Origin of the sequence: Psychrobacter sp. HII-4 (assembly GCF_904846595.1) — a bacterium.
Lineage (GTDB): Bacteria > Pseudomonadota > Gammaproteobacteria > Pseudomonadales > Moraxellaceae > Psychrobacter > Psychrobacter celer.
In genome coordinates this window covers 230,685-410,056 of sequence record NZ_CAJHBJ010000001.1, presented here as the reverse complement: position 1 = coordinate 410,056, position 179,372 = coordinate 230,685, and the positions used below count along the sequence as shown (strand labels likewise).

General features: G+C 47.7%; 144 protein-coding genes, 2 tRNA genes and 1 pseudogene (1 of these 147 only partly in view). 88 read left to right on the top strand and 59 right to left on the bottom strand.

Annotated features, from left to right (window positions below):
- From JMX98_RS01720 to JMX98_RS01670, 11 genes are all read left to right on the top strand, one after another.
- On the top strand, window positions 1-464 hold a 464-nt coding region (locus JMX98_RS01720), incomplete at its 5' end, for an EF-Tu/IF-2/RF-3 family GTPase (protein WP_265089345.1).
- Window positions 465-878: 414 nt separating this feature from the next.
- Window positions 879-954, top strand: a tRNA-Trp gene (locus JMX98_RS01715).
- 51 nt (window positions 955-1,005) lie between these two features.
- Entirely contained in the window at window positions 1,006-1,494 is a 489-nt protein-coding gene (gene secE / locus JMX98_RS01710) for a preprotein translocase subunit SecE (RefSeq protein WP_100750084.1), read from the top strand.
- Window positions 1,495-1,563: 69 nt separating this feature from the next.
- Window positions 1,564-2,094, top strand: a complete 531-nt coding sequence (gene nusG, locus JMX98_RS01705; protein ID WP_201584062.1) for a transcription termination/antitermination protein NusG — start codon at window positions 1,564-1,566, stop codon at window positions 2,092-2,094.
- Window positions 2,095-2,182: 88 nt separating this feature from the next.
- Window positions 2,183-2,614 (top strand): 50S ribosomal protein L11, encoded by a 432-nt coding sequence (gene rplK, locus JMX98_RS01700; protein ID WP_105244192.1) that lies wholly within the window; start codon window positions 2,183-2,185, stop codon window positions 2,612-2,614.
- Window positions 2,615-3,316: a 50S ribosomal protein L1 gene (rplA, locus tag JMX98_RS01695; protein WP_105244191.1), complete on the top strand. Its 702-nt coding sequence runs from the start codon at window positions 2,615-2,617 to the stop codon at window positions 3,314-3,316.
- A 428-nt stretch (window positions 3,317-3,744) separates the two neighbouring features.
- Window positions 3,745-4,272 carry a 50S ribosomal protein L10 gene (rplJ, locus tag JMX98_RS01690; RefSeq protein ID WP_198335254.1) on the top strand — a complete coding sequence of 176 codons (528 nt, stop codon included), beginning with the start codon at window positions 3,745-3,747 and terminating at the stop codon, window positions 4,270-4,272.
- A 126-nt stretch (window positions 4,273-4,398) separates the two neighbouring features.
- A complete protein-coding gene (gene rplL / locus JMX98_RS01685; protein ID WP_105244189.1) occupies window positions 4,399-4,773 on the top strand; it encodes a 50S ribosomal protein L7/L12 in 375 nt (124 codons plus the stop codon).
- A gap of 628 nt (window positions 4,774-5,401) precedes the next feature.
- Window positions 5,402-9,520 carry a DNA-directed RNA polymerase subunit beta gene (gene rpoB / locus JMX98_RS01680; protein ID WP_201584058.1) on the top strand — a complete coding sequence of 1,373 codons (4,119 nt, stop codon included), beginning with the start codon at window positions 5,402-5,404 and terminating at the stop codon, window positions 9,518-9,520.
- 166 nt (window positions 9,521-9,686) lie between these two features.
- Window positions 9,687-13,904, top strand: coding sequence for a DNA-directed RNA polymerase subunit beta' (gene rpoC / locus JMX98_RS01675; RefSeq protein ID WP_201584054.1), 4,218 nt, complete (start codon window positions 9,687-9,689; stop codon window positions 13,902-13,904).
- Between the two features lie 157 nt (window positions 13,905-14,061).
- Window positions 14,062-14,595: a DUF6586 family protein gene (locus JMX98_RS01670; RefSeq protein WP_201584051.1), complete on the top strand. Its 534-nt coding sequence runs from the start codon at window positions 14,062-14,064 to the stop codon at window positions 14,593-14,595.
- Between the two features lie 259 nt (window positions 14,596-14,854).
- On the opposite strand, the gene JMX98_RS01665 is transcribed toward JMX98_RS01670, so the two are convergent.
- On the bottom strand, window positions 14,855-17,473 hold the full coding sequence (locus JMX98_RS01665) for a penicillin-binding protein 1A (protein WP_201584048.1): 2,619 nt from the start codon (window positions 17,471-17,473) through the stop codon (window positions 14,855-14,857).
- 194 nt (window positions 17,474-17,667) lie between these two features.
- Here JMX98_RS01665 and JMX98_RS01660 point away from each other — a divergent pair, with 194 nt between their 5' ends.
- The 11 genes from JMX98_RS01660 to JMX98_RS01610 all read left to right on the top strand — a co-directional run bounded on the left by JMX98_RS01660 (window position 17,668) and on the right by JMX98_RS01610 (window position 34,541).
- A complete protein-coding gene (locus tag JMX98_RS01660) occupies window positions 17,668-18,723 on the top strand; it encodes a pilus assembly protein PilM (RefSeq protein WP_201584045.1) in 1,056 nt (351 codons plus the stop codon).
- Entirely contained in the window at window positions 18,723-19,373 is a 651-nt protein-coding gene (locus JMX98_RS01655) for a PilN domain-containing protein (protein ID WP_201584043.1), read from the top strand. The genes JMX98_RS01660 and JMX98_RS01655 overlap by 1 nt, the downstream gene beginning before the upstream one ends.
- Window positions 19,370-20,077, top strand: coding sequence for a type 4a pilus biogenesis protein PilO (locus JMX98_RS01650; protein WP_075100333.1), 708 nt, complete (start codon window positions 19,370-19,372; stop codon window positions 20,075-20,077). Before JMX98_RS01655 ends, JMX98_RS01650 begins: the two co-directional genes overlap by 4 nt.
- Window positions 20,074-20,607 carry a pilus assembly protein PilP gene (locus tag JMX98_RS01645; RefSeq protein WP_075100334.1) on the top strand — a complete coding sequence of 178 codons (534 nt, stop codon included), beginning with the start codon at window positions 20,074-20,076 and terminating at the stop codon, window positions 20,605-20,607. Before JMX98_RS01650 ends, JMX98_RS01645 begins: the two co-directional genes overlap by 4 nt.
- 27 nt (window positions 20,608-20,634) lie before the next feature.
- The gene (pilQ, locus tag JMX98_RS01640; RefSeq protein ID WP_201584040.1) at window positions 20,635-23,007 is read left to right on the top strand and encodes a type IV pilus secretin PilQ family protein; all 2,373 of its coding nucleotides are present in this window, start codon (window positions 20,635-20,637) and stop codon (window positions 23,005-23,007) included.
- Between the two features lie 158 nt (window positions 23,008-23,165).
- Entirely contained in the window at window positions 23,166-23,723 is a 558-nt protein-coding gene (gene aroK / locus JMX98_RS01635) for a shikimate kinase AroK (RefSeq protein WP_192995283.1), read from the top strand.
- 72 nt (window positions 23,724-23,795) lie between these two features.
- Window positions 23,796-24,902, top strand: coding sequence for a 3-dehydroquinate synthase (gene aroB / locus JMX98_RS01630; protein WP_201584038.1), 1,107 nt, complete (start codon window positions 23,796-23,798; stop codon window positions 24,900-24,902).
- Window positions 24,903-25,032: 130 nt separating this feature from the next.
- On the top strand, window positions 25,033-26,178 hold the full coding sequence (locus tag JMX98_RS01625) for a hypothetical protein (protein ID WP_227679939.1): 1,146 nt from the start codon (window positions 25,033-25,035) through the stop codon (window positions 26,176-26,178).
- Window positions 26,179-27,093: 915 nt separating this feature from the next.
- Window positions 27,094-31,557: a glutamate synthase large subunit gene (gltB, locus tag JMX98_RS01620; RefSeq protein ID WP_201584036.1), complete on the top strand. Its 4,464-nt coding sequence runs from the start codon at window positions 27,094-27,096 to the stop codon at window positions 31,555-31,557.
- A 144-nt stretch (window positions 31,558-31,701) separates the two neighbouring features.
- Window positions 31,702-33,123, top strand: coding sequence for an FAD-dependent oxidoreductase (locus tag JMX98_RS01615; protein WP_201584034.1), 1,422 nt, complete (start codon window positions 31,702-31,704; stop codon window positions 33,121-33,123).
- Between the two features lie 206 nt (window positions 33,124-33,329).
- Complete coding sequence (locus JMX98_RS01610; RefSeq protein WP_201584032.1) at window positions 33,330-34,541, top strand: FUSC family protein; 1,212 nt, start codon at window positions 33,330-33,332, stop codon at window positions 34,539-34,541.
- Between the two features lie 73 nt (window positions 34,542-34,614).
- Here the strand turns inward: JMX98_RS01610 and JMX98_RS01605 are convergent, their stop codons facing one another.
- Window positions 34,615-35,775 carry an ABC transporter substrate-binding protein gene (locus JMX98_RS01605; protein WP_227679937.1) on the bottom strand — a complete coding sequence of 387 codons (1,161 nt, stop codon included), beginning with the start codon at window positions 35,773-35,775 and terminating at the stop codon, window positions 34,615-34,617.
- 265 nt (window positions 35,776-36,040) lie between these two features.
- Between JMX98_RS01605 and JMX98_RS01600 the strand changes: the two genes are divergently transcribed.
- The gene (locus tag JMX98_RS01600) at window positions 36,041-36,304 is read left to right on the top strand and encodes a hypothetical protein (protein ID WP_201584030.1); all 264 of its coding nucleotides are present in this window, start codon (window positions 36,041-36,043) and stop codon (window positions 36,302-36,304) included.
- A gap of 405 nt (window positions 36,305-36,709) precedes the next feature.
- A complete protein-coding gene (locus JMX98_RS01595) occupies window positions 36,710-38,329 on the top strand; it encodes an AbgT family transporter (RefSeq protein ID WP_320157757.1) in 1,620 nt (539 codons plus the stop codon).
- Window positions 38,330-38,429: 100 nt separating this feature from the next.
- On the opposite strand, the gene JMX98_RS01590 is transcribed toward JMX98_RS01595, so the two are convergent.
- A complete protein-coding gene (locus tag JMX98_RS01590) occupies window positions 38,430-39,260 on the bottom strand; it encodes a Cof-type HAD-IIB family hydrolase (protein WP_227679936.1) in 831 nt (276 codons plus the stop codon).
- A 209-nt stretch (window positions 39,261-39,469) separates the two neighbouring features.
- Here JMX98_RS01590 and JMX98_RS01585 point away from each other — a divergent pair, with 209 nt between their 5' ends.
- Complete coding sequence (locus JMX98_RS01585; RefSeq protein ID WP_201584028.1) at window positions 39,470-40,075, top strand: hemerythrin domain-containing protein; 606 nt, start codon at window positions 39,470-39,472, stop codon at window positions 40,073-40,075.
- Window positions 40,076-40,368: 293 nt separating this feature from the next.
- On the opposite strand, the gene parC is transcribed toward JMX98_RS01585, so the two are convergent.
- Complete coding sequence (gene parC / locus JMX98_RS01580) at window positions 40,369-42,675, bottom strand: DNA topoisomerase IV subunit A (RefSeq protein ID WP_201584026.1); 2,307 nt, start codon at window positions 42,673-42,675, stop codon at window positions 40,369-40,371.
- Window positions 42,676-43,284: 609 nt separating this feature from the next.
- Here parC and JMX98_RS01575 point away from each other — a divergent pair.
- The 5 genes from JMX98_RS01575 (at window position 43,285) to JMX98_RS01555 (ending at window position 49,888) form a co-directional block, all read left to right on the top strand.
- The gene (locus tag JMX98_RS01575) at window positions 43,285-45,012 is read left to right on the top strand and encodes an AMP-binding protein (protein WP_201584022.1); all 1,728 of its coding nucleotides are present in this window, start codon (window positions 43,285-43,287) and stop codon (window positions 45,010-45,012) included.
- 587 nt (window positions 45,013-45,599) lie between these two features.
- Window positions 45,600-47,390, top strand: a complete 1,791-nt coding sequence (locus tag JMX98_RS01570; protein ID WP_201584019.1) for an AMP-binding protein — start codon at window positions 45,600-45,602, stop codon at window positions 47,388-47,390.
- Between the two features lie 203 nt (window positions 47,391-47,593).
- Entirely contained in the window at window positions 47,594-48,310 is a 717-nt protein-coding gene (gene rph / locus JMX98_RS01565) for a ribonuclease PH (RefSeq protein ID WP_100750069.1), read from the top strand.
- Between the two features lie 77 nt (window positions 48,311-48,387).
- On the top strand, window positions 48,388-48,891 hold the full coding sequence (locus JMX98_RS01560) for a hypothetical protein (RefSeq protein ID WP_201584016.1): 504 nt from the start codon (window positions 48,388-48,390) through the stop codon (window positions 48,889-48,891).
- A gap of 220 nt (window positions 48,892-49,111) precedes the next feature.
- The gene (locus JMX98_RS01555) at window positions 49,112-49,888 is read left to right on the top strand and encodes a hypothetical protein (protein ID WP_201584013.1); all 777 of its coding nucleotides are present in this window, start codon (window positions 49,112-49,114) and stop codon (window positions 49,886-49,888) included.
- 168 nt (window positions 49,889-50,056) lie between these two features.
- Here JMX98_RS01555 and hemJ read toward each other — a convergent pair whose 3' ends face one another.
- The 6 genes from hemJ to serB all read right to left on the bottom strand — a co-directional run bounded on the left by hemJ (window position 50,057) and on the right by serB (window position 55,708).
- Complete coding sequence (gene hemJ, locus JMX98_RS01550) at window positions 50,057-50,491, bottom strand: protoporphyrinogen oxidase HemJ (RefSeq protein WP_075100347.1); 435 nt, start codon at window positions 50,489-50,491, stop codon at window positions 50,057-50,059.
- A gap of 128 nt (window positions 50,492-50,619) precedes the next feature.
- The gene (gene bioB / locus JMX98_RS01545) at window positions 50,620-51,768 is read right to left on the bottom strand and encodes a biotin synthase BioB (RefSeq protein ID WP_105244165.1); all 1,149 of its coding nucleotides are present in this window, start codon (window positions 51,766-51,768) and stop codon (window positions 50,620-50,622) included.
- 234 nt (window positions 51,769-52,002) lie between these two features.
- Window positions 52,003-52,512 carry an SCP2 sterol-binding domain-containing protein gene (locus tag JMX98_RS01540; protein ID WP_227679934.1) on the bottom strand — a complete coding sequence of 170 codons (510 nt, stop codon included), beginning with the start codon at window positions 52,510-52,512 and terminating at the stop codon, window positions 52,003-52,005.
- A 148-nt stretch (window positions 52,513-52,660) separates the two neighbouring features.
- Complete coding sequence (gene aciT / locus JMX98_RS01535; RefSeq protein WP_226941226.1) at window positions 52,661-53,053, bottom strand: AciT family ciprofloxacin tolerance protein; 393 nt, start codon at window positions 53,051-53,053, stop codon at window positions 52,661-52,663.
- A 165-nt stretch (window positions 53,054-53,218) separates the two neighbouring features.
- On the bottom strand, window positions 53,219-54,175 hold the full coding sequence (locus JMX98_RS01530; RefSeq protein WP_201584010.1) for a DUF368 domain-containing protein: 957 nt from the start codon (window positions 54,173-54,175) through the stop codon (window positions 53,219-53,221).
- A gap of 342 nt (window positions 54,176-54,517) precedes the next feature.
- Window positions 54,518-55,708, bottom strand: a complete 1,191-nt coding sequence (serB, locus tag JMX98_RS01525; RefSeq protein WP_201584007.1) for a phosphoserine phosphatase SerB — start codon at window positions 55,706-55,708, stop codon at window positions 54,518-54,520.
- 349 nt (window positions 55,709-56,057) lie between these two features.
- Between serB and JMX98_RS01520 the strand changes: the two genes are divergently transcribed.
- The 5 genes from JMX98_RS01520 to JMX98_RS01500 all read left to right on the top strand — a co-directional run bounded on the left by JMX98_RS01520 (window position 56,058) and on the right by JMX98_RS01500 (window position 59,904).
- Complete coding sequence (locus tag JMX98_RS01520) at window positions 56,058-57,584, top strand: hypothetical protein (protein ID WP_201584004.1); 1,527 nt, start codon at window positions 56,058-56,060, stop codon at window positions 57,582-57,584.
- A gap of 198 nt (window positions 57,585-57,782) precedes the next feature.
- Window positions 57,783-58,019 (top strand): hypothetical protein, encoded by a 237-nt coding sequence (locus tag JMX98_RS01515; protein ID WP_105244160.1) that lies wholly within the window; start codon window positions 57,783-57,785, stop codon window positions 58,017-58,019.
- Between the two features lie 266 nt (window positions 58,020-58,285).
- A complete protein-coding gene (locus JMX98_RS01510) occupies window positions 58,286-58,843 on the top strand; it encodes a YecA family protein (protein ID WP_075100354.1) in 558 nt (185 codons plus the stop codon).
- Window positions 58,844-58,939: 96 nt separating this feature from the next.
- A complete protein-coding gene (locus JMX98_RS01505; protein WP_201584001.1) occupies window positions 58,940-59,386 on the top strand; it encodes a YbjQ family protein in 447 nt (148 codons plus the stop codon).
- A gap of 44 nt (window positions 59,387-59,430) precedes the next feature.
- Window positions 59,431-59,904 carry a YbjQ family protein gene (locus JMX98_RS01500; protein WP_201583999.1) on the top strand — a complete coding sequence of 158 codons (474 nt, stop codon included), beginning with the start codon at window positions 59,431-59,433 and terminating at the stop codon, window positions 59,902-59,904.
- A gap of 581 nt (window positions 59,905-60,485) precedes the next feature.
- Here the strand turns inward: JMX98_RS01500 and JMX98_RS01495 are convergent.
- Entirely contained in the window at window positions 60,486-61,532 is a 1,047-nt protein-coding gene (locus JMX98_RS01495; protein WP_201583997.1) for a formate/nitrite transporter family protein, read from the bottom strand.
- Between the two features lie 302 nt (window positions 61,533-61,834).
- Between JMX98_RS01495 and JMX98_RS01490 the strand changes: the two genes are divergently transcribed.
- From JMX98_RS01490 to JMX98_RS01475, 4 genes are all read left to right on the top strand, one after another.
- Window positions 61,835-64,792, top strand: coding sequence for a valine--tRNA ligase (locus tag JMX98_RS01490; RefSeq protein ID WP_201583995.1), 2,958 nt, complete (start codon window positions 61,835-61,837; stop codon window positions 64,790-64,792).
- 204 nt (window positions 64,793-64,996) lie between these two features.
- Window positions 64,997-65,479 carry a hypothetical protein gene (locus JMX98_RS01485; protein ID WP_201583982.1) on the top strand — a complete coding sequence of 161 codons (483 nt, stop codon included), beginning with the start codon at window positions 64,997-64,999 and terminating at the stop codon, window positions 65,477-65,479.
- 334 nt (window positions 65,480-65,813) lie between these two features.
- Window positions 65,814-66,236 (top strand): YbaN family protein, encoded by a 423-nt coding sequence (locus tag JMX98_RS01480; protein WP_201583979.1) that lies wholly within the window; start codon window positions 65,814-65,816, stop codon window positions 66,234-66,236.
- A 233-nt stretch (window positions 66,237-66,469) separates the two neighbouring features.
- The gene (locus tag JMX98_RS01475) at window positions 66,470-66,679 is read left to right on the top strand and encodes a cold-shock protein (protein ID WP_025644841.1); all 210 of its coding nucleotides are present in this window, start codon (window positions 66,470-66,472) and stop codon (window positions 66,677-66,679) included.
- A 187-nt stretch (window positions 66,680-66,866) separates the two neighbouring features.
- Here the strand turns inward: JMX98_RS01475 and JMX98_RS01470 are convergent, their stop codons facing one another.
- Window positions 66,867-67,952: a YeiH family protein gene (locus JMX98_RS01470; RefSeq protein ID WP_201583976.1), complete on the bottom strand. Its 1,086-nt coding sequence runs from the start codon at window positions 67,950-67,952 to the stop codon at window positions 66,867-66,869.
- Between the two features lie 428 nt (window positions 67,953-68,380).
- Between JMX98_RS01470 and JMX98_RS01465 the strand changes: the two genes are divergently transcribed.
- On the top strand, window positions 68,381-69,316 hold the full coding sequence (locus tag JMX98_RS01465; RefSeq protein WP_201583973.1) for a LysR substrate-binding domain-containing protein: 936 nt from the start codon (window positions 68,381-68,383) through the stop codon (window positions 69,314-69,316).
- A gap of 130 nt (window positions 69,317-69,446) precedes the next feature.
- Here the strand turns inward: JMX98_RS01465 and JMX98_RS01460 are convergent, their stop codons facing one another.
- Complete coding sequence (locus tag JMX98_RS01460) at window positions 69,447-69,908, bottom strand: universal stress protein (RefSeq protein WP_201583971.1); 462 nt, start codon at window positions 69,906-69,908, stop codon at window positions 69,447-69,449.
- 99 nt (window positions 69,909-70,007) lie between these two features.
- On the bottom strand, window positions 70,008-70,469 hold the full coding sequence (locus JMX98_RS01455) for a universal stress protein (RefSeq protein WP_075100365.1): 462 nt from the start codon (window positions 70,467-70,469) through the stop codon (window positions 70,008-70,010).
- 304 nt (window positions 70,470-70,773) lie between these two features.
- On the opposite strand from JMX98_RS01455, the gene JMX98_RS01450 reads away from it, so the two are divergent.
- Window positions 70,774-73,851: an insulinase family protein gene (locus JMX98_RS01450; RefSeq protein ID WP_201583969.1), complete on the top strand. Its 3,078-nt coding sequence runs from the start codon at window positions 70,774-70,776 to the stop codon at window positions 73,849-73,851.
- Between the two features lie 126 nt (window positions 73,852-73,977).
- Here JMX98_RS01450 and JMX98_RS01445 read toward each other — a convergent pair whose 3' ends face one another.
- Entirely contained in the window at window positions 73,978-74,541 is a 564-nt protein-coding gene (locus JMX98_RS01445) for an NUDIX hydrolase (protein WP_201583967.1), read from the bottom strand.
- A gap of 529 nt (window positions 74,542-75,070) precedes the next feature.
- Here JMX98_RS01445 and JMX98_RS01440 point away from each other — a divergent pair.
- Entirely contained in the window at window positions 75,071-75,808 is a 738-nt protein-coding gene (locus tag JMX98_RS01440; RefSeq protein WP_100750056.1) for an NUDIX hydrolase, read from the top strand.
- A gap of 32 nt (window positions 75,809-75,840) precedes the next feature.
- On the opposite strand, the gene JMX98_RS01435 is transcribed toward JMX98_RS01440, so the two are convergent.
- The 3 genes from JMX98_RS01435 to nhaA all read right to left on the bottom strand — a co-directional run bounded on the left by JMX98_RS01435 (window position 75,841) and on the right by nhaA (window position 79,240).
- Window positions 75,841-77,196 (bottom strand): oxygenase MpaB family protein, encoded by a 1,356-nt coding sequence (locus JMX98_RS01435; protein ID WP_201583965.1) that lies wholly within the window; start codon window positions 77,194-77,196, stop codon window positions 75,841-75,843.
- A gap of 40 nt (window positions 77,197-77,236) precedes the next feature.
- Window positions 77,237-77,818: a DUF2799 domain-containing protein gene (locus tag JMX98_RS01430; RefSeq protein WP_201583964.1), complete on the bottom strand. Its 582-nt coding sequence runs from the start codon at window positions 77,816-77,818 to the stop codon at window positions 77,237-77,239.
- Window positions 77,819-78,034: 216 nt separating this feature from the next.
- A complete protein-coding gene (gene nhaA / locus JMX98_RS01425) occupies window positions 78,035-79,240 on the bottom strand; it encodes a Na+/H+ antiporter NhaA (protein ID WP_192994893.1) in 1,206 nt (401 codons plus the stop codon).
- A gap of 499 nt (window positions 79,241-79,739) precedes the next feature.
- Between nhaA and JMX98_RS01420 the strand changes: the two genes are divergently transcribed.
- The gene (locus JMX98_RS01420; protein WP_201583963.1) at window positions 79,740-80,495 is read left to right on the top strand and encodes a TSUP family transporter; all 756 of its coding nucleotides are present in this window, start codon (window positions 79,740-79,742) and stop codon (window positions 80,493-80,495) included.
- A gap of 119 nt (window positions 80,496-80,614) precedes the next feature.
- On the opposite strand, the gene JMX98_RS01415 is transcribed toward JMX98_RS01420, so the two are convergent.
- From JMX98_RS01415 to radC, 3 genes are all read right to left on the bottom strand, one after another.
- Window positions 80,615-81,808, bottom strand: coding sequence for a dicarboxylate/amino acid:cation symporter (locus JMX98_RS01415; protein ID WP_265089344.1), 1,194 nt, complete (start codon window positions 81,806-81,808; stop codon window positions 80,615-80,617).
- A 596-nt stretch (window positions 81,809-82,404) separates the two neighbouring features.
- Window positions 82,405-85,449, bottom strand: coding sequence for an acyl-CoA dehydrogenase (locus JMX98_RS01410; RefSeq protein ID WP_227679931.1), 3,045 nt, complete (start codon window positions 85,447-85,449; stop codon window positions 82,405-82,407).
- A 324-nt stretch (window positions 85,450-85,773) separates the two neighbouring features.
- Window positions 85,774-86,457, bottom strand: coding sequence for a RadC family protein (gene radC / locus JMX98_RS01405; protein ID WP_105244142.1), 684 nt, complete (start codon window positions 86,455-86,457; stop codon window positions 85,774-85,776).
- Between the two features lie 141 nt (window positions 86,458-86,598).
- On the opposite strand from radC, the gene coaBC reads away from it, so the two are divergent.
- Window positions 86,599-87,990 carry a bifunctional phosphopantothenoylcysteine decarboxylase/phosphopantothenate--cysteine ligase CoaBC gene (gene coaBC / locus JMX98_RS01400; protein WP_201583962.1) on the top strand — a complete coding sequence of 464 codons (1,392 nt, stop codon included), beginning with the start codon at window positions 86,599-86,601 and terminating at the stop codon, window positions 87,988-87,990.
- A 42-nt stretch (window positions 87,991-88,032) separates the two neighbouring features.
- Entirely contained in the window at window positions 88,033-88,815 is a 783-nt protein-coding gene (locus JMX98_RS01395) for a sulfite exporter TauE/SafE family protein (RefSeq protein WP_201583960.1), read from the top strand.
- 155 nt (window positions 88,816-88,970) lie between these two features.
- Here the strand turns inward: JMX98_RS01395 and JMX98_RS01390 are convergent, their stop codons facing one another.
- From JMX98_RS01390 to JMX98_RS01375, 4 genes are all read right to left on the bottom strand, one after another.
- A complete protein-coding gene (locus JMX98_RS01390) occupies window positions 88,971-89,177 on the bottom strand; it encodes a DUF2905 domain-containing protein (protein ID WP_075100375.1) in 207 nt (68 codons plus the stop codon).
- Between the two features lie 56 nt (window positions 89,178-89,233).
- Complete coding sequence (locus tag JMX98_RS01385; protein ID WP_201583958.1) at window positions 89,234-90,151, bottom strand: histone deacetylase; 918 nt, start codon at window positions 90,149-90,151, stop codon at window positions 89,234-89,236.
- A 118-nt stretch (window positions 90,152-90,269) separates the two neighbouring features.
- Window positions 90,270-91,082 (bottom strand): YbjN domain-containing protein, encoded by an 813-nt coding sequence (locus JMX98_RS01380; protein ID WP_201583956.1) that lies wholly within the window; start codon window positions 91,080-91,082, stop codon window positions 90,270-90,272.
- A 142-nt stretch (window positions 91,083-91,224) separates the two neighbouring features.
- Window positions 91,225-92,340 (bottom strand): hypothetical protein, encoded by a 1,116-nt coding sequence (locus JMX98_RS01375; RefSeq protein ID WP_227679929.1) that lies wholly within the window; start codon window positions 92,338-92,340, stop codon window positions 91,225-91,227.
- A 211-nt stretch (window positions 92,341-92,551) separates the two neighbouring features.
- On the opposite strand from JMX98_RS01375, the gene ccmA reads away from it, so the two are divergent.
- From ccmA to ccmE, 5 genes are all read left to right on the top strand, one after another.
- A complete protein-coding gene (gene ccmA / locus JMX98_RS01370) occupies window positions 92,552-93,181 on the top strand; it encodes a heme ABC exporter ATP-binding protein CcmA (protein WP_201583950.1) in 630 nt (209 codons plus the stop codon).
- Window positions 93,182-93,241: 60 nt separating this feature from the next.
- The gene (locus JMX98_RS01365) at window positions 93,242-93,955 is read left to right on the top strand and encodes a heme exporter protein CcmB (protein ID WP_413786499.1); all 714 of its coding nucleotides are present in this window, start codon (window positions 93,242-93,244) and stop codon (window positions 93,953-93,955) included.
- A gap of 197 nt (window positions 93,956-94,152) precedes the next feature.
- Window positions 94,153-94,941, top strand: a complete 789-nt coding sequence (gene ccmC / locus JMX98_RS01360) for a heme ABC transporter permease CcmC (RefSeq protein ID WP_201583948.1) — start codon at window positions 94,153-94,155, stop codon at window positions 94,939-94,941.
- A gap of 16 nt (window positions 94,942-94,957) precedes the next feature.
- A complete protein-coding gene (ccmD, locus tag JMX98_RS01355) occupies window positions 94,958-95,170 on the top strand; it encodes a heme exporter protein CcmD (RefSeq protein WP_201583937.1) in 213 nt (70 codons plus the stop codon).
- A gap of 392 nt (window positions 95,171-95,562) precedes the next feature.
- Window positions 95,563-96,063, top strand: coding sequence for a cytochrome c maturation protein CcmE (gene ccmE / locus JMX98_RS01350; RefSeq protein ID WP_075100381.1), 501 nt, complete (start codon window positions 95,563-95,565; stop codon window positions 96,061-96,063).
- 256 nt (window positions 96,064-96,319) lie between these two features.
- On the opposite strand, the gene JMX98_RS01345 is transcribed toward ccmE, so the two are convergent.
- From JMX98_RS01345 to JMX98_RS01315, 7 genes are all read right to left on the bottom strand, one after another.
- Window positions 96,320-97,168: an aldo/keto reductase gene (locus JMX98_RS01345; protein ID WP_201583934.1), complete on the bottom strand. Its 849-nt coding sequence runs from the start codon at window positions 97,166-97,168 to the stop codon at window positions 96,320-96,322.
- A 467-nt stretch (window positions 97,169-97,635) separates the two neighbouring features.
- Window positions 97,636-98,595, bottom strand: a complete 960-nt coding sequence (locus JMX98_RS01340; RefSeq protein ID WP_201583932.1) for a MetQ/NlpA family ABC transporter substrate-binding protein — start codon at window positions 98,593-98,595, stop codon at window positions 97,636-97,638.
- A 168-nt stretch (window positions 98,596-98,763) separates the two neighbouring features.
- Window positions 98,764-99,450 carry a methionine ABC transporter permease gene (locus JMX98_RS01335; RefSeq protein ID WP_201583930.1) on the bottom strand — a complete coding sequence of 229 codons (687 nt, stop codon included), beginning with the start codon at window positions 99,448-99,450 and terminating at the stop codon, window positions 98,764-98,766.
- A gap of 18 nt (window positions 99,451-99,468) precedes the next feature.
- Window positions 99,469-100,239 (bottom strand): methionine ABC transporter ATP-binding protein, encoded by a 771-nt coding sequence (locus JMX98_RS01330; RefSeq protein ID WP_201583928.1) that lies wholly within the window; start codon window positions 100,237-100,239, stop codon window positions 99,469-99,471.
- A gap of 281 nt (window positions 100,240-100,520) precedes the next feature.
- Entirely contained in the window at window positions 100,521-102,806 is a 2,286-nt protein-coding gene (locus JMX98_RS01325) for a sensor histidine kinase (protein WP_201583926.1), read from the bottom strand.
- Between the two features lie 98 nt (window positions 102,807-102,904).
- Window positions 102,905-103,627 (bottom strand): response regulator transcription factor, encoded by a 723-nt coding sequence (locus tag JMX98_RS01320; RefSeq protein WP_201583924.1) that lies wholly within the window; start codon window positions 103,625-103,627, stop codon window positions 102,905-102,907.
- 304 nt (window positions 103,628-103,931) lie between these two features.
- A complete protein-coding gene (locus JMX98_RS01315) occupies window positions 103,932-105,209 on the bottom strand; it encodes an efflux RND transporter periplasmic adaptor subunit (protein ID WP_201583922.1) in 1,278 nt (425 codons plus the stop codon).
- 786 nt (window positions 105,210-105,995) lie between these two features.
- Here JMX98_RS01315 and pilG point away from each other — a divergent pair.
- From pilG to JMX98_RS01270, 9 genes and pseudogenes are all read left to right on the top strand, one after another.
- The gene (gene pilG, locus JMX98_RS01310; RefSeq protein WP_075100386.1) at window positions 105,996-106,373 is read left to right on the top strand and encodes a twitching motility response regulator PilG; all 378 of its coding nucleotides are present in this window, start codon (window positions 105,996-105,998) and stop codon (window positions 106,371-106,373) included.
- Between the two features lie 219 nt (window positions 106,374-106,592).
- Window positions 106,593-106,955, top strand: coding sequence for a response regulator (locus JMX98_RS01305; RefSeq protein WP_075100388.1), 363 nt, complete (start codon window positions 106,593-106,595; stop codon window positions 106,953-106,955).
- Window positions 106,956-106,958: 3 nt separating this feature from the next.
- A complete protein-coding gene (locus JMX98_RS01300) occupies window positions 106,959-107,489 on the top strand; it encodes a chemotaxis protein CheW (protein ID WP_105244129.1) in 531 nt (176 codons plus the stop codon).
- A gap of 516 nt (window positions 107,490-108,005) precedes the next feature.
- Window positions 108,006-109,079 (top strand): annotated as a pseudogene (locus JMX98_RS01295) (methyl-accepting chemotaxis protein); the annotation flags it as partial.
- Window positions 109,080-109,151: 72 nt separating this feature from the next.
- Entirely contained in the window at window positions 109,152-110,132 is a 981-nt protein-coding gene (locus JMX98_RS01290; protein WP_227679927.1) for a CheR family methyltransferase, read from the top strand.
- 55 nt (window positions 110,133-110,187) lie between these two features.
- Window positions 110,188-117,204: an Hpt domain-containing protein gene (locus tag JMX98_RS01285; RefSeq protein ID WP_201583914.1), complete on the top strand. Its 7,017-nt coding sequence runs from the start codon at window positions 110,188-110,190 to the stop codon at window positions 117,202-117,204.
- Entirely contained in the window at window positions 117,194-118,195 is a 1,002-nt protein-coding gene (locus JMX98_RS01280; RefSeq protein WP_192994928.1) for a chemotaxis protein CheB, read from the top strand. The genes JMX98_RS01285 and JMX98_RS01280 overlap by 11 nt, the downstream gene beginning before the upstream one ends.
- Before the next feature lie 17 nt (window positions 118,196-118,212).
- On the top strand, window positions 118,213-118,719 hold the full coding sequence (locus tag JMX98_RS01275) for a hypothetical protein (RefSeq protein WP_192994930.1): 507 nt from the start codon (window positions 118,213-118,215) through the stop codon (window positions 118,717-118,719).
- A 122-nt stretch (window positions 118,720-118,841) separates the two neighbouring features.
- Entirely contained in the window at window positions 118,842-119,369 is a 528-nt protein-coding gene (locus JMX98_RS01270) for a cytochrome b (protein ID WP_105244124.1), read from the top strand.
- Between the two features lie 211 nt (window positions 119,370-119,580).
- Here JMX98_RS01270 and minE read toward each other — a convergent pair whose 3' ends face one another.
- From minE to JMX98_RS01245, 5 genes are all read right to left on the bottom strand, one after another.
- Complete coding sequence (gene minE / locus JMX98_RS01265) at window positions 119,581-119,871, bottom strand: cell division topological specificity factor MinE (protein ID WP_075100395.1); 291 nt, start codon at window positions 119,869-119,871, stop codon at window positions 119,581-119,583.
- 2 nt (window positions 119,872-119,873) lie between these two features.
- The gene (minD, locus tag JMX98_RS01260; RefSeq protein ID WP_075100396.1) at window positions 119,874-120,686 is read right to left on the bottom strand and encodes a septum site-determining protein MinD; all 813 of its coding nucleotides are present in this window, start codon (window positions 120,684-120,686) and stop codon (window positions 119,874-119,876) included.
- A gap of 523 nt (window positions 120,687-121,209) precedes the next feature.
- A complete protein-coding gene (gene minC, locus JMX98_RS01255) occupies window positions 121,210-122,046 on the bottom strand; it encodes a septum site-determining protein MinC (protein ID WP_201583912.1) in 837 nt (278 codons plus the stop codon).
- A gap of 135 nt (window positions 122,047-122,181) precedes the next feature.
- A complete protein-coding gene (locus JMX98_RS01250) occupies window positions 122,182-123,279 on the bottom strand; it encodes a hypothetical protein (RefSeq protein ID WP_201583910.1) in 1,098 nt (365 codons plus the stop codon).
- Window positions 123,280-123,553: 274 nt separating this feature from the next.
- Window positions 123,554-124,519: an acyltransferase gene (locus tag JMX98_RS01245; RefSeq protein ID WP_201583908.1), complete on the bottom strand. Its 966-nt coding sequence runs from the start codon at window positions 124,517-124,519 to the stop codon at window positions 123,554-123,556.
- Between the two features lie 455 nt (window positions 124,520-124,974).
- Between JMX98_RS01245 and JMX98_RS01240 the strand changes: the two genes are divergently transcribed.
- The 7 genes from JMX98_RS01240 to JMX98_RS01210 all read left to right on the top strand — a co-directional run bounded on the left by JMX98_RS01240 (window position 124,975) and on the right by JMX98_RS01210 (window position 133,578).
- Complete coding sequence (locus JMX98_RS01240) at window positions 124,975-125,631, top strand: OmpA family protein (RefSeq protein WP_201583906.1); 657 nt, start codon at window positions 124,975-124,977, stop codon at window positions 125,629-125,631.
- Between the two features lie 305 nt (window positions 125,632-125,936).
- The gene (locus JMX98_RS01235; protein ID WP_201583904.1) at window positions 125,937-127,397 is read left to right on the top strand and encodes an imelysin family protein; all 1,461 of its coding nucleotides are present in this window, start codon (window positions 125,937-125,939) and stop codon (window positions 127,395-127,397) included.
- A gap of 272 nt (window positions 127,398-127,669) precedes the next feature.
- A complete protein-coding gene (locus JMX98_RS01230) occupies window positions 127,670-129,331 on the top strand; it encodes a di-heme oxidoredictase family protein (protein WP_201583902.1) in 1,662 nt (553 codons plus the stop codon).
- A 95-nt stretch (window positions 129,332-129,426) separates the two neighbouring features.
- Entirely contained in the window at window positions 129,427-130,575 is a 1,149-nt protein-coding gene (locus JMX98_RS01225; RefSeq protein WP_201583900.1) for an imelysin family protein, read from the top strand.
- A gap of 3 nt (window positions 130,576-130,578) precedes the next feature.
- Window positions 130,579-132,162 (top strand): DUF1513 domain-containing protein, encoded by a 1,584-nt coding sequence (locus tag JMX98_RS01220; protein WP_201583898.1) that lies wholly within the window; start codon window positions 130,579-130,581, stop codon window positions 132,160-132,162.
- Window positions 132,163-132,231: 69 nt separating this feature from the next.
- Window positions 132,232-132,858, top strand: coding sequence for a M48 family metallopeptidase (locus tag JMX98_RS01215; protein ID WP_227679925.1), 627 nt, complete (start codon window positions 132,232-132,234; stop codon window positions 132,856-132,858).
- 117 nt (window positions 132,859-132,975) lie between these two features.
- Window positions 132,976-133,578, top strand: a complete 603-nt coding sequence (locus tag JMX98_RS01210) for a methyltransferase domain-containing protein (protein ID WP_201583895.1) — start codon at window positions 132,976-132,978, stop codon at window positions 133,576-133,578.
- Here the strand turns inward: JMX98_RS01210 and JMX98_RS01205 are convergent.
- On the bottom strand, window positions 133,559-134,227 hold the full coding sequence (locus JMX98_RS01205; RefSeq protein WP_201583892.1) for a hypothetical protein: 669 nt from the start codon (window positions 134,225-134,227) through the stop codon (window positions 133,559-133,561). The two genes, JMX98_RS01210 and JMX98_RS01205, sit on opposite strands and share 20 nt — an antisense overlap.
- Window positions 134,228-134,281: 54 nt before the next feature.
- The gene (locus tag JMX98_RS01200) at window positions 134,282-135,190 is read right to left on the bottom strand and encodes a hydrogen peroxide-inducible genes activator (protein ID WP_201583888.1); all 909 of its coding nucleotides are present in this window, start codon (window positions 135,188-135,190) and stop codon (window positions 134,282-134,284) included.
- 293 nt (window positions 135,191-135,483) lie between these two features.
- On the opposite strand from JMX98_RS01200, the gene ahpC reads away from it, so the two are divergent.
- The gene (gene ahpC / locus JMX98_RS01195) at window positions 135,484-136,050 is read left to right on the top strand and encodes an alkyl hydroperoxide reductase subunit C (protein ID WP_201583885.1); all 567 of its coding nucleotides are present in this window, start codon (window positions 135,484-135,486) and stop codon (window positions 136,048-136,050) included.
- Window positions 136,051-136,448: 398 nt separating this feature from the next.
- On the opposite strand, the gene JMX98_RS01190 is transcribed toward ahpC, so the two are convergent.
- Entirely contained in the window at window positions 136,449-136,697 is a 249-nt protein-coding gene (locus tag JMX98_RS01190; RefSeq protein ID WP_075100410.1) for a YdcH family protein, read from the bottom strand.
- Between the two features lie 410 nt (window positions 136,698-137,107).
- Between JMX98_RS01190 and ahpF the strand changes: the two genes are divergently transcribed.
- From ahpF to hsdR, 4 genes are all read left to right on the top strand, one after another.
- On the top strand, window positions 137,108-138,685 hold the full coding sequence (ahpF, locus tag JMX98_RS01185) for an alkyl hydroperoxide reductase subunit F (protein ID WP_201583882.1): 1,578 nt from the start codon (window positions 137,108-137,110) through the stop codon (window positions 138,683-138,685).
- A gap of 286 nt (window positions 138,686-138,971) precedes the next feature.
- A complete protein-coding gene (locus tag JMX98_RS01180) occupies window positions 138,972-140,429 on the top strand; it encodes an N-6 DNA methylase (RefSeq protein ID WP_201583879.1) in 1,458 nt (485 codons plus the stop codon).
- On the top strand, window positions 140,426-141,541 hold the full coding sequence (locus JMX98_RS01175) for a restriction endonuclease subunit S (RefSeq protein WP_201583876.1): 1,116 nt from the start codon (window positions 140,426-140,428) through the stop codon (window positions 141,539-141,541). Before JMX98_RS01180 ends, JMX98_RS01175 begins: the two co-directional genes overlap by 4 nt.
- A complete protein-coding gene (gene hsdR / locus JMX98_RS01170) occupies window positions 141,538-143,913 on the top strand; it encodes an EcoAI/FtnUII family type I restriction enzme subunit R (protein ID WP_201583873.1) in 2,376 nt (791 codons plus the stop codon). Before JMX98_RS01175 ends, hsdR begins: the two co-directional genes overlap by 4 nt.
- 131 nt (window positions 143,914-144,044) lie before the next feature.
- Here hsdR and JMX98_RS01165 read toward each other — a convergent pair whose 3' ends face one another.
- The 4 genes from JMX98_RS01165 to JMX98_RS01150 form a co-directional block, all read right to left on the bottom strand.
- On the bottom strand, window positions 144,045-144,377 hold the full coding sequence (locus JMX98_RS01165) for a TIGR01244 family sulfur transferase (RefSeq protein ID WP_105244107.1): 333 nt from the start codon (window positions 144,375-144,377) through the stop codon (window positions 144,045-144,047).
- Window positions 144,378-144,708: 331 nt separating this feature from the next.
- A complete protein-coding gene (locus JMX98_RS01160) occupies window positions 144,709-145,035 on the bottom strand; it encodes a beta-lactamase hydrolase domain-containing protein (RefSeq protein ID WP_105244106.1) in 327 nt (108 codons plus the stop codon).
- 407 nt (window positions 145,036-145,442) lie between these two features.
- Window positions 145,443-147,152: a SulP family inorganic anion transporter gene (locus JMX98_RS01155; protein WP_201583870.1), complete on the bottom strand. Its 1,710-nt coding sequence runs from the start codon at window positions 147,150-147,152 to the stop codon at window positions 145,443-145,445.
- Between the two features lie 102 nt (window positions 147,153-147,254).
- Window positions 147,255-147,668, bottom strand: a complete 414-nt coding sequence (locus JMX98_RS01150) for a metalloregulator ArsR/SmtB family transcription factor (RefSeq protein ID WP_320157756.1) — start codon at window positions 147,666-147,668, stop codon at window positions 147,255-147,257.
- A 235-nt stretch (window positions 147,669-147,903) separates the two neighbouring features.
- Here JMX98_RS01150 and JMX98_RS01145 point away from each other — a divergent pair, with 235 nt between their 5' ends.
- Window positions 147,904-148,773 (top strand): MBL fold metallo-hydrolase, encoded by an 870-nt coding sequence (locus tag JMX98_RS01145; RefSeq protein ID WP_201583868.1) that lies wholly within the window; start codon window positions 147,904-147,906, stop codon window positions 148,771-148,773.
- Between the two features lie 85 nt (window positions 148,774-148,858).
- Window positions 148,859-149,302: a thioredoxin TrxC gene (trxC, locus tag JMX98_RS01140; RefSeq protein ID WP_201584106.1), complete on the top strand. Its 444-nt coding sequence runs from the start codon at window positions 148,859-148,861 to the stop codon at window positions 149,300-149,302.
- A gap of 121 nt (window positions 149,303-149,423) precedes the next feature.
- On the opposite strand, the gene JMX98_RS01135 is transcribed toward trxC, so the two are convergent.
- From JMX98_RS01135 to JMX98_RS01120, 4 genes are all read right to left on the bottom strand, one after another.
- A complete protein-coding gene (locus JMX98_RS01135) occupies window positions 149,424-149,825 on the bottom strand; it encodes a hypothetical protein (RefSeq protein ID WP_192996172.1) in 402 nt (133 codons plus the stop codon).
- Between the two features lie 216 nt (window positions 149,826-150,041).
- Window positions 150,042-150,401, bottom strand: coding sequence for a SirB2 family protein (locus tag JMX98_RS01130; protein WP_201583866.1), 360 nt, complete (start codon window positions 150,399-150,401; stop codon window positions 150,042-150,044).
- Between the two features lie 103 nt (window positions 150,402-150,504).
- Window positions 150,505-150,825, bottom strand: a complete 321-nt coding sequence (locus JMX98_RS01125; protein WP_201583864.1) for a BolA family protein — start codon at window positions 150,823-150,825, stop codon at window positions 150,505-150,507.
- 265 nt (window positions 150,826-151,090) lie between these two features.
- Window positions 151,091-151,903: a M48 family metallopeptidase gene (locus JMX98_RS01120; protein ID WP_192996166.1), complete on the bottom strand. Its 813-nt coding sequence runs from the start codon at window positions 151,901-151,903 to the stop codon at window positions 151,091-151,093.
- A 378-nt stretch (window positions 151,904-152,281) separates the two neighbouring features.
- On the opposite strand from JMX98_RS01120, the gene JMX98_RS01115 reads away from it, so the two are divergent.
- Window positions 152,282-152,356, top strand: a tRNA-Gly gene (locus JMX98_RS01115).
- Between the two features lie 341 nt (window positions 152,357-152,697).
- Here JMX98_RS01115 and JMX98_RS01110 read toward each other — a convergent pair.
- Window positions 152,698-153,306 (bottom strand): YceI family protein, encoded by a 609-nt coding sequence (locus JMX98_RS01110; RefSeq protein WP_227679922.1) that lies wholly within the window; start codon window positions 153,304-153,306, stop codon window positions 152,698-152,700.
- A 212-nt stretch (window positions 153,307-153,518) separates the two neighbouring features.
- Between JMX98_RS01110 and JMX98_RS01105 the strand changes: the two genes are divergently transcribed.
- Window positions 153,519-154,457, top strand: coding sequence for a pirin family protein (locus JMX98_RS01105; protein WP_201583863.1), 939 nt, complete (start codon window positions 153,519-153,521; stop codon window positions 154,455-154,457).
- 200 nt (window positions 154,458-154,657) lie between these two features.
- The gene (locus tag JMX98_RS01100; protein WP_105244097.1) at window positions 154,658-155,269 is read left to right on the top strand and encodes a nitroreductase family protein; all 612 of its coding nucleotides are present in this window, start codon (window positions 154,658-154,660) and stop codon (window positions 155,267-155,269) included.
- Window positions 155,270-155,474: 205 nt separating this feature from the next.
- On the opposite strand, the gene JMX98_RS01095 is transcribed toward JMX98_RS01100, so the two are convergent.
- From JMX98_RS01095 to nadR, 3 genes are all read right to left on the bottom strand, one after another.
- Window positions 155,475-155,921 (bottom strand): DUF962 domain-containing protein, encoded by a 447-nt coding sequence (locus JMX98_RS01095; protein WP_201583861.1) that lies wholly within the window; start codon window positions 155,919-155,921, stop codon window positions 155,475-155,477.
- Window positions 155,922-156,137: 216 nt separating this feature from the next.
- A complete protein-coding gene (gene pnuC, locus JMX98_RS01090; RefSeq protein ID WP_201583859.1) occupies window positions 156,138-156,869 on the bottom strand; it encodes a nicotinamide riboside transporter PnuC in 732 nt (243 codons plus the stop codon).
- A gap of 166 nt (window positions 156,870-157,035) precedes the next feature.
- A complete protein-coding gene (gene nadR / locus JMX98_RS01085; protein WP_201583856.1) occupies window positions 157,036-158,082 on the bottom strand; it encodes a multifunctional transcriptional regulator/nicotinamide-nucleotide adenylyltransferase/ribosylnicotinamide kinase NadR in 1,047 nt (348 codons plus the stop codon).
- 839 nt (window positions 158,083-158,921) lie between these two features.
- On the opposite strand from nadR, the gene JMX98_RS01080 reads away from it, so the two are divergent.
- Both JMX98_RS01080 and glyQ read left to right on the top strand, forming a co-directional pair.
- A complete protein-coding gene (locus JMX98_RS01080) occupies window positions 158,922-159,134 on the top strand; it encodes a PspC domain-containing protein (protein ID WP_075100736.1) in 213 nt (70 codons plus the stop codon).
- Window positions 159,135-159,802: 668 nt separating this feature from the next.
- The gene (gene glyQ, locus JMX98_RS01075; RefSeq protein WP_265089343.1) at window positions 159,803-160,786 is read left to right on the top strand and encodes a glycine--tRNA ligase subunit alpha; all 984 of its coding nucleotides are present in this window, start codon (window positions 159,803-159,805) and stop codon (window positions 160,784-160,786) included.
- An 8-nt stretch (window positions 160,787-160,794) separates the two neighbouring features.
- Here the strand turns inward: glyQ and JMX98_RS01070 are convergent, their stop codons facing one another.
- A complete protein-coding gene (locus tag JMX98_RS01070) occupies window positions 160,795-161,253 on the bottom strand; it encodes a DUF6998 domain-containing protein (protein WP_201583853.1) in 459 nt (152 codons plus the stop codon).
- A 123-nt stretch (window positions 161,254-161,376) separates the two neighbouring features.
- Here JMX98_RS01070 and glyS point away from each other — a divergent pair, with 123 nt between their 5' ends.
- Window positions 161,377-163,470, top strand: a complete 2,094-nt coding sequence (gene glyS, locus JMX98_RS01065) for a glycine--tRNA ligase subunit beta (protein WP_201583850.1) — start codon at window positions 161,377-161,379, stop codon at window positions 163,468-163,470.
- Window positions 163,471-163,793: 323 nt separating this feature from the next.
- On the top strand, window positions 163,794-164,108 hold the full coding sequence (locus JMX98_RS01060; RefSeq protein ID WP_227679921.1) for a hypothetical protein: 315 nt from the start codon (window positions 163,794-163,796) through the stop codon (window positions 164,106-164,108).
- Window positions 164,109-164,237: 129 nt separating this feature from the next.
- Here JMX98_RS01060 and JMX98_RS01055 read toward each other — a convergent pair whose 3' ends face one another.
- Both JMX98_RS01055 and JMX98_RS01050 read right to left on the bottom strand, forming a co-directional pair.
- On the bottom strand, window positions 164,238-164,651 hold the full coding sequence (locus tag JMX98_RS01055) for a cell division protein ZapA (protein ID WP_201583847.1): 414 nt from the start codon (window positions 164,649-164,651) through the stop codon (window positions 164,238-164,240).
- 65 nt (window positions 164,652-164,716) lie between these two features.
- Window positions 164,717-165,157, bottom strand: a complete 441-nt coding sequence (locus JMX98_RS01050) for a hypothetical protein (protein ID WP_192996149.1) — start codon at window positions 165,155-165,157, stop codon at window positions 164,717-164,719.
- A 227-nt stretch (window positions 165,158-165,384) separates the two neighbouring features.
- Between JMX98_RS01050 and JMX98_RS01045 the strand changes: the two genes are divergently transcribed.
- The 3 genes from JMX98_RS01045 to JMX98_RS01035 all read left to right on the top strand — a co-directional run bounded on the left by JMX98_RS01045 (window position 165,385) and on the right by JMX98_RS01035 (window position 168,296).
- Complete coding sequence (locus JMX98_RS01045) at window positions 165,385-166,038, top strand: UPF0149 family protein (protein ID WP_201583844.1); 654 nt, start codon at window positions 165,385-165,387, stop codon at window positions 166,036-166,038.
- A gap of 56 nt (window positions 166,039-166,094) precedes the next feature.
- The gene (gene argE / locus JMX98_RS01040) at window positions 166,095-167,330 is read left to right on the top strand and encodes an acetylornithine deacetylase (RefSeq protein ID WP_201583842.1); all 1,236 of its coding nucleotides are present in this window, start codon (window positions 166,095-166,097) and stop codon (window positions 167,328-167,330) included.
- A 228-nt stretch (window positions 167,331-167,558) separates the two neighbouring features.
- Window positions 167,559-168,296: a LysE family translocator gene (locus JMX98_RS01035; RefSeq protein ID WP_201583840.1), complete on the top strand. Its 738-nt coding sequence runs from the start codon at window positions 167,559-167,561 to the stop codon at window positions 168,294-168,296.
- Between the two features lie 126 nt (window positions 168,297-168,422).
- Here JMX98_RS01035 and miaB read toward each other — a convergent pair whose 3' ends face one another.
- Window positions 168,423-169,916: a tRNA (N6-isopentenyl adenosine(37)-C2)-methylthiotransferase MiaB gene (gene miaB, locus JMX98_RS01030; RefSeq protein ID WP_201583838.1), complete on the bottom strand. Its 1,494-nt coding sequence runs from the start codon at window positions 169,914-169,916 to the stop codon at window positions 168,423-168,425.
- Window positions 169,917-170,367: 451 nt separating this feature from the next.
- Between miaB and JMX98_RS01025 the strand changes: the two genes are divergently transcribed.
- The 4 genes from JMX98_RS01025 (at window position 170,368) to JMX98_RS01010 (ending at window position 175,410) form a co-directional block, all read left to right on the top strand.
- Window positions 170,368-172,380, top strand: a complete 2,013-nt coding sequence (locus tag JMX98_RS01025) for a transglycosylase SLT domain-containing protein (RefSeq protein ID WP_413786498.1) — start codon at window positions 170,368-170,370, stop codon at window positions 172,378-172,380.
- A gap of 534 nt (window positions 172,381-172,914) precedes the next feature.
- Entirely contained in the window at window positions 172,915-173,544 is a 630-nt protein-coding gene (locus tag JMX98_RS01020) for a hypothetical protein (protein WP_227679919.1), read from the top strand.
- 414 nt (window positions 173,545-173,958) lie between these two features.
- A complete protein-coding gene (locus JMX98_RS01015; protein ID WP_172953122.1) occupies window positions 173,959-174,948 on the top strand; it encodes a malate dehydrogenase in 990 nt (329 codons plus the stop codon).
- Window positions 174,949-175,170: 222 nt separating this feature from the next.
- Window positions 175,171-175,410: a DUF2789 domain-containing protein gene (locus JMX98_RS01010; protein ID WP_105244085.1), complete on the top strand. Its 240-nt coding sequence runs from the start codon at window positions 175,171-175,173 to the stop codon at window positions 175,408-175,410.
- Window positions 175,411-175,564: 154 nt separating this feature from the next.
- On the opposite strand, the gene ribF is transcribed toward JMX98_RS01010, so the two are convergent.
- Window positions 175,565-176,605: a riboflavin biosynthesis protein RibF gene (ribF, locus tag JMX98_RS01005; RefSeq protein ID WP_201583830.1), complete on the bottom strand. Its 1,041-nt coding sequence runs from the start codon at window positions 176,603-176,605 to the stop codon at window positions 175,565-175,567.
- Window positions 176,606-176,907: 302 nt separating this feature from the next.
- On the opposite strand from ribF, the gene JMX98_RS01000 reads away from it, so the two are divergent.
- Window positions 176,908-177,549 (top strand): GNAT family N-acetyltransferase, encoded by a 642-nt coding sequence (locus JMX98_RS01000; protein ID WP_201583827.1) that lies wholly within the window; start codon window positions 176,908-176,910, stop codon window positions 177,547-177,549.
- Between the two features lie 9 nt (window positions 177,550-177,558).
- Here JMX98_RS01000 and JMX98_RS00995 read toward each other — a convergent pair whose 3' ends face one another.
- Window positions 177,559-178,152 (bottom strand): hypothetical protein, encoded by a 594-nt coding sequence (locus JMX98_RS00995; RefSeq protein WP_201583825.1) that lies wholly within the window; start codon window positions 178,150-178,152, stop codon window positions 177,559-177,561.
- A 109-nt stretch (window positions 178,153-178,261) separates the two neighbouring features.
- A protein-coding gene (gene murJ, locus JMX98_RS00990; RefSeq protein WP_201583823.1) for a murein biosynthesis integral membrane protein MurJ crosses the window boundary here: on the bottom strand, window positions 178,262-179,372 show its 3' portion. It continues 440 nt past the right edge of the window; the window shows 1,111 of its 1,551 coding nt (coding positions 441-1,551); its start codon lies beyond the right edge, outside the window; its stop codon occupies window positions 178,262-178,264.

The window sequence follows — 179,372 nt, the reverse complement described above, 5'->3', positions numbered from 1 at the left end:
ACGAAATCGAAATCGTCGGTATCAAAGACACCCAAAAAACCACCTGTACTGGTGTTGAGATGTTCCGCAAACTGCTAGACGAAGGTCGTGCAGGCGAAAACTGTGGCGTACTACTCCGTGGTACCAAGCGTGAAGAAGTCCAACGTGGCCAAGTACTAGCCAAGCCAGGTTCAATCACCCCGCACACCAACTTCGACGCCGAAGTATACGTACTATCAAAAGAAGAAGGTGGTCGTCATACTCCGTTCCTAAACGGCTATCGTCCACAGTTCTACTTCCGTACTACTGACGTAACTGGCGCAATCCAATTACAAGACGGTACAGAAATGGTCATGCCTGGTGACAACGTTGAGATGAGCGTAGAGCTTATCCACCCAATCGCTATGGACAAAGGCTTACGTTTCGCTATCCGTGAAGGTGGCCGTACTGTAGGTGCTGGTGTAGTAGCTAACGTAAAAGACTAAGCGATACTGATCTCAGCACAAGCTGACATCGAGTATTGAGTAGTGAAAAGCCATCCTTTATAGGGTGGCTTTTTTTTGGGCGCTTATAGAGGATTATGGGGTTTATTGGAAAGGGGCAGGGAAGGTGGTACTTCATAAAGTATGTTTTTTAAAGCTATAACTATCAATAACTGCAGTAAGTGAAAATACCGTTCTTTTTGTTTTTAGTCTATTGTGTTTTTTATGAGAGCTTGCTATATTAACGCTGCTTCTAATAAGTCAGTTGGGACATCGATTTTTACTTATTTATTTACTTAAGTAAGACTGATGTAGCCGCAAAATGACTAAGAGCAAAGCTCGGTAAAAATGATAATTTTACCGCTAAGGGCTTGCATTCTATGCTAAATATTGTATAATGCTGTCCTTTACACCCATAGGCGATTGGCTCAATTGGTAGAGCATCGGTCTCCAAAACCGAGGGTTGTAGGTTCGAGTCCTACATCGCCTGCCATCTTCTTATCACATCTTTGTTGTACCTCACCATCTCCGAAGCGAGTTCTTTATGAGCAATAATCAAGATAACCTCGAGAATAAGTTATCTGATGCCAAGGCGACGGCGAGCTCGATGCTGACTAAAGGTAAGCACGTCTCAGCAGGCAATAAGACCACTGCGGTTGAGGTTGCTAAGACAGGCTCAATCAAAGATTTGATTTTGTGGCTTGTAGCCGCAGTAGTATTAATTGCAGCAACATTGGTCAATCAGTATTTACCTGGTTATTGGCAGCCAGCCAACGATGTCTGGGTGCGTATTGGCATCATTGTTGCTTTGGTTGTGGTTGCTTTGGTATGTTTGGCCTTAACCCATCAGGGTCGCGCTTTTAAAATTTTACTAAAAGACGCTGCGGTTGAGCTACGCCGAGTGACCTGGCCGAGTAAAGACGAAACCTTTCAATACACATGGCAAGTGCTTGTTGTGATTGCGATTGTTGGGTTCTTTATTTGGTTGTTGGATAACTTCTTTAATTGGTTCGTTGGTATCTTTATTGGCTAGTCACACGTATTAGTGGGCAAGACCAAAATGGACGGATAACGATTTATTTATAATGATCAGGAGCGTGATATGCGTTGGTATATTGTCCAAGCATTTTCAGGATATGAAAAGCAAGTACAGCGTTCATTAACTGATCGTATCAACCGCAGTGAGTTTGCTGATTCGTTCGGTGATGTGTTGGTGCCGACAGAAGAAGTCGTCGAAATGAAAGACGGCAAAAAGCGTAAGAGTGAGCGTAAATTCTTTCCAGGATATGTATTGATCCAGATGGAAATGAATGACAACACGTGGCACATCGTCAAAGACTGTCCACGTATTATGGGCTTTGTTGGCGGTACACCAGAGATGCCAGCACCTATCACGCAGGCAGAAGCGGATCGTATTTTGAACCGTCTGAATCAGACTGAAGCTGACCCACGTCCTAAGACGCTCTTTGAGCCAGGCGAAGAATTGTTGGTCATCGATGGTCCATTTACTGACTTTAAAGGGTTGGTAGAAAAAGTGGATTATGAAAAGTCTAAACTACATCTGACTGTAAACGTATTTAATAGGCCGACTCAGGTCGAGCTTGAGTTTAGTAAAGTTGAAAAACTAGACTAAACCTATAAAGTTCATTAACCGGGGAGCTGTTTTTCGACAAGGTTTCTACCATGTTGATTTGGCGCTATCACCCATTTAGGAGAATATCATGGCTAAGAAGATTGATGGTTACATCAAACTGCAAGTGCCTGCAGGTAAAGCAAACCCTTCACCACCGATTGGTCCAGCTTTGGGTCAAAAAGGCGTGAACATCATGGCGTTCTGTAAAGAATTTAACGCAGCGACCTCTAACCAAGAGCCAGGTCTGCCGATTCCTACAGAAATCACGGTATATAACGATAAGTCTTTTACCTTTATCATGAAGTCGCCACCAGCTGCGTTTTTACTACGTAAAGCTGCTGGTATCACGAAAGGTTCTGGTACGCCAAACACCGCAAAAGTCGGCAAAGTTGATCGTGCACAACTAGAAGAAATCGTGAAAACTAAAGACGCAGATTTGACTGCTGCTGATCTTGACGCTGCTGTTCGTACCATCGCTGGTACCGCTCGTTCAATGGGTATTACCGTGGAGGGTGTGTAAATGAGTAAACTTACTAAGCGTCAAAAGCTAATCGCTGATCGCATTGAAAACGAAAAGCTATACACTCTTGAAGAAGCGGTTCAAATCCTAAACGATTTGCCACCTTTGAAGTTCAAAGAGTCTATCGACATCGCAGTAAACTTGGGCGTTGACCCACGTAAATCTGACCAAGTCGTTCGCGGTGCTACCAACCTGCCTGCGGGTACTGGTAAAACCAAACGCGTTGCCGTATTCGCTCAAGGCGCTGCTGCTGAAGCCGCCAAAGAAGCTGGTGCAGACGTTGTAGGGTTTGAAGACCTAGCAGAAGACATTAAAGCCGGTAACATGGACTTTGACGTTGTTATCGCAGCTCCAGATGCGATGCGTGTGGTGGGTCAACTAGGTACTATCCTAGGTCCACGTGGCCTAATGCCTAACCCAAAAGTTGGTACAGTAACGCCAAACGTTGCGGAAGCTGTGGCCAATACCAAAGCGGGTCAAGCACAGTATCGTGTTGACAAAGCGGGTATCATTCACACAACTATCGGTCAAGTTGGTTTCACGACTGAACAAGTTGCCCAAAACGTTCAAGCATTGATCTCAGATCTAAAGCGCGCTAAGCCTGCGACGTCTAAAGGTACATTCATCAAGAAAATCACCTTGTCTAGCACCATGGGCCCAGGCATCACTATCGATCCTGTTCCTTATCGCGTGGCTAAATAGTTTTTTGTATAAAAATTACTCGATATTCAACGATTTTGAATAAAGAGTCCATATTGTTTTAAAGAATTAGGTCAGCGTAGCAAACGCTATGCTGTCTAAGACCGTAGGTAGAGAGCTGTTTTACGTCATTATTAAGTGGTCTTTTGATAGTTAGTGATGACGGTAAGCTGCTTTTGTTAATCGACGACAGATGAAAATCTTAGTTGTCCTACGCAGACGGTGACCCACCCAGTTGTTGATAAGAGCCGATAAACCGGTATTTATACCAATCTATCACTCGATGTCAGTCTGATAACGGTGCCGTAATCAGTCGTTATGAATAAACTCTATTTTTAGAAGTTATGAATAACGTGTCGTATCAAGTCAGTCTTAGCTGATCGTTTTTAACTAAAAGATGAGCGGATTGATAAGATTAAAGGAGTCAACTTATGGCATTAACGCTAGAACAAAAACAACAAGTTGTGGCTGAAGTGTCTGAAGTTGCTGCTAATGCTTACTCAGCAATAGCTGCCGAATATCACGGTCTTGGTGTTGCACAGCTTACTAAGCTGCGCGAACAAGCTCGTGAAAAAGGCGTCGTTTTGAAAGTGGTGAAAAACACCCTAGCAAAACGCGCATTTGAAGGCACTAATTTTGAGAGCATGTCAGACCGTATGACTGGTCCACTACTTTTGGCTTTCTCTATGGAAGATTTGGGTTCTGCTGCCAGAGTCGTTTTCGACTTTAGCAAAGAAAACAAAGCATTAGAGACCAAAATAGTATCAGTCGGTGGTGAAGTTTATGGTCCAGAAGAGCTAGAGCGCGTATCGAAGCTACCAACTCGCGACGAAGCAATCTCTATCTTGATGGCAACTATGAACGCACCAGTGACCAAGCTTGTCCAGACTATGAACGCTGTTCCTGGCAAGTTCGTTCGCACTGTAGCGGCAATCAAAGACGCAAAAGAAGCTGCTTAATTGCTTGTTTTAACGTAACTTTGACATCGCTGGTTGTACTGTATTGCCAACTCTATTTGCATATTTGGCAAACGACCAAAGCGATATTAAAATCAATTAATTTTTATCAGATAACGGAGAGTTCTCATGGCACTATCTAAAGAAGATGTGTTAAACGCAATCGCTGAAATGTCAGTAATGGACATCGTTGAGCTAATCAGCGATATGGAAGAAAAATTCGGCGTAACTGCTGCTGTTGCTGCTGCTGCACCTGCTGCTGCCGCTGGTGGCGCTGCTGCTGCTGAAGAAAAAGACGAGTTTGACGTTGTTCTTGCTAGCTTCGGCGACAAGAAAGTTGGCGTTATCAAAGCCGTACGTGAAGCAACTGGTCTTGGCCTAAAAGAAGCAAAAGATTTGGTTGAAAGTGCTCCAGCACCAATCAAAGAAGGCGCGTCTAAAGACGAAGCTGAAGAGTTGAAAAAGAAACTTGAAGAAGCTGGTGCAACTGTTGAACTAAAATAAGTTTAACGCTGTACGAAAAAAAAGCTGGTAATGCCTTGCATTGCCAGCTTTTTTTTACTATAATTCGTAGCTTGACCTTTTGTGTCTGCCAACATACGTATGCAACATCACGGTGGATACCCATCAAAAGGACAGACGATATACATGCAAGCACACATGCCAGTTTTTAAAATCAGTGATATGAGCTAAACGTCTTGAGATGTTTGGCGTTTTTTTGTGTCTGCATGCTTTTCCATTAACGCTATAGTTTACACTGATTCTAAAAGTTATAGTTATCCCCAATATTATTAGTTCTAATAAGCTGTTTATCTTAGGTTATTTATTTTGCATGGTTGTACTGTCAGTATGTAGGCTCGTAGACGGTAGATATCAGCGACGATATTGGTTTTGATGAGTGACAGCTGATGGGGTTTTGGCTGGATGGTCTAGATAAAAGACCTAGATGCTGATGACAAAACTTGATAGAGGTGCTAAGCCGGCACTGGTAGTAAAGTAGTCATTAACAAAAGATATAAACTGAACACGAACACCTGTTTTATATTAACGTTTACGTTGCTATGTTTGCATAGTATTTATGCACGCATGCCACGCTTTTAATTTGTTTCCACGTTTACTGTAAGGACTCTCGATGGCATATTCTTATACTGAAAAAAAGCGTATTCGCAAAAGTTTTGCTGAATTGCCCACTGTAATGGACATTCCCTATTTACTGTCTATTCAAGTAGATTCTTATGAGCAATTTTTGCAAGAGCACAAAAAGCCGAAAGCTCGTGAGAATACTGGTCTGCAAGCTGCCTTTTCATCTATTTTTCCGATTGAGAGTCATTCTGGTAATGCAGAGCTACAATTCGTTGAATATTACTTAGGCGAGCCTGAGTTTGATGAGCGTGAGTGTATCTTACGTGGCTCAACGTATGCAGCACCGATACGTGTCAAGATCCGTTTGATTATCAAGGATAAAGACAGCAAAGACAAAGACAGTAAAGCGGCGATCAAAGACATCCGTGAGCAAAGCGTCTATATGGGCGAGATTCCACTGATGACTGATAACGGTACCTTTATTATCAACGGTACTGAGCGTGTCATCGTATCACAGTTGCACCGCTCGCCTGGTGTGTTCTTTGATCATGATAAAGGTAAGTCGCACTCAAGTGGTAAGGTGCTTTACAACGCTCGTATCATTCCTTATCGCGGTTCGTGGTTAGACTTTGAGTTTGATGCCAAAGACCTAGTATTCGCGCGTATTGACCGTCGTCGTAAGTTACTTGCGTCTATTATCTTACGTGCGCTTGGTTTGACGACCTCTGAAATCTTAGATTTGTTCTTTGATAAAGTAAAAGTCTATAAGGGTGAAGAGCAGTTTGAGATTGATCTGGTTGCTGATCGTCTGCGCGGCGAGATGGCGCAGTTCGATATCGTGTCACCTGATGGTGATGTGATCGTCGAGCAGGGCAAACGTATCAATGCTCGCCGTATCCGTCAGTTAGAGCAAGCGGGTATGACGAAAATTGCTGTGCCTGATGAATATCTATACGAGCGCATCTTGGCTGAAGATATCGTGGTCAATGGTGACGTGATTGCTCATGCCAATACGCTCATCGATCATGAATTGTTGGTCAAGCTCAGTGCGTTCGAAGCCAGTGATGCACTCAAAGAGTTTAGCATTTTGTTCACCAACGATATCGATCAAGGCAGTTATATCGCCGATACGCTACGTGCTGATACCACTTCTAGCCGTGAAGAAGCATTGATTGAGATCTACAAAGTCATGCGCCCAGGTGAGCCACCAACGCTTGAGACCGCTGAAAAGCTGTTTGAGAGCATGTTCTTTAACGCCGATCGTTATGACTTGTCAAACGTCGGTCGTATGAAGTTTAACCGTCGCCTAGGTCTTGAGTTTGAGGACACTGACGACGCTGATATCCAGCGTGCGCGTAGTGTGTTGACCAACGATGACATCATCAATGTGTTAAAAGAGCTGATTGAGATTCGTAATGGTCGCGGTGAAGTCGACGATATCGATCACTTAGGTAACCGCCGTATTCGTTCAGTGGGCGAGATGGCAGAGAACCAGTTCCGCGTGGGCCTTGTGCGCGTAGAGCGTGCGGTCAAAGAGCGTTTAAGCTCAGCAGAATCAGACAACTTGTCACCACAAGATTTGATCAACTCAAAACCAGTAGCAGCTGCTGTCAAAGAGTTCTTTGGCTCAAGTCAGTTGTCACAGTTTATGGACCAAAACAACCCATTGTCTGAAGTCACGCATAAGCGCCGTGTATCCGCGCTTGGCCCAGGTGGTCTGACCCGTGAGCGTGCAGGCTTTGAGGTACGTGACGTTCATGACACCCATTATGGCCGTGTCTGTCCGATTGAGACGCCTGAAGGTCCAAACATTGGTCTGATCAACTCACTAGCGACCTTTGCCAAAACGAACAGCTTTGGTTTCTTAGAAACGCCTTATCGCCGTGTGGTTGATGGCAAAGTAACTGACCAGATCGAATACCTGTCAGCCATCGAAGAAGTTGGTACGGTCATTGCTCAAGCAGATTCGCCAGTGAGTGAAAATGGTGAGCTAAGCGATGAGATGGTCAGCGTGCGTAGCTATGGTGAATTTGTCCGTATGCCACCAGAAAAAGTGACGCATATGGATGTGTCACCAAGTCAGGTAGTATCGGTCGCCGCAGGTTTGATTCCATTCCTAGAGCATGATGATGCCAACCGTGCATTGATGGGTTCAAACATGCAGCGTCAGGCGGTTCCGACGCTACGTGCGGATAAGCCGTTAGTGGGTACGGGTATGGAGCGTCACGTCGCGCGTGACTCTGGCGTATGTGTGATCGCCAAGCGTGGTGGTGTGATCGAAGACGTCGATGCCTCGCGTATCGTCGTGCGTGTCAACGAGGAGGAGATGGTCGCAGGCGAAGCGGGTATCGATATCTATAACTTGATCAAATACACGCGCTCAAACCAAAATACTTGTATCAACCAGCGCATCATTGTCAACCAAGGCGACGAAATCGCGTCAGGGGATATTTTAGCTGATGGCCCATCAACCGATTTGGGTGAATTGGCGCTTGGTCAAAACATTCGTATCGCCTTTATGCCGTGGAATGGTTATAACTTCGAAGACTCGATTTTGCTTTCTGAAAAAGTCGTCAAAGAAGATCGCTTTACCACCATTCATATTCAAGAGTTGACTTGTGTGGCGCGTGATACCAAGCTTGGAACAGAGGAAATCACTGCTGATATTCCAAACGTTGGTGAAGCGGCGCTCTCAAACCTTGATGAAGCAGGTATCGTTTATATCGGTGCTGAAGTAGACGCAGGCGACATCTTGGTTGGTAAAGTCACACCAAAAGGCGAGACGCAGCTCACGCCAGAAGAGAAATTGCTACGGGCTATCTTTGGTGAAAAAGCTGCTGATGTAAAAGACACCTCATTGCGAGTGCCAACATCAAGCAAAGGTACGGTCATCGACGTACAAGTCTTTACCCGTGATGGCGTCGAAAAAGACGCGCGTGCCAAAGCAATCGAGAAGTCGCAGCTCGATAGCTATCGTAAAGATTTAAAAGAAGAGCTACGTATCTTTGAAGAAGCGGCTCGCGGCCGTATTGGTACCTTGCTTGATGGTCAAAAAGTCAGTGGCGGTGCTGGTCTAAAAGCCGGCACAGTCATGGCGTTGGCTGACATGAAAGAGATGAGTCTTGAGACGCTGCTTGATATCCAGCCAGTCGAAGAAGAGGTCTCTGAGCGTCTCACGCAGATCGCTGATTACTTGGTCGATAAGCAAAAAGACATCGATGTGAAATTTGCAGAGAAAAAACGCAAATTAACGGCTGGTGATGACTTGCAGCATGGTGTCCAAAAAATCGTTAAGGTCTATCTGGCAGTGAAACGTCGTATCCAGCCAGGGGATAAAATGGCCGGTCGTCATGGTAACAAAGGTGTGGTATCACGCATCATGCCAGTCGAAGACATGCCGTATGATGAGCATGGCAATACCGTTGACATCGTATTGAACCCGCTAGGTGTACCATCGCGTATGAACATCGGTCAGGTGCTTGAGACGCATTTGGGTATGGCGGCTAAGGGCTTGGGTGAAAAGATTGACGGTATGCTAAAAGCGCAAGCGGCAATCAAAGAGTTACGTGAGTTTTTAGATAAGATTTACAACCAAGTCGGCGGTGAATCAGTCGATCTAGACAGCTTGTCTGATGATGATATCTTGGCATTAGCAGACAACCTACGTGATGGCGTGCCGATGGGTACAGCAGTGTTTGATGGTGCTCACGAGTATCAAGTCAAAGACTTGCTAGAGCTTGCTGGTATGGATCGTGATGGTCAGCAAACCTTGTATGATGGCCGTACCGGTCAGAAGTTTGACCGTAAAGTGACCGTGGGTTACATGTACATGCTCAAGCTTAACCACTTGGTCGATGACAAGATGCACGCGCGTTCAACGGGTTCTTACTCACTGGTCACCCAGCAGCCACTAGGCGGTAAAGCACAGTTCGGTGGTCAGAGATTCGGTGAGATGGAAGTATGGGCACTAGAAGCGTACGGCGCAACCTACACATTGCAAGAAATGCTGACAGTGAAATCAGATGACGTCGAAGGCCGTACCCGTATGTACAAAAACATCGTCGATGGTGAGCAGTACATGGATCCAGGTATGCCTGAGTCATTCAACGTACTGACCAAAGAAATCAAATCACTGGGTATTAATATTGAGTTAAAACAAAGCAACTAAACCCAAAGCAGAAAGATTGCTGTTTAATTTAGTTGTCAACCAAAAGTAGTACGCTTATGGCGACTGCTTTTGGTGATTTGTCTCAACCCGATTCATTGCCTTCATTCATCTAACTTGGCGTCGACAATATGCTGCTAGATGATTATAAAGATAACGGAGAAGCAACTTGAAAGATTTACTCGATATCATGCAAAGCCCTACCGCTAGCGGTAATCAAGAGTTTGATAGTATTCAAATTACCTTAGCCGCCCCTGATGTGGTTAAGTCGTGGTCACATGGTGAAGTTAAAAAACCAGAAACAATCAACTACCGTACATTTAAGCCTGAGCGTGACGGTCTGTTTTGTGCCAAAATTTTTGGCCCAGTCAAAGACTTTGAATGCTTGTGCGGCAAGTACAAACGTCGTAAGTTCCAAGGCGTTATCTGTGAGAAGTGTGGCGTAGAAGTCACCACTGCCAAAGTTCGCCGTGATCGTATGGGTCACATTGACCTTGCAAGCCCTGTTGCGCATATTTGGTTCTTAAAGTCTTTGCCAAGCCGCATCGGTCTACTTCTCGACATGACCCTACGCGATATCGAACGCGTTCTATACTTTGAGAGCTATATCGTCACTGAGCCTGGCCTGACTTCTTTAGAGAAGTACCAACTGCTCGATGATGAAGACTACTACAAAGCCCTAGAAGAGTTCGGTGACGAATTCACTGCCAAAATGGGTGCAGAAGCGGTACAAGACCTGCTCAAAGAGATCGATATCGATATCGAGATTGATGAGCTGCGCGAAGCGATCCCGCAAACAGGCTCTGAAACCAAGCTCAAAAAGATGTCTAAGCGCCTAAAACTATTAGAAGCGTTCCGTGACTCGAATAACAAGCCTGAGTGGATGGTAATGAATATCTTACCAGTATTGCCACCAGACTTGCGCCCGTTGGTACCACTAGAAGGCGGCCGTTTTGCGACATCAGATCTAAACGATCTGTATCGCCGCGTTATCAACCGTAACAACCGTCTGAAGCGTCTGCTCGAACTAAGTGCGCCTGATATCATCGTACGTAACGAAAAACGTATGCTACAAGAATCAGTCGATGCCTTGCTTGATAACGGTCGCCGTGGTCGTGCAATTACTGGTAGTAACAAGCGTCCATTGAAATCCTTGGCAGATATGATCAAAGGTAAGCAAGGCCGTTTCCGTCAAAACTTACTTGGTAAACGTGTTGACTATTCTGGTCGTTCGGTCATCGTTGTTGGTCCGACCCTGCGTCTGCATCAGTGTGGCCTGCCAAAGAAAATGGCACTTGAGTTGTTCAAGCCATTTACTTACAACAAGCTGCTATCGCATGGCCTTGCCACAACGATTAAAGCCGCCAAAAAGATGGTAGAGCGTGAAGAGCCGCAAGTATGGGATATGCTGGCCATGGTTATCCGTGAGCATCCAGTCCTACTAAACCGTGCGCCAACGCTTCACCGTTTGGGCTTACAGGCATTTGAGCCGGTACTTATTGAAGGTAAAGCAATCCAATTGCATCCGCTGGTTTGTACCGCGTTTAACGCTGACTTTGATGGTGACCAAATGGCGGTACACGTGCCATTGACGCTAGAAGCCCAGCTCGAATCGCGCGCATTGATGATGTCAACCAACAACATCCTATCGCCTGCCAACGGTGATCCAATCATCGTACCCTCACAGGACGTTGTACTTGGTCTGTATTACATTAGCCGCTCGTCGATCAATGCCAAAGGCGAAGGCATGATATTTTCGACCGTCAACGAAGCTTTGCGTGCCATTGGTTCAAACGACTTGCATGTCAACGCAAAAATCAAAGTGCGTGTAACAGAAACGCACGTCGATGCAGAGGGTAACGAAAGCAAAGAAGTCAATCTAAAAGAAACGGTGGCTGGTCGTTTGCTTATCTGGAACATCATGCCACAAGGCATGTCGTTTGATGAGTGCAACCAAGAGATGACCAAAAAGAACATCTCGCGTTTGATCAACTCTTGCTACCGTAAAGTCGGCGTCAAAGAAAGTGTCATGTTTGCTGACCAATTGATGTATCTTGGTTTTGCTCAAGCGACATTATCAGGCGTGTCAATCGGTATTGATGATATGGTGATTCCGCCGCTGAAAAAACAAATCATCGAAACCGCCGAAGCTGAAGTTCGCGAAATTGAAGATCAGTTTGAGCAAGGTTTTGTGACTGCAGGTGAGCGTTATAACAAAGTCGTCGATATCTGGTCGCGTACCAACGATAAAGTCGCTAAAGCGATGATGGATAACTTGGCGACCGATAAAGTCATCAACGCCCAAGGCGAAGAAGACGAGCAAAAATCTTTTAACTCTATCTTTATCATGTCAGACTCTGGTGCTCGTGGTAGTGCCGCGCAGATTCGTCAGCTTGCTGGTATGCGTGGTTTGATGGCAAAACCAGATGGCTCAATCATTGAGACACCGATTAAAGCCAACTTCCGTGAAGGTTTGACCGTACTACAGTACTTTATCTCGACGCACGGTGCGCGTAAAGGTCTTGCTGATACCGCCCTAAAAACGGCTAACTCAGGTTACCTAACCCGTCGCTTGGTCGATGTGGCGCAAGATTTGGTTGTGACCAGCGAAGACTGTGGTACCGAAGAAGGCTTGCTCATGAAGCCGCACATCCAAGGTGGTGAGATCATCGAAAAACTCGGCGAGCTTGTTCTTGGCCGTGTGACCGCACGTGATGTGACGTACAATGACGATCCGTCAAAAGTCTTGATTCCAGCGGGTACGTTGATCGATGAGCATTGGGTAAATGTACTAGACAACAACGCCATTGATGACATCTGGGTACGCTCAGTGATCACCTGTGAAGTTGAGCATGGCGTGTGTTCACAGTGTTATGGTCGTGATCTGGCTCGTGGTCATAAAGTCAATATCGGTGAGTCAGTCGGTGTCATGGCAGCCCAGTCAATTGGTGAGCCTGGTACCCAGTTGACCATGCGTACCTTCCACGTGGGCGGGGCGGCAAGCTCAGCATCTGTGGACAACAGCATCTCAGCACGTAATGCAGGTCAAGTGCATTTTGAAAACATGAAAACGGTTGAACACACTGATGGCCACTTGGTTATCGTCTCGCGTTCAGCAGAGCTTGCGTTGACCGATGAGCTTGGTCGTGAGCGTGAGCGCTATAAAGTGCCTTATGGTTCAAGCGTTCTGGTGAAAAACGAAGAGCAAGTCGAAGGTGGCCAGACCATCGCTAAATGGGATCCACACACGCACCCAATTATCACAGAGTTTGCCGGTACGGCACGCTTTAGCGATATCATTGATGGTTCGACAGCGACGGTCAAAGTCGATGATGCAACGGGTATGAGCTCGTTTGAGATTTTAGCGACTCGTGACCGTTCAAGCTCGGCTAAAGATTTGCGTCCTGCTATCATCTTGAATACGGATGAAGGCAAAGAAGTGGTTTATTTCTTGCCAGCGGAAACCATCATCCGCGTCAGCGACGGTGAAAAAGTAGCCGCAGGTTCGGTATTAGGCCGTGTACCACAAGCGTCATCAGGTACCAAGGATATTACCGGTGGTCTACCACGTGTGGCTGATTTGTTTGAAGCACGTCGTCCAAAAGATCATGCCATCATGGCAGAGATGACAGGTGTGGTCAGCTTTGGTAAAGAAACCAAAGGGAAAAACCGCTTTATCATCACCAATGAAGATGGTGAGACGCATGAAGAGCTGATCCCGAAATGGCGTCAGATCAACGTTTTCGAAAACGAGACCGTTGCTCGCGGTGAGATCATCGCTGATGGTCCGCAAAACCCGCACGACATCTTACGTCTAAAAGGTCAAACCGCCCTTGCTGATTATATCGTCAACGAAGTACAGGACGTCTATCGTCTGCAAGGTGTAAAAATCAACGATAAGCACATCGAAGTTATTATTCGTCAGATGCTGCGCAAAGTTGAAGTGACTGATGGCGGTGATTCAAACTACTTTAAAGGCGATCAGGTCGAGTACGCTGATGTCATAGCCTTGAATGCTAAACTGGAAGCTGAGAATAAATTCCCAGTTCAGTATGAGCGTCAATTGCTTGGTATCACCAAAGCAAGTCTGGCAACAGAAAGCTTTATCTCAGCGGCGTCGTTCCAGGAGACTACTCGTGTCCTAACTGCTGCTGCGGTAACAGGTAAAGTTGATGAGCTACGTGGTCTAAAAGAAAACGTGGTCGTTGGTCGCCTGATTCCTGCTGGTACAGGGCTTGCTTATCACAAAGCCCGTAAAGAAAAAGCAGAGCAAAAACTGCAAGAGTCAGATCTAAACGCAGCTTTTGATATGACGGCCAGCACAGATAGTAAAGACTTTGCAAGCTTTGATGAAGCCTTTGCGCAAGAGCTAAATCAAGACAATTAATTGTCTTTGATGTCTTATCACTGTCAAAAAAGCCAGCCTATGTTGCTGGCTTTTTTGTGCACGTACAAAAGTCAGAAAGACGTGGTACTGTTATCCAAAAAAATAGTACACTGAGAAATAAGCCCTCACTTATATTTTATAGAAGGATGAATCGCCAATGGCTGGTAAAACCCGTGTTGCCAAGTATCAAGCAGACCGCACCAATCAAAAACTGTATTTTTGTCGTCTTGCCTGCCAAGCGGCGGGCAGTAGTAGTGATAAGCAGCTATATCAGGCTCATTGTGAAACCGCTATTTTTCATTTATATGGTGCGTTGTTGGCTTTTACTCAGGAGCTTGGACATTTTTATGGTTTAAACATGACAGCGCCGACATTGTGCGACATCGAGCAAGCACTAAGTGCGCGCACGCAGGTATCGCCTGAAGTCCAGCGTTTACAACAGTTGCAGCAGCAGGGCTTTGTGGCCAACATAGAGCGCGCGTATCAGCGTAGCTTGTATGCGGTACCGCCAGATACAGTGATTGATGAGACGCTAGGTGCAAGTAGAGATACGGCAAAAGCGACTGATCTTATTGTCAACGTTGTGACGTTATCGAATCAGTGGCTGCCAGATGAAGCCACCATCCGCGAGTGGCGTCAGCAGCTCTTAGAGCTGATAGATCAGCTGCGTGCGGGTATGGTTGAGTTTTAACCACCTTATAATCCATACTGTTGTTTAACGGCTTTTTGGCCCTACCTTACATGACAGCATCAAGAAAAAAGCGTGTTTGATCATGGTCAAACACGCTTTTATATAACGTATAGTCAGTTCAAAATAAAGTCGATAGGCTCAAATTAACGTGTAACGGGTATACATTTTTCTTGCTTGCTGTGTCTACGCTGACAGATGCTGAGCAAAACTCATACCAGCTGCACTGTATCGGTTTTAAAGTGAATTAACCATACTAGGGCTACTCAGGCATGGCTGGCATACGCTCCACCGGGGTTACCGATAGCGGATTTTGCGGTACGCTATCATGACGCGTCGTTGATGCTGAACGCTCGTCTTCGACCGGCTCAGGTGCTGGCGGCTTGCGCTGCTGGGTGCTGGTTTTGACAGGTTTTTCTGATACAGTGTCGGTAGGCGTATTGTCGTCTTCATCGCTAGTAAAGATACCATCATCCGTCATTTCTATGATTTTTTGTTTTTGTTTTTTGGATTTTGAGCGATTATTGATAGAGACCCATTGATGAGGGGTGTCTTTGAGCTGGGCTTTCATAAAGTCAATCCATACTGGTAGCGCTGCCACGCCGCCGTATTCGCGCCGACCCATGGTCGATGGTTGGTCAAAGCCCATCCAGACGACGGTTGCGTTACTGGGATGAAACCCTGCAAACCATGCGTCTTTTGCTTCGTTGGTGGTACCAGTTTTACCGCCGATATCATCACGTCCCAGTGCTTTTGCTCTTCTTGCCGTGCCATGCTGTACAACATCACGTAATATGTCTGCCATCTCAAAGGCCACTCTAGGCTTTAAGATACGCGGTGCTTGTTTGGCCATTACGTATTGTACTGCAGGCGCTTTTAGGCGATCTGATTGCGGACTGGCATCATAGATACGGCTTTGATCGCTCTGTGTACCTGCTTCGGTATCACGGTCTTTTGAGTCTGCTGCTGCATCTACAGTTGCCGCTTGTTCGAGCGCGCTATCATAGTCTTCTAGCAGTTTTTTGTTGACGCGCTCTAGTTGCTCATTAAAACATGAGGCGCAGGCTTGCTGCGGGTTGGCCTGAAAAAGTAGCTCGTTATTGTAGTTATAAATTTGCTCAATAAAATAAGGCTGTATGCGGTGACCGCCATTGGCAAAGGTTGCATAAGCGGTGGCCATCTGTAGCGGTGTCGCTTGCCCTGTACCCAATGCCAACGACAAGGTAGTTGGCAGCTTTTCTTTATCGAGACCGAACTCGTCTAATAATGTACGAGTATCAGAGATACCGACGGCCTGTAACAGACGAATAGAGACAAGGTTGCGCGATAGATACAAACCGCGACGTAAGGTGATGTCTCCTAAAAAACGCCCGTCAGAGTTTTTGGGTTTCCAGTCTCCAACTTGGATAGGGCGGTCTGAGACGATACTGTCAGGGCGGTAGCCCTTTTCTAGGGCTGCGGTATAGACTAGAGGCTTGATGGTAGAGCCAGGTTGCCGCCAGCCTTGCAGCGCTCGGTTAAACTTGCTGTGATTAAAATCAAAACCACCGACCAAAGCATTGAGCGCGCCTGTTTCTGGGTTTAATGAAACCAGGCTGCCTTGTATGTCAGGAATTTGAGCCAGCTGCCAGCGGTTGCTCGCTGTCGGAATCAGGCGCACAATATCGTTTTTACTGATGACTTGACTGGCATTACTTGGATAATAACCGATACGATCGGCAGAGATGTATTTGCGCGCCCAGCTCATCCCAGACCAGTTAACCGTCACCGTCTCACCCGAGGGGATAGTGGCCTCAAAACTACGAGCATTTACTTTTGTTACTTTGGCAGGTGATAGGTTACTATACCGACGGAAGTTCTCTAATGGCTCATCATTCGCTTCAGCGCCGCGCCAGCCATGGCGATGCTCATAAGCGATGAGACCTTTGAGTACGGCGGCCTCTGCATCGGTTTGCGCTTTGCTATCGACGGTCAGACGTACGCGCCAGCCGCCATGCATGACCTGCTCGCCGTAGCGATTTACTAAGGTAGAGCGTGCCATCTCTGCCAAATAAGGCATATTAACATCGAGTTTTTCTTGATAGAGCTTGATGCCGATGGGGGAGTTGACTGCTTCATCATGCTGCGCTTGACTGATATAACCCAGCTCATGCATACGGCCAATGATCCAGTTGCGGCGGGTCAGGGCGCGTTCAGGATTGGCGACAGGGTTGTACTTAGAAGGGGCTTTTGGCAGACCTGCCAGCATTGCCATCTCTGCAATGGTGAGGTTGTCTAGTGACTTACTATAGTATTTTTTGGCGGCCGCACGGATGCCGTAAGCGCCTTCACCCAAATAAATCTTATTGACATAAAGGGTCAAAATGTCGTTTTTACTGAGCTCGTCTTCTATTTTACGAGCTAAAAATAGCTCAGTTAGTTTACGATTTAAGGTACGCTCTGGGCTCAAAAAGTAGTTTTTGGCCACCTGCATGGTGATGGTTGAGCCACCTGTTTGACTATCATCATCGGTCACCACTTCGGTGACTGCGCGACCCAAACCTTTAATGCTGATACCACTGTGCTGGAAAAAAGACGCATCTTCTGCGGCCAAAAAAGCATGAGTCAGATCCTCAGGGATTTCCTCAAAAGTGATCGGCAATGATAAACGATTGCCGTATTGACCGATGAGTTTGTCATCACTACTATATATCTGCAATGGCATTTCTAGCGTTGCGGTCTTTATCTCTTGCGTACTTGGCAGGGTAGGCGATAAATACATGGCCATGCCATAAAAGCCAATAGGAACTGCCATTGCTAGGACAACCGCCAAGGCTAAACAAGCGATAAATAGCCCTACCAAAAAGTGAATAATGTGAGCAGTAGCATTTTTTTTGGCCATAATAAGACTTATTAATTAATGATTTGCAACAGGTAGTGCATTATACCTTGAACGAAATAGGTAGGTCATAATAAATGTGTAAGTTAGCCTTAATATATAATTTAAATGCTTGAATCTATCTATTAAGTAAAGTATTGTATTCAATTATTACAAATAACTATCAGATTGTACACTTAATATAAGGTATAGAGTTTGTGAGGCTATTTACTCCCAAAAGTCGACATTTGATTGGAGTGGATATCTGTGCCACCTCAGTAAAGTTGGTTGACATACAGCGCCAACAAGGCATGTTCCACTTAAAATCTTATGGCATTGAAAGACTACCGGAAGGCGTAGTCGTCGATAAACTCATCGTGGATACTGAAGCCGTTGGCGATACGATTACCAGTTTGGCCAGACGCTGTCAAGTGGCTAATGCCCATGCAGCGACAGCCGTATCAGGGTCAGCAGTGATTACCAAGATCATCGATATGGACATGGCACTCAGCGATGTCGAGCGCGAAGCGCAGATACGTCTCGATGCCGATCAATACGTGCCTTATCCTCTTGAAGACGTCAATCTGGACTTTGAAGTCTTAGGCCCTTCTTTGGTCAGTGACGATATGGTACAGGTGCTACTGGCGGCCTCACGCTCGGAGAATGTCGACCAACGCGTCGATGCCTTAACCTTCGGCGGCATGCAAACCAAGGTCATGGATATTGAGTCGCACGCCATTGAGCGTGCTTTTGGCTTGATGGTAGATAATTTACCAGGGCTACCAGAATTAGTCGCCTTGGTCGATATTGGTCACAATCAAACCACCTTATATGTCGCCAAAAATGGCGAATTTATCTATAGCCGCGAACAGCTATTTGGCGGTGCTCAGCTGACAGAGGCAATACAAAATCGCTATGGCTTATCGTCTGAGGAAGCGGCGCTAAGTAAGCGTGAGCGCACCTTGCCTGACGATTACTATCCTGAGGTATTGACGCCGTTTATCGAAAACACCATTCAGCAAATCACTCGCTCTTTGCAGTTCTATTTTTCTTCGAGCCAATACAGCAATATCGATCACGTGGTCCTCGCGGGGGGCAGTAGCTCGATTCCCGGTCTGGCTGGAATGGCGCAACAAAAACTGGGTGTGACTGTCAGTATCGCCAATCCATTTACCAATATGACCATCGCGCCACATATCGATAATGAGCAACTGGCGGTCGATGCCCCAAGCCTCATGGCCGCATGTGGTCTTGCGTTAAGGAGCTTTGACTAATGGCTCGTATTAACCTCTTACCCTGGCGCGCCGAAGAGCGCGAACGCCGCAACAAAGAGTTTATCACGCTTGTGGTAGCTGTGACACTACTAACGTTGTTGGCTGCATTTGCTACGTGGAGCTATTTTAACAATGAGCTTGAAGAGCAGCTCGATGCCAATGCTTTGATTGAACAAGAAAACGCGCGCTTAGACACCGTGTTGAGCGAAATCGATAGCTTAGAGCAGCGCCGTGAAGAGATTATCTCACGCATGCAAGTGATTCAAGACTTACAAGGTCGCCGCCCTGTTCCTGTACGTCTATGGGACGATTTGGCTAAAGCAATGCCGTCGGCACTTTATCTCAATAATCTCAAGCGCGAAGGGGATGTCATCACCTTGACCGGCCTGGCAGATAACCCAAATGTGGTGTCCAATCTGATTCGTAATCTCGATAGTAGTAAATGGATGGGTAACTCTGCTGTCAGCAATATTCAACAAAACATCAGTGCTTATCAGGCAGCGCCTGCGCTCAATAACACCATCAATACAGGTGAGCAGACGCGCCCTGTTTATCCAGAAGACAGCTATGTACAGTTTGTGGTAACCACAAAGGTGCAGTCAGAGACGGCCACACCTGACGAGGGTGATGGGCTTGGAGGTGCGTTATGAAACTGAGCCGCAAAAAAAGCCTAATCAAAATCAAAAAAGCAGACCTAAAGCCAAAAAAGCAGTTTGACTTACAAGAGTTTCGTCGCAGTTTTGAGTCGTTAGACTCTGAAAACTATGGTAGCTGGCCATTGCCCGTCAAGGTAACGGTGATAGGGCTTATCATTGTTTTTATCGCCGCCTTGTCATGGGCGCTGCCGATCAGTGGCAAAATCGATGAAATCAATGCCGCCGAAAGCCAGCAGCAAACCTTGCTCGATAGTTATCGTGAAAAAGAATCACGCGCCCGTCACTTAGAAGCGTATAAAGCGCAAGTGGTGCAGATGGAAGCTGAGTTTAACTCGTTACTTGATCAACTACCAAAAGACACACGGGTGTCAGAGCTGGTAGAGGGCATCAACATGACTGGTGTGGGCAGTAATATTCGTTTTCAGGATATCTCGGTTGAGCCTGAAATTGAAAACGAGTTTTTTATTGAGCAGCCGATACGTATTGCCGCATTGGGTGAGTATCATCAGTTCGGCAGCTTTATCAGTGGCCTTGCCGCCTTACCTCGTATCATCACGATGCATGATTTTGAGGTGAGTAACCCGCAGCCGAGCTTGGATGTATTGCCAGAGCTAAATCTGGTACTACAGACCAAAACCTATCGTTCAAAAGAAGCAAATCCTGAAGGTGATGCCGCTGCTGCAGGAGACAGTCAATGATGATAAATAAACTGCCCACGTTACTGGCGTTAAGTATGGTTGTGTTGTCGATGACGGGCTGTAGCGATCGCATAGGGATGGCACAGCAGTCGATGAATGACATACGCAACCAGCCAGCGCAGCCGATTGAGCCTCCACCTAAGGCGGAGCTGGTAGAAGATTTTGTATACAGCGCAAGCACGCAGCGCAGTCCGTTTTTGCCCCCAAGTTTGGTCAATGTACAAGGGCCGACGACGCCTATCGATGGTGTACGTCCTGATATTACCAGAGTCAAAGGGCCGCTTGAGCAGTACGAGCTATCACAGCTGGTCTTTCGCGGTGTCGTTATTTCGCCTGAAGGTCAGCGATATGCGTTGGTACAACGTCCTGATGGCTCAGTTGCGAGTGTGAAAGTAGGTGATTATCTTGGATTGAATGACGGCCGTATTGTTGAAATCACGCCGACCCAGATTAACTTGATTGAAATTGTGCCAGACAGCCGCGCAGGGTTTATCGAAAAACCCCAGTCGCTGGTCTCTCCTATAAGCTAAGTCGGCAGATTTTTTGAGGAATAAATAATGACAGTACGCAACAACAAGGTAATGACGATGAGTAACCGCGTATCTTCTGCTTTTGCCGTTTCAGCATTGGCAGTCAGTATGGTAGCAGTGAGTAACCATGCCCAAGCTGCCCAGCGTATCAATAACGTCTCTGTGGTACAAACTGCGCCAGCTGTGACGCAAATGCGCTTGAGCTTTGCCGGTGCGCCAGCATTGCCTGCAGCCTATCAGCTAGATGATCCAAGCCGTTTGGTACTAGATTTTGAACAAGTGCAAAATGGGCTGGCTAGCCGATTTAACGAATACAACATCGGTATGGTCAATGATGTCACGACACTAAGCAGCGACAGCACCACGCGTCTCATTGTGGGTCTCAAGCAAGCAGGCAACTATACCACAGCGGTCGATGGTAATGATTTGCTGCTGACCATCACTGACCCTAGCCGCCCCGTGGTTAATCAGCCCGTCGTTAATCAAGTAATCACCAATGATCCTGTGCAAGATGTGCTGAATAACAGTAGTGGCATGACAACCACAGCAGTTGTCACCCCCATTGTAGAAACCAGTAGCGCTCCTGTTGCGGCCGTCAATAGCACTAATACTACGGTGGTCAAAAATCAAGTGCCCGCAGATACGATGGTGGTTCGGGTCAATCCGCTATTGGATCCACAGCTTGCCGCCTCACAAGTGAGTAAGCAATATAGCTATGAAGGCCTAACCGCCGTCAATTTTGCTGCAGGTAACGATGGTGGTGGTAATATCAGTATCGCTTTGGCCAATGAAGCCATTCCAGTGGATGTACAACGTCAAGGCAATAAGCTGGTCGTCCGTTTGACAGGCAGTACGGTGCCTAGAAATTTACTGCGCCGTCTAAATATCAATAGCGGTCTGGTTAGTAGTATTGATACCAAAAACCAAGGTCAAAATGGTGTTATCACCATCAATATGAACGACGACTATGAGTATCAAGCGTACCAGTCAGGCAATCAGCTAAATATCAGCATCAGTAAGCCTGAGCTACTGCGTGAGCCGACGCTCGAAGAAAGGGTCTATAGCGGTGAGCCACTGTCTATGGAATTCCAAGATGTCGAGATCCGCAGCGTCTTAGATATTTTGGCGCAGTTTACCGAGATGAATATTGTGGCAAGTGATTCGGTTGCAGGTAACATCACGTTGCGCCTGATCAACGTGCCTTGGGATCAAGCGCTTGATATTATTTTAAAGAGTAAAAATCTGGGCAAACGTGAAAACGGCAATGTGATTTTGGTCGCGCCGGCGACAGAGCTTGCAGAGCAAGAAGCACGTGAGCTTGAAGCGCAGCAAGCGGTTGAATCTTTTGCACCGTTACGTACAGAGTACATCCGCTTAAGCTATGCTAAAGCGCAAGATGTTCTGACATTGATTTCTCAAGGCAGCGGCTCTTCTGGTGGTAGCTCAAACCGTGTCGACGACAATAACTCTTTGTTGTCAAATCGCGGCACCGTCACTGTGGATGAGCGTACCAATACCTTGATTGTCAAAGATGTGGCAGACAGCATTGAAAACATTCATAAACTGATCAGCAAAATCGATATTCCGGTGCGTCAGGTGATGATCGAGGCGCGTATTGTCAGTGCGACCGACAGCTTTAGTAAAGAGATCGGTGTTCGTTGGGGTATTTTGTCAAATGGTGCGGCCAATAACCGTAACTTATTGGTGGGTGGCAGTAACCAGACATTGTGGGATTTAAAAGAATTTGATGTAGAAACCACCACCGTTAACGGCCAGACGGTCTCGTATCCCTCTTATGACATCACGCGGCCTGATAACCTAAACGTCGATTTGGGTGTGGCCAACCCAGCGGGTAGTATTGCCTTTGGTTTGCTCAGTATGTCAGATGTGATGCTCGACCTTGAGCTATCAGCGCTGCAAGCGGACAATCGCGGTGAAGTCATCTCGACGCCGAAGATTTTGACCGCGGATAAACAAACCGCAAAGGTGTCATCTGGGACTCAGATTCCGTATCAAGAGGCCTCAGCCAGTGGCGCGACCACCACCAGCTTTAAAGAAGCGGCGCTGAGCTTGGAGGCCACGCCAAACATCACCCCTGATGGTAAAATTGGCCTACAACTCCTCATCACCAATGGCACACCGACCATCATCAACAATCAGGTCGCCATCGCTGAAGACTCAATCTCAACCAACGTTATCATCGAAGATGGCCAGACCGTGGTCTTAGGTGGCGTGTTCAAAAACCGTACCAGTAACGGCGTGGATAAAGTGCCTTTCTTAGGGGATTTGCCGTATATTGGCCGCGCCTTCCGCAAAGATGTACGTAGTAATGCCAAAGAAGAGCTATTAATCTTTGTCACACCAAAACTCATCAATGATGGTACCAGCCGCTTGAATTAATCACAGGTTGACCTACTTTAAAAAAGCGAGCCTGAGTGCTTGCTTTTTTTATGAGTCAGCCGAAAGATGGATGAGGTTTTGCGGACAATTATCGCGGCTCGTTACTAGCCAGAATATCAATGACGTTGTATCATAGCTAATTTAGCTGAGTAAGTACTATGGTGGAGGAATTGCCGTCGGTGTTTTTAGTGGGGCCGATGGGAGCAGGGAAAACGACAATCGGTAAACTGCTGGCTAAGCAGCTAGGACGTGAGTTTTTGGATAGTGACTGGTATATCGAGTCGCAAACAGGTGCCGATATTGCGTGGATCTTTGCCAAAGAAGGTGAAGCAGGCTTTCGCGAGCGTGAGACACGCGCCATCGATGAGTTGACCCAAAAACCGCAAATTGTATTGGCAACTGGTGGCGGTGCGGTCATGTCTGCCGAAAATCGCGCATTTTTGCACCAGCGTGGCATCGTCGTCTATCTCAATGCCCCCGTTGATGTGCAAATGGCGCGTACGGCAAAAGACAAGTCGCGACCATTGCTACAGCAGCCCAACCCCAAGCAGATATTGCAGGATCTCTACAGCATCCGTGATCCGCTATATCGTCAAGTGGCGCATATCATCATGCCAACTGGCCATACTTATCCGCGTTATATGGTCAATCAACTTTTGCAGCAGCTGGCATCGTTTGATATGTCTGCCATTACCGCCCCCAATAACCGAAGCTAACTGTATAGATACTGTATGGATGACGGACAGTCAGCTGCTCATCGCTTATGACCACTATTTAAGGAGTACTTCATGGCCACGCCACAGTTTTTTGAGGGTTTAACCGTTCAGACACAAAGCCATGATTATCCCATTATTATCACTGAAGACGCGGGCAAAAATGGCAGTATGGCGCAGCAAGTGGCGCCTTATATCACGGGCCGTCAGGTTTTAATCGTCACCAATGAGACGGTTGCGCCTTTATACCTATCTGCATTTGAACAAGCGCTGGCCGCGCACTTTGCTGTGAGAGTCTGCGTGCTGCCAGATGGTGAGCAGTATAAAAACCAAGACAGTATCAATCAGATTTATGATGCACTGATGGATGCCCATTTCAACCGTGACGTGACGCTCATCGCCCTAGGTGGCGGCGTCATTGGCGATATGACAGGCTTTGCGGCGGCAAGTTTTATGCGCGGCGTGAATTTTATCCAGATACCAACGACATTGCTGTCACAAGTAGACTCTAGTGTCGGCGGCAAAACAGGCATCAATCATGCACAAGGCAAAAACATGATTGGTGCTTTTTGGCAACCGCAAATGGTATTGGCTGATATGAGTACACTCAAAACCTTGCCCGCTCGTGAGCTCTCAGCAGGGCTGGCAGAGGTCATCAAGTATGCTCTTATCATGGATGTCGGTTTTTTGCAGTGGCTGGAGAGCAATCTGCCTGCCATGATGGCGCTGGATTTGGCCGTGCTTGGTGAAGCGGTAAAACGCTGCTGTCAATATAAAGCCGATATCGTGGCCCAAGACGAGCGCGAGTCAGGTGTGCGTGCCTTGCTTAACTTTGGCCATACTTTTGGTCATGTGATCGAGACGCATCAAGGCTACGGCAACTGGCTACACGGCGAGGCTGTGGCGGCAGGTATGGTACAGGCCGCCGAGCTTTCACAAAAAATGGGCTGGCTAAGTAATGAAGAGGTGGCGCGTATTAAGCATGTGTTGACCTTGGCAAACCTGCCCATCTATCCGCCTGCGATCGCGGTGGACACTGCGCTTGATCTGATGGGCCATGATAAAAAAGTGAAACACGGACAAATCCGCCTGATTTTGTTAAAATCACTGGGTGAGGCGGTATTGACCAATGACTTTGATGCCACGCTATTAACCGACGTGCTGGCCGCACACAGTACGTAAGATACTGATTTTACAATCATAAGCGTTTGGTGAAGACAATGTGCGTTTAGCGCCTAACGTGACCGCTGGCATTTATTTCAACGAGTCTTTATGTTGCGTTCTTAACCCTATTTTCATCAAGGATACTCTCATGGCAGCACCAAGATCGACGACGCGTAGCGCAAGCCAAGCATATCGCCGCCAAGCATTGATTTGGCTGGTAGCGACGTTGCTACTTGGCGTGGTTACCGCTTTGGTTTGGATGTTTAGTCAGACCCCAGCGATGGGTGCCAAAATCGAAAACGCACCGATAACCACGCCGCAGCCGCTTAGTGCTGAGCTTGAGCAGCCGCTCACCATAGAATCCTTGCATGAGCTGGATACGGATGTGCAGCCGCTCAGCTTTGATGCGACCATTCGCGATTTGCGCAGCTATCCTGATGAGTTCAAAGACAAGCGCTATTTGCTAGCAAACAAGGGCAAATGGACAGTACAGGTGATGAATGTCGCCGAAAACGACGTCATCGTCAGCTATCTAGAAAGCCGTGATGATCGCAAAAAGTTTGCGTATTTTCGCTATTTAGATGACGAAAACCAAGCGCGTTATATGCTAACTTATGGGCTGATGAGCAGTCCGCAAGAAGCGGTTGGCGCCTCAAAACTGGTGGACTTTAAACTACCGGCTGATGTCCGCGTGTTGCCAGAAGAAATCAATCGCTATATCGGTATCATCGATAATTATGAGCGCCCCGATCCCATAAAAGATTTGAGCAATAGGCGAGTGCGCGCGGTTGATTTGCGCCCGACCAAGCGCGAAGTACCAGTGCGCCAACCTGCCGATGAAAGCAACGACGTCGATGAAACACGGCGCGCACCGAGTAGCAGTGAGACCAGTATTCGCCAGTCTATCGACACCTCTGAGACCTTATCTGTCACTGAGGAGCGTATCATAGGCGGTGAAGAGCAGTCGTCTGTGACCGCAGGCAACGAAGAGTCGAGCAACAAACCTGCGGACAATCAAAAACCGGTAGCGGCAGGCGGTGATAGTAGCAATAAGAAGCCACCAGTCGTGCCAACGCCGAAGCCGCCAAGGAGTAGCAGTGGGGCAAATGCGGGCGCAAACAATGCGGCAAATAGCGGTGCCAATAACGCCAGCAATAAAAATAGTAACCCCAATAAAAATAGTAATACCGGCACGGACAATAAAAGCACCAACCAAGGTGTCGCTAAAAACGATAACGCTGCCAAAAATAACGGCGACAGTATTAAAGAGCTGATTGAAGAAAAAAGCAATTAAGTTGCGTCTGTTGATTTGATCAGAGTCATAGCCGTAGCGATAGTGATAAAGCCCATTAGCAAAGATGCTGGTGGGTTTTTTTTGGCAGGTATTTTATGTGTCAAGTGCCAGTTGTTATTTTCTCCAGTTACCGCTTTTGCTTTGATGTTCTGCTATCTTAGTTGCATGAACCATGGCTTAAATGATGGCTGAAACCTGCCTTTATATGCGTTTTTATCTGCTGTTTTTCGTCGTTGTATAACCATTAGTAATACGTTCTCTTACAAAATATGGGTGATGAATCGATAGAAAAGACTAGATTTTTTGCCAATCATTAACTAAGATAACGGTGGGCGACGTTCTGTATAGTTATCGTAAATAACTATTTATTGAGCATTCGGTGAGTGCTTGCATCAAATTTATAAGACGCTTTGCTACTGTTTGTTGTCCCAAGCGCCGCCATTTTTATTTGCATTTATACGCTAATAAATGGCGCAGCCTCCCTTACGGTCGCTCTTTTTAGAGTGAATAAAGCGCTTAAATACAGAGCGTCAAATATTCAATATAAATCATCGCACCGTTACACTACCTAGCCAGTATAATCATAGCGTTCGGTAATACACGGTGACAAGCGATACTCCAGTTAACAATAGCATGTGATTGAGAACTGAGTAATTGGCAGATAAAACGATTTTTATCTGATTGCCAAGATCTATTACTTACTGTCTATTCATACATTAATTATCTGTTCAGACATCATTAATGACTAGGAGGGTCAAGGTGCTAACCTGATTCTCAGAGTATGATGAATAAGAACGTCACATCAATTATTAATTCGGATATACGAATATTAATTATTAGCCCGTTCTGCCTACGGATAGCCGTTTATGCTCCGCATTGGATGATAAGCGACCCGTTCACTTAAAAGGACTAGCCATGTCAATGATTTCCTCCCATACGCATTTGGCCACGCCAGATGACTTCTCTGATAACTGTGGTTTTGGTTTGATCGCTCACATTGAGGGTGAGGCCAGCCATGATTTGGTAAAAACAGCCATTCATAGCTTAAGCTGTATGACGCACCGTGGCGGTGTTGCTGCTGATGGTAAGACGGGTGACGGCTGTGGTCTATTGTTGGCAACGCCGACCAAGTTTTTTCAAAAAATTGCCGCCGAGCTGCAGTTTGATATTACTGATAACTTTGCGGTGGGCATGGTCTTTGTCAATCTCGACGCTGCTAAAGCAAAACACAGCCAGCAAATACTCTCTGAAGAGATTACTGCACAAGGTTTGGATGTGGCGGGCTGGCGTAATGTGCCACTTGATTTGACGATTGTCGGTGACATAGGCCGTGAGACATTGCCTGATTTTAAGCAAGTGTTTGTCAATGCGCCTGATGATTTATCAGCAGATGATTTTAATCGTAAGCTGTTTGTCGCTCGCAAAAAAGCCGAGCAACGTTTGGCAGACGATGAGTTGTTTTATGTGTGCTCGTTGAGCGCTCAGACGATTATCTATAAAGGGTTGGTGATGCCGTCTGATTTGCCAGCGTTCTTTTTGGATTTGCAAGATGAGCGCCTGGCCTCACATATTGTGGTATTCCACCAGCGTTTTTCTACCAATACCTTACCGCGCTGGCCGCTTGCGCAGCCGTTTCGCTATCTGGCGCACAATGGTGAGCTAAATACCATCACGGGCAACCGTAACTGGTCGGAGGCACGCACCCCAAAACTCAAATCGGACAAACTGCCCAACCTAAATGAGCTGACGCCACTGGTCAATCGTACAGGCTCGGATTCTTCGAGTTTGGATAATATGCTTGAGGTGCTGATGTCTGGCGGCATGAGTCTGTTTCATGCCATGTCGATACTCGTGCCACCTGCTTGGCAAAATGTCGATAGCATGGACATGGATTTGCGCGCGTTTTATGAGTTTTATTCGCAGCATATGGAGGCATGGGATGGGCCAGCGGGTCTGGTGATTCAAGACGGGCGCTATGCGGTGTGCATGCTTGATCGCAATGGCTTGCGCCCATCGCGCTGGGTGACGACGAAGAATGGCTACATTACGGTCGCCTCTGAGGTGGGTGTTTGGGATTATGCACCAAAAGATGTACTGGCAAAAGGCCGCGTCGGTCCCGGTCAAATGCTGGTCATCGATACCATGACTGGCCAGATTTTAGATACCAAAGCCATAGCGACCTTACTAAAAAAAGCGCACCCGTATCGCAAATGGCTGCGCGAAGAAGCGACCCGTATCCGTGATGATGAGCGCCTAGAAGAGCAGCTGGCGGCGCAGGCCTGCCGCGGCGAGCCACTCAAGGCCCTACAAAAGATGTATCACATCACCAATGAAGAGCGCACCGAAATCATCCGTCCTAATGCCGAAAATGGTCAAGAGCCAGTGGGCTCGATGGGCGATGATACACCAATGGCAGTGCTGTCGCAGCAAATTCGTCATGTCGGCGATTTTTTTCGTCAGCAGTTCGCGCAGGTGACCAACCCACCGATTGACCCATTACGTGAGTCAATCGTGATGTCACTACAGACGTGTCTCGGCGCTGAAACCAATGTGTTTGCGCCATCAGCAAAAGATGCACACCGTATTATTTTATCCTCACCGGTATTGTCAGCCAGCAAAATGCAGCAGCTTGAGCGTTTAGACGACCCAGCGTTTCAGATGGCGCGTATTGATTTAAATTATGATCGTACCCTTGAGCTGTCAGAAGCCATCACTGCTATCTGTGAGCAAGTGGCAAGCAGTATTCGCGCCGGCCATACGCTGATTGTATTGTCTGACAAAAACATCGTCGCCGACAAAGTCCCAGCCAATGCCATCATGGTGACAGGGGCAGTGCATCATTATCTGATCGCCCAAGGTATCCGCACCGATGCCAATCTCATCATCGAGACGGGGCTGGCGCGTGACTCGCATCAGGTGGCGGTATTAATTGGCTTTGGCGCCACCTGCGTCTATCCATATTTGGCTTATGATGTCATCGATGACTTGGTGGCAAGTGGTGAGCTGCTTGGCGATCCGATTCAGGCGCGGGTCAATTTCCGTAAAGGCTTGGATAAAGGTTTGCTAAAAATCTTATCAAAAATGGGTATCTCAACCATCGTCTCTTATCGCGGTGCACAATTATTTGAAGCGGTTGGTCTCTCAGAAGAAGTGGTAAACCTATGCTTTAAAGGTGTGCAAAGCCGTATCAAAGGCGCCACCTTTGCCGATTTGGCAGCAGATCAGGCCATACTCGCGGCCAACGCCTTTAAGCGCCGTGCGCCCCTTGATCAAGGTGGTTTGCTCAAGTTTGTCTTTAACAAAGAGTATCACGCCTTTAATCCTGATGTGATTAACAGCCTGCACACCGCTGTACGGACAGGCGATTATGACAATTATCGTCATTATGCCGACTTGGTTAATAGTCGCCCTGTAGCAACCTTGCGGGATTTGTTGCAACTAAAGACAGATAACTCAATTGACGTGAATGAGGTCGAAGACATCTCGGCTATCTTGACACGCTTTGATTCGGCGGGCATGTCGCTTGGCGCTCTATCACCAGAAGCACATGAAGCGATCGCCATGGCGATGAATACCATCGGTGGCCGCTCAAACTCAGGAGAGGGCGGCGAAGATCCGGTACGCTATGGCACGCTGCGCAATTCAAAAATCAAACAAGTGGCTTCTGGTCGTTTTGGTGTCACGCCTGCGTACTTGCGCTCAGCAGAAGTCATGCAGATCAAGGTCGCTCAGGGTGCAAAACCAGGGGAGGGTGGACAGCTGCCAGGTGGTAAGGTCAATGCGCTGATCGCGCGCCTGCGTTACTCTGTACCAGGGGTGACACTCATCTCACCGCCGCCGCATCATGATATTTATTCTATCGAAGACTTGGCGCAGCTGATTTTTGACTTAAAACAAGTCAATCCCGATGCCTTGGTCTCGGTGAAGCTGGTCTCACGTCCAGGCGTTGGCACCATCGCGACAGGCGTGGCCAAGGCCTATGCTGACTTAATCACCATCTCAGGCTATGATGGCGGTACGGCAGCGTCACCACTGTCTTCTATCCATCATGCAGGCTCGCCGTGGGAGCTGGGCTTGGCAGAGACGCATCAGTCGCTACGGGTCAATGGCCTGCGCGATAAAGTGCGGGTACAAACGGACGGCGGACTCAAGACAGGCCTTGATGTGGTAAAAGCCGCTATCCTTGGTGCAGAAAGCTTTGGTTTTGGTACCACGCCGATGATTGCGGTGGGCTGTAAATACTTGCGTATCTGCCATCTAAACAACTGCCCGACAGGCGTTGCTACCCAAAAAGCCAAGTTGCGTGACGAGCACTTCATCGGTGAAGCGGAGATGCTCATTAACTTCTTTAAGTTTGTGGCGACGGAAACACGTGAATGGCTTGCCGCCCTTGGCGTACGTAGTATGGAAGAGCTGGTCGGACGTACTGACTTGCTCGAGGTGTTAGAAGGCAATACGGCAAAGCAGCGTCACCTCGATTTAATGCCACTCTTGTTTAGTCATCCAGCCAGCGTTGGCAACGCGCAAACGTGTCAGGTAGCGCGTAATGAGCCATTTGATAAGGGCTTGCTCGCTGAGCAGATGGTCAGTGATATGCTGCTTAATATTCGTCAAGGTACAGGCGGCGATTATAGCTATGCAATTGGCAACTGCGATCGCTCAATCGGCGCGCGTATCTCCGGTGAGATCGCTCAAGTCTGGGGCAATCTTGGTATGAGTGATATGCCAATCAAGCTGCATCTAACGGGCACAGCAGGGCAGAGCTTGGGTGTGTGGAATGCAGGCGGCCTAAATATCGAGCTAGAAGGCGATGCCAATGACTATGTCGGTAAAGGTATGGCTGGTGGCGAGATCGTTATCTATCCGCCAAAGGGTGCCAGTTTTAGTACCCAAGAGACCGCCATTATCGGTAATACTTGCCTTTATGGTGCGACAGGCGGTAAGTTATATGCGGCAGGAACCGCAGGCGAGCGCTTTGGCGTACGTAACTCAGGGGCGCACGCGGTGATAGAGGGCACAGGCGATCACTGCTGTGAATATATGACCGGCGGCGTGGTGACCATCCTTGGACGGACAGGGCTGAATTTTGGCGCAGGGATGACCGGTGGCTTTGCTTACGTGCTCGACATGGATGGCGACTTTTTTGATCGCTGCAATCACGAGCTGATTGATTTAAACCGTATCTCCAGCGAGCAAACCGAAGAGCACCGCATTTATTTGCAGCAAGTGATAGAAAACCACGTAGATAAAACAGGCAGCGCTTGGGGCCAGACGATATTGGCTGACTTTGAGCACTATGTGCGCAAATTTTACTTGGTCAAGCCCAAAGCGGCGAATATTGCCAGTCTCCTAAAGACCACCATGGCTGATCCACAGTAGTCGGGTATAGGGTATAAGAGACGTTTTAATACATTGGTTTTTTCGCAGGTCGGTGCCCGCAGTGACATATATCAGATGGACTGACAGTGTGTCGCAGCGGCTCCCCACCCACGATAAAAGCCACCTAGAGAAGAGACAGTTATCATGGCAAAACGCTTAGAAAATAGTTTTCAGTTTTTAGATGTACCACGGTTTGATCCTGCTAAAAAAGACATTGCCACCCGCTCGACAGAGTTTGTTGAGATTTATAAGCCGTTTGAGAGCGAGGCGGTGGCGCAGCAAGCCCATCGTTGTCTTGAGTGCGGCAACCCTTATTGTGAGTGGAAATGCCCAGTTCACAATTACATCCCTAATTGGCTAAAGCTGGCCACCGAAGGCCAAATCTTTCAGGCAGCAGAGCTGTGTCATCGTACCAATACTTTACCTGAGGTTTGCGGCCGCGTTTGCCCTCAAGACCGCTTGTGCGAAGGCGCTTGTACGCTAAACGATGGTTTTGGCGCGGTGACCATCGGTAATGTCGAAAAATATATCAACGATACCGCTTTTGCCTTAGGCTGGCGACCTGATATGTCGGATGTGGTTTGGACAGACAAAAAAGTTGCCATCATTGGGGCTGGGCCGGCAGGTCTTGGCTGCGCTGATATCTTGGTAAGAAATGGCGTCAAGCCTGTGGTTTTTGACAAGCGTCCTGAGATTGGCGGCCTACTGACCTTTGGTATCCCAGAGTTTAAGATGGAAAAAGACGTCATGCGCAATCGCCGCGTGATTTTTGAAGGCATGGGTATTGAGTTTCGCCTCGAGACCGAAATCGGTACAGACGTCACTATCGATGAGCTGTTGAGCGAGTACGACGCGGTGTTTATGGGAATGGGCACTTATACCTATATGCGCGGCGGCTTTGTAGGCGAAGAGCTCGACGGCGTTTATGACGCTTTAGATTACCTGATTGCCAACGTCAATCGCTGCAATGATTGGGAAAAAGATGCTGAAGAGTACATCGACTTTAAAGGCAAAAGAGTCGTAGTACTGGGCGGTGGCGATACGGCGATGGACTGCAACCGTACCAGTATTCGCCAAGGCGCTGAGCAAGTCGTCTGTGCCTATCGTCGTGATGAAGAAAACATGCCAGGCTCACGCCGCGAGGTGGTCAATGCGCGCGAGGAAGGAGTGCAGTTTTTGTTCAACCGTCAGCCGACCGAAATCATCGGCCTAAATGGTAAGGTCAATGGCGTCAAGGTCGTTACCACACAACTGGGCGCGCCAGACAATCGTGGCCGCCGTCGTCCTGAGCCGATTCCAAATTCAGAAGAGATCATTGAGTGTGATGCGGTGATTATGGCCTTTGGTTTTCGTCCTAGCCCTGCCGACTGGTTTGAGAGTCAGCAAGTGAGTATGGATAGCTCGGGCCGCGTGCTAGCGCTCGAGCAGCAGACATTTAAATTTCAAACCAGCAATCCCAAAATCTTTGCTGGCGGCGATATGGTGCGCGGCTCGGACTTAGTTGTCACGGCTATTTGGGAGGGTCGCGAAGCGGCGGAAGGCATCTTAGACTTTTTAGAAGTATAATTACCTCGATTTAGATTCCACGATTTATTAGTGGTTTGTGATGTAAACGCCTTTTGTCTTTTATCAGACAAAAGGCGTTTTTTTTTGAGTGATGCTTGGTAAATAAAAGCTCGACTGCTAGCATGTTTGTGCGTACCCTATATGCTTTATCGTTTACCTCATTTATCCACTAAAACTCGTTTATTCACTAAAAAGAGTAGCCTGGCGTGAAATCAACCTTTTACCAGCGTGTTACTGCTCCATTCATCGAGCCTTACATTCGTTATCAACGTGCAGATGTGTTACATGCTTGTCGTCTGGGAGTGGCTGTCATACTGGCGCTATTAGTCAATAAAGTCACAAACCTGCCGCATGGTGAGTGGACCACCATTACGGTTTTTATTATTTTAGGATTGTTACAGTATCAAGGCGCTATCTATACCAAAGCCAAAGAGCGTGTGCTGGGCACGCTACTAGGTATTGGCACAGCATTAGGGGTGTTGTGGTTCAATCAAAATGTAGGGGCATGGCTATGGATCGATTATGCACTTATCGGTATATTAAGCGGCATTATTGGCTATCTGGCCGTTCGTAAGCTTGGCTACACAGGGCTGCTGACGGGTATTACGATGTTAATGATTGTCTCCGATCTAGGCAATAGTAGTATTGGTCAAGACGGCATTTACCGTGCGCTCAATATCTTGCTAGGGACAGGCGTGGCGGTCGCAGTCACACTCATTTTGCCGCTAAAATCAACGCTGATGTGGCGATTTCTATTGAGTAGCAATCTTGATGCTTGTAGCAGCTTATATGCAAGCGTTGGCCATCATATTGATGTAGCGGACGGAGCGGCGGGCAACACGACCCATAAATCAAATCCAGTGGCTTTTTCAGTTGAAGAAATACCTGTTGATAGAGCGTTGGTCACCACATTACAACAGATCAATAAGCGCCTACTGGCCGTGCGTCCACATATCGCTGCGACCGCAAGTGAGTCAGGGATCGAAAAAGAGACACTGGAGACCATTCAACGTACCCATCGCAATATCATTGGCACAATTGATTTGTTATTAAGTGCTGCGCCGCGCTTGGCAAATATTGAAATCGATGAGGAGAACCATGTTTTGTTGGTTCATTATCAGCATGAGTTGACGCAAGCGATGCAGCATATGGCTGCGGTGCTACGTAGTCCCAGTGATGAAGTGTTTCGTCCCATTACGCGTATTGCCGTCTCAGAGTATCCAAGCGTACAGCGTTTAGCATTTGAGTGGCAGGGATACTTTTGGTTGACCCAAACCTTGCAAACCCAGTTGCAACAGTTGAGCGACTTGTTACAAACGACTAAACCGCAGTGGTTTGCAGCCTCAGGTCTACGCTATCAGCGCCGCGAGCAACGCCGCATCGAGGACAAAGGCGGCGAGACGGATTTGCATTTATAATATAAAAAACGCTGATCTTAGATCAGCGTTTTTATTTTTGGACTACTAGGATTAAGCGATTACGTCATGGCTATTAACGGCCTGTTTTTAGCTTATCCCAATACTGCTGATACATTTGCAACGCTTCGTCACCCACATCTTCTTGGAACTCTGCTTTTGCCAGTACTTCTTTAGAAGGGTAAATCGCCGGATTGTTGCGCACTGATTCGTCCATCATCTCACGTGCGGCTAAGTTTGGCGACGCATAGCCAATCTCTTCACTGACGATTTTGGCGTTTTCGGGGCGAAGCAGGTAGTCGATAAACTTATGCGCGGCATCCATTTGCTTGGCATTTTTGGGAATGACAAAGTTATCCATCCACAGTATCGCACCCTCCGATGGATATTTATAAACCAAGCTGGTCAAGCCTTCATCATTGGCCATGACCGCTTCGCCATTCCACGTCATACCAAGCGTCGTCTCCCCTTCGATATAGGGCATACGCGTGGCATCTGAGTTAAAGGTTTTGACATTTGGCATCAACGTGGTGAGCTTGTCATAAGCGGCTTTTATTTCCTCAGGATTGCTGCTGTTGCCTGAGTAGCCGAGGGTTAGTAGTGCCATACCAAAGACTTCGCGCACGTCATTGGTCAGCATCACTTGACCTTTGTATTTCGGGTCCCACAGATCATTCCAACTATTGACGGTCGCAGGGTCGACGCTATCACCATTGATGGCAAGACCTGTACTGCCCCACATATAAGGAATCGAGTACTTATTGTCTGGATCGACCTTGGTATTGGTAAATGATGTATCAAGGTTGTTAAAGTTGCTTAATTTTGATTTATCGAGCTCTTGCAACAATCCTTCTTTGGCCATTTTTTCGACATAGTACGTCGATGGAATCGCCAAGTCGTATTGGCTAGAGTCATCGAGTAGCTTGAGCTTGGCGTACATGGCTTCGTTGGAGTCAAAAGTGGTGTAATTGACGGCGATACCGGTCTCTTCTTCAAAGCCATCGAGAATCTCTTGAGGCATATACTCTGACCAGTTATACAGATTAAGCGTCTCATTGCTTGCGCCAGCACTGCCATCCGCTGCTGCATTGTCAGAGCTACTACAGCTGGCAAGTACCAAGCCGACTGCCATAGCAAGCAAGGCTTTTGGCGCAGTCTTTGTCACGGCCGTAGGCAATAAGCGACCGATTCCGGCCACAGAGCGGGCAGGCGCTTGGGATGATGATACGTGTGTCAAAATATCTCTCCTAAATAATAAAGTCAAATCAATAAAACGGCATAAAAACGGGCGTATACAAAGCACTAAACGCTGCATACGGTGATTGATACTATTATGACCATTAGTGTTACTGATTTAAAGGGTCGGCGCAAAGAGATTTTTACCGCGCCTACCGTCACCATAAAAAGTACAACAAAACAGCTAAGGTGATGCTGTCGTTTCAGGGTATGTTACTGAGCAAGTCATTAAAAAACCAAATATATGTGTAAGATTAGGAGAAAGCATGAATAACCGTAACTGTGCCGGTGTGATTGCTACCATCATTGGTATCATCGTTTTTATGGCGATGTTTAACTCAGGCTCACCGACGCCTATCGTCAATTGGCCGGTAGAAACCTACATGGGGATGGCCTTTACCATTGGTTGGCTGAGCAGCGTGCCGAATTGGTTGGCTTATGTGCTGGCGGCGCTGGTGCTGATTTTACTGGTGATTGGGCTTTATAAAATAGGTGGCTGGATTTATGGTCTGCTAGCGCGCACGCGTTAATAGCAGTACTGTTGCACCGCTGCAAAAGCGAGAGATTAGAGATATTCTAATCTCTCGCTTTTTTGTTTTTGGTTTACTTGTATTGATGACTGTACTGGTGAATATAGTAGATTTAATTTAAAAATGTTATAGCGCTACTGGTATAAATTATCCTTGCGTGCTGTGCCTGCGCCGACAAAGACTGCGTAAAATTTATCCCAGCCCCACTGTAGCGTTTTTATATTGAACGCACTGTATATAGGCTCCTTGTCATTTATAGATTGTCCAAAATTGCAAACATTTGGTTTTATGAGCAAAAAGTATTTGTTTCCGTTTCCCAACTATGTTTCAATCGCTATCTTTTATCAATCTTTTCATATGTTTGAAACCTATCAATTTATTTAAGTTCTAAATGGAGCAGCGGCTATGCAAGGAAGTAATTCACCAAATGGCAGTCCACCAAACAACAACTTTGATACCGCAGCGAAAAGTTCTCGTATGCAGCGATTTTTGCAAGGGGTTGAGTGGCTCGGTAATCTACTGCCGCATCCGGTCATTTTGTTTGTTTGGATGTCTGTGCTGCTGTTGGTACTCTCAGCTGTGATGTCTTATTTTGGGGTGTCGGTGATAGATCCGCGCCCTGAGGGCACCAGCGGACGTAGTGCCGATGGCATGATCGAGGTCGTTAATCTATTGAACGGCGAGGGTTTAGCACGCATTGTTGAAAATTTAGTCACCAACTTTACCGGCTTTGTGCCGCTTGGTACGGTGCTGGTGGCCTTACTCGGTGTCGGTATTGCTGAGCACTCTGGTATGATATCAGCTGCCCTGCGTGGTCTGGTCATGAATGCGCCCAAAAAAATGGTGACCTTTACCATTGTGTTCGCTGGCATCATGTCAAACACCGCCGCCGAGCTTGGTTATGTGGTATTGATACCACTGGCGGCAGTTATCTTTCACTCACTTGGTAGGCATCCGCTAGCCGGTCTGGCCGCGGCGTTTGCTGGGGTGTCAGGCGGCTATAGTGCTAACTTATTGCTTGGTACGGTAGATCCTTTATTATCAGGGATTACCCAAGAAGCGGCGCGTATCATCGATCCTACCTACACCGTCGGTGCAGAGGCCAACTGGTACTTTATGATCGCCAGTACCTTTTTGATCAGTGGCCTGGGTTATTTTGTCACCGAAAAAATCGTTGAGCCAAGCTTAGGAGAATACAACCCTAAAGATGCTGACGATGCCTCTGTACTAGAGACGCAAATCGAAAAAGTATCGTCAATTGAGAAAAAGGGGCTACTATGGGCAGGTATCAGTATGCTCATATTTTGCTTATTGCTGGCGTGGACAGTAGTGCCTGCAGATGGCATCTTGCGTAATGCGGAGACGGGTCTGGTGTCAGGCTCACCATTTTTGAAAGGCATCGTGGTCTTTATCTTTGTATTCTTTGCCCTACCAGGCTATATCTACGGTAAGATTACCGGTAGCATCAAGAGCAATCAAGACGTGGTCGATGCCATGAGCAACGCCATGAGCTCCTTGAGTATTTATATTGTGCTGGTGTTTTTTGCCGCGCAGTTTACCGCGTTTTTTAAGTGGTCAAATCTTGGTTCGGTGATGGCGGTGTCTGGCGCTACCTTCTTAAGTGATGTTGGTTTGACAGGGCCTTTATTGTTGGTAGGCTTTATCATCATTTGTGGTCTGGTCAATCTGATGCTCGGTTCGGCGTCTGCCCAGTGGGCGGTGACTGCGCCGATCTTTGTGCCGATGCTCATGCTCACAGGTTATGCGCCAGAGATGATTCAGGCGGCTTACCGTATTGGCGACTCGACCACCAATATCATCACGCCGATGATGAGCTATTTTGGTCTTATCTTGGCAGTAGCAATGCGCTACAAAAAAGACACTGGAGTGGGAACCTTGATGGCGATGATGCTGCCGTACTCCATGGCTTTTTTGATTGGTTGGACGATATTGTTTTCTGTCTGGGTGTTTGTGCTGGGTCTGCCAGTCGGCCCTGGCGCAGAGACCTATTATCCTGCTCAGTAGTTGTTATTCGCAAAATAAAAACCCTTGTCAGCGATTGGCAAGGGTTTTTTTGGGCGATAAAGAAAAGAGTTTTGAAAGGCTTTGCTTAAGGTTATTCTATTTATGACGCCACCTTAAATTGCTCAAGCACCTTTTGAATACCATATTCTTCAATGGTACCTGTGACAAAATCTGCGCGCTCGATCAGCGCAGGCTGGGCATCGCCCATCGCGACCGCATAGCCGACCAAATCGAACATCTCTAAATCATTCATACCATCGCCGAACGCCATACATTCATTGGCATTTACGCCGTAATAGTCACAAACGTCTAGGATGCCACGGGCTTTTGAGGCGTTTGCTGGCAAAATATCCGCACCAATTTGATGCCAATGCACCAGCTTTAAATCGTCCCGCGCAAAATCGATATCCTGCATTTTATCGAATTGATTATTAAAAAACACCGAGCACTGATAAACAGGGTTTGATAGATAGTAGAGGGGATCAACGATGGAGTTGGGGGTTTTGGCATTGAATTCGCGCAGACGCTCATTTTCCGCCGACCAAGCGATATGAGTCGCTGAGTCAAACTTATGAATGAGCTCGCTTGTTTTGCATAACTGCACGATTTTGTCCGCCTGCTCAGCAGACAACGGATAGTGACTGATTAAGCCTTGATTATCAAAGCTGTACTGTCCGTTCATACAGATAATGGCGTCTAAAACCTCTGCCTCGAGCAACGCCAAAATATCAGCCGGCAATATCGCTTTAGAGCGCCCTGTAGAAATCACCAGTTTAATGTCGGTTTGGGCAAGCGCCTCAAGGGTAGCCTTGTTGTGTGCTGCAATAATACCGTTGCGGCTTAGCGTATCGTCGATGTCAAAAAATATCACTTTTGGCATGGGCAGCTTGTGAGGCATACTGGCTGTCGCAGCCTTATCTACTATAAACATGAGCATCCTTTATGTTTAAAAAACAACCGTGTAAGTCTTTTGAGTTAATGGGTCAGAGTGGGGCACGGCCTATATAAAGTCTAAATATTATCTATTGTAAGTGCAGTTATTTTTAATAAAATAGCAAATATATAAGTGCTTGGTGATACGTTTGAGAGAGCATGATCAGCGCCAGTCACCAGCCAAATCTGCTACCTAAGGATACCTTGATGACTCTTTCTATCACAAGCGACAATAAGACAAGTCAGCAGGCTTTAGACGATGATCTATTTAGTCTGGCTCCAAGGCATCCTGATAGCCGCTTAGAGGCGGATTGGTTATTTCTGTATAACAAGCTGCCGCCTGATCAATGGTTTGGCGCGGACTACGCTTATAAGACATCGGGCTGGCTAAAGGTACATACTAACATACGAAAACGCCAGCGTATCTTGACACAGATAAGTACGGCCTATCAATCAGGGGAGTTTGACTGGAGCGAGTATCGCTCGCAGATGCTCAAGCGTGTCAGTATGCATATCCTCAAGCTGCATCAGCATCACGGCGTTGAGGACGAGGGGTTTTTCCCTGAATTTATTCGGATGTATCCGCAGCTACAGGCAGGGTTTGAGATATTGGGGCGCGACCATGTGCGCTTGGATGCGCTACTCGATCAGCTGCAGCTGCAAAACGATACGCTGGCGAGAACTGAGGTTGAGGATAAAGCGCTGGCTGACGTGTCGCACAAAACGCTAGAGGCAGTGACGGACTTACTCCAGCAACATCTGACGGATGAAGAAGATTTGGTCATTCCTATTTTGGGGTTACGGCAGGGGTAGGGTTTGGAATATATAAAACATTATTAATAGCTTTTCCCGCCTTACGCTTGTATCTGCTTACCCGCGCGAGGCGAGGGCTATGGTTTGGGGTGTCTCCTGCTCTGCGAGCCACCCCAAAACCTAGCCCTCACAACTCGCCCAGCTCAGCAGGATACCGCTACAGTCGGGGCTAGCGGTGAGCTTATGATTTTTTTGATAGTGGTCGTAGTTGGGTTTTGATACATTGGTTTAGAATGAAATTCTTTGTAGGCTGGGCTTTTAGCCCAGCTTTTTTAAACGCGGAAGATGTCAAATCACCCAACCTCAACCGAACTCACATTCTGAAAGCCCCTTGGTAACTGACCACCGCGATTACCACGAGTGCCTGTATAGTTGGCCAAATCATTGGGCTTTAGCGTCACATGACGTTTGCCTGCGGTGATGACTAGGCTGTCTTGCAAGCTTAGCGGCGTGATAGCAAGCACTTCTTCACCGTCTTTTAGTTTAATCAGCCTATTACCTTTACCACGTGCTTGCTCGGGCAAATCATCAAGGGCAAATACCAATAAATACCCTGCATTGGTCACCACAGCGACATGGTCAGGTGCCACGTTTTCGTTGCTGTTTTCACCATCAGCATGGGTCGCCACTTCTGCTGGCGCGTCGATACGAGCGACAGGAAGCAGACGACTATCGGCCGCTAGATTGATGATTTTTTTACCGGCTTTTTGATTGCTATCGAGGTTACCAAGCGTGTTGATAAAGCCATAGCCGTTAGAGCTGCCGAGGATGATGCGCCGATCGTCGCGACCAGTTATTAGCTGCTCAAAGCTGGCACCTGCTGGCGGCTTGAGTATGCTGGTCAGCGGATCGCCTTGACCACGCGCTGAGGCTAAGCTATGCGCGTCGACACTATAGCTACGCCCTGTGCTATCGAGTACGTAGATTCTCTCGTTGGACTTACCGCGTGCGTGCGCTTGATAGCTGTCTCCTGAGCGATAGCTCATGCCAGCGGCATCGACGTCATGACCTTTCGCAGCGCGAATCCAGCCTGCTTTTGAGAGTATCGCGGTGATAGGCTCGCTTGGTACCAGATCCGACTCTTTTAGCGCCTGCGCTTCTTCGCGCTCTGCTAGTGGTGACATGCGCTCGTTGCCGTGTTCTTTCATATCGGCGTTCAGCTCTTCAATCATCAGATTGGTCAGGCTGTCTGGATTGTCCAAGTACTCTTGAATGGTGGCGCGCTCAGCGTCTAGTGCATCTTGCTCGCGGCGCAGCTCAATCTCTTCGAGCCTTGCCAGCTGACGCAAGCGTATGTCCAAGATGGCATTGGCTTGGATGTCGGTCAGATCATAACCCTCCATCAATGCTGACTTTGGCTCGTCTTCCTCGCGGATGATACGAATGACCTCATCGATATGTAGATAAGCGATCAGCAACCCTGCCAAGATATGTAAGCGTTTATCGATTTTATCGAGGCGATACTGCAAGCGCCGCGTGACCACCGAGCGACGACAGATCAACCACTCTTCAAGAATTTCTTTGAGGTTTTTGACCTGCGGTTTACCGTTTAGGCCAATCATATTCATATTGACGCGATAATTACTCTCAAGGTCAGTACTGGCAAACAGGTGACTCATCACGCGCTCGACATCGACGCGGGTAGAGCGCAGCTCAAGCACGATACGGCAGGCGTTTTCGTGGTCAGACTCGTCATGGATGTCGGTCACCCATGGCAGTTTTTTGTCCAGCATGAGTTTGGCGATTTGCTCTTGCACTTTGTTGCCTGAGACTTGATAGGGCAGCGCATCGATGATGACGAGGTTTTTTTCTTTGGGGTCGATATGGTAGGTCGCGCGCATTTTGTAGCTGCCGCGGCCGCTTTCGTACATCGCCTGCAAGTCTTTTTTGCTGGTGATGATTTCAGCTGGCGTGGGCAAATCAGGCGCAGGTATCGACTGGGTGAGCTGCTTTACTGATAGCTCAGGATTTTTTAGTAAGCGAATGGCGGCGCGTACCACTTCATTTAGGTTGTGCGGCGGGATGTCGGTGGCCATACCGACGGCGATCCCTGTCGTGCCGTTTAACAAGATATTGGGCAAGCGCGCAGGCAGGGTGACAGGCTCTTGTAAGGTACCATCAAAGTTATCTTGCCAATCGACCGTGCCTTGGCCGAGCTCGGCCAGCAAGGTGTTGGCATAGGCAGACATTTTGGCCTCGGTATAGCGCATGGCGGCAAAGGATTTGGGATCATCAGGGCTGCCCCAGTTGCCTTGACCGGTGATGAGCGGATAGCGATAGCTAAACGGCTGCGCCATCAGTACCATGGCCTCATAACAAGCACTGTCGCCATGTGGGTGGTACTTACCGAGTACATCACCAACGGTACGGGCAGACTTTTTGGCTTTAGCAGAGGATTTTAGGCCAAGCTCACTCATAGCATAGACGATACGGCGCTGGACGGGCTTTAGGCCATCGGCGATATTTGGTAGCGCCCGATCCATGATGACGTACATGGCGTAGTTGAGATAAGCCTGCTCGGTGAACTCCGCTACCGAGCGGGTGTCCATCGGCTCATGAGAAGGGGCGGCAGGGGCGGTATGGTCAATAACATCGGACATAAAGTAAGGTTCACTTATCAGTTTTAATAGGTATCGGTAATAGGTATGCATAATGCGCATCAGCGCCAAAATAAGATAGTGCTATCGTAAAGGATATCAGCAAAATTAAAAAGAGATAACTCAGAATAGACGACAAGGTGTGACGTGCCTATTCAGGCAAGCAGTCAAGCAGGCAAGCAAGGTAAAATAATACAACTCGCTTCACATGCCATAAAAGCCAGCGTTTTCGCCACGCTTTAGCAAAACCGCATCAGTGAGGGTTGTTTGGTATAAAATCAGAAAATTGTCTAGTAATAAATAGGAAAATGAAAATATATGAAATGGTGAGTCATTTATTGCTTAACTATTTGATAATAATAACATTAATGAGCGTCAAGTAGCTTTGCGAACGCAAGTAGCAATCTTTTGTATTGAGTAGTCTTTATAAAGTGTGTATGTTAATGAACAAAGGGCTATTTACCGCTATAGGGTTTGCTTGTCACCATACAGCAAGGTCGATGCCTGACAGCCATCACCATGGTCTGCCAGTGCTTTGAGACTTTGTGTGTTTGTCACGCTGTGATTTGTATGAGTGGACGGTAGCGTACTATTATTAGGAGAGAAAAGATTATGGAAAATCACGGTAACTTGATTCGTCGTAACGACAAAGTATGGGTCAAAACTTACGAAAAACTTGGCATGCAGTACGATATCGATATGCCGCCCGCTGACACCTCGTTGATCGAGATACTTGAGCAAAACTTCATCAATCACGCTGGCAAAACCGCGTTTGTCTGTATGGATGTCAAACTCTCGTACGAAGAATTAGACCGTTATAGTAAGCAGGTCGCCGCCTATCTACAGTCCCTCGGCCTAAAAAAAGGCGATAAAGTCGCGGTAATGATGCCAAACATCCTGCAGTTGCCCGTTGCTGTCTTGGGCGTGCTGCGGGCAGGTCTGACGCTGGTCAACGTCAACCCACTTTATACCACCAAAGAGCTTGCTCATCAACTAGAAGATTCTGATGCCAAGGTATTGATTTTATTGGAAAACTTTGCTAAAACCTATGAAGATATCGGCAAGGAGATGGTCGATCATGTGGTGGTGACATCGATGGGCGACTTGATGAGCCCGCTGAAAGGCTTCATCGTCAATACGGTGGTGCGCCATGTCAAAAAAATGGTGCCAGCCTATCATATCAATGGTAGCGTCAAATTCAAAAAAGCGCTTAATCGCTTTTCAGCTGCCAGCTATCAACGCCCCAATGACATCGGTTTGGATGATGTCGCGGTACTACAGTATACCGGTGGCACCACAGGCGTGGCCAAAGGCGCGATGCTCACGCATGGCAATTTGGTTGCCAACTTGATTCAGTGTGACACGTACTTAGGCGATGCTTTTGATAAGTTTGAAAAAATGAATGAGCAGCCAGTGATTATGACGGCACTACCGCTATATCATATTTTCTCATTTACCGTTTGTGGTATGTACGGCCTCTATCGCGGCTGTATTGGACTATTGGTACCCAACCCACGCGATGGCGCAAGCTTAATCAAAGCCTACAAAGATTATCCACCTGCGTTTTTCCCAGCGGTAAATACCTTATTTAATGCGCTTGCCAATAGTGAGGTGTTCAAAGCGCTCGATCATAGCAAGCTTGAGATGTCGATGGGCGGCGGTATGGCTGTGCTAAAGGATACAGCGGCAAAATGGCAGCAAATCACGGGCAATATCATTGTACAGGGCTATGGTCTATCAGAGACCTCGCCCGTTGCCTCAGCAAACCCACAAGGGACAGGCGAGTTCTCAGGCAACATCGGTCTGCCGATGCCAGCCACGGATATGGCCATCTTGGATGAGGCGGGTAATGAGGTTGAGATTGGTGAGCGCGGTGAGATTAGTGTGCGCGGGCCGCAGGTGATGAAAGGATACTGGAAACGCGATGATGCCACGAGCAAGGTGATGACGGCGGATGGTTATTTCCGTACCGGTGACATCGGTGTGATGGATGAAGAAGGCTACTTTAAGATTGTCGATCGCAAAAAAGACATGATCTTGGTGTCAGGCTTCAACGTTTATCCAAACGAAGTAGAAGACGTCATGTCAGGCCATCCAAAAATCTTAGAGTGCGGTGTCATCGGTATCGATGATGAAAAAAGCGGCGAGGTGCCAAAGATTTATGTGGTACGTAGTGATGACAGCTTGACAGAAGAAGAAGTCATCGCGTATGGCAAAGAGAATCTAACGGGTTATAAGCGTCCGCGTTATGTGGAGTTTATCGACGAGCTACCAAAGTCAAACGTGGGTAAAATCTTACGCAAAGACTTGCGAGAGCTTGAAGAAAAAAACCACGGTTAGGCTCTTGCTTCAGCCGAGCTGATCAGCTATTCATGACTCACAAGGGCTATGATTTTATAGTCTGAGTGGGTTTTGCTCGAGATGTCATCGTACACAAAAATGATAAGGCCGCTGATTGCTGCTTTATCATTTTTTGTCTTTTCTGCTATTTTTGTCTGTACAACATCATCGCCATAGATAGAGAATTTTGCATAAAACTGCTATAGTGCCCACCGACCTATTTTTGTATATATCTGTTGGGTTTGGCTTGAGCGGTTTGGCAAAACCATCATAATGACAGTAAGGTATACCTTAGCGTGTGGCTAAGGCATGGTGCCACTTATCGATGACGTGGTATGGCTTTGTGACTTGCAAAGCTTATGAATGATAAACCCAATGGTGTTGCCTTGTTTTTTTATTCATAAGCTTTTGTAGCCACAAATTTGCTGCGATAGATAAGGGTGCTTTATTGGGGCATGTCTTTCATTGAATCGATGCACTGCTTTTAATCGATGTATTGCTTTTAATCAATGCATCGCTAAAGGGCGAGAAATGATGACGCGCTTTTGATTATTTTATGTTTTTAACGGCAACATTTAGGGAAAATTATGACCGACAGTATCAATAAAGAGACGACAGAGGATCAAGCTGCCACGGGCCATACCGCTAGGCAGGCATATCAAGACAATGCCTTTCCCGATATGCCGACGATAGACAGCGACAGTCCGTGGTTGAGTGCTTATGAGCGTTATGGCATCGCAGCAACTATCGATATGCCAGAGGATAATACCTCTTTACTTGATGTGTTTGAGCGTAATTTTAGGCGTTATGGGCAAAAGCCTGCCTATATCTGCATGGGTGCTTCTGTTAGCTTTAAGCAATTGGATTTGTACAGTCGCCAAATCGCCAGCTACTTGCAGTCACTAGGACTGGTCAAGGGTGATAAGGTTGGGGTGATGATGCCCAATATCTTGCAGTATCCTGTCGTGGCCTTGGGTATCATTCGCGCAGGGATGGTGCTGGTCAATGTCAATCCCCTCTATACCAGCCGCGAGCTATCGCATCAGCTGCATGATAGCGGTGCCAAAGCGCTGTTTATCGTCGAAAACTTTGCTAAGACTTATCAAGATGCCGAAGACAAAGGTCAGGTCGAGCATGTGATCTTGTGCAAAATCGGCGATATGCTGGGCACGCTCAAAGGCGCGGTGGTCAATCTTGTGGCTCGCCATGTCAAAAAAATGATTCCAGCCTATAGCTTGCCAGACAGTGTGAGCTTTAAACAGGCGCTAAACGCTGTATCAGCCAGCAAGTACCAGCGTCCAGATATGAACCTCAGCGATGTGGCGCTGCTCCAGTATACCGGCGGCACCACAGGCGTGGCCAAGGGTGCCATGCTCTCTCACGGCAACCTAGTCGCCAATATGCTACAGATCAGCGCCTTGATGAATAGTGCCTTTGATGATGATGTCGATGCCAATGATGTTATCTTGACAGCACTACCGCTGTATCATGTCTTCTCCTTTATGGTCTGTGGTATGTACGGCATGTATCAAGGCTATGCAGGGCTGCTGATTCCAAACCCACGCGATTTGGATGGTTTGATTAAAGAGATGGGCAAATACAAGCCCTCGTTTATCCCAGCGGTCAATACCTTGTTTAATGGTTTGGTGCACAAAGAAAGCTTTGCCGACTTGGACTTTTCTAATCTAAAAGCCTCTATCGGCGGCGGGATGTCGGTGTTGCCAAGCGTGGCAAAAGAGTGGCATAAAATCACAGGATTGCCTATCGTTGAAGGCTATGGTCTGTCTGAGACCTCGCCCGTGGTGGCCTTTAACCCAATGACCATCTCTGAGTTTACTGGCAAGATTGGTATTCCAGCTTCGAGCACTGATGTGATACTCATCGATGAGGACGAAAACGAAGTGGCATTAGGCGATCGCGGCGAGATTTGCGTCAAAGGCCCACAGGTGATGATCGGCTATCAAAACCGTCCAAAAGAAACCGCCGAGACCTTTACCAGCAATGGATACCTAAAAACAGGCGACATCGGTATCATGGACGAAAAAGGCTTTATCAAAATCGTTGATCGCAAAAAAGACATGATTTTGGTGTCAGGGTTTAATGTCTATCCAAATGAAATCGAAGAAGCCATGAGCGAGCATCCAGCCGTGGTGGAGTGCGGCGCTATTGGTGTGCCAAATGAGCAGCGCGGCGAAGAGCCTAAGCTGTTTGTGGTCAAAAAAGGCGAGGTCACCGAGCAAGAGCTGCTTGATTTTGGTAAAAAACAACTGACAGGCTATAAGCGTCCGCGTCATATACAGTTTGTCGATGAATTACCAAAGTCAAACGTCGGTAAGATTTTGCGTAAAGAATTGCGTAAGATGGAAGGTCTAGAATAACACCAGCGTCTTTTTTGCAGCGGCGTAATGGCTGGAGTGAATCTTGCTATTGCGCCGCTGCCACGTTAGGATATCGTCATACGGGTATCGGCTCAGACATTGACTGGCTGAGAGTTTGTGGTTCATGCCGCTTTGCGCGTGCAACCTTTTATTGACAACACTTATTTTACAACACTGCTTTAAAACAAGTACTAGGAATTTTTATGCGTATTGACAATCGTGAGCTTGACCAACTTCGCTCGATCAGCTTTGAGCGCCATTATACCAAGCATGCTGAAGGCTCAGTGTTAGTCAGCTTTGGCGATACCAAAGTCCTGTGTACCGCTAGTGTTGAGTCTGGTGTACCGCGCTGGCTAAAGGGTAAGGGTAAAGGGTGGATCACGGCCGAATACGGTATGTTGCCACGCGCGACCAACACCCGTAACCAACGCGAAGCGGCGCGCGGTAAGCAGTCAGGTCGTACGCAAGAGATTCAGCGTCTCATCGGTCGTAGCTTGCGTGCTATGATTGATCTTAGCAAGCTTGGTGAAAACACCATTTATCTTGATTGTGATGTACTCCAAGCTGATGGTGGTACGCGTACCGCCAGTATCACAGGAGCGGCCATCGCGCTTATCGATGCGTTAGAGAGCCTACAAAAAACCAAAAAGCTCAAAGCCGATCCATTGATTGGCCTAGTGGCGGCGGTCTCTGTGGGTATGAAAGATGGCAAAGCGTACTTGGACCTCAACTACGAAGAAGACGCTAGCTGTGATACCGATCTAAACGTTGTCATGACCCAAAAAGGCGAGTTCATTGAGCTACAAGGCACTGCCGAAGAAAAGCCGTTTACTCGTGCCCAAGCAGACGATATGCTAGCGCTGGCCGAAAAAGGCATTGCAGAGCTCATTACCATGCAGCAGACGGCGCTGGGCTGGTAATCGACGTTTTTTTGGTCTTATCGTCCTTTAACAACGCATTAATTTTGCAGTAAATACTCGGCAATAGGTAACGATACATGCTCAAGCTGACCGATGACGGCGCCAAAATCACCTTACAAAATCAAGCGCCAGCGGCTGACAATGGTATGTTTTGGTTTGGCACCGCCTTGCTCGTGGGTGCCGTGGCAGTCGCGATGGCCATGAGTTTGTTGCCTGAGCGCCTTGCTATTGGTGCGCTGGCTTTGCTCATCGTTGGTAGTTTTATTTTTAATAAAAAACGCCAGCAGCAAAAACAAGCTTTGAGCAAAAATATCAGTAGCGGTGTGCTGTGGGTGCGTAGTGGTGAGCTGGTGCATGACCATCAAGGCAAGCGTCAGCACATTACCCTTATCGCTAGTGATAATGTCACACTGATGGGTGAGCAGCTACAGATTACGGATGTCGATGGTAGCTATAAGTGCCTGATCAGCGGCTTTGAGAGTGTACAAGAGGCCAAAGCCGCCCAAGCGATATTACAAGGCCAGACATTTGGCAAACGCCATGTCAATATTAAGATGAATGACAACCCGCCTCCCTTTTAGTTTTTCTATCTACCTTTTTTAGGCCTTATTTCCTTTCTCTAAGCGGTGCTATAGTCAGCTCGAAATAAAATCGATACGCTCATACCAGTTACACGGTATTGTGTTTATAGTGACTGAACTATAGTGCTTGCAGATTTATGCCCAAATGGTTTATAAGTAAGACTGAAAACTGGTATTTTGCTTTTTTGTTGTCAATGGTACCTTTGACAAGGAGTCAGTCATGTCGCGTTTGTCATTGTCTATGTCACTGTCTGTATCGTCCCCGATTACAGCGTCGTGTGGCGTGTTATTGCTACTTGTAGGTGGTATGACACCCTCTCATGCCGATAGTATGAGTGCGCTTATCGCGCAAAAATCAGCTCAGTTAGATCTGAGCGCCCGTTATACCCCATCATATTCAGCCGTCCCTTCTGCTAAGATCAGTACGCGCTCTCGTATTCAGCGCGCCGATAGCTATCGCGCTGACGCGGCAGTTACTGCACCAGTGAGGCGCACAGCATATCGCTATCCTGAGCGCGCCTATCAAGCGCCATCTGTGCTGCCAGCGTTTTTGTCTGGTAGCTATGACAATGTCGATAGTGAATATTTACCGATACTGAGTAGCGCAGAACGCCAAAGCAGTATGGCGGCGCGTGAAGTCATTAGTACAGCGCGTAAAATGGCGCTCAATGAGCGTACAATCATTCAAGGCGGCTGCTGGGATTATTTAGATGCGGTGTTTAAGCGAGCAGGGGTGACGCGCGATACGGTGCACAAAGGCACATACCGCCAAGGGCCTTATGCGCATAGCAGTCAAATAGAAGCAGGTGACTGGCTGTATTATATCAATCACGGCTACAATGGCGTCGAGCATAGCGGCTTGTTTGTCGGCTGGGTCGATGAGCGTGCCAAGCAAGCACTGATTCTCAGCTATGCAGGTGAAAACCGCCGAGAGCCTGCGCGTTACCGCGTGTATGATTTGAGCAATGTCTATCAAATCATGCGCCCAAGTGTTTAAGCGTGACAAATAGGCTCAGGATAAAAACACTACAGCGAGACGAAGATGAGTTTTGCACAGCAGCAAGCGGCGTAGGCACAGCAACCTTACATGCTTTACAAAAAACGCCCGTTATCTAAAGAGATGACGGGCGTTTTGGTTTGATCAATCTAGCTCGTGTCGCTGTCTTTAAAACGGTTTGACTACCACCAAAATCACGATAAATATCAAGGCAAAAACAGGTATCTCATTAAACCAGCGCCAAAACTTATGGGTTTTGTAATGTGGGTTGTCGATCAGCTTTTTGCGATAAAAACCGCAAGCACCGTGGTAGGCTGAGAGCAGTACTACCAGCAGTAGCTTGGCATGTAGCCAGCCTTGGGTTTTGTATACCTCCCAGCCCAGTCCTAACATCCATAAGCCAAAAACCCATGTCGCTATCATTGATGGCGTCATGATGCCGCGATACAGCTTGCGCTCCATGATAGCAAAACGCTCGTGGCTGATGCTGTCCTCACTCATCGCATGATAGACGAACAAGCGCGGTAAATAAAATATCGCAGCAAACCAGCAAACCATAGAAATAATATGCGCCGCTTTGATCCAATTAAAATAATCTGCCATTATCCTCTCTCTTACTGTTTGGTCACGTAGGCTCCATCATGTCGGCAAGCTTAGCACATATTGCTCATTAGTAGCGCAACTACCAACATGACTACCAACGCAGCTATCAATCAATGGCATACAAAGGGCTACTGCGCCAACACGACCTGTGATTGATGACCACTCATCGCATCCAGCACAGGTACCTGCTTTGGCGCACGAGGAGCGGCAAACTGAGCAGTGAGGCCGAGCTCACGCATCAGCCTATTGTCACTCGATTGACTGGCGTTACCTGTGGTCAATAGCTTGTCACCATAAAAAAACGAGTTGGCACCTGCCATAAAGGCCAAAGCTTGCTCGGCATCAGAGAGGCTCTCGCGGCCAGCAGATAAGCGCACGTAGCTGGTCGGACAACAGATACGCGTCACCGCAATGGTACGTATCCACTCCAGCACAGAGAGCTGGCCTTCTGCTAAGACTTTATCACCGATCGGTGTGCCTTGAATGGGCACCAATAGATTGACCGGAATAGATTCAGGCGCTTTGGGCATTTTTAGCAGCTCATGTACCCAGTCGATACGGTCATCACGGCTCTCGCCCATCCCCAAGATATTGCCGCTACAGACATTGATACCAGAGTTACGAACATGAGCGAGAGTGTCTAGGCGCTCATCATAACTGCGGGTGCTGACCACTTGCTCGTAGTAGCGCCGCGAGGTATCTAGGTTGTGATTGTAATAATCAAGCCCTGCATCAGCCAGCTGCGCGGCCTGCTGGTCATCTAGCATACCTAGGGTCATGCAGGTCTCAAGCCCCAATGCTTTGACTTCTTTGATCAGCTCGACCACATACGGCATGTCTTTGGCGCTTGGGTGTTTCCAAGCTGCACCCATACAAAAGCGCGACGAACCCGTGGCTTTGGCGCGCCTAGCGGCGGCGATGACCTTGTCGACTTCGATACGTTTTTCTGCCTGCAGTTTGGTGGTGTCGCGGTGGTGGCCTGATTGTGAGCAGTAGCCACAGTCTTCAGGGCAGTTGCCAGTTTTGATAGACAATAAGGTGCTAATCTGTACTTCGTTGGCTGTAAAATGCCGACGATGCACAGTCTGTGCTTGCATCAGCAAGTCCATCAATGGCAAATCAAACAACCGCGCGATATCATCACGGCTATAGCTGCTATGAGAGGTAGGCTGCGCCGTCGCTTCGGTCTTTATATCGGTCAAAAAGTCAGGCTCCAAACCGTTGTTTTTTGTGTTTTGCTGGCTGCTGGGCTCTGAGATATTAAGCAATCCTGCCATAAGGTAAATCCTTTTATAATATGATGAAGAGGGTAGGTTATGATTTTATATGATAAAAAAGGCTACGATATAGTATACCGCAACCTTTTTAGAAAGTCAGAATGCTACCAAAGCGTACCGGCAATCGATACCATCAAAACACCAATGACAACGACTTTATAAGTCTAGCCTTTATAGAATTATAAAGGAATATAGAGCTATAGAGTTATAAAGGACACTTTAGCAAATAGGTGATTACTTGCCCAGTTTGTGCTTGGCAACACCGATCCAATGATTGGCAAACTGCTGCGCTTTATAAGCGTAAGGCTTGGCCTTTTGGATATAAGGTTTGTATTCTTCTGGGATGGTGGGCACGATGTGCTTGGCAAGTTTATTGAACCACATCATCAAGCTGTAGTCACCCTCGATACTTAAGTTGCCTTCTTGTACCGCCGTCATAAAGCTTGGTAAATCGCCTTTGGTTAGCAGCTTTACGCCCGTCATCGAGTCTTTAAAAGTAATGGTCAAATCGGCTTCTGTTGCATGGCCACTTTGCTGACTAAACTGACCATTGTCAAAGCGATAATAACGTGCAATACCAGACTCAGTGCTGGCAAGCTCGATGGTCACATCACGATCCGCAAGCAGCTTTTGTACGTCTTCATTATCACTATCGGCCAGCATAGAGAGGCGATAGCCAATCACTGCCAGCAATACATCTAACGGGTCAGACTTGATATCTAATACAGGTAGCGTAAACATCATAAAACTCCTAAAGAATAAGACAAAAAATATAGCGTACTTTATATGAATTTTTTCGGCAAATATATAGTTAGAGTATAAACCATCAAATACCATCCATTCTTTAGTAGTTAAGTAGAGAGCGTTTAGTATCTTGTAACATTAGCCATCATCAATGAAAACGCGGCTGATAATCGTCGTCATACACTGGCGTATGCTCGATATAGCGCGCGGCTTGCAACTCGCGCTGCTGCTGTACTGACTGACTGACATCATCGTAGCGTATGGCTCGATACAGCACCCAGCCTGCCAGCGGCAACCAGCTGATACCCATGGCGATGACATAGCTGTGCCACTCTGATAGCGCTAGCAGAGCTGGGCGACTGATCAATAAGCTTTGGACGGCCTCGACTGCTAGCCAATAGGCCATACCGCCAAACAGATACCATAGCAGCCAGCGCTGTGATGAAAACGCCAACGCCAGCACCAAACCTGCCAGTAGCCCATACGCAAACAGTGCCGTACCACTCAAGCTATCTATACCGATAAAGGAAAAAACAGTCATTAACATCATTCATCTCGCTATTGATAAGGTGAATTTCTTATAACAATGTGACTATTATGAAAGCTTGCTGAGTAAAGCTAAAGAGGGTAGAGGCGACTTTGCGACAACCGTTGACGTTTGGTTTTTTAAAATGCTAGGCACCAATTACAAAGCCGATAAGCGGCCTTAAGCGTGACGATTACCCCACCACGAGAGCAAAGATACCAATACAGCGCCAAGCAGCATTAGCCCTATCGTAGTCGCCCACTGCGCGCCTGCCGGATACTGCCATGGCATGACGTTATAAATGGCGTCGCTGTCGAGCGTCCCCAACGCATCGACCTTCCACGGCCATACTTTGACCAAGGAGCCGGCGATAAAGCCGGTCAGTAGAGCGAGCGTGGCTTGGTAATAGTGCGCTAGTAACCATTTGAGCGCCCGCGTGAATAACAACAGCCCTGTTGCCATACCAGCGATTACGGTCAAAAGAATGCTAAGGTTCATGGTATCGACCGCTTCTAACACAGCGTCATAAGCACCCAATAACAGCAAAATAAAAGACCCTGATACCCCAGGCAATATCATCGCACAAATAGCCACTGCCCCTGCAAAAAACAAATAAGGCAAGCTTGGCGTGGTGGTCATGATGGGTAGGCTGCTAATCACCACAGCACTGATAAGCCCTACCAAAAACACTAGCATGCGGCCGATATTCCAGCGTTTAATCTCTGTCAGTAATAAAAATACCGTGGCGACGACCAGACCAAAAAAGAACGACCAAATCAGTAGCGGTTGATGGTCTAAGAGGTGCTTGATCATACCTGCTAACGTGGCAAAACTACTGGCAATACCCAGCAACAAAAACAACAAAAACGTGGCATCGACTTGTCGCCAGACCGCAAGCAAACCTCGTAAACCGCCCTCTGTGCGAAACACCTGCCACAAGCTGGGGCCGATACTGCCAAGCGCATTGATCAGGCGCTCATAGATGCCGGCAATCAAAGCAATAGTGCCGCCAGAGACGCCAGGGACAATATCAGCGGCACCCATCGCCATGCCCTTGATATAAGTGGCTGCTAGCGATTTTGGTTGGTTATCCGCTGCTGACGACTCGCTTGGCCGCGGTGATTGAGGTGCCGTCATGGGTACATCCTTTATACAAAAATACGTGATGGGGTAAAATATCGAGTGAAACAAAGCTAATAGTGCAACAAAGCTAATAGTGCAACAAAGCTAATAAAGAAAAAATGCAACGAGATAAACATAAAAGCTAGGTCGATGACAAGGTATCAACCTAGCTTTTTTGAGCGTATAGCTACTCTGCTTTAGAACAGGCACAGCACGACTGGTATTTATGTTCCTTACGTGCTGTGCCTACGCCGATAGATGCTGCACAAAATAAATACCAGTAGCACGTGGCACCCAGTAGTACATAGTATCTTGCCGGCCAGTATTATAGGGGACTGGCTATAGTGTGTTTTGCCGTTACTTGGTTGGGGCGAGCGCTGGATAACCCAAGGCATAAAGCGCGCCCTCAAGTCCTGTGACATTGATGGCAGCGTCGGCACGCGCTTGAACGATGGGTTTGGCGCGGTAAGCGACGCCCAAATCAGCAATGGTCATCATCGGTAAGTCATTAGCACCGTCACCGACACAGACTACTTGTGACATATCAATACCTAAGCGCTCGGCAGTCTGCTCGGCGATGGTGGCTTTTTTGGCACCATTGACGATAGGCAGCTGCACATGACCGGTCACTTCACCTTCATCGATATCTAAGGCGTTAGCGTGTACTTCATCGATACCTAACTGCTCGGCAATATAGTTGGCAAAATAGGTAAAGCCCCCTGATACCAGTACCGTATGATAGCCCAGTGCTTTGAGCGCACTGATCGTGGTGCGCGCGCCTGTCGATAAGGTCAAACGGCGGCAGATATCATCGAGGACATCGGTTGAGATGCCTTTGAGTAGCGCCACGCGCTGGGCAAAAGACTCATCAAAATCGATCTCTCCGCGCATCGCCGCCTCGGTGATGGCTTCGACTTTTTCGCCGATACCAGCAGTTTTGGCCAGCTCGACGATGACTTCTTGTTCGATCAACGTCGAGTCCATATCAAAGCAGGCAAGCTTGTGCGTACGCAGCATATGACCGATGGACAGGATATGACAATCGACCACATCTAGCTGCTCGCCGCTGTCTGTACGGCTTGTATTGTTATAGGCTTTGGTCAAGTCGTGACGTAAGCGGGTGGTAAGCTGATCGTCGATGATGTGGGCGGCTGCCGTCTTTTTGGCAGGGTGCATCAAGGTGTCGGTCACAGGCACCAACAAATAGCGATAGACCTGCACGGGGGTAAATGGCAAGCGCTGCGCATCACCTGCTGTAGGCTCGGTATCAGATACCGTGATATTGACAAAGCTGGCATCGGCGTCTTCTGCTACGGTGACCAAATGCCAGTTGGGCTGCTCATCGACCCAAGACTGTACATACTGATGAATGTCTAGCGCTAATACGTGAGTTGGCAGGACGACGATAAGGGCAAAAACAGGAAGGGACTGCAATGCGTCAAAATCTTGCAAATTCGTATTGTTGGGTAGTAGCGATGCAACAGAGTCCACGGCTTGTTGCCATGCTTTGCTGTCTTTTGGTAACGAATAAGAGGTATTTTTTGGCATGACTCAATTGTCCCTTGTATGCTCATATAAGATTAGGAATAATAACAGTTTTACAGGTCAGCGCCTATAGATGGCGCGCAAAGTATTATGGTCTGCAAAAAACGGCTGCGTTGCCCACATAAATTTCTAAAACTGCTAACGCTATAAGGCTTATTATGGTGCTATAGTAGCTATGATAAGCGCGCCCGCTTGGTCTGTATGATAAGAGCGATAGCGGTATGTAAACACAGCTGTGTGTAAGTATGATAGCAAGCACAATAGACAAGACCGACGATTTTTTAAAATTAGCCAAAAAATGAGCGACAGTCTCGTTTTTTAATTTCATTTATCCAAAAAAGTTTACCATATCATGACGTATTTAGCGCCGCGGCAAGGGTTGTTTGCCATTATTCTTCTGGTTAGTTTTTGTTTGCAGACACTGCTATTGGTCATCAGTACTGATCAGCAGTTGAGCAAAAGTCGTGCGTTAAAAGGCGAACAGATGGTCGCACAACTGATAGATGAAGCGAGGCTGTCGCTAGAAAACAAAGACCGTGTCAGCCTCAGTGTCATCGCCAATCGCTACACCAGTGAGCAGGACGTGACGCGTATTTTGATCAAAGACAACAACGATGATATCTTGGTACCAGTGGGCAACGCACCGATGCAGCAGGGCGATACCATCCGTCAAATCGCTACCAAAGGCGATGCGGTCATCGGTAGTGTGGCGCTGACGCTAAAAGATATCAGCAAGGGCGAGATTATCGCCATGCAGTGGCCGTTTGTCATTGGCATGCTGCTCCTGCATCTATTGCTATGGCTGATTTATGGTTATCTTGCGCGCCCGACCAAAGAGCAAATCAACGCTATCAGCCGTGATATCTCAGAGCTACATCGCGAGCAGTTTAGACAGCTCGATCAGCGAGGCTCTGAGCGCGATTATGCTCGTAGCAGCTATGAGGACGACCGCCGCGCCGCAGACGTTGAGGTGACACAGAGCACAGTTGACAATACAACCACCGCCGATGCCAGTGCTGCGGTACGTAAGCTAAATATTCATGGCGCAGTCAATAGCTATATCAGAGAGCACCAAGGCGCAACGTCTGCAGATGCTGATACTCGGACTGATACCGAGCATGATTCGGATATAAGTGCGGGTATAAAGGACGATGTTGATGCGACGTCCAAAGCAGAGTTAGCCCATCATACAGAGAATAAGCCATCAGAAACAAGCAATAACCAGAGCATAGGCAAAGCGGCTCATGGCAGCGCGGGCCTATCAGCCACGCGTACGTTTGATAGTGTCAGGGTACAAATCGTCTTTCATGATGAGTTTAATATGCTTGAGCGTCTAGCGCCCGCCCAGCGTCTACCATATCTGGCACTATGCACACAGCTGCTCAACCAAGCGACGACCGAGCTACTAAAACAGCCGCTACTGCTCGGTGTCAGCGTGATAAATGAGCCAAGTTTTGATGATAAAGGAGCCAGTGTGCTGCTCAAAGCCGACAACAGCCATGCCAAAGTGGCGCTGGCAGGCGTGATGCTGGGCAAGCTGTACTTGATGCTAAACAAAATCATCCATGATAAGCATATCGAGCTGTCGCGTTTTGCACTGCCTGCCAAAGCAGGCGTCAGTGATGATGCACAAAGTGAAGCCATGATGCATCTGCTGCATGGTATCGGCAAAAAAGAGCAAATGCTGATCTTATTGCCCAATGCAGGTCTCAAACAAATCAGCCACCATGTACAGGTACAGAGCATCATGCGCCCAACGACCGTCTATGAGCGTGAGTGTGCGATATTTGAGGGGGGCAATGATGCGATGATTCAGCGGTTGGCGGATGTGCGTAATGCGGTATTAATGGTCGACAATCAAGAGGCTTCTTATTCATAAGTGCTCATCAAGAGCGCTGTCTTGTACCGATGTAGTCTGTACAATTGCCTACAATACCGCTTGGCAAAGAGGTTTGGCTGGGACTGGGAAATATGCCATATTGACAAAAAGGATTGACAACTCTCAACAGAGACTTTATAAGGCATATATATATTGATGTATTTTTTATACCTTTGCTAAAACTGATAGGAGTTTGTCATGAGTGATGCTGATATTGACGACGATTTTGATGATGACTTTGTCGATGATGATGACGCAAAGATAGTAGAAGAGGCTGAGACAAGTGTGCGCACACGCTTAAGTAGCCTCGAAAAGCGTCGATTGATCGATAACTTGCTCGAAGAAAAGCGTTTGGCAAGAGAGCTAAAAGACGATCTCGATGATCTCGACGATTTCGATGAAGACGACGATGATTGGGACGACGACGATATCTGAGCGGCTACGTCATAGTGCCGGCATTTTTTCTGTCAGCAGCATTCGTCTGTCGCTCTAGTGCCGTATGTTTGTCAACTAAAGCCTTTTAATGACCGCTCTACAGCAGCGCTTCATCTTTCTATCGAGATTTGGCGTTGCCTGCTTTCATTTTTTATCATGACGGTTTGGATACGTAACTTTTAACAGTCGCTTTCTTCTCCCCTCCATCATCATGCCTATCTGCGATCGTTTTACGATTGACACCCCTCATTTAAGGACTTTTACTCATGAGTGATCCATTAAGCTTTGACGAACTACTAGACTACTTAGACACCCAAGAAAACCCCTACGTCCTCGATAGTGTCGCCGCCCATGGTTTTTTGACCGCCACCGTTATTGGTCGCCCGCTGCCTAATTGGTTGGATGCGTTTTTTGAAGGTCATGTGAGCGAGATTCCAGAAAACGTCGTCGATGGTATCAAACGCTGGCGTGCCGCTATCATGGCTGAGCTAAAAAACGAGACACCCATCGAGTTGCCTTTCAACGAAGACGCTGGTGATGAGGAAGTGGCGGTAGATTTCTCCGATGAGTCAGACATCGTCGCTTGGTCGATTGGTTTTGTCGATGCGATGTATGGCGAGGAAGCCAGTGATTGGTTTGAAGATGAAGAAACCAGCGAGGATGTGGCGGTATTGACGCTACCGATGATTGTGCTCAGTGGTATCGATGATGAAGATCCTGAGCTGGCTGCCATGCGCCGTGATGAAGACAAGCTGGCACAGATGGCCAATAGTATCGAAGGCAATCTGACCGAGCTGTTTTTGTTGTTTCATACCAACGACTGATACCGTACTTAGATCGTCCCACGTGTCAGTTCTTTTAAGTAGCAACCGTTTTAACAGACAGCTGCCGCTGTTATTTTGTATGCATAAGGTAATATCATGGCTTTGCAACTCTCCAATCTTGAGCATCTACCAGGGTATCAGATCACTGAGCGTTTGGATGTGGTCTATGGCAGTACGGTACGCTCAAAACACGTCGGCAAAGATTTGTTTGCTGGGCTAAAAAACATCGTCGGTGGCGAGCTAACTGCCTATACCGAGCTGTTAGAAGAATCGCGCCAAGAGGCAATCGATCGTATGGTGGTCAAGGCCGAAGCACTGGGCGCAGATGCGGTGGTGGGCTTGCGCTTTTCGACCTCCAGTATCGCTCAAGGGGCTTCCGAGCTGTTTGTCTATGGTACGGCGGTCAAGGCCGTACCGATGCCGGATCCAGCGCCTCAGCCTTCCCATTGTCACGATGATTCATCACGCCCACCGCAAGCCGCGACCACCCAGCCAAGCGCAGTGCCAGCTGATGACTTACCACGTTTCAACCCTTTTGGTTAACCACCTAAAAAGCCTATCCGCTTTTTTATAAGAAGAGACGTGTCATGAACCAGTCATTCACCCAAATGCTTATCAACTATGCGCCGCTCCTTGTATTGTTTGTGGTGGGGTGGTTTTTTGGCACCCGTCATGAGCGTCAGCATCTAGCGCAGCTACGCCAAGCTGAGCAAACGCTGGGTCATATCGTGGTCTCAAGCGAGCGGTTTTATCGCCCCAAACTGGCGGCGGACATGCAAGGTGAGCTGGTGCTCGGCAGCGTCGTGATCGCGCAGGATTATTTTAAAATGATCGTCGCGCGGGTGCTGAGCATCTTTGGCAAAAACCTAACCACTTATGAGACACTGCTGGATCGCGCGCGCCGCGAGGCCATCGTACGTATGCGCACTCAAGCACATGCCAAAGGCTACAATCACATCTATGGTTTACGCCTTGAGGTGACCAATGTCAACCAGCTCGGTAGCATGGTGGAGGCCATTGCTTATGGCACAGCGGTGCATAGTATCGATGACACGCCCTAATTGTCTTGCTTTTACGCTTTATTTGCCTTCCTGATTTTCCTTCCTAGTTTGCTCTCCTTTCTTAGACCGTCACATCTGACTGATGAGTCGTTGAATAAAACAGATAAAGCCGCTTTTACAACGATATACTTTTTTATACCGCTCCATGAGGGGGCGTATAGACACGATGGCATGGAATGCTGTCATACACCGGCCCACACAGGGTCTTATATCCGGTCAAAAAACAATACACAGGTGCTGACGCTTTGATGTGAAGGTGGCTGCTGTTGCGGGTTTTGGGCGGGTAGTATCTACAAGGATGTGGTTATGGAAGGTCTGGAAATTGTCACCTTTTATAACTGGCTACTCAAAGCGATCCGAGTCACCCTGTGTCGCCTTGTATTGGTTTTATAGGGTGTTGACCAGCGCTAAGGCCACGCGCATCGATACTTATAAGTAATCTATTTTAAAATTGGGACAGCGCTACGGGTGTTTAGCTTTCTTTGCGCGCTGTGCCGATGTTGCTCGATGCTGCTTGATGCTGCGCAAAATACATACCAGTGGCATATGACATAAAGTGTGCCAATGTTATATCGGACTGACTATATTTTGTCGTCGGTCTGCTCTTTGACACGCTCCACTTCAAATAAAAAAGCGCGGTTTTTTAGTATCGCGACAAAGACCACGCCGCCCACCGTATTGCCAGCCAGCACCACTATCAAAAATAGCAAATAGCGCCACAGACTGACGGTATTGCCATATAGCAGGGCGGAGAAAATCTCGATGTTGCCGACGATGCTATGATGCAGTCCCAAAAAACCAATACTACTGGTGATTAGCGTTACCAAGACGATACGGCTAATGGTATCGCGCGCTGAGGTCACAAGCCATGCCGCGATGCCCATCATCCAGCCTGCCAGTACGGCACTGCCAAAGATGACCCACCATCTAAACCCCAAAATATGCTCAGCATAAGCATCGATATCACTGGCGCCAAACAGCTGCATATTTAGGCCAAGGCCAATCATCAAGGTGGCAAACAGGCAGCCGCCGACGATATTGCCTGCGATAACAATACCCCATAGCCTTAGCAACTTGTGCAAGGGTTCGATTTTGTTTAAGACAGGCAGGCTTAAGAGGGAGGTCTGCTCGGTAAATAATAGTGACTGGCCGATGACAACGATAATAAAGCCCACCGGATACAGCAAGGAGGCGAGGACGAGGGCATACTCGCTAGGTATGACGGCGCTCAGTAGCGTAAAGGCTGATAAAATCATAAAAAAGCTGATGCCAATCTCAAACCCTGCGGTAAAGGCGCTGGTAAATAATGAACCCAAAGAGCGCTCAAAGGTTTCTTTGGCATGTATCACTTGCTCGACTAAGATACTGGCATAGCTTTTTGCTTGGCTTAGATTGTCATCGCCTGCGACTTTTTTGATGGTTTCTTTGTCTTCATCGCTGATTTCTTTGGGTAGGTCTTCATTCTTTAGGGTCTTAGTTGTTTGTACCTCGCTGTCGTCTGGCGGGTAGTGGTCTGCGGCGGCGTCATTGTCTGGCGTATCGTCAGGGCGCGCGATATCCTCTGCGGTAGGCTTATTGCGTGATGGCTCGGCTTGGTAGGCGTTGTTATGCTCGGTATCTTTGGGCACAGTAAACTCGCTGGTTATGGGACAATGATGGGGCGCTACCGACTGGCAGAAGGTCTCGGCCAATATATGGACAGACGTTATATGCTATAGCATGACTATAACGTATTATATTTGCCAGAGGGGGGATTGCTGTTCGTTAATTGTTTAATGGATGCGCTTCAAAGCCGAAAAGCCGATAAATTGCCTTAGCATCTAACAAAATCTGGCCATCTGCGTTAAAATCACCTATCAATCCCATCGCTTACGTTTCATGTTATTTGTTTGACCGAATTCATTCATTATTAATAAAAGATTATTCTATTATGAGCAATCCTGAGAATCATACCAACAGCACGACCAACTTGACCGAGTCTATTCAAGCCGCCTTGAGCCAATTAGAAAACGCTTACAGCCCAAAGGATGTCGAAGCGGGCATGTATCAAGGCTGGGAAGAGAGCGGTTATTTTGCCCCAACTTTTGATAAGGATGAGTCGTTTTCTATTGCCTTGCCGCCGCCGAACGTCACAGGCTCGCTGCACATGGGGCACGGTTTTAATAATGCCATCATGGATGCGCTGACCCGCTATCACCGTATGGACGGCGACAATACGCTTTGGCAACCGGGCACCGATCACGCTGGTATCGCAACCCAGATGGTCGTTGAGCGCCGCCTAGAGGCGCAAGGCATCCGCCGCCGTGATATGACGCGCGAAGACTTTATCGATAAAGTGTGGGAATGGAAAGAAGAGTCGGGCGGCAACATCACCCGTCAGATTCGCCGTCTTGGTAGCTCGGTGGATTGGTCGCGTGAGCGCTTTACCATGGATGATGGCTTATCAAATGCGGTCAAAGAAGTGTTTGTGCGTCTGTTTGATGAAGGTCTTATTTACCGCGGTAAGCGCTTGGTCAACTGGGACCCTAAGTTCCAAACCGCGCTGTCTGATTTAGAGGTAGAAAACGTCGATGAAAAAGGCAGCTTGTGGCATTTCCGCTACTATTTTACCGATACAGACATCACCACCCAAGACGGCAAAAACTATCTGGTGGTCGCCACCACCCGTCCTGAGACATTATTGGGTGATACCGCCGTGGCCGTCAACCCAAGCGATGAGCGCTATGCACATTTGATCGGCAAGACCATTACTTTGCCAATCACAGGCCGCGTGGTGCCGATCGTGGCCGATGATTATGTCGAAAGCGACTTTGGTACAGGCTGTGTCAAGATTACCCCTGCCCATGACTTTAATGATTATGAGCTGGGCCGTCGTCACAGCTTGCCACTGATTAACATCTTAGATGAGCGTGCCAACATTTTGCCTGAGATGGAGGTCTATGCTGATCTGCAAACGCGTGAGCCTGCACTTGAGACCACGCCGAGCGAATACGCTGGGCTTGAGCGTTTTGCGGCGCGCAAGCAACTGGTCGAGCAAGCAAGTAGCGAAGGCTGGCTAGAAGACATCGAAGACTACGCGCTAAAAGCGCCGCGTGCCGAGCGCGGTGGTACCATCGTCGAGCCATGGCTGACTGATCAGTGGTATGTCGCCGTCAATAAGCTGGCGGGACCAGCGATTGATGCGATCGAAGATGGTCGTATTGAGTTTGTCCCTGCGCAGTACAAAAACATGTATATGGCATGGATGACTGACCTGCAGGACTGGTGTATCAGCCGTCAGCTGTGGTGGGGTCACCGCATCCCAGCGTGGTACGACGATGCGGCAGGTGAGGTGTATGTCGCACGTAGTGAGGCGGAGGTTCGCACTAAGTACAATCTCAGCGATGATGTGGTATTGCGCCAAGACGATGACGTCCTCGATACGTGGTTTAGCTCAGGGCTATGGACTTTTAGTACGCTAGATTGGGCAGACCCTAAGGCAGATCCGCGCGTGCTGCAGACTTTTCATCCGACCAGCGTGTTAGTCACTGGTTTTGACATTATTTTCTTCTGGGTGGCGCGCATGATCATGATGACCATGCATTTTGTCAAAAACGAAGATGGTACGCCGCAAGTGCCGTTTAAGACTGTCTATGTCCACGGCCTAGTACGGGATGGCAATGGTCAAAAAATGTCCAAATCGAAAGGTAACGTCTTAGATCCGATTGATTTGATTGACGGTATCGACCTAGAAGCGCTGGTCGAAAAACGCACCAGCAATATGATGAACCCCAAAGACGCGGCGAAGATTGAGAAGCAAACGCGTAAAGAGTTCCCAGAGGGTATCCCAGCCTACGGTACCGATGCGCTGCGCTTTACCTTCACCTCTCTTGCCAGTACTGGCCGCGACATCAACTTTGATCTTAAGCGCGTTGAGGGCTATCGTAACTTCTGTAATAAAATCTGGAACGCCAGCCGCTTTGTACTGATGAACTGTATCGATAATGACGGTAACGCCAAACCTATCGACCAAGCGGCCAACGTAGATGTTTGGGAATTACCAGAAAAATGGATCATGAGCCGTCTCAACTCGACGATTAGCAATATCCATCAGCACTTTGCCCAGTATCGCCTCGATATGGTCAGCCATGACATTTATGAGTTTATCTGGAACGAATACTGCGACTGGTATGTCGAGCTTGCCAAAGCCAGCCTCAATGACGACTCGGTGACAGACGAGCGTAAAGCGCAAATCCGCTATGTGCTGCTGCATGTGCTCGAGACGGCGCTGCGCTTTAGCCATCCGATCATGCCGTATCTGACCGAAGAGATTTGGCAGACTGTCGCGCCACTGCTGAGCCGTAAAGATACCGACAGCATCGTCGTCGCAGCCTATCCTCAAGCTGATAATACGCAGATCAGTGAGCAGGTGGAGGCGGACATGGCATGGCTACAAGAGCTGATCGCCAGTATCCGCAATATCCGAGGCGAGATGAAACTCGGTAACGCCGTACGCCTACCAGTATTGCTACAAAATATCTCAGATGAGGAAGAAGCGCGGCTATCACGTATCAAAAACCAGTTCAAAGCGCTTGCCAAAGTCGAGAGCCTAGAGATCGTCAAAGAAGAAGATGAGGTGCCATTGTCATCATCAAGTATGGTCGGCCAGTTACGTGTACTGGTACCGATGAAAGGGCTCATCGATCCAACGGCTGAGCTGGCACGTCTAGGCAAAGCGCATGAAAAGCTACAAAAGCAAGCCGATGGTATTGCGCGTAAGCTGAGTAATGAAGGCTTTGTGAGTAAAGCGCCAGCGGAAGTAGTCGATGCTGAGAAAGCTAAACTGGCTGAGCTAGAGGGGCAGTTGACCGCGATGACGGCGCAGATGGAGCAGTTAAAGGCGTTGTGATTGGCATAGTAATATTTGCATAACTAGAAAACGCTGTCACGATTGTGATGGCGTTTTTTTGTGAATATTGTTAATGCTCATTCTCATGTTTCGACCAATGTGCCATGATTAAAGAGTGATATGCTATCTGTGTTAAAGTGCTAAGGTAAACCATTTATATAACTTTTATAACCCATCGACTTACTCATAACTAAAGGACAAGCCATGAGCCATTATCTTAAGATTACCGCTGCCATGCTAGGCGGGGCGTTGTTTTTATCCGGCTGTGCCAGTACTGGCATGTCGCCATCACACCCAAACGATCAGGTCAATAACACCTATCAGTTGCCACAACAGATCTACGACGGCTATTGGGCAATGGCAGCAGGAATGGGCGGTCAAGCTGCTGTAGTGAACTTTCGCAGAGATGGCACAAGTTACAACTATCGCTTTAAATGCTATACCGATGGTAGCTATCAGCAAGCGGCCGTAGAAAAATATAATTTAAAGCCCAACCGTACCGCAGTAGGGCTACAATACGAAAACGAGCCAGTTTTCTCCCAAGTTAAGGTCATAAAACTGGCACCCAAACAAACGCTGGTACTCAACCAAAGCTTTAGCGACCCTGAGTTGCAGCAGGCCTATCCAAATGGTCAAGAGTTTACTTACACTTACAAGCCAACTTTAGAGCCAGTGTGCTTATTGTAATGACGCTATAGATATTGCTGAGTAGATAGATAGTTAATCCATTTATATGACACATGTGTTAAAGACCGCTATCATCATAAAGCAGCGGTCTTTTTGCTTTATTTGCGATAGGGAGATAGACCCAATTTACCCAATCACTAACCAAACATACCGATTGATAGCAAAACCCTCATAAAAGTAGTCTTGTAGCATATTTCCTGATACGGCATCCTTAGTGAGTTCTATCAGCCGCCGTCTTTGTCATAAATTTGCCGGCCAAAACCTGACTATCTGACACTATCCAACGATATCCACTATCCAACGACATCCTTTCCACTATCCAACGACATCCTTTATGAGCCAAAAAAAGCACTTCTACTACCGCCCAAAGACCAATCAGCACCACAGCCCGACAGTGCGTTGGACATTTGTCATATTAGGCTGGTTGTTTTTTGTGCTGGGTATCATCGGCATCTTGCTACCCGTGATGCCGACTGCGCCTTTTATATTACTGGCGGCAGGGTGCTGGGCACGTAGCTCGCGGCGCTTTCATTTTTGGCTAATCAATCACAGATACTTTGGCAAATATGTCCGTGATTGGGAAGAAAATCATGCAGTACCGCTTTATGCTAAGTGGCTTGCGACCATCATGATGGCGATATCGACTGCCATGTTGTTTTATCGTCTGCCTGCTGATATGACATGGGTGGCATGGCTGGTAGCACTGGTCTGTAGCGGGGTTGCCGTCTATTTGTTTCGTCTGCCAAATGCCAAATAAAGTCGCCAATATAGGGCAATAGTTAAGTCCGGTTACATAAAACCTGAGATAAGGCTTGCGATACTAGGATGTTCCCCCTATAATACATCCAAGCTTAAGAGCAGTTCTGCACCAAATCATTACCTCGTAGTATTAGTTATAATCCTTCGTTTTAATATTTATCGTTCAGTAGCTATTTGCAAGCGTTATCGGTCTATTAGACCACAAATAAATTAAATATCAGGATTATGACTATGTCAGACGTTCAAAAAGGTACAGTTAAGTGGTTCAACGAAGCTAAAGGTTTTGGTTTCATCGCTCCAGAAAACGGCGCAGACGTTTTCGCTCATTACAGCGAAATCTCAGGCTCAGGCTTTAAAACTTTGGCTGAAGGCCAAGAAGTTGAGTTCACTGTAACTCAAGGCCAAAAAGGCCCACAAGCACACAACATCGTTGCTATCTAATTTGTCTTTTATAGATAAATAGAGCAAGATAGAAAAACGAGCCTCTGGGTTCGTTTTTTTTTCGCCTGCAATTATAGGTTGTAGGTTATAAGATTATAAATAGTTGTCGTCTATGATGGCTATCATCGCTTATACAGACTAGCAATAAAAAAGGCCAACGACTTCACTATCGTTGGCCTTTCTAGTTTTAGGCAAATGAGCTGATAGCGATATTGATAACCCCGCCGCCGAGCAGCAACCAAGCAAACATCACTGCTCCTAAAATCAGCGGCTTGACGCCAGCTTGTTTGATAGCGCTCATATGTGTGGTTAAGCCTAACGCAAACATCGCCATCGTCAGCATCACATCATCTAACATCACCATACTTTGCTCAAAGCCATCGGACATCGGTATCCAAGTGTGCAACAGCACCACCAAGATAAAGATAAAAGCAAACCAAGGGACATTCACTTGTCGCACACGGCTCATTAGGGAAGGTTTGTCAGCTTGATCGTTACCAGATGAGGTCAAGGCAAATGATAAAATAAGCAAAAATGGCGCGAGCATCATGACCCGTATCATTTTGGTGACGACCGCGGTATTGCCGACCTCGGTGCTCACCGCGTTACCCGCGACCACCACTTGCGCCACTTCATGAATGGTGGAGCCGGTATAAATACCGTATTGCTGAGCGTCGAGCCACGGCTGCAGCCAGCCAAGATGGTATAAAAATGGATAAAGCAGCATGGCAATGGTGCCAAATACCACTACCGTCGCTACAGCGATCGTCACCTTGTGCGCTTCGGCCTTGACCACAGGCTCTGCGGCGATGACTGCCGCCGCCCCGCAAATGCTAGCCCCTGAGCCAATCAGTAGTGTCGTTTGCTTATCGACCTTTAGCCATCTGGTACCGAGCCAGTAAGTCAATAGAAATGTCGAGGTCAAGACCAGAGCATCGGTCATGATCGCTGGCATTCCGACACTGGAGACTTGCGTTAAGGTCAGCTTAAAGCCATAAAAGATAATGGCCAGACGCAATATTTGCCCCTTAGCAAAGGCCACGCCCACCTGTAAGCGCTCCGCGAACTGCGGGTAGACGGTATTGCCCAGCACCATGCCAAGCAATATCGCCAGCGTCAACGGAGAGAGGCCAACGATACGGCCATTTGACCAACTATCGATGCTGGCATCCAACCACAAGCACAGCAAACTGCCAAAGAACACCACAACCAGCCCTGCTAAGTGGCGGTTGCGCGGGCAATAGTGATTCATTGACTGTGTAAAAGCATACATGGCTCGTCGTCCTCATGGCTATAATCAAAATAAGCATAAGCTTATGAGTAGACAGTATAAGACAAGCCAACTTATAATAAAAACAGATTAATAAGATAGAAACTATCGAAAATATAGGTAAGAGAGGCGTGAAAAACACCTCTATTAAAAGCAGAGGTGCCAAAAGTGACGAAGGCGTTGTTAAAACAAGCTTATAGTCGATCCTAAATAAAACAGATACATTATATATCAAGGTGGAACTGGTCTAAATTTTTCTTGCGTGCTGTGTCTACGCTGCTCGATGCTGCGAAAAATTTATCCCAGTCCCACTATGTCTTTTACTATACTGAATTCGCTATAGTAAAAGATAGATTGTTAAATCTGTTGTGTATTAAAAAATATAGGTCGTGTGACATACATCTACAGACGGATATAAGGCAAGCGAGACAATGAAAAAAGCCATGCAAACGCTACCGAAGATTACCCTAAAGCAACTGGCGGTGTTTGTGAGTATTTATCAAACTGGTAGCACCAGCCGCGCCAGTGAAGCGCTGCATCTCTCGCAGTCGGCCGTCAGTAGTGCGCTGAGTGAGCTGGAGGCGCGTCTGCAGATGCCGTTATTTGAGCGGGTCGGACGTAGGCTCAACCAGCATCCCAATGCTCATCCTATTTATATACAAGCGCAAGCGATCTTAGAGCAGTCGTTGACGCTGGAGCATTATCATAAGTATCAAGCCGGTCAGATTCATATTGGCGCCAGCACCACCATCGGTAATTATGCCTTGCCGCCGCTGCTGGCCAAGCTGTATCAGGTGCTGCCAGACGCTCGTGTCGATATGTATATCGCCAATACGCAAGAGGTGGTGACGGAGGTTGAGCAGTTAAATATCGATATCGCGTTGGTAGAGGGCATGCCGCGCCCCACAGATATTAAGACCATCGAGCAGCGCGCATGGCGGACAGATACTTTGATGATATTTGCCAAACGCGATAGCAGATGGCTGGCAGGTCTTGCAGATTATCAAGAGACTGAGCGTCTGTATCATATGACTCTTACGCAGTTGGCCAAACTGCCGCTACTGGTGCGAGAGGCGGGGTCGGGCACGCGGCAGATCATCGATGAGCAGCTGCTCAAACATCTGCCAGAGGCCGAGGTGATTATGGCAATTCAGCAGTCGGAAGCCATCAAGCATATGGTCAGTGCCGATATCGGTCTTGGCTGCCTGTCTCAGCATGTCATCGAGGCGGAGCTGGCAGCAGGAAAGCTGGTACAAGTAAAAGTCGCAGGTATCGATCTGTCACGGACGTGGTGGTTGGTCTGGCACAAAGCCCGCCATCAAAGCCCGATTTGGCAGACTTTTATAGATATGATACAAAACGATTGAGCAAACGCAAAAAGCGCGGCGTCGTAGATACACCGCGCTTTTTTAGCGTTTGAGGTTTTGAGCGCGACTATTTGTGCGTTACGGTTTGAGCGCTATTGTTTGAGCACCATTAAGTAACGTTTTATTGGCGCTACTTGGATACGGGTTTGTCGAGTCTTACGACCAAGCTGTCGCATGGGACGTTGGGCAGGATATTGTCCGCCGTAGCACCGCTGACCCACGCGGCGATGCCTGTGCGTTTGTGCCGACCGATGACCAAGAGATCGACGTCGTGTTTGTGGCAATAATTGACGATGCCTTCGCTGCTAGAAATGGCGGTGGTCACTTGCGAGTTGACGGCGTCTAGCTCATTACGCGCCAAAAACTGCGCCAGCTTTGCCCGTGCTTCTTGGCAGCGCTCATCATCGATCTCATCGTATAAGCTCGAGGCGGGGACCAACTCATAACCAAAACCAACCATGGTGTCTTTGACGATATGCAGTACGGATAGTTTAGCGCCCGGGCGGTTATCGACGATACGTTTGGCCTTTTGTGCGACGATATCGGCATCAGAGAGTAAGTCGGTGACCAGTAGTATGTGTTCATAACTCATAGCGTCTTCCTCATGTCAGATAGTATTTACTATAGCACTACTACAGAGCGCTGTTAAGTCGTTATCAAGCGTCATCACACAGATGATGCAGGCCGCGTATTACTCTGCAAAGGGCTGGTCGAGCTTGACCACCAAGCTGTCGCAAGGAATATTTGGCAAGATACTGTCGGCCGTCGCTTTGGCCAACCATGCGGCGATACCATGACGCTCATGGCGGCCGATGATGAGCAAGTCGACTTGATGGTCGCGGCAATAATTGACGATACCCTTACTGTTCGAGATAGCAGATGTCACCTCAGAGTTGACCGCATGCAGCTCATTACGCGCCAAAAACTGCGCCAGTTTTTCTCGTGCTTCTTGCCAGTGCTCGCCATCGACATCGCCTGATAGGCTGGAGGCTGGCACCAGCTCAAAGCCAAAGCGCACCATGTCGTCCTCGACGATATGCAATACCGACAGCCTCGCTTCAGGAGAGCCTGCAAGGATACGTTTGGCCTTGAGTGCGACGGCATCTGCATCAGACAACAAGTCGGTGACCAGTAAAATATGTTGATAGCCCATCATCAGCTCCTATTAAGACGTTTATTTTATAGTAGCAGTGGTGGGGGTGTTTGTTAAGGGTTAAATCCATTATTTTGTTATGGATATTCCCAGATAGACAATCTTTATAACCCCCTAAACGATTTAGCATTTAACAGACAGTCCATAAGGCTGTATTGATCAAGCGACTTACAAAACGACCTGTCAATCGACTCATAAAGAGAAGGGGCGACGTAGAATATTAACGCTCAGATCGCTTGACTTATCAAAGCAGCAGCCCCATCTACTACGGCACCCTATATATTATAATTTGATAAGGATCACTATGACTGACACGCCATTTATCGCCGATCTAACGCTTCATCCAGCGTTTGAGTTGATTGAGCATCGCCATATCGAGGCGTTGTCAATGGACGTGCTGATCAGTCAGCATGTCAAAACCGGCGCGATGCATTATCATTTGGCGCACCCAAGTGATGAAAACGCCTTTTTGGTTGGCTTTCGTACTCAGCCGATGGACTCAAAGGGCGAGGCACATATCTTGGAGCATGTGGCACTTTGCGGCTCGGCAAGGTTTCCGGTTCGTGATCCGTTTTTTTCGATGATTAAGCGCTCATTAAACACCTTTATGAACGCCATGACCGCGGCCGACTGGACAGCGTATCCGTATGCCACACAAAATAAAAACGATTACTTCAATTTACTTGCTGTGTATCTTGATGCGTCGTTTTTCCCCAATATTCATCCGCTTGATTTTGCTCAAGAAGGTATCCGCGTAGAATTGGACGAAAATGACAAACCGCAGTTTAAAGGTATTGTCTTTAATGAGATGAAAGGTGCGATGAGCGGCGAGATCGACCAGCTCTATCATACGGTCGCTCATCATTTATTCCCAACGACCACTTATCATTATAACTCGGGCGGTGATCCTGCGGAGATTCCTGATTTGACCCACACCGAGCTTGTTGAGTTCCATCAAAGCCATTACCATCCATCAAACAGCGTGATTATGAGCTTTGGTAATATTCCGGTCGCCGAGACCCAAGCGAAAATCCATGACGATGCTTTAAGCCAGTTTGAAGCGGGTAAAAAACACGTCTCACGTCCAGAGCAGCGCCTGCCTGCGCCAATCAGCGCGGTCGATACTTATACGGCTGATGAGGCGGGCCCTGACCAAACCCATCATGTGGTGGCGTGGCTGCTGCCATCGATCACCGATCCCAAGCAGCGTCTGGCTTTGCGTCTGCTAGAAGGCGTGTTGGTCGAGCATGCTGGCTCGCCATTGCGTGCGTATCTCGACAGTCATCCGCTTGGCAAAGCGCCAAGTCCGCTGTTGGGACTCGATGACAGCCATTATGAGATGGTATTTTATACCGGTCTACGCGGCTCCAACCCTGAGCATGCCGAGGCAGTAGAGCAGGGTATTATGGATTTACTGACTGAAGTGGCCAGTAAACCGATCGATGATGATACGATTGAGACCATTTTGCATCAGATCGAGATCGATCAGCGCCATATCGGCGGCGATAGTATTCCTTATGGTTTAAATTTGATGCTCGAAGGCTTTAGCACTGCCATTCATGATGGCAACCCGATCGACGTCTGGGAAGTGGATGAGCATTTGCAGTGGCTGCGTGAGCAAGTAAAAGACGCACAGTGGCTACCAAACCTTATCAAAACCCATCTGCTCGACAATCAGCACCGTGTGCGCGTGACGCTGACGCCAGATAGTGAAAAATCAGCGCGCCTTGCTGCAGCAGAGCAGACCCGTCTTGATACCATCGCGATGGACTTGAGCGCTGATGATAAAGCCATCTTAAAACAGCAAGCCCTTGATTTGGCAGCGCGGCAAGCAGCGCCTGATGATTTAAGCCTATTGCCAAAAGTCGGACTGGAGGATGTCCCGACCGATATCAGCTTTAAGCAAGGCACACAAAAACAAGTGCGCCTAAGCGGGCAAGACAGTACGCTGTTTGAATATGAAGCGGGCACCAATGGCTTGTATTATTATCAGGTGATTGTGCCGTTGACCGATGCCATTGGCAATCAGGACACCAGCAGTTTGCCTGTGAACGAGGTGATCAATCATCCATTGCTACCGATTTATTTAAGCCTACTATCAGAGCTGGGTACTGACTCGATGAGTGCTCATGAGATGCAGGCCAAGCAAGCGGCGCATTCTTCTGGCGTGACGGCGCGTATCAGCCAGCGCACCAGTATCGATGATAGCCAAACGATCAGCAGTTATTTTGTGGTGGCGACCCGTGCGCTCAACCGCAAGCCTGAAGCGATTGATTTGCTCAAAGAGGTCATGGAGCATAGCGTCTTTAGCGAGCATGACCGTATCAAAGAGATTTTGCAGCAGCGTCAAGCGAGCTGGCAGTCAAATTTGGCAAGCTCTGGGCATTCTTATGCCATGCAAACCGCCAGCCGCGGTATGAGCCGTCAAGCGCAGCTTGAGTATGTGCGTAGTGGCTTGCCTGCACTAAACGCGCTAAAAGACTTTTTGGCGCATGCCAGTGATGATGACACGCAGTGGGATAAATTGGCAACCAGCCTGATGGACTTGCACCAGCGTGTGATCAGCTTGCCCAAGCATGCCGTGATCATTTGTGAAGCTGAGCAAACCGAGCGCTTAAGCGACTTAATTGTCGAGAGCTGGAAAGACAGTCAAGCGCCAGCGCTTGCTACGCAATTGGGTGTCTCTGATGCGACTATCAAAGACACTATCCCAAGTGAGTTTGCCGAGCTGCACCTTGCGGTAGCGTTAAATGGCGAGACAGACACCATCAAGGCACGAGAGAGCAGCGCTGCGCTCGATGCCGAGGACTTGGCATGGCTAGTACCGACCAACGTCTATCATAATGCCAGCGCTTATCGTGTGCCAGCGGCCGATCATCCTGATACCGCTGCTTTGATGGTATTAGCGCCGTATCTGCGCAATGGCTACTTGCACAGCGCCATCCGTGAGCGCGGCGGTGCTTACGGCGGCGGCGCAGGCTATGACGCCAATGCCTGCGCTTTTAAATTCTTTAGCTACCGCGACCCGCAGTGTGCTGAGACCTTTGCGCATTTTGAGGCCAGTATTGAGTGGTTACTAAATGAGCCGCAGACCGATGAGCAGCTAGAAGAAGCCATCTTAGGTATCATCTCGGGTATGGATAAGCCAGGCTCTCCAGCTGGCGAGGCAGTCAAAGCCTGCTTTGCTGATTTGCACCATCGCGGTGCTGACTGGCAACGTAAGATACGCGCCGCCATATTGGATGTGACGGTGGCGGACCTACAGCGCGTGGCCAAGCAATACCTGCAAGGGCAACAGCATGTACGTGCCGTGCTAGCGCCTTATGATAAAGAAGAAACCGTGAAAAACCTCGGCTTTAACGTTTGCAAAATAAAGAGCTAATGGTGTTTTTTGGATAAAAACCAATCTGTCACTGTGAGCATTTATGAGGCAGACAATACTAGGTTATTGTCTGCTTTTATAGTTTTTAGTAAAAAGGCTGATGATTGAGTCAACGTTTAAAGGCGTTTAAAAACGTTTGATACTCAAGTCTTTGCCAATCATATCCTGATGAATAGGAAACTCAGACAATTGGTTAAACTGCTGTCGATCGGCAAAGTAGCTTCGTAAAGTGCGGCGCACGGCTTCAAAGGCGAGACTATCCCACGGGATGTCTTCTTCGCTAAACAGCGCACAGTCAAGGCTTTCAGAGCCGACACCATATGCACCGTCTTTGAGATCGGCCAAATAAATTGAGTATATCTGTCCGATGTCTGGCAGATCATAGATACAGTACAGATGAGGGTTTAACACCACCGCATCCGCTTCTTCATAGCTCTCACGCGCGGCGCCCTCTGCCATGGTTTCCCCGTTTTCCATAAAGCCTGCCGGTATCGTCCAAAGACCGTATTGCGGCTCTATCGCGCGGCGGCATAGCAGCACTCTGTCTTTATGTACGACCAGCGACCCACAGATGACTTTTGGGTTTTCGTAGTGAATATAGTTGCAATTTGGGCATACCAAACGCGGCATATTATCCGTGGCTGGTATTTTTCGTTCTGCTTGATGACCGCATTGGAGACAATAGCGCATATCAACTGCCTTTATAAATGTAGTAAGCGTAAGAGATAAAGAGTCAGGACTCCTAATGGCAAAAACACCCCGTCATTGTCAGACGCGCCCGCCCTTCATACGTTGGTTTTTGTGTGTGCTATCAGGATACCGGTAAAGCGGTGCTGCAAGATGTTATTCTAATAAGCAAGCACCGACTTAAGATAGCACACATTTTGTTCGTAGCGCAGCATGATAACAGTAACGCTGCATATCGCTGGCGGATCATAGTCCGATAAATGACAGCAAAGCCTTGTGGCATCGTGGCAAGCCATCACCGCCGTTTGTCATAAGCGATCACGCTAATTCATAAAACACGTTGACTTATAAAATTAAGAAGACAATACGCGGCGCCTGTCTGTCGATGCGATTTGAGACGTTCATGACAAACACCTCATGACGAATACCTCCTGACAAATGAACAGTCACACAAATAGCATGCAGCTGCGTGAAGAGTACGCTAGTCTACAGCTAGTCACGCCACATATTGATAAAAACATAGGGCAAGATCATGTTACTCCCTTCCCAGACTGTGCAGTTAGATGAGCAGTCGGTTGCTATACCACCTTTTATTCGCTATCCGACACTCAGGCAACTGACCGAGCGGGTTCAGCAAGAGACGTTAAATGCGTTGGCCGATTCAGCGCTGCATACCGCGCAGCAAAGCTCTCGCAGCGCGCGTGTCTTAGACAGTCTATACCAGACGCCCATTGCCGATGCTTCGATACTGGTGGCCATCACCCATGAGCGCCATCCCAAGCTGCTTTTGACGCGCCGCGCCGCGCACATGAATAGCCATGCAGGCGAGGTATCTTGCGCTGGCGGTAAATACGAGATAGGGGATGGTAATAACGTCGTCACAGCGCTACGTGAGGCCTGTGAAGAGACGGCTCTCCCGCCCAACAAGGTACAGCTAATCGGTCAGCTACCCATTCAGACCTCCAAAAGCGGCATGAGCGTGCGCCCAATCGTGGCTTTGATCGCGCCTGATTTGGTACTGGTACCTGAGATCGGTGAGATATCACGTATTTTTTGGGCAGATTTTGAGGCGTTACTCACGCAGCCTACCGTTGAGTACGCGATAGAATATGCCATGCAAGATCAGGTGGCAACGATACTTACGCCCAGCTGGCAAGTCGATGGCGAGACGGTCTGGGGGCTGACAGGCCGCGTCATTGCCAGCTTATTAGAGACAGCTTTTGATCGGCAGTTAGAGTGGTATTACCGCGTGCAAGACAGCCGATTGTAAGATTGTAATGAGCTGAGCCGATAGATGCTGAGTTATTGATAATAGGCGTCGTTTTTCTTGAGCCACCAGTTCATATTGTCTTGACGTTTGGCGCGAAAGGCTTCTAGTTTGGTGGCTACCGTTTGGTTGTGCTGACGGGCGGTATCGAGCGCAAACAAGATAGGCACGGAGGATAAGACACCAAACCGAAGCTTTGATTTTGGTAGTGCTAAGCCGTCTCCGATATCATCACCGACCAGAGTACGTGTCACACTGGCATTGACCATCTCTACAAAACGCCCGCGGCGATTGTCTTCGCCCATCAGTTGCCGCGGCAGATCGTGTAGGGCTTTTGCTAAAGGTTGTCCCATCTCAAAGTCTAGCTGTTGAATGGACAAGTAAGTGTAGAGCCACTCCCAGCAGGCGGCCTCATCCTTTGGTAGACGATCTAAATCCACACCCATCCAGTAACTGGCAAGATTCCATAAATGCAAAATTCCCTCGGCCTCCTCGCTACTGATACGCGCGCCAAGTAGCCGTAGCCCGCGCATAATCAGTAACGAGAACTGCAGATGAGTGGCAATCATATCAGTTTGGTTGATCGGTACACCCCAATAAGCAGTGTTCCAGCTGCCATCGGGATTGCGATGCTGATCGGCCTCTGTGGCGACGCCTTTTGCCGCGTTGTTTTTGCCACTGAGCAAGTTTTGCCGTACGAGCGTGTGAATCTGCCGCACCTGAATCGACTGACGCCAACCTTCAGAGCCGATCGCCAAAACGCTATCGATAGGCGCTCGTGTGCGCGGCATACGTGTGCTTGTTTTGGGTAATAATGGATGCTCAGAAACAGCCAAAATATAAGCATAAGTGCGCATGAGTCTTGGCAGGGCATCGTGCATCAACGCGCCGGTTTGGATCAGTGGCAGCGATAGGGCAGGGATGCTATAACCTGCCATCAATGCCACATTTCGTAGCAGCCAAATCAGCATCAGCGGATAGCGCCGATAGGCGACGGCCCCAGTCTGTGCAAGCTGTGGATCAAACCAAGTAGGATGGTCGCAAAACTGCTCAGCCAGTGCACAAAAGGACGGATGAGCTGTAAGTTTACTGTCGGTTTTGTTATCGAGGATAAGCTGCTGTAAGGGTTTGGCAAAACGCAGGCCGTCAGCCGCGAGCGTATCTGTCAGGGGGTCACCGATGTCGTAGCCTGCGACCATCTCCTCTAATAAATCTTGCGAGATGACAAAATCTTTGGGCAGCAAATAGCGCTTGATCCGCTTTAAGACCTGTAGGTCATGATGATCATCAATCGCTGTGGTGCGCCCATGACGCTGATACGATGCAAAGGTAGGTTGGCTCGATTTGGACGCGCGCGCTGGCTGTGGCTGGGCTGTATTGTTTGGATCCATAGGTAGCAAATGCCTTTATCGGTAGGCTTTTTATGATGGCCTAATATTTAGACGTGTGGTTGAGCATATCGAGCTGCCTTTGTGTGTCATCGAGGCGACGTTTGATCGACCCAAGCTCATCGGCCAAAAACAACAGCCGTTTGCGAGCGTCTTTCTCGTTGGCAAAGTCTAGCATTGCGCCGCTCTCAAGCTGATCAAACTCTGTTTGATACTCATCTAATAGGCGTCTGTCTGTGTCGAGCTGGTTGTCTAGACGATAGTAGGCTAGGCCTTGCTGATTGGCCTGTTGAAGGTGGTTTATCATAGCAGCAGGGCAGACGTTGTTTAACCTGCGCCCGCGGCGACCGACATTGTACGCATTGTTGCTCGTACAGTATTGCTGCAAACCAAGCTTGCGGCCGCGCTCCCACGCAAGATAATCAGGGGTCACATGCGCTTTGGCACAGGCTTTGCTGTGTGAGGCGAGGCGCTCTGAGGAGTAGCCTGCTACGCCATCGTTATAGCCTATCGTTTGCCAATCACCAATCAGGCATTGTTGTTTGGAGAGAGTCGCGCATGATAGTAAAAACATACTGCCAAGGATAGGCAGACTAAGCGATATAGTTCTGATAAGTCCCTGCATGGTCATCTCCTAAGACTGCTGCTATCAGTTGCGCCCAGTGTGCATCTAGATGTCACGAGGCGAGGTGTCATTGCGCTTACTGCCTTTATCCAAACATGGCTTGTGATGCTGTTTTTCTGTGGTTATTGTTTTTACTGTTAGGGTTGAAAGAAGAAAACGGTGAGCTATGTGTTGGCTAAATAACCGCAAAATAGCTCGCCTTTTTCTGATGAGGGATTATGGCTGAGGCCGCGTCAAATCGACTGAGGTGCCGCTGACGTTGTCTTTTAGGCTAACTTTTAGCATGAGGTAACCTGCAACCCCAGAGACGATAGAGCCCATGATGATGCCTAGACGCTCATCAAATAACGTGGTGTCGCCTGCAAAAGCAAGGCCACCGATAAATAAGCTCATGGTAAAACCCACACCGCAAAGCAACGCAGCACCATAAATTTGTTTATAATTCATGCCCTTTGGCATGGTTGAGATACCGAGCTTGAAGATCAACCAGCACATCGCCATGACACCCAATTGCTTACCGATAAATAGACCGGCGGCAATCCCCAGCGGCACAGAATGAAACAGCTCTGCAAACCCTGCGCCTTTGAGCGAGATACCTGAGTTGGCAAAAGCAAATAGAGGCAAGATACCAAAAGCCACGGTGTTGTGTAGGTCGTGCTCTAGCTCTTCGACAGGGGAGTGCTCAGGGTCAGTGCGATCAAACATAGGAATAAACAACGCCAACACCACGCCCGCTAATGTCGCATGGATACCCGACTTGAGGACGGCTATCCACATGATAACGCCGATGAGTAGGTAGGGAGTGATACTGGTCACGTTGCGACGGTTTAGCAAATACAAAAATGGCAAGCATAGCCCTGCAAAGGCCAATGACTCAAGGGATAGTTCGCTGGTATAAAACAAGGCAATGATCAAAATCGCGCCGATATCATCAAAAATAGCAATCGATACCAAAAATACTTTGAGAGAGTTTGGGACGCGATTGCCAAGTAGGCTTAAGATGCCGAGGGCAAAAGCGATATCTGTGGCGGCAGGAATGGCCCAACCTTTCCAAAACTCAGGCTCGCTATAGTTAAAGATCAGATAGACTACAGCGGGCATGATCATCCCGCCGATGGCCGCGCCCGCTGGCAAAATGATTTGTTTTACATTGGACAGCTCACCGATGAGCACTTCGCGCTTGAGCTCAAGACCGACCAAAAAAAAGAAAATCGCCATCAGGCCGTCATTGATCCAATGATGGGCGTCTTTGGCAATCGCAAAATCACCGATTTGAATGGCAACAGGGGCATGGATAAAGCCTTCATACCATGTGCTTAGAGGGGAGTTGGCAATGATCATTGCAGCAATGGCAGCCAGTGCTAACACAATGCCGCCTGCTGCCTCAAATTCAAAAAATGCCTTAATCCTTCGTATTGCCATATTACCCTCATTTCCTAAATACAAATTACTAAAAACGAATTGCCAAACAATTCAATAACCTCAAATATCGATGCGGCCGCTTAGCGCGCCATACAAACAGACAGCAACAGTTTCTCATACTCTGATTCATATAGACAACAAAATACGTCAACCCAAAGTCATAAGCACGTCTTGCTATATCCACAATAGCGATATTATAACGATGATAACACTGGTAAATATAGTGATAAGTCGTTACTGACTACCCAGCGCGCGTCACTATCTTTAGCCCATCTAGATGACTATCGATTGAATCGAGGGCAGGCCTTAGACAAATCTAGCAGACTTTTTTACGTTTTTGGCTTTTTTTTACGTTTTTATCTTTATAATGAGCGTCACTCTACAGTGCCACTTATGGGTATAAATGCGTCAGCAGGTCAGTGTATCCGCTGATAGGTAACGGTACAGGCAGCCTCAATATCGAGGCTGATTTTTCTTATCAATTTTGCAGGTCAGCGTCATGGACTTATCCCTCTCTATCGAGATCATCTTAATGCTTACGGCGGTGGCCGCAATAGCCGGTTTTATCGATGCCATCGCAGGCGGCGGTGGACTACTCACCATACCAGCCATGCTACTTGCCAATATCCCGCCAGTGCTCACGCTTGGTACCAACAAGCTACAAGCCGCCTCGGGTGCGCTAGCGGCCTCGATTACGATGATAAAAAAAGGCGTCATCAACCCTAAAAATATAAAGGTGGCGATTGTCGGGGCTTTTATTGGCTCAGTCATCGGTACCATCGCTGTACAGATGTCGCCGCCGGATCTACTCGAAAAGCTGATTCCGTTTTTGATTGCCGCTATTGGGATTTATACTTTGTTTGCGCCCAAGCTTGGCGAGGTGGAAGCGGCGCCGCGTATCTCAGAGGGTAAGTGGCAAAAAATTGTGGCGCCATTGATTGGGTTTTATGATGGCTATATCGGGCCAGGGACGGGCATGTTTTTTGCGCTGGGTAATGTGGCGCTACGTGGTCGGCAGATCATCGAGGCAACAGGCGCGGCTAAGGTTTTGAACTTATCGACCAATATTGGCTCGCTGATTTTTTTTATTTTGGGCGGTAATGTGTTGTGGACAGTCGGTCTGGCAATGATGGTCGGACAAACGATAGGAGCGTATTTTGGCTCGCATATGGTGGTCAAAGGGGGGAGTAAGCTGATTCGTCCTGTCATCGTGCTGGTCTGCCTTGCCATGATTACCAAGTATGTGATTGGCTAACGCAAGCTGTGATTTATTGAGTATCGATACAGCCTGTTTATAGGTAGTGTAGCCATAAAAAAACCTCAGTTCAAAGTGAACTAAGGTTTTTATAAATGAATAAATAAACGCTTTATCGATTAGCGGCGACGATCAATATCATCGTACTCACTACCCATGATGCCATCACTAAACACTTGAGAGAACTCACGCTCATTGTCTTCATCGATGTGACCATCAAAGACGTCTTTGGTGCCCGCCTCAGGATCGTTGTAGATAGCGACGTCCATTTTTTCTTCAGATTTTGCCACGATTGCTGTCACTGCTGCATCGCCGCCGACATTGACCGCCGTACGCAGCATATCGAGGATACGATCCACACCCAAGATCAGACCAATACCTTCGATAGGCAGGCCGACTTGAGCAAACACCATAGACAGCATGATCAAGCCCACACCAGGGACGCCTGCGGTACCGATAGAGGCCAGCACCGACATCAAGATAACCGTTAGATACTCGGTCAAACCCAAATCAATACCATAAATATTGGCAATAAAGATGGTCGCCGTACCTTGCATGATGGCCGTACCATCCATGTTGATGGTCGCCCCAAAAGGCACGGTAAACGAGGCTACTGAGTTGTTGACACCCATACGCTTGGTGATGGTACGCAGCGTGATCGGAATGGTGGCGTTCGAGCTTGAGGTACTAAAAGCAAAAATCTGTACTTCGCGCATTTTCGCCAAAAACGTCTTAATAGACAGACCAGAAAACAGCTTTAGCACGATCATCATAGTGATAAAAAAGTGGAAAGCCAGTGAGCCAATCAGTACCGCAACATAACCGAGCAAAGACCAAATCAGATCTAAACCCAGCTCCGCCATGGCTTTGGTCAATAGCGCAAAAACCCCATAAGGCGCAAGATTCATAATGATGGTCACCATCTTTAAGATGACTTCATTAATCAGCTCCAAGCTTTGTACCAACCCTTTGGCAGGTTTGCCGACCATCAAAATACTGATACCGATCAAGATAGCAAAGAAGATAATCGACAGCATGTCGCCATTTGCCATCGCACTGATGGGGTTTGACGGAACGATATTTGCAAAAACATCGAGTAGAGGTGGCGCAGACTTGGCTTCAAATGCCGCTTCTGTCTCAACCTCCATGCCTTTACCGATACCAAATAAAAACCCAAGCCCGATAGCAGTTGCAATGGCAAGCGCGGTCGTCATCATATAGATTAGGAAAGTCTTGGTACCTATGCGTCCAAGCAAGCGAATATCACCAATACCGCACACCCCGCAAATCAGCGAGATAAGTACCAAAGGCACTACTAAACCAATGCGTTTATGATTGTCATCCTTACGCCTGATGGTGTTGCATCTGCAAAATTTTGTCTGTCATTTCATGTCAGGCTATTCGACAATATAAAATAATTGTTAAGGTTACTGCAAGATTTTTTTATCACTTAAATAATAATCTATAACTGATTAAAGGCGGTTTAAGCTTTTTTGTCAAAAAATTGGCTGAGATAATCACTTAGCAAAAAACAGATCCGATGCTATAAATCGGCAAAAGCACCATAATCATTAGGCTAACGTCGCTAAAATATCGACATTTAAGCCAGCACCAACGCGTTTTTGTTAAATGTCATCATCAAAAGGGTGCGATGACCAAAAACGCTCGGACAAAAAAAAGACTGCCTAACCGCGGCAGTCTTTTGTAAAAATGACAGATAATATATCAATGGTTAAGTCTCAGGCCACTGGTAAGAATTACCTTACTATAAGACATAAGTCTATCAAGATGAGAGGCTAGGCGTATTCTTAATTCTATCCATAGCTCTCTAAATGAGGTCACGCGCTAATAAGCAACCGTGCTTTAAAACAGTGCTTTCTAAAGAAGCACTTTCTAAATAGTTCATCGCTTAGTTTTTGCTTTCCTCGTGGCGATGTTTGTCTTGCCATGGCTCACTATCGCCCAGCTCGTCTAAGTGCTCGTCGATAGACTGCGTTTTTTGCGCCCTGTCTTTTTGATTGACGTCGTCGTAATTGATGTCATCAGTATTGGCATGGTCAGTATCTATCTGGTCGGCATTGTCCGTTAGCTGGGTGCCATGCAGTTGAGCGCTGTCTGTCTCAGCGCGCTCTGAGGCTGTGCTACGATGATTGTTGCTCATACGCTCATTGAGGTGCGAGGCGGCGTCACGGTGACGTGCATCCAAGGCCTCAATCTCAGGATGAGAGTCATCAAAGTCAGTCTGAGCTTGTGCTTCTTTTTGAGAGTCCTGCTCTGCGACCATTTCTACTTCACCATCAGGCTCATAACCATGGTTGGGGTTATCATCGCCTGTTGGCTCATCTGCTGCGCCCGCTGCTATGCTATTGGCTGCTGTGTCAGCGACTGTGTCGGTAGCAGACTCATCATAAGGCGCGGCGTCACTCTGAGCTTGCGCCGCACGTTTGCGCTCAGCATAATCAGTCAACTGATTGACCGCATTTTCGAGCGTATGAGGGTTAAAGCGTGGCTGCGCTTGTGATAGATGCTTGTCAAAGACATCGGTCAATAGTGAATCAAAACGTATGGCATTGTATTGAATAAGCACTTCGGCTTCTTCTTCGGTGATATCTTCGTTTTGGCTGGCATAGACCACATGGTCTTCAAAGCTCAGACCGGCAAAGCTGTCTTTGTGCTCTGCCTTTTTAAATTTTTGCCACAGCGGCTCGATACCCAATAAGGTCTGATAGGCGTTTTCCATACGGCCCGTCACATCGTCCTCGTCGGTATTGTAATAGACCATGGTCTTGAGGTAATCGCGAAAAGGATTGGCCTCAAAGTCGTCCATAAAGGCATCGCCGAGCTGACGTTTTAGCTCGTCGCTTGGCGGCGTAAAGATGCGGCCACTGGGGAAAGTCACAAATCCAACCAACGCTGCGGCAAAGCGATTTGGGAAGTTTTCAAAAAATGACTCAAACGCTTCTTGGATGGTGAACAGGCTATTTTGTAAAGCGACTTCGGCATGCAAACGCTCCGCTTCAGACTTGCTGCCATGCTCATAAAACTGCAAGATGGCCGTCGCGATAAATAAATGACTATGAATATCAGCCAGACGCCCAGAGAGCATCTCTTTACGCTTTAGATCACCTGCGAGCAGCCCCAACGCCATATCGGCAGTCAAGGCAAAGCTGGCGCTCAAACGGTTGATGTGCTTATAGTAAGGGCGGGTAAAGCGATCGGCAAAGCTTGGCACATGATTGCTGCCGCCGACATAGCCTGCGACAAAGGCTTTTGCCCCGCGGTTAAAGGTATAACCCAAATGCTTAAAGAATAAAGTATCAAACTCGCGGATAGCGTGATGTTTGTTCTCGCTTTGTAGCAGTTGTAGCTCATCAAACAGATAAGGATGGCAGCGCATCGCTCCTTGACCAAATATCATCAGTGAGCGCGTCAAGATATTGGCACCCTCAACGGTGATAGAGACAGGGATTGCCTGATAAGGCGTCGCCAAAAAGTTGCGTGGCCCCATCTGTACCGCACGGCCACCGACCACATCCATACCGTCATTGACCACTTCACGCATGGTTTCGGTGGCGTAGTATTTTGCCATGGCCGTCATGACCGATGGTGTGCCCCCCTGGTTGAGGCCACAGGTGACGAGATGACGAAACGCCTCTAACATATAGGTATGACTGGCCATACGGCTGGTGGCGTCTTGTACTCCTTCAAACTTACCGACAGAGATTTTGAACTGCTCGCGGACTTTGGCAAAGGCACCGACAGACAGATAAGCCATCTCACTGGCCGACGTGGACAGAGCAGGCAAAGAGATGCCGCGGCCGACGCCCAAGCATTCCATCAGCATACGCCAGCCGCGCCCCGCGTTTTCGACGCCGCCGATGATATAATCCAGCGGAATAAAGACATCCTTGCCATCGACCGTACCATTCATAAAGGGCGAGCCAATAGGATTGTGACGAGGCCCGACGACCACGCCCTCGTGATCGGCGGGAATCAGCGCACAAGTGATGCCGTAGTCGGTCTTTTTAGCATCCCCAAGCAAGCCTTCTGGATCGTGCATCTTAAAGGCTAAGCCCACGACTGTCGCGATAGGAGCCAGAGTAATCCAGCGTTTTGAGAAATTCATCCGTAGGCCGAGCACGTGCTCGCCTTCATGCCTGCCATAACACACCACACCAGTATCCGGTATCGCGCCTGCGTCAGAGCCTGCTTCAGGCCCTGTCAAACCAAAACAAGGCACTTCATCACCGCTTGCCAGTCCCGGTAGCCAGCGCTGTTTTTGCTCATCGGTACCATAATGCATGAGCAGCTCGCCTGGGCCGAGTGAGTTTGGCACCATGCAGCTCACTGCTGCTGTCGGCGAGCGTGAGGCGATTTTGCTCATCACCCGACTTTGGGCATAAGAGCTAAACGCTCGGCCACCAAATTCTTTTGGAATAATCAAACCCAAAAAGCCATTGTCTTTGATAAATCGCCAGGCTTCAGCCGAAAGCTCTTTATCCTCATGCTGAATTTTCCATTCATCAAGCATGGCGCACAGCGTCTCTACTTCGTTATCGATGAAGCTTTGCTCTTCATCTGACAGCTCTGGATAAGGATATGTGGCAAAAGTGTCCCAATTAGGCGCACCCATAAACAGCTCTTTTTCCCACCAGCTGGTGCCAGCATCCAGCGCTTCTCGCTCAGTATCGCTCATGCTGGGCATCGCACCGCCCAGCGTCTTATAGACCGGCTTGGTGATAAGGGACTGCCGCAGCGGCGAGATAAGCAGTATCAAGCACAACACCGCGACTGGAATACCCAAAACAAGCGACCACGGGCTGATAACAGCAGTGATGATAACGGTGGCAAGGGCGACGATACTGCCTGTGACACGTGATAAGGACATCAAAAAGATGGCCAAGACCATGGCTAATTGAATGAATATTGCCAAAATAAATAAGCCAATTGCCATGACTGTCTCCTTTATAACGCCAAACAATAGCGTAAAAATGTGTGAATGCAGGTCAGATACATATAGTTATGGTTTTTCTGACGTGGGTTTTTAAGTGTTATTTATGGCCGTGTGTCAAAATACTGAGAGTCAAATCTCTACGAAAGACACAGTTAGCCATCAATATGAAACAGTTGTCGATGACTATCAATAGCGAAAGTGCTACGCTGTGTCGAAAATATGTATCATAAGACGCTAGGTATGGTGATTATGGGATGACTATCGATATTTTTATCACTGACTTTATTATCAATAATTTGATTACCGTCTGTATTACGGGCGCCTTTAAGAAAAAGGCGCAAAGCCGTTTTCGGCATAAGACAACGTGTTGTTGCGCCCCACGATGATATGATCCACCAATGACAAGTCGATTAGGTCGCAGGCTTTTTTTAGCTCATAGGTAAGCACATTGTCGGCAGTCGATGGGGTCGCATCGGTGTGCGGATGATTGTGGGCGATGATAAGCTGATTGGCTGCATGACTCAGCGCATGGCGTAGGACGTGTTTGATACAGACAGAGCAAGAGGAGATACCACCTGTAAACAGTATCTCAAAATTCAATAAATTGAGTGCGTTGTCCAAGCACAGTACAGCAAAGACCTCGCGGTGCTCGCCGCGTAGCTGGGTGCTGATATAGTCTTTGACCACTTGCGAGCGTCCAAGCGCTTGCCCTGTTTTTAGCTGACTGTCCAAGTAGCGTGTCCCCATCTCAAGCGAGGCCAGTATCTGGGCGTACTTGGCAGGGCCGATGCCATGGCAGGCGAGGACGGTGTCTTGCGGGGCGGCCAACAGCTCAGCGAGGCTACCGAATTGGTCGATAAGATGCCGCGCCAGCTCGATTGCCGACTGTGACTGAGTACCCGTACGTAAAAATATCGCCAAAATCTCAGCGTCAGACAAGCTTGCTGCCCCGTTTTTGAGTAGTCTCTCACGCGGTCGGTCGTCTTCGTGCCAGTCCTTGATTGCCATTATTATTTCCTAAAAGTGCTATTTTGATAAACACGCCCGTATCGATAAATGGGCGAAATACGTAAATTTTTACCCAATTTATCTCATAATTGTTACTATAAGCGCAATTTATCTTTCCACTTTTTTATTGATGCCATGCTTATGTCCAATATCGTGCTCGCTATCACCGGCGGTATCGCCGCTTATAAATCCGCTATTTTTGCTCGCTTGCTTGTCAAAGCAGGCTTTGATGTGCGCGTCATTATGACGACAGGCGCACAAGCATTTATCACGCCTCTGACATTGCAAGCGTTGACGGGTAACGAGGTGCATGTCTCATTACTCGATGAGCAGGCAGAAGCGGGGATGGGGCACATTGAGCTGGCTAAATGGGCGGACTTAATTATCATTGCCCCTGCGTCCGCCAATACGCTCGCACGTCTGGCTATGGGAATGGCTGATGATTTGCTCACCACAGTCTGTCTGGCGACGAGCGCGCCGGTGCTGGTTGCGCCAGCGATGAATCAGCAGATGTGGGCGCATCCTGCGGTAAATCTGAATGTACAAACCCTGCGTGATATGAACTATCAGATTATCCAGCCAGCTAGCGGTGAGCAAGCGTGTGGTGACGTGGGTGCAGGGCGGCTGCCTGAGCCTGAGCAATTATTAGATGAGGTGCTCTTGTTCAAAGCAATGAACACGACGCCGCAATTATTAGCAGGCAAAAGAGTGGTCATTACCGCAGGACCTACAGTAGAAGCAATCGATCCTGTGCGCTATTTGTCCAATCATTCTTCAGGAAAAATGGGCTTTGCTTTAGCGCGCGCTTGTGTGGCGGCTGGCGCAGAGGTGATCCTAATCGCTGGTGGTAAAGTGGCATTGCCCACGCCACTTAATGTCACACGAATTGATGTGCTGTCTGCCAAAGATATGCTGATCGCTGCCCAGCAATGTGTGGATGGTACGCATGCGACATTACAGTATATGCCCGAAGAGGAGCATGAACACCATTCTGAGCATTCTCATGACCATTCGCACGAACCTCACGATGACTGTGGCTGCGGTGAGACGCATGAGCACGAAGGTGGTCACACTCATATGCACGACCATGTCACTGATGACGAGCCTAGAGTCGCTGATATCTTTATCGCCACTGCGGCTGTCGCTGACTATCGTACCCGAGACGCGGCGCCGCAAAAAATCAAAAAAACCCAAGAGTCGATGACACTAGACTTGGTAAAAACCCCTGATATCTTAGCGACTATCTCGCTTGCGCATCCTGAGCTGTTTGTCGTGGGTTTTGCAGCAGAAACACAGGATGTCGAGCGTTATGCGCGTGGTAAGCTAGCTGCAAAAGCGCTAGATATGATTGCCTGTAACGATGTCTCACGGGCAGATATTGGTTTTGCTAGTGACGATAATGCCATGCAGGTATTTTTCTCTGAGCGCTATGAGCGTGATGCGATAACGTTAGACAAAACCAGCAAAGACAAGATCGCTGAGCAGTTAGCCAGTATTATTGGTGAAACAATCGCTCAACGTCAAAACAGCTAGTGGTATAAATATAGGCGCTGAGCCTCAAATGGTATAAACAATATGACCAATATAGCTGGTAACGATAGCACTCAGATGCTAGTGCTGACGCTCATTTTTGCGCTAGCATCACTGCTGCATGGTATTAGCGGGCTGGGCGTCACCTTGGTCACCACCACTGCGCTTGCGAGCATGTACCCGCTGCCATACGCCATTGTACTGATTATTTTTCCGTCATTACTGCTCAACGCGCTGACCTGGCTGGCGGGCGGTGGCCGTAGTATTTGGCAAAACTTTATCTATTATGGCAGACGCTACTGGCTGCTGGCGTTGACCAGTCTACTTGGCAGTATTTTGGGGGCAAAGCTACTACTTTGGGTCGATAGCGCGTACATCTTAGTATTGCTGGCGGCGGTCATTGGCTATTATGTGGTCAGTAGCTTACTCGGTAAGCAAATCCGCCTGCCTGATACCAAGCCAGTACTGATTATCGTTGGTTTTAGTGCAGGCGTTATTGGTGGTGCGACCAACGCGATGTCGACCATCCTGATGATGTATTTGCTCTCTGCCAGCAATGATAAAAACACCATCGCCAAAGTCGGCAATATGTGTTATTTTTTGGGTAAAATCGCTCAAATCATCGTATTGCGTGAGCCAATCATGGCGCTTGGCGGTGGTGAGTGGCAGCTGATTGCCTTACTCAGTGTGATATCTATTGTTACGCTTTTAGTCGGAATTCGTCTACGTCGTTATTTGCCACAAGCGCGTTTTCGTCAGCTTATTTTATTGATTCTAGTCGTGCTGGGTATACGCGTGGGCTGGCAGGGGGTGATGGCGTTTTTGTAGTATAGTCAGTAATAAACAGAATCAAACCATCAACTATTACGGGCTACTGGTATAAATCTTGCTTGCGTGCTGCTATCGTTCGATGCGGCACAAACAACCTCCCAGTAGCACTGACTCGGTTTAAAGTAAGTTGACTATAGGGAGTGTTTTTCAGGTTAACGATTGAATAAATTTAACACGATGGTCGCGATAACACTAATCACTATCATAGTGACCACTGGAAAATAAACCCGTGTATTGCCTGAGGTGTGCTTAATATCGCCTGGCAGATTACCTATCCAAGAAAACGCGCTGGGAAACAGCAGCCAAATAACCCCGATAATGACCAGTACAGCCCCTATAATAATCAATATCTTTGCCATATAACCCTCGCTAATCTTATTTTACTCTTTTGTCTCCACCATACATGCGCTGAACCTTAACCAGATATTTCACCAAAATACAGCTGCTGGGCGATGCGAAAGGTATTGCAGTGCGCCTCGACCACATCTTCAATATTTTCAGAATAACCCCCACCCATGACAATAGCGACTGGAATATTAGCGGCTTTTGCTTGCTCAAGCACATATTCATCGCGCGCTTTGCAGCCTGCTTGCGTTAAGCCAAGTTTACCCAGTTTATCGGTCGCCAGCACATCGACCGCCGACTGATAAAAAATCATATCTGGTGCAACCTCGCTGATCAAACGCGGCAAGGTGTCTTTTAATATCTGTAAATATTCTGCATCACCCGTATCGTTCGCCAGCTCAATATCAAGATCAGAGACTTCTTTACGAAATGGATAGTTTTTGGCGCCGTGCATACTAAAGACAAAAACACGCGGCTCATCCGCCATAATGCTGGCATTACCATTGCCTTGATGGACATCCAAATCCACGATTAAAATCTTTTGCGCCTGCCCGCGACTTAATAATAAATTGCTGGCGATACACACATCGTTAAACACGCAAAACCCCTCGCCATGATCGGCAAATGCATGATGGGTGCCGCCCGCGACATTCATCGCCACACCGTATTGCTGGGCATATAATGCACATTCATAAGTGGCGTGCGCGATATGACGACCCCGATCCACTAACGCTTCGGTCATCTCAAAACCGATAGGTCGCGCTTCTTTGCGCGGCAATGTCTGGGTTTTAAGCTTATGCCAGTAGTCCGCTGTATGCGTGGTTAAGATTTCTTCTTCTGTCAGACGTTTTGGCGCAAAAAAGTTATCATGGGTGATGGTACCTTCTTCAAGCAAGCGCTCAGGAATCATTATGTACTTTTGCATAGGGAAGCGGTGCTTGTCAGGCACGCTATAACGAAACACGTCAGAATAGGCGATTTTTAGCATAGTGTTAAAGCATGTCTTTTTTGAAAAGTGTTTTAAGGATAGATAAGTTTAAACGCTTTGAAAATAAGGGGTTGGTGAGGAATTGTAAAAGCTGCGGATAGCCATCAGAATCAGTGGATTACTGGACATACTGAGTTGGCAAAAAGAAGGTGCGCGAATCTGCTTGTTGACGCAGCTCTGTCAGTAACGTTTGCATGTCTTCGGCAGGATATTGCTGATTGATCAAATCATAAAACAGCTCATGGGCGACTGTGGTCATGGCGATGACGCTTTGTAAGACATGTTCGATGATATCGTCATTGATACCGACGGCTTCGACATCGATAGCATATTTATAGCGTATCTCGCCATCGTTGATATCCATCTCTAGATTGCCAATCAGCATGTCATAGTTGATTTGGGTAATCAATAGCATCGCGGCACTTTGGTGACTCTCTGGAATCAAAAAAGGCAATATGCCATATACGGCCAGCAGTTTGTTTTCTGCTGGCACGCGAAACAAATAGCCACAGCTTAGCTGCTTATGTTGCATCTTTAGCGACAAATGATGCGACTGCCGCTGATCACCTTTGCTTGGGCGATAGTAGACATAGTGCCATTGTTTTTCCTCAAAGTATTGTTTTAAGCACTCGACAATATCGATATGAGTGTCGGTAGGATCGGGCGACTGATGAGCGCTATCTGACGTAGGTTGAGGAGGCGCGGTGCCGACAGGCTTGCTGTCATTATCAGAGGCGTCTATATGGCTGTTTGAATTGCTGTCTAGACGGCTGGCAGATCTGTCGCTAGATAACGGCCTGCCATTGAGCTCATCATCGATCGTGGTTTGCCGCAAGTCGTCATTATCGTCATCGACGACAGCAGGCGGCGCGGCCTCTGTCAGCAGCCGCTTGAGTCGTTGCCATAAGCTGAGTTTGTTACGTTGACTCATAAGATTGCCATGATCGATAGAGAAGTAAGGGCGTTACAGTAAAGGCAATATAGTAAAGATAATACCGTAAAGACAATAATATCACTTTGCCGATGACCATACTGTTTGCTACGCTGCCCCTATCAACTACCGCGCTGGGTGATTAGCGGGGCTCATCGCCGTGCCCCGCAAACGAAGCTTTGATAGCAGGCTGCGCATAAAAAGCTTGTAGCATCTCACGAATATGAGCGGTAAACCATGGACTGTCAAGCGCGTCTTGTATGATCGGTCGTAATGCTGTGCTCAGTGGTGAGACGAGCGAGGTATCGATAGGTAGGCTCGCCGCCACTGCCGCAATGGTGTCTGATTGATGATTGCTGTACCACGTGTCGATGCTGGCTGCTACTAGACTGTGCAGATAGGGCGATAAGCGCAAGCGGTTATAGCTTTGCTGAATGCTGGCTTCGATATGCTCGATACTGTTATTATCGGCCTCGTCATTTAGGTATGTTTGTATCTCGCTGATCGGTAGGTCTTTGATACGTGACCAGCCCATGACCAACAGCCGCGCGACCTCATCGTTAGACAAGTGCGTTTGAGCGTTGGTCTCTGCGCGCTGCGTCAAGTCTTTAATGTTACGGTGCAAATAAGTTTGCAGCTTCTCATCTAGGTTTTTATTGGTGGCTTTTTCAAATGAGCTGCGGCCAAGCTTCATCAGTTTGCCCACGCCACCTGCTTTATCGAGCGTATTTTCCATAAAATCATTGATAGCGTGATAAAGCGTCTGGGTGAGTAGGTCAGCAAAGGTTTCGTTGCCGATGAGCGTATGAATAAGGGCGTTGCGCTGCTCGTCATGACGGCCGATATAGCTGGCAAGGGTCTCGACTTGGGTGTCGTCTATCAGCTCAGACAATGGGACATTGTCATTGATCGGATGGTAGATAACGGTATGCAGGATATCACAGATATCGGTGCGCATGACGTCGCTCATCGGCTGCTGTAATAAGCCGTCATTGATGAGGCGCTTTAAATCATCAGCCTGTAGGTACTGGCATAATGGCTGCTCGCCAAACCACTGACATGCCTGCACGCTCAAGGTATCTGCTTGTGCCCTAAGCCATTGTTGCATAAAGCCAACTTGTGCCTCGATGATACTATCAAGACTGAGAGGTGCGCCAGCGCTAGTGTTTGACTGGCTGTTTGGCTGGACATCTGCTGTTTGCCTCTGAGAGGGGGCAGGGTAGGTTTCTAAACTAGGGTTATCTTGTGAAGTCGGCATAGGTTTTGAGGTCATAGTGATGGACAATTTGTTATACTGTGTGGCTGGGGTAATATCAACCCCAAAAAATACGATTATCAGTGTCAGTCTTATTCATTTAGGAAGCACGGACAAGTTTTTGTGAATGGTAAGCGCATCAACTATTATGTCACGAACGCGGTGTTTTGTTGTGATGAATATTGCTAACGCTTAATAAATAACGAGAAATTTGATGACGGTACTGGATGCACCCTTACTTGCGCTCGCTGAACTGACCGTCCAGCGCGGTGAGGCTCCCCTATGCGAAAAGGTCGCGCTCACACTGTCTGCAGGGGATATCTGCCATCTCATCGGTGCCAATGGTACGGGCAAGACGACACTGCTGATGCAGCTGGCAGGACTACTGCCAGTGCTGACAGGTACCGTGCGCTATCAAGGCGTCGAGAGCTTACCTGTACAGCCGCTATATGTCTCGCATCAGCTGGGTATCCATCCCAATCTGACAGTCGCACAAAACTTGACGTTTTTGCTCAATCTATATGGCATCGCGCCAAGCAGCACTGACATTGATGCTGCTCTGACGTGGGTAGGGTTACAAGGCTTTGAGACCGTAAACTCAAGCCATCTATCCGCTGGGCAGACACGGCGTATTACTCTTGCTAGATTGTATTTATTGACGCCTGCGGTGACACCGTTATGGCTGCTGGATGAGCCGTTTACCGCGCTGGATGTCGATATGGTGGCACGAATGGAGGATAGGCTGTGCGACTTTGCCAGTGCGGGCGGTGCGATATTAATGACCAGTCATCAGGCCGTCGGCGTCGCCAATCAAATGCTCGATTTGTCAGATTATATGGTATAAGGGCGATGAGTCTCAGTAAAAGGATGGATCATGACAGATAGCCCAGTACAGTCTGCACCAATGCAAGCGGCAAAGCCGCGCTCAAATACCTCCGACGGTACGCGCGGTATCAGCTTTGGGCAGCTCTGGCGGCGCGAATGGCAGGTCAAGCAGCAAGGAGCGGTACAGTGGTTATATCCGCTCGTACTGTTTTTAGTGATTATTACCTTGTTTCCGCTGGCCGTCGGTAGTGAGCCTGCGCTATTGCAGCGTTTAGGCGTATCTGCTGTGTGGATTGCCGCGCTCTTGTCATTGGTGATGGGGGTTGATGGGCTGTTTAAGCCCGCGCTCGATAATGGCACGCTGGCGCAGTTGGTGGTTGCCAGAGCATCGCTACCGCTTTGGGTGCTCATCCGCTTAGTCATACACTGGATCTTTAGTAGCGGTATTGTGGCGGTGCTCAGCTTATTGGCAGTGCCGCTATTTCAGCTTAGCTGGTTTGAGGCGTGGATATTACTAGCCTCTATCGTCACTGGCAGTCCGATGCTGCTGATGCTCTCTGCCGTTGCCAGTAGTTTGACACTATCATTAAAAAACGGTGCCGTGCTGGTGCCGCTGATAGCTTTGCCCATGCAGCTACCGGTACTGATTTTTGCCACTGGGGCGGTGGATTTGTTTGCCACAGGTCTCAATGGTTTGCCGATACTAGCGCTGTTATTAGCTGGCAGCATCATCTCTGTGCTGGTGATGCCATGGGTGATTGCTATGACCTTAAAGATGGCGTGGCTCAATTAAAAAAACCTTTATATCAACAGCATGTTGAAAACGGGCAACTTTGCTATAATAGCCAATTAACGATACAAACAAGTCACTTGTAGATTCTATCCAGTGTTTAACGCCGGCAGGTTAGCGGATAGTAGCAATCATGATTTCGTAGCGTCCATGATGCCCTATCTGTCAAACCACTATGCTGTGTAAATAGGTTTATCCTCATGCCCAACCTGAATAATGTCTCATCTCCTAGCCTGTGGCAGCGCATTTGGCAAGGCTTTTTGACCACTGTTGGTACCAAGCAGTTTTTTCGCATTTTTGCGCCTTGGGTCAAGTGGCTTGCCATACTTGCCAGTATTTGCCTTGCGATTGGTAGTGTCTGGGGGTTGGTATTTGCGCCGCCTGACTACTTACAAGGCAACAGCTACCGTATTATATTTATCCACGTACCGGCAGCCAGTCTGGCCATCTCCATCTATTTTGCCCTTGCAGTGTTGGGGGTTATCTTTTTGGTTTGGAAAATCAAGACGGCCAGCTTGGTGGCGCAAGCGCTCGCGCCGCTGGGGTTTTTGCTTTGTGTGATCAGCTTAATCACCGGCTCTATTTGGGCAAAACCCACTTGGGGGACGTATTGGGTCTGGGACGCGCGTTTGACCTCGATGCTGATTTTGGCGTTTTTGTACGCGGGCGTCATGGCGCTGTTTGCCGCCTTTGAGCATACCGCCAACCGCGGCAAAGCGGCAGCTATCTTGTCTATCGTCGGTGCGGTCAACCTGCCGATTATCAAATACTCGGTACAGTGGTGGAACACCTTGCACCAAGGCTCGACTTTTACCTTGACCGCTGCACCAAAAATGTCAGTCGATATGTGGATGCCGCTGCTGCTTATGGTCGTCGGTAGCTATTTACTGGTGGCGACCTTGGCGATTTATCGCACCAATACTTTGATTTTGTACCGCGATCAGGGCAAGGCTTGGGTCAAAGAATATATTCGTGGACAAAACAAATAACGGCTAGGAGATGATGATGCAGCCTTATTTTTATAGCGTGTCTGAGTTTATCGCCATGGGTAAGCATGGCGTGTTTGTCTGGTCGTGTTGGGCGATTACCGTGGGTGTGGTGCTGGCTTTTATTCTTTATAGCCGCAGACAGCGACAAGCGCTGATTAAGCAGCTGACCATCCAGCAAGCGCGGCAAGCACAGCGTACTGCCAACACCTCCAGTCCTACAACCAAGTAGTCAAAAAATCATCTGAATATCATCAATTTAGCCCGTAAGACTTAGGGTGTCTATATCGTCACTATATGGCGATATGAGGGCTTGGGGCTTATTGATTGATGCAAAAAATGCTACTATATAGCCATTAGAAAGTACGATTAGAAAAATATTTAAAAAAGGTTTTTCTAATGGTGGTTTCTTTAATATTTTCTGTTTTATGGGTTTATATTGCATTGGATATGACTGATATGGTCAGTTCAAAGTAAAACCGTTTTAGATTTAAACGCGCTACTGGTATAAATTTTACTTGCGTGTTGTTATCGTTCGATGCTCGCAACATTTATCGCAATAGCACTATGTTATTTTTAGAATGGTTTGACTATAAGACAGTGACTCATCAATGAGGTAGTGGTATGAACGCAGTTCGTCGCAAAAAACTGATGTGGGTGATGTTTACGCTGGCAGGAGCCGCGATAGCCGTGGCGTTGGTCATCTATGCCATTGGGCAGCAGACTGACTACTATTTTGATGCAACGGCCATCGCCCAAGGGGAAGCGCCGCAAAATAAGCGTATCCGTGCAGGAGGTATGGTCGTCGCTGGCAGCGTGCAGCGAGCACCAAATGATCCGCTGAGTGTAGAGTTTGCGATTACCGATTTTGAATCGACGGTGCCTGTGACTTATCAAGGTATCTTGCCAGATTTGTTTGCTGAAAACTCAGGCGTGGTTGCTACAGGTAAAATGCAAGGCGAGACCTTTGTCGCAGGGGAAGTGCTGGCCAAGCACGACGAAAACTACATGCCGCCTGAGGTTGCCAAATCTATGAAAGAAAACAATCGCAATGGATTGACGCCGCCTTCTGAGCAGTACAATCCAGCAGAGCCAATCCATGAGACCCAAACGCTGCAGCAGTAGCGTTCAAAAATAGCCACACTGACCGCAAAAGCGCCGCTAATATTTGATTAGCGGCGCTTTTTTATGTGGGTTTTGATAAAAACATTAGGGCGTGTCCTCATTTTGAAAATGGCGATAAAAATGAGATAAATCGCCGTCAAACAAGGAAAATAGCGCAGATAATATCGAAATATTAGTCAGCTATCTGACACCGTTTGGCCAGATTTAGCTATTTTTGGCCCATTTAGATGGCTATCGATTGAATTGAGGATATGCCCTAGTCATCCCATTCAGGCGTATAGTCAGGATGCTCGATTTTACGGCCATCGCTACGGGCCAAGTTGCCGATTTTTTCTAGCTCATCGGCGCTAAGCTGGACATCGATGGCATCCAAGTTGCCTTGTAGATGGTCGGGATTGGACGTCTTGGGAATGGCCACACGGTTTTTGTCCGATAATATCCAAGCCAGTGATATTTGCGCAGGTGTCACGCCATGCTTATCCGCAATCTCTTTGATGACCTCATTGTCAAACACATCACCGCGCGCCAGTGGCGAATAGGCTTCTAATAAAATATGATGGTTATTCAAAAAAGTCTGCAAGGTATTTTGTTTGATAAACGGATGAAACTCTACTTGGTTGACGACAATAGGCACATCGGCGTGTTTTTTTGCTTCGATGATATGAGCGATATTAAAGTTAGAAACCCCAATATGACGCGTCAGCCTTTGTTTTTGCAGTTCACACAGCGCAGGAATGGTCTCAGACAATGGCACGCGATCATCAGGCCAGTGTAATAGCAGTAGATCGACATAATCGGTATCTAGGTTTTCTAATGAGCGCTTGGCGGCGGCTATCAGCTTTTCTGGCTCAAACTTCATATCATCAGGGAAAATCTTGGTGGTCAAAAAGAACTTATCACGCGCCACGCCTGATTGCTTGATACCTTCTCCGACCTCTTTTTCATTGTCATAAGCTTGCGCAGTATCAATGTGCTCATAGCCCATTTTTAACGCTTGGCTGACGACATCGATACAGTCTTGGCCTGTTGATTGCCAAGTACCTAGCCCTAGCACAGGAATATTGGCTTGGCCTGCGGTACGAATATTATAAGTTTTCTTGCTCATATTATTATCCTTATTATGTGTTGAGTGTGGTTTTATGGCTGTTTATATAAGTGTTCTTTATATAACTGTTCTCTAAACAAGTAAGCACTACATTCAGTGTCACTACTTATCAATGTCACTACTTATCAATGTCACTACTTATCAATGTCACCATCTGAGTGAGAAGCTTTTAAACCAGAATAAATAACAGTCGTATCATAGTGTTGATTGTACAAATTGCCCTAACAGAACAACTCGGCAACCCAGTTACTATAGAAAAAAATAGAATAAAGTAAAAGGTCAGTTGACGCTTTCCTACAAAGGACAAACAGGCTGTAACGTCATTTTTATCATTATTTTTGAGATGAAGACACGCCCTAGAGTCAAGGCGTAAGAAGCGTAGCGGACGGATGAGAGATAAGCAAAAAAAAGCGCCCAATATCGATTGATATTGGGCGCTTTTATAGACGCGGAAGCACGGTTATAAATTACTGCGCCGCTTCGGTCTCTACAGACGCATTTTCAGAGGCTTTGGTTGCGTCGGCGGTGTTTTCACCCCAGATTTTTGGGTATTTGTAGCCCGGGAATGTCTCATGCGCGTACTTTTTGAAGGCTTCTGAGTTATAGGCGTTGGTGACGTCTTCTACCCATTTTTTGCCAGTATCGGCAGACTTGATCGCTGACCAGTTGACATAAGCAAAGCTTGGCTCTTGAAACAGTGCTTCGGTCAATTTGATACCAGAGTCGGTGGCATAGTTACCATTAATCACCGCAAAATCAACTTCATCACGGGCACGTGGCAGCTGTGCGGCTTCTAATTCGACGATATTGATGTCGTATTTGCTGTTATCCGCGATATCAGTCTTTGAGGCTGTCAACGGATCGATATTGTCTTTTAGCGTGATCCAGCCAAGGTCGTCCATCATCACAAGGGCGCGCGCAAAGTTGCTTGGGTCGTTTGGTGCTGAGACACTCATACCTTTGTAGGCTTCATCAAGGCTGTTCTTTTTACCTGAATAAAGACCAAGCGGGGCGGTCGGTACTTGGAATACCTCAACCAAATCTAGATTGTTTTCTTTTTTAAAGGTATCAAGATAAGGCTTATGCTGGAAGATATTGATATCCAAGTCGCCTTCAGCCAGCGCCAAGTTAGGACGCACATAGTCGGTAAATGCGATGAGCTCAACTTCATAACCTTGTTCTTCTAGCGCGCCTTTGACTTGGTTACGTACCATGTCGGCAAAGTCACCTTCAGTGGTACCGATGACGATTTTGCTATGCTCAGGATCGATATCGCTGTCCGCTGTTTGGGCTGTGGTGTTTTCAGTCGCCGTTTCTTTGTTGGCTTCTGGCGCTGATGAGTTGTTACAGCCCACCAATACAAGCCCCGTCATACCAACGGTTGCAAAGGCAGTGGCCAACTGACGGCTGATATCTGTTAATTTCATAAAATTTCCTTATTCGTACATGGGATTGGGTTATGTGAGTCGCGCCTGAGCATTAAAAAAGCAACATTCTACATAGTAATGCTGCTTTTTATGATAAGAGCTAAGAGGATTCATTACTGCCAAAAATAAACCGAGTCGCTGGCAATGTCAAGTATTTGCCAAAGCGGCTTAACGTTTGTCTAGGCGGTTGGCCAGCCAGTTACCAGACGCTTGGATAGCAATGACCATGATGGATAGCATAATCACGATAAAAATCATCACCTCAGTTTGGTAACGATAATAACCATAACGAATGGCCAAATCGCCCAAACCGCCGCCGCCGATCATACCCGCCGCCGCAGAGTATGACAGCAAGCTGATACACAAGATAGTCACTGACAGCACCAGCCCTGAGCGCGCCTCGTTGAGCAAGACTTTGATAATGGTAAAGGGGCGAGCGCCCATTGACTCGGTGGCCTCGATGATACCGCGCGGGACTTCACGCAGGTTTTGCTCGACCAAACGGGCAAAATAAAACGAGCCGGCAATCGCAAGCACCAAAGAGGCGGCAATCGGTCCGATACCTGTACCGACGATGGCTTTGGTAAATGGACTCATCGCAATCATTAAAATCACAAACGGGAAGGCGCGCATAAAGTTGGTGATGCTGCCTAACACAGCATATAGTGTTTTATTTTGCAAAAACTGTCTATCGCTGGATAAGAATAAGAATATTCCAAATAGCCCACCGATCAAAATGGCAACCGTCGTTGAGATACCCAGCATGATAAAGGTATCAATAAACGCAGTCACAATCTCTTTACGCAGCGCAAACAGCTTGTCGATCGAGGCGGATAGTTCCGTACCAGTTAACATATTATTTCTCCTACCTCATTAGTCCTCAACGACTAAGCCTTGGCCAATCGGGGTGGTGGCCTGAATCAGACCATCTCTTACGTCTGCAACCTCAAGCAGCTTGCCTTGGTGTAATAAGGCGGCGCGGTCGCAAAGCCTGCGAATCACACTCATCTCGTGGGTGACGATGACGATGGTCACGCCTAGCTGCTCGTTGATATCATGCAGACAGGTGAGCAAGCTACGAGTTGTCGCAGGATCGAGGGCACTGGTCGGCTCATCGGCCAGTAGCACCTTTGGACTAGGCGCTATCGCGCGGGCGATACCAACGCGCTGCTTTTGGCCGCCTGAGAGCTGCGCTGGATAGTGACCGGCGCGATCAGTCAGATCGACAATCTCCAGGCAGTCCATGACACGCTGATGAATATCACGACGCGGATAGCCTGCGACCATCAGGTTAAAGGCCACGTTGTCAAAGACGGTGCGATTGGACATGAGATTAAACTGTTGAAATATCATACCGATATTGTGGCGTGCTACTCGTAGGTCGCTGGCTGATAAGGTGGTCAAATCAGTGCCATCGATGATGACCTGACCTGAATCTGGACGCTCGAGCATATTGATCAGGCGCAACAAGGTGGATTTACCGGCACCTGAATAGCCCATTAGGCCAAAGATTTCACCTTGCTGGATGGACAGTGACGTCGGCTCGACAGCAGTAAACCAGTGGGGTTTGCCATCTTTGTCTTTGATTGAGCGGTCACTTAAAAAACTTTTGGTCACATCGTTTAAGACAATCATGTCATTCATGGAGGGCTCAAAATTCAATGGTTTTTTTAATGTCACAAACGCCTTGTTTTGCCTCTATCGTCATCTAAGAGGTAAAAAAACAACCGTTCATAACCCTATAATAAGGGGCGCTAATATAGCATATTGTCGGGTACTTTGGATATGCGCATCCGCGACCCGCTTATGATGAATAGTGATTAGGCAGGGAAGGCGAGGAAAAGAGGCAGATAATAAGAGCGGTTTTTGACAAGAAGACGGCACACTTAATAGAGGGGTTTGCGCTAGCAAGATAAGAATACGTCCTAGTCATTTGGATGATAGTGCGGATTATGCTTGACTGGCAGTATGACCAAAAACCTTGTATGGCCATTGATGGTATCAGTGATGATACGGCCCTGATGCGCGGTGACGATTTGTGATACCAGTGATAACCCCAGCCCTGAGCCTTTGTTTTTTTGTTGCAAACGCACAAATGGGCTAAACACTTCTTCGCGCTTTTCTTCAGGGATGCCAGCTCCTTCGTCGATGACGGCCAGTACCGCGTATTTGGGCAGAGGACGTTCAGGCTCTGTTTTGGTTTTTTTGAGATGCTTGGTAAACAAGCCTTCTTTGCGCGGCGCGTCCATAGCCTCCCCGTCAAGCTTCGTCGCGTTTTTGCTACTGGTTTTTTGGTCTTTTGGCTTTTTGCTATCATCGCTAGTGGCTGTACTATCGGCGATGGCGCTTTTTTGGCTGTGGCCATTTTTTAGCGCATTGATACCTTTGCTCATCAGACTGTCTTTGGTTTTTTGTACTGTAATGTCACTATCCGCTGCTGCCGCGTCAAGGAGAGGGGGCTGGTTACTATCAGCCTGCGCCGCGCTCCCAGGTACCGCACGCCAAATGACTTTTTTGATTTTGTCCGCAAACTCAGAGGTAAAGCGCTGATAGTCTGTCATCACAGATAGCGATGCGCGCGCGTCCTTTGGTTTAAGAGCGGTATGGTTATTGGCCGAAGCGAGAGCGTTATCATCCGTCTCCGTTGCAAGCGTGTCATCCGCCCCTACTACAGATGTCTTAATCTGATGCGTCTCGCAGCTTGGTATTGCATCGTGGTTAGGACGGTCAGCAGCGTTGTCGTTTGTCGTGTCGACCGCAGTGTGAGTAGCATCAGTATTATCTGCCTCATTAACGACAGCGGCCTCGTCAACGAGCGTTTCGCCGTTTTTGTAGATAGGCGGTGCAGGCAGGGCCATGACCGTCTCTGTCATGTCTGCTTCAGCCGCGGCGGTATCTGTGAGCGCGGTATCGTTGCCTTGCGCTGATGCCGCCCGCGCATCCTCTCGGGTTGGTGCCGCGGTCTCATCATAGGAGTCAAAGTCTGAGCTATTATAGTCGGCGAAACTACTGCAAATGAGGGTTTGCAGCAGGTAGTCTGGGATGCTATCGGCCTCGTCAATGGTCTGTACGCCATATAGCAGTACGGTCACTGGCGGCACCCCATGTAGCATCGCATTGGTCAATAGATTGCGAATCAAATGGGTTAGCATAGAGGCCTGACCATCGATGACGATGTGCTCGCCGATCAACGTCGCTTCAGGGTAATGTTGGCGCTCTTGATTGATGAGATCGTATAGATCTAGGCGCTCTACTTGCTGCAACGCATGACCTGCATCCAAGCGGCTGACCAGCAAGATGCTTTCTACCAGGTCATTGAGCCCAGACAAATCGCGATTGATGGCTTGGGCGCGTTTATCAAACTTTTCTTTGATATCAGAGGGCAGCGCGGCTGCCAGCATGTCCATCATCTCAATCTGCAAGCGAATACGCGTGATGGGTGTGCGCAGCTCATGAGAGGCGTGCGCCAGCAGTAAGTTATTGGCATCGACCAAATGCTCGATTTTTTGTGCCGCTTGGTTAAACCCGCGCGCCAAGGAAGCAATCTCATCATTACCGCGCGCATTGACTCGCACGGTAAAATCACCATCACCCAGCTGCGTCATCTGCTGGCTCATTTGATTGATACGCCACGTCATGGTGCGAGCAATAATCCACAAAACCCCTGCCATGATAAGCAGCAGCAATAAGGTGCCGGTAAATAGGTTCAATGCCGCAGAAAGGGCTGGTTTTTTGGGCGGTAAACGCGATTCGTACAGCAGCGTATAGCCTGTGCTGCTATATACTTGTGCTTGCTGGGTCGTGGCGGTATCAGAAAAAGAAGGGAAAACGCGTGATAACAAAGATGGGGTAGGCGGCAGCTCTAATGGCAAATCGCTGTGATCGGTTTGCATCAGCAAATGACCATCGCTGTCATACAGACCCATTTTAGCCTGTAAAGACTCATCAAAAATATCAAAGCTTTTTTTGACGACCGCCAGCATAAACCGCGACTGCAAACGGTTGTCTTTGCTAATGGCGATATTTAGCTCATGCAAAAAAGGATCAATTTGCCCTAAGATCTGAGTGGCCAATACCTCTGAGCGAATTCCCGCATCTTTATCATGGACCAGCTGGGTCAACAGCACCATCGCCACTGCAAATAAGATAAGCGCCAGCATCACACTGGCAAATAGCTTGGCAAATAAAGAGCGAAAACCCAAGTGCTGCATTAAACCATCTCTATTATCAGACGTTTATAACGATTCAAAACGGCTACCATACAGTCTGCCGTTTATAGCGTGCTGCCGCTCATAATATGAACAAACAATCAGACCTGATCGGTGGCAAATTGATAACCGACGCCGCGTACGGTGATGATACGTTTGGGCTGGCGAGGGTTGTCTTCAATTAAGGCGCGTAAACGTGAAATATGCACATCAATGGCGCGGTCGATATTGTCTGAGCTGTCATCATTTGGCATCGCCTGCCAGAGCTGCTCACGATTGAGTACTTTACCAGAATGCGTGGCAAAGTAGTGTAGTAATTGAAACTGATGCGTGGTCAAACGTACAGGCTCATCATCAATCGTCACCTCATGACTGTCAGGAAATACGCTTAAGCGGCCAAACGTCAAGCTATCTGACTGGCTGTCTGCTTGGTTTGGCTGCTCATGGCGGCGAATCACAGCGCGGATACGAGCCAATAACTCACGCGGCTCAAAAGGCTTGGCGATATAGTCATCGGCACCCATCTCAAGGCCCAACACGCGATCTGTGGTATCGCCTTTGGCCGTCAACATGATAATAGGTACTTTATTGGTCGTGTTGTTTTTATTGCCACGGATCTTTTGACAGACCTGCATACCATCCATATCGGGCAGCATCAAATCAAGCACCACCAAATCGATATCGCGCTCTTTGGTATCTAGTAAGTCAAGACCTTCTTGACCAAGCCCTGCGTGATGCACGTCGTAATAATTCATGGTCAGATAGTCACTGATCAATTCTGCTAAATCTGGATCATCTTCTATTAATAAGATCTGTTTACTCATGGGTTATCCTCTAGTTGTTGTTATCATGGGTCAGGCGTTTATACAGCTCTGTACAGTCATTCTGATAAATACATCAGATGCGACCGCTGTTATGCCAAACGTCTGAATGTGTTATGTGCTATTTAAAGACATTATTTAAAGGCACTATCTCGTAAATATACATACGCTTAAATACGTATGCTTGCTGTAAACGCGCTAATAATAAAGACCGCTAATAATAAAGATATAGTGCCTAATTTTGCTGTGACAAAACAAGACAAGCTTTGTTAATGTTTCTGCATAATGTAACTGCCAGCGTAAGCTATTAGGACACAATGACTTTTTTGCCTTTAGAATCAAGGGGTAAATCGGCCAAGCAAATCAAGCTATCATTACTGATGCCTGCGATCAGATACTGCTGAGTGGTGGGGTTAAACTCGATCACTTCTACAGGCTGGCGCGTCAGACGCTGATCTTGTCCGATGATCCACACATTTGCCGCCAATGGCCTTAGAGGTTTATATGGTGGTGAATGCAATTCTGTCAAGTTCACATCATGTAAGGCGCGTCTAGGCACGATAGTGCCGACATCGATTTGTCCATAGTTGACCCGCCCCGTGACCTGCATCTTAGGCAGCAGTTTTTTGCGACTGCTCTCGTTATCGATCACATTGACATGGACCAGCAGCTTTTTGGGGTGCGGGGCTTCGACCAGTTTGCTGACTTGACCGGTGAACTGATCTGTCAGCTCAGCGGTTGTAAAATTAACCGTTTGTCCTACCGATAGCTGCGACTTTGCCTGAATAGGCACGGTTGCGACAAAGTATAGCTTGGTCTCATCAGCGATCTGCAATAAGGACGTACGTGCAGCGAGCTGCTGTCCTGCGGCGGCATTTAACTGCGCGACCCGCCCAGCGAAGCTGGCACGCACCGTGATAAGTTGGTATGACGAATGCTTTGAGGCGTCGTCCGGTGTGTCTGTCGCAGCGTCTGCATCCGCGTCGTTTTGGCGCGGCAGCTTGGCTGAAGCAGGGTTGCTGTCGGAGGTGGCTTGGCTAGCAGAGGTAGACTTGCTATCGATGGCTGATGGCTCGGAGGCCGCATCCTCTATGGTGGCTTGTTTTGTCTGCTCCGGACGAGGTGAGGTTTTTTCAGTAGCTGGGTCTTTTGCTGCATTTTTGGTTTGCGGTGCTGAGTTGCCATCGGCCTCTGTATTTATCTCATCTGAGCGTTTGGGAGGTGTTTGACTGGTCATGTCCAGCCGTCGGACGATAAGCAAAGGCGCGTCTTTTTCGACCTGCTGACCTTCACTGACCAGTACTTGTTCGACATACAGCGGCTGGGCGGCGACAAACTGACTTTGTTTGATCGGCTGTATATTGCCCTGTAGCCCGAGGCTGGGTTGATAGCGCGATGGTTTGATACTTAGAATATGGTCTGGCGTCATCGTCACCGTGCTATCACTGATGATCAGTGGGTTATCTACTGTCTCACTGTTTTCGGCTGTGACAGGCTCATCGGTAGGCGGGGAGGGCTGACAAGCCAGCAGCAGCAAAACGCTAAGTAAGTACGGGCTTTTTTTAAACCATTGAAAAGCTGTCATAGCAGTCACCGTTATAATCGTCGTTTTATTATATAGTGAAATCCTATTAGGTGAAACGATTGTACGCTAGCTGATTGTGCAGTGACCAAACATTGGCGGTCATCATGCAATCATGACTGCCAAATGCTAAGCCATACAACCTGCTAACAACCTGCTGATAGAAGCATGACTGGAGTATGACTATAGGTAGCTATTTAGATAACCACTTAGGTAATTATTTGGATAGCTATTTAAGTTATTAGCTAGGAGACTGGTCAGTCTGAACATAAATTTGTCAATCACTGGAATTGCATGAACAACTGTGCTAAAACAAACATAACAAAATATATTGATACATTTTTATCACAATCGAAAATTATTCAGCAATGTGGTGGTTGATTCTATATAATGCAGAAATATCATGAAGTTGGTGGATTTTTTGCCCTGTTTTTATCAAAAAGTAGGATGACGATAGTTTATGGCAAAGTGCTTTAATGTTTTTTATGCATTAAGATACCTTTATCTGGCGACACACTAAGCACAGTGGTTGGTGGTTGGCCACCGGATTGAGCGTCAATCGATTCAGCCCTCATAAATTGCCTATCATGACCCAGATGGCGGGGCTACTTTTGCTCAGGACTGATAAAAGCCAGATACTCATAAAAGAAAAGATAGGTCCGCTACGATATAGATAGATGGCAGAGGTCGTCTCAAGCCCATAATCAATAAATGATCAATTGAGAATACCTTAACAGCTGTGTTGATAGATCGCGTGACAAACCCATAGTCGTTCATAGGACAATGAGAATGGAAAATAATTTTGATGGCTTAAAAGTGATGGTGATTGATGATTCCAAAACCATTCGCCGTACTGCAGAAACCTTGTTACAAAAGGCGGGCTGCGAAGTTGTAACTGCTATTGATGGCTTTGATGCACTTGCAAAGATTGTCGATAACAATCCCGATATTATTTTTGTGGATATTATGATGCCACGTTTAGATGGTTATCAAACCTGTGCTTTGATCAAAAACAACCCTGATTATGCCGATAAGCCTGTAATCATGTTGTCATCTAAAGACGGTTTATTTGATAAAGCACGCGGCCGTATCGTTGGCTCTGATGAGTATCTGACCAAGCCCTTTAGTAAAGACGAGCTGTTTGACGCGATCAACCAATATCGCTAGACAAAGGGTCAAAATAAATGTGCCAGACTATCTTTGAGCGTGGCATATTTTGTGCAGGTTTTGATATCACGTACGGCTGTTGCTAGCCGCTTGACAACGAGTAACCACTGCGGTGAGAGGCGTGTGATCATGAGTATTTGGGGCACAGGCTTTAGCAGTTGGTCTTTATAATATATTTGAATATCCAAATGGATATCTTCGTAAATAAAGGAAAATCCTATGACTACCGTCTTAGTCATTGACGACTCGCCATCTGAAATGGCGAAATTTCGCGACATGCTCTCCAAAAACAATTTCCAAGTGTTGGAGGCGACCAATGGGGAGCAGGGCTGTCAGATGGCAGCAGATCATCTGCCAGATGTGATTTTGATGGATGTGGTGATGCCAGAGATGAATGGTTTTCAGGCGACACGCAAGATCACCCGCGGCAAAACCACCGCCCATATCCCAGTGATCATGATCAGTACCAAAAACCAAGAAACAGACCGTGTATGGGGTAAGCGTCAAGGCGCTAAAGAGTATATGAACAAACCCATTGACGAGAGCAGCTTGGTCAATATCATTCGTCGAGTAATGGAGTAGCTTGTGGCTTCCAAAGGGTTTATTGAGCTTCTGCGTCTAGCAGATCTGGCACGCGCGCGCAAAAGTGGTCGCCGCAGTGGGCAAGAATATGACTGGCAAGGTGTGGTATTTGAGATTGGCGGACAGCGTTTGGTGGCGCCAATGGGTCAGGTATCGGAGGTGTTGGCCATGCCAGAATATACCAGCTTACCCTTAGTGAAGCCTTGGATGCTAGGTATTGCCAATATCCGTGGTCGTTTATTACCGATCACGGATTTGTCACAGTTTTTACAAGTACCTAGCCGTGTGGCGCAAATGAGTCAGCGCAAGGTCATTGTCATCGATCACGACAACCTGTTTTCAGGTTTGCTCGTCGATCAGGTGATCGGTATTGAGCAGTTTACCAGTGACCAATATCGCGCCGAGGCCATCGAGCCAAGCTCACCATTTGCGCCTTATAATCACGGTAAGTTTTATAAAAATGAGCAAGATTGGTATATTTTCATGCCAAGCTTACTAGCGCAGGATTTGCAGTACAGCGATGCGGCAATATAACTGTCGATAATACAGAATCTGTCTCATTCATAAAGACAGAGGATTAGCGACTGACATGATGCGGTTGGATGTCAGCATTCATACAGGCTTTGTTGATCGTTGTTTTGATAACAATAAGATTGTCAAAGTCAGTCACGATAAGACTTTGACGATTGTTTGAAAGGAATACGTAAGATGAGTGATGTTATAAAAAAACCTGTAGCTGGTACGCCCAAAACCACAGCGGATGGCAAAGATGCCTATAGTGAATGGAATTTATTGCTGGTTCTGTTTGTGGCGATAAGCGTGGCTTGTTTGATTTGGCTAGGCAACTCTGTATCGTCAGTGAGTCAGTATTTCTCTAACTTTAATCAATCGGTCATTCTGCCTGTGGTGGTCTTGATCATAGGCATGCTAGGTATTTTCTTTGCCCTATATAAAATCCTAAAACAACGGGGCGGCTCAGAGCGCATCTTGATCGAAAAAGAAACCCTACGTCGCCGTCAAGAAGCCGAGGCGGAGTCTGAGCGTGCTCGTCAAATCCAAGAAGAAAACGAGCGTAACCAGATCGCTATTTTGCGTCTACTCGATGAGCTAGGCGACTTGGCAGAAGGGGATTTGACCGTCAATGCGACTGTATCAGAAGACTTTACAGGGGCGATTGCCGACTCAGTCAACTTTGCCATCGACCAGCTGCGTCAGCTGGTACTGGTCATTAACAGTACCGCTGAGCGCGTCTCGCAATCATCAGAGCAAACACAGATGAACGCTGTAGAGCTGGCCGAAGCCTCTGAGCACCAAGCACAAGAGATCGCTGGCGTGTCGGCGGCGATTAATGAGATGACGGTGTCGATTGACCAAGTGTCTAACAACGCCTCAGAGTCAGCGACCGTAGCCCAGCGCTCAGTTGCCATTGCCTATAACGGAGCCGAGGTGGTACAGCGCTCTATCGAAGGTATGAACGTGATTCGTGATCAGATTCAAGAAACCTCAAAGCGTATCAAGCGCTTGGGTGAGTCGTCACAAGAGATTGGCGATATCGTTAGCTTGATTAATGATATTGCCGATCAGACCAACGTTTTGGCCTTGAACGCGGCCATTCAGGCGTCGATGGCAGGTGAGGCAGGCCGAGGCTTTGCGGTTGTTGCTGACGAAGTTCAGCGCCTCGCTGAGCGTTCAGCCAATGCGACCAAGCAGATCGAAACACTGGTAAAAACCATTCAGGCAGATACAAATGAGGCGGTCGTTTCGATGGAATCAACGACCTCTGAAGTCGTACGCGGTGCACGTCTGGCAAAAGACGCCGGTGAGGCACTAGAAGAAGTGCAAAGCGTTTCAAACACGCTCGCTGATTTGATCCAAAACATCTCAAACGCGGCATTGCAGCAAGCTGAATCTGCAGGCCATATTTCACACACCATGAACGTCATTCAAGACATCACGTCACAGACCTCATCAGGTACCATGGCGACCGCGCGTTCTATCGGTGAGCTGAGTGAGATGGCAGCCGCACTACAAGAGTCCGTCACTGGGTTTAAAATCTCAAATGATGATGAGTTGTTGGACGCTGATACGCTAGAGTCTGAAGAGGCCTTATCAGAGAGCGTCTGATAAGTATTTGGTGCCAGAGCCTGATTCGGCAAACAGGTGCAGTAACGGTGCATAACAATGATAGCAGGTCATGTGGACGATCTTAATCAACCAACCCGCAGCTTTGTTAACGCAAGCAGCGCTGCGCTGGGTAAGACGGTAATGCAAAACGATCATTTTGATGCGCAGCAATGGCAGCGGTATATAGAGCTCGAAACGGGCTTTGTACTACCAGATGTCCAGCTAAAATGGTTAAAAAATGCGATTGACCATACCGCCCAGTCGCATGGCTTAAGCGTCAAGCAGCTATGGTATCAGCTGCCCAAAAGCAATGCGCTGCGTCAACAGCTGCTGGACAAAGTACTTATCCACGAAAGCCGTTTTTTTCGACATCAGCCTTCGATAGATTTTGTGACCCAGTGCGCCGCCGAGCATCAAAGCCTAGCCCTAAACGCCGATAGGATAAGTGCTGATAGGATAAGTGCTGATGGGGTAAGCGGCGTAGATAAGTTGTTTCGTATTTGGAGTGTGGGCTGTGCCGGTGGGCAAGAGGTGTGGTCGCTGGCCATGAGTCTGGCGGCGCAGCAGCTGACGAGGTTTGTGATATTAGGCACTGACGTTAGTGAACAAGCACTGGCGAAAGCACGGTTGGCGCAATATGACAAACGTCAGCAGGCTTTGATTCCGCAGCACTGTCAGCCGTATGTGTATCCGTTGTCAGCAAACCACCCAACGCCTACATCGAGCTTGGCAGATACCGCGATGCCTGCTACAGCGCTACAGGCATCGTGGCAAGTTGCCCCAACGCTGCAATCACACGTAAGCTTTGCTTTACATAATATTATCGAGCAGCAACCACCCACGCCACATCTGCAGCAGGTGATTATTTGCCAAAACATGCTGCTGTATTTTCGCAAATTTGATCAGCGTGATATTTTGGCGCGGCTGTCAGCGCAGTGTGCTCCCGGTGGATACATTGTATTGGCTCCGGGTGAGGCGCTGTTTTGGCGTCCTGCAAATATGCGCCGTATTGCGCACCCACAGGTTAATGTGTGGCAAAAGACCAACACTTAAACCCCGTGCCTTCATGAGTGGCAAAATTAGTGCCTAGACGAGTTAGGATGACCCTATGAAAAACCAGCCCAATGACATAGTGACGCTTGAGTGGTTGCTCCCTCTATTTAATCAGCAATTATCACAGGTATCGGATGGCTGGCAATTAGACGCTGATCCCATCAATTATGAGCACATGGTCGTGCCCTATCATCAGCTCGGTGGCGCGCTCATCATGAGCAATCTACCGGCATTGGCAGATCTGGCATACAAGCTCAGCGCATTAGCAGAAGTTGGTGGCCGCGATGGCCTAGCTAGCGAGGCGCGCCGCGTGGGTCAGCTTGCGCACCGATTGTTGCAGCGAGCGCTAAATCAGTATGCTCGCATCGGCAGTCACCATACCGCTTCAATCACGGCCGCCGCGGAGCAACTGCTTGAGGTGCTAACGCAATTGGGAGCGGCTAGTGGGTCATCATTGGCATCCAGCGCTATTCAGCAGGGCGCATTGCATCAAAAAACTGACACAGATGCGGCTGTGGCTGGGTTTGAGCTGGCCGTACCAGTGCGAACAGATGACGTCACCGAGCATCTAGACGAGCAGCAATACCAGCAGTTGTTGCTCGTCTGGCGACAAAAAGTACAGGTGCTGTTAAGTGCTAATAGTAATCAGCCGCCGTTATTAACCCCGCTAGAGAAAGTCAGCCAATACCTGCGGCAGACGAGCCAAGAGGAAAATTTGCAGCGGCTCTGGTACTTGACTGAGCTGTGGTTTAGTGAGCTTGCGCAAAATACCGCTCCGTTGCCTAAGCAGTATGCCCCTCTGTTAAGCGAGCTTGAGCAGATCATTGACGCTTTTGTACAGCAAACACCGCCTGTGCCAAGTGTCATCAACAGCCTTATAACCAATATTTATATCGAGCTAAGTGGTCTCGACCAAAGCAGTGACAATACGCAGTCGCTACTGAGCAACTTGCCCCAAAGCTCGGCGGTAGAGTCGCGTTTTTTACCGCGTATATTGAGTGAACTTGAGACTTTGGTTTTTCATTTAGACAAGCCAACCACACTTTTATATCCGCTGCAAAAGATACAAGCCCAGCTGGAGGGGCGTGGTTGGACGTACTATGCCGCACAAGTGGCAGAAATACTGACCGAGATAGAGCAGGCGCTGGCGTCTGAAGCGGCGCTGACCCAAGTACAATGGCAAATTGAACAAAAGCTGCAAGAGCTATACAGCGCCATTTACAATACGGAGCAAGTGATCTCGCAAAAGATTGGTGAGGCCGCCGCGTTTGTTCCTTTTTCTGATGTACTTGCCAGTGCCAACGAGCAACCCGTCACAAGTGCTGATGCTGTGTCGGCGGGTGAAGAGCTGCGTGAGCTGCGCATCGCTGTCGAAGACGTCAAACAAAGCTTTAATGAGTATATACAGCGTCAAGAAGTGCAGCTGCTACCGACGACTGCTGACTTTGCAAAAATCGGTCAAGCCTTTGATGATATGGGGTTGCCAACGATCTGCCAAACCACTGATCAGATCGCGCATATCTTTAGCCAGCTAAAAACGCACGAGATTGATGTGCTGAGTTGGGATGTGACGCAAGCCTTGGCGGAAGCACTGACGTCAATCGAGCTGTTGTTAGATTATCTGGCTCAGCAGGTTTTTGATCAGCAACTATTAACGCTCGCAAGTGAGCATACGGCCAGAGCAGAAGCACTGCTTGATGCTTATATTGAGGCACCAGAGATGGTTAGTGATACTTTTCATACCCAGACACCTGCCGCAACTGACGTGCTGCGCTATGATGACAGCGGTGAGATTGCTCCTGCCAGTCATGATCTATCTGCTCAGCCATCCGATGATGCGCTAGAGGATGACAACATGCGTGATGACAACGTGCACGATGACAACGTGCACGATGACAACGTGCACGATGACAGTGCTACGCATAAGGATAGTGAAGCATTGGCCGAGGCTCGCACGCAGCTGCAGCCTGATAGCTTTGAGGCAGATGCTGATATCCGTGAGATATTTATCGAAGAAGTCACAGAAGTGATCGCTGATTTAAAAGACTTTTTGCCTATTTGGCAGCAAGACTCACAGGATTTGACACCCTTGACAGAAGTGCGTAGAGGTTTTCATACTCTAAAAGGCTCAGGGCGCATGGTGGGGGCTTTTAGTATCAGTGAGATGGCTTGGTCTATCGAAAACTTGCTGAATCGATTGTTGGACAAAACCTTGCCCGTCACCGAAGACGTGGTAACACTGGTCACGCAAACCACAACGCATCTGCCCACTCTCGTCGCCGACTTTCAAGCAAAACGGCCGCCAAGCGTGGATCCTGCTATGACAATTTTGCAAAGCCGTAACCTATTGAGCGGACAGCCTATCGACGCTGGATTGGCCGAGAGCGAGTCTGCATTGGCCATCTCTGACACCGAGTCAGTGACTGAGACGGAAATGCTGGCTGATGAAGCGCGCGCGGCAGCTGACGTCGCTGCATCACAGAGTAATGATGCCGCTGCGTCTGATGAGAACGGTATGGATATAGCCGATACTGAAGCGCGCGGCGAAACGGTGTCTTTGTTTGATCTTGAGGTTCCAGCAGTGCTTGCGCCCTTTATGCCAGATACTGAGCAGCTACCAGCCGATGTCAATGATGCAGACCCTGATATTAAAGAGATATTTATCGAAGAGGCCGATGAGGTATTGAGCGAAATCGTGCCTTTGTATGAAAACTGGCGCATGTCTCCTACTGACCTAGATGCCTTGACAGATATTCGCCGTGGCTTCCATACCCTAAAAGGCTCAGGCCGCATGGTCGGGGCCAACTATAGCGCTGAGCTGGCTTGGGCCATTGAAAATATGCTCAATCGTGTACTGGATCGCAGTATTGAGGTGACAGCAGATATCATTCAGCTAATGGCTGATGTATTAGCCGCTTACCCAGCGATGCTCGCTACCTTTGAGCAAGGTGGTGAAGAGTATCCAGCACTGATACCGTTATGGATTGCCTGTGCAAACGCCTATAGCAAACAAAAATCTCAGGACTTTAGTTACCCAGCCTTACTGGCGCAAACGGGCAGTACGCCTGCGTCTGATATTCACAAAGACGACTTGGCTTTAGCTTCAGAGCGGTGGGATGAGACTGATGCCGATGAGATTGAGGCTGCGAGCGACTATGAAGGTAGTGATGACAGTAATGACAGTGATGACAGCGAGGTAAGGGACGCTGTAGCGGCCATAGAGATAGATAGCACCTTGCAGTCGCTCACCTCTGTCAATGAGATGATGGCAGAAGCACCGGTGATTTTGACGCCGCAGAGCGAAGAAGAGCAAGCCTTCTGTGAGATTTTCATCGATGAAGCCGAAGCGTTATTACAAGACATTGAGCAGTTTGTTGCCACGCATCGAGATCAGCCTCAGATTGAGGTGACCGATGAGATTGTACGAGCCTTTCATACGCTGCGCGGCGCATCAGGCTCTAGTGCGTTAGCGGCGATCAGTGACGTGAGTGCGACGATAGAGCATAGTTTAGAGTTGCTACAACAGCAAGATACCGCGATGACGCCGCTGCATTTAGAGGCGTTGGCACGGTCAGCTATGCTGATCAATGGCTATCTAACGAATTATAAGCAAAACGTCCAACAACCTGATGTCTCGGTGGAAGATGCCCAAAGCCAGCAAGATATTGCGTCATTGCAAGCCATGCTTGGTGAGCAGTATCTCATCCATGACGATCAGACGGCCTCCGACAATAAGCCAACGATTGAGCAGTTGTTGGATGACAATATTGATGAGTTATTAGACGCTGAGTGGGAGCTAGAGGAGGCGCTAAGTCAGGGGGATATCTCGCAGGCTCAGCGCTATATAGAGCAGCAACTTAGCCAAATCAAACATCTCACCAATAAAGCCCAAGAATTTCCAAAATTCACTGCCATCCTTGGCGGTTTGGCGCACGCTTATGCTTATCTACAGCGGCATCCAGAATCGGCAAAACAAGCAGAGGTGCAGGCGGTATTACTCGCTGGCCACGCGCAATTGGTCGGCTTGTTTGATGCACTCGCTGGCAGCACTTCACTAAAAGTCGACCCGCAAGTGCTACATGAGTTGCAGGCGCTTGCTGGCTTCGATGACGGCGATGATGCCGAGTCGATGGTTCGCACGGTTGCTGCACCCGAGCTGCAGCTTGAGTCGATCGATACCGATGTAGAGCTGCTTGAGATTTTCTTAGAAGAAGCGCAAGAGCTAGATGACGCGCTGGATGAAAGCTTTAGTAAGTGGCGTGCCGATATCACCAATATCAACGCGCTTAAAGTATTGCAGCGGCACCTACACACCATCAAAGGTGGCGCAAGAATGGCGGGCATTAGCAGTATTGGCGACCTGACCCACGAGGCGGAGAGCATTTATGAAGCCTTTGTAGAAAACAGGAAAACACCAACCGCGCAGTGGCTAAAGATTATGCAAGTGGTGCAGGACACCATGTCATTGCAAGTCACGCATATCGTTCGTCATCAGCAGTCGTTTTTTGCTACAGAATTGATTGAACAGTTACAACAGTTTGAAAAAGCAGACACATTGCCAGCGGTGGTTGAGCTGATCATACCAGCACCGACCAACCACTTCGACGCCGACACCCAAGCACAGGCTGACAATACCCAGCAGAGCCATGAAGTAGCAGACACGGTCAGCTTAGATACCATGATCAAGCAATCATGGGCCAATGGTTTGCCTGATCCTGATCTTTTGGCAGTGTTTTTAGAAGAAGCAGAAGAGCTGACCAACCAAAACCGACACCTGCAAGTATTTTTGCAAGATGCAGAAGACACCGTGGCGTTACAGTCGCTACAGCGTGATTTGCACACCATCACAAGTGGTGCCAAAATGGTCGGCGCCAGCGGCATCGCTGACTTGGCTTATGAGTTAGAAGCGACGTATAAAAACTTTGCTAGCCGTCGCCGTCCTGCAACCGAAAAAGCTCAAGCATTGATCGTTGCGTGTCACGACTGGCTGGCAGATGCGGTATTTATGCTAGGTCTACAGGTCAACCCGCCAACGCCGACGCTACTGATTGAAGCGCTACAGCAGTTTGGTAAAAACCCTAATAGCCTAAAACAAGTACCAAAAGAGTCGCTGCAAGCACAGCGTACAGCGATCTTGCTGGCAAAAGAAGCACAGGATTCACAATATCTAGAAAAAGACATCAGTCAGATGCCGTCGATGTTTGCAGAGACCGATGAGGAAGAGCAGAGCGCCAGCAGCAATGAGATGATTCGTATCTCAGGTGGCTTGATTGAGCATATGATCAACCTATCGGGTGAGTCTGCGATCAACCGTGCTCGTATCGATATGGGTATGAGCAGCTTGACCAACAGTATCGAAGAGATGGGCATTACCGTACAGCGTTTGGCCGATCAGCTGCGCCGTATGGAGACGGAACTTGAAGCACAGATACTGTCGCAAATCGATGACGAGCTGATTAATAATGAAGGTTTTGATCCATTGGAGATGGATCAGTACTCGTCACTCAATCAGTTGTCCAAATCATTGTCAGAGTCGGCCTCGGATTTGGTCGATATCAACCACACTTTATTAGAAAAAACCCGTGATAGCGAAAGCTTGCTGCTGCAGCTGGCACGTACACAAACCGAGCTACAGGACGGTTTGATGAACTCGCGTATGGTGCCGTTTACGCGCTTGACCCCGCGTCTGGAGCGTATCGTTCGTCAGACTGCAAACGAGCTTAATAAATCTGTAGAATTGAACATTATCAATGCTGATGATGAGATGGATAGAACCATTTTGGAGCGGATTACCTCACCGCTTGAGCATATGCTGCGAAACGCTGTCGACCACGGTATCGAAAACACCTCGGCTCGACTCAAAGCAGGCAAAGAGCGTAGCGGTCATATCACTTTAGAGGTGCACCGCGAAGGGAGTGAAGTCGTCATTCAGTTATCGGATGATGGCCGCGGTATCGATGTAGAAGCCGTACGCAACAAAGCCATCTCTCAAGGCCTTATCGATGCCAATGACGATAGCCTGAATGATGTCGATATCATGCAATATATCTTTAATGCCGGCTTGAGTACCAGTAAGCAAGTGACGCAAATCTCAGGCCGCGGCGTTGGTATGGATGTAGTGATCAGTGAGATTCGCCAGTTGGGCGGGGCGGTCACTGTGGTGTCGGAGCTGGGCAAAGGGTCACGCTTTACCATGCGCTTACCACTGACAGTTGCAGTGTCTGATGCGCTGGTCGTACGTGCAGCCGATCGCTACTATGCTATTCCACTGGTACAGATCGAGCGTGTGGTGCGTATCAACCCAGAAAAACTTTATGAGTATTATCAGTCCAACGACGCCACGTTAGCGTTTGAAGGGAATGATTACCGCGTACGTTATCTCAACGAGATTCTCTCGGGTAATAAGCTCAACGAGCTGATGGTCAATACCAACACTAGCCTACCACTGATCATCATCAAAAACCGCACGGGACAAAACATCGCCTTACAGGTCGATCAGATTGCAGGCTCACGTATTGAAGTGGTCGTCAAACCATTGGGACAGCAGCTATCCAACCTCTCAGGCATTTCGGCGGCGACCATCATGGGTGATGGCTCGGTCATGCCGATTTTGGACTTGATTGCCCTAATGCGAAATGCGCCAAGAGTCAAAAACGTGACCAAGCCTAGCGTCACTCAGTCAAAACCGACGGTACTGGTGGTGGATGACTCAGTCACGGTACGTAAAGTGACCTCTCGCTTCTTAGAGCGTCAAGGCTTCAATGTGGCGCTTGCCAAAGATGGTATCGATGCTATCGAAATACTACAAGAAACCACGCCAGATATGATATTGCTCGATATTGAGATGCCGCGGATGGATGGCTTTGAGGTGGCAACGCAAGTCAGAAACAATCAGCGCTTACAGCATATTCCAATCATTATGATCACCTCGCGTACTGGTGAAAAGCATCGTCAGCGCGCCTTAGAGATTGGAGTAAATGACTATATGGGCAAACCGTTCCAAGAAAAACAGCTGCTCGATAAAATCCAGAAACTTCTGGGTGATGAGGTCAGCTTAACTTATGAAGGATAATGCAGGTATTTTGGCACTAACAGGGAAGACAAAAGCAAATATAAAGGTGCTGGTGGTGGCCGAAGACCATCATCAGCGCATGGCGTTTTCAGACACAGTTCGTAGCTGCGGTTTTGCGCTGATAGACTGTGTGTCGCGTGCGCAATTACAAAAAAAAACCGCACTTTTTGAGGCCGAAATAGACATTTGGCTGATCGATAGCGACTATGACGATGATATGGCGACGGTGACGGCTGCCTCCAAACCTGCCGCCGTGCTGGTGGGATTTAGTCAAGCCCCTTATCTCAATGAAGCGCAGCTGTATGCTAAATGGCAGCGTAAACTAAAGCGTAAGCTGGCGCAGATGCTGGCACTGCCCGTGTTGGTGCATACGCCTGTCTATAAAAGCGATGATACTGATAACGACTGGCATTATGTGGTGTTTTTGGGTGCCTCTATGGGCGGGCCGAGCGCGGTAAAAGAGTTTTTGGATAACTTATCGCCCACGCTACCGATTTGTATTTTACTCGCGCATCATTTTAACCAAACCATGATTGGTACGCTGCCCCGTATTTTAAATCGCCACAACGAGTGGCGCTGTCAGGTCATCACCTCATCGCAGCGTCTGCGAGCTGGTCAATGTCTGATAGCCCCTATAGACAAGCAGATAGTCTGTGACTCTACTGGGCGGGTGATACTGCTAGAACAGCCTTGGGATGGTGAATACAAACCAGCTATTGGCCAGATTTTAAAAAACACCAGCGATGTGTACGGCAGTGAGCTTATCAACATCATATTTTCAGGTATGGGTGATGATGGCTCGCAATACTTGGATCTTATTCAAGATAATGACAGCCAATTATGGGCACAAGAGCCAAGCTTGAGTGCTTGTCCGAGCCAACCACAAGCCATCATTGATTCAGGTTATTGTGATTTTGTCGGCAGCCCTGTTCAATTGGCACAAAAACTTACCGACTATATTGGTGAAAAGGCGACGGCCTCTTTGCGTTAACTTACTGTGAGCGATGTATGAAACAAATTTTACGACACTCGTTTGAAGCAGTCAGCTTGCTGACCACAAACCACGGTATGCTGGATGTCACTTTTATTCCCGCTTTTAATCAGCCTGATTGGATTATTCCAAGCGGTCTGATTTTGAGCATTGAGGACACGCATGAGCGCGCCTCCAGCTATCATTGGCAGCAGCAAGTATTGCCTGTGTTTGATCTGCTCACGCAAGAACAAACGCCTGATAAGATGATTATACTAGAAGGTAACACCATAGAGCACCGCATGGCGCTCCAGACGTCAGGTCAATTGTATCAGCGCCAAGTGGGTATCTCTGATGTGAAAGATACAGATAGGCAGGCGTATTTTGCCGACTCTGACAGCACGGATAAAATTACCGCTGAGGGACGCTTTACGGCAGAGGGTATGCTATCCTACCTTTTTCAAACGGTGATGATTGAGGACACCGTTTATGTGGTGCCTGATTTAGAAAAAATCGCGCATCAGTTGGTTGAGATGGACAGCTAGCGTTCGGTTGGTATCGTTAATCTGTTTTAAAATAGATACGAAACCTACGGCTATTTATTTTCCTTGTGTGCATTGCCAACCAATCACTGTCATAAATAGCGATAAGGATAATAGAGCAGCTCATGAATAACACACAGTCAAATATGTCCAAGTGGTCAGTCACTAGTCGCGTGTTTCATTGGATTAGTGCGGTTTTGTTGCTAATCACTTGGATTCTGATATTGTTATACGAAAACCTCGATAGCAATCTTTATATCGGCTTGCATAAGGCGTTTGGGGTCAGTTTATTGTTTTGGATGATCGCGCGGGTGATTAACCGTGTTTTTACCAAAGCGCCGCCAGCACTGCCCATGCCAGCTTGGCAGTTGTGGGTCTCTAAACTGTCGCACTTTGCCTTGTATGCCACATTGATCGCGATGCCGTTGGCGGGTTTGTTGATGTCTGTATATGGTGGCAGACCGGTAGATATTTTTGGTTTGTTTCAGATTCCAGTATTTGTCACACCAGATAGAAGCTTGGCGCGTTTTTTTAATGACATGCATACCGATATCATTTGGCCGATGATTATCGGCTTTACATTGCTGCATATCGCTGCAGCGTTGTATCATCAGTTTGTCAAAAAAGACAACCTGCTCGCTCGTATGAAATAAGCGCACTGAGCATCGATATTAAGCGTATGCGGCGTAGGCGATGGACTGACGCATCGAGGTATAATAGAAGCCCGTCTCATATGAGTAATGTTCATATCACTTGCTAAAAGTCACCCATCAGATTGCCACATAGAAAAGCCCTAAGTAAGATGCTTAGGGCTTTTTCGTATGCGTCACAAAATCGCTGATAAGAGGCGCTGTATTGCTAGACTTATCTTTTGTGCTCAGGCAAATTGATGTTCATTTCTAAGACGTCTAAGCTGTCTTCGGAGCGATGATTGATATTGACATCATCAATCTGTACACCATTGACGTATTTATTGACCACCTCTAGTATTTCACGCTTCATTTTTTCGATGCGATCGACGGTGAGACGACTGTTTAGGCGGTTTTCGCTTGCAACGATGACCTTAAGACGCTCAGTGGCTAGGTTGGCGCTACCAGCACTACTGCTGTCATCAGTACCAAATAGGCTACTCCAAAATCCTTTTTTCTTACTCATTATTAACTCCCAAACCAGCGCTGTAGTAGACTCTTTTTCTTCACATCGATATGACGCAGCGGACGCTCTTCACCCAAAAAGCGGGCAACGATGTCATCATAACATTGACCAGCAACCGAATCGCCATAATGAATCACAGGCTCACCATGGTTAGAGGCTTCTAAGACGGAGTGGCTTTCTGGCACCACACCGAGCAATGGTACTTTTAAAATATCATTAGAGATGGTGTCAATGTCCATCATCTCATTTGCTGCTGCACGTTCAGGATTGTAGCGCGTGATGACCAAATGCTCACGGACGGAGCCTTGGTTTTCTGCAACTTTCTTTGTTTGGCTTTGCAAAATACCAATAATGCGATCTGAGTCACGAACCGAGGAAATCTCAGGGTTGGTGACGATGATGGCTTCATCAGCATGATACATGGCCAGCTGCGCGCCGCGCTCGATACCAGCAGGCGAGTCGCAGATGATATAGTCAAACTGCTTAGACAGCTCAGACATGACCTCGCTCACGCCCTCATCTGTCAGAGCGTCTTTATCACGTGTTTGACTGGCAGGAAGGATATACAAGTTTTCAAGCTGTTTGTCTTTGACAAGCGCTTGCGATAAACGGGCATTGCCGTTGATCACATCGACAAAGTCGTACACGATTCGATTTTCACAACCCATGATTAAGTCTAGATTACGTAGACCCACATCAAAATCGATAACGACCGTCTTATAACCACGCAATGCTAAACCGGCGGCAAAAGAGGCACTTGTCGTGGTTTTGCCCACGCCGCCTTTACCTGAAGTGATGACAACTATCTTCGCCACAATGGCACACTCCTATGAATCAATGGGATATCTATTATAAAAAATAGCGCACGCTTATATCGTTCACTGTAAATATAAGCACTACCTGCGAAAGTAGCCTAGCATAAATAAACAAAAATTTATAGCAGGTCTATACGGCAGTAAATAATCTGTATCAGTCGCCCTGCACACCATCAGATGCCAGTGTATTTATATCTAAACGACGATACCGAGTTCAATACCAACATCAATACCAGTATGACTCGTGCTATGGCACCTCTCTATAGCCTATAGACCGGCGTAACATAAACGCCTTAATAGATGATATAACGAGCGCTGATGAATAGGGTAAATAGTGGCAGAGCCAGCAATTCATCATAGAGCAGTTTTGTTAAATAAACTTACAGTACTATTAAAGCGGTCATTATCTATAGCGAGACTGCCAATATCGTAGCATTATTTGTCGCCAGCCATGTTTTTATTTGCGCGGACGTTTACAAGCCAGAGCTGCTGGTATTGCGGCTGGCATTTTTGTCTACTAGCGCTATACATCATCCATGACTGTAAATACTAAACCTTCTCCTTCGACAAACCGCACTTGTACTGATTTGTCGATCACGTGCTCAGGTAGGTTGTCGCGCAGGCAGTAAGTGCCAGCGACCGATACCAATGAGGGGTTAAAGACTTGACAGAAGATACGCGCGTCTTTGTCGCCGGTGGCACCTGCTACGAGACGGCCTTGCGCACGCCCATATACGTGTAGGCTGTTGTCAGTGATGGCTTCAGCGCCGCTATTGACGCTATTAGTCAAAATCAAATCGCCGCCCACATGATTGAGGCTTTGGCCTGAGCGTAGCATTTGGTCATAAATAAGGCTGGTGATTTGCTCAGCGCTAACCAATGTCTCAGCGGCAACATCAGCGAGCGTTGTCTCAGTGGTAGCGGTGCTATCTGTCGCGGCGTTGTCTTCTGGACTGCTGGCCGCGCTTGATTCAGCAGGTTGGTCTGCGGTGACTTGCTGACGCTGGGTCGCTGGTTTTTTGGTCGGTAAGATGCGCTCAATACGCTTGCCATCAGCAGGAAAAATGGCCAAACGAAGCTCACGCGCCTGTGCATCCAGCAAACCTGTGACGACACCGATGGGCTGTAGTCCCCACGACCATAGCAGCTCTACCAAAGCAGAGAGATCCTGCTCGACCTCGCTATCGATAAGGACTGGGATATTGCTCGATTTACCGCTGAGTGTGGCTGCAAGCTGAGCTTCGATAGCACTGAGATCATCTGTGCCAAACTGCAAACGCGAAAAGGTCAGCATCTTGCCATAAAACGCCAACGCTGGTGCGGCGCTTGGGCCTTGGGTGCCATTATCTAAAACTGTCATATATCAATCCTCAAGAGATAATCTTGTCGCTGTCTTTACCGTACTATGTATTGTCGTGTCATACGCTGTATGACTCAGTGATGCTGTGTGATACCAGTCTTTATCTGGCATTGGGCTGATGGTCAAATGTATCGCTCAAAGGTTGAGCATGTCTTGATGTTTCCACTGCTGGACTTTTACCTGTGCTTCAAACTCCGTCAAACTGTCGTCGATAATACTAGAGATTAAAGTGTCCAGTGCGCTGTTGTCGGTGTCTATTTGCGCAATACCACTGGCAATGGCCACCATCAACTCATCTAAGCGTTCAGGGTCTAGCAGACGTTTATTGAGAGCGTACACGACGTTTTCCCCAATATTGTGCCCGACATGCTGTAGCTGCGACTCAATCAGGCTGCCAGCGATGGGTATCATGCGCAGATAACGACGCAGCTCAGGCGTATTGGCCAAGCCTTCTTCGATGGCGCCGCCCATCTCACGGGCGAGTATGCTGCCGCCGCCTGAGGCTGCAGTCAGTGCCTGTAGTTTGGGCACCAGCTCTGTGCGCAGCACGGAGAGTACCGCAGCTTCTATCTCACGACGATTGCGCGCTATCGTGGACTCGATAAAGGATTTGTGTGTTTCAGGATTGGTCAGCTGCTGCCGAAAGTTTTGGATGGTGGTCAGTATCACGCGATCAGACAGCTCTTCTAATAAGAGGTCAATATAAAACTTGATGCGATTGATCCAAGGCTGCGGCAGTACTTGATAGCCAAGCTGATACAGACGGCGGCCAATGATGACAGCACGAAACAAGCGCAGCGCGCGCAGCTGCGGAAAACAGCCAAGCACTTCATACCAATGCACAAAAGGAAAAAAGAACCAGCGATAATATACGTTGTCTTTGATTGCAATTGCCCAGCGTAGCAACAGCTCTGCGATCAAAAATATCGTAAAAAACCCACCAGCGGTACGCAAGGGGTCGTGTAAGGTGTTTTGATACCAAAGCAGCGCCTCACTGATGCGCAGCCACTCTGCGACATGACTGCTAAAATTGCTCATCAAAATCGCATCGATACTGATCAACAACAGATCAATACTGATGGCCACGATCATCACAATGTCATAAGCCAGCTTTGCGCGGTTTGGCTTTGGCCGATTGGGGCGACTGGGCGGCGGATGATCAGGTAGCCGAGTCGACTGATTGGGCACAGAGGCTGTGTTCAGCTGCGAGCTAGGAGTAGATGAGGCGGGCACAGTCAGACCTTATTAATGATGAAATGATAAAGGGTACAAAGCATAGGTGAGATAGACGGCGTACGATACATACATCCTCACCATCAGCGGATCATGACTCACATTATCAATGAATAGGACTAAAAAACAACCCATCTTTTATGATATCGGTCGCTTGCAATAAAAACGATACGTGAATGCCAATAGCGTGGCTCGCCGCGCAAGACCAGCCACCAGTGATTTGACTGCTATTTAGCCATCATGCAGCATTCAATTATTATGAAGTACTCAAGTATTATGAAGTATGGTCAGCGGCAGGGTTGTGCTCAAAATCTGCTAACATGTCGCTGATGCGCTGATCTTTGTCGCGCCAAACTTGCTCAATCCACGCAAACATTTGTGCTTTTACTTGCTCATCGTTTTCGTAGCCGCCGCGTTTAATCCCAGCAAACAGCTCAGCTGGGATGTCTAGGTATCTGACGTCAACGCCTAAGCGTTTGATATTGCCTTTCCACAGATCGCTGTAGGTAGGGACGCCATCAGGATACACGATGGTCATATCCAGCAGGCCATCAATCTCACTGCCCAGTGCATTGATGGCTAAAGAGAGTCCGCCTGCGCGTGGTTTGAGCAAATGTGTATAAGGAGATTTTTGCTGTTCGTGTTTGGCTTGGGTAAAGCGCGTGCCCTCTAGGTAATTTAACAACGTGAAGGGCTTGTCTTTTAACAACGCGCAGGCACGTTTGGCTTCCTCGATATCTTGGCCTTTTAGGGCGGGGTTTTTTGCCATTGCTTCTTTTGAGTGTCGGCGCATCATTGGGAAGTCTAAAAAGTAAAACGCCTGACCCACGATTGGGATATAAATCAGCTCAAACTTGGTAAAAAACCGTGTGAGCGGCAAGCGTTTTTCGCTGATGTATTGGACAATGCTGGTATCGACCCAAGACTGATGGTTGCTAATGAGCAGATATTTGCCCTCAGTATTGACGTCGTCGGGCAGGCTGATCCGCCAGTCCTTACGCGGCAACATGTTATCAATCAAGGCATTATTGCTACTGATCCAGTGGTTGGTGATTTTGATGACGGTTTTATCGGCGATCGGCGCGCCGGTGATGATTTTGCCCACGCCCATTAACCATAAAGGAATACTACCAACGAAGCTGTTGGCTGCAATGACGCCCGTCGCCGTCGCAAGCGAGACCGCTTTTCCGAGCTTAGGGCTGCGCTTATGTATTTTTTTGATAGTAGATGTCAGTCGCATGCTAAATCCTTTTCAATCGGTATTGTTGGGATATTTATGGTCCACCGCTTAAGACAAAAGGTATGGTGAAGTAAGTTCATATACGAAGTGATTTTAGCAGAAAGCACTCATAGTGTACGAGTGTAAACGTGACTTACGATAACAAGTTTTGAGATGAGGGTGATAGTCGGCGTGAGAGTGAATGATTTTGTGGGTAAAGAATTTTTTTATGATTATCAGGGCTCATGATTAAAAGATATCGTAGCAAAAAAAAACCGCACAAAGTCCTGTCTTTTTTAATAGTATATTCTGCACTTTTCATACATAGGTGTGACAAAATATTACACATAATGAGATTGTAATTGCCATAATGATGATGAGTGTATACAAGCACCTAAATAAGATTGATGGAAAAATCTTTATAAAAAGCACAATTTATTTGTCATTTTAATGGTTTAAACTTAAGAGGAAATATTATGCATAACAAATTAATGATTGCGGCAGTGGCTTCAGGCTTAGCATTAAGCGGTTGTACCACTGACCCTAACACTGGACAACAGCGTCTAAACAAAACCGCTCTAGGTACGTTAGCGGGTGCAGCTGGCGGCGCGGTAGTATCGAAAGCGACTGGCGGTGAGAAGACTGGCCGTGATGCGGCTATCGGTGCTGCACTGGGTGCTGGCGTCGGTTACTACATGGAGCGTCAAGCCAAGCAGCTTGAGCAGCAAATGGCAGGTACAGGCGTGACGGTTGAGCAAAACCCAACGACAGGTAACATCGACCTTGTCATGCCAGGCAACATTACCTTTGCTTTTGATGATGCGACCCTAAGCTCATCTTTCAAGCCAACGCTTGATAAGCTGGCCTCGACCATGAACCAGTATAACAAGACCACGGTAAACATCGCAGGTCACACAGACAGCCGAGGTTCAGCCTCTTATAATATGGGTTTATCACGTGACCGCGCTTATTCAGTAGCCAACTACCTAACAGCACGCGGTGTGTCTGCTAATCGTATCAATGTAGTGGCTTACGGCGAGTCTCGCCCAGTTGCGGACAACAGCACTGACTATGGTCGCCAGCAAAACCGCCGCGTTGAGTTGACCATCAACTCGCCACAGAGCGTTAACTAATTTATCGTTCTATCGATAAGTAAAATAGTTATAATAAATAGATCGATCATAAAAGAGTCAGCGAATTGCTGGCTTTTTTTATGCCTAATATCAGACTATCACCATCGCCGTGAATGCTGATGTAAAATTAAATATTGATAATGATTATCAATAACCCTATAATTCATAGAGGTTTTAGATAAATGCCGTAACATAAGCGCAATAACCGATACTGACTTTATCTACATTATGATATATAGATAAAGTCAGTACGCGCTGTGGCACTGACGACGATTTTTTCTTTTGTAATATCTTTGAGGATGTGTATGACGATTACCACAGGAACGAGCCGTAAGATTTTCCCCACCGCTTTGGCTGCTGCGCTGGCAGGGTTATTAATGGTGTCGGGTTGCACCAAACAAACCGACGAAAATGCCGAGACAAGTGCAGAGAGTCAAACAGAAGTACAAAGCGCAGAGTCAGTGGACAGCGGCGAGCTATCGGCGACCGATCAGGCACATACTGACAGATTGATAATCAGCTATGCCAATATGGCTCATGCCGCCTACAAAGACTCACTTGAAACGGCTAAAGCGCTACAAAAGGCGGTAGAGACCTATGTAGAGACGCCCACTGAAGCCAATCTAGAGGCGGCAAAAGCAGCTTACAAAACGGCGCGTCAGCCATACTCTCAGACAGAGGTTTTCCGTTTTGATGAAGGGTTTGTGACGGCCAATGATAAGCGCGCCATCGGTAGTGTCGATGGCTGGGAAGGTCAGGTCAATGCGTGGCCACTTGATGAAGCTTTGATCGACTATGTCAGCGATAGCTACGAAGGCGAGTACAACAGCCAAGACAATATCATCAATAGCGACAGCATCACGGTCGGTAGTATCAAACAAGATACCAGCAATATTACACCTGAGTTACTGGCAGATATGAATGAGATAGGCGGTAGTGAAGCCAATGTCACCACAGGCTATCATGCGATTGAGTTTATGCTATGGGGCCAAGACACCAACGGTGTCAGCGCAGGGGCAGGAGAGCGCCCTGTGACTGACTATGTCACCGAAGCTGGACAATGCACCAGCGGTGATACAGTCAATGAAGACGCCAGTATCTGTGAGCGTCGCGGTGAGTTCTTAAAAGCGGCAGCGCAGTTGCTGGTAGATGACCTCACAGCGATGGAAGCCGAGTGGCAGCCTGAGAGCGAAAACACTCTACGTAGCGATCTGATGGCGCGTAAATACGACAATGGCCTACGTCAAATCATGTATCAAATGGGCAGCTTGGCTTTAGGTGAGCTGGCCTCTGAGCGCATGCAGGTCGCGTTTGTGACGGGCTCTACTGAAGATGAGCACGAGTGCTTTAGTGACTTAACTCACCTAAGCTATGCCAATAACGCACGCGGCATTCAAAACGTCTTTAATGGCAGCTATAAGACTGTCGCTGGCAAAACCATCGGTGGCTACGGTGTCAAAAACTATCTGATCGATAGTGGTCATCAAGAAGCGGCTGATAAGCTGACTGCTGACTTTAAAAAGGTCGAAGACGCTTTTAATGTCATCGTAGAAAAAGGCGAAAAAGAAGGCATCAAGGTCGATCAGATGATTGCAACGGTCGGTCAAGCGAGCAAGCATGATATCTCAGCAGAAGAGCAAAACAAACGCCGCGGCTGGATCGAGGCGGGTATCACAAGTCTGCAAGCGCTAACAGATGGTATCGAAAATGCGGCAAAAGCAGTCGGTATCGATAACTTAGACGCGGACGCTGGCTCACAGTTTTAAGCGATTGACTTCTCTCACATAGAATAATTTCATGATGTCGATTATGTTTTACAAGTCATGAAAAGCTGACGGAAGATCTGTTTGTAAAAGGACAAGTTATATATAATACATGCGTTGTTAACGACCGTTAGCAACGTATTTTTACGTGCAATAAAATAGGTCAGACGTTGATTTATAGCGTCGATGTATTTTTATACCGTTATATTGATAAGAAGAAATACTGTTATAGCCAGCCATTTTAATGGTTCTACTTGAGAACTAAGGCAACACCTATGAGCGTCATTCCTGCCAAACCCTCTGCTTTCCCTTTCTTTTCTTCAAGCTTACAAGGTACATCGTTGAAACTTGCGCTCACCGTCGCAGGTGCAATCGCCATCAGCGCTTGTCAGCCCACGGATAGCACGTCAGACAGCGCATCGACCAATAAAAACCCCAATGACACTGCCGTTGCAAGTGGCGAAGGCGCGTCCGCTTTGACGCCCAAACGCACGCAAACTGTGGAAGCGCTGGCTGGCGTGCCGATGCAGCAGCTGGTGACATTTGACCCGCAAGAGATCAAACAAGGTGGCGACACCGGCATTAGCATTACCAGTAGCGAGAGTTACTCCAAACCCTCATCCAATCTGTCGGCCTCACGTAAGGGCAGTTTTTTTATTGGTAATGCGTTTTTTCGTCAGCCGTGGGTGGTCGCACCTGCCAGTACCGATAGCCGTGATGGTCTGGGAGCATTGTTTAACGTCGCGGCTTGTCAGTCTTGTCATATCAAGGATGGCCGTGGCCATGCACCGATGAGTAGTGAGGACGATGCCGATAGCTTGCTGATTCGTTTGGCGATGCCAGCGACCACCGATGAGGAGCGAGCGCAGCTGCAAAACTCGCTGATCGAAAAAGTCGTGCATCCGATGTATGGCGGCCAGCTACAAGATCGCGGTATTCAGGGCGTGCCTGCTGAAGCAAGAATCGCGGTGCAGTGGACAGACAAGCCCGTCACTTTCGCTGATGGTCACGTCGAAACACTGCGCGCGCCCACCTTTCATCTGACTAACCCAGGCTATGGCGCGTTTGATGATGAGATGATGGTATCGCCGCGCGTGGCCTTGCCGATGATTGGGCTTGGACTGTTGGAACAAATACCTGATGACGATATCAAAAAACAAGCCGTCGATAATGACAGCGCTGATATCAGTGGCAAGTTTAACTGGGTCATGGATCCACAGACGGGCAAAACCGCGTTGGGACGCTTTGGCTGGAAAGCAGGACAAACCAAGCTTTTGACACAGAACCAAAGTGCTTTTAATGAAGACATGGGGCTGACCTCAAACATCCGTCCTCATGAGTCCTGCATGCCTGCGCAAACGGCGTGTGTCAATGCAACCACGGGCGCTGATGAGCAAGGCGGTGGTAAGCCGCCGGTGGAAGTCAATGACGAGGTGGCCAAGTTTGTGGAGTTTTATACGCGCAATCTGGCTGTCCCGCATCGCCGCAATGCCGAGGATAAGCTGGTACTCGCTGGCAAAAAACGCTTTTATGATATGGGCTGCCAAAGCTGCCATACCCCGCGCTATCAGTTGCCAAAAACCGACGATGACCATCTTGAGCAGCACGGACAAGTGATTTATCCTTATACTGATTTGCTGTTGCATGATATGGGCGACGAGCTTGCTGATCGGACGATCGCTGGTAAGCTGCCGCCCAAAGACGCGCAAGTAGAGTTTTTGGCCAACTCTTATGAGTGGCGAACGCCGGCTTTATGGGGTATTGGTCTTGCCCAAACGGTCGATCCGCAAGCGACGTTTTTGCATGATGGCCGTGCACGCACCTTGATGGAAGCAGTACTATGGCACGGCGGCGAGGCCGAAAAACAAAAACAAAAAGTCCTACAGTTAGATAAGCAAGGACGAGCTGAATTGACAGCGTTCTTGCAGTCGCTATAAATTGCTTGACCAAAGGCTTGTGGGCAAAGGGTGCGCTCTTAGCAAACGACCAATAAACAATTGATAAAACCACTCATACAAATACCGAGAAACTTATGAAAATAAACCCTGCTGTAGCAATGGCACTGTCTGCTTTGAGTGCGGGCCTGCTGATCAGCTGCGTCAAACCTGCAGATGAAAACAAAGTGCCAGACTCTGAGGGTCAAGAAGTCGCGCAAGATAGCGCTGCTACGCCTTCTGGAGATGACAAAAATAACAGTACAGAGCGTATCGCTGCTGTCGATATCAGCGCTGAGACAGAAAAGACCTATCTGACCCATGTGGCAGATGACCTCGTCATTCCTGCCTATGCCGATGCGGCGCGTCAAAGTGAGCTGCTGCATAAGCTGGCAAAAAAGCACTGTCAGTCAGGCGCAGTCAGTGGTGATGAGCTGCAAGCGCTGCGGGATCAGTGGCTGGTGCTGGCACAAGCGTGGGCGCGCGCTGAGATGATCAACTTTGGGCCTGCCACCGCTAGCATGAGCAACCTATATATCAACTACTATCCTGATGAGCGCAGGCTGGTGCATAGCGGTGTGGCTGATTTGATCGCAGCCAATCCAAAGCTCACCGCAGAGCAGCTCGCTGATGAGAGTGCTATCGTGCAAGGGGTGCCAGGACTAGAAGAAGCCCTGTACGCCAATGATCGCTTGGATGCGGGGCAGTGTGCTTATGTGCTAAGCGCCAGTGATGCCTTGAGTACGCGCCTACAAAACATCGAAAAAAACTGGCAAAAAAATGCGACAATGCTGTTGGCGATTGATAAAACAGATGATAGCGATCAGGGCTTAAATCAATGGTTCAATTCGTTATTGTCATTGGTTGAGACCATGAAATCTAACGCCATTGACCAGCCTTTGGGACTGACCGGCAAAGCCAAAGGTCATGTGCCAGCCGCCACCGCTGGCCAAAGCCGCGCCATTATCAATGCCAAATTAGCCACGTTAAATGAGGCGCTGACCGACCCTGTCCTGACGGCAATCCTCGGCAGTAATAATGAAAACAACGTCGCTGATACGCTATCGACTGCCTTAGCAGATGCCACCACGCTATTGGCGCAGATGCCAGAAGATATCGCCACGGCTGATAAAGCAACGCAGCAAGAATTGTATGACCATCTGACCACCATTACTCGTATTATCAAGCGCCAGTTGATACCGGCACTCGGTATCCGTGTGGGCTTTAATAGTACCGATGGCGATTAAATAATGCGTAAGCGTAATGACGATACCCATAACCGAGCTTTACTATCGAAAGATAGCAATCAGTCTCGCCGCGAGCGACTGACGTCCGCTGTCATGACGACGCTCGCTAGCGTCACAGGTACGGCGGCGCTGGTCGCTGTCCATCATCATTATCGTAAACGCCGGCAGCCCGATGCAAGCTTGCAAGATTACGTGATCGGTGTCCGTGCGCAGTGGCAGACATGGCAGCTGAGCAGTAGCTCAGAACCACAACCGTCAGGGCAGCCTAAGTGGTCAAAGCTAGCACGCTTTTGCCACGCTTGCCAGCAGGCGGCAGTGACATGGCAGCGAGCCTATCGGCAGCCTTATCCAGATAACGCTGATAACAACACTATATCTGATTTGGCTGCAGTGCATACCACCACCATGATGGCACGCCCCGTGTGCTGGGTAAGTGGGGTGGCATCTATGCCAAAAAACCTCACTGCCACTGACCACTCTGATGGACAGTCTGACAATGACTTTGGCGTCGTCGGTATAGACGCTAATAGACAGATCGTTTGGCAGGCCACCATGCCTGAGCGTGTCCATGATATCGTCGTACAGCCGTCTGTCGATGGGGTGCTTGATACAGATACCCAGTACGATATGCAATATAATAAAAACAACCACCATGCGCACCGCGATGTCGTGGTGATGGGGCGTCGCCCTAGTGAGAAGTTTTGGGTGCTTGATACTGCCACAGGGCAGGTCAAGACAGCTATTCAAGCGGCAAACCATCGACATTTTTATGGTCATGCCTGCTATAGCTTAGATGCCCAGCGTTTGTATGTGACCGAAAACGATACGGTGAGCCTCGATGGCAAAATCGGTGTCTATGATGCGACTGATGACTATCAGAAAATCGCAGAATTTGATGCTTTTGGTATCGGCCCGCATGAACTGGTGATGCATCCTGATGGCGACACACTGGTGATCGCCAATGGCGGTATCAAAACCGAGCGTGCCTCACGAGAAGAGCTAAATCTCGATAGCATGCGCCCGTCATTGGTGTATCTCAATCGTCATACGGGCGCGTTGCTGGAGCAGGTCGTCCCAGCGCACAACCAGATGAGCGTGCGTCATCTCGCCATGCATAACGATGGCAGGGTGATGATTGGTATTCAGTTTCAAGGAGATAAGCATATCAATGTGCCCTTGGTACTGACGCATCAGCGCGGCGATGCTGACTTCGAGCCGCTCACCATGCCTAATGATGAGTGGCAGCGCTTTCATCAGTATATCGCCAGCGTCGCCGTCGACAGTGTGCATGATTTACTATGCGTCACCACCCCAATTGGCGGCTGTGCGGCGATTTATGATCTAAATACGCGGCAGCTGATCGATGATGTCAGTTTGCCAGATTGCGCGGGCGCGTCGGTGTTGGCTGATGAGAAAAAAGCAGGTTTTATCGTGAGTGATGGGCAAGGGCGGCTAACGACATTGGAGGTGAAGACGGCATCGACAGCAGCGTCAGCCGCCAACACATCGCTAGATGCCGCTTGGCAAGTGAAGAGCGACAGCAAATGGCATAAAATGTCTTTTGACAATCATTTGCAAGCGCTGTAACGGCGATAAGTGCTAAATAATAAAGCAAGAATGTAAGTATGAAGGAGGTAGGCCATCAGTTTACATGCGGTGAGACAACATCTTGCGCAGGCAGGAATAGAGCTACAAGTCCATAAAAAACGCGTCAAAAACATCAATTTTCGCTTAAAGCCGTACACATTGATGGTCTCCGCACCGTCTTTTATCAGTACCACGCAAATCGAGCAAGCCATTGCCAAACGTGTGTCTTGGGCAATCGACAATCATGCACAAGTCTTAGAGCAGCACCAGCGTAAACATCGTCCTTTAGCGGACGCTTCAACGGCCGACAGCCCTATTTTACTTTGGGGTGCCGAGCAATCTATCACACTCAGCCATGATAAAAAACTGGCCTATTACCGTGAGCAGCTTGCGGCTATCATGCCGTCATTGTTTGACAAATGGCAACCTGTGGTCGGTGCCTATGCCAATGAGATACGCCTAAAAAAGATGCATACGCGCTGGGGCAGCTGCAACACGCGCGCGCGTCGTATTTGGCTGTCTGTGTATCTGCCTGCCTACCCGATTGAATGCACCGAATATGTCATCGTCCATGAGCTGTGTCACCTGCACCATGCCAACCATAGCCATGAGTTTTGGCAAACGGTGGCGACCGCGATGCCAGACTACTGGTATTGGCACGATATGCTAGCAGGCAAGACAGGGCAGTTGGATTAAGAATGGTATGGTCAATCCTATATAAAAACGACCATAATACTGACTAAAATACTGATATGATAATCTATAACAGTACAAAACGTATTATTTAAAATAATCATCAAGGATAAATATAATATGGAAAATGTCAGTCAAGCCGAGTTTTGGCAGCAGCGCTACGAGCAAGACAGTACCGGTTGGGATATGGGACAAGTGTCGCCACCGCTAAAAGCCTATATAGACCAGTTGCCTGAATCTGCTAAGGCGCAGGCTATTTTGGTGCCAGGAGCGGGGAATGCTTACGAGGTAGGCTATTTGCATGAGCAAGGCTTTACCAATGTAACGCTGGTGGACTTTGCTCCAGCGCCCATCAATGACTTTGCCAAGCGCTATCCTGACTTTCCATCTGAGCATTTAGTTTGTGCCGACTTTTTTGAGTTATCGCCTACGCAGTATCAGTTTGATTGGGTACTTGAACAGACGTTTTTTTGTGCCATTGACCCTTCACGCCGCGATGATTATGTCAAAAAAATGGCCTCACTGCTCAGACCACAAGGTAAGCTGGTTGGCGTGTTGTTTGATGTCGATTTTGGCCGTGATGAGCCGCCCTTTGGTGGTACAAAAGAAGCGTATCAGCAGCATTTTGCCAGCCATTTTGATATAGATATTATGGAGCGCTGCTATAACTCACATCCCGCACGGCAAGGCAGAGAGCTATTTATTAAGCTGCAAGCAAAGTAAGCTCGCGTTGGATGTTCGCTCGTGCTGGCGTCTCAAGCCGCTCATAGTAATAGCAAGTTAGATAAAGCTTTGGATGCGCCAATAGTCTGTTTAATACCGCCATGCGTCCTGTACGATATTCGGCTAATGGCACATGGCTATACTCTTTGCGCACCGCTTGCGCATAGCGCTCGTACTGTGGCCAAGGCGCAGCCAAAATGCTTAAATCCATATCCAATAGATAAGCGGCATCATTGATTTTGTCAGGGTCGGATAGCCCCGTAAGTTGATGGTTGGTCGTCATCATGATCAGCGCATAGAGGTGCTCGCACTGCTCAGCGCAAAGATACGGGCGTAACGTCTCTGCTGCGTACTCGGCGCTTTTTCGCTCATTGTCTGTACGCAGCGGGTCGTATACCACATCATGATAAAACAGGGCTAATGCGATAATATGAGGCTCATTAAGCTTATGCTTTATTTGCTCAAACTGTCCAAACAATTGCTGCAAGTGGCGTAAGGTATGATAAGCGCGCTGATTTTCGTTATAGCGAGTAGCGATATCTTGCCACAGCGCATGGACTGTCGCCGGCTTGATATCGCTATTTATCGCAGATAAGTGCCGGGCAAAATAATGACCAGAATTAAGGGTTATTTGCGAAAATTGGCGCATACCTCACCTAAGTTGCTTTGCTTATGACTATTCATTACGGCTAAGTCCTGCAGCTTAGCTCTTATTGGCCGCTTCTTCTAATGCTTGTTTAAACACATTACCCAGCAGATTTACGTCATCGACCCGCGCATAGTTTAAACGCGTGACAAAGGCGATATGACGATGCGGTCCGGCCTCGGAAAGTGGCACAGCGACCGCGTTTTGGTTATGTAGATGCAGCTGATCGAGCGCCATTTCAGGGACCAGCGTCGTACCCATATTCGCTAGCGCCATCTGAATTAGGGTGTTTAGACTGGCATCAGAAAAACTTGATTTCATCTCAGCGCGATCGAAATGACAGACGGATAAGGTTTGATCGGTCAAGCAGTGTCCTTCACCGAGGAGCATCAGATTCGCGGTCGCTAGCTCATCAGAGCTAATGCTATCAAGATTGGCGTGTACATCATCTTTGGGGAATACCGCAAAAAAGTCCTCACTCCAAAACTCAAAACTGTGTAGCCCATCGACGGCATAAGGCAAGGCAATAATAGCAGTATCGATATGACCATAGCGTACCTGCTCGAGTAGGCGCTCGGTTTGCTGCTCGATGATGGTCATGCGAAATTCAGGATGATGCGCGCGAAGAGCGGGCAGTACTTTAGGCAATAGATACGGCGCAATCGTTGGAATGATGCCAACCGTCATCGGATAAGCTAGCGGCGCTTGATGACTATGAGCGCGAGTAGTGAGATCATGGACCTCAGAAAATATACGCTGAGCGCGTGTCAAGATATCTTGCCCAATCGGGGTGATCAGCACTTGCTTATTGTTACGCTCAAAAATCTGCGTATCTAGCTGTTTTTCGAGCTCAGCGATACCGAGACTCAGCGCAGACTGCGAGATATTACACTCTTCGGCCGCGCGCTTAAAATGGCGGTGTTTGGCAACGGCTAAGGCAAACTCAAGTTGACGTAAAGTAATCATAAAACCTCTCTATTTATGGGCTTTTTAATGCTATCTTGTCAGATGATTGATGTCGGATACTTGCTTACTATCAGGCCAGCATACACGCGTACAGCACTGATGATAAAAACTAGAGATAATAGTTTAACAAGTTTAATAAAACAAAACATCACATTAAAAACTTTTAACTGGATTAACCATGAAATTCGCGTATAGTTTGTCATGTAGCCCACAGAGTTAAAGGCTTGGTAAAAACAGCCAACTCTATCATCACAATGTAACTTAAAACACTGTAATCAAAAAAGGAGCCAATCATGGCAGCTATTATCAATCAAGAAATCCCAGAATTCTCAACAGAAGCGTTTGTAAACGGTGAGTTCAAAACCATCACTTCAGAAGACGTAAAAGGCAGCTGGGCTGTGTTTATGTTTTACCCACACGACTTTACTTTTGTTTGCCCAACTGAGCTTGAAGACATGGCAAACCATTACCAAGAGCTAAAAGACTTAGGCGTAGAAGTGTACTCAGTATCAACTGACACGCATTTTGTGCACAAAGCATGGCACGACTCTTCAGAAGCGATTGGTAAAGTCACTTTCCCAATGCTAGGTGATGGCACTGGTAAAATCACTCGTGGTTTTAACATCATGATCGAAGAAGACAACGCTGCTCTTCGCGGTACTTTCATCGTCGATCCAGATGGCATCATTAAAGTTGCTGAAATCCATGACCTAGGCATCGGCCGTAGCGCAAAAGACGTGGTCCGTAAAGTAAAAGCCGCTCAGTACGTTCGTGACAACGACGGCGAAGTTTGCCCAGCCGCTTGGGAGCAAGGTCAAGCAACCCTAAAACCAAGCCTTGATTTGGTTGGTAAAATCTAAGTAGTCGATTGACCTCTTAGATAACGTTATGGCACTGGCGATTAATTATGTTTAGAGTCAGTATCATATAGACAAAGACCCTATCAGCAGATGTTGATAGGGTCTTTTTTCACTTGCATTTACAGCTTTGACACCAGATTTTACCAAATTCTATTTTCGGTTATTTATGCTGATAACAGGCTTTGCCCGGCTCGCAAAAACAACAACAGCCAAGCCCTGAGGTACTACCGCGCGACTATCCAGATGGCAAGCTGGCTGGCAAAGTCGCGATCAAGCGAATTGAAGACACGCCGTAGTTATATGTAGTTATATTGTGAAACAAAACCCCCATCAGCAAAAATTGATGGGGGTTTATATGATTAAAAAATATTTGTATTTTTGCCCTAGGGCGTGTGGTGCTAAGCCTGAGACTGTAGTTTGTTTTTATCGATGATTTGATAAATCTCATCTTTTAAATGCAGCTTTCGTCGTTTCATTTGCTCGATTTCGTCTTCACGGCTGGTATGTTTGACTGTGTCTTTTTCCAGCTGATTGATTTGCTGATCCAGCATGGTGTGCTCATCAAAAATGCTGGCAAAGTGACTGTCTTTTTGTTTTAGCTCGCTGATGATCTCTCGGTTATCTTGCCATGTATCAGTCTTTCTCATATTGTCATCCTTGTTATGAAGCGCCAGCTTGCCACAAACACCAGCAAGATGAGCGCATGATCGTGAAGATTGCTGTAATGGTGAGACTTGAGTTTGATGTAGGCAAATAAGAACTCTTCCCATTCGCCTCATTTGATTGTAGCGAAAAAACCGCCTTGATACCATGGTAATCCGCCAAGGGTTGTTTTAATATTGATTATGTTTAATGGTTTACGATTGGTTTTATAAAACGTAAGGTTTGAGTTTCTCAGCTTGCCCAACATGCCTAAACCCATGATAATAGAGACATCAAAGGGCATAAACCAAATGCCCAGTCGCTTTTTTATAACACAAACAGCCACAAAAAAACTGTATTTGAACAGGTAATGCGACAGTTGCCGTTACATATCCAATAATGATGGGGAACAAACATGATAGATCAAAATTTATTAGATGCGATCAAAAACTATAGCGAAAACATGACTCGTCCGATTACCTTTGTATTGGGTAGCGGTGAGCACGAAAAACGCAGTGAGTTGATTGATTTTTTGAGTAAAATCGCAGGCACGACTGATAAGATCAATTTCGATGCACAAGCCACTGACGACAGCCTGCCAAGCGCGATCAGCTTTGCGATTTATAGCCATATCGATGGCGCGCTAAGTGATACGGGTATCGTCTTTAGCGGTATCCCAGGTGGCCATGAGTTTACCTCGCTGGTTTTGGCAATCTTGCAAGCCGGCGGTCACACGCTGAAGTTAGATGAGGGTATTCAAAAACTGATCAAACGCTTTAATAAGCCGTTGCATTTCCAGACTTATGTCTCGTTGTCTTGCCACAACTGCCCAGAAGTGGTGCAAGCGCTTAACCAATTTGCGATACTCAACGATGATATCAGCAACGAGATGATCGATGGTGCGTTGTTCCAAGAGCAGGTCGAGGCAAACAATATTCAAGGCGTGCCAGCGGTTTTCTTAAACGGTAAGCCATTTGCCAATGGTCTGATCGATACGGCAAAGCTCATCGAAAAACTGCAAGAGCAGTTCCCTGACTTGCTAGCAGAGGCAGGCGCTGACGAAGACCAATTAGAGCAACAAGATGTCACCATCATCGGTGCTGGTCCTGCTGGGGTTGCCGCCGCGATTTATACTGCGCGTAAAGGCCTTAAAGTCACCATGGTCGCTGACCGTATTGGCGGACAAGTAAAAGACACGCAAGACATTGAAAACCTGATCTCTGTACCGTTGACCACGGGTAACGAGTTGTCAGCCAACTTTGAAAAACACTTGCGCGAGTACAACATCATCTTAAAAGAGCACGTCAGTGTCAAAGAAATCGGTGAGACGGCTGAGGAAAACTACAGCATTCATCTAAATACCGGTGAGAGCTTTGAGACGCGCAGCATTATCCTTGCGACCGGTGCCCAGTGGCGTAAGCTTGGTGTGCCAGGCGAAGAAGAAAACATCGGTCAAGGCGTGGCTTACTGTGCTCACTGTGATGGCCCGTTCTTTAAAGGTAAAGACATCGCCGTCATCGGTGGTGGTAACTCAGGTGTCGAGGCAGCACTGGACTTAGCGGGTATTGTCAATCATGTGACGGTGCTTGAGTTTGCAGACGACCTCAAAGCCGATCAGGTGCTGATTAATAAAGCCAAAGAAAAAGACAATATCGAGTTTATCACCAATGCGGCCACTCAAGAGATTAAAGCGACTGACAATAAGGTAACGTCTATCGTTTATCAAGATCGCAGCACCGGTGAGATCCATGAGCGCGATTTGTCAGGGGTGTTTGTTCAGATTGGTCTTGTGCCAAACACGGATTTTGTCAAAGGCTTTGTCGATCTAAATCGCTTTGGTGAGATTGAAATTGATGAGCGCTGCCGCACTGACCGCAAAGGCATCTTTGCTTGTGGTGACGTGACCACAGTGCCCTTTAAGCAGATCAATATCGCGATGGGTGAGGGTAGTAAAGCAGCATTATCAGCGTTTGAATACTTGGTTATGCAGTAAGCTTAAAAAGTAAACCATAAAAGCCACCTCAGCTAGAGATAGCTGGGGGTGGCTTTTTTTGTGATAAGTTTTGTAGCTCATTGCGCCATTTGTCTATAGCCAACTGGACTTGGAGTATCGCGCCTACTTTATCTAACCTATCCACGCTATCTAAACTATTTTAATGATATCACCGATTAAGCATCATACTACTATTGACCTATAAGCCCATTTAAGCAACTATAGTCGTGCTGATAGCAACAGACCGCATACCTCTTTTGCAAAATAAAAAATAAGACGCTGATTTATGAATTTTGAACAAGCCTTTAAAAATATTGACGATCTACTCTATAAAGACTCAGGCGCAGATAGCGAGCTGGACTACATCGGTCAGACCTCTTGGGTGATGTTCCTGCGGTATTTGGACGAGCTTGAGCAAGATAAAGCCGATGAGGCAGAGCTGCGCGGCGAGGACTACTCGTTCATCTTAGAGGACAAGTACCGCTGGCCGAATTGGGCGATGCCAAAAGATACCGACGGCAAGCTTGATCATCATACTGCGATGACAGGACCTGATTTGGTGCAGTTTATCGATTATGAGTTATTTCCGTACTTAGCGGCGTTCAAAAAGACCGCTGACAATCCCAAAACCATCGAATATAAAATCGGTGAGATATTCTCTGAGCTCAAAAACAAAATCCAAAGCGGCTATATCTTGCGTGAGATATTGGAGTATGCCGACGCGCTGCCGTTTCGAGCGTCAAAGGACAAGCACGAGCTAAGCCATCTGTATGAAACCAAGATTAAAAACATGGGTAACGCGGGGCGTAATGGCGGGCAGTATTACACGCCAAGACCGCTGATCCGTGCCATGATTCAAGTGATCGACCCAAAGATTGGCGAGACCATCTATGACGGGGCGGCGGGTTCGTGCGGCTTCTTATGTGAGTCCTACGAGTATCTGTATGAGCGCATGGACAAAACCACAGGCAATCTAAAAACCCTGCAAGAGGATACGCTATACGGTAAAGAGAAAAAGAACCTCGCCTATGTCATCGGTATCATGAATATGATACTCCACGGTGTTGAGGCGCCCAATCTGGTGCATACCAATACGCTGAGCGAGAGCATCCGTGATATTCAAGAAAAAGACCGCCATCATGTGATATTGGCCAATCCACCATTTGGCGGTAAAGAGCGCGCTGAGGTGCAGCAAAACTTCGATATCAAAACCGGTGAGACGGCATCCTTATTCTTACAGCACTTTATCAAGAGTCTCAAGACCGGTGGCCGCGCCGCTATCGTTATCAAAAATACCTTTTTGAGTAATACTGATAATGCCTCGACGGCACTACGAGAGCATCTATTAAATAGCTGTAATCTGCACACTGTTTTGGATATGCCCGCAGGGACATTTACCGGCGCTGGGGTCAAGACGGTGGTGCTGTTCTTCACCAAGGGCGAGCCGACCAAAGATATTTGGTACTATCAGCTCGATGCTGGCAGGAATATGGGCAAGACCAATCCGCTCAATGATAACGATATGGCAGAGTTTTTGGCATTACAAAAAAACAAACCTGAGACCGAAAAATCTTGGACTTATAATGTCAATGAGCTAGACGAGGCGACGTTAGATTTATCCCCCAAAAACCCAAATCTGCCTGAGGAAGCGCCGCTACGCCGTCCAGAGGAGATACTCGCCGAGATGCAAACGCTAGACGAAGAAACTAATGAAATATTGGCTCAGATTAAGGAGCTGATATGAAAAAGGGTTGGGAAGTTAAGAGTTTAGGTGAAGTCTGTGAAAATCTAGATAGTAAAAGAGTACCTATTACAAAAAGTAAAAGAGTGTCTGGTGATATTCCATACTACGGTGCAAGTGGTATAGTTGATCATGTAGCTGACTATATATTTGATGAAAGATTGCTATTGGTTTCGGAAGATGGTGCAAATTTATTAGCACGAACCTATCCTATAGCCTTTTCTATTGAAGGTAAGACATGGGTTAATAATCATGCTCATGTTTTAAAATTCGTTAATTTAACTACTCAGCATTTCATTGAATATTTTCTTAACTCCATAAAACTGGATAGATATATTAGTGGAATGGCTCAACCTAAACTGAATCAGAAGTCGCTTAATTCAATTATTGTTCCAATTCCACCCCTAGAAGAACAAAAACAAATCGTCGCCATCCTTGACGACGCGTTTGCAGCCATCGAGCAAGCGCAAGCCATTATCGAAAAAAATATCGACAATGCTAAAGAGCTGTTTCAATCCAAACTTAATGATATTTTTAGTCAAAAAGGTGAGGGTTGGGAGGAGAAGAGTTTGGGGGATATTTGCGAGAATCTAGATAGCAAAAGAAAACCAATAACAAAAAATAAGCGTATTTCAGGAGATATTCCATATTATGGTGCTTCTGGCATAGTTGATCATGTTGCTGATTATTTATTTGACGAAGATTTACTGCTAGTGTCAGAAGATGGAGCAAACCTATTAGCAAGAACTTATCCTATTGCTTTTTCTATCTCTGGAAAAAACTGGGTAAACAATCATGCTCATGTGCTTCGATTCAAAAATATATCCTCTCAATATTTTGTTGAATATTATTTGAATTCCATAAAACTTAATGATTATGTCAGTGGTATGGCTCAACCGAAATTAAACCAAAGAAATTTAAATTCGATAAAAGTTCCTTTTCCAAACCTTGAAACACAAGAAAAAATAGTTGGTAAACTAAATAGGCTAATTGATTGTAATAGAGAGCTTGTAGCTATATACCAACAAAAACTCACCAACCTCGAAGACCTAAAAAAATCCCTGTTAGAACAAGCCTTTGCTGGTGAGTTGACCCATAAGGATATGCCCGCATGAACGAAGCGCAAACCAAACATGACCTTATCGAACCCGCCTTACGCGCAGCAGGCTGGGGCGTGGTCGAGGGCAGCCGTTTGCGTTTGGAGTTTCCCATCACCAAAGGTCGCCTCATTGGTCAAGGCCGCCGCGCCAATGCCTTATTTGCCGACTACGTGCTGGAGTACAAAAACCGACAGATCGGCGTGATTGAAGCCAAAAAAAGAGAAGACTATTATACTCAAGGACTCGGGCAGGCCAAAGACTATGCCGAGCGCCTAAATATTCGCTTTACCTACTGCACCAATGGCGTACAGATTTATAGCGTCGATATGCAGCAAGGGGTGGAGGGTGAGGTTTTAAGTTTTCCAAGCCCTGATGAGCTGTGGGAGATGACTTATCCCGCCCCCATAGATGACGAAAAAATCGAGATTGCCAACTGGCAGCAGCGCCTATTTGCCACCCCCTTTGAAGACCGCGGCGGCACGTGGCAACCGCGCTACTATCAGCAAAACGCCATTGCCAAAGTGCTGGACGCCATCGCCGCCAAGCAAGACAGAATCCTGCTCACTCTAGCGACTGGTACTGGCAAAACCGCCATCGCCTTTCAGATTGCATGGAAGCTGTTTCATGCCAAATGGAACCTAAAGCGCGATGGCTCAAGACGACCGCGCATCCTGTTTTTGGCCGATCGCAACATACTTGCCGACCAAGCCTTTAACGCCTTTAATGCCTTTGATGAAGACGCCTTAGTGCGTATCAAACCTAGCGAGATCAAAAAAACAGGGCGTATTCCCAAGAACGGCAGTGTGTTTTTTACCATTTTTCAGACCTTTATGAGCGGCCCTAACGACTCTCCGTATTTTGGTGAGTATGCGCCAGACTTCTTTGACTGTATTATCATCGATGAGTGTCATCGCGGCGGCGCCAATGACGAGAGCTCATGGCGCGCGATTATGGAATACTTCTCGCCTGCCGTGCAGCTCGGACTGACTGCCACCCCAAAGCGTGACGTCAATGCCGACACTTACGATTACTTTGGCGAGCCTGTCTATAGCTACAAGTTAAAAGAGGGCATTAATGATGGGTTTTTGACCCCGTTTAAGGTCAAAGAGATCGCCACCACCCTTGATGACTATACCTATACCTCCGATGACACGGTAGAGGGCGATATTGAAGAGGGGCGAGAATATGTTGAGGCCGACTTCAATAGAGTCATCGAAATCAAAGCGCGAGAAGAGTACCGCGTCAAGCTGTTTATGAGTTTGATCAATCAAAACCAAAAAACCCTGGTCTTTTGTGCGACACAAATTCATGCTGCTGCTATCAGAGATTTAATCAATCAATATGCTACGAGCAAAAGCACCAACTATTGCCACCGAGTCACCGCTGATGATGGCAAAATCGGCGAGCGCCATCTGCGCGATTTTCAAGATAACGAAAAGAGCATTCCTACTATTCTAACCACCTCACAAAAGCTCAGTACCGGCGTGGATGCGCCAGAGATTAGAAACATCGTCCTCATGCGTCCAGTTAACTCTATGGTGGAATTCAAACAAATCGTCGGTCGTGGCACGCGCCTGTTTGATGGTAAAGATTACTTTACGATTTACGATTTTGTCGATGCTCATAATCATTTTAGAGACCCTGAATGGGATGGTGAACCTATCGAGCCTGAAGATGAAAGGGGTGAGCCAAGACCCTGCAATATATGCGGCGAGCGACCTTGCATCTGTGAAAAACCAGAACCCGAAGCATGTATCGAATGTGGCAATATCCCTTGCGTCTGTGAAATACCGCCACGCAAGATGATCAAAGTAACGCTGTCTGATCACAAAACGCGCGAAATCGACTCTATGATCAAGACCTCGTTTTGGAGTCCCTCAGGCACGCCGATATCAGCGCTAGAGTTTATCGAGCAGCTCTTTGACGACTTACCAGCATTTTTTCATGATGAAGATGAGCTACGTAAAATTTGGAGCCTGCCAAGTACCAGACGCAAGCTACTGACCGACTTGAGTGAAAAAGGCTATACCGACTCTCAATTAAAGGACTTACAACACCTGATACATGGTGAAGACAGCGATTTGTTTGATGTCTTAAGCTATGTCGCTTATCACAAGGATCTCGTGCCTAGAGTCACGCGCGCGGATAAAGCCAAAATTTATTTGCATGACTACAGCAAAAATCAGCAGGACTTTTTGAACTTTGTGTTGCAGCAGTATGTGGATCAAGGGGTAAGCGAACTCGATGATGCCAAGCTTCCAGACTTATTAGAGCTCAAATACCAAGCCATTGCCGACGCAAAAAGAGAGCTTGGCGATATAAAGTCGATTCGAGAAACGTTTGTTAAATTTCAAGAGCACCTGTATGCAGTCAGAGAAGTCAGTTAAAGTATGTATATCTTAAAAACCTAGCTGCATCTGCTTGAACCAAAATATCGAGATGATCACAATGGCAAACGCCCATTCAGATCTGAACGGGCGTTTTTTGTTGCTATCACATGAGGTGCTTATGAATACTATCAATCATCTAATAAATCCATCTGCTTTGCCGCTTCGTAGATACCGGTTGAGCGGTTGCCCGTACGGCAAAAGATCAGCATGGGCTGCTCAGCTTGATTAAAAAAATCTGCGAATTCTTCGACGTGGTGTTGGCTGAGCTCACTACCGGCAAAAGACACTTCTTTGTAAGCCAAGCCTGCCTCGGTCGCTGCCGCTTCAATCTCTGCGCTGGTTGGCTGTCCTGGCTCTTCGCCATCAGGGCGGTTATTGATGATGGTTTTAAAACCATTTTCGGCGAGCATAGGGACTTGGTCAGGGGTGATTTGCCCTGTGATACGAACTTGATGACTCATAAATATTCCTATTTTTAGTTGTATGGGCTGGTTTTTGCGCCAGCATTTTACGTGTATAGAGCTGTTGGGCTCTATCATGGCTTATCAGCCAAAAATCAGAGATGACTGTTTGTAGCTTATAGCGTGTATTCATAAAGCCATACAGCGCAGAGCAATACCCCAGCGGCACTTGGCTATAGTCGATACACTCTAAAAATGTCATAGCGCTACTGGGATGCTATTTTTAAACGTAGGTTGCGCAGCCTCTGGGAACGCAGCACGCAAGTAAAATTTATACCAGTAGCGCGTTTAAATCCATAACAGTTTTACATTCAGCTAACTATATATAGGCTTACAACAAACCCTGCATCAAGGCGCTTTGATACAAGAGCTTGGCACGCGCTCCAGTACCACAAAACATCAAGATGGGTTTGGGCAGCGCGTGATAAAGGGCGGCAAACTGCTCGACGGTCAGCATACTCAAACGCTCATCATCAAAAGGCAGGTGCTGATAGCTTAGGTTTGCCTGCTCGGTGGCATCGGCAAACTCGTCACTATTGGGCTGTGACTCCACTTCTGCATCAGGGCGGATGTTGAGCACAGAGCGATAGCCTAGCTCGGCAAGTTTGATACACTGGCTGGGATGAATTTGCTTATAAATCGTTATGTCATCGGTCATAAATAGCTTTGATTAAATATGTGAAAAATGGGATAGGGCAGTCGGTCTGTCATAAGACGGCAAAGCGTCAGGCACCCTCCGTGAGAGGGAGATGACAGCCTACTATTTTAATTTATTTGTCTATACAAAAAACAGCCTGCTTTATATCCTATCATAACGATATTTTATTGCTAGTGACACCAGTGATTGATGCGATGTCGTAAAAACAAAGCGGCAAACAGCAGCTTGCAACTATAAAGTCATATATATAGTCGATACACTCTAAAAATGCCATAGCGCTACTGGGATGCTATTTTTAAACGTAGGTTGCGCAGCCTCTGGGAACGCAGCACGCAAGTAAAATTTATACCAGTAGCGCGTTTAAATCCATAACAGTTTTACATTCAGCTAACTATACCAGCCGCCCGCTAGCGCGCTGTCAACGCATTGACCGCGTCTAGTGTACTGAGATAGACCTGCCCTGATAGCTCGGTGATGAGCGGCGTGTGACCGATGACATCCATGACAGGCCCCTTCACAAAGCTAAAGTGCAGACGTTTATGTTGTTGTGCCAGCTCTTTGTTGAGCGTACTGAGCATCTCTTGGGCGGTCAGGTCGATATGATTGACAGCAGACATGATTAAGATAAGCTCGCGCGCCTCAGGGTATTGTTGTAATGCCTTTAAAATGCGCAGGTGCACCGATTCGCTGTTGCCAAAAAACAAGCTTTCATCGATACGCAGTAGCAACAAACTATCAAAAGTCACCACATCATGACGATTGATATTGCGAAAGTGACCAGTGCCGCCCAACTGACCGACGATCGCCACGTGCGGCTTACTTGATTGCCAGATAAGGCTGGCAAAAGACACCATCAGACCGATGACCAGTCCTGTGTTTAGGCCAAATATCAGTACGCCTGCAAACGCTGCAATAAAGCTAGCGGCATCCAAACGATCTCGCTGCCACGCCGACTTTAGGGTATCGATATCGATGAGCCCAATGATAGAGGCCATGATGGTCGCTCCTAGCAGCGCATAAGGTAGCGGCGCCAGTGCATTACCAAAAGCGATCAGCGCGGCGATCATCACCACCACAGTGACGAGGCTGGCCATTGGCGTTTTGGCCCCTGAGTCGACGTTGATGGCGGTACGCGAAAACCCGCCAGCGACCGCAAAGCTCTGAAACAGACCGCCAGATAAGTTGGCCAGCCCAAGACCAGTTAGCTCACGGTTGGCATCGAAACGCTCACCGCGCAAGCGTGCATAAGTGCTCGCCACAGAGCTACTGGACACAAAGACAATCAGTGCCATCAGCCCTGCAGTGGGCAAAAGCTTGAGCGCTTCTTGCACATCGGGCAGATGTGGTAGTGTGAAGCTTGGCAGCCCTTGCGGGATACTGCCGATGGTCGCAACCCCCAGCGCGCCCCAATGCAGCGCCATACTCAGTATGATCGCCACACCGAGCAAAATCAGGGGAAATAAGCGCTCGGCCCATTTAGCCGATGACGCTGACAGCCACGTACGCCAGACCCACTTGCTGGCATAGCGGTTCGCTACCAAAAGGGCAAAGGCGATGACACCGATAAGCAAGGTCAGAGGATGCAGCTGGCGCACGTACATCTGCAGGCTAGACAGATAGCCAATCAAGCTACTACCTGCGACTGGAATAGCAGTCAAATACTTCAGCTGACTGACAAAAATAAGCACCGCTGCACCGCTGACAAAGCCTGCCGAAACCCCGCGGCTGATGAACTGCATGATCCAGCCGAGCTTGAGACGTCCGGCTACCCAGAGCAGCGCTCCTACCATAAACGCCAATAGGCTCGCCATCAAGGCGTACTGCTCAGCGCCTTTATCGGCATAGGGCAGCAAGCTACTGGCCGTCATAATAGCCGTGATGGCGACAGGACCGACCGCTTGGACATTGCTCGAGCCCAGCCAAGCATAGACAATGACTGGCACAATCGCCGCATACAGACCATACACAGGTGGTAATCCTGCCAATACTGCGTAGCCGAGGCTCTGCGGAATGACAAGCACGCCCACGACCAATCCGGCGATGACGTCAGTTGGCAAGGTGGCTAGCTGGTATTGGCGTAGCCACGTGGGAGTCAGGCGAGCAGCGATAGAAGACATATCAGTACATCATCTTAAAAAATATTTCGACAACAAAAAATAGCAGCGCCATCAAGTGATAGTGGCCGTCCGCATCTGTGAACGGTTATTGATTGACTGTGGCTAGTCGGTTTTGGCACAAAAACGTTGGTACAGCAGATTTAAGACCGCCAGCGCATCCTCACTTGCGATACGATAGTAGATCTGTTTGCCTTCGCGGCGGGTCGTGACCAGCTCATCTTTGCGCAAGATACCGAGTTGCTGCGACAAGCTGGGCTGTCCAACGCCGACCAAACCTTCAAGCTCACTGACGCAGTATTCACCTTGGGTGAGCTGACACAGCAGCAGCAAGCGATCAGGGTGCGAGAGCGACTTTAATAGTTGGCTGGCTTGCATAGAGGCTTGTTGCATCTGCTTGGCAAGATCGGCAGGGGCAAAGTCTGCTGGATGTGTGGATGCATCCTCATTCGTACTCCGAATGGATGCACTCGATGCTGAAGTAGAAGTAGTCAGAGTGAGCTCCTTATAAAATAGCAATAATTATCTCGGTGACATCAATAAATATATGGTTAATTATCAATGATATCATCAATGATAGCAAATTATCGTTAATTACATTATATAAATTGATAAAATGTATGGGAGTTGCTATATTAACACTATAAATGAGTCGGCAACTGTGTAAACATTATATACGACTCGATATCATACTTAACTATTATTTATAGATTAAAAATATTTATAGATGAAACATTCTGATAGCGAGGCTGCCATGCAAGTTCATTCTTTCTTACATAGCGATACTGAGACCTATACGCACGTACTGGCCGATGTCCAACACAAGTTATGTGCCATCATCGATCCTGTATTGGATTTTGATGCCAAGTCTGGTCACACCGCTACCAGTAGCGTCGATGAGGTCATCACCTTTGTTCGTGAGCAGGGCTGGGAGCTGGTGTATATCATCGAAACCCACGCCCATGCCGATCATATATCTGCGGCTATCCATGTCAAAGAAACACTCGGCGGGCAGCTCGTCATCGGTCAGCACATCACGGAAGTGCAAAAAATATTTAAGCAAATTTTTAACTTTGACATGAGTTTTCGTACCGATGCCAGTCAGTTCGACATTTTGACAGACGACGGCGATACCTTAGCGCTTGGTGACATCACCATCACAGCGATGTATGTGCCAGGTCATACGCGTGCAGATATGGCCTATCTAGCAGCCGATGCCGAAAAAACCGTGGTGTTTGTCGGAGACACGTTGTTTGCCCCCGATGTCGGCACGGCGCGTTGTGACTTCCCAGGTGGTGATGCCAAGATTCTGTATCACTCTATCCAAAAGTTGCTGGCGCTTCCCGAAGATACCATCATGTATCTGTGTCATGACTATCCGAGCAAAGGACGCAAACACTGCCCCACGACCACGGTTGCCGCCCAAAAAATGGGCAATATTCATGTCAAAGACGGTATCAACGAAGCAGAGTTTGTGCAGATGCGTGAGCGGCGTGATGCCACGCTTTCGATGCCGCGTCTGATTATTCCGGCTGTACAGGTCAATATCGATGCAGGGAATTTTCCGCAACCAGAAGCCAATGGCACCCGTTATCTTAAAGTACCCATCAATGCGCTGGGATAATGGCAGCATGTAAAGTTATGCTATATTTAAAAGTAGCAAACACATACGCCGCAAAAATCATAAGGGCTAAAAAAGGAGTCTGATGATGAATGAACAAAATCTGCATCTGGTCTGCCCACACTGCCAAGCGACCAACCGTATACCAGCAGCGCGGCTGACTGCTGCGCCAAACTGTGGTCGCTGTCGTCAGCCATTATTGACAGGCAGCGCACATGAGCTGAGCGCACAAATCGTCAATAAAGTCATTCAAAAAAATGAGGTATTGACCATCGTGGATTTTTGGGCGAGCTGGTGTCAGCCGTGCCTGATGATGGCGCCGCAGTTTAAAGAGGCTGCCAGTCAATTGCCACAAGTGGTCTTTGCCAAATTGCAAACCGATAAGTACGAACAAGCTGCCGCCCCTTATCGTATACGCAGCTTACCGACGATGGTAGCCTTTAGAGGTGGTAAAGAGATTGCGCGGCAGTCAGGCGCGCTACCCAGTCAGCAAATCGTGCAGTGGGTACAAAGCCTACAATTGCAATCATAACCACTAGGGTGTGTCCTCATCAAAAAAGCCAATACGTTGATCGCGTATTGGCTTTTTTATGGTCGTATGAGCAACGATGGTATTTGATCGATTTGACCTCTATCAACTCACCATAGTTTGTTTATTCGCCATATATCTTGATGCCATTGGCAAAGCTGCAGCGCTGGATGCGTGCGGACTGAACAACGGCATCACGCTCGCCGTAGAGCCGTGATAGCTTGGCATCGCGGGCTTTGGTATTGTTGCTTTTTCCCAGGCCAAAACTGATATTGGGTGAGATACCCCAGCGGCCCGCTGAGACGCCGACCCCCACGCCAGAGGCCGCGATGGTCGACTGCTGATTGCGCGCAGTCTCGACATAACGATTGATACGGTTGTACTCTTGGCTCAGCGCTTGGCAGTCATAGTTTTGGTAGGTGCTGGGCGGCACATACTGCGGGGTGATATTGCCAGTCGAGGCGCAGCCTGCAAGCGCAAAAATGCCTGCTGAGGCCAGTAATGTCGCGGAAAAGAGAGTTTTCATAGTGGCTCCATAAGGCACGATGGGGGGGGTATATAAACAGCAAGATCTGTGATAAACGCCGTTGTTTATATTTAAGATAGCAAAAATAAACAGATTAAGATATTGAAAAATATGTCATTTATGAAATAGGCCAGCTATAGTCAGTTGCAAACAAAGCTGTCATAAGTTCCAAAGCGCTACTGGGATGAATTTTGCGCAGCCTCCGTAAACAGCGGTTTAAAATAAGTTGGCTGGTTTGACCACAGCAAGTATCACGATACCTGCGTAGGCGATCGCCGAGATCAAAATCCCCATTTTACTTTGGACGGGCGTTGCATGGTTATTAAAGGCTTTTATGCTGGCACTGATGGCAGCGACTAACAAAATAACCTTGGCAAACACCCACTGCACAGGGGCGTTGGCACTCATTAGCTGCATCAACATGATGGCACCTGAGCCGATGACAAGCGCATAAACGATGTGCGTGGCTATCTTCACCGCCTTTGGAGCGCGTCTATTGGCACTCAATACCAGATAGCTTTGATATAAAAACAGAACGATGGTCAGGACGGCCATCAGCATATGTAAATGTTTCATTAAATATCTTTTCCTCTGAGGTGATCCAATCACGCAGCGCTACCGTCACAATGTTCATACGACGCGCAGTCATGGTTGATTATTCTGTTATTCTGTCGATGGCTCAGCTGTTTTGACCAGCACACAAGGGGCTATCTGGGCTTTGCCCTTGCCATTCTGTTGGCGTATAGGCATGTATGGCTAAGGCATGCACCGAGCCACCTTGCGAGGTGAGTAGGGGCGCGACCAAGCCATAAACCAGTTGATGGCGAGCGACCAAACGCTTGCCCTCAAAGGCATCGCTTACGATAGTGAGTTTAAAATGGCTTTCTTTGCCATCAAAGTAGCCTGCATGATTCATCGATTCGTTAATCAGCTCGATATGCTGCGGCTGCAAGCTCTGTAGCTCAGCATAGAGGGCATCAGCGGTAGGCGTGGTACTCATAGATAGCATCCTTTTACGCGATATGGTTTGATAAGGTAGTATTTGATAAAGCGTTACGTAATAAAGTGGTGTTTGATGGGGTATGGGCATCGATGACGTATTAGCGTCTTGCGGCGATCTATGAGGTTATTATAGCAGACACTGATGCGCACACCTTATCATTTAGCAGACAATGGAGTATGCCACTTTTATAAAAAAAGCAGAATACAAACCGTGGTCTGTACTCTGCTTGACAGTCAATCTAATCAGTCATGCTAAATGATGATTAGCGGCGTGCTTTTTGGTAAAGCGGCATGACTTTGGGCATCAATGACTGCAACTGGGCAATGCGATTGCTGCTGCTTGGGTGAGTGCTCAAAAACTGCGGCGGCTCGCCTTGGCTGGCGCGCTGCATTTTTTGCCATAAGCTAATCGCGGCCTGCGGGTTGTAGCCTGCGCGAGCCATTAGCTCAAGGCCAATCTGGTCGGCTTCTGCTTCTTGAGTACGACCATGCGGACGACTCAGGCCTAGGTCACCGGCGACATTGGCCAGCTGCGCCTGACCTTGCGAGAGACCAAAGATACTAGCGGCGACGCCAATGCCCGTTTGAGTGGCGTATTGGCGGGAGATACGCTCGCGTGAGTGCTCACGTAAGGCGTGAGACATCTCATGTCCCATGATGGCAGCGATTTCATCATCAGTCAGATTGAGGCGATCGATGATGCCTGAATAAAACATGATTTTGCCACCTGGCATCACAAAAGCGTTGAGCTGATTTGATTTGATCGTGTGTACTTCCCATGGCCACTTTGCCGCATCAGGACGATAGACGCCGACTTGCCCGATCAGACGGTTGGAGATGTTTTTGAGGCGATTGAGCTGGGCTCTATTGGTATCGAGCAAACCGCGAGCTTTTGCTTCTTGCAAGGTCTTTGCATAGCTTTGCGCTGATAATTGTAACACCTGCTCATTAGAGACCAAGAGCAACTGCTGGCGATCAACGCCCACCGCGCCAGTATTGGTGGTGCTACTACAGCCAGTCAGTGTCAGCGCCGACAAAGACGCGGCCATGACAGTTGTGGTCAGTAATTTTTTCATAATAAACATCCTCACTGTAAATAATAAATAAAGTTGCACAAAGTATAATAATGTTAATAAGCCAAAACCAAGACAGAAAAAGTAACAGTACACCCTATGATTGTAAGTAAACAGCGCGCCCAAACACAGTGATAGACATGCATAGCCGTGAGCCCAGCAAGTACAGCCCTTTATTTGCTAAAATATTTTAGAAAAACTGGCTGATAATACTCATTGTAAAATCAAACGTTTATAACAGAATCGCTGGTAAATAAAGGCTGACGGCGAAAATATTTGCACAAAATGCCAAAAAAGGTGTTGACAGGCTCAGAATTTTTGCTAAAATAGCCAGCCTATCGAGACGGTGTTGTTGTTAACAATGACGTGATTCGATGTTTAGCGGGATTAGCTCAGTGGTAGAGCATAACCTTGCCAAGGTTGGGGTCGAGAGTTCGAATCTCTTATCCCGCTCCAAATATGGCTCTGTTAGAGCACTAAAGCCTCACATTATTGTGAGGCTTTTTTTATGGGTGAAATTTGGCAGCTGGTCAAAGCTTACGCAAAAGCGGTTACAAAATTGAGCTGCTCGGCAGCTTTGGTGATACTGCCTGCGCTGCTCGATGCTGCATAAAATTTATCCCAGTCCCACTGTGTTGTTTTTATACTGAACGCACTATATACAAACGCCAACAGCGCTCATTAAAATCTTTATACCGTCAAAAAAGCTGAGTTAAAAACTCAGCTTAATTGTAGTACATATCGTGTATCTGTTTTATCTCTAATCGACTATATGATCTTTATAAGACAAGCGGTCGTTACTTGAGATCGGCCTTTTTGCTGCCTTCTACTTGAACGGCCAGTTTGATGTTTTTCATCATACCGCCGTCGGTATAAGTATCGATACCCCACTTGGTTCTGTCGATGGTGGTTTCAAAATCGCCGCCGCACACTTCAGCGTTTAGCATTGGGCTGTCATAGCAGTTAAACTTAGTGGCTGTCAGTGTCACAGGATGCGTCTGACCCAGTAGTGTTAAGTCGCCTGTGACTGATTTGACTTTATTACCATCAAACTGCCAATTGGTAGATTTAAAATAAGCGGTTGGATGCTCTTTGACATTAAAGAAATCCGCAGATTTTAAATGACCATCAAACTCTTTGATACCTGTGCTCAAGCTGCCCATCGGAATGGTGATGCCGATAAAGCCTTTTTGTTCTTTGGGTGCGTACTCCAGAATGCCTGAGAGGTTATAAAAGCCACCAGCATTGGTCGAGGTGCCAAAATGATCGACAAAAAAGCGCACCGCGGTATGCTTAGGGTCCAGCTCATAGGTCGCTGCCTGACCGACAGTGCTCATCATGCCAAGGGCGCTGATAGCAACGAAGGCGAAGGCACGATTGGCTTGTTTGATAGAAGGGAGCATCATGGTTCATTATCCTTATTTGTGATCGAGAATTATGGTAGAGAAAAGAGCGCATTGGCTTAACGTTTTTTCATTTATTTCCGTTAAGTAGTGCTTATAGGTGCTATAGTTAAGTTTAGCAAAAAAATAGGACATTTGAGCACCAGTGTCTATTATAAATGTGTCTATTCGTTGCTTTTTGTAACACTTGTATGCTGTATGATAAGAGGTGAGTCATGAGTATTAAAACCCTAGAGCCGCGTTTGGCCGATGTTGGCGGTATTCCTATCGCCCGTCTGTTACCTAATACTGGCAAAAAACCGATCGGTGCGTGGTGCTTTTTGGATCACGCAGGCCCTGCTGAGTTTGAGGACGGTGAGGCTGGCATGCAAGTGGGTCGTCATCCGCATACCAATTTGCAAACCTTTAGCTGGATGTTAGATGGCGAAGTGCTGCACAAAGACAGCTTGGGCAGCGAGCAAGTAATTACCAAAAACCAAGTCAACGTTATGACGGCAGGTACGGGGTTGACCCAAGGCATCAGTCATACCGAGCAAAGTGTCTTTCCTGATACGGGCGGCTCGCCAGATGCGGCGCGTGCGCTGAGTATGGTGCAGCTGTGGATTGCTCTACCGACAGACCAAAAAATCGAGCGCGGCTTTCATCACTATCCAGAGCTACCGACGTGGACGGAAAATAATGTAGAGATGATATTGACCACGGGCAACTACACCAGCGTCACAGGCGAGCGCTACGAAGCGCCAACGATACAGTACTCCAAAATGGTCGGTATCGATGTGTACTGGCTAAAGGATGGCGAGGTCACCCTAACGCTAGAGCCTGGTTTTGAATACGGTATCTTGGTCAGCGAAGGGCAGATTGAGTCTGAAGGCAAAATCTGTGAGCAAGACCAGCTATTTCGCTTCCACGATAGTGATGTCGAAAATAACGAAAGCATCAAGCTGGTCGCCAAAAAAGGCACACGGGTGATGTTTATCGGCGGTGAACCATTAAACAATCAAGTGCTGCTGTGGTGGAACTTTGTCGCTGATAATAAAGAAGAGATTGAGCAGTCTATCATCGATTGGAACAACGGCCACGAGCGCTTTGGTAATGTCGACTCTGATATGAAACGTCTGCCCGCTCCAGCGCTGCCTGACGGTTTTAAAGGATGATTTGACAATACAGATTGTTAATTTATCTTTTATGATTCACGTTATTGTGAAGATTTTTTACAAAATTTGAATATAGATCCGTCAGTGTTGCTTTTACCATCAAATGACGATCAAGCAAGTTTTACTATTTTTACTATCGACTCATTTTAAAACACATACTTTATATACAACCTAAATATTCAACTCGACGGAGTCTTATTATGTCAGACTTAACCACCTTACAAAATCTTGCCGAAAAACGCCGCTCTATCTATGCCTTGAGCGATCAACTACCAGTCTCTAAGGATGAGATTGTAAAATTGGTAGAGCACGCTATTTTACACACGCCTTCCTCCTTCAACTCTCAGTCAGCTCGTATCGTGGTCTTGTTCGATGAGGATCATCAAAAACTGTGGGACATCACCGAAGAGACATTGAAGGTCATCGTGGGTGACGACGAGAAATTTCAAGGTACAAAAGATAAAATCGCAGGCTTTAAAGCCGGTGCTGGTACGATATTGTTTTTTGAAGACAAAGGTGTTGTCAGAAGCATGCAAGAAGCGGCCCCTTTATATGCGGACAAATTCCCAATCTGGGCACACCAAACTAACGCCATGCATCAGTATGTGATTTGGACGGCATTGGCAAGCATCGATGTTGGCGCCAACTTGCAGCATTATAATCCAGTGATTGACCAGCAAGTTGCCAATACTTGGAATATCGCTGATGATTGGGAGCTAAACGCGCAGATGGTATTTGGTGCCATCGAGCAGCCAGCTGGTGACAAAGAGTTTAAGCCAGTAGAAGAGCGTATGAAGGTGTTTGGTAAATAAGCACCAAAGCTCGGTAGTGTAAGAGATAAAAAACCAAAAAAGCGCCATCCAGCTCATGGGTGGCGCTTTTTTAGGGTGAAGAAATCAAGTGATTTATCGTCGTACAGCATGGCTAGAGTAAGGATAAAACCATATAAATGAAAATAATCGGTATAAAAACCGTCAGAACACCAGCCCTGAGCACATAACGCGCTCCACCGGAGAGTTAGCTACTGGTTTTGTCACCCATCAGGCTATTGGCCACCCATGCAGGCCCAATTAATAGAAACTGTAAATCTTCAAAAAATGAGGGTTTTTTGCCTTCGATTTTATGACCGATAAACTGGCCAATCCAAGCCACAACAAAGACACCTGCCCAGACCTTAAAGCCCCACGGTAGTAAGGTCATGACAGATAGGCAGATAAGAATAAACATGCCCATCGCCAAAAATAACGGCGTGGACAAACGCATGTAGAACAGCAAGACCAAGGCACTAAGCACTAAGGTGAACCAAACGGATAGCGACATACCCATCCCAAGTAAACTGATAAAGATGGTCGGCACGCAGAGCCAATGTATTTTTTTGTTGATTAGGTTTTGGTGGCTGACAGAGTACTCACTGAGCCACTGCTCAAGTGTGCGTTTTGACAGGCGGGGCGGACGACGAGACATACTAACCTCCTTGTTAGTCATTAAGATACGACACTCCTATCCCACATCAGAGCGCCTCTAGTATCATTTGTAGCACTAATTGGACTTCTCTACCATGGTATCTGATAGACGGTTCAGTCAGCTCTGTCAGCTTTATCCTAGATGCGATAGGGTCTATCAAAGGCGTCTAAGCCATCTAAATAGTCTGAGTCATCTAAGCCCTATTATTTCAGTATATTAGCTTCTCTCGCTACGATGCCATTCATACAGACCGATAAAGGAGTTGACTTGATAGATCATGGTTTGAATGGCAAAAATGTAGTTGCCAGACATAAGATTGACAATGAGCCAAACAAAATTGACGATAATCCACAGCCACCAGTTAAACGAATAGCGCAAAATCATGGCGGCTTGGGCGGTGATTGAGAGTACAAAGGCGAGGACATTGATCCAAAAAAAGGAAATAAACCCTAAAAATAGACTGTTGTCGTCTTCAACCACCGCATAACCATAGCTGGCTAAAAGGTCGTTGACGGTAGGGAATAGTGCCAACCCAATCACAATAAAGGCAATGGTAATCAGCCAAACGGCTTTGCTGGCAGACTTGGGTATCATGTCGCCGTCAGGGTCGGTGTGCTTTGACCAATAAAAAATGCCATAGACATGGGTGAAAAAGTTAAATAAAGGCGCCAGCATCAAACCCACCGCGCCTGAGGTTGCTTGCACCACCACTTCACCTGCAGTAGCGGCCATGCCAAAGCCATTGCCCAAGACGTTTTTGCGAAATGATAGCGATACCACACAAATCAGGCCGATCAAGGACACCGCCAAATAAAACCAATCTAGGGTGGTATGATCGGTGGTCAACCAAAAGCCTGCTGATAAGGCAATCACGCCGCAGATAAACCAAGTGATAATCCACTGCATGGCCCACTTGCCAGTGATATTGTCTAATAGCTGAATACGCATAGGTTTTTCCTAAAATAAATGTTGGGAGCGGCTTGTTTGACCGTTGTGGTTTTGACTTTTTTACAAGCCACTTATTTTATAATATGCTGTTTTTATTCTGTATTTTTACTTTTTTTGTCTTTTGCTGTATCTGTTTTTTATTTGGCGTTGACTCACCGCGCTTTGTTTATTGGTTTTTGTTATAGACATATCGATCGATAAAACGTAATGCTTGCCGATAGCGAGCATCATAATCAGGTGCATCGATCAAATGTGGCTCGATACCATGGCGGGTAAAGATATCGACCAGCCGCTGCTCAAAGCGCCCGCGCGCCTCAGGGGTGCCCAGTGAGCGCATGCCGTCATCTACCCATGGCGTATTGTTGTCTAGCATAATGGTATAGTCCAAGCGAAACTCATCGATACACGCGGCCACAAACGGGTGGCTACGACCTTCGTACTCTTCACAAAACGCCTGTGTGGTCACAAAATCAGTATCGACAATGGTCACAGGGGCAGTCGCCACGGCTGCGGCCTCTCGAATCGCCTGAGCATGATTGAGGGCGATGGGGCCATAGTCACTATACTGTAGCCCAATCTCGCTACCACCCAAGTCCGTACCAACGTATAAACGTCCCATCTCTAACGCAAAGCTTGCGCCATAATAGTTGGCAAGCTTATGTACCAAGGTTGTTTTTCCTGAGCTTTCACCGCCGACGATAGCGACCGTCTTTGTGTAATCACCGCGCGCTTGCGGGTGAATCGCTGACCAATGGGCGACAGGATCGCGAGCGATGGCATATGAGTCAAACGCTGGCTGTAGCGCCGTCGTTACCACGGGCATCTGCAGGTGTTCTGTGATATGGGATTTGGCTAAAGGATGGTTTTGTGCCACAAACAGCACCGCTTCTGCAGGCAACGCGAGCGTTTGGCTCAGACGATGCAGCTTGGCATTGCTGGCTGGGATATCGATGTGCACCTCATCAAAGCTGTCATGAAGCGGCAGGGCAATCTCATGGGTGGTGTGAATGTGAATAAAAGGCAGGTCAGCACAGGCCATCTGTAACCAGCGTGCCTTATCTTGTAGCGTAATGCTAAAGTCTGGATGCGGCGTTGGGTGCGCTGTGATGACGATATGCAGTATTTTAGCTTGCCCTGCGGCCTCCAAAATACTGCGCATTTGCCCCAAATGTAGTGGTTCAAAATGACCAATCATCAACCCCGTATCGTACATAGCAATCCTTGTTGGTTTGTTAGTAAGCGTTTTTATAAAAGTAAGACAATCTGCATGGTATAAAGGTTTTGGTCGATTTGCAGGTAGGTTATTGTAAACAAGCGCTGATAAAGGTTGTTTTTATTAAACAGGGGTTAAGCGGTGATATAGTCGAACCACTATTTAAGTGTTACAGCGTTAGACTCGTTTAGCCTACTACTGTAGTACTTGCACTCGTCTGCCTTGTACCACTTTTAATATTGATTGACTATAAAACAATGTGGCTAGGGTATCGTCAGTTTGAAATAAAATCGATACGCTCATATGGACGTGCAATTGGTACAAATTTTCCTTGTGTACTGTTATCACAGAGGCTGCAAAAAACGACTTGTCATCTCGCTGTATTGTTTTGATATCGGATTGCCTATAAACCTATAAATACAACCATCAGCATAACCAGTATCAGTATAAACGGTAAAAGTATATAAGCGTATCTGATTGATTGTGCTTGGTATTTCAAAGTAGGTAGGCCGTAAAAGTAAGGTTTTGGCAACAAACTCAGTTCTGAAACATTTTGAAATAACTATTTAAAATCAGTGGCTTACAGGTAGTTAGGACAGATTAGGGCAAGCTTAGGTAGCATAAACTCACAAAGCACTGGTACATCTTCAACAGACCATAAGAAAATAGTTGCTATACTGATTTGTAAGTTAGAAAGGCTACAGATTTAGCCTAACTAAAAGATGCTAAAAGACGTAAGATAAAAAATATAATGCACAGAATATAAGACAAAAACAACGATCTTTTGTCTAGGTTGAAATAACAAGAAATAGAAAACATAAAATAGAGAGGTATTGGATTTGGCTAAATTAGCAAAATTACATCGCTCGCAAAACAATCGTATGATAGCAGGGGTGATGGGCGGTATTGCAGAATACGTCGGTTGGTCGCCTACTTGGGTAAGAGTATTGTTTGTGATTGTGTCTTCACTGAGTGCGGCGGTTCCAGGAATCTTAATTTATATTATTTTATGGATTATCATGCCAAAAGCCACTCATGAGTCTTATCAGTAGCGCCCAATAGGCTGATATCTCATAGATTGACATACAAACGGTTCGTTACCCAGCTTTGCTCAAAGTTTATATTAAAATCTGTATCAAAAAAAAGCGTCACCAAGTAAGCGTTACTAAAAAAACAAAAAGCCTGACTCATCAGGATACCAGCGACATACTTTTCCTCCTGCCCAGATGCTCACGCATTTGGGTATTTTTTTGTTTTTGCCTTTATAGTCGATTGAAAATAAAACTGTTATATAAACTTAAACGCGCTACTGGTATAAATTTTACTTGCGTGCTGCGTTCCCAGAGGCTGCGCAACCTACATTTAAAAACAGCATCCCAGTAGCGCTATGTTCTTTTTAGAGTGCATCGACTATATGGTCAATTGAAAAAATGGTTATAGGGTAGCCTTAATGTGGGCAGCGCGATGGGTATAGGGTTTATGTGCGTACTGTGTCTACACTGCTCGATAGACATAAATACCCTCGATACCATTTGCTATGGGGCATAGCGCACGGTATTTGGACAGATAGCATAAATTTAGTTGCGGTAAATATGGATAAAATGGTCAATTTTTAGTAAGGTGAGCAGGCAAATAGAGTCGTTGCCGAATAGGCAATACGAGCGCTATCAATATTTCATAATACTCATTCCACAGTGGCTTTATTAAGATGCCCCAAACTATGACAATCCAAACTATGACATCACAAGCGAAAGATTCTCAACCGATGACGTTTCAAGATCTCATCCTAACCTTGCAAAACTATTGGGCTGACAAAGGCTGCGTAGTCTTGCAGCCTTACGATATGGAAGTCGGTGCCGGTACCTTTCATACGGCGACGTTTTTGCGCTCGCTTGGCCCTGAGCGCTGGAATGCCGCTTATGTGCAGCCATCACGCCGCCCGACAGACGGCCGCTACGGTGACAACCCAAACCGCTTGCAGCATTATTATCAGTTTCAAGTGGTGCTAAAACCTAACCCGCCCAATATCCAAGAGTTGTATTTGGACTCACTGCGTGCCATCGGTATCGATCCGCTGGTTCATGACGTGCGTTTTGTCGAAGACAATTGGGAGTCGCCAACGCTTGGGGCGTGGGGACTGGGCTGGGAGATTTGGCTAAACGGTATGGAAGTCACGCAGTTTACCTATTTTCAGCAAGTGGGCGGCATTGAGTGCTTTCCAGTCACCGGCGAGATTACTTACGGTCTTGAGCGTCTAGCGATGTATGTACAAGGCGTCGATAGCGTCTATGATTTGGTTTGGGCGGATGGTGAGTTTGGCCGCGTGACCTATGGTGATGTCTTTCATCAAAACGAAGTGGAGCAGTCCACTTATAACTTTGAGCACGCCGATGTGCCGATGATGGGCCAGATGTTTGATTTTTATGAGCAGCAGGCTGACAAGCTTGTAGCCGAAGGGTTGCCGCTGCCAGCCTACGAGATGGTACTCAAAGCCTCTCATGCGTTTAATTTACTTGATGCCCGCGGTGCGATTTCGGTCACGGAGCGTCAGCGCTTTATTTTGCGTGTCCGTACCTTGGCGCGCAAAGTGGCCTTTGGGTATGTCGAAGCGCGTGCCAAGCTTGGCTTCCCATTGGCTGATGAGGCGCACCGCACCGAGGCACTTGAGAAGTACTTGTCAAAAGAAGACGATGAGAATAAGTAGTTTACATTCTAGAGATTAATTCTATGCACTCGGTCATGGTCAGACACCAGTTCGTTGAGTGCTTTGAGTTTAGTAATAGAGATTTGAAACTGACCGTTGCTAGGTCGCTTTTTATTTATAAATTGCTTCCATACAAGTGAACCTGAGCCATTGTATATTTCCTCAAATGTACCATCTGGCATTATTTTAATAATAATTGCATGCTCAGGTTCACTTCGAAAGGAAACAGACTTAGATTGGGTGGCTTTTATTTCAACTTTTAAACCGTCTTTCGTTACAGCGTCATGGCCTTTATTACTGGCAGCTAGTAGTTTTAGATCGTACGCATCTGCTACCAAGCATTCACCCAAGCTACCTACTAAATGGCCGTCTGGGGTGAAGTGTCGACCAGGAAACATATTTTCCAATTCATTGACGGTGTTATAGAGTTGTTTAACTAGAGTTTGCAGTTTTTCATGATCTATCATAAATGGCTCTCAAAGATAAAGAATATTGTCCCAAAATAATATGATCCGCTGCTGATTACCATGACTTTGCTATAATCTACTTAATTTTTAAATATAAAAAACTCTTAATAAGCCGAGATTATCATGAGTACTATTTTATTTGAACTGGGGTGTGAAGAGCTACCTCCAAAAAGCCTAAAACCGCTACGTGATGCCCTGCAAATGAGTGTCACCGAGCAACTAAATGACGCCGATATCAGTTTTGATGCCATCAAGTCCTTTGCCGCACCGCGCCGTTTGGCGATTCAGATTACAGGAATTAGCGACAAGCAGCCTGATCGTACCGAACAAAAACGTGGCCCTGCGATTAAAGCAGCGTTTGATAGCGATGGCAACCCAACCCGTGCAGCGATGGGCTTTGCCAAGGGTTTAGGGATTGAAGCCAGCGAGCTGATAACGATTAATACCGATAAAGGGGATTATGTCGGCTACGAGCAGACCATTCACGGTCAAGCGACCAAAGAGCTGCTACCGAGCATCTTTCAGACGGCATTAGATAGCCTGCCAATTGCCAAGCGTATGCGCTCAGGTAGCAGCCGAGAAGAATTTGTGCGTCCGGTACAGTGGGCAGTCTTGATGCAAGACGATGCGGTGATCGATGCCACTATCCAAGGGCATCAAACCAGCAACCAAACCCGTGGTCACCGCTTCCACAGCCCTGACTATCGTAAGATTGCTCATGCTACCGACTATGAGTCGCTACTAACGGATCTAAAAGTGGTGGCTGATTTTGATAAGCGTCAAATGCTCATCAAAAACCAAGTCAAAGCACTGGCCGATGAAGTCAATGCCGACGCCATCGTACCGCAAGAGTTGCTAGATGAAGTGACCGCGCTGGTTGATTTCCCGATTGCGCTTAGAGCAAGCTTTGAGCCGCGCTTTTTGCAAGTGCCGCAAGAGGCACTAATCTCCACCATGCAAGCGGATCAAAAGTATTTTTGCTTAACCGATAAAGCAGGTAAGTTGCAACCGTACTTTATTTTTATCACCAATATTGAGTCCACAGATCCCAACCAAATCATCGAAGGCAACGAAAAAGTCGTGCGGCCGCGCTTGGCTGATGCCGAGTTTTTCTTTTTGCAAGATCAAAAACAGCCATTGTTTGCTTTGACCGAGAGCTTAAAGACTCGCGTTTTCCAAGACAAGCTCGGTACGATTTGGGAAAAGTCTGAGCGTATCGCCAAGCTTGCTGCCTTTGTCGCCACTTTGATGCAGCAGCAAGGCCACGATATCGAGGTCGAAGACACCGTGCGCGCTGCCATCTTGTCCAAAGCCGATCTAGCAAGCTCGCTGGTCGGTGAGTATCCGGAGTTGCAAGGTATCGCCGGAACCTACTATGCACGCTTAAATGGTGAACCTGCGGCAGTCGCGGCCAGCCTGCAAGAGCAGTATTTGCCGAAGTTTAGCGGGGATGTATTGCCGCAGACGCCGATTGGTATCTGTCTGGCATTGGCTGATCGTTTGGATACGCTGGTCGGTATTTTTGCCATTGACCAAGCACCTACCGGCTCAAAAGATCCGTTTAGTCTGCGCCGCTCGGCCATTGGTATTTTGCGTATCTTGATCGAAAAACAGCTACCGATCAATCTTGCCGCTTTGGTTGAGCAAGCGGTTAAAGGCTATAGCACCAGCGATGGCAGTAAGATTGCCAAAATGGGCGACACTTTTACTCAAGTGATGGGCTTCTTAAATTCTCGCTATCGGGCGATGTACACCGAGCAAGGCGTGAGCGTCGATACCATCCAAGCGGTGCAAGCGATCCAGCCGCATATGCCGCTGGATTTTGATCAGCGTATTCGTGCGGTACAAGCGTTTAGTGAGCTGGCTCAAGCTGAAAAACTTGCCGATTCAAACAAGCGGGTGGCAAATATATTGGCCAAGTCAGAGGTCAGCGTGGCAGATAACGTCGACGAGGCGTTATTGTCTGAGCCTGCTGAGCAGGAATTATATCAAGCTGTTCAACAAGCGCAGACAGCGGTCAAGCCTTTGCTAGAAACCGCTGACTATACGCAAGTTTTGCAAACGCTGGCAAGTCTGGATGCGCCTTTGACCCAATTTTTCGCTGATGTCATGGTCAACAGTGAAGATGCGGCGCTAAAAAACAACCGCTTGGCGCTACTCAAGCAAGTACGAGCGCTGTTTTTGACCGTGGCTGATATCAGTGAATTACAGCTATAGCGCTCGTTGTCGCTAAGATATAGTCAGGTCAGTATAAAAAGAATACAGCGAGACTGGGATAAATTTTTTGCCGCACCTATCGGCGCAGCACCGCACGCAAGGAAATTCGTACCAGTCTAGCGAGTTTATACCGTGTATCTCTTTTATTTAGTAACGACTATATCTGTTATAGTTAAAGGTTCTCAGCCTGTTTTTGCTGGTTTATATCGCATCTACCAGCCTATTTAGCCCATAAAAAAGCTGGCCTTATATTGCCAGCTTTTTGGGCGATGCTGCCGTGCTGCATTTATCATGTCTGAACCCGTCTTCAAAGGAGCACCGCCGTGTTTGCTGTGATTATTGTGATTCTCATCATCTGGGCTGTGATGTGGGCCTTTTATAAGTTTATGTATCCGCGGCCGCCCAAAAGCATGATGCCGCAAAAAGGCGATGTGGTCACGCCGCGCACCTGTGACTTTTGTGGCAATAGCTTGGCTGAGTACCGCGGTGTCCTCGAAACCAAGCCTGCATCTGTCACGACAAATACTGCACAGCCAAGTGCTGGCAGTATGGAGACGGATAGTAACCTTCTGTTTTTTTGCAATTACGAGCATCAGGCAGACTATCATGCAGGCAAGGTATATGATCCTAATGCATGATGGCGGCTAGCCATAGTATCAAAAAAGCGTATCAAAAAAGCGCTTGGCTCATAGAGCCAAGCGCTTTTTTGTTTACTCATAAACTCTCTTTTTAACCTATCTATCAAGCAGGCCAAAAGACGCGCTGGCCTACAAAATAGATTGGGCGTCTTTCATGATCTTATTGAGTAGCGCCTCAGACTGTTTGTCTTGCTGCAGGCGATCCTCTTCGCTTCTTTGATTGGCATGGATTTTTTCATACAAGTTAAGGCAGCACAGCACCAGCAGGCTTTCTTGGCTCAGGCTGGGTGCCTCACGTCTGAGATCCATCGCGTAGTTATTGATATAAGAGACGGCAGATAGTAGCTCTTCTTGCTCATGGATCGGACAGTAAATGGGGTAGGTCACGCCCGCGATGACAATATCGACTTTTTTGACTTGTGACTCGGGTGTCATAGGCTTGCTGGTAGCGCCTGCCGTGGTTGGGCTGATAGGGGCTTTGGATACGCTTGGCTCTGCTTGCTTAGGCGAGTTGTTTGCGGCATTGGTATGGTCATCAGTCATGATAAATCCTACAATATATGGGTCAGTAAATGGGGGTATCAGCTATTACAGCGATCACCAAGACTCTAACCTTCGGCTTGGTCGATACGCGTGAGGCGTTTGAGGACAACTTGAGTACGCTCTGCTGCCAACTGGTTTTTTTTCTGTAATTCGCTATTTTGTTGTTTGATATCGCTATACTGCTGCTTTAGTTCATTATTATGCTGCTGCAATTCACGGTTTTGTTGTTGTAATTGGCTGATCTGCTTTTGTAGCTTGTCTTGCTCTTCACCGATCATATGATGGGCTTCGGCCAAGCTTTGATAACGTTTATCCAGATCGTTCAGTTGTTTTTTGGCACCGTCACGCTCGCTATGGCTGGTATTTAGCTTGTTTTGTAAGTCGGTGATTTGCTTTGGATCTGTGGTTGGCTGCTTTTTTAGGCTGCTAAGTTCAGCACTGACAAGCTGATATTGTTTTTTGATGTCGAGTATCATTTTTTCTAATATTTTAAGTTGATCATACATAGTCAGTTTTTATCCTTAACAAGTAAGCGTGAATGAATTTTGTTTTGTGTATTTAATAATGCCATAGGTGACCGCATAATATCTATATCAACAAAGTAATTACATATACCTAAATCTTATCTATGTATTTTTTGGCTCAGCGCGATGAGTGGTATCGAGCTGATTTTTTGTTTTATAAGCGATTTTTCTGATTTTATAAGTCACAACTATTTACTAGGACAATTATTATGAATGACAATATCTCTGGCTGGAATACGTGGCTGACCGCATTTGACGACTGGAATGACGTATCGATCAGTGAGGTGCATGGTCTGATGACGGGGCTGATGACGGCGTGTAACGCGCCTGACGAGCAAGTATGGGCAAAGGTGTTTGAAGAGCTGAGCTTTGCGCCACTGCCTGAAGCGGCGCTGACTTTGCTCGCAGAAGAAGCAGAAGACACGGTGTTTCAGCTCAAAGACAAAGACGATGCCTATGCGTATATGCCGCTGCTACCAGATGACGAACACGATCTATACGAGCGTGTGATGGCGTTGAAACAGTGGGCCAATGGTTTTATGACAGGCTTTGGTATCACTGACTGTCAGATCAGTAGCGAGGAAAACGAGATGCTGTCGGATTTGGCCAAGATTGGGGCGATTCGTCTGGCAGAAGATGAGGACTTTGAGGGTGGCGAAGAGTCTTATTTGTATATTTACGAGTTTGCGCGGATGGTACCCGTGAGCTTTGCAACTCGCAAGCGCAAACCAGTAAAAGACATCGCGCTAATCGCTGGATTGGCCATCGATGCAAAAACCACCAAAGAGCTACAAGCAGAGGGTAAGTTGCCAAAACCAATGCCGCCTGTGATGGACGCGATGAACCAAAATAATCCCTCTTAAACCTCAAAGGGGACGACGCCTGTATCGTAACAGGTACCTCATAATAAGGATGTTTTATGACTTTACACAGTAATGATCAGCGCAAAGACGACTCGTACACCATTGGCTATCCTACGGATAGTATCGACTGGCTTAAGCGCTTGATTGGTTTTGATACCGTCAGTTGCCACTCAAATCTAGCATTGATTGAGGATGTGCAAGGGTACTGTGAGCAGTTGGGTTTGACCGTAGATCTGACCTTTAATGACGCCAAAGATAAGGCCAATTTGTTTGTCACAGTACCTGCTGGGGCAAACGCTGATGAGGTGAACCACGGTCTGGTGCTGTCCGGTCATACCGATGTGGTGCCAGTGGAGGGGCAAGACTGGACGACAGCACCGTTTACTGCGACCATTCGCGGCGATAGGCTCTATGGCCGCGGTGCCTGCGACATGAAAGGCTTTATTGCTTGCGCGCTGACACTATTACCTCAAGCAGTAAAGCTGTCTAACGCCGGTCAATTGCGCCGGCCGTTGCATTTGGCATTGTCGTTTGATGAAGAGGTTGGCTGCTTGGGTGCGCCATTGCTGCTGGCGGATCTCAAGGCGCGCGGTATCACGCCTGATTATTGTATCGTCGGCGAGCCGACCAATATGACGATGGTTGTCGCGCACAAAGGCATCGCGGTTTATCGTTGCCGTGTACATGGTCAGTCGGCGCATTCGTCATTGACCGCGCAAGGTGTCAACGCCATCAGCTATGCCAGCCGTTTGATTGGTTATGTCGATGAGCTGGCAGACGAGATCAGCGGCCGTGATGACAATGATGAGTGGTTTGATGTGCCGTATTCGACATTGTCTGTCGGCACCATACAAGGCGGCACTGCGACCAATATCGTGCCCAATCTGTGTGAGTTTACCTTTGATTATCGTAACCTGCCGCACATGACACAAGACGATATCTTGGTACCGATCAAAGCCAAGGTTGCAGAGCTAAGCGCGCAGATGCAAGCGCGTGCCGCTGATACCGGCATTGAGCTGCTACAGATGGAGGCCGTACCTGCGATGACTGACAACGACAGTGCCGAGCTACAAGCGCTGATAGCGGCGCTCACCGATGATGACACCCGTCACAAAGTGGCTTATGCCACAGAGGGCGGACAGTTCACCAATAGTGGTATTCCGACGATTATCTGCGGTCCTGGTAGTATCGAGCAGGCGCATAAGGCTGATGAGTTTGTCGCGCTCAGTGAGATGGCGCGCTGTGATGCGTTTTTGCAAAAGCTATTAGCAAGCGCTACATCGCAGTCGTGAGTTTAATACAGTCAATTTGATATAAAAACAAAACGACACAACGTTTCATTGGAGCGCCTTGATAGCCACGTATCTGATGTATTTGGATTCGCCTATAGCGAGTCTGACGCATAAAATCGCTTGTTTTCGATATAAGTAGGCATAAAATACACCGTCCTTATGGTGGTGTTTACGTGTCTTCGTTTTCGGTATATTCAGTTATTTTTATAAAAAAGTAGGGGTTGGCTGATGTCTTGGCATCTGTTTGCGATGTTTTTTGCAAGTACGTTTTTTATCTCGGCGACCCCTGGTCCTAATATGCTGCTGGCGTTTCAGTATGGGATGAACTATGGGGTAAAGCGCACGCTATGGACGCTGGCGGGTCTGAGCCTGGGGCTGTTTTTGTTGTTGCTATCGACGCTACTGGGGCTCGATGTGATTAGTCGTCAGTCGCCGTGGCTGCTGACCCTGATTAAGACTGTCGGTGCTGCTTATTTGATCTATTTGGGTATCAGCTCTTGGCGTGATGCAAGTGCAGGCAGTTTGATGAATGATGCGCGCGAGATGAGCGAAGAGGTGGCGGCCGATTATCCAGAGAGCTTGTCGTCCTTGGCCGCGCACGACACGCCTCGGCCGCGTTCGCTCTCTAGCGCCGCGGTAAAGGCTTCGCCGAGCAATATGACGTTATTTCGCACTGGGATATGGGTATCGTTGTCCAACCCCAAAGCCATTTTGTTTTTTGCCGCCTTTTTCCCCAAGTTTATCAATTTTAATGCGCCATTATGGCCGCAGTATCTTATGCTGACTTGCGGGCTGTTTTTGAGTGAGACGATTTGGCAGATTGTCTATACGCTTGGTGGCAAAAAGCTGGCCAGCTGGCTAGATGTTGGCAGTCGCTTAGCATGGCTCAACCGTGGCTGCGGGGTGATATTTATCCTTATTGCAGCGGCACTATTGGCTGAGGTATTAAATGGATTTATGGTTTAATCTTGCCAAGGTTGAATGGTCAACACGCTCTAGTCACTGCTAAAAAAAGCCGCTCCCTACCTCAGTAGAGAGCGGCTTTTTGATGAGCGTTTAAGAAGCAGAAGGCTGATATCTACGCAGGTAACATTACGCCAATACCTCGACCAGCTCACCCTTGACCATGTGCGGACTGACGAAGTCGGTCACGCGTACGCTGACGATTTTACCGAGTAACTCGTTCATTTGTGCCTCATTATAAGGGAACATCACCGTGCGGGTGTTGTCCGCGGTACCAATCAAGCAATCAGGGTGACGATCGGCCACTTGCTCGACCAAGACACGCGTCGTGGTGCCGACCATCTCATGGGTCTTGGCTAGCGTTGACTCAACAATGACTTTTTGAAATTCTGCTAAGCGCGCTTTTTTGGTAGCAAAGCTCACATCGTCAGGCAGCTCAGCGGCGGGCGTGCCTGGACGCTTGGAATAAATAAAGCTGTATGAGTGATCGAAGTTTAATTCTTTTGCTAAGTTCAAGGTATCTTGGAAGTCCTGATCGGTCTCACCAGGGAAGCCAATAATAAAGTCGCTCGACAAGTGAATATCAGGGCGAATGGCTTTTAGCTTGTTAATCTGATCAATATATACATCGATCGTATGATTGCGTTTCATCGCAGCTAAAATAGCATTTGAGCCGCTTTGCACCGGCAGGTGTAGGTGCGACACCAGCTCTGGCAGCTTGGCATAAGCATCGATGATATCGTCAGTAAACTCCAGCGGGTGGCTGGTGGTATAGCGAATACGCTCGATACCATCGACGTGCGAGACATAGTGCAGCAATTCTGCAAAACGGCAAATACTGCCGTCGTCTTTTTCGCCGCGATAGCCATTGACGTTTTGACCAAGTAGGTTTATCTCACGAATGCCTTGCTCGGCAAGACTGTCAATCTCGGCCAAGATGTCATCGAGCGGGCGCGAGAGCTCTTCACCGCGAGTATAAGGCACCACACAAAACGAGCAATACTTCGAGCAGCCTTCCATAATAGAGACAAAGGCTTTGTAGCCCTCGACACGCGGCTCCGGCAAAAAGTCAAACTTCTCGATGCTCGGAAATGACACATCAATGGTGCCAATACGGTTTTTGGGTGCGATATTACGCTGCTCATTTGATTGATCATACAGCTCTGGCAGACGGTGCAAGGTCTGCGGCCCAAATACCATATCGACATACGGCGCGCGTTTTTGGATGTTATCGCCTTCTTGTGAAGCTACGCAGCCGCCAACACCGATGACAAGGTCAGGACGTTTTTCTTTCAGTTTGCGCCAGCGGCCCAGCTCTGAAAATACTTTTTCTTGCGCTTTCTCGCGGATAGAGCAGGTGTTCATCAGCAGGACATCTGCTTCATCGATGTTGTGCGTGACCTCCATGCCGTGTGAATCACCGAGCACATCGAGCATCTTGCCAGAATCATAGACGTTCATCTGACAGCCTTGCGTGGTGACAAAGACTTTTTTGGTCGGGGCTTGATCGGCAGACGTGCTGGCAGAACTTGAGTCTTTGAGTGCCGCAACGGTAGGCGCGCTCGCCGTTGTTGGGGTAACATTAGCGTCATCGAGGCGGGGATTAAATACAGTAACACTCATAAGGATAAGTCCATGATTGACTAAAATATAGCAGGGTAGCCGATTAACAGGTGGCATATTTTATCACAACCCTGTGCCAATGTGAAAAATTAGCGAGGGTCATTAAGCGGCGATAGGGTGGGTTATTTCTAACAGTATCAATTATTTACTGCGATTAATCACCACTTTGCAAAATAACGCCGCTTACTATCACTTTTATGTTACACCGTACTGTCGTATTTATTAACAAAAGGTAAAGGTGATGGTTGAAAGTGCAACGGGTATAGTATGATAAGTGGCATACGCTTAGCGGTACGTGATAAACCGCTGTTTACCTATTGATAAAGACATAAGAAAGAGAGTCAGTATGACAAAGTTGCGCGCCGCTCATAGCATCAAGGATAGAGCCTCTGTTCATCGAGAACACCGTCCATCGCGGTTAACCACTAGTACGCTGCGGTTTGGCGTCTTCATGGCGACAGCCCTTGGTGCGCTTGGCCTATCACAAGTTGCTTGTGCGGAGCTGACGTGGGGCGAGGGTGATAGCTTTGAGCAAAAACCCAGTTATCAACAAGACAACAGCATTGACTCGTTTATGGCGGCGGCGATAGCAGCCGATCGGGGAGATGTCAGCGCACTGTATAATTACGAACAGTTGATGAGTGGTGGGTTGTTTGCGATGTACCCGACCTATTGGCGCATGAATCTGGATTTGGGCTCACAAAGCTCGGCGGCGGTGGCACAGTTTGTCCGTCAGTATCCTAATACGGTCATGGCCGAAAAGCTGGTGGCGGACTTTGCTGAGACCAAAGCGGCAGCCAATGACTATGCTGCTGTACGGCAAGTGGCCAATCTGATAACCAATGCCGATAGCTCTGAGCGCTGTGCGGTGGCGCTTGGCTTTAATAATGGCGGCGATACCATGCGTGCCATGGCGGCCAAGTCTGATGTATGGCTGACCACCAAAAAGCAGCCAGCACTGTGTGATCAGCTGGCGATGGAGATGAACAATAACGCCTTGATTAGCAACCAAGATCGCGCCGCGCGCCTCAAGCGTATGCTACGTAAAGGCAAGACGGGCGATATCATGGCTTTGTCATCGCGTTTAGGGACGCCCATTGCCTATTCGGCGCTCAGTGAGATTCAGCTCAACTCATCAGCGTTTTTTACGCGTTTTGGTCGTGAGCCTGCCAGCCAAACCAACCAATACTTGTACTTATATGCATTGGGCCGCGTCGCCGATAAGTCTTATCGTGAAGCAGCGCTACAGTTGGACTTTGATATCAAACAAGACAATCAGCGCGCGACACGCTTGCTCAATGACGAAACCCGCCGCTACGCCTATCGTATCCTTGGGGTACAGCGTATGAATCATAATACCGATGATGGGTTTAATGCTGAGGCGGTGGACTGGTTTCGCAATAGCTTAGACGATGACTTTAACTTTGAAGAAGCCGAAGACTATGTCATGGCCGCGATTCGCTTTAGCCGCTGGAATGATGTGGTCGAAGCCATCTCAAAGATGGACGGCGAAACCCAAAAAAGCAATCAGTGGCAATATTGGCTGGCACGCGCTTATGAGCAATCAAGTGATGCAGGTAAACGCGGCCTAGCAAAAAGAATGTATCAAAATATCGCCAAGAGTAATGATTACTATGGCCTGCTAGCAAAAGATAAGGTCGGTCAGCGTTTTGATGCCAGCCGTTTGGGCGGCAATAACTTACCAACTGTCAGCGCCGCAGATCGCGCCCGCGTCATGCAAAACCCACACTTTGCCCGTGCATTTGCACTATACAACTCTGACGCGAGTCGCGGCTACGCTAACCGCGAGTGGAACTGGGCTGTCAAACAGGCTCGAGACAATCGTGATGACAGTCTCATCATTGCTGCCGCTCGGCAGGCCTACGACATGGGCTGGCTAGATCGGGCGATTTATGCGATTGATAACACCGATAGCGTAAACAGTCTGGCGCTATCGCATCCGATGCCGCACCAGAGCGCAGTGGTACGCTATAGCCAGTCGGCGGGCATCGATCCTGCGTGGGCTTATGGCATCATGCGTCAAGAGAGCCGTTTTGTGACATCGGCACGCTCAAACGTTGGTGCAAGCGGCTTGATGCAAATCATGCCAGGTACAGCAAAGTATATCGCTCGTCATTTGGGCGAGAGCTATAGCGCCAGCCGTGCCAACAGCGGCGACACCAATATCCGCTATGGCACATGGTATATGGGTGATATCTTAGGCAAGCTCAACTACCAGCCAGTACTGGCCACCGCAGGCTATAATGCTGGACCCAACAACGCCAAACGCTGGCAGCCTGTGTATGGCTCACTTGCGGCCGACCAGTATGTGGAGTCGATAGCTTTTCCTGAGACTCGTAACTATGTCAAGCATGTGATGGAAAACGCGACGTTATATAGCAGTTTGCTTGGCCGCAGTCAGCCGATCTCGCAGCGTATGGGCACCGTGCCAGCAGCGTTTTAATACTTTTATTCTTTAATAGCCATCAATGCGTCGTCTTTGATGGTTTGCCTTTGGTGGCTTATTTTAGGACAGATGTAGCGACAACATGGCTCTTGCTCTTGGTGCTGCCGTTTTGGCACAGAGCTGACTTTGTCAGGGAGCCGCATATATGGCGGTGTTACTGTCGCCGCCTTGCTCCGATGTTTACGTTTCTGCTATAGATTAAAAAAAACGGTTTGCTACCATGACTTTATTGTGTTGTGGTTATTGGCCTGTTGTTTAGCGCCAAAGTTTTGTGTTTATCAATTGGTAAGCACTTATATTTTTGTTGTCGCTATGCTTAGTAAGCCTTGCGATGTCCGATATCGACGTCTTTGTGCAGCCCTAAGTGATAGTCCATGTTTTGTCATTGCTAGATGTTTCCAGCCTCCTATGATCAAAAAATATCTTACCCTGTCTTTATTATCAAAAGCGAGGCATCCCTCATCATCACAGATGAAAATGCACTTGCCTTATAAATCGACGTCCAAGTTTAGCCCATCTGGCCGAGCCATTATGGCGTCATCTAGTATAGGCGCGCTGATCATGTTGCAAGGCGTGATGTTGTTACCCGCGCACGCTGCTAGCACCGTCAAGACAGGACAGCGGGTGTTGATGATTGAGATGACCCCTGCGCTATGCAGCATACAGCCAACACGTGCGCGCATGCGTCAATGCCTAGAAGGCTACTCTTTGACGGTGTCGGGACTAGATATGGGCTATGGTGAGCGCTGCGGCGTGGGCAGTGAGCCGCGTCTGACACCCCTACAGCTAAAAGTCGTCAATCGTATCATGCCTGATACCACGGTTCGTAGTCAGGCATGGCAGCGTTACGGCGCTTGTAGTCCTCTGAGTGCAGCCAGTTACTTTCGTCAAATCACCAACTACGCGGGTGCGCTAAAACTCCCAAACGAGCTGCATACGGGTAACAGTTATACTGTGTCTAAGGCACGATTTATCAGGCAAATGACACGCTTAAATAGCGGTATGTCCGCCAGTGGTATTGATCTGATCTGTCAGGCTGGCAATCGTCGTCAGTCGATTTTGACCGACATCCATGTCTGCTATGATGGCAGTGATTTTGGTAAGTGCTATCAAGTGGTAAATAATTGCGGTAACAAGTTCATAATCTCAGGTGGTAAGTAGGTGTTGCGATACTCCAACATGGATACTGGCCGCTGTACTATTTCGGTATGAGCGCTGCTTTTTTTGCAGGCTGTGTTGCTATGCTCTCTCTTTGGTGATTGTTTATGGCCGTGTTTTAGCCTTTACTCGCTGTCTTTTACCTTGTTTCTACCTTGTTTTATCCGTTTTTTTTAAACGCTGTTAGCCTCAGTGCTTTTGTGACCCCATCGATTATTTTGTATAAAATGTAACAATATAATCCGTGAGAATCCGCGGCAAGCCTCTGATTGTCTCTAGACGATTTGCCAAACGAAGTGCTACACTAGCTCTCGGTTTAGTTTAGCGCTGCCTTTGTGCAGCAAACAAGTCGATATCTAAAAAGATAATCATCTATTACAATCATGAATGATCTAATCATCAATTAGGGAGTATTCAATGTCAATGAAACAGCCTTTACGTGTTGCCGTCACTGGTGCCGCTGGTAATATCAGCTACGCGATGCTATTTCGTATTGCATCTGGCGAGATGCTAGGAAAAGATCAGCCAGTTATTTTGCAATTGCTTGAAATCACACCAGCGCTTGACGCCCTAAAGGGTGTGGTCATGGAACTAGAAGACTGCGCATTCCCATTGTTGGCAGGTATCGTTCAAACTGATGATGCAAATGTGGCATTCAAAGATGCTGACTACGCGTTACTCGTCGGTGCCCGTCCACGTGGCCCAGGTATGGAGCGTAAGGACTTACTAGAAGCCAACGCTGCGATTTTCTCAGCACAAGGCAAAGCGTTAAACGAAGTCGCTAGCCGTGATGTAAAAGTATTGGTCGTCGGTAACCCTGCCAACACCAATGCCCTTATCGCTCAGCGCAATGCGCCAGATCTTGATCCACGTAACTTTACTGCCATGACTCGCCTAGATCATAACCGTGCGATGGCACAGCTGGCCGAAAAAACTGACAGCACTGTCAATGACATCAAAAACATGACCATCTGGGGCAACCACTCATCGACCCAGTATCCAGACCTAACGGCTGCGACTGTCAATGGCAAACCAGCGCTAGAGTTGGTTGATCGTGATTGGTACGAAAACACGTACATCCCAGAAGTACAGCAGCGCGGCGCGGCCATCATTAAAGCTCGCGGCGCCTCATCTGCAGCTTCTGCTGCCAACGCTGCTATCGCCCATATGCGCACGTGGGCACTCGGTACTGACGAGAACGATTGGGTCTCTATGGGTGTTTACTCAAATGGGGAATACGGTATCGCTGAAGGCCTTATCTACTCATTCCCATGCACATGCGCTAACGGCGACTGGTCTATCGTAGACGGCGTTGATGTGTCATCAGAATTCTCAAAAGAGAAAATGGCCGCCACTGAGCAAGAGCTGAGCGAAGAGCGTGATGCGGTAGCACACCTACTACCATAAGCCATGACTTTGCTAAAAGTATGGTAGACAGCCATAAAAAAAGCCCTCATTGATGAACTGAGGGCTTTTTTGTGCGTTGACATTTATTGAGACCGTTATCAATACAATTGATAACGTTAGATAAACGTGGATTAACAGCGAACAAAAAAAAGCTTGCTACAATAAATGGGTTCGTTGCAATAATAAGTACAATTAAACCTGCACCATTTAAGGAGAGACAGTATGCTAGGTGAACCTGAATATAATATGAATGAGTTATTTGCTCAGTTAGGACTCGATAGCTCTGATGAGGCGATTAATCAGTTTATCGAAAAAAACAAATTGGCCAAAGATGAAAAACTGGTAGATTCTGATATCTGGACGGACAATCAGCGTATGTTTTTGCAAGAAGAATGGCAAAAAGACGCCGCTTGGGTAGAGACGATTGATGAGTTAAATGTCCGTATGCATCCAGATGCCTAAAAGCTGATATAAAAAACCTAATATAGAAGTATTAGAAAAGTATAAAAATACCCCATAAGTTGGGTCCAACTTATGGGGTTCAGTTCAATATCGACTGTGGGTTTTTTATGTCTAAACATCTTAGCTTCACATCTATCACATCTTAATATACTGCTCAATCAGGCTGCTGCGCGCGCCAAGCAATCAGCTCTTTGACATCATTATGGATACCTGTCTTTAGGGCGTCTAAGCTCTCATAATGGCGCTCGCCATGCAAATAATGCAAAAAGCGCACTTGTAGCGTCAGGCCATATAAGTCAGCTTGTAGGTTGGGGAAATGTACTTCTAAGCGCCAGTCGTGGGCTTTGTCGACAGAGGGGCGGATGCCGATGCTGGCCGTGCCAAACAAACTGTGCGGACGCAAACCTGTTATGCCCATATGGTCATCATTAGCCAGTTTTGTTAAACCATCTGCGACTATCTCGCCTTTGTCATCCAAGCTGACCACATCAACGGCAAAGATACCATGCAGCGCAGGCTTTAAGCGCTTAAGCTCGATATTGGCGGTGGGAAAGTCCAGAGTACGGCCGATTTTATCCCCACCGATGACCTCGCCTGTCATTGTATAATCACGGCCAAGCAAGGCGTTGGCCGACGCAATATCTCCTGCCAATAACAAATCACGCACACGGGTTGAGCTGATACGTGCCGATTTACCGCCATCATCGACGACGGTATGCAGATTGGTCACGTCTAAGCCATAGCTGCGCAAAAACGCACTGTCGCCCGTCCGGTCATGACCAAATTTAAAATCATCTCCTAGCACCAAGGCTTTGACGTTTAGGCGCAGTGCCAGTATATCCGCGAATGCCTGCGCCGATAGTGAGCGAAACTCATTGTCAAATCCTGCGACAATGAGTGTCTCTACGCCGTACTCTGCAAGTAGTGCCTGCTTTTCTGCCAAGTTGGTGAGGCGAGCAGGGGCGCTTTCTGGCGCAAAAAACTCACGTGGCTGCGGCTCAAATATCATGACGGCAGCATCAAGCCCCCGCGCATCGGCGATATCACGTACTTGGGCGAGCATCGCTTGATGGCCTAAATGCACACCATCAAAGTTACCGATAGTGAGCACACAAGGCGCTAGCACTACTGGGTGAGTATGGGCAGGCAGGGCGCTTGGTGTGGCAATCAGTTGCTCAAGAAAATAGGTGTTCATAAATGTCAGCTATGATAAATAAGACCAAATAAAGAAGGAAAAAACACGCCCAGATAAAACATTGAGGTGTCTAAAACCAGCTATTATAAAGTAAAATAGCCATACTAACATCTTATGGTCTATGGATAATACCTGTATCAAACGAACCTGTATCAAACGATTTGTGTCAGCGATGGCTGCATCGCAAAAAACGCGTTTGCTGATCTTCGCTATCGCAGCTTTGCTGTCTGTTGATGATGGCCTAGATGGTGAGTATTATTTCCCCCAAATACCCCGTGTCGCTTTTTAGCTATGGACATTCTATGACTGCTACTTCTTTACCTGCTTTGGCCCCGTCTTACCGTCTCAATGATGTATGGTCGGTACAGCATGCTAGAGCAGAGGACTTGCCCGAGGTTGTGGCGATTTACAATCAAAGTATCGCTGGCAAACAAGCCACAGCGCAGCTAACACCCGTGACCTGTGAAGAGCGTGCCGCGTGGTTTGCCGAGCACATAAACAGTCCGACGCGGCCTATTTATGTCGTTAGAGCTAGGGCGCAATCGATGGAGCAAGCGAGCGAGGATACAGCTCAAACAGTGCAAGCGGTGCAAACCAATCAAAAAACAGCACCAATCGTGGCGTGGGGCAGCTTTAGCGACTTATATGCGCGTATGGCTTATCATATCAGCACAGAGATGAGTATCTATCTGCATCAAGACTATCAAGCAAAGGGTTTAGGTAGTTTGCTGACACGCTGGATGCTGACGCAAGCACCAAGTCTTGGTATTCATAATGTCGTCGCGCTAATCTTTGCGCATAATCAGCCAAGCTTAGGACTGTTTGGTAAGCTTGGCTTTGAGCAATGGGGATACATGCCAGAAGTGTGTGATATGGACGGATTTATCGCGGATGTTGTGATGCTTGGCAAAGCCGTGACATCAGAGGGCACTTCAAACAAATAAGCGAAAAACTTAGCCCAAGATTTTCCACTGACCATCTATCTTTTGCAGCTCATAAGTCAGCGGCGTAGGTTCACTTTGGCCTTTTAGCATCAGCTCGCCTGTGATGGTGGCACGCGTTTTACCATCACTATACTTGGTATCCGTAATGGTGACGCCATCGACTGTTTGCTGAAACGCTGACTGCGTGTTGGCCAGCTCTTCTTCAAAGTTTGCCATATCCACTTCATAATATGAGGCGGATTTTTTGGCATCACCATAATATAAGCTATCTAGCGCTTTTTTTACCGTATCTTCTGGCGTGCCTGCTTGGGTGGGATTAGTGACCAAGCTTTTTTGCTTGGCAGAGGCGGTGACAGGATTAAAATTATCACTATCGATAGCGGTTTTATCTTCAGTATTGGCCGCTATCTGCTCATTCTTTACGTCATTGTCGCTATCGACTGTCTCTACCGAAGTCGTTAGGTCATCCTCAGAGGTTTTGGCAACAGCTGCGTTATCTACATTATCATTATTGCCACAACCACTCACAAGTAAGCTGGTGCTTAGAACGCCAGCAGTGAGTAAGGTCGGTAAGCGTAGTAAGGTGGATTGTTTCGTTGTCATATTGACCCTCAAAATTTATGTATTCGTTAAACGTCAATTATCACAACTATCCGCATCACGCACTATCATTTCTCATATAAGGCTTGTTTTGGTTTGGTAAAGGCGTCGTTTAGCCATGTTTGAGCTGGCGCGGACGAAAGCCTGTGGCCAATAAAGCCACACCATAGACCGCTGCGCCCACCGCACACATGACGAGCAGAGCAACGATACGCTGCCACTGCGCCTCATCGGTTGGAAAGTAAGGCAGTATGACGTACAGGGCGGCAATCATGGCACTTGTAGCAATCGCAAACTGAGCAAACAGTTTTTTCCAATGACTGCCAAAGCGAAAAATCTCACGCTGATATAAGAAGTAATACAACAAGCCGGCATTGACAAAAGCGGCACCTGTGGTGGCTAAGGCCAATCCGCCATGTAGCGGCATCTCTAAAAAGTAAAAAATACCGATAAAAACCACGCTAAAAATCATATTGGCAAAGACAGAGATAATACCTATTTTTACTGGGGTTTTGGTGTCCTGCCGCGCAAAAAACGCAGGCGCAAAAATCTTAATCAGCATAAAGCCTAAAATACCGCCCGCCATACTACGCAGCGCCAGCGCGCTCATCTGTGAGTCACGCAAAGTAAACTCTCCGCGCAAAAACAGCGCCTGCATGAGCACATCGGCTAAGATAAATAACGCCGCCGACGCTGGCACGCCCACCAAAATAATCAGACGAGCCGCCCAGTCGATGGTCTTTTTAAAGCTGATATCGTCTTTTTGCGCTTCGCTCTTTGATAAGCTGGGCAAAATAACCGTCCCAATCGCCACCCCGATGAGCCCAAGCGGTAGCTCGCTCATGCGCTCGGCTGCATAGAGCCAAGAGACTGAGCCGCCTATCATCAATGAGGCAAAGACGGTATTGAGCAGCAGATTAATCTGGGTGACCGAGACACCAAAGATAGCCGGTAGCATCAGCTTTAGAATACGTCTGACCCCTTCATGTTTGAAGTCAACCTTGGGCGCGACCAGCAGCTTTTGTTGCCAAAGCTGTGGCAGCTGTATCAAAAACTGTAGCAATCCTGCGATAGCCACTGCATAGCCGAGCGCCATGATCGGTGTATCAAACATCGGCGCGAAAATCAGCGCGCCACCAATCATGCATAAGTTTAATAACACGGGGGCGAAGGCTGGTGCGGCAAAGCGGCCATAGCTTTGTAGGATACCGCTGGCAAAGGCG

Excerpts from the sequence above, each read along its gene's own strand:
- secE (WP_100750084.1), top strand. The coding sequence starts at position 1,006 with ATGAGCAATAATCAAGATAACCTCGAGAATAAGTTATCTGATGCCAAG.
- nusG (WP_201584062.1), top strand. The coding sequence starts at position 1,564 with ATGCGTTGGTATATTGTCCAAGCATTTTCAGGATATGAAAAGCAAGTA.
- rplK (WP_105244192.1), top strand. The coding sequence starts at position 2,183 with ATGGCTAAGAAGATTGATGGTTACATCAAACTGCAAGTGCCTGCAGGT.
- rplA (WP_105244191.1), top strand. The coding sequence starts at position 2,615 with ATGAGTAAACTTACTAAGCGTCAAAAGCTAATCGCTGATCGCATTGAA.
- rplJ (WP_198335254.1), top strand. The coding sequence starts at position 3,745 with ATGGCATTAACGCTAGAACAAAAACAACAAGTTGTGGCTGAAGTGTCT.
- rplL (WP_105244189.1), top strand. The coding sequence starts at position 4,399 with ATGGCACTATCTAAAGAAGATGTGTTAAACGCAATCGCTGAAATGTCA.
- rpoB (WP_201584058.1), top strand. The coding sequence starts at position 5,402 with ATGGCATATTCTTATACTGAAAAAAAGCGTATTCGCAAAAGTTTTGCT.
- JMX98_RS01670 (WP_201584051.1), top strand. The coding sequence starts at position 14,062 with ATGGCTGGTAAAACCCGTGTTGCCAAGTATCAAGCAGACCGCACCAAT.
- JMX98_RS01665 (WP_201584048.1), bottom strand. The coding sequence starts at position 17,473 with ATGGCCAAAAAAAATGCTACTGCTCACATTATTCACTTTTTGGTAGGG.
- JMX98_RS01655 (WP_201584043.1), top strand. The coding sequence starts at position 18,723 with ATGGCTCGTATTAACCTCTTACCCTGGCGCGCCGAAGAGCGCGAACGC.
- JMX98_RS01650 (WP_075100333.1), top strand. The coding sequence starts at position 19,370 with ATGAAACTGAGCCGCAAAAAAAGCCTAATCAAAATCAAAAAAGCAGAC.
- JMX98_RS01645 (WP_075100334.1), top strand. The coding sequence starts at position 20,074 with ATGATGATAAATAAACTGCCCACGTTACTGGCGTTAAGTATGGTTGTG.
- pilQ (WP_201584040.1), top strand. The coding sequence starts at position 20,635 with ATGACAGTACGCAACAACAAGGTAATGACGATGAGTAACCGCGTATCT.
- aroK (WP_192995283.1), top strand. The coding sequence starts at position 23,166 with ATGGTGGAGGAATTGCCGTCGGTGTTTTTAGTGGGGCCGATGGGAGCA.
- aroB (WP_201584038.1), top strand. The coding sequence starts at position 23,796 with ATGGCCACGCCACAGTTTTTTGAGGGTTTAACCGTTCAGACACAAAGC.
- JMX98_RS01625 (WP_227679939.1), top strand. The coding sequence starts at position 25,033 with ATGGCAGCACCAAGATCGACGACGCGTAGCGCAAGCCAAGCATATCGC.
- gltB (WP_201584036.1), top strand. The coding sequence starts at position 27,094 with ATGTCAATGATTTCCTCCCATACGCATTTGGCCACGCCAGATGACTTC.
- JMX98_RS01615 (WP_201584034.1), top strand. The coding sequence starts at position 31,702 with ATGGCAAAACGCTTAGAAAATAGTTTTCAGTTTTTAGATGTACCACGG.
- JMX98_RS01600 (WP_201584030.1), top strand. The coding sequence starts at position 36,041 with ATGAATAACCGTAACTGTGCCGGTGTGATTGCTACCATCATTGGTATC.
- JMX98_RS01595 (WP_320157757.1), top strand. The coding sequence starts at position 36,710 with ATGCAAGGAAGTAATTCACCAAATGGCAGTCCACCAAACAACAACTTT.
- JMX98_RS01590 (WP_227679936.1), bottom strand. The coding sequence starts at position 39,260 with ATGTTTATAGTAGATAAGGCTGCGACAGCCAGTATGCCTCACAAGCTG.
- JMX98_RS01585 (WP_201584028.1), top strand. The coding sequence starts at position 39,470 with ATGACTCTTTCTATCACAAGCGACAATAAGACAAGTCAGCAGGCTTTA.
- parC (WP_201584026.1), bottom strand. The coding sequence starts at position 42,675 with ATGTCCGATGTTATTGACCATACCGCCCCTGCCGCCCCTTCTCATGAG.
- JMX98_RS01575 (WP_201584022.1), top strand. The coding sequence starts at position 43,285 with ATGGAAAATCACGGTAACTTGATTCGTCGTAACGACAAAGTATGGGTC.
- JMX98_RS01570 (WP_201584019.1), top strand. The coding sequence starts at position 45,600 with ATGACCGACAGTATCAATAAAGAGACGACAGAGGATCAAGCTGCCACG.
- rph (WP_100750069.1), top strand. The coding sequence starts at position 47,594 with ATGCGTATTGACAATCGTGAGCTTGACCAACTTCGCTCGATCAGCTTT.
- JMX98_RS01560 (WP_201584016.1), top strand. The coding sequence starts at position 48,388 with ATGCTCAAGCTGACCGATGACGGCGCCAAAATCACCTTACAAAATCAA.
- JMX98_RS01555 (WP_201584013.1), top strand. The coding sequence starts at position 49,112 with ATGTCGCGTTTGTCATTGTCTATGTCACTGTCTGTATCGTCCCCGATT.
- hemJ (WP_075100347.1), bottom strand. The coding sequence starts at position 50,491 with ATGGCAGATTATTTTAATTGGATCAAAGCGGCGCATATTATTTCTATG.
- bioB (WP_105244165.1), bottom strand. The coding sequence starts at position 51,768 with ATGGCAGGATTGCTTAATATCTCAGAGCCCAGCAGCCAGCAAAACACA.
- JMX98_RS01540 (WP_227679934.1), bottom strand. The coding sequence starts at position 52,512 with ATGATGTTTACGCTACCTGTATTAGATATCAAGTCTGACCCGTTAGAT.
- aciT (WP_226941226.1), bottom strand. The coding sequence starts at position 53,053 with ATGACTGTTTTTTCCTTTATCGGTATAGATAGCTTGAGTGGTACGGCA.
- JMX98_RS01530 (WP_201584010.1), bottom strand. The coding sequence starts at position 54,175 with ATGACGGCACCTCAATCACCGCGGCCAAGCGAGTCGTCAGCAGCGGAT.
- serB (WP_201584007.1), bottom strand. The coding sequence starts at position 55,708 with ATGCCAAAAAATACCTCTTATTCGTTACCAAAAGACAGCAAAGCATGG.
- JMX98_RS01520 (WP_201584004.1), top strand. The coding sequence starts at position 56,058 with ATGACGTATTTAGCGCCGCGGCAAGGGTTGTTTGCCATTATTCTTCTG.
- JMX98_RS01515 (WP_105244160.1), top strand. The coding sequence starts at position 57,783 with ATGAGTGATGCTGATATTGACGACGATTTTGATGATGACTTTGTCGAT.
- JMX98_RS01510 (WP_075100354.1), top strand. The coding sequence starts at position 58,286 with ATGAGTGATCCATTAAGCTTTGACGAACTACTAGACTACTTAGACACC.
- JMX98_RS01505 (WP_201584001.1), top strand. The coding sequence starts at position 58,940 with ATGGCTTTGCAACTCTCCAATCTTGAGCATCTACCAGGGTATCAGATC.
- JMX98_RS01500 (WP_201583999.1), top strand. The coding sequence starts at position 59,431 with ATGAACCAGTCATTCACCCAAATGCTTATCAACTATGCGCCGCTCCTT.
- JMX98_RS01490 (WP_201583995.1), top strand. The coding sequence starts at position 61,835 with ATGAGCAATCCTGAGAATCATACCAACAGCACGACCAACTTGACCGAG.
- JMX98_RS01485 (WP_201583982.1), top strand. The coding sequence starts at position 64,997 with ATGAGCCATTATCTTAAGATTACCGCTGCCATGCTAGGCGGGGCGTTG.
- JMX98_RS01480 (WP_201583979.1), top strand. The coding sequence starts at position 65,814 with ATGAGCCAAAAAAAGCACTTCTACTACCGCCCAAAGACCAATCAGCAC.
- JMX98_RS01475 (WP_025644841.1), top strand. The coding sequence starts at position 66,470 with ATGTCAGACGTTCAAAAAGGTACAGTTAAGTGGTTCAACGAAGCTAAA.
- JMX98_RS01470 (WP_201583976.1), bottom strand. The coding sequence starts at position 67,952 with ATGTATGCTTTTACACAGTCAATGAATCACTATTGCCCGCGCAACCGC.
- JMX98_RS01465 (WP_201583973.1), top strand. The coding sequence starts at position 68,381 with ATGAAAAAAGCCATGCAAACGCTACCGAAGATTACCCTAAAGCAACTG.
- JMX98_RS01460 (WP_201583971.1), bottom strand. The coding sequence starts at position 69,908 with ATGAGTTATGAACACATACTACTGGTCACCGACTTACTCTCTGATGCC.
- JMX98_RS01455 (WP_075100365.1), bottom strand. The coding sequence starts at position 70,469 with ATGGGCTATCAACATATTTTACTGGTCACCGACTTGTTGTCTGATGCA.
- JMX98_RS01450 (WP_201583969.1), top strand. The coding sequence starts at position 70,774 with ATGACTGACACGCCATTTATCGCCGATCTAACGCTTCATCCAGCGTTT.
- JMX98_RS01445 (WP_201583967.1), bottom strand. The coding sequence starts at position 74,541 with ATGCGCTATTGTCTCCAATGCGGTCATCAAGCAGAACGAAAAATACCA.
- JMX98_RS01440 (WP_100750056.1), top strand. The coding sequence starts at position 75,071 with ATGTTACTCCCTTCCCAGACTGTGCAGTTAGATGAGCAGTCGGTTGCT.
- JMX98_RS01435 (WP_201583965.1), bottom strand. The coding sequence starts at position 77,196 with ATGGATCCAAACAATACAGCCCAGCCACAGCCAGCGCGCGCGTCCAAA.
- JMX98_RS01430 (WP_201583964.1), bottom strand. The coding sequence starts at position 77,818 with ATGCAGGGACTTATCAGAACTATATCGCTTAGTCTGCCTATCCTTGGC.
- nhaA (WP_192994893.1), bottom strand. The coding sequence starts at position 79,240 with ATGGCAATACGAAGGATTAAGGCATTTTTTGAATTTGAGGCAGCAGGC.
- JMX98_RS01420 (WP_201583963.1), top strand. The coding sequence starts at position 79,740 with ATGGACTTATCCCTCTCTATCGAGATCATCTTAATGCTTACGGCGGTG.
- JMX98_RS01410 (WP_227679931.1), bottom strand. The coding sequence starts at position 85,449 with ATGGCAATTGGCTTATTTATTTTGGCAATATTCATTCAATTAGCCATG.
- radC (WP_105244142.1), bottom strand. The coding sequence starts at position 86,457 with ATGGCAATCAAGGACTGGCACGAAGACGACCGACCGCGTGAGAGACTA.
- coaBC (WP_201583962.1), top strand. The coding sequence starts at position 86,599 with ATGTCCAATATCGTGCTCGCTATCACCGGCGGTATCGCCGCTTATAAA.
- JMX98_RS01395 (WP_201583960.1), top strand. The coding sequence starts at position 88,033 with ATGACCAATATAGCTGGTAACGATAGCACTCAGATGCTAGTGCTGACG.
- JMX98_RS01390 (WP_075100375.1), bottom strand. The coding sequence starts at position 89,177 with ATGGCAAAGATATTGATTATTATAGGGGCTGTACTGGTCATTATCGGG.
- JMX98_RS01385 (WP_201583958.1), bottom strand. The coding sequence starts at position 90,151 with ATGCTAAAAATCGCCTATTCTGACGTGTTTCGTTATAGCGTGCCTGAC.
- JMX98_RS01380 (WP_201583956.1), bottom strand. The coding sequence starts at position 91,082 with ATGAGTCAACGTAACAAACTCAGCTTATGGCAACGACTCAAGCGGCTG.
- JMX98_RS01375 (WP_227679929.1), bottom strand. The coding sequence starts at position 92,340 with ATGCCGACTTCACAAGATAACCCTAGTTTAGAAACCTACCCTGCCCCC.
- ccmA (WP_201583950.1), top strand. The coding sequence starts at position 92,552 with ATGACGGTACTGGATGCACCCTTACTTGCGCTCGCTGAACTGACCGTC.
- JMX98_RS01365 (WP_413786499.1), top strand. The coding sequence starts at position 93,242 with ATGCAAGCGGCAAAGCCGCGCTCAAATACCTCCGACGGTACGCGCGGT.
- ccmC (WP_201583948.1), top strand. The coding sequence starts at position 94,153 with ATGCCCAACCTGAATAATGTCTCATCTCCTAGCCTGTGGCAGCGCATT.
- ccmD (WP_201583937.1), top strand. The coding sequence starts at position 94,958 with ATGCAGCCTTATTTTTATAGCGTGTCTGAGTTTATCGCCATGGGTAAG.
- ccmE (WP_075100381.1), top strand. The coding sequence starts at position 95,563 with ATGAACGCAGTTCGTCGCAAAAAACTGATGTGGGTGATGTTTACGCTG.
- JMX98_RS01345 (WP_201583934.1), bottom strand. The coding sequence starts at position 97,168 with ATGAGCAAGAAAACTTATAATATTCGTACCGCAGGCCAAGCCAATATT.
- JMX98_RS01340 (WP_201583932.1), bottom strand. The coding sequence starts at position 98,595 with ATGAAATTAACAGATATCAGCCGTCAGTTGGCCACTGCCTTTGCAACC.
- JMX98_RS01335 (WP_201583930.1), bottom strand. The coding sequence starts at position 99,450 with ATGTTAACTGGTACGGAACTATCCGCCTCGATCGACAAGCTGTTTGCG.
- JMX98_RS01330 (WP_201583928.1), bottom strand. The coding sequence starts at position 100,239 with ATGAATGACATGATTGTCTTAAACGATGTGACCAAAAGTTTTTTAAGT.
- JMX98_RS01325 (WP_201583926.1), bottom strand. The coding sequence starts at position 102,806 with ATGCAGCACTTGGGTTTTCGCTCTTTATTTGCCAAGCTATTTGCCAGT.
- JMX98_RS01320 (WP_201583924.1), bottom strand. The coding sequence starts at position 103,627 with ATGAGTAAACAGATCTTATTAATAGAAGATGATCCAGATTTAGCAGAA.
- JMX98_RS01315 (WP_201583922.1), bottom strand. The coding sequence starts at position 105,209 with ATGACAGCTTTTCAATGGTTTAAAAAAAGCCCGTACTTACTTAGCGTT.
- pilG (WP_075100386.1), top strand. The coding sequence starts at position 105,996 with ATGGAAAATAATTTTGATGGCTTAAAAGTGATGGTGATTGATGATTCC.
- JMX98_RS01305 (WP_075100388.1), top strand. The coding sequence starts at position 106,593 with ATGACTACCGTCTTAGTCATTGACGACTCGCCATCTGAAATGGCGAAA.
- JMX98_RS01285 (WP_201583914.1), top strand. The coding sequence starts at position 110,188 with ATGAAAAACCAGCCCAATGACATAGTGACGCTTGAGTGGTTGCTCCCT.
- JMX98_RS01280 (WP_192994928.1), top strand. The coding sequence starts at position 117,194 with ATGAAGGATAATGCAGGTATTTTGGCACTAACAGGGAAGACAAAAGCA.
- JMX98_RS01275 (WP_192994930.1), top strand. The coding sequence starts at position 118,213 with ATGAAACAAATTTTACGACACTCGTTTGAAGCAGTCAGCTTGCTGACC.
- JMX98_RS01270 (WP_105244124.1), top strand. The coding sequence starts at position 118,842 with ATGAATAACACACAGTCAAATATGTCCAAGTGGTCAGTCACTAGTCGC.
- minE (WP_075100395.1), bottom strand. The coding sequence starts at position 119,871 with ATGAGTAAGAAAAAAGGATTTTGGAGTAGCCTATTTGGTACTGATGAC.
- minC (WP_201583912.1), bottom strand. The coding sequence starts at position 122,046 with ATGACAGTTTTAGATAATGGCACCCAAGGCCCAAGCGCCGCACCAGCG.
- JMX98_RS01245 (WP_201583908.1), bottom strand. The coding sequence starts at position 124,519 with ATGCGACTGACATCTACTATCAAAAAAATACATAAGCGCAGCCCTAAG.
- JMX98_RS01240 (WP_201583906.1), top strand. The coding sequence starts at position 124,975 with ATGCATAACAAATTAATGATTGCGGCAGTGGCTTCAGGCTTAGCATTA.
- JMX98_RS01235 (WP_201583904.1), top strand. The coding sequence starts at position 125,937 with ATGACGATTACCACAGGAACGAGCCGTAAGATTTTCCCCACCGCTTTG.
- JMX98_RS01230 (WP_201583902.1), top strand. The coding sequence starts at position 127,670 with ATGAGCGTCATTCCTGCCAAACCCTCTGCTTTCCCTTTCTTTTCTTCA.
- JMX98_RS01225 (WP_201583900.1), top strand. The coding sequence starts at position 129,427 with ATGAAAATAAACCCTGCTGTAGCAATGGCACTGTCTGCTTTGAGTGCG.
- JMX98_RS01220 (WP_201583898.1), top strand. The coding sequence starts at position 130,579 with ATGCGTAAGCGTAATGACGATACCCATAACCGAGCTTTACTATCGAAA.
- JMX98_RS01210 (WP_201583895.1), top strand. The coding sequence starts at position 132,976 with ATGGAAAATGTCAGTCAAGCCGAGTTTTGGCAGCAGCGCTACGAGCAA.
- JMX98_RS01205 (WP_201583892.1), bottom strand. The coding sequence starts at position 134,227 with ATGCGCCAATTTTCGCAAATAACCCTTAATTCTGGTCATTATTTTGCC.
- JMX98_RS01200 (WP_201583888.1), bottom strand. The coding sequence starts at position 135,190 with ATGATTACTTTACGTCAACTTGAGTTTGCCTTAGCCGTTGCCAAACAC.
- ahpC (WP_201583885.1), top strand. The coding sequence starts at position 135,484 with ATGGCAGCTATTATCAATCAAGAAATCCCAGAATTCTCAACAGAAGCG.
- JMX98_RS01190 (WP_075100410.1), bottom strand. The coding sequence starts at position 136,697 with ATGAGAAAGACTGATACATGGCAAGATAACCGAGAGATCATCAGCGAG.
- ahpF (WP_201583882.1), top strand. The coding sequence starts at position 137,108 with ATGATAGATCAAAATTTATTAGATGCGATCAAAAACTATAGCGAAAAC.
- JMX98_RS01180 (WP_201583879.1), top strand. The coding sequence starts at position 138,972 with ATGAATTTTGAACAAGCCTTTAAAAATATTGACGATCTACTCTATAAA.
- JMX98_RS01175 (WP_201583876.1), top strand. The coding sequence starts at position 140,426 with ATGAAAAAGGGTTGGGAAGTTAAGAGTTTAGGTGAAGTCTGTGAAAAT.
- hsdR (WP_201583873.1), top strand. The coding sequence starts at position 141,538 with ATGAACGAAGCGCAAACCAAACATGACCTTATCGAACCCGCCTTACGC.
- JMX98_RS01165 (WP_105244107.1), bottom strand. The coding sequence starts at position 144,377 with ATGAGTCATCAAGTTCGTATCACAGGGCAAATCACCCCTGACCAAGTC.
- JMX98_RS01160 (WP_105244106.1), bottom strand. The coding sequence starts at position 145,035 with ATGACCGATGACATAACGATTTATAAGCAAATTCATCCCAGCCAGTGT.
- JMX98_RS01155 (WP_201583870.1), bottom strand. The coding sequence starts at position 147,152 with ATGTCTTCTATCGCTGCTCGCCTGACTCCCACGTGGCTACGCCAATAC.
- JMX98_RS01145 (WP_201583868.1), top strand. The coding sequence starts at position 147,904 with ATGCAAGTTCATTCTTTCTTACATAGCGATACTGAGACCTATACGCAC.
- trxC (WP_201584106.1), top strand. The coding sequence starts at position 148,859 with ATGAATGAACAAAATCTGCATCTGGTCTGCCCACACTGCCAAGCGACC.
- JMX98_RS01135 (WP_192996172.1), bottom strand. The coding sequence starts at position 149,825 with ATGAAAACTCTCTTTTCCGCGACATTACTGGCCTCAGCAGGCATTTTT.
- JMX98_RS01130 (WP_201583866.1), bottom strand. The coding sequence starts at position 150,401 with ATGAAACATTTACATATGCTGATGGCCGTCCTGACCATCGTTCTGTTT.
- JMX98_RS01125 (WP_201583864.1), bottom strand. The coding sequence starts at position 150,825 with ATGAGTACCACGCCTACCGCTGATGCCCTCTATGCTGAGCTACAGAGC.
- JMX98_RS01120 (WP_192996166.1), bottom strand. The coding sequence starts at position 151,903 with ATGAAAAAATTACTGACCACAACTGTCATGGCCGCGTCTTTGTCGGCG.
- JMX98_RS01110 (WP_227679922.1), bottom strand. The coding sequence starts at position 153,306 with ATGATGCTCCCTTCTATCAAACAAGCCAATCGTGCCTTCGCCTTCGTT.
- JMX98_RS01105 (WP_201583863.1), top strand. The coding sequence starts at position 153,519 with ATGAGTATTAAAACCCTAGAGCCGCGTTTGGCCGATGTTGGCGGTATT.
- JMX98_RS01100 (WP_105244097.1), top strand. The coding sequence starts at position 154,658 with ATGTCAGACTTAACCACCTTACAAAATCTTGCCGAAAAACGCCGCTCT.
- JMX98_RS01095 (WP_201583861.1), bottom strand. The coding sequence starts at position 155,921 with ATGTCTCGTCGTCCGCCCCGCCTGTCAAAACGCACACTTGAGCAGTGG.
- pnuC (WP_201583859.1), bottom strand. The coding sequence starts at position 156,869 with ATGCGTATTCAGCTATTAGACAATATCACTGGCAAGTGGGCCATGCAG.
- nadR (WP_201583856.1), bottom strand. The coding sequence starts at position 158,082 with ATGTACGATACGGGGTTGATGATTGGTCATTTTGAACCACTACATTTG.
- glyQ (WP_265089343.1), top strand. The coding sequence starts at position 159,803 with ATGACAATCCAAACTATGACATCACAAGCGAAAGATTCTCAACCGATG.
- JMX98_RS01070 (WP_201583853.1), bottom strand. The coding sequence starts at position 161,253 with ATGATAGATCATGAAAAACTGCAAACTCTAGTTAAACAACTCTATAAC.
- glyS (WP_201583850.1), top strand. The coding sequence starts at position 161,377 with ATGAGTACTATTTTATTTGAACTGGGGTGTGAAGAGCTACCTCCAAAA.
- JMX98_RS01055 (WP_201583847.1), bottom strand. The coding sequence starts at position 164,651 with ATGACTGATGACCATACCAATGCCGCAAACAACTCGCCTAAGCAAGCA.
- JMX98_RS01050 (WP_192996149.1), bottom strand. The coding sequence starts at position 165,157 with ATGTATGATCAACTTAAAATATTAGAAAAAATGATACTCGACATCAAA.
- JMX98_RS01045 (WP_201583844.1), top strand. The coding sequence starts at position 165,385 with ATGAATGACAATATCTCTGGCTGGAATACGTGGCTGACCGCATTTGAC.
- argE (WP_201583842.1), top strand. The coding sequence starts at position 166,095 with ATGACTTTACACAGTAATGATCAGCGCAAAGACGACTCGTACACCATT.
- JMX98_RS01035 (WP_201583840.1), top strand. The coding sequence starts at position 167,559 with ATGTCTTGGCATCTGTTTGCGATGTTTTTTGCAAGTACGTTTTTTATC.
- miaB (WP_201583838.1), bottom strand. The coding sequence starts at position 169,916 with ATGAGTGTTACTGTATTTAATCCCCGCCTCGATGACGCTAATGTTACC.
- JMX98_RS01025 (WP_413786498.1), top strand. The coding sequence starts at position 170,368 with ATGGCGACAGCCCTTGGTGCGCTTGGCCTATCACAAGTTGCTTGTGCG.
- JMX98_RS01020 (WP_227679919.1), top strand. The coding sequence starts at position 172,915 with ATGGCGTCATCTAGTATAGGCGCGCTGATCATGTTGCAAGGCGTGATG.
- JMX98_RS01015 (WP_172953122.1), top strand. The coding sequence starts at position 173,959 with ATGTCAATGAAACAGCCTTTACGTGTTGCCGTCACTGGTGCCGCTGGT.
- JMX98_RS01010 (WP_105244085.1), top strand. The coding sequence starts at position 175,171 with ATGCTAGGTGAACCTGAATATAATATGAATGAGTTATTTGCTCAGTTA.
- ribF (WP_201583830.1), bottom strand. The coding sequence starts at position 176,605 with ATGAACACCTATTTTCTTGAGCAACTGATTGCCACACCAAGCGCCCTG.
- JMX98_RS01000 (WP_201583827.1), top strand. The coding sequence starts at position 176,908 with ATGACTGCTACTTCTTTACCTGCTTTGGCCCCGTCTTACCGTCTCAAT.
- JMX98_RS00995 (WP_201583825.1), bottom strand. The coding sequence starts at position 178,152 with ATGACAACGAAACAATCCACCTTACTACGCTTACCGACCTTACTCACT.